Genomic DNA, 230,686 nt, shown 5'->3' with positions numbered 1-230,686 from the left:
GGTTGTCCGGTACGGACGGAATCGTACGGCTGAATTTCGCCCTCTGTGTAGCGCCCGGAGCGGAGAGTGGCGTTAACTGTCCGCAGCCCGGTGCGACTTACCCGTGCGCCCGGGGCCGGTGAGGCCCGTGGCGCTGTGTCCAAGAGCGAGGGGAAGCGCGTTGCGAAGTGATCGGACGGACTGCGGTACGCGGACGGCCGTCGTCGCGCAAGCGGGGACCCTGCCCGGTGGCCAGAGCCGGCCGGCGGGCAGGAGCGGCGGCCCGGACCCGCGAGTGGAGGAGCTGTGCACCGCGGTGTCGCGGCTCCGCCGCGAGTTGGCCGCCCACCCGGCCGACCTGCGGGACCGGACCATAGCCGAGGACGAACTCGCCGCCCTCTACGCGACGGTGAGCGCGGGAGTGCCCGAAGTCCCGCGGATGCGGCGCTCCTTGCTCCTGGTCGCGGGAGCCGTGGGCTCGGTGAGCGCGCTCGCGCCGGCGCTCGCGCGGGTGCGCCACGGGATCGAACTGTTCGACAGCAGACCGGAGCAGCGGACGGGCGAGCGGGCCGTGTAGGCCCGGAGTGCCGGGAGCGTCCGGAGCGCCGGACGGTGGAAGAGGGGAGAGGGAAGAGGGGAGGAGCACGGCGGGGACGGGGCGCCTACGAGGGCGTCCCGTCCCCGGTGAGCGTCTCCGACAGTTCGGCCGCGACCTCCCGCAGCAGCGGCACGATCCTCCCGGTGGCCTCTTCCGTGAGCCGTCCGGCCGGTCCGGAGACCGAGATGGCCGCGGCGGTCGGTGAGTCCGGCACGGAGACGGCGAGGCAGCGGACCCCGATCTCCTGCTCGTTGTCGTCCATGGCGTAGCCCGAGGCCCGAACCTCCTCCAGAGCGGTGAGGAAGTCGTCCGGCCTGGTGATGGTCTTCTCGGTGGCGGCCGGCATGCCCGTACGGGACAGCAGCGCCCGCACCTCATCGGCCGGCAGGTGCGCCAGCAGGGCCTTGCCGACCCCGGTGGAGTGCGGCAGCACCCGGCGGCCGACTTCCGTGAACATCCGCATCGAGTGGCGGGAGGGCACCTGGGCGACGTAGACGACCTCGTCGCCGTCGAGCAGCGCCATGTTCGCCGTCTCCCCGGTCTCCTCCACGAGCCGGGCGAGATGCGGCCGGGCCCAGGTGCCGAGCAGGCGGGCCGAGCTCTCGCCGAGGCGGATGAGCCGGGGGCCGAGGGCGTAGCGGCGGTTCGGCTGCTGGCGGACGTAGCCGCAGGCCACCAGGGTCCGCATCAGCCGGTGGATGGTCGGGAGGGGAAGGCCGCTGCTGCCGGACAGTTCGCTGAGCCCGACGGCGCCGCCTGCGTCCGCCATCCGTTCGAGCAGGTCAAAGGCCCGTTCGAGGGACTGCACGCCACTGGAGCCGTTGGCCGGCCTGGTGGCTGCGGTGGTCCTGTCGCTGGACGGCGGCACATCGCATCCTTTCGGGGCGGGTGGGGCCGGTCGGCCGTGCGGGTACGGGCGGGGCGGCGGACCGGTGTCATGCAGCCTACCGGGCCGCTTCGCAGGTCCTTTCCGCAAGCGGGCGGCGGGTGGCGGCGGCTGACGGGCTGCGGGTCGGTGGGCCGGCAGCAGCCGTCGGACGCGGACGTGTCGTGATCTTCGTGCGGGTCCTGTGAATGCCGTGCGAACATCCGCCATGTGTGGTTGAGGAGGGTCTCTACGCGCGTCAGGCTGGGACTCGCGGATCCCCCCATGGTGCCCCCCACGTGGTGGCGGCCGCCCTCCCCAGGGGCGGCCGCCGCACCGCGGTCCGGACGCACGCGGGCGAGACACGTCCGCCGTCATGTCCCCGCCCGATGCCGGGACTCCGCCCCCACCGGGTCGTTGTCCGACGCCGGTCTCCGCCCCACACCGGGTCCTCGTCCGACGCCGGCTCGTCGAGGCTCGCCGCGTGTGCTCAGATCATGCCGCCGACGCGGTCTCGCAGATTCCGGAACTGACGGGTCTGCATGATCAGATGCGCGGGCTCGTTGTACAGCACGTCCATGATCCGCATGAGCGCTCGCGGGCGGCCACGGCCCCGCGTGCGGACGACCACGCGGGTCCGGCCACCGGGCGCCGGGCGGAGATGGAACCCCCAGACGGCATCGATGTACGCGCGGGGCGGCGGTTCGTACCGGGCGTCGAAGGGGCGTCCGGACGGCAGTTCCAACTGGGCGCGCAGGACCAGCGTGCTCTCCGGCGCCAGCACGGCCACCGTGAACCACGCGTGGCCGCTGGGCACGGAGTCCAGGCGCTGCCCCACCACCAGATGCTGCCACTCCGGGACGATGCGTTCGGCGCTCGGCCGTCCGCCGTTGTCCAGCCGGTCCCAGCTGTACCAGCCGCCGCGGTTGCAGCCCATCTGCGCCAGCCAGGGCCAGACCTCGGCGGGCGGTGCCGGGAGCGTCGTGGCCATGGTCGACGAGGCATGGGCGCCGGGGACGAGGCCGTCGCCCGGGTAGGTGCGGGCGGCTTCCTCCGGGGTCGCGCCCCAGGTCAGCAGCCGCGGCCGTACGACGGCGCCGTAGACGGCTCCCGCCGCGGCGGGAACGGCGCGGGCGAGGAGGCGACGGCTCCCGGGCCGGTGTCCGTTCATGTCCTCAGCGTCGCAGCTCCGGTCCGGTGCCACCACCGGGGTCGCCCCCTTGCCCCGGGCAGGGCGGAGTGGGGTGGGGAGCCTTCCCCAGGCGCTCCGGCGGTGCTGTCCTGATGCTGTCCTGATCGCGACGGTGAGGGTGTGCGCCGTGAGGGGGCGGGTATCCGCTCGGCGCGGGTGCGCCGTGCCGTGCGCCACCGCGCACCCGGAGGCGCCCGGAGCCGCCCTTCGGCACCGGCCGTCACGGCGGGCGGAACGCACGGTGCACACGGCGCTGGGCAGAACGCGTTGGGAGGGCGGTGCGGGTTCGTCCCGGCCGAGCAGCGGCGACGGAACCGCGGAGCGAAGCGGAAGCGGAACCGCCGCAGTAGCGCATGGCGGCACAGGAACATCGCGAGCGGACCGGCAGCAGGGCAGATCAACGGCACATCAGGCACGGCACAGCAGGCACATCAGGCACAGCACAACAGGCCAACAGCCAATCCCGACAGCGCACCCGAGAAAACCCGCCGGAGGCGACAGTGGCGAACGGATCCGGACCCGAGGTGGTCACCTGCGGTGAGGCGATGCCGCTGATGCCGGCCGAGCCCGGCATCCCCCTCGACCGGGGGGTCGCCTTCCACCGCTCCGTCGCCGGCGCGGAGTCCAACGTGGCCACCGGCCCGGCCCGGCTCGGGCACCGTACTCGCCGGCTGGGCCGGGTCGGCGCCGATCCGGCGGGCGAGGCCGTGCTGCGGCAGCTGCGCGCCGACGGCGTCGACACCTCCCGGGTACAGGCGGACGAGACCGCTCCCACCGGCCTGCTGGACGGACTGCCGACGGCGGCCGCCCGCGACAGCGCGCCGGCCGACTTCGCCGGCTGCCCGGACTCCGTGCACCGGTGACCGCTCAGTGCCGGTCCGGGCGCCCCGTTGTTCCCACATCCAAGGGCACGACCGAGGAAGGGCAGGAGACCGCCGTGTACCGCTGGGAGATCACCCGCGCCGTGCTGGCGCAACGCCTCCTCGCCATCGTCCGGGCCGACAGCTACGACCGGGCGGCCGTCCAGGCGGAGACCCTGGTCTCCGCCGGCGTAGCCGGCTTGGAGATCTCGCTGACCACCCCTTTCGCCCTGGAAGCCGTCACCACCCTCACCCTCGAACTGGGGGACGACGCGGTGGTCGGCGCCGGTACCGTCCTGGACGGCGAGGCGGCCCGGGCCGCCGTCGACGCGGGCGCCCGGTTCCTCGTCTCCCCGAGCCTCGAACCGGAAGTGATCCGTACGGGACACCGCTACGGCGTCCCCGTCTTCCCCGGCGTCGCCACCCCCACCGAGATGGTGCGCGCCCTGGAGCTGGGCGCCGACGCCCTCAAACTCTTCCCGGCTTCCGGCCACTCGCCGCGCTGGCTGGCGGACGTGCGGGCCGCGCTCCCGCAGGCGCCGCTGCTGCCCACCGGCGGCGTGACGGTGGAGAGCGCCCCGGAGTGGATCGCCGCGGGAGCGGTGGCCTGCGGCATGGGTTCCGCGCTCACCGAGGGCGACCGGGTGACCGTCTTCGAACGCGTCCACGACCTGCTGCGGCGCCTGGCCGAGGCGGCCCCGCCGGGAACCTGATAGACCGGGGCGGCAACCCTCCCGGAGCCGGAGCCGGAGCCGGAGCCGGAGCCGGAGCCGGAGCCGGAGCCGGAGCACCGGGTGCCCGGAGCGTCGGACGAGGCGCGTCGGCCACCAACTCCCGCCCCGCGCACGGCTGTCCGGCGCTCCTGCCGCCCCGCCCTGCTGCCCCGCCACCCGCCGGACGTACCGCACCCGCCGTACGGGCCGTACTGCCCGTGAAGGACCGGTGGGGGCAACCTCCCCCATAGGGCCGACGCCCGGCCGCCGGTACGGCTCGTAACCTTTCCGTAGTCCGGTCCATGGCGCGTCCGTGTCCGAACAGCGACGTGGTCACGGAAGGCGCCGCGGGCTGGGGAAGGGGAAAGCGCACGAACGCGGTCACGCGCACGAAGCCGGGCCCGGATCCGGGCCCGGACACCACGGCCAGAGGAGCGGCAGATGGCGGAGCAGACCGAGGCGCGGTTAGCGGAACCGGCGCGAGGACGGACATCCGGGCAGCCGGAGCCGCCCTCTGCGCAGACGGATGTGCAGGCAGGCCCGCGAGCGGAAGTGGCGGACCGCCCCGTGCCGACCGCCCCCGGATCACCGGACGCGCAGGACGCGCCGAGCCCACCGGATGCGCCGAGCCCTCCGGACGCGCCGGACATCCCCGGCACGCCGGACCCCCCGATCATCGATCTCACCGCCTACGGCGACCGCTTCACCGCCGACCCCTACTCCGTCTACGCGGAACTGCGCGACCGGGGCCCGGCCCACAGGGTGCGCATCGACGAACAGAATGTGGTCTGGCTGATCGTCGGCCATGAGGAGGGCCGTGCCGCGCTGGCCGACTCCCGGCTCAGCAAGGACTGGCGCGCGGCACCGGACCTGAGGTTCAGGGCCGCCCCGGTCAACGCCAACATGCTGGACTCCGACCCGCCGGACCACACGCGGCTGCGCCGGCTGGTGGCCCGGGAGTTCACCTCGCGGCGGGTGGAGTCCCTGCGCCCGCGGGTGGAGGAGATCACCGGTGAGCTGCTCGACGCGATGGCGGCCGTGCCCGACGGGCGGGCGGATCTCGTCGAGGCGCTGGCGTTTCCGCTGCCGATGTCGGTGATCTGCGAACTGCTCGGGGTGCCGTCGCTCGACCGCGCCTCGTTCCGTGCCTGGAGCAATGAAGTCGTGGCCCCCACCAGCCCCGAGGCCGGGGACGCCGCGATGCACGCGGTGGGGGAGTACCTCACGGGGCTGATCGAGGAGAAGCGGCGCCACCCCGGGGACGACCTCCTCAGCGGCCTGATCCGCACCACGGACGAGGACGGGGACCGGCTGGCACCGGACGAACTCGTCGGCATGGCCTTCCTGTTGCTCGTCGCCGGTCATGAGACGACCGTCAACCTGATCACGAACGGCGTGCACGCGCTGCTCCGCCACCCCGACAGCCTCGCCGAGCTGCGGGCGGATCTCTCGCTGACCGAGCGGGCGGTGGAGGAGACGCTCCGCTGGGACGGGCCGGTGGAGAACTCCACCTTCCGCTACTCCCGCGAGCCGCTCGAGGTGGGCGGGGTGACCATTCCGGCCCGCCAGGCCGTCGTCATCTCCCTCGCCTCGGCGGACCGCGACCCGGCACGCTTCCCGGGCGCGGACCGGTTCGACCTGCACCGCCGGCCGGGAGGGCACCTCGCGTTCGGGCACGGCATCCACTTCTGCCTGGGCGCGCCGCTGGCCCGGATGGAGGGGCAGATCGCGATCCGCCGGCTCCTCGAACGCTTTCCGGACCTGGCACTCGACCTCGACCCGGACCGGCCCGCCGGGGACCTCCCCTGGATCCCGGGACTGCTGATACGCGGCCTGCGCCGGTTGCCCGTGCGGCTCCGCTGAGGCGGCCCCGCCGGCAGGCGGGCATGCGCCGCGGGGCGAAACCGCATGGTCGGGACAATCCGGCAGATCCGCTGTCCCCGGCCCGTCCCCGACGACTACCCTCCCCTCGTGGCGAAGCGTGACACAGGGCGGGCCGGGGACCGGGCCGGGGCGCTCCGGGGACCGGGCGGGGGCCGGGCCGAGCGGCGTCCTCCCTCCGGCTCGGTGTCGACCGCGGCAGCCCCGTACCGCTCTACTTCCAGCTCGCCCAGCAGCTGGAGGCGGCGATCGAACAGGGCGGTCTCGCGCCGGGCAGCCTCCTCGGCAACGAGATCGAACTGGCCGGGCGGCTGGGTCTGTCCCGCCCCACCGTCCGGCAGGCGATCCAGTCGCTGGTGGACAAGGGGCTGCTGGTGCGCCGCCGCGGGGTCGGCACCCAGGTGGTGCACAGCAAGGTCAAGCGCCCGCTGGAACTGAGCAGCCTCTACGACGACCTGGAGGCGGCCGGCCAGCGCCCCGCCACCCGGGTGCTGCGCAACACCGTCGAACCGGCCGGTGCCGCGGTCGCCGCGGCGCTCGGGGTTCCCGAGGGGGCGGAGGTGTGCCTCGTGGAACGGCTGCGGCTGGCCCACGGCGAACCCGTGGCCCGGCTCCGCAACCATCTGCCGCCGGGCCTGCTGGAGCTGGGCACCGGCCGGCTGGAGGCCACCGGTCTCTACCGGCTGCTGCGGGAGGCGGGGATCACCCTGCACAGCGCCCGCCAGTGCGTGGGCGCCCGCGCCGCCACCGCCGACGAGGGGGCGGAGCTGACCGAGCCGGCCGGCGCCCCGCTGCTGACGATGGAGCGGACCACCTACGACGACACCGGGCGCGCCGTCGAGTTCGGCTCCCACGTCTACCGGGCCTCCCGCTACTCCTTCGAGTTCCAGCTGCTCGTACGGCCCTGAGCCGCGCCGCAGCCATGTAAGGACAACGTGCGGACCACGTCTTGACGTGTGCCCGGGCCGCCACTACAGCTCACCCAGCCCATCGGGCAACCCGCCCGGGAACACGGGCCGTTGGGCTGTGGCCGAACCGTGTCCCCGGCTTCCGGCTGCGCTCGCCGAACCCGGGGAAGGACCTGCGGGGAACAGCGCGACCAGCGGTGACGGATACTTGACCGGCCTGCCGGACGGGGACGACCGTGCCGGGGACGGACCGGACCGGCCGGGCCCCGGGCGGGACCGGGACCGGACCACCCCGGCGGGCACCGCACCGGCGGCCGCGTACCGCCGGAAACGGACAGCGAGAAAGGTATGACACCGTGGCAAGGGCTCACAGAGGCGTACGGATAGCGGGTGCGGTGCTGGCGGCCGCGCTCGGCATGACCCTGGCGGGGTGCAGCAGCACGGGCGGCAAGCAGGCGGAGGAGGGTTCCGGGGACAAGTCCGGAGGACGGTCCGCGGCGGGCACCCCGGAGTGGACCTTCGCCATGGTGACCCACTCCGGCGACGGCGACACCTTCTGGGACATCGTGAAGACCGGCGCCGAGAAGGCCGCGGCCAAGGACAACATCAAGTTCCTCTACGCGCGTCATGACGAGGGCCAGCAGCAGGCCGAACTCGTCCAGTCCATGATCGACCAGAAGGTCGACGGGCTGATCGTCACGCTGGCGAAGCCGCAGGCGATGAAGGACGTGGTCGGCAAGGCCGTGAAGGCCGGGATCCCCGTGATCACCGTGAACTCCGGCTCCGCCGACTCCAAGAAGTTCGGCGCCATCACCCACATCGGCCAGGACGAGACCATCGCGGGCGAGGCCGTCGGCGAGGAGCTCAACAAGCGCGGCCGGAAGAAGGCCATCTGCGTCCTGCACGAGCAGGGCAACGTCGGCCACGAGGAGCGCTGCGACGGCGCCCGCTCCACCTTCGACGGCAAGGTGGAGAACCTCTACGTCGAGGGCACCAACATGCCCGAGGTGCAGTCCGCCATCGAGGCCGAACTCCAGTCCGACCAGTCCGTGGACACGGTCCTCACCCTCGGCGCGCCCTTCGCCGCCACGGCCGTGAAGGCCAAGGAGAGCGCGGGCAGCAAGGCGGAGATCAACACCTTCGACCTCAACCCGGCCGTCCTGAAGGGCCTGGAGAAGAAGGAACTCGGCTTCGCCGTGGACCAGCAGCCCTACCTCCAGGGCTACCAGGCCGTGGACCTGCTCTGGCTGTACCGGTACAACGCCGACGTCCTCGGCGGCGGCCGGCCCGTGCTCACCGGCCCGCAGATCATCCACCGGGAGGACGCCGGCAAGCTCAAGTCCTACATCGAACGGAAGACGCGGTGAGCGCGCCGGCCACGACCGCGCCCCCCGCGCCCCCGCCCCCGGCGAAGGCGGACGAGCGCCTGGTGAGCCGGTCCCTGCCGCGCAAGCTGCTCGGCCGCCCGGAGCTCGGCGCCGTGGTCGGCGCGGTCGCGGTCTTCGTGTTCTTCGCGTTCGCGGCCGAGAGTTTCCTGCGGCCCGCCGGCCTCGGCACGGTGCTCTACGCCTCGTCGACCATCGGCATCATGGCCGTACCGGTGGCGCTGCTCATGATCGGCGGCGAGTTCGACCTGTCGACCGGCGTCATGGTGACGTCCTCCGCGCTGGTCTCCTCGATGTTCAGCTACCAGATGTCGGCGAACGTCTGGGTCGGCGTCGGGGTGTCCCTCGTGGTCACCCTGGCCATCGGCGTCTTCAACGGGCTCATGCTGGTGCGGACGAAACTGCCGAGCTTCATCATCACCCTCGGCACCTTCCTGATGCTGACCGGACTGAACCTCGGCTTCACCAAGCTGATCAGCGGCGGCGTCTCCACCGACGCCATCGGCGACATGGAGGGCTTCGAGTCGGCCCGTGCCGTCTTCGCCTCGCACCTCCAGCTGGGCGGCGTGCGGCTGGAGGCCACCGTCCTGTGGTGGCTCGGCCTGGTGGCGCTCGCCACCTGGATCCTGCTGCGCACCCGCGCCGGCAACTGGATCTTCGCGGCGGGCGGCGGCGCGGACGCGGCCCGCGCGGTCGGCGTCCCCGTCAACAGGACCAAGATCGGCCTGTACACCGGGGTCGCCTTCGCCGCCTGGATCTCCGGCCAGCACCTGCTGTTCCGCTACGACGCGGTGCAGTCCGGCGAGGGCGTCGGCAACGAGTTCCTCTACATCATCGCGGCCGTCATCGGCGGCTGCCTGATGACCGGCGGCTACGGCTCGGCGATCGGTTCGGCGATCGGCGCGCTCATCTTCGGCATGACCAGCCGGGGCATCGTGTACGCGCAGTGGGAGGCCGACTGGTTCAAGTTCTTCCTCGGGGCGATGCTGCTGCTGGCCACGCTCCTCAACGCATGGGTCCGCAAACGGGCGGAGGCGACCAAGTGACCGACAAGACCGAAGCCGCCCGGGAAGCGGGCGACGCACCGGAGGCGGGCGAGGCACCGGAGGCGGCGCGGGCCGAGTCCGCCGGGGAGCAGTCCGCCGCAGAGCCGGCGGGAGAGCCCGCCGGTGGCGCGGCCGCGGCTGCCGCCGCTCCCCTCGTCGCCCTCCGCGGCGTGAGCAAGTTCTACGGCAACATCAAGGCGCTCCAGGACGTCAGCCTGGACGTCCACGCGGGCGGGATCACCTGTGTCCTGGGCGACAACGGAGCGGGCAAATCCACCCTGATCAAGATCATCTCAGGGCTCCACCGGCACGACCGCGGCACCTTCGCGGTCGACGGCGAGGAGCGCCGGCTGTCCTCCCCCCGCGAGGCCCTCGACCTGGGGATCGCCACGGTCTACCAGGACCTGGCCGTGGTCCCGCTGATGCCGGTGTGGCGGAACTTCTTCCTCGGCTCCGAACCGACCGTCGGCCGGGGCCCGTTCAAGCGGCTCGATGTCGCCACGATGCGCGCGACGACCCGCCGCGAGCTGCTGCGCATGGGCATCGACCTGCGCGACGTCGACCAGCCGATCGGGACCCTCTCCGGCGGTGAGCGGCAGTGCGTGGCCATCGCCCGCGCCATCCACTTCGGGGCCAAGGTCCTCGTCCTGGACGAGCCCACGGCGGCCCTCGGCGTCAAGCAGTCCGGGGTGGTGCTCAAGTATGTGGCGGCGGCCCGGGACGCCGGTCTCGGCGTCGTCCTGATCACCCACAACCCGCACCACGCCTACCTCGTCGGGGACCGGTTCGTCCTCCTCAAGCGGGGCGCGATGGCCGGCAGCCACAGCCGGGACGCGATCGGGCTGGACGAGCTCACCCGGCAGATGGCGGGCGGCTCGGAGCTGGAACAGCTCAGCCACGAACTGGAGCGCGGTCCGGCACCGGACCTGACGGCGCCGGAGGACCGTCGCACCGCCCCGGCGTGACGGCCGGGGCGCGGATCCCGGCGGCGGCCCGTGCCGGGGCCCGGCCCGTGCCCCGGAGCGGCGCCCGGCCCCGGTCCGTGCCCCGGAGCGGTGCCCGGCCCTGGCCCCGGCCCCGCGCCCGGGTCCGCCGCTGTGCGCCGTCCGCCCGGTCTGAGGCACAATCGTCCCTCGGGCGACCGACCATCGCCGACCGGCGGCCCCGGCGCCCTCCGTGCCGGACCGGCCGACCACCCCGACGACCTTGTGAGCCGATGAGCACCTACCGCGAGTTGACCCACCGGGGACCGGCCCGGGCCACCGTTCTGCGGACCGTGGGGACGCGCGAGCGGCGCTCGCACCTCACCGCCCCGCGCGTTCCCACCGTCGGCATCGACATCGGCGGCACCAAGGTCGCCGCCGGGGTCGTGGACGCGGACGGCAACATCCTGGAGAAGATCCGCACCGAGACACCGGACAAGTCCAAGAGTCCCAAGGTCGTCGAGAACACGATCGTCGAACTGGTCCTGGACCTCTCCGACCGGCACGACGTCCACGCCGTGGGCATCGGCGCGGCCGGCTGGGTCGACGCCGACCGCTCCCGGGTGCTCTTCGCCCCCCACCTGGCCTGGCGGAACGAGCCCATCCGGGACGCTCTGACCTCCCGGCTCGCTGTCCCCGTCATGATCGACAACGACGCCAACACCGCCGCCTGGGGCGAGTGGCGCTTCGGTGCCGGGCGCGGCACGGACCACCTCGTCATGATCACCCTCGGGACCGGGATCGGCGGCGCCATTCTGGAGGAGGGCCAGGTCAAACGGGGCGCGTACGGCGTCGCGGGGGAGTTCGGCCATATGCAGGTCGTGCCCGGCGGCCACCGCTGCCCGTGCGGCAACCGGGGCTGCTGGGAGCAGTACAGCTCGGGCAACGCCCTGGTCCGGGAGGCCCGCGAGCTGGCCGCCGCCGACTCCCCGGTGGCGTACAACATCATCGACCGGGTCGGCGGCAACATCGCCGACATCACCGGCCCTCTCATCACCGAGCTGGCCCGCGAGGGCGACGCCATGTGCGTCGAACTGCTCCAGGACATCGGCCAGTGGCTGGGCGTCGGCATCGCCAATCTGGCCGCGGCCCTCGATCCGGCCTGCTTCGTCGTCGGCGGCGGGGTCAGCGCGGCCGACGATCTGCTGATCGGACCCGCCCGCGACGCCTTCCGCCGCCAGCTCACCGGGCGCGGTTACCGCCCGGAGGCCACGATCAGCAAGGCGCAGCTCGGCAACGAGGCCGGTCTGGTCGGGGCCGCGGATCTGGCGCGGCTGGTGGCCCGCCGCTTCCGCCGCGCCAACCGGCGCCGGGTGGAGAGGCAGGAACGCTACGAGCGGTACGCGCAGGTGGTACGGGGAGGCCGGACATGACCACGGAGGAGATCGGCCCCCGCACCGGGGCGGACGCCGGCGAGGACGGCGCGGTGCCCGACGGCACGGTCCACAACGACACGGTCCACAACGGCACGGCTCACGGAGGCGGCTCCGAGCCGCCCGGCGGTGAGCGGAACGGGCCCGCCGACGGCGCCGGCTCCGGCGGACGGCAGGACGGGGGGCGCGACGGCAGCCCGGGCGCGGGCGGCACCCCCGGCGCGGGCGGCGGCCCGCCCGGTGACGGCCAGGGTCCCCGGCGGCACTCGTCGTGGAAGCATCCCAGCAACCGCCGCCGCTGGTTCATCCTCTTCGTCGTCATCCTGCTCATCGGCGTCCCGGCCGGCTACATCGTGATCTCGGCGGGCCAGAGCCGGGACAGCGGCCGCGACAAGCAGGCCCGGGCGTCCGCGCAGGGCCTGACGGCGGAGTGGCCGCCCCGGGTGACCCGTCGCATCTACGAGGTGCCGATCACCGGCTACTCCGACGACGTCGCCTTCTACGAGTCCAACAGCTGGAACACCAGCAAGCTGTATGTGCAGTTCACCACGTCCGAGAACGGGCTGAACCTCTTCCTGGACCGGATCGGCACCGGCCCCGGCGAGCTGGACAAGGGCAGGGTCACCATCACCGCCGAGGAGGCCGCCGAGGTCGGCTGGCACCTCGGCGCCGGACAGCCGTCGGCCTCGTCCCGCGCCCTGAGCACCGTACCCACCGACAAGGAGGACTGGTCCGGCCTGGTGAAGAACCTGCCGGGCCCGCGCCCGCGGCTGAAGGTGACGGTCGACCGCAGCAATCCGGCGCACCCGATGGTGTACGTCGTCTCCACCGTGACGTTGTGACGCGGGCGGTCACCGGGGCCCGGGGCGGCGAGTACGCGGCCCGGGCCCGGCGGGCGTGGGGTTCCGTACGGCGGGTAACGTGGTCGAGTGAGTGAGAAGCAAGCCCTTCAGCACCGGTCCGACGGTCCCCAGGACGCACCCGCACTCGTCCTCGGTCCGGCCCTGGGCACCACCTGGCACATGTGGGACCGGCAGACACCGGAGCTGAGCGAGCACTGGCGCGTCATCCGGTTCGATCTGCCCGGACACGGCGGCGCCCCCGCACACCCCGCCGGCTCCGTCTCCGATCTCGCCGACCGCCTCCTGGCCGCCCTCGACACCCTGGGCATCGACCGCTTCGCCTACGCGGGCTGCTCGCTCGGCGGCGCCGTCGGTGCCGAGCTGGCGCTCCGCCACCCGCACCGTGTCGCCTCGCTCGCCCTGGTCTCCGCGGCCGCCCGGTTCGGCACGGCCGACGAGCACCGGCAGCGCGGCGTCATCGTCCGCACCAACGGGCTGGACCCGATCGCCCGCTCCGCGCCGGAGCGCTGGTTCACCCCGGCCTTCGCGGCCGCGCAGCCCGCGATCGTCGAGTGGTCGGTGCAGATGGTCCGCACCACCGACCCCGGCTGCTACATCGCCGCCTGCGAGGCGCTCGCCACCTTCGACGTGCGCAGGGAACTCGGCCGGATCGGTGTGCCGACGCTGGTGCTCGCCGGGTCCGAGGACCGGGTGACCTCGCCCGCCGACGCCCGCGTCCTGGTCGCCGGGATCCCCGACTCCCGGCTCGCGCTGGTGCCCGGCACCTCCCACCTGGTGCCCGTGGAACAGCCGTCCGCCGTCACCGACCTGCTCGTACGGCACTTCGCCGGCTCCTGGCCGGGCGCCGCCGTCCGCGCCGGTGCCGTGCCCCCCGCCGCGTCCGCCGGCCGGCGCGCCATCGCCACCCCGCCGCCCGGTGCCCGTACCGGTCCCATCGGGGAGATCGCCCCGGCGGAGATCCCCGCGGAGACGGTCGCCGGCCGTCCCGATCCGTACGAGCCGGGGATGAAGGTGCGCCGCGAGGTGCTGGGCGACGCCCACGTGGACCGGGCGATCGAGACCACCGACGACTTCACGGCCGACTTCCAGGAGTTCATCACCCGCTACGCCTGGGGCGAGGTGTGGACCCGCCCCGGCATCGACCGGCGCACCCGCAGCGTCATCACGCTCACCGCACTCGTCGCCGGCGGCCACCTCGACGAGCTGGCCTTCCACACCCGCGCCGCGCTCCGCAACGGGCTGACTCCCGCGGAGATCAAGGAAGTTCTGCTGCAGACGGCGGTCTACTGCGGGGTGCCGGCGGCCAACTCCGCGTTCAAGGTGGCGCGCGAGGTGATCCTGCAGGAGACCACCCCGCCGGTGTAGCAGGATGGCCGGCGGCAAGGCGCACGGCGGCAAGGCGGAGCCGGCGGGACGGCACCGGGCCGCCCCCGCCGGGCGCCCGGCCGCACCGCGCGGACGGACGGACAGACGGACAGGAGGAGCGACCAGTGCAGCTCACCAAGAAGGGCCACGCCTGCATCCGGCTGGAGAAGGAGGGCCGGACGCTCGTCATCGACCCGGGAGGCTTCAGCGAGCCCGACGCGGCGGTCGGCGCGGAAGCGGTGCTCGTCACCCACGAGCACCCCGACCACTTCGCCGAGGACCGGCTGCGGGCCGCCCTGGAGGCCGACCCCGAGACACGGATCTGGACCCTGGACAGCGTGGCCCGGCAGCTCACCGCGGCGTTCCCCGGCCGGGTGCACACCGTCGGCCACGGGGACACCTTCACCGCGGCCGGGTTCGAGGTCGAGGTGCACGGTGAGCTGCACGCCGTGATCCACCCGGACATCCCGCGGGTCACCAACGTCGGCTATCTGGTGGACGGTTCGGTGTTCCACCCGGGGGACGCGCTGACCGTGCCGGGCCGCCCGGTGGACACGCTGATGCTGCCGGTGCACGCGCCGTGGAACAAGGTGGCCGAGATCATCGACTACGTCCGCGAGGTGCGGCCGCGGCAGGCGATCGACATCCACGACGGCCTCCTGTCCGAACAGGCCCGGCCGATCTACGACCGGATGCTCGGCCCGGGCGGCCCCGGTGTCGCGGGGGCGGAGCACGGCCGGCTGGAGCCCGGGGGCAGCCTCCGGCTCTGAGCGGCGGGCCGCTGCCCGGGCCCGCCGGCCGGACGTGCCGCCCGGGACCGGCCCCGGCCGTGTTCCCGGCCGTGTTCCCGGTCCCGTTCCCGGACCGGCCGAGGGCGGCCGGTCCCGGCTGTCGGTGGCGCCGGGTAGATTCGGTCCCATGCGCATCGCGACCTGGAACGTCAATTCGATCACTGCCCGGCTGCCCCGGCTGCTGGCCTGGCTGGAGAGCAGCGGTACCGACGCGCTGTGCGTCCAGGAGACCAAGTGCACCGACGAGCAGTTCCCCCGCGAGGAGCTGCGGGAGCTGGGCTACGAGTCCGCGGTCAACGCCGACGGCCGGTGGAACGGGGTGGCCCTGATCTCCCGGGTCGGTCTGGAGGACGTCACCTCCGGCCTGCCCGGCGACCCCGGCTACGACGGCAGGACGGAGCCCCGCGCCATAGCGGCCACCTGCGGCCCGGTGCGGCTCTGGTCGGTCTATGTCCCCAACGGCCGCGAGGTGGGCCACGACCACTACACCTACAAGCTGCGCTGGCTGGAGGCGCTGCGCTCGGCCGTCGTGGAGGACGCCGCGGGGGAGCGCCCGTTCGCGGTCCTCGGTGACTACAACGTCGCGCCGACCGATGAGGACGTGTACGACCGCTCGCTCTTCGAGGGCTCCACGCACGTCACCGAGCCGGAGCGGGCGGCGCTGGCCGCCCTGCGCGACACGGGCCTGTCCGACATCGTGCCCCGCCCGCTCAAGTACGAGCACCCGTACACCTACTGGGACTACCGCCAGCTCTGCTTCCCCAAGAACCGCGGTATGCGGATCGACCTGGTCTACGGCAACGCGGCCCTGGCCGGCGCGGCGAAGGACGCATACGTGGACCGCGAGGAGCGCAAGGGCAAGGGCGCCTCGGACCACGCCCCGGTGGTCGTCGACCTCGACATCTGACGCCTCGGTCCGGCCGGGCGGCCGGTTGCCTCGGGCCCCCGGCCGTCCGCCGCCCCCGCGCGATCCGGGAGCGGCCCGCCCGGCTCACCGCCCGCGCTCCACCAGCTCCCGCAGGTCGACCGAGTCGGCCAGCGCCCGGAGCCCTTCGTGGCCGGGGTGGAGCCCGTCGCCGCTGTCGTAGGCGGGCAGCATCCGGGTGGGCCGCCCGGGGTCGCGGAGCACCTCGTCGAAGTCGAGCAGCGCGTCGAACGGTCCGCCGTTCTCCCGCGTCCCCCGCTCGCGCAGATACGTGTTGACGGCCGTACGCCGGGCCTCGACCTCGGATGTGCAGTCCGGGTAGCCCTCGCAGGGCGTCAGGGTCGCCGCGACGGCGCGCAGCCCGCGGGACCGCACCCGCTCCCCGATGGCGCGCAGCCCGTCGATGACCTGTTCGGGCGGGGTGTCCCAGCGCACGTCGTTGATGCCCTCGAAGACGACGACCGTGCGGGCGGACGTCTGCGCGAGGGCGTCCCGCTCCAGCCGGTGCTGGGCGCTGACCCCGGCGGTGTCCCGGTCGACGCCCTCTCCCGGGTAGCGGTCGGTCACGACGCGGTTGGCGGAGATGCCCTGGTTCAGCACCCCGTGGCGGGGCACGTCGTCCTGCTCCAGGAAGCGCCGGGCCAGTACGTCCGGCCAGCGCCGGTTGCCGCCCTCCTCCGAGTGGTTGCCGTCGGTGATGGAGTCGCCCAGCACCACCACGGACCCGGGGCCGCCGCGCACGTCCACCCCGGTCAGGAAGGGGTAGGTGGTGAGGGAACCGGTGAACGCCGCTCCGCTCGTGTCGCCGCTGCGGTCGCCGCTGTCCTGTTCGCTGAGGTAGGAGCGCTGGATGGCCTTGGTGTGCACGGGAACGGCGGTCACCGTCTCCGGCAGATGAAAGCTGACCAGCAGGTTCGTGTCGGCCGGGACGGGGAAGCGGAGCGGGTCGCTCCATGCCTGCGCACCGGCCGGGATCTCGGTGCCGGACCGGCCGCCGAAGGTCAGCCGCGCCGGCTCACCGCGGGGCTCCGCGCCCTCCCGCTGGACGGCTACCGTGGCGGCGCCGATGCGCACCGGGGTGTCCGCGAAGGTGTTGGAGAGCCGGATCCGGAGCCCCCGTCCGCCGGCGCTGGTGTGCACGACGAGCCGCAGCGTCCGGTCGGTCCACGGCCCGGCCTTGGCGTAGCCGCCGACGGCCCGGGACCAGCTGCCGGTCCAGCCGGTGTCCGTCTCGCGCACCGCGGCCGCGAACACGTGCAGATCGGTCTCCGGCCCGGGGTCGCGGGGCAGCGTCACCGAGGCGACGGCCCGGCCGCGCTCCGCGGCCACCGTCACCGCGTAGAGCCGGGCCTTCTCCGCGAGTTGTCCGCCCGGGGTGTTGACGTGCGGCAGGGTGACGGCCCTGGTGGCGGCCGGCCCGGAGCGCCAGTCGGGGGCCGTCAGGGTGTAGGTGCCGCGCGTGCCGTCGCGGTAGCGGATGGTGCCGCTGCCGCTCGCGGTGCCGCCGGTGCCGGCCACCAGGAAGGTGACCGCTCCGCCGCGCCCGCGCAGGGCCACGGACTGGCCGTCGGCCCGGACGTTGTCGGGCTCCCCGGGCGCGGAGCGCGGCCAGGTGAGCCGGGCCGCGTCGAGTGCGAGGGCGCGGCCCGGGGTCCAGCCGGCGGCCCGCAGGTCGCCGGCGGAGAGGGAGCGGCCCGCGCCGTCGAAGTCCGCGCCGTCCGGCCGGGCGTCGTCGCTGATCGCGGTGTTGTCGAAGAGCCGGTGGAGGGGAGCGGGCGGGGCGTGGCGGGCGCGCGTTCCGCGGGCCGCCAGGGCGGGGTGCCCGTGAGGACGAGGGAGAGGCTGGTGAGGAGCACCGTGCCCCAGCGTCCGGGAGGTGATGTCCGGCGTGCCGGTCCGAGCCGTACTTCCCGGCGTGCCCTGGACCTCGGCATCGGCGACCAACCCCATCAGTGGCGACAACGACGGCGACGGCGCTCGCCCGGCCGCGGGCGGGACATGGGCGGGCGGAACGCGCAGCAGCGATACGACACGTGCCGGATGAAGCCCCGGAGAGTCCAGGATGACATCGGTGCGAACAATCGGCCAGATGGGGACCGCGCGCCCTGTGGCATTCGGGTGGACGCGGGTGCCACGCTGGCGGTATGGAGATCCCTTTTCTGGGCACATGGCGCAGGCGGCGGGAGGCGGGCCACGGAGTGGGGTTACGGAGCCCGGCGGGAGAACTGTGGGGCGAGGAGGGTGAGGGGCCGGCCGAACTGCTCGCGGAATGCGAGCTGTTGCGCGCCCGGGCGGAGACGGCGGGTATCGAACTCGACGGCAGCCCGGCTTCGTTGGCGGCCCTGGATCAGCTCCTGCCGCGCTGGCGCGACGACCCGGAGGAGCTGGCCCGGCTGGGAAACGACGCGGGTCTCTATCTGGGCACGGTCGTGGTCCGCACGGTGCCCGGGGCCCGCTGGCATCTGTGGCCGGGCGTGGGGCCGGTGGTGCGGCTGCCGTCGGGGCGGGAGCTGGACGCGGTGGGCAGGGGGTCGACTGGGCGGTCACCGGGGCGCCCGAGCTGTCGCAGGTGTACGCGGAGGCGGCGGAGCTCTGACCGGTGCCGCGCAGGGACCCGCCCGGCCGGGTGAGGGCCCGGCCGGGCGGGGTTTCGGAGCGGCTTCCGCCGCTGTCGGGCTGCGCCGCCGTCCCGTCAGTCGCGCAGGGGGACGGAGACGTACGAGGGGTCGTCGGCGGGTGAGGAGAAGGTGAGGTCCGCCCAGCTCGGGTTGTGCTCGATGTAGAGCGGGTCGACGGAGTCGACGACCACGGCCAGCCGGTGGCCGGCGGGCACGTCGTACGCGGTGGAGTACAGCTCCAGGTCCACGGTGAACGGCTTGCCGGGGGTGCGGTCGTGGAAGGTGACGGGCGCGTGGGTGACCAGCTTGCCGATGCCCAGCGGGCCGACGGAGTAGAGGTAGGCGATGGCCGTGCCGCTGGACTTGTCGCTGGTCACGGTGGTGTGCAGCTTCACGGTGCCGCGCACGCGCTGTTCGGACGGGTAGCGTTCCGACTGCCAGACGGCGGCCAGGGAGCGCGGCAGCAGCGGGATCGACGCCATGGGCGGGATCCGGAAGAACTGGTCCAGGATGCTGGAGAGCATCAGGATGCCGCCGTTGGCCCCGGAGTCGATGTTGGTGTTGATGTGCTGGGTGCTGCCCAGCGGGATCCTCTCCGCCTTCGACGGGACGGACTTCCAGTCGGCGTAGCTCTCGTAGGCGCCGGATGAGCGGGACTTGAGCCGGACCGGCAGTTCGCGGTCGACGCCGTTGTCCTCGCCCTTGAGGTGGTGGTCGAGCCAGCGGTGGGCGCTGGTCCAGGTGTCGTTGGGCAGTCCGAGCAGGCCGGTCGCCTCGGCGGTGGCGTGGTCGCCGGGGCGGAACTCCAGGCGTTTGGGACCGGTCAGCTTCTCGAAGAAGCGGGCGTACTGGTTGGGCGGGAAGACCGAGTCGCCCCAGGCGTTGCCGAGCATGACGGCCGCGCCGTTCGCGTTGATCCGGTCGATGTAGGTGGCGGGGGAGCGCTTCCTCCCCCACGCGATCATGGACTCCTCCTGGGAGAGATCCGAGGTGAAGAATCCTTTCAGCACCGTCTCCAGCTCCTCGCTCGGGCGTCCCGTGAGGTAGCCGGCGCCGGTGAGCAGCCCGGCGGACTGGAGGTGCTGGGTCCGGCCGCTGTAGATGGAGTCGATCAGGTCGGCCCAGCCGCTCAGCGCGACGACGGCCTTGATGCGGTCGTCGAACCCGGCGGCGAGCAGCCCGATCCCCGCTCCGTAGGAGACGCCGGCCATGCCGACGGCGTCGGGATCGGCCGGGGTGTTGGCGAGGGCCCAGTCGATGACCTTGGCCGCGTCCCCGATGTCCTCGGGGCCGGCCACCTCGATCTCGCCGCCGGACTGCCAGAAGCCGCGGGAGTTGTAACTCACCACGACATAGCCGTCGTCGGCCAGTCGCTGGGCCTGGGCCAGGTACTCGATCTGGGGCATCGACCAGCTGGTGGGCAGGACGACGAGAGGGTAGCGGCCGGCGCCGCCACCGCCGGACGGTGTGACGACGTTCGCGGCGAGCTTCGTACCGCCGTGGCCGGCGATCTCGACGAACCTGACGGTGGGGGAGGAGGCGGTGGTGTCGGCCGTGATGGACGAGGCGGAGGTGGTGGACCCTGCCGCCTGCGCGGGTGCGGCGGGAGCGAGGGAGAGGGCGGTGCCGGCGAGCACGGCGGCCGAAGCCACGCCGGCGGTGGAGGCACGCAGGGGCTTACGACGAGGGTGTGCCATGGGGGTCAGCTCCTGACATCGGTGCCGGGTGGGTGAGGCCCGGCAGCGAACACGCGGAAGTGACTCGACGGTAACCTCTGTGATTACCGGGGGTAATAGACTGGAACGTTACGCGACGGTAACAATGTGTCCGCCCGAGTTGAGGGCAGCTCCCGGAGGCGTTCACTCGCCCGCGCGGGCAGCATGGGCGGCGCGGGCGGCGCGGGCCGCATCGCCGTCGTGGCGGGGGGTATCGGTTCCGGCCGCCGGCGCGCGAAGCGGCCGTCAACGGGCGGAGCGGTCTTCAGCGCCCGGAAGGCGGGGAACGCCCCGCCAGGGGTGCGCTCTTCGGCGCGCACGTGTGATCCGGCTCGAACAGGCAGTCGGCGTCCCCGCCTTCAGGGAGCGCCTCCGGTGTGCCGGGGTGTCAGCTGTTGTTCGCCGCCCGGCGGGAGGCGCGCGGTCCGGGGACCGGGGCCGGGGTGGTGGCCGCCTCCGTCACATCGGCCACCAGCTCGACCATGTCCGGGCCGTAGGCGGCCGAGTTGACGACCTTCAGCAGCAGGACGAACGTGCTGTCGCCGTACTTGCGGGCCAGTTTGGGGTGGTGCCGGGCCAGATAGCGCACCGCCGCCTGGTTGGCGATCGAGTGCTGGCCGCTGGCCAGGAACACCGGCCGCTTCTTCTCCTCGGCGGTGAGCCGCGCGACGATGACGTACTCCACCCGGCCCGGCTCCCAGCGGTACCGCTCGGTGCCGATCTTGAAGGAGCCCCGGTCCGGCCCCGGCTCCGGGTCGGTGTTCACCGAAATCCCCGGCAGCATCGAGTAGAGATGGGCGGCCATCCGCTGGTTCGACACCGGGCCGCCGATGCAGAACTCCGTGCGGTCGCCGAAGCCCTGCTGCGCCGTGTCGTGGGCGACGATCTGGGCGTGCGCCTCGCAGTCCTTGATGAGCGCGGAGAGCTCCAGCAGCGCGAACACGTCGCGCCGGGCGACGGTCCAGTCGCTCGCCCCCGCCGACCGGTTGACCACGAGCAGGCACTCGGAGTTGGTCGGCAGCCCGAAGAACCGCTGCTTGCGGCGGAGCGTGCGGCGCCAGAGATAGGTGCGGGCGAACCAGCCGATGGAGGCGCTGAGGCCGGTACCGATCACGCCGAGGACGAGGTTGCGCACGTCGTCGTTCATGGCCGGGGATCGTAGCGCCGGGGCGCATCCCTGTTCGAGCCCGGAGGGCGATACGTCGTGAAGGCAGCCCTTCCGTCGCGGCGGTGCGGCGGGCGCGTGGCACTGCTGACGGGCACCGGGCAGCGCGGTTAGGCTGCCGCGAACGACCGCTGCCGGAGGCGTGGTTGGGCTGTGCGGTCGGTCCGGTGGTGCGCGGCCCACGCGCCGTGTGCACCGGGTTCCCTGTCCGTGTCCGTGGCGCCCGGCCTCCCCGTTCCCTCTCCCGTACTCCCGCGCCCCGTACTCCCGTGTCGTACCCGCGCCCGTGCCGATGGAGGTTCCCCATGACCCGTCCCGCCGCCGTACGGAGTCTGTCGCTGCTCGCCGCCATGGCAGCCCTCCTGTCCACGGCGGCGGCCGCGCCACCGACGGGGACGGGCGCGGCGGACGGCACCCGGGCCGGCGGGCCCCACGCCACGGCCCCGGCCGCCTCCCCGCCCGCCAAGTCCCCGTCGCCACCGGTTACGGCGGGGCGGTCGCCAGCGTCGACCCGGACGCCTCGGCGGCCGGCATCGAGATCCTGCGGCGCGGCGGCAACGCGGTGGACGCGGCCGTCGCGACCGCGGCCGCGCTCGGCGTCACCGAGCCCTACTCCGCCGGGATCGGCGGCGGGGGCTACTTCGTCCACTACGACGCGAAGCGGCGCACCGTGCAGACCGTCGACGGCCGCGAGACCGCCCCGCGCTCCGCCGACGAGACCCTCTTCCTGGACGATGACGGCGAACCGCTCCCCTTCGGCGAAGCCGTCACCAGCGGCCTCTCCGTCGGCACCCCCGGCACGGCCGCCACCTGGGACGCCGCACTCGGAGCCTGGGGCACCAAGTCCCTGCGCGACGTGCTGCGCCCCGCCCAGCGGATCGCCCGGCACGGCTTCACCGTCGACGAGACCTTCCGGCAGCAGACCGCTGCCAACGAGGAGCGCTTCCGGGACTTCCCCGCCTCCGCCGAGCTGTTCCTCCCCGGCGGTGAGCTGCCCGTCGTCGGCTCCACCCTCCGCAACCCCGATCTCGCCCGCACTTACGCCGAGTTGGCCCGCGGCGGCGGCCGGGCGCTGTACCGCGGGGAGCTGGCCCGCGACATCACGGACACCGTGCGCCGGCCCCCGGTCCGCCCCGGCGCCGGGCGCGATCCGCGGCCCGGCGACCTGACCACCGCCGACCTGCGCGAGTACCGGACGAAGCGCCAGGCGCCGTCCCGCACCGAGTACCGGGGGTTCGGCGTGTACGGCATGGCGCCGTCCTCCTCCGGCGGCACCACCGTCGGCGAGGCGCTCAACATCCTGGAGAACACGGACCTCGCGGCGGCGGACGAGCAGCGCTACCTGCACCGGCTGATCGAGGCGAGCCGGCTCGCCTTCGCCGACCGGGGCCGCTGGCTGGGCGACCCGGCGTTCGAGGACGTACCGACGCGGGAGCTGCTGTCGCAGCGCTTCGCCGACTCCCGGGAGTGCCTGATCCGGGACGACGCCGTGCTCAGCAGCCCGGTGGCGCCCGGTGACCCGCGCGACCCGGCCGCCTGCCGCACGGGCGGCGCCGCCGCGCCGACGACATACGAGGGCGAGAGCACCACGCATCTCACCACGGCCGACCGCTGGGGCAACGTCGTCGCCTACACCCTCACCATCGAGCAGACCGGCGGCAGCGGCATCACCGTCCCCGGACGCGGCTTCCTGCTCAACAACGAACTGACCGACTTCTCCTTCGCCCCCGCCGCCCCCGGCGTCCACGACCCGAACCTTCCCGGCCCCGGCAAGCGGCCGCGTTCCTCCATGTCCCCGACGATCGTGCTCGACGCCGACCGCCGGCCGGTCGTGGCCCTGGGATCACCGGGCGGTTCGACGATCATCACGACCGTGCTGCAGACGCTCACGAACCATCTGGACCGCGGGATGCCGCTCGCCGAGGCCATCGCCGCCCCGCGCGTCAGCCAGCGCAACACGACCACCACCCAGATGGAGCCCGGCCTGTGGGACGACCCGGTGCGGCAGCGGCTGGAGACCCTCGGCCACCGCTTCGCCCGCAACCCGGAGATCGGCGCGGTGACGGGCATCCGCCTGCTGCCGGACGGGCGCTGGCTGGCCGCGGCGGAGAAGGAACGGCGGGGCGGCGGCTCCGCGATGGTGGTCGACGAGCGGAAGCGGAGGGCTGCCGGGTAGCGGGTCGCTGGGCGAGTCGGCCGCGACGGTGAGTCGGCTGCGACGGTGACTGGGCCGGGACGGTGACTGGGCCACAGCCGGGCCGGCCCGCGATCCGTTCCCGTGCGCTCGTGGGACCTCGCGGAACCGCGTGCGGGTTACCGGCTCCGGGGTCGGGACTGGAAGTGAGAGAGAGCCAAGGGGCGGGGCAGGGGAGGCGGCGGGGCCTCCGGGCCGGGCCTGCCGTGCGGGGACGGCCCGTAGGGTGGGCCCATGGTCCCCGAAGAACTCGCCCGCGCCCCCTACGTCCGGCTCGTGACCCACCGGCGGGACGGCACCCCCGTCCCCACGCCCGTCTGGGCGGCCTCCGACGGGGAGCGGCTCTACATCTGGACGAAGACCGACAGCGGCAAGGTCAAGCGGATCCGGAACAGCGGCCGGGTGACCGTGACGCCGTGCGACGTGCGGGGCAACGTCGAGGAGGGTGCCCGGTCCGTCCCGGGCGAGGCGCGGCTGCTGGACCCGGCCGGGCTCGTTCTCGTCCGGCGGGAGATGACCCGCAAGTACGGCTGGCGCTTCCGGATCGTCGACACGGGCGGAGCCCTGGCGCGGCTGGGCAAGCGGCCGCACACGGGGATCGCCGTCACCTTCTGACAGGGCCTCGGACCGGGCCGCCCCTGGCGCGGGGCGGCACGCTGTCCGGCGCGCGGGCGCGTGCACCGCACCGTCACAACCGGACGAAAAGCGTCCGTAGCATCCCCGTCACTCCCACCGAACACGCACGGTGTCCAATGCCACGAGGGGCACGTACCACGCGGTCGGGAGAGAGACACGAGAGTGACGGAAGAACAACACTCCGCCGCGATGGGGGAGTTCACGCGAGTGCTGGGGGAGCTGACCGCGGAGCTGGACCCCGCCGGCGGCTGGTTCGGAGTCTTTCTCCGACGCGATCCGGAAGGCGTGGCCGCCTGTTTCCAGGGCCGGGACCTGCTGCCCTGGGACGTGGCCGAGGCCCTGCTCCAGGACTACGCGGCGCTGCACGGCCTTCCCGCCGCCGAGCGGGTGTACGGGGTGGTGCGGGAGGCGTACCGGGTGGCCGCCGCCACGTACGACGCCCGTCCGGGCGGCCGGCAGGCGCTGCTCGACCAGTTGGACGTGATGATCCGGGAACGCCAGTACGCGGTGGTGCGGCGCCGGAGGCTGACCGGGAACGCCGAGGGGTCCCCGTCCGCGGCCGAGGAGAGCGCCCGGACCGGTGCCGAACTGGCATGGGCGGAAGACGACGTGCGGCGGGCCTCGGCCCGCTGCGCGGAACTCCGCAGGCGGCTGGAGGCCCTGGAGACGGCAGCGGCGACGGCGGGAGCGGCCGGTGCCGTTCCCCGTACGGGGCCGGACGGCGCACACCCCGGGCACACCCGGCCCGGTGAGGCGGCCCCTGCCGGTGCCTCCACCGACCCTCTTGCCCCGTCCGGTTCCCGGGCCGGGGCCGCTCCCGGTCTGTTCCCCGGGCCGGGCGGGCTGGGGCCGGGCATGCCGGGGCCGCCGCCGGGCCCCTGTCTCCGTCCGGAGCCCCGGCGCCGTCCGGGCCTTCCGCTTCCCCGAGCCCCGGCGGGCCGCCCCGGTCCCGACGGCGGGCGTGCCGGTGAGCCGGCGTCCCTCGCCCGGCCGCGCCGAAGCGGGCCGCCCGTCCGCGCGGGGCGCGCTTCGCCGGGCTGGAGACCGAGGAGGAGAACGCCGCACCCGCCGCCCCGCCGGTGGTTCCCGATCCCGGCCCCCACCCTCCGGCAGCGCCCGCCGCCGCACCGCGCGGGGCACGCTTCGCGGGCGCGTACCAGGCCGATGACGGGGACGGCGAGCGGCGCGAGCGCGCCTCCGCCCGGGAGCGGGAGATGCTCGCCGCGGCGTACGCCGAAGCACGGGACACGGCGGTCCGGCTGCGCGTCCTGCGGGCCACGGGCCGCAGCGGAGAGGCTTACGCGCTGCTGAGCGAGGCCGTCTCGCGGCCCGCCGCCCGGCTGCCGCTCCTCGCCGGGGAACTGGAGCGGGAAGGGCTGGCCGCCGAGGTCGCCACGCTGCTGTGGGAGGCCGCCACACTGCCCCCGGCCGCGCTCGCCGCGATGGCCGGGGCCCTCGCCGACGCAGGGCGCGGCGACGACTGCCGAGCCCTCCTCGCCCAGTGCGCGGGCCGCCCGGCGGCCGAGGTGGCGGACACCGCGCTCGCCCTGCGCGCCGCCGGCCGTCACGAGGAGACGGCGGTCCTGCTGGGCGGGATGCTCCGCGCCCGTACGGACGAGCACGCGGCCCGGGTGGCGGAGGCCGATCCCGGCGCGCTGGTGCCGCCGCTGCTGGAGGCCGCGGCCGGCTCACCGCAGCGGTACCGGAACCTGGCCCATGTGCTGCGCGGTGCCGGCCTGCCGGGCATCCCCGACACGGTGTGACGGCGCTGCGCCGGCTCGGCCGCCGACTGCCGACTGCCGACTGCCGACCGTCGACCGCCAACTGCCGACTCGGCCGGCCCTGCCCGTCGCTGTCCCTTCCCAGCCGCTGTTCCGCCGGTCCACCACCCGGGGCGCGGCCGGACATGCGCGGCGGCACACGCTGCTGCCCGAGCGGGTTGTCCGGTCCGGCCCGGTCCACGAACCGTTTCGGTTCCGCCTGTTGGTCCGGTCTCGCCCTTGTCCTTGTTCTGGCCCTTGTCCTTGCCCGTTCCGCCTGGTGGCCGGCCTCCACACGGCTGCTGCGGTCCGGTGCTCTCCGGCCGTGCGTGCCCGGTGTGCTGCCGCGTTCGCTGTGCCAGCCGTGGCCCCTTGCGGCCGGAAGCGCGGTCGGTCCGGCCGCTGCGGGGTGGCGGGGGCGGTGGTCACATGTGGGGATGTGGGGACTCCTGTGGCCCGACCGCTTCGATCCGCTTGCCGCGGGCCGGGCCGCTGTGGCCCGTTGCGGTGGGAAAGCCGGCCGACACCGGGGTTCCGGGGAGATGGGCTTGCCCGGGCTCGCGGGGCGGCCTACGTTCTCCCTCACCCCGGAAGCCACCGTCCCGACGCTCCCAGGCTCCCATGCTCCCGATGCGGTGCCGCCCGGCGCCACCCGTCCGGGCCCGGTCCCGGGGGACCCCTGGCCGCCGGGCAGGGCCGTCCCGGGCAGGCCGTTGTCCCGGCTCGGCAAGGCCCCGGGTGTCAACCGCCGGACCAGCACCGCCCGCACCCGATCACCCCGGTCGGCACCCGCCCGGCACCGTCCGCCCGCCCCGGTCCGCGCCGGTGCCGTGCTCGTCCCACCCGCCACCCGTCCCACCCGACGTCCGTGAGGACCCGATCTCCCGCTCCCGGAAAGCTGGTGCCGCCCATGACGCTCTTCTCCTCACCGCCCCGCCCGCCGCCGCCCCCACCGGGCCGGGTTCGGCCCATCCCACTGTCGAGCAGAGCGGCATCCGGCCCCCGCTGCGGGCCCGCCACCGCGCCGTCATGCCGGACTGGCTGACCCTGTATTACGAGGACCCGGTCGAGCTGACCCACGGCGAGGGACGGCACGTCTGGGACGCGGAGGGCCGCTGCTATCTGGACTTCTACGGCGGCGTCCTCACCACCATGACCGCCCACGCCCTGCCCGAGGTGACCGCCGCCGTCCGGGAACAGGCCGGCCGCATCCTGCACACCTCGACCCTCTACCTCAACCGCCCGATGGTGGAGCTGGCCGAGCGCATCGCCACCCTCTCCGGCATCCCGGACGCCCGGGTCTTCTTCACCAGCTCCGGCACCGAGGCCAATGACACCGCTCTGCTGCTGGCCACCGCGTACCGACGTTCGAACCAGATCCTGGCGATGCGCAACAGCTACCACGGCCGGTCGTTCAGTTCGGTGTCCGTCACCGGCAACTCCGCCTGGTCGCCGACGAGTCTGTCCCCGTTCCAGACGCTGTACCTGCACGGCGGGGTCCGCACCCGCGGCCCGTTCGCCGAGCTGTCCGACGCCGCCTTCACCGACGCCTGCGTCGCCGATCTGGAAGACGTCCTCGGCCAGGCCCACGGCGGCGCCGCCGCGCTCATCGCCGAACCGGTGCAGGGCGTCGGCGGGTTCACCGCGCCGCCCGACGGCCTCTACGCCGCGTTCCGGGAGGTGCTGGACCGGCACGGCATCCTCTGGATCAGCGACGAGGTGCAGACCGGCTGGGGCCGCACCGGCGACCACTTCTGGGGCTGGCAGGCGCACGCCGCCTCCGGCCCGCCGGACATGCTGACGTTCGCGAAGGGCATCGGCAACGGCATGGCGGTCGGCGGTGTCGTCGCCCGCGCGGAGGTCATGAACTGCCTCGACGCCCACTCCGTCTCCACCTTCGGCGGCAGCCCCGTCACGATGGCCGCCGGGCTGGCCAATCTCACCCATCTGCTGGAGCACGACCTGCAGGGCAACGCGCGGCGGGTCGGCGGCCTGCTCATCCAGCGGCTGCGCGCGGTCACCGCAGGGCTGCCCGTCGTCCGGGAGGTGCGCGGCCGGGGACTGATGATCGGTGTCGAACTCGCCGGGTCCGACGGCCGGCCCGCACCGCACGCCGCCGGTCTCGCCCTCGAACACGCCCGGGCGGAAGGGCTGCTCGTCGGCCGGGGCGGCCGCGAGGGGAACGTCCTGCGCATCGCGCCGCCGCTCACCCTGACGGTCGCCGAGGCGGAGGAGGGCGCCGAACTGCTCGGAGCGGCGCTGCGGCGGACGCAGGACGCCGTGGAAGCGGAACGGCAGCCCTGAGCCGGGTGCTCCCGGAGCACGGTGTTCTCGAGCGAGGCATTCCCGGGCCCCGCACCCTTCTCCCGCGCCCTTGCCCCGCGCACGGCACAGCGACCGGCGCCCTCGGTCAGCTCCCCGGGCGGCACTACGGCGCCCGTGAGCGCCCCCGCCCCCGGAGTTCAGCCGCCCGTCATGCTCCGTGTCCACGCACCGCGGGCGGGGTGTCCGGGAGCCGTGATTCGATGGAGCACATGATCGATGACTTGTCCGCGGAGGAGCGGACCAAGCTGCTGGACGCCGCCGAGCAGGCCGTGCGCGAGGCGGTGGCCGCCGAGGTGATGCCCCGCTTCCGGCAGCTCGCCTCGCACGAGATCGACGTGAAGACGGGGCCGCACGACCTGGTCACGGTCGCGGACCGGCTGGCGGAGGAACGGCTGACCGCGGCGCTGCCCGCGCTGCTGCCGGGCTCCGTCGTGGTCGGCGAGGAGGCCGTCTCCGCGGACCCCGGGGTGCTGGACGCGCTGAAGGGCCCGGCGCCGGTCTGGATCGTCGACCCGGTGGACGGCACCCGCCAGTTCGTCCACGGCGACCCGGGTTTCTCGACCCTGGTCGCGCTCGCCCGCGAGGGGGAGGTGCTGGCCTCCTGGACGTACGCGCCGGCCACCGACCGGATGGCGGTCGCGGTGAAGGGCGGCGGGGCCCGGCTGGGCGGCGAGCCGCTGCGCTGCGGTGCCGCGCAGCCCGGTGAACTGCTGGAGATCGCCACCTCGCACCCCGACTTCACCTCCCTGGAGGAGGACGAGGCCTTCGCCCGGCTCGTGGTCGACGGGGTGGCGCCCCGGCCGTGCGGCTCGGCGGGGCTGGAGTATCTGCACGTCGCACAGGGGACGCTGGACGCGGTCGCGTTCGGCTGGGAAAACGTCTGGGACCACGCGGCGGGCCTGCTGCTCGTCGCCGAGGCGGGCGGGGCGAGCGCCACCATGTCCGGCGAGCCGTTCGCTCTCACCGGGGGCAACGCCCTGCCGTTCACCGCCGCCCGCGACGGACGCACGGCCCGCCGGATCCTGGAACTGATGCGCGGCTCGGACCTTCCGCGGCGCAAGAACCAGGGCGGTCACTGAGCGGGTCCGGCGCCGGGGCCCGGGCCGGCGGCCGTCGCGTCCGGTGCTCCGCCGCCGGGCGGGCCTATCCTGGCCACCGGCCGGTAACCGGGCCGTCCGCCCCGTCCCGTTGACGGACGATCAGCGGGACGGGCGGACGCGCGGTGGCGGCCGGGGACCGCCCCACCGGGAACGCCACCGGCCGACCCGCCGCGGACCGGAGACCCGTGGGAGCCGCCGAGGTCCCACGCGAGGCACCCCGGGAGCGGCGGACCGGGCCGGCCGGCGGGCCGGGGGGACCAGCAGCCGAAGAGGAGTCGTACGGTGCCGTCGATGCTCGATGCGGTGGTGGTGGGAACCGGGCCCAACGGCCTGACCGCCGCCGTCGAACTGGCCCGCCGCGGATACGCCGTGGCCGCCTACGAGGCCCGGGACGGGGTCGGCGGCGGGGCCCGCACCGAGGAGCTGACGCTCCCCGGCTTCCGGCACGACACGTGCTCCGCCGTCCACCCCCTGGGCATCGGCTCGCCCGCGTTCGACACCATGCCGCTCGGCCGCTTCGGGCTGGAATGGCTCCACCACGAACTGCCCCTGGCCCACCCCTGGGCGGACGGCACCGCCGCCGTGCTGGCCCCGTCGGTCGGCGAGACAGCCGCCTCGCTCGGAGCCCGGGACGCGGGTGCGTACCGGCGGCTGCTGGAACCGTTCACCGGCCACTGGGAGACCCTCTCCGCCGACTTCCTGCGCACCCAGTGGCTCGGCGTGCCCCGCGACCCGCTGCGCTGGGCGCGCTTCATGAGTGTCGCCGGTCTGCCGGTGGCTGTGCTGTCGCGCCTGTTCCGCGACGGCAAGGCGCGCGCCCTGCTGGCCGGGCTGGCCGGACACGTCATCGCGGCGCCGACGAGCATCGCCTCCGGCGGGGTCGCGCTGATGTTCGCCCTCGCCGCGCACGAGCGGGGCTGGCCCATCGCGCGCGGCGGCTCGCAGGCGATCTCCGACGCCCTCACCGGCTATCTGCGGGAACTGGGCGGCACGGTCCACACCGGAGTCACCGTCAAACGGCTGGACGAGCTGCCGCCCGCCCGCGCGTACGTCTTCGACACCGCGCCGCGGGCCCTCGCCGAGATCGCCGGCCTGGGCAACGCCTACCGCAATTTCCGGCACGGACCGGGCGTCTTCAAGATCGACTATGCCCTGTCGGGCCCGGTGCCGTGGACGGCCCCCGAGGCGCGGCGGGCCGGCACGGTCCACATCGGCCCCACCTACGGGGAGATCGACGACGCGCTGCGGCGGGCCGTCGACGGCCGGGAGCCGAGGACACCGCTGCTGCTCACCGCCCAGCCCACCCTGACCGACCCGAGCCGCGCCCCGGAGGGCAAGCACACCTTCTGGGCGTACGGCCATGTGCCGAACGGCTGGACGGGCGACGCCACCGAGGTGATCGAGCGGCAGCTCGAACGGTTCGCCCCCGGCTTCCGGGATCTGGTGCTGGCCCGCGCCACCGCCGGGCCGCCCGAGATGGCCGCGAAGAACGCCAACTACGTGGGCGGCGACATCGGCTGCGGAGCCTTCGACGGCCTCCAGTCCGCCATCCGCCCCAAGCTCGCCCGGGTGCCGTACAGCACGGCGCACCCGGCGGTCTTCCTCTGCTCCTCCGCGACCCCGCCCGGCGGCGGAGTCCACGGCATGTGCGGCCACCACGCCGCCCGCCGGGTCTGGCGCCGGCTGCGGGAAATGGCGCGCTGAGGCCCCGGCGCCGTGCCGGGGCGCCTCGGCGGGCGGCGGGGCCGGGCCGTTCGGCCGCGGGCGCGTCAGGCCGCCCGGCCGAGTCCGGACAGGACGGTGGCCCGCGCGGTGTCCGGCTCGGTGCCCAGGCGCCGCAGAACGGTGGTGGTGACCTTGTCCTCCGGGTTCAGCAGACCCAGCAGCACGTGTTCCGTACCGATGTGACGGTCCTCGAGTGACAGCGCCTCGCGCAGCGAGCGCTCCAGTGCCTTCTTGGCGCGCGGAGTGAACGCCAGATGCCCGCCGGAGCGGGAACCGCCCCGCGGGGCGCGCCGCACGGGGACCAGCCGTCGCAGGCCACGGGCGGGCTCCGGTTTCTCCGGCGCGGGGTCGAGCGCCCCGGGCCCGAAGGCCGCCTCGGCGCGGCTGCGGATCTCGTCCGGATCGATGCCCAGGGAGCGCAGCGACTCCGCGTCGTCCGGCCCCAGGCCGCTGCCGCCCCGGTCCGCCAGCCGCTCGACCTCGGCCCGGCAGGACCCGGCCGTGACGCCGAGCCGGGACAGCGCCGCGGTGGCCGGATCGTCCCGCCGGGACAGCACGGCGAGCAGCAGATGCTCCGAACCGACCGCCGGGTGCCCCAGGTTCCGGGTCTCCTCCTGTGCCTGGATGACGACCTGCCGGGCCTGACGGGTGAATCGCTCGAACATCCCGCTACCTCCTCGCGTGTTTCTTGTGAACGGCCTGCCTGCTGACGCCGAGCGCGGTCCCGATCTCCTCCCAGGACCAGCCCTGCGAGCGCGCGCTGTCGACCTGCAGGGCCTCCAGGCGCTCCAGGAGCCGCCGCAGTGCCGCCACCGCGCGCAGCCCGACCGCCGGGTCGCGGTCCATCGCGGCCTCGGCGGTGTCGCGTGTGTCCTTCGCCTCTGTTCCTGCCATGCCTGTCAATCTAGGTTGACGAGAGGGTCCCTGTCAACCATGGTTGACGGGCGGTGGGGTGGGGCCGGGCAGGGCCGGGTGGGACCGGTGTCATGGCCGGGAGCGGCCCCGGTGGGCGGAGGGCGGCGCCGGCGGGCTTCCCGTACCGGGATCCTCCCGGGCCCGGTCCGGGAAGGCTCATGTCGGAAATCCGCCAGTGCCGCGCTCCGCCGTCACCGATGCTGGATCCATGCACACCGACACCGAGAGCTGCGTGCGGGCCGTGCGGTCGAAGGACGCGCGGTTCGACGGCTGGTTCTTCACCGCCGTCCGCACCACCGGCATCTACTGCCGTCCGAGCTGCCCGGCCGTGCCCCCCAAGCCCGAGAACATGACCTTCCACCCCAGTGCCGCCGCCGCACAGCAGGCCGGGTACCGCGCCTGCAAGCGCTGCCGCCCCGACGCCACCCCCGGCTCGCCGCAGTGGAACGAACGCGCGGATCTCACCGCCCGCGCCATGCGCCTCATCGCCGACGGTGTCGTCGACCGGGAGGGCGTCCCCGGCCTCGCCGCCCGCCTCGGCTACAGCACCCGGCAGATCGAACGCCAGCTCCACGCCGAACTGGGTGCCGGACCGCTCGCGCTCGCCCGGGCCCAGCGCGCCCAGACCGCCCGGCTCCTCATCGAGACCAGTGAACTCCCCATGGCGGACATCGCGTTCGCGGCGGGCTTCGCCAGTATCCGGGCGTTCAACGAGACGGTGCGGGAGGTCTTCGCGCTCGCGCCGACGGAACTGCGCAGCCGCGCCGGCCGCGGCCGTGCCGGAGCACGCCCCGGCGCCCGTACCGACGCCTGCACCGGCCCGGCTCCGGGCGGCGCCGCGGGCCGGGACCACCCGGCCCGCGCCCCGGCGCCGGGCTCCCCGGCCCCGGTTCCACCCCCGCTCCCGCCACGCTCACCCTCCGGCTGCCCTACCGGACACCGCTCCACCCCGACAACCTCTTCGGCCACCTCGCGGCCACCGCCGTGCCCGGCGTCGAGGAGTGGCGGGACGGCGCGTACCGCCGCACCCTCCGCCTCCCCTACGGGCACGGGGTCGTCACCCTGCGCCCCGGACCCGGCCACATCGCCTGCCGGCTCTCCCTCACCGACCCCCGCGACCTGACCGGAGCCATCAGCCGCTGCCGTCGCCTGCTCGACCTCGACGCCGACCCCGTCGCCGTGGACGAACTGCTGCGCACCGATCCGGTGCTCGCACCGCTCGTCGGCGAGGCGCCCGGACGCCGGGTGCCGCGCACCGTGGACGCCGCCGAGTTCGCCGTACGGGCCGTGCTCGGCCAGCAGGTGTCCACGGCCGCCGCCCGCACCCACGCGGCGCGGCTGGTCCGGGCGCACGGCGACCCGGTGGACGACCCCCAGGGCGGCGGCCTCACCCACCTCTTCCCGGCCCCCGAGGCGCTCGCCGGCCTCGACCCGGAGAAACTCGCCCTGCCCCGCAGCCGCCGGACCACGCTCACCACCCTCGTCGGCGCCCTCGCGTCCGGTGACCTCGCCCTCGATCCCGGCAGCGACTGGCGCTCCGCCCGCGAACGCCTCGCCGCGCTCCCCGGATTCGGCCCCTGGACGGTCGAGACCATCGCGATGCGTGCCCTCGGCGACCCCGACGCCTTCCTCCCCACCGACCTCGGCCTGCGCCGCGCCGCCGCCGCGTGCGGCCTCCCCGCGACCCCGGCCGCGCTCACCGCCCGCGCCGCCGCCTGGCGCCCCTGGCGCGCGTACGCCGTCCAGTACCTGTGGGCGACCGACGACCACCCGATCAACCACATGCCCACCGGATGAGGCGGCCCCGGAGCCGCCCGATCCGCCCGACCGCAGCCCGTACCCCGGCCCGTACGGTACGAACCGGCCCCCTTACGGAGGAACGAAGCGAGATGCCCCAGCGAACCCACACCGTCGTCGACAGCCCGGTCGGCCCGCTGACCCTGGTCGCCACCGACGGGGTCCTCTCCGGTCTCTACATGACCGGCCAGCGCCACCGCCCCGCCGACGAGACCTTCGGCAGCCCAGCCGGCCCCGGCGCCACCCCGTTCGGTGAAGCCGTCCGCTTCCTCGACGCCTACTTCGCCGGGGAGCGCCCGCACTACGGCCTGCCGCTCCACATGGCGGGGACGCCCTTCCAGCAGCGGGTCTGGGCCGCCCTGCGCGACATCCCGTACGGCGAGACGCTGAGCTACGGCGAACTCGCCGGCGTGCTCGGCAGGCCGACCGCCTCCCGCGCCGTCGGCATGGCCAACGGCAGGAACCCGATCGGCATCATCGTCCCCTGCCACCGCGTGATCGGCGCGGGCGGCGGCCTCACCGGCTACGGCGGCGGCCTCGACCGCAAACGCCACCTGCTGGCCCTGGAAGGCGCGCTCCCGGGCCCGGGCCCGGTCCCGGCTGCGGACTCGGACGCGTCCGGTCCGGCCCCCGCGCACGCGGTCCTCTTCTGAAGGCCGGCCGGGAGGGCGGGACGCACGGAGCCCACCCGGGGGAGCGGGGCAGCGGGCTCCGTGCCCCGGGTGCGGGCTCCGCGCCGCCCGACGGTCCGGTGCCGTCCACCGGTCCCGGCGTCCGGCCCGCGGGCGCTCCCGGGCTGGGGCACGGCGTCCGGCCGGGGCTTCCTCCGGCCCTACACGCCCTCTTCCGCGATCCGGCCCAGCAACTGCGGCAGCGCGGTGCCGATCGGTTCCCGCACGACCTCGTCCGCGTGCTCGTCGTACGGCGTGGGCTCGGCGTTGACGATGACGAGCCGCGCGCCGTGCTGCGCCGCCGTCCCGGCCAGTGAGGCGGCGGGCTGCACCTGGAGGCTCGTCCCGACCGCCACCATGATCCGGCACGCCTTCGCGATCGCCGTCGCCTGCGCCAGCACCTCCGGGTCCAGGCGCTCGCCGAACATCACCGTGGCCGACTTGAGAATCCCGCCGCACGCCCGGCACGGCGGATCATCCTCGCCCGCCGCGACCCGCTCCAGCGCCTCCTCCATCGAGGAGCGCGCGTGGCACCGGGTGCAGCGCACCGCCCGCGCGGTGCCGTGCAGCTCCAGCACCTTGCGGCCGGGCATCCCGGCCATCTGGTGCAGCCCGTCGACGTTCTGAGTGAGCACCCGGACCGGCACCCCGGACCGTTCCAGCTCCGCGACGGCCCGGTGGCCGTCGTTCGGACGGGCGCGCAGCGCGGTGCTGTCCCGGCGCATCCGCCACGAACGGCGCCGGATCTCGGGGTCGGCCATGTAGTACTCGTAGGTCACGAGCTTCTGTGCCTCCGGGTCCCGCCGCCACAGCCCGCCCGGGCCGCGGTAGTCGGGAATCCCCGAATCGGTCGAGATCCCGGCCCCGCTGAGAACCGCCACCAGAGGCCGCTCCCGCTCCGCACCACTGCCGTTGCCGCTGCTCATGCGCCCGAGGGTACGCAGCGGGAACACGGCTCCGCGAGCGGGTTGTACCGGGCCGCGGGCTCGGCCCCGTGCCGGGCCCCCGGCTGCCGGACAGGCGGTCAGCCGCCGAGCGCGCCTCCCGGCTCGTGGCCGTGTTCCAGTTCCACCGGGCAGCGGCCCGCCGCCCGGGCGGCGAGGGCGGCGCGGACGCGGCGGTCCATGTCGGGGCTCAGGTAGCGGCCGAGCTCGTCCGGGTGCACCAGCCGCCAGGCGGTCAGCTCCTCCTCCTGGAGCCGGATGGCCGCGAGCTGCTGCTCGTCGAGCACCCCGCCGTCGTACAGGTACGAGACGATCGGCGGGCGGCCCGTGCCCGGTACCCAGTCGACGGCGAGCAGCGGGCCGAGCTCCACGTCGAGGCCGATCTCCTCCGCCGTCTCGCGGCGGGCGCCCTGCCGGGGCGTCTCGCCCAGGTCGGACTCCACGGTGCCGCCGGGGAAGATCCACCGGTCGTCGTCGCGGTAGTTCGGCTCGACGACGAGGACGTGGCCCCGCGCGTCCTGGAAGAGCGCCGCGGCGCCCGCGAGGATCTTGGGCAGACCGGCGATGTAGGCGGCGTAGTCGGCGGTGGCCCCGGTGGCCTCGGCGGCGGCGGTCGAGGCGCTCGCGGTGGTCCGGGCGGTCTCGGCGGTCTCGGTCCCGGAAGTGTCGGTGGTGGTCATTTCCCCGAGCGTAGTGCTCCGATGGAACGGACAGCGCGGGCCGTCAACGTGGGTGGACGCTGGTCCGGGAAGCCGCGGCTGCCCGGCCCTGCTCACATCGTCGCGGCGCTCTCCGGGACATCGGCCGGGGCGTCGCTGAGGCCCAGGCGCAGGTGTTCGACGTGGTACAGGGCCTGGTCGAGGAGTCCGGCGACGTGGTCGTCGTGGAGGGCGTAGACGATGGAGCGGCCGTGCCGCTCGCCGGTGACCAGGCCCAGGTTGCGCAGCAGCCGCAGTTGGTGGGAGCAGGCCGAGGCTTCCATGCCGACGGCCTCCGCGAGGTCGCCCACCGAGCAGGGCCCTTCCCGCAGCCGCGCCAGGATGTGCAGCCGTGAGGGGGTGGCGAGGGCCTGGAGGGTGGCGGCGACGTCGGCGGCGCCGACCGCGTCGAGGCGCTCGCGCGTGGTGATGCCGCCGGTGGCGTCGGTTCCGTGGCCCATGGGGCCATCATACCGGCGACACATGAAGAGCTGTTCATGTATTCCTGTATGGTGAAGGCCGTTGCCCCGACCACCCGTGGAGGGTTGCCCCGTCATGTCTTCACTCCTGGACCGGCGGCCCGCACCGGCCGCCGCCCGGCCGCGCCCCGACCTTCCGCGCCGCCGCACGCGCGTCCTGGAGCTGCCGGAGGCCCGGTGGGCGCTCGCGGCCCTGGCGCTGTTCCTTCTCGCCCTCCCGCCGTATCTGCTGGGCGCCCCGGCGTGGCTGTGGGGGACGCTGTTCGCCGCCGTCTACGTCACCGGCGGCTGGGAGCCGGGCCTGGAGGGATGCAGGGCCCTCAGGAACAGAACACTCGACGTGGACCTGCTGATGATCCTCGCGGCGCTCGGCGCCGCCGCGATCGGCCAGGTCCTCGACGGCGCGCTGCTGATCGTCATCTTCGCCACCTCCGGGGCCCTGGAGGCGGTCGCGACCGCCCGCACCGCCGACTCCGTGCGCGCCCTGCTCGCCCTTTCCCCCACCACCGCCACCCGGCTCCTGCCCGACGGCACCGAGGAGAGTGTCGAGGCCGCACGACTGGAGGTCGGGGACACGATCCTGGTGCGGCCCGGTGAGCGCGTCGGGGCCGACGGACGGGTCCTCGACGGAGCCGGCGACGTCGACCAGGCCACCATCACCGGCGAGCCCCTGCCAGTGGCCAAGCAGGCCGGGGACGAGGTCTTCGCCGGCACCCTCAACGGCACCGGCGCCCTGCGCGTACGCGTCGGGCGCGCCCCGGCGGACTCGGTGATCGCCCGGATCGTACGGATGGTCGAGGAGGCATCCGCGACCAAGGCCCCCACGCAGCTGTTCATCGAGCGGATCGAGCAGCGCTACTCGGTCGGCATGGTCATCGCGACCCTCGCCGTCTTCGGCGTTCCGCTCGCCTTCGGCGAGGCGCTGCAGCCCGCGCTGCTGCGGGCGATGACCTTCATGATCGTCGCCTCGCCCTGCGCGGTGGTGCTCTCCACGATGCCGCCGCTGCTCTCCGCCATCGCCAACGCGGGCCGCCACGGCGTGCTCGTGAAGTCCGCCGTCGTCATGGAACGCCTCGGGCGGACCGACACCGTCGCCTTCGACAAGACCGGCACCCTCACCGAGGGCAGCCCCCGGGTCACCGACCTGCGCCCCCTGCCCGGCAGCGGCCTGGACGAGGAGGGCCTGCTCGCCCTCGCCGCCGCGGCCGAGCACCCCAGCGAGCACGCGCTGGCCCGGGCCGTCGTCGGCGCCGCCCGCGAACGCTCCCCTGCCCCTGGCCCCGCCGCCCGCTTCACCTCCACCCCGGCCAGGGGTGAGGGCCACGGTCGGCGGCCGCACCGTCCGGGCCGGCTCCCCTCCCGTCTGCTGCCCGAGGGGGCGCACGCGGCCCGCGCGGCGGTGCGGGAGCTGGAGGACGCCGGGCGCACCGCGGTGGTGGTCCTGTGCGACGGCGAACCCGCCGGAGTGCTGGGGATCGCCGACCGGCTGCGGCCGGACGCCCCCGCCGCCGTCGCCGCGCTCACCCGCCTGACCGGCCGTACGCCGGTGCTGCTGACCGGTGACAACGAGCGTGCCGCGCGGCACCTGGCCGCCGAGGTGGGCATCACCGACGTCCGCGCCGGCCTGCTGCCGCAGGACAAGGTGACCGCCGTGCGGGAATGGGAGCGGGAGGGCCGCAGGGTGCTCGTCGTCGGCGACGGCGTCAACGACGCCCCGGCCCTGGCGGCCGCCCACGCGGGTATCGCCATGGGCGGGGCCGGATCCGACCTCGCCCTGGAGACCGCCGACGGCGTCGCCGTCCGCGACGAGCTGGCCACCCTGCCCGCCGTCGTCGGCCTCTCCCGCACCGCCCGCCGCCTGGTCGTCCAGAATCTGTGCATCGCCGGGGTGTTCATCACCGCCCTGGTCGCCTGGGACCTGATCGGCACGCTGCCGCTGCCCCTCGGCGTCGCCGGACACGAGGGCTCCACCGTCATCGTCGGCCTCAACGGCCTGCGCCTGCTGCGCGAGTCCGCCTGGACCGGTCCCGCCGAGGCCACCGCCTGAGCAGCCCCCACCCCGTGCCGCCCCGCCCCGGGCGGCCCGGGCCGGTCCCGCCACGGGTGAACCGGCTGCCGCGCCCGGCCGACGCGCCGTCCCGTCGGCCGGCGCGGGATGGGCGGCCGGGTCCGGCGCGGGTAGGGTCACGGCGTCACCACCGTCCGTACGGAAGCAAGGGGTGCACGGTGCCGGACACCGCAGGGGCGGCGGCGGGTGTGCTGATCGCCACCGACAAGTTCAAGGGCTCGCTCACGGCCGCCGAGGTCGCCCGGTATCTCACCGAGGGCATCCACCGGGCCGCTCCCGGGGCGCGGATCGAGGCCCTGCCCGTCGCCGACGGCGGTGACGGTACGGTCGACGCCGCCCTCGCCGCCGGGTTCGGGCGGCGCGAGGCCGTCGTCACCGGGCCGCTCGGCGGCTCGCACACGGCCCGCTACGCGTTCCGCGGCTCCACCGCCGTGGTCGAGATGGCCGAGGCGTCCGGGCTGCGGCACCTCCCCGCCGGACACTTCGCCCCGCGCACGGCCACCACCTTCGGCACCGGTGAGCTGCTGCGGGCCGCGCTGGACGCCGGGGCCCGCGAGATCGTCCTGGGTGTCGGCGGCTCCGCCACCACCGACGGCGGCGCGGGGATGCTCACCGCGCTCGGCGCCCGCTTTCTGACCCCCGCCGGCGAGCCCGTACCGCCCGGGGGCGGCGGGCTGCGGGAGCTGGCGTCCGCCGACCTGTCCGGCCTCGACCCCCGCCTCGCCGCGACGGATCTGATCCTCGCCAGTGACGTCGACAACCCGCTGACCGGGCCCCGCGGCGCCGCCGCCGTCTACGGGCCGCAGAAGGGCGCGACCGAGACGGACGTGCGGGTCCTGGACCACGCCCTCGTCCACTACGCCACGGTGCTGCACCGGGTGCTCGGGCCGCGCGCCGCCGAGTGCGCCGCCGCCCCGGGGGCCGGAGCGGCGGGCGGCGTCGGCTACGGGGCCCTGGCCGTGCTCGGGGCCCGCTTCCGGCCCGGGATCGAGGTGCTCCTGGAGGTGCTGGGCTTCGGTGCCGCCCTGGACCGGGCCGGCCTGGTCGTCACGGGCGAGGGCTCGCTGGACGAGCAGACGCTGCACGGCAAGGCCCCGGCGGGCGTGGCCGCCGCGGCGCGGGCCGCGGGGAAGCCCGTGGTGGCCGTCTGCGGACGGCTGGCCCTTACTCCCGGGCAGCTCGCCGCCGCCGGGATCGAGCACGCCTACGCGCTCACCGACCTGGAGCCCGATCCGGCGGTCTGCATCGACCGCGCCGGGCCGCTCCTGGTGCGCGTGGGGGAGCGGCTGGCCGCCGACCGGCTGCCGGCCGGATAGGCCGCCGGGGCGGAATCGCCCGCGGACGCGCCCGGGGCGGGATCCGGCGCGGGATCCGGCGCGGGATCCGGAAACGCCCGTGGGCCCGAGCGGAGTGCTCGGGCCCACGGGCGTCGTGGCGGGAAAGCGGGTCCTACGGCAGCTGGGCCGCGCGGGCCTCGCGCCGGTTGCCGCGGAAGGTGTTCACCCGCCGCGCCGTGGCGAACAGCGGGATGACGGCGCCCAGGACCACCTGGAGCGCGCAGCCCGTCTGCAGCAGCAGCTGGCCGCCGGGGGAGTCGAACGCCCAGGCCGCCAGCATGCCCATGCTCGCGGCGATCCAGGCGAGCATGGCGACCGCCAGCGCGCCCCGGGGCTTCGGATACTCCACCCGGCTCACCATCAGCCAGGCCACCCCGATGATCGCCAGCAGCGTCGGGAAGAACGGCAGCTCCAGCAGCACGATCGACACGACGGTCAGTGCCCCGAACGGGGAGGGCATCCCCTGGAAGATCCCGTCCCGCAGCGTGACGCAGGAGAACCGCGCCAGCCGCAGCACCACCGCCAGCAGCACCACGATGGCGGCCACCGCCGACATCAGCTGGTGGGCGTCGTTGGCGACCATGCCCCAGACCACGACGAAATACGCCGGCGCCAGACCGAAGCTGACCAGGTCGGAGAGGTTGTCCAGCTCCGCGCCCATCGCCGAGCTGCGGAGCTTGCGCGCCACGAGTCCGTCGAAGAGGTCGAAGACCGAGGCGAGCAGCATCAGCATGACGGCCGTCGCGGCGCTGTGCCGCGCCATGCCGCTGACCTCGCTGCCCGTGATGTGCGGGATGAGCACGCCGGTGGTGGTGAAGTACACCGCCAGGAAGCCGCAGGTGGCGTTGCCGAGGGTGAGAGCGTCCGCTATCGACAGGCGTGTCGACAGCGGCATGTCGTCGTCCTCGTCCGCCTCGGCGTCCGGGACCCACGAACTCTCCGCCCGGGAATCAATCACGGTCAAGACGAGTCACCCCTGCCTGTGTGGCCTGGCCCACCTCGACGTCCACCTCGACACCTTCCGGGAGGTAGACGTCGACCCGCGAACCGAAGCGGATCAGGCCGATGCGCTCACCCTGCTCGACCTTCGTGCCCTGCGTGACGTACGGGACGATGCGGCGCGCCACGGCGCCGGCGATCTGCACCATCTCGATGTCGCCGAGCTCGGTGTCGAAGTGCCAGACCACCCGCTCGTTGTTCTCGCTCTCCTTGTTGAACGCCGGGACGAATCCGCCGGGGACGTGCTCGACGGAGGTCACCGTGCCGGCGAGCGGGGCACGGTTGACGTGGACGTTCAGCGGGCTCATGAAGATCGCGACGCGGGTGCGCCCGTCCTTCCACGGCATGATGCTCTGCACCACACCGTCGGCCGGCGAGATCACTCTGCCCTGGGTGATCTCGCGCTCGGGGTCGCGGAAGAACCACAGCATGCCCGCCGCCAGAGCGGTGGCGGGCACGGCGACCGCTGCCGCGCGCCCGGAACGCCGGGCGCGGGACAGGCTGATGGCCGCGGTGGCCACGGTCGGGAGGAGCCACGGCGACGCGCCGCGCGCGAGGCGGACCCGGCCGCGTGGTGCAGAGGGTTGGCTGTGGGGCATGGATGACCTTCGTAGCGGATGATGCCGCGCTTCGACTGGGGACGGCGGCTTTCCGGGATGGTATCGGTTACGAGCGGCAACTGGGCAAGCCAGAAGCTCAGTCGATGTCCGAACAGTGATCACCCCGGGTGAGCTTTCGTGATCCCCGCCGAGGGAGAAATCGGCACCGAAGCGGAGCGATCCACTGCGATCACCCCTGGAACCGGTACTCCTCGAGCAGACGGCGGCCAATGATCATTTTCTGAATCTCGGCGGTGCCTTCTCCGATGAGCAGCATCGGCGCCTCTCGGTACAGGCGCTCGATCTCGTACTCCTTGGAGAAGCCATAGCCACCGTGAATCCGGAAAGCGTCTTCGACAACCTCTTTGCAGTATTCGGAGGCGAGATACTTCGCCATGCCCGCTTCGAGGTCGTTCCGTTCCCCGGAGTCCTTTTTGCGTGCTGCGTTCACCATCATCGCATGGGCGGCCTCGACCTTGGTGGCCATCTCGGCCAGTTTGAACTGGATCGCCTGGTGCTGCGCGATCGGCTTGCCGAAGGTCGTGCGCTGCTGGGCGTAGGAAACCCCCAGCTCGAAGGCGCGCTGGGCGACACCGCAGCCGCGGGCGGCGACGTTGACGCGGCCGACCTCGACCCCGTCCATCATGTGATAGAAGCCACGTCCGGTGGTGCCGCCGAGGACGCGGTCGGCCGGAATCCGCAGTCCGTCCATGATGAGTTCGGTCGTGTCGACGCCCTTGTAACCCATCTTGTCGATCTTGCCGGGGATGGTGAGGCCCGGGCGGACCTCGCCGAAGCCCGGCTCCTTCTCGATGAGGAAGGTCGTCATCGACTTGTGCGGGGCGGTGCCCTCGGGGTGGCCCTCGTCCGTGCGGCAGAGCACCGCGACGAGCGTGGAGGTGCCGCCGTTGGTCAGCCACATCTTCTGGCCGTTGAGGACGTACTCGTCGCCGTCCCTGACGCCCTTGGAGGAGATGGCCGACACGTCGGAGCCGAGCGCGGGCTCGGACATCGAGAAGGCGCCGCGCACCTCGCCGGCCGCCATCCGGGGCAGGAAGTGGTCCTTCTGCTCCTGGGTGCCGTGCTGCTTCAGCATGTACGCCACGATGAAGTGGGTGTTGATGATGCCCGAGACGCTCATCCAGCCGCGGGCGATCTCCTCCACGCACAGCGCGTAGGTGAGCAGCGACTCGCCGAGGCCGCCGTACTCCTCGGGGATCATCAGGCCGAAGATGCCGAGTTCCTTCAGGCCCTCGACGATCTGCGTAGGGTACTCGTCGCGGTGCTCCAGCTCGGTGGCGACCGGCAGGATCTCCTTGTCGACGAAGTCCCGGACGGTGGAGAGGATCTCCTGCTGGACGTCGGTCAGGCCGTGGGTCTGCGCGAGACGGCTCATCACTTCTCCTGGGACTTGAGCTGGGGGCGGCCGGGCTGCTCGCCCCCGCGCGCCTCGGTGTACTTCGCGGTCGGGACCATCACCTTGCGCCGGAAGACGCAGACGAGGGTGCCGTCCTGCTTGTAGCCCTTGGTCTCGACGTACACGATGCCGCGGTCGTCCTTGGAGCGGGACGGGTTCTTGTCGAGGACGGTCGTCTCGCCGTAGACGGTGTCGCCGTGGAAGGTCGGCGCCACGTGCTTCAGCGACTCGATCTCCAGGTTGGCGATGGCCTTGCCGGAGACGTCCGGTACGGACATGCCGAGCAGCAGCGAGTAGATGTAGTTGCCCACCACGACGTTCCTGCCGAAGTCCGTCGTCTTCTCGGCGTAGTTGACGTCCATGTGGAGCGGGTGGTGGTTCATGGTGAGCAGACAGAAGAGGTGGTCGTCGTACTCGGTGACCGTCTTCCCGGGCCAGTGCTTGTAGACCGCGCCGACCTCGAACTCTTCGTAGGTGCGTCCGAACTGCATGGGATCAGGCCTCCGGCGGGGTGAACGTGGTGGTACGGGTCATGCCGGCGGCGCGGCCCTTGCCGGAGACGACGAGCGCCATCTTGCGGCTGGCCTCGTCGATCATCTCGTCGCCGAGCATGGCGGAGCCCTTCTTGCCGCCCGCCTCGGAGGTGCACCACTCGTAGGCGTCGAGGATCATCTCCGCGTGGTCGTAGTCCTCCTGCGAGGGGGAGTAGATCTCGTTGGCCGCCTCGACCTGGCCGGGGTGGAGCACCCATTTGCCGTCGAAGCCCAGGGCGGCGGAGCGGCCGGCGACCTCCCGGAAGGCGTCCACGTCGCGGATCTGCAGGAACGGTCCGTCAATGGCCTGCAGGTTGTGCATGCGGGCGGCCATGAGGATGCGCATCAGGATGTAGTGGTAGGCGTCGGCCGGGTAGCCGGGCGGCTGCTGGCCGACGACCAGGGTCTTCATGTTGATGGAGGCCATGAAGTCGGCCGGGCCGAAGATGATGGTCTCGACGCGCGGCGAGGAGGCGGCGATCGCGTCCACGTTGACCAGGCCCGCGGCGTTCTCGATCTGCGCCTCGATGCCGATCCGGCCGACCTCGAAGCCCATGGTCTTCTCGATCTGCGTGAGCAGCAGGTCGAGGGCGACCACCTGGTCGGCGCTCTGCACCTTGGGCAGCATGATGCAGTCGAGGTTCGGGCCGGCGCCCTCGACGACCGTGACGACGTCGCGGTACGTCCAGTGGGTGGTCCAGTCGTTGACCCGCACGACCCGGGTCTTGCCCGTCCAGTCGCCGTTGTTCAGCGCGTCGACGATGGTGTGCCGGGCGCCTTCCTTCGCCAGCGGGGCGCAGGCGTCCTCAAGGTCCAGGAAGACCTGGTCGGCGGGGAGCCCCTGGGCCTTCTCCAGGAAGCGCGGGTTGCTGCCGGGCACGGCCAGGCAGGAGCGGCGCGGGCGGAGACGGTTCTCGCCGGCGGCGGGGGCGGGGGCGGTCATGCGTGGTCCTCCTGGAGGTCGAGAGGGTCGAGCTTGTTCGCGATCCGGATCTCGTCGACGATGCGGCCGATGATCTCCGTGATCCCGAAGTCCTTCGGGGTGAAGACGGCGGCGACCCCGGCTTCGCGGAGCGCCCGCGCGTCGGCGCCCGGGATGATCCCGCCGACGATCACCGGCAGGTCCGCGGCGCCGGCCCGGCGGAGGCGTTCCACGACGTCCGGCACGAGCTCGGCGTGCGAGCCCGACAGGATCGACAGGCCGACGCAGTGCACATCCTCGGCCACGGCCGCGGAGACGATCTGCTCGGGGGTCAGCCGGATGCCCTGGTAGACCACCTCGAAGCCCGCGTCGCGGGCCCGTACGGCGATCTGCTCGGCGCCGTTGCTGTGCCCGTCGAGGCCGGGCTTGCCCACCAGCAGCCGCAGCTTGCCGCTGCCGAGCTCCTCGGCGGTGCGGGCCACCTTGGCGCGGACGGCGGCGAGCGGGGTGCCCTGCTCGGCCGCGACGGCCAGCGGGGCGCTGCCGACGCCGGTGGGGGCGCGGAACTCGCCGAAGACGTCCCGCAGCGCCCAGGCCCACTCGCCGGTGGTGACGCCCGCGCGGGCGCACTCCAGGGTGGCGGGCATGAGGTTGGTGTCGCCCGCGGCGGCGGCCTTGAGGGCGGACAGGGCGTCCTGCGCGCGGGCCTCGTCGCGGTCGTCGCGCCAGCGGTGCAGGGCCTCCACGACCCGGGCCTCGTTCTCCGGGTCGACCGTCATGATGGCGGTGTCGAGGTCGGCGGTGAGCGGGTTCGGCTCCGTCGACTCGTAGCAGTTGACGCCGACGATCTTCTCCTCGCCGGATTCGATCTTCGCGCGGCGTTCGGCGTGCGAGGCGACGAGCTGGGACTTGAGGTAGCCGGACTCGACGGCGGCCATGGCGCCGCCCATCTCCTGGATCCGCTCGATCTCGGCCAGGCACTCCTCCACGAGGGAGTCGACCTTGGCCTCGATGACGTGCGATCCGGCGAAGATGTCCTCGTACTCCAGCAGGTCCGACTCATGGGCGAGGACCTGCTGGATGCGGAGCGACCACTGCTGGTCCCAGGGCCGGGGCAGGCCCAGCGCCTCGTTCCAGGCGGGGAGCTGGACGGCGCGGGCGCGGGCGTCCTTGGAGAGGGTGACGGCCAGCATCTCCAGCACGATCCGCTGGACGTTGTTCTCCGGCTGGGCCTCGGTGAGGCCGAGGGAGTTGACCTGGACGCCGTAGCGGAAGCGGCGCTGCTTGTCGTTCTCGACGCCGTACCGCTCGCGGGTGACGCGGTCCCAGATGCGGCCGAAGGCGCGCATCTTGCACATCTCCTCGACGAAGCGGACGCCCGCGTTGACGAAGAAGGAGATGCGGGCGACGACGTCCCCGAACTTCTCCGGCGGCACCTGGCCGGAGTCGCGCACCGCGTCGAGCACGGCGATCGCCGTGGACATCGCGTACGAGATCTCCTGGACCGGGGTGGCGCCGGCCTCCTGCAGGTGGTAGCTGCAGATGTTGATCGGGTTCCACTTGGGGATGTTGGCCACCGTGTACGTGATCATGTCGGTGGTCAGCCGGAGGCTCGGCCCGGGCGGGAAGACGTGCGTCCCCCGGGAGAGGTACTCCTTGACGATGTCGTTCTGCGTGGTGCCGGACAGCTTGGTGATGTCGGCGCCCTGCTCCTCGGCGACCACCTGGTACATCGCCAGCAGCCACATGGCCGTGGCGTTGATGGTCATCGAGGTGTTCATCCGGTCCAGGGGGATGTCCTGGAACAGCCGGCGCATGTCGCCGAGGTGGGAGACCGGGACCCCGACCCGGCCGACCTCGCCCTTGGCGAGGACGTGGTCGGGGTCGTAGCCGGTCTGCGTCGGCAGGTCGAACGCGACCGACAGGCCGGTCTGGCCCTTGGCGAGGTTCCGCCGGTAGAGCTCATTGGAGGCTTCCGCGGTGGAATGCCCCGCGTAGGTCCGCATCAGCCACGGACGATCCTTGCGACGCTCAGTCATCGGTGAAAGACCCGTCTCAGACGTTCCGGAAGCGGTTGATGGCGTCGAGGTGCTTGGCGCGCATCTCGTGGTCGCGGACGCCCATGCCCTCCTCGGGGGCGAGGGCGAGCACGCCGACCTTGCCCTGGTGGAGGTTGCGGTGCACGTCGTACGCGGCCTGGCCGGTCTCCTCCAGGCTGTACGTCTTCGACAGCGTGGGATGGATCTTGCCCTTGGCGATCAGGCGGTTGGCCTCCCACGCCTCGCGGTAGTTGGCGAAGTGCGAGCCGACGATCTTCTTGAGCGACATCCACAGGTAGCGGTTGTCGTACTCGTGGTTGTAGCCGGAGGTCGAGGCGCAGGTGACGATGGTGCCGCCCTTGCGGGTGACGTAGACCGAGGCGCCGAAGGTCTCGCGGCCCGGGTGCTCGAAGACGATGTCCACGTCCTCGCCGCCGGTGAGCTCGCGGATGCGCTTGCCGAAGCGCTTCCACTCGCGCGGGTCCTGGTGGTGCTCGTCCTTCCAGAACTTGTAGCCCTCGGCGTTGCGGTCGATGATCGCCTCGGCGCCCATCGAGCGGCAGATGTCCGCCTTCTGGTCGCTGGAGACGACGCAGATCGGGTTGGCGCCGCCGGCCAGCGCGAACTGGGTGGCGTAGGAGCCGAGGCCGCCGCTGGCGCCCCAGATGAGGACGTTGTCGCCCTGCTTCATGCCGGCGCCGTTGCGGGAGACGAGCTGGCGGTAGGCGGTGGAGTTCACCAGGCCGGGGGCCGCCGCCTCCTCCCAGCTGAGGTGGCCGGGCTTCGGCATCAGCTGGTTGGACTTGACCAGGGCGATCTCGGCGAGGCCGCCGAAGTTGGTCTCGAAGCCCCAGATGCGCTGCTCGGGGTCGAGCATGGTGTCGTTGTGGCCGTCGGCGGACTCCAGCTCCACGGAGAGGCAGTGCGCGACGACCTCGTCACCGGGCTTCCAGGCGTTGACGCCGGGGCCGGTGCGGAGCACGACGCCGGAGAGGTCGGAGCCGATGATGTGGTACGGCAGGTCGTGCCGCTTGGTGAGCGGGGAGAGCCGGCCGTACCGCTCCAGGAAACCGAAGGTCGAGACGGGCTCGAAGATCGAGGTCCAGACCGAGTTGTAGTTGACGGAGCTGGCCATCACGGCGACGAGGGCCTCGCCCGGGCCGAGCTCGGGCACCGGCACGTCGTCCAGGTGCAGGGACTTGCGGGGGTCCTTGTCGCGGCTCTCGACGCCGGCGAACATCTCCTGCTCGTCCTTGTGGACGGTCATGGCCCGGTAGGACTCGGGCAGCTGCAGGGCGGCGAAGTCGGCGGACGTCGTACCGTCCGCGACGATTGCGTCCAGGATCTCATTCACGGTTGGGGCCTCCGGCGAAGCGTTTGGGGACGCTTGAGGGAACGCTGGGGTCTTGTCACTGTGCCGCCGGGGCGGCACGGTGTGCGGCTCGCCATGCGGTCCGCACGGGTGGTGCTGTGGCGGCGCTGGTGAGCGCTCTTTTGTGGTCCCGGACGGGTCCGGGAATGCCTGTGACGCAGGCGCCGGGGCACACGGCGGGAGCCGTGGGGACAGCGCCCCGGACGAGCACCACCGTATGGCACGGCGTGCCACTCGACAAGACACTGCGTGCCAAGAATTTCTCTCACCCGTCGCAAGGGGCGCGCACATGAGCGGAGAGCGTGAGAGGCGTGAGAGGCGTGGGGGCGCGGGGAGGGCGGGGAGACGGCAGAACGGCCGCCCGGGGCGGCCGTTCTGCCGGAGTGCGGGGCCGGGAGGTCAGTCCTTCTTGAGGGCCCGCTCGATGGTGCGGATGACCTCGCTGAGCGGGGCGTCCGTACGGGCCACGGTGACCAGTACCTCGTCGGTCGCCGAGGCCGTCACCGCCGGAGTCCGCGGCCGCCCGGCGGAATCCCCGGCGGCCGGCCCGTCCGCGACCTCCTCCGCCGCGGGCCGCACCGCGCTGCCGATGCCGCTGCCGAAGGTCTCCCGGACGATCGCGAAGGCCCGGTCCAGCTGCGCCTCCACATCGCCCTCCCCGCCGGCCCGCAGCCAGCGACGCAGCACGTGGTTGTGGGCCGTCACCACCGCCGAGGCGGCGACCTCGGCGAGCAGCGGGTCGTCGTCGCCGTCCCGGTGGGCCCGCTCGTCGAAGTGGCCCAGCAGATAGCGCGTGAACAGCCGCTCGTAGCGGGCCACCGAGGCGATCTCCCGCTCCCGCAGTGTGGGCACCTCGCGGGTGAGGCGGTAGCGCTCCACGGACACGGCCGGGGAGGCCGCGTACATCCGCATGACCTCCTTGATGCCCCGGCAGACCGTGTCCAGCGGATGCTCCTCGGGCGGGGCCGCCGCCAGCACCGCCTCCGCCCGGACCAGGGTGTCGTCGTGGTCCGGGAAGATCGCCTCTTCCTTGGAGCGGAAATGCCGGAAGAAGGTGCGCCGGGCGACCCCGGCCGCGGCGGCGATCTCGTCCACCGTCGTGGCCTCGTAGCCCTTGGTCGCGAAGAGCTCCATCGCCGCGGCCGCCAGCTTCCGCCGCATGGTGAGCCGCTGGGCGGCGGCGCGGCGATTGCCGGTTGTGTCCGAACTGTCCTGGTTTGACGGGCCTTTCACGGCCGTGCGCGGGGGGCGGGCGGACTTCACGGGATGGGACATGTGGGGAACGTAACACGCCTCCTCGGGGCCGTGCCGGGACGGACCGCCGCCGGGATCCAGCAGTCCGCCCCAGCCCCGGGACCGGTCAGGCCCTCGCATACTCGCGGAAGCCGCGCCCCGTCTTGCGGCCCAGGCAGCCCGCCGCGACCAGGTGCTCCAGGAGCGGCGCCGGCGCCAGGCCCGGCTCGCGGAACTCGTTGTGCAGCACCTTCTGGATGGCCAGGGAGACGTCCAGGCCGACCACGTCCAGCAGCTGGAACGGGCCCATCGGGTAGCCGCCGCCGAGCTTCATCGCCGCGTCGATGTCGTCCAGCGTCGCGTAGTGCTCCTGGACCATCTTGACCGCGTTGTTGAGGTACGGGAACAGCAGCGCGTTGACGATGAACCCGGCGCGGTCGCCGCAGTCCACGGGGTGCTTGCGGACCTTGGCGCAGACCTCGCGGACCGTCGCGTGGACGTCGTCCGCGGTGAGCACCGTGCGGACCACCTCGACCAGTTTCATCGCCGGGGCGGGGTTGAAGAAGTGCATCCCGATGACGTCCTGCGGTCGGGAGGTCGCCCGGGCACAGGCCACGACCGGCAGGCTGGAGGTGGTGGTGGCGAGCACCGCGCCCGGCTTGCAGACCTTGTCGAGGGTGCCGAAGAGCTGCTGCTTGACGGCGAGGTCCTCGGCCACGGCCTCCACGGCCAGGTCGACGTCGGCGAAGGCGTCGAGCGAGCCGGCCGGGGTGATCCGGGCCAGCGTCTCGTCCCGCGCCTCGGCCGTCATCCGGCCCTTGTCCACGGACCGGCCCAGGGACTTGGCGATGCGGGCCTTGGCCTTGTCGGCCTTCTCCTGGCCGCGCGCGGCGAGCACCACGTCGTAACCGGCCTTGGCGAACACCTCGGCGATACCGCTCGCCATGGTGCCCGAGCCGGCCACGCCCACACTGCTCACGGGGCGGCCCGCGACGGCCGCCGCGTCCGCGGCCGGCGTCAGCTCGTCCGGGACGACGGTGCCGCTGCCCGGCGCCTCGTAGCTGTAGAAGCCGCGCCCCGTCTTGCGGCCGGTCAGCCCGGCGGCGCTCAGCTGCTTGAGGACCGGGGACGGGGCGTGCAGCCGGTCGCCGGACTCGGCGTACATGGCCTCCAGGACGGTGCGCGCGGTGTCGATGCCGATCAGGTCCAGCAGCGCGAGCGGGCCCATCGGCAGGCCGCAGCCCAGCCGCATGGCGGCGTCGATGTCCTCGCGGGTGGCGTACTTGGCCTCGTACATCGCCGCGGCCTGGTTGAGGTAGCCGAACAGCAGGCCGTCGGCGAGGAAGCCGGGACGGTCGCCGACCGCCACCGGCTCCTTGCCCAGCTCGCGGGCGAGTGTAGTCACCGCGGCCGTGGCGGCCGGGGCGGTCAGCACCGTGGAGACCACCTCGACGAGCTTCATCGCCGGGGCCGGGTTGAAGAAGTGCAGGCCCAGCACCCGCTCGGGGCGGGCCGAGTCGGCGGCGAGCCGGGTCACGGAGAGCGCGTTGGTGCCGGTGGCCAGGACGGCCTCGGGGCGGACGATGCCGTCGAGCGCGGTGAACACCTCGCGCTTGGTCTCGTACTCCTCCGGCACCACCTCGATGACGAGGTCGGCGTCGGCCGCGGCCTGGAGGTCGGAGAAGGTGCGGAAGCGGGCGAGCATGTCCTGCCGCTCCTGCTCGGTGATCCGCTCGCGGGCCACGGCGTGCGCGGTCGAGCGCTCCAGGGCCGCCACGGCGTCGCGGGCGGCGGCCTCGCTGATGTCGATGCCGATGACCTCGCGGCCGGCACGGGCCAGGACCTCGGCGATGCCGGTCCCCATGGTGCCGAGGCCGACGACGGCCACGACGGGAAGGGTGACGGCGGGAGCAGCGGAATCGGGAGTGGGATTGCGGTCCATCGCGGACTCCAGAAGGTAATCCCCGGACATGTCGGGCGGGGAGAGTGACGACTGAGGAGGACGGGGCCTGCGGGCGCCGAACGGGCGTGCGTGGCTGGGGAGTCGGGCGTGCGCCCCGAGACGGGCACCGCCTGTTCAGGCGCTGCGGATGGTCGGGCACTGCGGAACTCGCCCCGGGCGGGCGCGGACGCCCGGCGGGACATCGGCGGGCCCTGTCCCCGGGACCGCGCCGTGCTGCCGGGCCGGCGGAGAAACCGGGCCGGACCGGCGGTGCCTCCGGCGGCTGCGTCACCAGGCCACCGGAAACGGGTCCGCACCGGCCGCTGTGGCGGCGTACGGACTCCTGCGACGAGGGTAGGCGGACCGTTCGTTCCGCGCCACCCCTGCGCCCATGTGATCTGCGCCGCTCACAAGTGAGCGGTGGGGCGGTGGCGAGGGCGGGCCGCGGCGGGGAGATGGCGGCGGTGGGGCGGGACGGCGGGGGCGTGGCGCCGGCGGCCGGGACCGCCGTGGTGCCGGGGCGGTGGTGCCGGGCGGGACACCTGGGGCGGATGGTCCGGCGGCCCGGCGTCCGTACGGCGATACACGGAAGGTCACCCCGGTCCGGAAGTGACCGCGGGGCCCCGGCCGGGTAGAGACGTTAAACCCGCCGGTGCCGGGAGCCGCGCCCGTGCGGGACGGTCCGGTGCCGGGGCGTCCGGCACCGTGGTGGGAGGGGGAAAGGGCATGGCGGCCGGTGGCCATACGGCGCGACGCGAGGACCGGGCGGCGCTCGGCACGCTGCTGGAACGGGTGAGCCGCGAAGCGGCCCGGGCCGGGGAGACCGCGGCCTGCGGCACCCTCGCCGCGCTCGCCCGCAGAACACTCTCCGGCGCGGGCGGGACCGCCGCCCTGGACGAACTGGCCGCCGTGCTCACCCGCCCCGGACAGCCCCTGTGGGCCCGAGAACTGGCCGCCTTCACCCTCGGCTGCCGCGGCGACCGGCGCGCCTTCGAGACCCTCGTCCTGCTCCTCAACCACCGCGACCCGGGCCGCTGCGCCATAGCGGCGCACTCCCTCGCCCGGCTCGGCGACCCCCGGACCGCGCGGGCCGCCGCCGCGCTGGCCACCAACCCGCTGCGCACCGCCTACGCCCTGCACCCGGTGCGGCTGCTGACGGCGCTGCGGGCCCCCGAGTCCGTACCGGCCCTGATCACCACCCTGGAACGGCTGGTGGGTTCCTCCCGGCGCGGCGGGCCGGCCGGGTACGGGCAGATCGCGATGGCCTGCGTCGAGGGGCTGGCGGTGCTCGGTGACCGGCGGGCGATCCCGGTGCTGAACGCGGCCCGGGAGCATCCCCGGCTCGCGCCCGCGGCCTCCGCGGCACTGGGGCGGCTCACCAGGACGGGGCCGGCGGGGAAGACCTGACACCGCCGTGCGGCCGGCTCAGGTGCGGGACTCCAGGTCGCGGCGGGTGTCGTCGCCGTAGACCCCCTCCTCGTCGCCGCGGATGCCGTACCAGAGCTGGAACCGGGCCACGGCCTCGGTGAGCACGTCGTCGTACTGGCCGTCGGCTCCGCGCTCGGTGTAGACGTTCGGGATTCTCGAGAGCCGGTCCTGGAGTTCGGAGACCGCCGGCCCGCTGTCGCCCGGCTGGAGGACGCCGCCGCCCTCCGGCTCCGCCTCGGTCGGCGGCTGCGGTATCGCCGTGGGCTCGGCGGGAGCGGCCGAGGGGGCCGGGGGAGCCGCGGTCCCGGGCGCCGTCGTCTCCGCACCGCCCCGGGTGAGCAGCAGGACCACCAGCACGGCCGCGCCCGCGCCCGCGGCGAGGAAACCGGCCGTACGGGTGGAGGGGCGCCGCCCAGCGAAGAGCCCGCGGAGCCCCGGCGCCGCACCGGGTGACGGGGGGAACATGCCGGGCAGGACCCGGGTCCGCGGGTGGCCGGGGGTGCCTGTGGTGCCCGTGGTGCTCCCGGGGCCGGGGGAGTTTCCGGACGCCCCGAAGCCGGCGGCGGACCCGGTGCCGGTCCCGGGGAGAGGGGATCCGGGCAGCTGTTCGGTCGGCGGGTCGTCCGCCGGAACGCCTGCGGGGCCGCCGGACGGGTCTCCGGCGGCCGGCTCCGGGCGGAAGAGTTCGAGGTCCTCCAGCCGGCTGCTCCGCCGCGAACTGATCACTCTGGTCGGCTCGACCACCCGGCGCCGCCGCGGCTGCCCGGACTCGTCACCGCTGTCCACGTCGGCCTCCCTCGCTCCCTCGCCGGCGCGCCCGCCACGCCGCCGTCCTGTGGTACGGACGCGGGCCCGGGGAGACTCATCCGCGGTAGCGGCAGCGGCCCGGCGGGGCGGGAGGCGGGGCCGAGTGCGGTCAGAGGAGGGTCAGTTGGGTGGGCCCGGGCGCGGGGCCCGACGGGCTCCGGCGCCGGAGCCGGCCCGCGGGGGCGGCGGGCGGCGCCGGGGTGGGAGGGGCCGATGCCGTACTCGTCCGCCAGTTCGTGCACCCGCCGGGTGATCTGGCGCTGGTACCAGGTGGGCGCGTAGGCGCCGTCGGCGTACAGCACCTCGTAGCGCCGCACCAGACGGGGGTGGTGCCGGGCGAGCCACTCCATGAACCATTCGCGGGCGCCGGGCCGCAGATGGAGCACCAGCGGGGTCACCGATCCGGCGCCCGCCGCGGCGACGGCGCGCACGGTCTCCCGCAACTGCTCCGGTGAGTCGCTGAGATAGGGGATGACCGGGGCCATCAGTACGGAGCAGGGGATGCCGTTCGCGGTGAGGGTGCGGCAGACCTCCAGCCGGCGTTCGGGGGAGGGGGTGCCGGGCTCGACGGTCCGCCACAGCTCGCGGTCGGTGAAGCCGACGGAGACGGAGGTGCCGACGTCCGTCACCTCGGCCGCCTGCCGCAGCAGGTCGAGGTCGCGGAGGATCAGCGTGCCCTTGGTGAGGATCGAGAACGGGTTGGCGTGGTCGCGCAGCGCGGCGAGGATGCCGGGCATGAGCCGGTAGCGGCCCTCCGCGCGCTGGTAGCAGTCGACGTTGGTGCCCATCGCGATGTGCTCTCCCTGCCAGCGGCGGGACGCCAGTTCGCGGCGGAGCAGGTCGGGGGCGTTGACCTTGACGACGATCTGCGAGTCGAAGCCGAGGCCGGTGTCGAGGTCCAGATAGCTGTGCGTCTTGCGGGCGAAGCAGTAGACGCAGGCGTGGGAGCAGCCGCGGTACGGGTTGAGCGTCCATTCGAACGGCATCCGGGAGGCCCCGGGCACGCGGTTGAGGATCGAGCGGGCGCGGATCTCGTGGAAGGTGATGCCCCGGAACTCGGGGGTGTCGAAGGTCCGTGTGACGGCGTCGGTGCCGAAGAGGGCGGGGGCTCCGGAGGAGTCGTCATGGCTCAGGCCGTCCCAGCGCATGTTCCCACGCTCCTTCCGTCCGTACCTGTTCCCACAAGTTAGAACATGCATTCGAATAACGCCAGCAGGATCCGATTTGGGCGTGTCCCCCTCCGGTGGTTGGCTGTGCGGAAGACGACCGGCCCGTGTGGGCCGGCGACCGACTGGAGGACGGAACATGGCGCAGGTCGAGGCCACGACGGAGCGGATCATCGCGGCGGCACCCGAGGCGGTGTTCGAGGCGATCGCGGACTACTCCGGCACCCGCGCCCGGCTGCTGCCCGAGCAGTTCAGCGAGTACGAGGTGCGCGAGGGCGGCCGCGGCGCGGGCACGCTGGTGCACTGGCGGCTGCAGGCCACCAGCAAGCGCGTCCGCGACTGCCTGCTGGAGGTCACCGAGCCGACCGCCGGGCAGCTCGCCGAGAAGGACCGCAACTCCTCGATGCTGACCACCTGGACGGTGACCCCGGCCGGCGAGGGGAAGTCCACGGTACGGGTGACCACCGTCTGGGACGGTGCGGGCGGCGTCGGCGGCTTCTTCGAGCGGACCTTCGCGCCCAAGGGGCTCGGCAGGATCTACGACGCCGTGCTGGCGCGGCTCGCGGCCGAAGTCGAGAAGTAGGCGGCCGCCGGGGAGCGGAAGGGGCGGCGGGGGCCGTGCGCCCGGAGGTGCCCGGCTTGCCGCCGCCCGCGCGATCTCACCCGGCCGGGTGAACGCACCGGAAGCGGCGGGCCGTTCCTCCGCGGTGGCGCAGAGGGCGGCAGGGCGGTCCGGGACGGGGTGACGGTGGGTTATCCACAGGCATGGCAGGGCTCTTCGGCACCGCGTACGGTTTCGGGCATGAAGATCCTCATCTCCGCCGATATGGAGGGCGCGACGGGCGTCACCTGGCCCGCCGACGTCCTGCCGGGCCATGAGCAGTGGCAGCGCTGCCGCCGGATGTTCACCTCGGACGTCAACGCCGCGGTGGCCGGGTTCTTCGACGGCGGGGCGGACGAGGTCGTCGTCAACGAGGCGCACTGGACCATGCGCAACCTCCTCCTGGAGCGGCTCGACGAGCGCGCGGTGATGCTCACCGGCCGGCACAAGGAGCTGAGCATGGTCGAGGGCGTGCAGCGGGGCGATGTGGACGGAGTCGCCTTCGTCGGCTACCACACCGGCGCGGGCACGGAGGGCGTCCTCGCGCACACCTACCTCGCCAACTCCCTCACCGGGGTCTGGCTCAACGGCGTCCGGGCGAGCGAAGGACTGCTCAACTCGCGGGTGGTGGCGGAGTTCGGCACGCCCGTGGTGCTGGTCACCGGCGACGACCGCACCTGTGAGGACGCCCGGGGGTACGCCCCCGGGGCCCGCGCCGTGGCCGTCAAGGACTGCGTCTCGCGCTATGCCGCCGTCTGCCGCCCGCCCGCCCGCACGGCCGCGGACATCAGGGCCGCGGCGCAGGAGGCGGCCGTGCTCGCGATACGGCAGGAGCCGGCGCGGGACGCGGGCCCGTTCACCGTCGAGATGGAATTCGACGCGGATCATCTGGTGGGCGCGGCGACCGTCGTGCCCGGGGTGGAGCGCACCGGCGAGCGCCGGGCCGCCTATACCAGCGACACCATGTACGAGGGAATCCGCTGCTTCAAGGCGGTCACGACCGTCGTGTCGGCAGCGGTGGAGGAGCAGTATGGCTGACACAGCGGCCCCCGGTACCGCCCCACGGGCCCCGGGCGCGGGCGGACCAGGGACGGAAGCGCCCGGCGCGGCGTCGGACGGAGCGGTGTCGAACGGCGGGGCGGTGCACGGCACGGGCGCGGCCGGGCCGGTCCACGGGGGCGCGGCCCAGTCCGGTCCGCCGGTGGTGCCGCCGGCGGGCGGGGTGGACGAGCGGGCGCTGGAGGAGGTGGTGACCTTCACCTCCGAGCTGATCCGCATCGACACCACCAACCGCGGCCGCGGCGACGGCTGCGAACGCCCGGCCGCCGAGTACGTGGCCGAGCGGCTCGCCGAGGCGGGCCTGGAACCGGTGCTGCTGGAGAAGGCGCCGGGCCGCACGAACGTGGTCGCCCGGGTCGCGGGCAGCGACCGGGACGCGGAGGCCCTGCTCGTCCACGGCCATCTGGACGTGGTGCCCGCCGAGCCCGCCGACTGGACCGTGCACCCCTTCTCGGGCGAGATCCGGGACGGCGTCGTCTGGGGCCGGGGCGCCGTCGACATGAAGAACGCGGACGCGATGATCCTCGCGCTCGTGCGCTCCTGGGCACGGACCGGCCACCGCCCGCGCCGCGACCTCGTCCTGGCCTTCACCGCCGACGAGGAGGACAGCGCCGAGTACGGCTCCGGCTTCCTCGCCGACTCCCACCCGGAGCTGTTCGAGGGCTGCACCGAAGGCGTCAGCGAATCGGGGGCCTTCACCTTCCACGCCGACTCCGGTATGCGGCTCTACCCCATCGCGGCGGGTGAGCGGGGCACCGCCTGGCTCGAACTCACCGCGCGGGGCAGAGCCGGGCACGGCTCCAAGGTCAACCGGGCCAACGCCGTCAGCCGGCTGGCCGCCGCCGTCGGCCGCATCGGCGAGCACACCTGGCCGCTCCGCATCACCCCGACCGTGCGGGCCGCCCTCACCGAGATCGCCGCGCTGTACGGCGTTCCGCCGGACGCCCCCGAACTCGACCTGGACACCCCCGGGTTCGACCCCCGCCCGTTGCTGGAGCGGCTGGGCCGGGCCGCGGCGCTGGTCGAGGCGACCCTCCGCAACAGCACCAACCCGACCATGCTCAGCGCCGGTTACAAGGTCAACGTCATCCCCGGCAGCGCCACCGCCTTCGTGGACGGCCGGATGGTGCCCGGCGGCGAGGAGGAGTTCCGGCAGACCCTCGACCGGCTCACCGGCCCCGATGTCGACTGGGAGTTCCACCACCGGGAGGTCCCGCTCGGGGCACCGGTCGACTCACCGACCTTCCGCGCCATGAGAGAGGCCGTCGAGCATTTCGACCCGGGTGGCAGGGCCGTGCCGTACTGCATGTCGGGGGGCACGGACGCCAAGCAGTTCTCCCGGCTCGGGATCACCGGCTACGGCTTCTCACCGCTGAAGCTGCCCGAGGGCCTCGACTACGCGGCCCTCTTCCACGGCGTCGACGAGCGCGTCCCCGCCGAGGCCCTGCGGTTCGGCGTCCGGGTCCTCGACCGGTTTCTGCTCCGGAGCCCGGGACGGGCCGAGCCGGAAACGGGCGCGGCGGCACCGGCATCGTCCGGGCCGGCCGGGGTACCGGGGTGAGCGGCGCCGGGCCGCGGCCCGGGGTGGGGTGAGTGGCCCCGCCACGGGTAGTGGAGCGGTGCGGGCCCCTCCCGGCGCGGCCGCCGGGGGCGGAGCGGATCCCGGACGCCGGGGGTCCGTGCGCCGAACGGCGGCGGAATACGCGGCCGGGTGGGTTGAACCACCGCGCCGTGGTGAAGAGGTGGAGGCAACGGAAGGAGCGGCCGGCCGGAGTGGGGGGAGCCGACGGACCGCCGGGGCCCGCGCTGGTGCGGGCGGGCGGCGGAGGGGTGCACCGGGGGTGCTCGCGGGGTGGGAGGGCCAGGGCTCGGGGACGGGTACCGGCGCCGGGCGTGACCATCCCGGCGGAGTTGAGCTAGGACAGCACGCAGGAGGCGTTGGGAAATGGTGTCCACGGCCCCGTACGGCACATGGCGGTCCCCCATCGATGCCGAGCTCGCCGCGGTCCACGACGGGCGGCCGGAGTATCCGGGCACCGTGGGCGACGAGGTGTGGTGGACCGCGCCCCGCCCGGCCGAGGGCGGCCGCCGCACCCTGGTCCGCCGCCGGCCCGACGGAACCGAGGAAGCCGTCCTCCCCGCCCCGTGGAACGTCCGCAGCCGCGTCATGGAGTACGGCGGTACCCCCTGGGCCGGAACCGCGCGGGGGCGGCGCGGTCCGCTCGTCGTCTTCGTCCACTTCGCCGACCAGCGGCTCTACGCCTACGAACCCGATGACCCCGGTGCCCCGGGCCCCGCCCGCTGACCCCGCTCTCCGCCATCGGCGGCGGGTTGCGCTGGGCCGACCTGTGGCTGCACCCGGAGCGCGGCGAGGTGTGGTGCGTCCTGGAGGAGTACACCGGTGAGGCCCCCGGCGACGTACGGCGCGTCATCGCCGCCGTCCCGCTGGACGGCTCGGCCGCGGAGGACCGCGGGGCGGTCCGCGAACTCAGCGACGACAGACACCGGTTCGTCACCGCGGCCCGGCTGTCCCCGGACGGGGGCCGCGTGGCCTGGATCGCCTGGGACCACCCGAACATGCCCTGGGACGGCACCGAACTGCGGGTTGCCGAGGTGGCGCCGGACGGGACCTTCGAGCGGGCGCGCACCGTGCTCGGCGGCCCCGCGGAGTCCGTACCGCAGGCCGAGTGGGCCCCCGACGGCGGTCTGCTCGCCGTCTCCGACCGCAGCGGCTGGTGGAACCTCTACCGGATCACCGGCCCGGGGTCGGCCCGCCCCCGACGGCCCCGGGACCGGCACGGGCCTCGGGGACAGCGCCACCGGTTCGCCGGCCGGCGAGGTGACCGTCGTCTCCCTCTGCCCCCGCGAGGAGGAGTTCGGCGGCCCGCTGTGGAAGATCGGCAGCCGCTGGTTCGCCCCGCTGCCCACCGGCCTGGTCGCCGTGGTGCACGGCTGCGGCGCCACTTCCCTCGGCGTCCTGGACCCGGAGAGCGGCGACCTCTACGACGCCCCCGGCCCGTGGTCCGAGTGGGACCCGGCCCTGGCCGTGCAGGACACCCGGGTCATCGGGGTGGCCGCCAGCCCGCGCAGCGCGTACGAGGTCGTCGAGCTGGACACCGCCACCGGCCACGCCCGGGTGGTCGGCGCGGAGCACCGCGACCCGGTCGACCCCGCCTACTACCCCGAACCGCAGATCCGCACGTTCACCGGCCCCGAGGGCCGGGAGATCCACGCGCACATCTACCCGCCCTACAACCCCGACCACACCGTGCCGGGGGACGAACTCCCGCCGTTCGTGGTGTGGGCGCACGGCGGGCCCACCGGCCACGCCCCGCTCGTACTCGACCTCGACATCGCCTACTTCACCTCCCGCGGCTTCGGCGTCGCCGAGGTCAACTACGGCGGTTCCACCGGCTACGGCCGGGAATACCGCGAGCGGCTCCGCGGCCAGTGGGGCGTCGTCGACGTGGAGGACTGCGCCGCCGTCGCCGAGACCCTCGCCGCCGAGGGCACCGCCGACCGGGCCCGGCTCGCGATCCGCGGCGGCAGCGCCGGCGGCTGGACGGCCGCCGCCTCGCTCGCCGGCACCGGCCTCTACGCCTGCGGCACCTTCCGCTACCCGGTGCTCGACCTGGAGAGCTGGGCCGAGGGCGGCACCCACGACTTCGAGTCCCACTACCTCGACGGGCTGATCGGCACCCTCGCCGAGCACCCCGACCGCTACCGCAACCGGTCCCCGCTCCGCCGCGCCGGCCGGATCACCGCACCCTTCCTGATCCTGCAGGGCCTGGACGACGTCATCTGCCCGCCCGACCAGTGCGAGACATTCCGGCGGGCGGCCGCGGAGCACGATGTCCCGCACGCCTGCATCACCTTCGAGGGCGAGGGCCACGGCTTCCGCCGCAGTGACACCGTGATCCGGGCGCTGGAGGCCGAACTCGCGCTGTACACCCGGGTGTTCGGCATCGCCGCGCCGGATGTGCCGAGGCTGGAACTGCGCACGGAGTGAATGGCGGCCGGCCGGGCCGGCCACGGGCCCTGCCGGAGCGTGGACGGGCCCGGTCACTGTGGTGCCCGGCCACGGGTACGGATCACCGGCTCGACGGAACAGGGAACAGGGGAACGGGGCGCAGTACGGCAGCCGGCCGCCGTACACAGGGGGAAGCGCATGACACATCGCACCGCGCCGGACGGCGCCTCCGGACGGCCCCGGGGCGGCCCGGCCCCGCGGGACACAGGACCGGAGCCCGGGCGCACCCGCCCTCCGGGACCGGCCGGGGAGTCCGGCTCGTCCGGGTCCCCCGTTCCCCGGTGGCTGGACCCGGCGGGACGGTCTCCCGGCCGGCCGTGGTCCCCGGACAGCGGTACCGAGGTCTGGTTCGTGCGGGTACCCGAGCACGCCGCGTACGCGGAGGCGGAGCGCGCCGTGCTGGACGCGGAGGAGAGGCGGCGCGCCGACGCCTTCGTACGGACCCCCGACCGTGACCGCTACCAGGTGGCGCATGTGGCGCTGCGCCGGCTCCTCGGCGGCTATCTGGCCACCGAGCCGTGCTCGGTGGAGCTGACGAGGGAACCGTGCCCCGGCTGCGGGGGCCCGCACGGGCGCCCCGCCGTGCCGGGCACCCCGCTGCACTTCTCGCTCTCGCACGCCGGAGACCTCGTGCTGCTGGCGTTCGCCCCCGTGCCGGTGGGCGCCGATGTGGAGGAGGTCCCGGGGGAGAGGACGGTGACCGAGGTCGTGTCGGCCCTGCATCCGGGGGAGCGCGCCGAGCTGGCCGCGCTGCCGGCCGCCGGGCGGCCCTTCGCCTTCGCCCGCTGCTGGACGCGGAAGGAGGCCTACCTCAAGGGCACCGGTACCGGGCTGTCGGAGGACCCGGCGGCGACCTATGTCGGCGCGGGCCCCACCCCGGCGCGGCTCGCCGGCTGGACCCTGACCGACATACCCGCCCTTCCCGGGTACGCTGCCGCGTGCGCCGTCCGGGGGACTTGCCCCCGGCTGCCGGCGGCGGCCGACGGCGGCTGACGGTGGCCGCCGGCCGTCGGGCTGCCGGGGCGGGCGGGCCGTTGTCGATCTACGATGGCCCGGTGTCCGACGATGCGTATCTTCTGACCGGACCCCGGGTGGGGCTGCGGCACCTCCAGGACGAGGACATGGCGGAGTTCACGGAACGGGCGCGGGAGAGCGCGGAGTTCCACCACCCCTGGGTCGCCCTTCCGGCCCGGCCCGAGGACTTCACCGCCTACCGGCAGCGCTTCGACGAACCCGACCGCGAGGGCTTCGTCCTCTGCGAGCGGGACACCGGCGACATCGCCGGCGGAGCCGCCGTCAACAACATCGTCCGCGGCGCCTTCCAGTCCGGTGCGCTGGGCTACGGGGCGTTCGTCCACGCGGCCGGACGCGGGCTGATGGCGGAGGGCCTGCGGCTCCTGCTGCGCCACGCCTTCGGTGAACTGGGGCTGCACCGGATCGAGGCGAACGTCCAGCCGGGCAACGAGCCGTCCCTGCGGCTCGTACGGCGGCTCGGCTTCCGCCGGGAAGGGCTCTCCCCGGACTTCCTCTTCATCAACGGCGCCTGGCGCGACCACGAGCGGTGGGCCATCACCACCGAGATGACGCGGAACTGACGCCGGCGCTCCGGGGGCGGGGCCCCGAGGCACCGGGCGTGCCGGGCCCACCGGTATCGCCGGGCGTGCCGGGGTGCCGAGAACCAGCAGCCCGGCCCGGGCGCCCCGGCCCTGACGCGCGTGCTCCGATCCGCCGAGCAAGACCTCCTGCCCCGGTGCATGTCGTGCCAGAGTGAGGACATGCGCCGCACTGTGCTGATCGATGCCCCGTCCAATCTCGGCCTGCGACCGCCGGTCCCCGGTACGGTTCCCGGCTGCTACAAACTCGCGGGCGCGCTGCGCGAGCAGCGGCTCCTGGAGCGGCTCGGCGCACAGGAGGGCGGGGTGGTGGTGCCGCCCCGCTACGACCGGGGCCCGTGGCGGGACGGGGACGGGGTGTTCAACGCCGCCGCCATCGCCGGGTACACCCCCCGGCTGGCGGACCGGATCGAGAGGCACGTACGGGCCGGGGACTTTCCCGTGGTCCTCGGCGGCGACTGCAGCATCCAGCTCGGCGCCGCGCTCGCCCTGCGCCGCATCGGCCGCTACGGCCTGGCCGCGCTCGACGGCAGTGCCGACTTCCGCCACCCCGGCAACTCCACCCGTGTCGGGGCCGCCGCCGGGGAGGAACTGGCCCTGGCCACCGGGCGCGGGCAGCCGGACCTGACCGACCTCGAAGGGCTGCGCCCCTATGTGCGGGACGAGGACGTGCGTCTCATCGGCATCCGAGACGACGACGAGGACCGCGCCGAACTGGCCGAGCTGAAGATCCCGGTCACCACCGTCGGGGAGGTCCGGCGCCAGGGGGCCGGCGAGGTGGCGCACCGCTGTCTCGCGAGCCTCGAAGCCCATGCGCTCAACGGCTTCTGGGTGCACTTCGACGCGGATGTGCTCGACCCCACCGTGATGCCCGCCGTGGACAGCCCCGACCCGGACGGCCTCACGGTCGAGGAAGCCCACGACGTGCTGCGGCCCCTGGTGCGCTCACCGCGCTGCGCCGGGCTCAACGTCACCGTCTACGATCCCGATCTCGATCAGGAGGGCGAGGGCGCGGTACTCCTCGCCGGTCTTCTGGAGTCGGCTCTGGCCCAGCCCTGACCGGACGGCCGCCCGCCGCCCTCCTGCCGCCCCGGCTGCCCGGCCCGCTCCGGGCCCGGCCCCCGCCGTCACACGACCCGCCTCCGGCCGTCACCGGGAATCGTCCCCGATGACGGCGATCATGCCCGTGACCGGGAATTCCCGCCCGCCTCAGCCTTGTTGGAGTCCGTTATGAAGGCAGTGACGATCAACTCATACGGCGAAACGCCGAAGCTCACCGACGTCCCCGAGCCGAAGGTCGGGCCGGACAGCGTGCTGATCCGCGTCAAGGCCGCCGGCGTCAACCCCGTGGACTGGAAGATCACGGCCGGCTATCTCGACCCGGTCCTGCAGACCAACTTCCCCCTCATCCCCGGCTGGGACGTGGCCGGAGTGGTGGAAGCCGTCGGACCGGCGATCACCGAGTTCGCCCCGGGCGACGAGGTGATCGGCTACAACCGGCAGGACGTGGCGCAGTTCGGGACCTACGCCGAGCTCGTCGCCGCCCCCGTCCGCACCCTGGCCCGCAAGCCCGCCTCCCTCAGCTGGCAGCAGGCGGCCGGGGTTCCGCTGGCCGGGCTCACCGCCTACCAGGCGCTGCGCGCCGCCGGGGCGGCCAAGGGCGACACCGTGCTGGTGCACGCGGCGGCCGGCGGCGTCGGCTCGTTCGCGGTGCAGATCGCGGCCGCGCGGGGCGCGCGGGTCATCGGTACCGCCGGTGAGCGCAACCACGACTATCTGCGGTCCCTCGGCGCCGAGCCGGTGACCTACGGCGACGGACTGGCGGACCGGGTGCGGGAGCTGGCGCCCGAGGGTGTCGACGTGGCGCTCGACTTCGTGGGCGGTGACGCGATCCCGGCCTCCCTGGACCTGGCGAAGTCGGCGGCGCGCGTGGTGTCCGTCGTGGACCCGGGGATCGCCGGGGCCGGCGGCCGCTACGTCTTCGTGCGGCCCGACGCGGCCGATCTCACCGCTCTCGGTGAACTGGCCGACGCCGGGAAGCTCACCGTCAACGTGGACAAGGAGCTGCCGCTGGAGCAGGTCGCGGAGGCGTTCCGGCTCAGCCAGGAGGGACGCACCCGCGGCAAGATCGTCCTGACGGTCTGACGTTCCCACGCTCCGGAGCCGGGTGGCCCGGAGGCCCCTCCGCGGCGGCCGGGGTCTCCGGGCCGCCGCGGCGCGGGCGTCACCGGGCCCCGGGCACACCGCCGTCGACGTACTCGAAGATCGAGCCGTCCGGGTGGAGGGCCAGCAGATTCCGCCCGGGGGTGGGCAGCGGTCCCGCGAGGATGCGCGCGCCCACCTCGGTGAGCGTGCGGTGCGCCTCGTCCACGTCCTTCACCGCGATGGTGGCGGTGACCTTGCGCAGCAGTTCGAGCTCGGCCTCGTCCCCGCTCATCAGCAGAAACGCGCCCACCGCCGCGACCGAGACGCCGCCGCGCCGGGAGCGCACCGCCCGTTCGCCGGTCAGCCGCTCGTAGACGCCGACGGCGGCGTCCAGGTCGTCCACGCAGACACGGAGTGAAGTACCCAGGATTTCCATGGCCGTTGAGCCTAGTTGACGGCGCGGCAGAGGATCTCGCCGTGCAGGACGGCGAACCAGCCGTCCGGGCTCGCGCCCCACTCCCGCCAGGCGCCGGCGATCCGGCGCAGCTCCTCCTCCCCGGCGTGGCCACCGTCCACCGCGAGACGCGCGTAGGCCGAATCCACCGTGCGGTCCGCCCACAGGCCGCTCCACCAGGCGCGTTCCTCCTCGGTGGCGTAGCACCAGGCGGAGGCGGAGGCCGTGACGTCGGTGAAGCCGGCCTGCCGCGCCCAGGACAGCAGCCGCCGTCCGGCGTCCGGTTCGCCGCCGTTGCCGCGGGCGACCCGGTGGTAGAGGTCCAGCCAGGCGTCGAGGGCGGGAGACCCGGGATACCAGGTCATGGCCGCGTAGTCGGAGTCGCGGGCGGCCACCACACCGCCGGGCCGGCAGACGCGGCGCATCTCGCGCAGGGCGCCGACCGGGTCGCCGACATGCTGGAGTACCTGGTGGGCGTGGACGACGTCGAAGGAGCCGTCGGGGAAGGGCAGATCCGAGACGTCGGCCACGGTGAAACCGACCGTGTCCAGGCCGTGTTCGGCGGCCACCGACCGGGCCCGGCCGAGGATGCCCGGGGCCGCGTCGATCCCGGTGACCCGGCCGGGGGCGACGAGCCGGGCCAGGTCGGCGGTGATGGTGCCGGGCCCGCAGCCGACGTCAAGGACGCTCATGCCGGGGCGGAGTTCGTCCAGCAGATAGGCGGCGGAGTTGGCGGCGGTCCGCCAGGTGTGCGAGCGGAGCACCGACTCGTGGTGGCCGTGGGTGTAGACGGCGGCCCCGGTCTCCGGGTGCCCCGGGTTCGCGGGGTCTTCGCTCGCTCCGGTCCGCGCGGCCGGTTCGTCTCGTACGTCGGTGCGGTCGGGCATGGCGGCCCCTTCCGGTCGAGGCGTGCGGGGAGCCGCAGTCTAGACCGGCGTCTCGCATCACGAGAACGGTGTCTCACAATGTGGCTCCAGGCCGGAGAGGGGGAGCGCCGGAGAGGCGGCGAGGCGGCGGAAGCCGTGAAGCCGGTGCGCCGGAAGAGCCGGCCGCCGGTGTGCCCTCAGTCCGGGACCGGCCGGTAGACGGTCAGCGCCTCCTCCGCCTTGTCGATGACGAAGGCCGGGGGAGCGGGCGCCACTTCGCCGTCGTACGCCATGTGGGTGCCGGTCGGCAGTCCCGAGACCCGCAGCCGGCGCGGACGCGCGGCGGCGTAGACGGGGGACCGGGCCAGCGCACCCGTGAGCGCCGCGGCGACGAGGCGGGTGCGGGCGAAGCGGCCGCCGTGCGCGACCCGGACGTCCAGCAGGCCGTCCGCCAGGTCGTAGCGGCGAACCGGGGCCAGCCCCACGCTGCGGTAGGCGCCGTTGCCGGCGAAGAGCAGCCACATGGAGCGCGGCACGCCGTTGACCACGGCCTTCACCGGGCGGGAGGTGCGCAGCACGTGCGCCACGCCCAGCAGTGTCGCGGCGGGTCCGCCGATCCGCGGCGACCAGTGCCCGCGCAGCCGCACCAGCTCCGGGTACGAGCCGAGGCTGAAGGTGTTGAGGAAGTAGGTCGGTTCGCGCAGGGCGCCGGGGCCGTCGCTCGGGGTCAGCCGGCCCACGTCCACCCGGACGGCCTCGCCGCGCGTCACGGCGGCGCAGGCTTCCTGGATGTCCTCCACACCGAGGTCGGAGGCGAAGTGGTTGAAGGTGCCGCCGGGGAGGACGGCGAGCGGCACCCCGTACTGGAGCGCGACCGTCGCGGCCGCGCTGACCGTGCCGTCGCCGCCGACGACGCCGAGCGCGCCGCCCCGTTCCGCCGCGTCGCGCGCCGCGGTCTCCAGCGTGCTCGTCAGCGGGGCCCGGTCCGGGTCGTGGCGCACGATCTCCGCCTTGGGCAGCGCCGCCCGCAACTGCCGTACCGGGTCGGCCCGGTGGGGCATGGCGCCGGAGAGCGGGTTGACGACGACGAACAGGCCCTCCCCGGCGGGAAGGGCGGGGCGTCGCCGCGCGGGCGGGCGGGGGCGGCAGCTGGTGCCGCGACGGCACGAGGCCCCGGACGGTGTAGGCCGCCCCGGCGCCGAGGGCGGCACCCGCGACGACGTCGCTCGGGTAGTGCACGCCGGTGTAGACGCGGGAGAAGGCGACGGCGGCGGCGACCGGGGCCAGCAGCGTGCCCCAGGGCCGGGACTCCAGCGCGACGCCCACGGCGAAGGCCGCGGCGGAAGCCGAGTGCCCGGAAGGGAAGGAGGTGGTGGTCGGCTGCCGCTTGGCGCGCCGGAGGTGCGGCACGGCGTCGATGATCGGGCGGTCGCGGCGCACCGAGCGCTTGCCCAGGGTGTTCACGGTGGCCGAGGCGAGCGCCAGCGAGGCGACCCCCCGGGTGGCCGCGCGGCGGCCCCGGGCGCCGCCGAAGGCCCAGAGGCCGGCGGCCAGCCCGAACCACAGCCGGCCGTGGTTGGCGCTGTGGGTGAGGCGCGGCAGGAACCGGTCCCCGGCGGGCCAGTGGTGTGCGGCCACCCGGGCGAACACCGCCCGGTCCCCTTCGCTGAGCCGTCGGTGCCAGCGGCCCCTCGTGTCGTCCGTCATGGACAGACGCATACCCGCTGCCGGTCGCGGCATCGCTTCCGCCGGCGGGTGATCGCCGGGACCGGCGGATCCGGCAGGACCGGCGGGGTCAGACCGCCTGGACCGGCCAGGTGTCCGGGACGGCGCGGCTGATGTCGGCGAGGGCCGAGCCCGGGTCCCGGACCAGGGCGAGGTCGCCGATGCTGACCATGCCGAGCGGCCTGCCGTCCTCGACGACGGGCAGCCGCCGGACCGCGTTGGTCCGCATCAGCATCACGGCGGCGTCGACCGATTCGTCCGGCCCGACCGTGACGGGGCGCGGGGTGCAGACGGACAGCGCGCTGACCGTCAGCGGGTCGACGCCCTCGGCCACCGCGCGGAGGGTGATGTCCCGGTCGGTGAGGATGCCGATGAGCCGGCTGTCCTCGACGACCACGACGTCGCCGATGTCGTGGGTGCGCATCAGCTCGGCGGCCTCGACCAGTGACGCGTCGGGGCGCACGGCCGTCACCGCGGGGGTCATGACGTCGCGTACGTGTTCTGCCTGTCCGTGTGCCATGGCTTCGTCGCCTCCTCGGGGGCGCGGGGCCCGGCGGCCCCGTCGCGGCCCCGTCCCCACGCCGTCCCCGCGGGTTCAGGGCGGGGAGCGGGGTTCGTTCTCCGGCCCGGAGTACCCGCGGGGGCGCGGCGTATGCGGGGATACGGGGGCGCGGCGGCCGGCGCGGCGCGGGGTGGGACGAACGCGTGTCCGCGCGTCCGGGCCCGGGACCTCACCCGTCCCGCGCCGGGACCGCGGCCCGCCGTCCCGGGTCAGGACCGGGGCTTGCGGCCGAGTGCCACCATCACGTCCTGCACATTGCGGTAGTCCTGGTCCGCCGGGAGGGTGCCGATCACCTCCACCAGCCGTTCGGGGGCGTTGCGTTCGCGCAGCGTGCCCAGGAGCTGTTCGCGCCGCCCGGGGAAGGGGGTGCGGCCGAAGTAGCGGGCGAGTTCGGAGCGGAGGGCCTCCGCCTCGGCCTCGTCGCTGACACCGGGGGTCGGGGCCGGGCGCAGCGTGGTGTCGGGGTCGTCCTCGGCGCTGGGCTCGGGGTCGTGCCACTCCTCCGCCCGGGTGGAGTGCCCGGAGCGGAGCATCCCCTGGAGCTGGTGCTTCATCTCGTCGTCGTGGTGCACGTTGAGCCGGTCGCTGCCTCGCTGCATGTGGTCCTCCCGCTGCTGCTTCGTTCCGCGCTGCTGTTGGCCCGCCGCCGGGTCGGGCGGGCGACCCGCGCGGTGATTCCGGCGGAAGGGGTTGCGGAGGAGGGGGTTCCTGAGGGTCACAGTGATTCCTCCAGACGTTCGCCGCGGGCACTGGGCCAGCGGAGCAGGGCGCCCAGCCCGCCGGACGGCAGATCACCGTCGACGTCCTCCGGGCGGTGTACGACGACTGCCTCGGCGCCGCTCGCGGCCGCGGCGCGCAGCAGCGCGTCGTCGGCGCGGACGGCGACCGGTTCGGTGTCGCCGAGGTACGGGATGTCGGTGTGCCGTACGGCGATCTGGTCCGGCTCGCGGCCCACCCACACCTCGCGGTGCACGTCGGGTCCGTCGGGCCGGATGACGAGTGAGCCGATGCGGTGCTCGCGCGCCGCCTCGACCAGCGCGGGCACGCCCTCCGCCGCGTCGTGCCGCACATCGCCGGGCACCTGGGCGCGGCGGGAGCGGAACCGGTCCAGCAGTTCCGCCGTGTGCTGCCGGACGTACTTCTCGCGGGCCTCGTCCACCGCCTCGTCCAGCCGCTCCCGGCGGGCGCCGGCGGCCCGGCCCCCGTACTCGGTCTCGGTGCAGGCGGACTTCAGCGGCTCGGGGAGCCGGTCGTGCACGGCGCGGCGCTCGCGCACGTCCCCGGCGAGGACCAGCATCCGGGCGCCGGTCTCCTCCCAGGTCTCCGCGAGGGCCCTGGCGATCTCCCCGGCGTTGTGGTCCCAGGTCTCCTCGACGGCGAGCTCGAAGTGCCGCACGGACCAGTCGGCGCCGTGCCGGTTGCGGTGGATCGGCCAGTCCTGCCCCTCCTGGTGCCCGGCTTCCTCACGGCCGTAGTCGTCGCGGACCTCGAAGTCGGCGCCCTTGCGGTCGATGTACGCGATCAGGCACCGCGGGTTCTCGCTGCGGTGCTCCAGCAGCGGACCGAGGTGCGGCACCGGCGACCAGCTGACCTCCGAGCGGCCCTGCGGGGCCTCGCCGAGCGGCACGTCCAGCACGACTTCCCCACCGGTGGCGAAGAGGGCCCGCCCGGGAGCGCCGGTGCGGGGCAGTTCGCTCAGCACGTCGCGCAGCGTGCGGCAGGTGCGCTCGTCGGCGCCCTGCGCGGCCAGTTCGTCACAGGCCTCGCGGGCCGCCAGCTCCTGCTCCTTGAAGGCGTACTGAGACGCGCGGGAGGTGTCGAAGTAGACCGACGCCCAGGGGCCGGGCCGCTCCACGACCGGGTTGAGGAATGCGAGTTCCATTGCTTCCTCCGAACTGTCTGTATCGGTGGTGCGAACCGGGTACCCGATGGATCCACGGCAACACGGCCGGCACCGGTCTCCCGGGAGACCTGGCCGGACGCGGGGGAACGCCGGAACCGTGGGAACCCGGCCGCGGGGGGTTGCGCGGCCGGTGACGGAGAAGACGACGGGAGAGGACGCGGCACGCACGGACGGGGCCACGAGCGGACCGGGCCCGCCGCACGCGGGCGGGACCGCGAGGCGAGAGACGACGAGAGAGGTGGAGCCATGGCGGACGCGGAACGGCGGAGAGCCGGGGTCGACCCCGCCGACCTGGACGAGCGGCAGCTGCTGAAGGAGCTGGAGTCGGTCCACCGGACCCGGCACGAGACGCTGCTGCACGGCGCGCCGGACGCGCTGGACGCTCACAACTCGCGGATGGCCGAACTGGAGGGCGAGTATCTGCGGCGCCACCCGCGCCGTCAGGTGACGCCCTCCCGCACCCGGGAGGGGGCGCGGTCCCGTGAGCCCTGAGCCGCTCCGGGGAGGGGGCCGCGGCCCCCTCCCCGGAGTTCCGGTCCCGCCGGCCCGCCGCGGTGTTTGGCGGATACGGGCCGGGGGACCCGGTGCACGGCCGGAGTGGCCGTGAGTGGGGAAAAGGAAGGCTCGGGCCCGGGAATTCAGGGATCCCGGGTCCGAGCCCTACCCGGTGACGGATGAGCCCATCGGCCAGCAGGAAGTCCGGTTTGACCCCAAAGGGAATGGTCACTCGCCTTCAAGGCCCGTGACGTTCGTCACAGAGCGTGACAGTTCCCCAGGGAAGGACCAGGGCCATGGCGGTTTTCGCCGTACTCATACCGATGGCCATGCTCGGCCTCGTCCTGGCACTGGGCCGCTACGAGGAAGTCATGTTCATGAGGGAGGAAGACACCAGTGACCACGACCGTGAACCGACGGCCGCCCGGAGGCGACACCGGCGAACCGTCGGCAGGCGACCTCGTCAAGCAGGCCGCCGAGCAACTGTCCGACCTGGTACGCGGTGAGATGCGGCTCGCCCAGGCCGAGCTGGCCCGCAAGGGCAAGCGGGCCGGCCTCGGGGCGGGCTGTTCGGCGGGCGGGCGTCGTGGCCTTCGTGGCGTTCCAGGCGCTGGTGGCGGCGGGGATCGCCGCACTCGCCCTGGTCCTGCCGGTGTGGGCCGCCGCCCTGATCGGGGCGGCGGCGCTCTTCGCCTTCGCCGGGATCCTGGCGGCGCTCGGCCGCAAGCAGACCCGGGAAGCGGCACCGCTGATGCCCGAGGAGGCGATCAGCGGCATGAAGGCCGATGTCGAACGGATCAAGGAGAGGGCACACCGATGACGAGCACTCCCGAGGAACTGCGCCAGGAGGTGATCCAGGCGCGGGAGCGGCTCGGTGACACGGTGGAGCAGCTCGCGGCCCGCGCGGACGTGAAGTCCCGCGCCAGGGCCCGGGCGGCCGGGATCAAGGAGGAGGTGCGGGAGCAGGCCGGGCAGGCCACGGAACGGCTGGGCGGACCGCCGCTCGCCGCCGTGGCGGGCGGTGTCGCCCTGCTCCTCGTCCTGATGGTGATACGCGGCAAGCGCGCGGAGAAGGGCAAGGGCTGAACGTGAGCACGGTGTACAAGATTCTGAGCGCGCTCTTCGGCATTCTCGGCGGTGTCATCGCCGGTGCCCTCTTCAAGCAGCTCTGGAAGCGGGTCTCGGACAAGGACGAGGCCCCCGAGCCCACCGACCCGGACTACACCTGGGCGCAGATCCTGCCGCCCGCCATCGTCAAGGGCGCCATCGTGGGCGGGGTCCGCGCCGTCGTCGAGCGGAGCGGCGCCAACGGCGTCCGCCGGGTGACCGGGAGCTGGCCGACGAACGACTGACCGCGTCCGGACGGACGGCCGGCCCCGCCGGCCCGTGCCTTCCCGGGCCGCCACGGCGACGCCCCGGCCTCCCGGCCGGGGCGCTTCCGTCCCCGGGGAAGCATCGTCGGATGCCCCGCCGGGCCGCCGGGGGCGCACCGCACCGGCGAGCGCGGCGGCCGTCGGCGGCCCGGCCGTCCACCGTGGGGTGCCGAACGTGCCGCGGCACCGCCCGGAGGTTCCGCTTCGGTCCGCCCCGGCGGCCGGGCGGGCGGGGCACCGGCCCGGTCAACACCGTTCCCACCTGCGGGTTCTCCAGAACGCAGGTGACGCTCGCAGGGCTGGGGGAGACGGTCGGCGATGCCTCCGGTCGCGCACCCGGCGGACCTGGTGGAGCATGGAAGTGAACCTGTTCCAGCGGGCTCCCGCCGCTGCCGGAAGGGCTCGAAGGCCGTGTGTTTGCGGCCCGGGCCCGGGGGCAAGCGACAACCGTGCTTCGGACCGTAGGCACGCCCGTGGGACCAGCTCTGTCTGCGGCCCCGAGCGCGCCTCGGCCCCGTATGTCGTGCCTGCTCCCACGGTGAACCAAGTCCGACCGTCCTGGGAGCGAGATCCTCATGACGACCGTACGCGCTCACACCAAGCGGCCTCGCTCGAGGCACCCGCACGACGACGCACCCGACACCGCCGAAGACTTCCGCAGGCTCTCCCGGATGCCCGACGGCCCCGAGAAGGACGCCCTGCGCCAGCGGGTCGTCAGCGCCTGGATACCCATGGCCGAACGGCTGGCCCGGCAGTTCCGCAACCGGGGCGAGTCCATCGAGGACCTCCAGCAGGTGGCCGCGCTCGGCCTGGTCAAAGCCGTGATGCGGTACGACCCGGACCGCGGCACCGCCTTCGAGAGCTTCGCCGTGCCGACGGTCGTCGGCGAGGTCAAGCGGCACTTCCGCGACCACATGTGGGGCCTGCACGTACCTCGCCGGGTGCAGGAACTGCGCAACCGGGTCCGGGTGGCGTACCGCGAACTCTCCACCACCCTCGACGGACGCGGTCCCAGCATCCGCGAGGTCGCCGAGCACACCGGGATGTCCGAGGAGGACGTGCTGCTCGGCATGGAGGCCCTCGACAGCTTCACCCCGCTGTCGCTGGACGCGGAACTCCCCGGTTCCGAGGACGGTTACGCGCTCGTCGACACCCTGGGCAAGGCCGAGCCGGGCTTCGACCGGATCGTGGACCGGGAGGCGATCAAGCCCAAGCTCAGCCGGCTCCCGGAACGCGAGCGGCAGATCCTCTACATGCGGTTCTTCTGCGACATGACCCAGAGCCGGATCGCCGAGCAGCTCGGGATCTCCCAGATGCACGTCTCCCGGCTGATCAGCCGGACCTGCGCCACGCTCTGCGACCAGGTGATGGCCGACGCGAACTGAGCCGGCCGGGCGGCCGCCAGCAGCCGCCCGGCGGTTCGGTTCCCCGGGCCGCTCCGCCCCGGTGCTCCCGGCCGGCGGGGCGGTTGTTCTCTGCCGGTGTTCGCCGCCGGGACGGAGCGCGGGCCGCCCCGGCCCCCGAGCCGTACGGGCCTCACGCCGGGGAGGCCGGACCGGCGGGCGCGGCGTCCCGCCCGGCCGCGCGGCCCAGGGCCAGCGACAGATGCCGGGCCATCCGGTGCACCGCTCCCGCCTCCGCCATCTCGAAGGCGCGCCGCCCGCCCGTACGGAAGAGGGTCAGCGCCCCGGACGGCGCGGCCGTACCCGGCGCCGGCGCTTGCCCCTCGCGGGGCGGCGGGCACAGCGGTACGCAGAGCAGCGAGGTCACGCGCGCCGACACCAGCACCGCGGCGCCCGACGCGTCCCGCCCGAAGGCCTCCGGGTCCTCCGGGCGCACCCGCAGGGCCGGCACCCCGTCCCGTACGGCGTCCAGCACCAGCGGGCAGTCGGCGGGGTCCTGGCCGGCCGGCCCCGTGCCCGGCTCCGGCCGCGGGTCCGGGCCCAGCACCACCAGCCGCCGCAGCGGGCCGGGCGTACCGCCGTCGCCCGGGACGGGGGCGAGGTCGGCGATCACCCAGTCGGCGAACCGGCCGTGCAGCAGCCGGGCCGCCCGGCCGAGCACGTCCTCCGGGGAACCGGGGGAGGCGGCGAGCAGGGCGGCGGCCATGTCGTCGACCAGGTCCATCAGTTCGGCGTTCCGGGACACCTCGGCGAGGTCCGGGCGGGGCAGCCGCGGCGGCGGCGCGGGGAGCCGGGTGGAGCCGGTGCGGTCCGCCGCACGCCCCGGTACGCGGCGCGGCTCCCGTTCCGCCTCTCCCGCGGGGACGGTCTGGAAGACGGCGAACACGGCCGGCCGCTGCTCGTCAGGTGGCCGCAGGGCGGTGAGGCTCGCGCGCAGGGCGCTCCCCCCGCCCTCCGGGGCGGGCTCCGGCAGCCGCCGGACCAGCAGGCTGCGGCTGCCCTCGCCTCGCGCCACGGCGGCCACCTGGGAGCGGAACGCCGCGCGGGTGTCGTGCGCCAGGGCACCGGTCAGCGCCCGGCCGGTGGCGTACCCGGCCCGCAGGGCGAAGAGTTCGCCGGCGGCGACGTTGAGCCGCCGGACGACGGTGGTGCGGTCCATGAGCACCACCGGAAGCGGCAGCCGCTGGAAGAGGCCGCGCAGCAGCCGCAGTTCCGGATTCTCCCGGGGGGTGCCGTCGCGTGCGGACGCCGCCGAGAGTTTCTCGAACCGCGGCCACAGGATGTCCGCCACGTGCTGGAGTTCGAACAGCGCGGTGTCCAGGGCCGCTCCCCGTTCCTCGGAGGGAAGCGAACGTGCGGACTGCAACTCCGCGACCCGGCTGCGGAAATCCGCCAGCTCGGCACCGAAATCGATGGTCTCGCCCATGAGCCCACGGTAACCGCACCAGCCCGCCGGGGAGTTGGACGCCACCCGGGGTGCGGGCGGTGGCAGAGGGCCGCCGGGGCCCCGGCGGGCGGAAGGACGTCCGTGCCCGTTTTGCCGGTCCCGGCCCGGGCAGGCGGCCGGACGGGGGGAGACCGGGGGAACTGTACGGCTTCAGACCGGTGAGAGCCTGATCACCGGTGCGGATGTGTGACCTCGGAGCGTAAGGAGGGCTGTCCCCAGATATGCCCGAGCACAGGGAACGTGAGCCGGACCCCGCGCCGGAGACGGTGCCCGACACCTCCGAGCCCAGCCTGGCGCGGCTCGCCGAGCAGGCCGCCGCGTCCAATCCCTGGTGCTGCGGTGCCGGGGCGACCGCCGTCCCCCTCTCCGGGCTCTCCGGCACCCGGGGCGCCGCCGCGGCGTTCTCCGCCGCCCCGCTCCGTACGGCCGTGACCCACCCCGACCTCGCGCCGCTGGTGACCGTGCAATGGGAGACCGGCGAGGGCCCCGTGCCGGCCGTTCTGGAGACCGGCCGCCCGGCCGCCTCGGAGGACCTGCTGCACGACGAACGCTGGCCCCGCTACCGGACACGGGCCCTGGAGACGGGGGTGCGCTCCAGCACGACCCTGCCGTTCCGCCGGGAGGACCTCCTGGTCACCCTCACCGTCTACGGCTTCCGTCCGGGCCGCCTCGTGAACCCGGAGCGCGGGGTGACCGCACTCCTCGGCGACCTGGCCACCAGCGAGATCGTCCGCGGCATCGAACAGCGCCGGCTGCGCGCCGAGATAGACCAGCTCGGCACCGCGCTGCGGGCCCGCCCCGTGGTGGACCAGGCGTGCGGGATCATCATGCACGTCCTGGGCTGCGACGCCGACACGGCCTTCGGTCTGCTCCGCACCATGTCCCAGCGCACCAACCGGAAGCTGTCCGAGCTGGCCGCCGCCCTGGTCGGCAGCCGGGGCCGGGGCGCGGAGGCGGAGATCGTCCGGCTCGCGGGCAGCCGCCCGGCCGGGCCCCGCGAACGGCCGCGCTCCCGTCCGTAGCCGCCGCTGCACTCGCCGTTGCGGTGCCGCGGCACGGCCGCCCGCCGTTGCCGACCGGGCGGGATCTGCGAAGGTGGAAGGAGCGGGCCGTCACACCGCCCAGGCCCGACGGAGGTACCCGATGGAGCCGATGCCACCGGAGCCGCGTGGCCCGGCCCTCTTCGGGCCGCCGGTGGAGCCCTCCGGCCTGCCCGTCCTCCCCGGACTCGCCGAACGGCTGGCGGCGTCGGCCGGCCGCGGCGCACCCGAGCCGGTGGGCGGCGGACCGGAACTGCTCGACGCGGCCCGCGGCTACTGGGCCCGGCGCGGACTGGCCACCGGACCCGAGCGGCTGCTGGCCGCCGCGGGCCCGCAGCCCCTGCTGCTCGCGCTGCTCGCGGCGGCCGGCGGCGACGTCTTCACCACCCGGCCGTGCGCGCCGTGGCACTCGGCGCAGCCGCTGGTGCTCGGCCGCCCGGCCTACCCCGTGCCCGTCCCCGCCGAGTGCGGGGGTGTGCCCGATCCGTTCGCCCTGCTGGAGACCGTGCGCCGGGTGCGGGCGGAGGGCGGGACCCCTCGCGTGCTCGTCCTGTCGCCGGCCGACGACCCGACGGGCACCACCGCGCCCCCCGAACTGCTGCACGAGGTGTGCGAAGCGGCGGCCGGCGAGGGTCTGCTGATCATCAGCGACGAGACGGACCGCGACGCGCTCCACCCGTCCCCCGTGTCGGTCCCGGACACCCCGGATGCCGCGGCCGCGCCGGGCGATTCCGCGCGTGCCGGGCGGGGCCGGCCCGTGTTCGTCAGCCCGGCGGAGATGCTGCCCGAACACGTCGTCGTCCTCGCCGGGCTCGGGACCACGCTGCTGCCGCCCGGCTGGCCCGCCGCGATCGCCCGCTTCCCGGCGGGCCGGGAAGGTGCCGGGCTGCGCGCCGCCGCACTGGGGGTACTCGCCGGGACACGGACCGGGCCGGGGGCGCCGCTGGCCGCCGCCGTCACCCACGCCCTCACCGAGCCGCCCGACGTCACCGAGCGGCTCCGGGCCGCCGCCCGGCTGCACGGCATTCTCGCCGCCGCCCTGTACCGCACCGTCGTCCGCCACGGCGCCCTCTGCCGTCCGCCACGCGCGGGGGACCGGGTCTACGCCGACCTCGGTCCGTTCGGTGACGCGCTGGCCGCCCGGGGGATCGGCGACTCCGTGGAGCTGGAGCTCCACCTCACCCGGCGGCTCGGCTTCCCCGTGGCGGGCGGGCACCGGTTCGGCGATCCTCCCGACGCGCTCCGCGTCCGGTTCACCACCGAGCCGCTGCTCGCCCCGGACGGGCCCGGCCGCCTCCGGGCGCTCACCGCCGCGGACCCGCTGGACTCGCCGCACGCGGCCCGGTCGCTGACCCTGGTGACAAGGGCTTTCGACGAGTGGAGCGGCGGATGACGGGACCGGGACGGGCACGGACCCCCGCCGCCGCCGGACGCGGACCGGCCGGTGGTCCGGCACCGTTCGGCCCGCGTCCGGCGGCTCCGGCCCGGCCGCCCCGGTGGTGGCGGCTGCGGCTCCGATCGTCCCCGTTCCGCCAACTACGGCGCTCCGGCAGCAGGTGGCGTGACGGGTGAGGCGTGGCACCGGACGGGTCCGGGACCGTCCGTCCGGGCAGGCGGACAGAAGGAGGAACGTTGTCAACGGAAGGGGGCATACGGCAAAGGCGTGACGCCTGGTAGGGAGCGGGCCGCAGGGCACCGCGGAGAGCCAAGGGAGCAGCGATGACGGAACGGCAGGAGCGCTTCCTCACCGGAATCGGTACCGGCACCGGGACCGGCGGCCGTATCGGCTACGGAACCGGAACCCGAACCGGCGCCGCCACCGAGACCGGGACCGGTCCCGGCACCGCCGCGGCGCCCCCGGCACCGCCACGGCCACCGCACCGGGCCCGGCCCCCGCCCCGTACCGGACCGCTGCCCGAGCCCCGCCCGCTGGGGAGACCCGCACCTGGCCCCGGTCCTTCGCCGACCGGCTCACCGCGCCGCTGCCCGCCGGGGTGGCCGGCCTCGCGCGGCTGGCCCGCGAAGGGGTGTCGCGGCCCCCCGCCGAGGCCCTGGCGGAGGTCTCCGAGCTGCCCGTGGCGCCGGGCCCGCTGCCGGAGGCCGGGCCCGGCACGGTCGCCGTGACCTGGGCGGGCCACGCGAGCTGGGTGGTGCGGATAGGCGGGCTCACCGTGCTGACCGACCCGGTGTGGTCCCGCCGCATCCTCGGCACCCCGTCCCGCGTCACCCCCGTCGGCGTCCCCTGGAAGGACCTGCCCCCGGTGGACGCCGTCGTCATCAGCCACAACCACTACGACCACCTCGACGGCCCCACGCTCCGCAGGCTCCCGCGCGACACCCACCTCTTCGTGCCGGCCGGGCTCGGCGCCTGGTGCCGGCGCCGCCGCTTCACCCGCGTCACCGAACTCGACTGGTGGGAGGCGGTGGAACTGCCCGCCCGGGACGGCGGCACCGTCCGCTTCGACTTCGTCCCGGCCCACCACTGGAGCAAGCGCACCCTCACCGACACCTGCCGCTCGCTGTGGGGCGGCTGGGTCCTGACCGGCCCGGCGGGCCGGCGCGTGTACTTCGCGGGCGACACCGGCTACGGCCACTGGTTCGCGGAGATCGGTGCCCGGCTGCCCGGGATCGACCTCGCCCTGCTGCCGATCGGCGCCTACGACCCCTCCGACATGCTGCGCGACGTCCACACCGACCCGGAGGAGGCCGTGCAGGCCTGTCTGGACGTGGGCGCGCGGCACATGGCGCCGATGCACTGGGCGACGTTCCTGCTCTCCGCCGAGCCCCCGCTGGAACCGCTCACCCGGGTCCGCGCCGCCTGGCGGCGCACCGGCCGCCCCCGCGGGCAGCTCTGGGACCTCCCGGTGGGCGGCTCCCGGGTCCTCCCGGAGGAGTGACCGGGGCCCGCCCGGACCCGCCGGGGCCGGTCAGCTCGCCGTGTCGCGCTGGCCGGTGTCCCGGACCCGGCGCCAGCCGGCCGGGGCGGCGCTGATGGCCAGGGCCAGGGCCACCGCCGCCAGCGCCCCCTGCCAGGGCTTTGGGAAGAGCGAACCGCCGGTGATGCCGATCAGCAGATAGGCCCCGGCCCACGCCAGGCTCGCCGGCGCGTCACCGCGGACGAAGTCCCGCATCGGCATCTTCGCCAGCAGGCACGCCAGCATCACCGGAATCCGCCCGGCCGGCATCAGCCGGGACACGACGAGCACCGTCACCCCGCGCTCGTCCAGCTTCCGCCGTGCCGCCTCCAGACGGTCGGGCGCCGCCCGGTCCCGCAGCCGCCGCAGCCAGCGGGAGCCGCTGTCCGAGCGCACGCCGCGCAGGCCGAGCCAGTAGAGGAGGACGTCACCGGCGAAGGCCGCCAGGGCCGCCACCGCGAACACCAGCGGCAGGGTGAGCCCGGGCAGCTGGTGGTGGAGGGCCACGGCCGCCGCCGAACTCACCAGCGCGCCCGTCGGCACCACCGGCACCAGCGACCCCAGCGCCACCAGCAGGAACAGCGAGGGGTAGCCCACGAAGGTCTGCGGCGACGTCGCCGGCACCCAGCTGAGGAGGTCTCCCACCGCGCCGGGCAGCGCCCGGTGCACGGCCCCGTCGGTCACCGCGCGACCTCCGGCCGCACGCTCTGCCCGTGCTCCAGGCGGTGCACGGCCACCTCCGGGGCGAGCGCCGTCGCGTGCCGGACGAACTCCTCGCCGGGGGAGTGGAACTCGTGCGGCCGCACGGCGTCCAGGCCGATCGGCCAGAACGTGCCGTAGTGCACCGGCACCGCGCACCGCGGCGCCAGCCGGGCCGCGGCCCGGGCGGCGCGCGAGGCGTCCAGATGGCCGCTGCCCAGATACGGGCCCCAGCCGCCGACCGGCAGCAGCGCCACGTCGCAGGGCCCCACCACATCCGCCATCTCGTCGAACAAGCCCGTGTCCCCCGCGAAGTAGGTGGTCGACTCGCCCCGCAGCACATAGCCGAGGGCGGGAGAGCGGCGGGGCCCGTAGGGCAGCCGGCGCCCGTCGTGCGCGGCGGGCACGGCCCGCACCGTGAGATCGCCGACCCTCGTCTCGTCACCGGGCGCGACCTCGGTGACGCGCAGCGTCCCGGCGGCCAGCCGGCGCAGCGCGGGCACCGCGGCGAGCGCCCCGCGCGGCACGAGCACCCGGGTGCCCGGCTCCAGCCGGGCCAGCGAGCGCGGGTGGAGATGGTCGGCGTGCAGATGGGAGACCAGCACGACGTCGGCGAGGGCGGCCTCGGGCGGGGGCACCGCGCCCCGGCGGCGCCGCAGATGCGCCAGCCGCTGCACGAGCAGGGGGTCGGTGAGCACCCGCACCCCGGAATCGGTCACGGTCGCGGTGGCATGGCCCCACCATGTGATCTCGACCGGCACCCGCCACACCTCCCTGGTCTCCGCCGCCGCGGCGGCGTCTCCCTGCCGAGCGTAGCCGCACGGCCGGGTACGGCGCCGGGGGCTGCGGCGGCCGGGGCCGTACCCCGGACCACCTCCGCACGGCCGCGCCGCTCCCGCACCGTCTGCCCCGCGACCGTTCTCGTACCCGCCGGTCGGTACGGTGGGGCAGCCCCGGGTGGCGGGGCGGACTGCAGGACGCGGCGAGACCGGCGGCAAGGAGAGTGACCGTGACCCCAACGACAGTGGCGGTACTGGGCCCGGGCGGCGTCGGAGGACTGGTCGGCGCGCTGCTCGCCCGCGCGGGGCACCGCGTGGTGTGCCTCGCCGGAGCGGAGACCGCCGGAACGCTGCGGAAGGACGGCCTGCACGTGACCAGCGGGCGCTTCGGCGCGTTCCGGGTACTGGTCGAGGCGGACACCGAACTGCGCGAGCCGGCCGGCCTGCTGTTCGTCACCGTCAAGGAGACCGCGCTCGCCGACGCCCTGGAACGGGTGCCGGCGGCGGCTCTCGGCGGCGGACTGGTGCTGCCGCTCCTCAACGGGGCCGATCACCTCGGGCCGCTGCGCGAGCGCTATCCGGCGGAGCAGGTGGCCGCCGCGACGATCCGCGTCGAGTCGACCCGCGTCGCCCCGGGCCGCATCGAGCACACCAGCCCCTTCGCCGGCATCGAACTCGCCGGCCGCACCGTGCCCCGCGAACGTCTCGACCGCACCGCCGCACTGCTGCGCGAGGCCGGGCTCGGCGCGACCGTACGGGACGACGAGACCGCCCTGCTCTGGGACAAGCTGGTCTTCCTCGCCCCGATGGCCCTGCTCACCACCCGCTACGGGGCCACGGTCGGCGCGGTCCGCGAGCAGCGGCGGTCCCAACTGCTCGCCCTGCTCGACGAGATCGGCGCCGTCGCGCGCGCCGCGGGCGCCACCACGGAACCGGGGGAGGTGCTCGGCTTCCTGGAGGGCGCCCCCGGCTCCATGAAGTCCTCGATGCAGCGCGACGCCGAGGCGGGCCGCCCCCTGGAGCTCGACGCGATCGGCGGCTCGGTGCTCCGCGCGGCCGAACGCCACGGCCTCCCGGCCCCGCTCACCGCGGAGATCGTCGCGGAACTGCGGGCCCGCACCGGGCGGTCCTGAACTCGGCCCCTCCACCGTTCACGCCCCCCGCGCCCGTAAGGCAACGAGCCGGCCTCCCGGACCCGGCTGCTCCCGTCGCCCCCGCTCCCGGCCGGGCGCCGGGCGCACTCCGGCCGGACGGTTCACGACCACGCGGTCCGCCGTGGTCCGCGCCCCGTTGTGACAGTCTGGAGCCGGCCCGTACCCCGGACGGTGCGGGCGGACCGGCGAGATGGGAACGTGCGTGGTACGAGGCAGATGGCGGGCCGTCGGCGGCGCGGTGTTCCGGGTGCTCGCGGTGTGGGCGGTCAGCACGCTGACGATGCTGATCCTCGCCGGCCTGCTGCCCGACTTCCGCATCCAGTCCCCCAGCGGTGACAGCCCGACGACCATCGCGCGCACGGCCGCCATCGGCGCCGGCGCCTTCGGACTGCTGAGCGCGCTGGTCTGGCCGCTGCTGGTCCGCGCGCTGCTGCTGGTGCCGGCCTTCGTCCTCGGCATTCTGGTGTTCTTCCTCAACGGCTCGATGCTGCTGCTCGCCCTGCGGCTGGTCCCCGACGGCGGAAGCGAGGCCGGACCGGAGACGGCCGTGGCGGTGGCCGCCATCATGTCGGCCGTCGCCTCGGCGACCAGCACCGCTCTCGCCGTCCGTGACGACGGCGCCTACCGGCGGCGGCTCCGCCGGCTCGCGCACCGGCACCGGCCCGGCCCCCGGCGCACCGGCGAGGACGGTCTGCCCGCCCGGCCGGGCACTCTCTTCCTCCAGCTCGACGGGGTGGGCTTCGACGTCCTCAGCGAGGCCGTCACCCCCCGCACCCTGCCCGGTACCGGCCGGGTGCTGCCGCCCGTGATGGAGACCGTCGCCTCCTGGATCGAGACCGGCGGCCACCGGCTGTCGATGTGGCGCACCGACTGGTCCAGCCAGACCGGCGCCAGCCAGCTCGGCATTCTGCACGGCACCAACCACGACGTCCCCGCCTTCCGCTGGTACGAGAAGGAGACCGGCCGCGTCATGGTGTGCTCCTCGCCGAGCAGCGTCGCCGAACTCCAGCGCCGCGCCGTCGAGCGCACCGGCGACCGGGGGCTGCTGGCGGAGGACGGCGCCAGCCGCGGCAACCTCTTCAGCGGCGGCGCGCAGCAGCTCGCCCTGGTGCTCTCCGTGGCCGCCCGGCGCGGCCGGGGCATCCGCTCCCGAGCGGGCTACTTCGCGTACTTCTCCGACCCGGCCAACGCCACCCGCACCGCTCTGTCCTTCACCGCCGAGGTGTTCCGCGAGATCGTGCAGGCCGTGCGGGCCCGGATGCGCGGGGACGAGCCGCGCGTCAAGCGGGGCGGGCTCTACCCGTTGATCCGCGCCTTCGCGACCGTCGTGTCCCGGGACGTGGTCGTCGCGGCCGTCATCGGCGACCTGTTCGCCGGGCGCACGGTGGTCTACGCCGACCTCGTCGCCTACGACGAGGTGGCCCACCACTCCGGCCCGCACAGCCGGGACGCCCAGCAGGTGCTGGCCCGGCTCGACCGCAGCGTCCGGCTGATCGCGAAGGCCGCCGCCCACGCGCCCCGCGCCTACCGCATCGTGCTTCTCTCCGATCACGGGCAGAGCCCCGGCCGGACGTTCGCCGAGGCCTACGGGATCACCCTGGAGGAACTGGTCCGCATCGGCTGCCGCGGCGGCCGGTCCGGCTCCCGGCCGCTGGCCGGACGGCGCGCCGACCGCGAGGTGACCGGCGCCGAGGCACGGGCGGTGGCCCGCGCGGCGCTGCACCGCGTCGACGAGGAGGAGAAGGAGACCCGGCGCGGTCGCGGCGCCGGGCCGGTCGTGCTCGGCTCCGGCAACCTCGGGCTGATCAGCTTCCCCGAACTGCCCGGCAGGGTCAGCCGGGAGGAGATCGAGCGCCGCCACCCCGCACTGCTGGGCACGCTGGCCGAGCACCCCGGTATCGGGTTCGTCCTGGTGCACAGCGAGGAGTACGGGGCGGTGGTGCTGGGCCCGCACGGCGGCGAGCACCGGCTCGACCAGCGCGTCGTCATCGGCCCGGACCCGCTGGCGCCCTTCGGCCCGGAGGCCGAGGACGCGGTCCGGCGCACCGCGGCCTTCCCGCATGCCGCGGACATCATGATCAACTCCGCGTACGACCCGACGACCGGCCGGGTGCACGCCTTCGAGGCGCAGATCGGCTCGCACGGCGGGCTCGGCGGGTCCCAGGGCCACGCCTTCCTGCTCCGCCCCGCCGAGCTGTCGCCTCCGGTGCCGGAGGGCGAGATCCTCACCGGGGCGGAGGCGGTGCACCGGGTGTTCCGCCGCTGGTTGGCCGAGACGGAGGCCCCCGGGACCCCGCTGTCGCCCCCGGCGGGCGGCCCCGGCGAACGCGTCGGCTGACCGCAGGGGCGGCCGGGGCGGCTTGGGCTGCCGGGCCGTCGAGGGCCACCGGGACCGCGGGGTGGACGCCCGCACCGCTCAGGCGGCGGGAACCGGGTCCCGTCCGCCCCGCCGGAGCGGCGCGCCGACGGCGTGCAGATGGCGCAGTGCCTCACGGTACGACGCGATCAGCCCGGTCTCGTGGTACGGGATGTTCAGCTCCGCGCAGTACTCGCGGACGATGGCCCGGGCCCGGCGCAGATGCGGGGTGGCCATGCTGGGGAAGAGATGGTGCTCGATCTGGTAGTTCAGCCCGCCCAGGGCGATGTCCATGAGGTGCCCGCCGCGCACATTGCGGGAGGTGAGCACCTGGCGCCGCAGGAAGTCGGGCCGGTCCGCGCCGGTGAAGGTCGGCATCCCCTTGTGGTTGGGCGCGAACGTCGACCCCAGGTAGACGCCGAAGACCGCCTGGTGGACGAAGAGGAACAGCAGCGCCTTGCCGGGGGAGAGCACGAGGAACAGCGCGCCCAGATAGACCGCGATGTGCGCGGAGAGCAGGACGGCCTCCAGGGCCCGCCGCTTCATCCCTCCGGCGAAGAGCGCCCGCACGCTCGACACATGGAGGTTGAAGCCCTCCAGGGTGAGCAGCGGGAAGAACAGATACGCCTGCCGGCGACCGATGAACCGGGGCATGCCCCGGCTCTCCCGCGCCTGCTTGCCGGACCAGACAAGGATGTCGGGGGTGACATCCGGGTCGAGTTCCTCGTGGTTGGGGTTGGCGTGGTGCCGGGTGTGCTTGTTCATCCACCAGCCGTAGCTCATCCCGATGCCGAGATTGCCGAACAGCCGGCCGCCGGTCTCGCTGGGCCGGCGGCGCCGGAAGACCTGGCGGTGGGCGAGGTCGTGGGTCAGCAGCGCGATCTGCCCGAAGACCAGCCCGAGGAAGGCGGCCACGGCAGGCTGCCACCAGGAGTCCCCGAGCAGCGCGAAGGCCGTCCAGCCGGCCGCGAAGAGGACGGAGACCACGGAGAACCGGACCGCGTAGTAGCGGGGGCGGCGCTCCAGCAGGCCGGCGCGGGAGATCCGTTTCGCCAGCCGGGCGAAATCACTGCCGGATTCCGCGGTACGAGGAGGGTGGACCGTTTCCGAGGCCGCCCGGGCTGTGCCCGGGGCCTCGGTGCTTGTCGTCATACTGCCGAGTGTGCGGCATCCGGAGGCCCTACTTCCATCCCGGCAGCCCGACGGCCGGTACGGGGCAGGCCCCGGGGTGGCGTCGGGGGCGTAAAAGGCCGTACCGGGCGTACGGGGCCTGCCCCGGCGGCATCCGCCCGGGCCGCCCGCCCCGGGCCGGGGCGCGGCTCGGGACCGGCGGTGCGGCAGACGGGTCTCACATCCGCCCGCCGCACGGCGGCGGGGCAGGAGCGGGGCAGGAGGCGCGGGTGCCGTCCCGCGCGGGACTCAGGGCGCCGTCCCGAGCAGATACTCGCCCGTTTCGCGGTCGGCGGGCAGCAGCGTCTCGATGGCCAGCTCCGACACCGTCACATCCATGGGGGTGTTGAAGGTGGCGATGGCCGAGACGAAGGAGAGCACCCGGCCGCCGTGCTCCAGCCGCATCGGCAGCGCGACCGGCTCCCGCTCACCGGCGGTGGGGAGCCGGGGAGGCGGACGCGTCCGCCGGGCCCGGGCGGGCGGGGGCGCGGGCGGCGCCGGGTAGCCGCGCAGCTCCTCGTAGAGCGCACGCAGCGGCGCGGAGCGGACCAGGGGCAGCTGCCGCTCCAGCCGGCCCAGCAGATGGCCGCGCCACTCGGCGTGATTCCGGATGCGCGGGGCCAGGCCCCCCGGGTGGAGCGCGATCCGCAGCGCGTTCACCGGGGGTTCCAGCAGTGGGGCGGCGACGCCCTCCAGCAGCGCGGCCAATCCGCGATTGGCGGCGACCACCGTGTACATGCCGTCGACCACGAACGCCGGATACGGGTCATAACCCGCGAGGAGCCGCTCCAGCTCCGCGCGGAGGGGCTCCAGAGCCGGGTCGTCCAGCGGCCGTTCCGGGAAGTGCGGGGCGTAACCGGCGGCCACCAGCAGGGCGTTGCGCTCCCGCACCGGGACGTCGAGCTGCCCCGCGAGCCGGAGCAGCAGCTCCCGGCTCGGCCGGGACCGGCCGGTCTCCACGAAGCTGATGTGCCGTGCCGAGGAGCCCGCGCGCAGCGCCAGCTCCAGCTGGCTGATCCGGCGCAGCTCGCGCCAGCCCGCAGCAGCGCCCCGCTCCGCCCCGCGCGGCCGTCCCCGTGTCCCCGCATGCGTCGTCATGCCGCCCGACGGTAGCCGAGGAGAGTGACACCGCCCCGGGGCCGTGGCGCGCGGCGGACCCGGCGTGCCACGGTGGCAGGCCGAGGCACGACCGACGGAGGGAAGAACCATGGCACCCCGACCGCTCTCGCCCCAGGAGATCCAGGACGCTCTCACGGAGCTGCCGGGCTGGACGTCCACCGGCGACCGCATCGAGCGCACGTACACCTTCGCCGGGCATCTGGCCGCGGCGGCGATCGTCACCGAGATCGCCCGGGTGCAGGAGAGCCTGAACCACCATGCCGATCTGACCCTGTCCTACGACAAGCTGAAGGTGTCGGTGAACACCCACAGCGTGGGCGGCAAGGTGACCGAACTGGACACCGAACTGGCCCACCGCATCGAGCAGATCGCGGTGGAACACCGCGTCGCCTGACGAGCCGGGGCGCCGGCGGTCTCCCGGCCCGGCCGGGTGGCCCCGGGCCCGCCCCGAGCCGTGCCCCCGGCCCTCACGCCCCCGGGAAGCCGGTCAGCCGGGAGGGCCGTGCGGGGCGCGGCCGGGCAGTCCACGGGGCAGGGCACCCGGTCGCGGGGTGCCCTGCCCTTCCCGGCGGCGGTCCCGGATTCACGCCGGGAGTTCCATCAGCCCCAGCGGCTCGGTGGTCGGCTGTGGCGAACCGCCCGCCGGTTCGACCGTGATGCCGACCCCGCCCGCCGCGCCGACCGGGCCCTCCATCAGCACCGCCCCCGCCGCGGCACGTGTGTCCGGACCGGTCGTGAGGGGGAGCAGACCGGCGGAGCGCATCGTCCCGCCGTCGTCGAACCACAGCTGGTACACCTTGCCGCCCGCCGGCTCCGGCAGCCCCGAGGCGAGGAACGCCGCCCGGTCCTCGGAGCGCGAGACGACCACCGTCCCGCTGGCGCCGTCACCCAGCGGCACCGAACCGGTCCGGGCGTCCGGCGCGGTCAGTACCCGGGCCAGCTCCCCGGAACGCCGCTCCGCCGCCCGGGCCTCGGCCCGGGCGTCCCGCGCCTCCTGCCGCTGCCACACCGCCACTCCGCCGAGCCCGCCGGCCAGGACGGCCAGACAGGCCGCCAGAACGAAGTACGACCTTCCGCGCGACCCGCGCCGTCCAACGCCGCCCGCACCGGCACGGCCGCCACCGGCGCCGTTCCTCTCCGCTCCGCCCCCGCCACCGGGCCGGGCGGCGTGCGGCCGGGGGCCCTCCGGCCGGGGCCGGGGCACACCCGGAGGGTCCTGCCGGACGGAGGCGATCCGGGCCAGCACCCGGTCCCGCATCTCCGGTGGCGGCTCCACCGACTCGGCCGAACCGAGCCGGCCGGCGGTCGCGGACAGCTCCAGGACCTCCTGCTCGCAGGCCCCGCAGACCGCCAAGTGCCGCTCGAACCGGGCCCGTTCGTCCGCCGGCAGTGCGTGCAGGGCGTAGGCGCCGGTGAGGGTGTGCACATCGGAGCCGTCCCCGGCCCCGGAGCCGTCGTCCCGGCCGGGACCGCCGGACCCGTCGAATCCACCGAATCCGCCGGGACCGGATGGGCCGTCGAATCCACCGGGGCGGCAGGGCCGCCGAACCCGCCCGGCCCGCCCGGCCCGCCCGGCCCGACCGGTCCGCCGGGCGGCCCGCCGGGGCCGCCTCCGTCGGGGCCGTCGAACCAGCTGGTGCCGCCGCCCGGCCCGCCGTGTCCGGGCCTGCCGTGGTTCCCGCGCCCTCTGCGCCTGCTCACGCCGTCACCCCCAGGCAGTCGCGCAGCCGGATGAGCCCGTCGCGCAGCCGTGTCTTCACGGTGCCCAGCGGAGCCCCCAGCAGTTCGGCGACCTCACGGTAGGTGAGGCCGCGGTAGTAGGCGAGCGTCACCGCGTGCCGCTGCAACTCGGTCAGGCCGCGCAGGCAGCGCCGCACCTGCTCGCGCTCCAGCCGGGCCTCGACCTGCTCGGTCACCTCGTCGAACGCCGGGGTCCGGTCCAGCAGCGCCGCCCGGTGCTCCCGGTCGGAGCCCGCCTGCACCGACCGCACCCGGTCCACCGCGCGCCGGTGCGCGAGGGTCATCACCCAGGCCATGGCACTGCCCCGGTCCGGCCGGAAGCGGGCCGCGCCGCGCCATATCTCCACCAGCACCTCCTGAGTGACCTCCTCGGACTGCGCGGGGTCGCGCAGCACACGGCGCACCAGACCGTGCACGGGTCCGGCCACCATGTCGTACACCGCTCCGAACGCATCCTGGTCGCCGCGCGCGACCCTGCCCAGCAGGGCCCCCAGCTCGGGGCCGGGAGCCGATACCTCGCCCATGAAGACGGCTTCTCTCACGCCGCGGCACCTCCGGCTCTCCGACGCCGGGACCCGGGTGGCGGCGGAGCGCCGTGCCCGGGCCGGCCGGTGCGGGCTGACCTCATGTCGTCCTCCAGGAAGCAGGGGGCGGCCGGGGGAAGAACCGGCCGTCGTGCCGTCGTGCACGGGGGACGGCCGGCCCCGAGGACCGGCCCACCCCGTATTCGGAGCCGTGCGCCGTACGGATGGGTCCGGGGGCGGGAAGCCTGCCGGAACGGCAGGACCGCGCGCCGCCCGGGCCGGTCCCCGGCGCTGCCCGGCCCGTCCGGGGAGCCGCCGGGGAGCCCCGGGCGGACACCGGACATCCCGGACGCGGGCAGGGGTCTGACGACCCGGCACGAACACAGCACGCAGGACAGTACGCAGACGGACGCGGAAGCACTCGGTCCGATGCCGGAACAGGAGGCGGGCCGGGGAGCGGAACCGCACTCCCCGGCCCCCGATCAGGCCGCCGAGCGGCCGCGCGGCCCGGGTGCGGGCGGCGCCCGCCGGGGGAGGGCGCGGCCGGGCGGCGCCCGCCGTTCGGGTCGAAGAGGCGGCGGCGGGGCAGCCGCGGCGGTAGGACGTCCGGCCGGCGGGTAACCGCGTGGGCGTGATCCTTTCTGTTGAGCTTCTGCCGGAGTCATGGCTGCGCGATGCCGTCGAGCTGCTGGTCCGTCTCGTGGAGGCCGCCGGTGCCCTGATCATCTTCATCGGCGCCGTATGGGCCTTCGCCCGTTTCCTGACGGCTCTGGTCCGGGCCCGCGGCCGGGCCCGGGGGTTCAACAGGATCCGCTTGACCCTGGGCCGGTTTCTCGCGCTGGGGCTGGAGTTCCAGCTCGCCGGTGACGTGCTGCGCACGGCGGTGGCGCCCAGCTTCACCGAGATCGGGCAGCTCGCGGCGATCGCCGCCATCCGGACCGCGCTCAACTTCTTCCTCGCCCGGGAGATCGCCCACGAGCGCGCCGAACTCGAACACGGGGACGACCCGCCCGTGGGCACGGAGAAGACCGGTCATCCGCGTTCCGCCGGGGAACCGGGGCGGTGAACTCCCTGCTGGAGACGGCCGCGCTGCTCGTCACCGCGGCCGGTCTGCTCTCCGCTCTCGCCGCCCTCGCGGGCACCCGCCGGCCGCGTCTCGCCCTGCGGGTGCTGCTGGACTTCCTCACGGCGGCCGGTCTGCTGCGGCTGTCGCACGACCCCACCTGGGACGGCATCCTGCTGGTGGCCGCCCTGGTCGCGGTACGGAAGATCGCCGTGTTCGGCATGGTCCCCTCCGCGCTCCCGCCGCCGGCCGGGCGGGAGCACGGAGCGTGGTCGGCGCCTGCCCGGTCCTAGTACTGGTTCTCGATGCGTTCCGCGGTGCCGTTGTCCTGGCGCTGCACTCCCGCCGAGGCGTGGCCCTTCTTCACGAAACCGGTCTCGTCCACGGTCAGGGGTCGAATACGATCCGGCTACCGAGTGTGTGAGCGGGGCGCGGCCCTACCGTGACCGGGTGCTCAGAGGCCGAGCACCAGCTTTCCGCGCACCCTGCCCTCGCGGCTTATCCGGTGTGCCTCCGCGGCCTTCTGGAGCGGGAGGACCGTCTGCACCTCGACGTGCACGGCGCCGGAGTCGATGAGTTCACCGATCCTGCGCAGCGCTTCACCGTCGGGCGTGACGATGACGCGGTGGGCGGTGATTCCGGGGAGGCGGTGCGCTTCGTTGACCGATTCCGGAAGCGTGACAAGGGTGCCGCCGGTGCGCACCAGCCGCCACGAAGCTTGCTGTACCAGGCCGCCGACGGTGTCCAGGACGACATCGAACGGTTCCCCGGCGGCCAGATCCGCCGTCGTGCGGTCCACCGGCTCATCGACGCCGAGCCTGCGAAGGAACTCCAGGTTGTGGGCGGAGGCGGTGGCGGTGACGTGTGCCCCGAGGTGCCGGGCGAGTTGCACGGCGAAGTGCCCGACGCCGCCCGCGCCCGCGTGCACCAGAACGCGCAGGCCGGCCGTGACCTCGGCAGTCCCCAGTGCTTGCCAGGCTGTCAGGGCGGCCAGGGGCACGGCGGCGGCCTCCGCGTAGGACAGGCTGACCGGCTTGGGCGCCACGGCGGAGGCGGGCAGTACGCACAGATCCTGGTAGGCGCCTCCGTACGGCAGTGGAAGCATGCCGTACACCGCCTCGCCGACCGCCGGGCCGCCCGGCACGGTGCTCCGCACTACGCCCGCCACGTCCCAGCCCATCCCCAGCGGGAAGGGACGGTCGTTGCGCACCGCTCCCTCTCGGTGTTTCCAGTCGACCGGATTCACTCCTGCCGCCTTGACCTCCACCAGGAGCTCTCCGTCCGCCGGAGTCGGTTCCGGTCGTTCCATGAGTTCCAGGACGTTCTCGTCGCCGTATCGGGAGAAGACCACCGCGCGCATCGAGGGCGCTCCTGTCGTATCGCAAGTCCGTGCGCCGCCCGGCACCGTGGAGACGCCGGGCGGCGTGGTGCGGATTCGCACCCGTGCCCACCGTCGCGGCACGGTGGGCACGGAGCCATTACCCCGCCGGTACCAGGCCGGGCGGGCAGCGGGGGGCGCGCAGCCCGGCAGGGGGGTACCGACAGGGACAGGCTGCCGGGCGCCGCCTCCACGCATACTGGCGTGCATGAACTCAGCCAGCGAGCTCGGCGCCTTCCTGAAATCGCGGCGTTCCCGAGTACTCCCCGGGTCGGCAGGTCTGCCCGTCATCGGCCGGCGCCGGGTGGCGGGGCTGCGCCGAGAAGAGGTGGCCGACCTCGCGGGCGTCAGCGTCGTCTACTACACGCGTCTGGAGCAGGGTCGCGCCCGTAACCCGTCCGACGCCGTGCTGGACGCCCTGGCACGCGTGCTGCGTCTCGACCCGACCGAGCGGGCGCACCTGTACGACCTCGCGCGCCGGGCCATCCCCCGGGCCGGCCCGTTCCCGCCGGCCGGCCACGTCCAGGGCCCCGCGGATCACGGGGACTTCGAGGGCTCCGGGAGCCCCGGCGACGCGGATGTCGTGCCAGGCGTGGCCGTACGGGAGGACCTGCATCGACTCCTCGCCGCAGTGGGGGCCGTCCCCGCGTATCTCCTGGGGCCTGCGATGGATGTCCTCGCCGCCAACGACCTGGCCCGCGCTCTGGTGGGCGGCCTCGGGGCATCGACCGGGCGGTCGAACCTCGCGCGTCACGTCTTCCTCGACGCTTCCGCCCGCGACCTGTACCCCCGGTGGGAGGACGTGGCCCGGCAGACCGTCGGCTTCCTGCGCCTCTCCGCCGGCCGCCGCCCCGGAGACACGCGGCTGGCCCGGGTCGTGACCGAGCTGAGTCGCCGTAGCCCCCGGTTCAGGGAGTTGTGGGCGGCACAGGAGGTGCAGGAGAAGTCGTACGGCATCAAGAGCTTTCGGCATCCACTGGTCGGCGAACTCGACCTGGCGTACCAGACCCTGTCGCTGCCCGGGGACGAGGGCCGGTCCCTGGTCGTCTTCACCGCACCGGACCCGCGCGCGGACGGCGCGCTGCGGCTGCTCGGCAGTTGGACGGCGCCGCCCGCTGCCCATCCGCCGGCCGGCGACTCCGAGTCCCGCGCATCCCGGCCCGGCCGCTCGCCGGGTGCCTGAACCACCGCGTACCCGGAGGCGGACGCGGCAGGGCGCACGCGAGGCGAAGGCGTCGTCAGTCCAGGCGCTGGTTCCGGCGCCGGGCCGATCGCGCCCTGTTGCCGCACCCGATCGAGCACCATGCCTGGTCACGCCGGCGCGCCAGGAAGAACATGCCGCAGCTCGGGGCGGGACAGCGCCGCAGTCCGGCCTGTTCGGGACCGGCGGCCAGGACCAGGGTCTGCCGGGCCGCCGCGCTGGCGGCCGGTCCGCCGCTCTCCAGCTCGACGAGCCGGCCGTCCTTGTCGATTCATCCCACACCTTCTCCCTCACGCGCCGGCGGGTTTGCCTCTGGTCTCACCCTGCTTGCGAGTTACCTGCCAGTTAACAACCCTTGAATGGGCTCATCCGGGCCCGGAGGTCGATGTGAGTTCCGCGCAGTCCCTTCTTGAAAGCCGCCCGATTTCCGTGGCGCATCTCTTTCTGTCAAGAGTCGAGGCCACACCTGGTCGGGAGGCTTACCGTTACCCTGTGCCGGCCGGTGACGGTGATTCCGGCGCCGAGGAGTGGCGCTCGCTCACATGGGCGCAGGCCGCCGAGCGCGTCAGGGCGATCGCGGCCGGGCTGCTCGCCCTTGGGGTGCGGCGCGAGGAGCGGGTGGCCATCTCCTCGTCCACGCGGGTGGAGTGGATTCTGGCCGACCTCGGTGTGATGTGCGCGGGCGCCGCCGCCACCGCCGTCTATCCCAGCACCAATGCCGATGAGACGGTGTACATCCTCTCCGACTCCGGCAGCCGGGCGATATTCGTCGAGGATGCCGCGCAGCTGGCCAAGGTGGTCGCCCACGCGGACCCTCTGCCCGAGCTCGGCCACGCGATCCTCTTCGACCCCGGGGCGGACATCCCCAAGGTCGAGGGGCTGGAGATACTGTCGCTCGCTGAGCTGGAAAAGCGCGGGGCCGTGTACCTGGAGGAGCAGCCGGACGCGATCGAGCAGGCAGTCCAGGCGATCGAGCGGGAGCACCTCGCCACCCTGATCTACACCTCCGGCACCACCGGCCGGCCCAAGGGCGTGCGCCTGGTCCACGACTGCTGGTCGTACCAGGGCGTCGCACAAGAGGTCAGCGGACTGCTCCGCTCCGACGACGTGCAGTTCCTGTGGCTGCCCCTGTCCCACGTCTTCGGAAAGGCCCTGATCGCCGGTCAGATCAGAACCGGCCACGTGATGGCGGTGGACGGGCGCGTCGACCGCATCATCACCAACCTGCCCGCGGTCCGGCCCACCGTGATGGCGTCCGCACCGCGGATCTTCGAAAAGGTCTACAACGGCATCGCCAGCAGAGCGAGAGCCGAGGGCGGTGCCAAGTACAAGATCTTCCTCTGGGCGGCGAAGGTCGCCCGCGAGCATGCCAGGATCACCCAGCAAAGCACAGCGGCGACCGGACGACGTCGGGTGCCCCGGCCGCTCACCGTTCAGCACGCCATCGCCGACAGACTGGTGTACGGCAAGATCCGCGCGGCCTTCGGAGGCAACCTGCGCGGCAGCGTCTCCGGCAGCGCCGCCCTCGCTCCGGACATCGGCTACTTCTTCTCCGGAGCCGGCGTGCACGTCTTCGAGGGCTACGGCCTGACGGAGACCAGCGCGCCCTGCACCGTCAACCCCGCCGACGGCTACCGGGTCGGCACGGTGGGCAAACCCCTGCCCGGTACCGAGGTCCGCATCGCCCAGGACGGCGAAGTCCTCGTGAGAGGCCCCGGCATCATGCGCGGCTACCACAACCTCCCGGACAAGACCGCCGAGGTCCTGGAGAGCGACGGCTGGTTCCACACCGGCGACATCGGCGAGGTGGACGAGGACGGCTTCCTCCGGATCACCGACCGCAAGAAGGACGTGTTCAAGACCTCGGGCGGCAAGTACGTGGCGCCCACCGAGGTCGAGGGCCGCTTCAAGGCCATCTGCCCGTTCATCAGCAACATCCTGGTCATCGGCAGCGGCCGCAACTACTGCACCGCCCTGATCGCTCTGGACGAGACCGTCATCATGCCCTGGGCGGCATCCCACCACCTCGGCGGCCGCAGCTACGCCGAAGTCGTCTCCTCACCGCAGGTCCACGAGCTGATCGACGGCTTCGTCCAGCGGGTCAACGGCGACCTGCAGCGATGGCAGACCATCAAGAAGTTCTCCGTGCTGCCGCGCGACCTTGACGTCGAGCACGGCGAGCTCACCCCGAGCCTGAAGGTCAAGCGCCCAGTCGTGGAGCGCGAGTACGCCCAGGCCGTTGAGGCGATGTACGAGGGCTCCCGCGAAGCCTGACCTCGGTCTGCCCGGAATGGACAACAGCCGAACCGACACTGCGTTTTCGTGCCGCACTTCGGTGATCAGTATGTGCTCGCGCTTGCGGGTCAAGCTCCAGGGCACTCCGCGAGCACGCGTTGAACGCCGGCTTTGCTCTGGCGAGTCCGCACCGTCCACGGGCGGCTCCGACTCCTCTTGCGGAGCTCATCCGTGTCGCCGGTGTCCGCCGGAGCGTCGAGGAGTGCTTCCAGGCCGCCAAGGGCCAGGTGGAGTACTAACCGGTCAGCGCGGCGAACCCGTCGTGCCGGGCGAGCCGTTCGAGTTCGTCCAGGGCCGCCTCGGCGCGGGCCGCCGCCTCGGGGTCGCGTCCGGCGAGGCCGCTCGCGGCGAACTCGTCCTCGTCGAGGCGGAGGACGAGCCGGCCGTCGGCCGACCGCCACAGGTCGAGGTCGAGGTCGGCGACGACGAGGGTGCCGCCGTCCTCCTCCGTCACCCGCGCCGGCCGCGTCACATCGCAGTACCAGCCCTTGAGGGTGCCGTCCGCCGCCCGGACCTCCTTGACGGCGTACCAGCGGTCGCGCCAGAAGTGCTCGGTGAACACGTCGCCGGGTTCGAAACGGACGAAGCCGAAGTCGCGCGCCGTGCCCCCCGCCCACGGCGCCCGCACCACGATCCGCGTTCCGTCGTCGCCGACCACGGCCGCCGGATAGCTCTTGTCCGGGCGGGGGGCCTTGACGAGCCGTACGGTGACCTGGGCGCCGGGCACCAGCCGTCCGCCGTCCTCGCCGTTCACTCCCGTGCCGTTCCCCTCCGCGCCGTTCATACCGCCCCGCCGTTCATACCGCCCCGCCGTCCGTGCCGTCCGTCGTCTCCCCGCCGTTCACGCGATCCCCGCCGTCCCGGCCGCCGTGCCGGAGACCGCCGTTCCCGCCGGTGCGCCGGGCGCTCCCGCCGGGGTGAGGGCGTCCGGCTCCGCGCCGGGCTCGTCGAACTGGGTGCGGTACAGCTCCTCGTAGCGGCCGCCCCGGGCCAGCAGTTCCCCGTGGGTGCCGCGTTCGGCGATCCGCCCGTCCTCGACGACGAGGATCTCGTCCGCCGCCCGTACCGTCGACAGCCGGTGGGCGATCACCACGGCCGTCCGCCCCGACAGCGCCTCGCCCAGGGCCTCCTGCACCGCCGCCTCGGAGGTGGAGTCCAGATGCGCGGTGGCCTCGTCCAGGACGACCACCCGCTGCCGGGCCAGCAGCAGCCGGGCGATGGTCAGCCGCTGGCGCTCGCCGCCGGAGAGCCGGTAGCCGCGTTCGCCGACGATGGTGTCGAGGCCGTCGGGGAGTTCGGCGATCAGCCCGTCGAGCCGGGCCCGGCGCAGCACCTCCCACAGCTCCTCCTCACCGGCCTCCGGGCGGGCCAGCAGCAGGTTGGCCCGCACCGACTCGTGGAAGAGGTGGCCGTCCTGGGTGACCAGGCCGACCGTCTCCCGCACCGACTCGGCCGTCAGCTCCCGGATGTCCGTGCCGGAGAGCCGGACCGCCCCGCTGTCCACGTCGTACAGCCGCGGCAGCAGTTGCGCGATGGTGGACTTGCCGGCGCCCGAGGAGCCGACGAGCGCGACCATGCGGCCGGGTTCGACGCGGAACGACACCTCGTGCAGCACCTCGGTGCCGCCCCGGGTGTCGAGCACGGCGACCTCCTCCAGGGAGGCCAGGGACACCTTGTCCGCCGACGGGTAGCCGAAGGACACCCGGTCGAACTCCACGGACACCGGGCCCTCCGGCACACGCACCGCGTCCGGCTTCTCCCCGATCAGCGGCCTCAGGTCCAGCACCTCGAAGACCCGCTCGAAGCTGACCATGGCGCTCATCACCTCGACCCGGGCCCCGGCCAGGGCGGTCAGCGGTGCGTAGAGCCGGGTGAGCAGCAGGGCCAGCGCGACGACGGCGCCCGGCTCCAGGCTGCCGCGCAGCGCGTAGAAGCCGCCGAGGCCGTAGACGAGGGCCAGGGCGAGGGCGGAGACCAGGGTCAGGGCGGTGATGAAGACCGTCTGCGTCATCGCGGTGCGGACGCCGATGTCGCGTACCCGCCGGGCGCGGGCGGCGAACTCGGCCGACTCCTCCGCGGGCCGCCCGAAGAGCTTCACGAGGGTGGCGCCGGGCGCTGAGAAACGCTCCGTCATCTGGGTGCTCATCTCGGAGTTGCAGCGCGCGGCCTCCCGCCGCAGCCGGGCCAGCCGGGCGCCCATCCGGCGCGCGGGCAGCACGAACACCGGCAGCAGGAGCAGCGCCAGCAGGGTGATCCGCCAGGAGAGGCTGACCATCACGACCAGGGTGAGCGCCAGCGTGACGAGGTTGCCGACGACCCCGGAGAGGGTGTCGCTGAACGCGCGCTGCGCGCCGATGACGTCGTTGTTGAGCCGGCTGACCAGGGCGCCGGTGCGGGTCCGGGTAAAGAAGGCGACGGGCATCCGCTGCACATGGTCGAAGACCGCCGTGCGCAGATCGAGGATGAGCCCCTCGCCGATGCCGGCGGAGAGCCGGCGGGCCAGCAGCCCGAGCCCGGCCTCGGCCACCGCGATGACGGCGATGAGCACGGCCAGCGAGGTGACGGTGGTCGCGGGCGCGCTCTTCACGATGGAGTCGACGACGCGCCCGGCGAGCACGGGGGTGGCGACGGCCAGGGCCGCCGTGACGACGCTCAGCAGCAGGAACCGGCTCAGCCGGGTGCGGTGGGGGCGGGCGAAGGCGCCGATGCGGCGGAGCGTCTCCCGCGAGAAGGGCCGCCCGTCGTCCTTGCGGGTGGCGTTCGCGGCATGGTGGAGCGAGGTCCACGCGGTGACTTCCATGTCCATGGCCGCCACCGTAGGAGCTCAAGCGAACGTGAGGTCAATGCTTTTTCCGGGGGCGGGCCGCCGCCCGCCGAGCGGACGCGGGGTTCCGCCGGACGGCCGCCGCCCCGCGCCCCGGTGGGCCAACAGCCGGCGGGCCGGGGGCGGGGCGAGGCGGCGGGGCCGGGTCCGGGCCCGGGGCCGGGCGCCCGGCGGTGGGTCCGGGCCGTCCGGGGGCGCCGCCGGGCCGGGGATCAGCCGAAGTCGGCCGTGGCCGGGTCGGCGCCCAGGCGCCGGGTGGAGTCCAGGGTGGCGAGGTCCGCCATGTCGTCCTCGCCCAGCTCGAAGCCGAAGACGTCGAAGTTCTCCCTGATCCGGGCCGGGGTCGCGGACTTGGGGATCGCCACATTGCCGAGCTGCAGATGCCAGCGGAGCACGATCTGCGCGGGGGTGCGGTCGTGCCGCGCTGCGAGCCGGGCGATGACGGGTTCGTCGAGCAGGCCCTTGCCCTGGCCGAGCGGGGACCACGCCTCGGTGGCGATGCCGTGCTCGGCGTGGAAGGCGCGGGAGCCGGCCTGCTGGAACCAGGGGTGCAGCTCGATCTGGTTGACGGCGGGCACGACGGACGTCTCGTCCAGCAGCCGGGTCAGATGCTCGGGCAGGAAGTTGGAGACGCCGATCGCCCGGGCGCGGCCGTCCTCCTTGATCTTCTCCAGGGCGCGGTAGGTCTCGACGTAGCGGTCGCGCTTCGGCAGCGGCCAGTGGATGAGGTACAGATCCACGTAGTCCAGGCCGAGCCTCTCCAGCGAGGTGTCGAAGGCGCGCAGCGTGGCGTCGTAACCGTGGTCGCTGTTCCAGACCTTCGTGGTGACGAAGACGTCCTCGCGGGGGACGCCGGAGCGGGCGATGCCCGCGCCGGTGCCGGTCTCGTTGCCGTAGACGGCGGCGGTGTCGATGCTGCGGTAGCCCGCTTCCAGCGCGGCCGTCACGGCCGCGGCGGCCTCGTCGTCCGGGATCTGCCAGACGCCGAAGCCGAGTTGCGGCATGCGGGCACCGTTGTTGAGGGTGACTGTGGGGACGTGGCTCACAGGCGGTCGGTCCTTTGCGTCTCGTGCGGTCACTCGGAAGTCGTCGTGCGCGGTTACTCGGGAACCGCGGCACTCCCGCGGCTCCTGCCCCTGATCGGACGATCAATGACGGCCCGCGTATTCCGCGTTCCGATAAGCGTATTCCGCGTGACGCCGTTCCCGGGGGATGCCGGGGCCCGGCGGTGCCTGTGTGGCCCGGCGGTTGCCTCTGTGACCCGGCGATGCCCGCGGGCCGCCCGTTCAGCCGCGGTACAGGGCCTCGACCTCGTCGGCGTACGCTGACTCGATGGCCTTGCGCTTGAGCTTCAGCGAGGGGGTGAGCAGCCCCTGCTCCTCGGAGAACTGGGCGGCGAGGATGCGGAAGGTGCGGATCGACTCCGCCTTGGACACCATGGTGTTGGCGGCCACGACCGCGCGGCGGATCTCCGTCTCCAGCTCCTTGTCCCGCACCAGCTCCGAGGCCCTGAGCCGCGGCTTGCCGCGCATCCGCAGCCAGTGGTCCACGGCCTCCGGGTCCAGGGTGACCAGCGCGGCGACATGGGGCCGGTCGTTGCCGACGACGATGCACTGGGCGACCAGCGGATGCAGCCGCACCCGCTCCTCCAGCGGGCCCGGGGAGACGCTCTTTCCGCTGGAGGTCACCAGGATCTCCTTCTTCCGCCCGGTGATGGTGAGATAGCCGTCCTCGTCGAGCGAGCCGAGGTCCCCGGTGGCCAGCCAGCCGTCGCGCAGGGTCTCGTGGGTGGCCTTGGGCTCGTTGAGGTAGCCGCCGAAGACGTTCCCGCCGTACAGCCAGATCTCGCCGTCCTCCGCGATGTGCACGGAGGTGCCGGGGATGGGCAGGCCGACGGTGCCGTAGCGGGTGCGCTCCGGGGGGTTGGCGGTGGCGGCGGCGGTCGACTCGGTCAGTCCGTAGCCCTCGTAGACGGTGACGCCGGCGCCCGCGAAGAACAGCCCGAGCCGGCGTTCCATCGCCGAACCGCCCGACATGGCGTGCCGGATGCGGCCGCCCATGGCCGCGCGCAGCTTGCCGTAGACCAGCTTGTCGAAGAGCTGGTGCTGCATCCGCAGTCCCGGGCCGGGCCCGGAGCCCGCCCCGAAGGCCCGGTCCTCCAGGGCCTCGGCGTGGCGCACCGCCACCTCCACCGCCCGGTCGAAGGGCTTGACCCTGCCCTCGGCCTCCGCCTTCCGCCGGGCCGCGTGGAAGATCTTCTCGAAGACGTGCGGCACGGCGAGGACGAAGGTGGGCTGGAACACGGCCAGATCCGGGAGGAGTTCGCTCGCCGCGAGGTTCGGCTGGTGGCCGAGTTTGACGCCGTGGCGGACCGCCGCGACCTCCACCATCCGGCCGAAGACGTGGGAGATCGGCAGGAAGAGCAGGGTCGACGGCTCGTCACCGGGCCGGGAGTGGAAGACCGGCTCCCAGCGGGTGACCATCGTGTCGGTCTCGAAGAGGAAGTTGGCGTGGGTCAGCACGCAGCCCTTGGGGCGGCCGGTGGTGCCGGAGGTGTAGATCACCGTGGCGGTCGAGTCGGGGGTCACGGCGCGCCGGTGGCGGTGCACCACATCGTCCTCGATGTGCGCCCCGGCGGCGGTGAGCTGCCCGACCGCGTCGGTGTTGAGCTGCCACAGCCGGCCCATCCGCGGCAGCCGGTCGATCACCGAGCCGACGGTCATGGCGTGGTCCTCGTGCTCGACGAGGCAGGCCGAGACGTCCGCGTCGTGGAGGATCCACATGACCTGCTCGGCGGAGGAGGTCGGGTAGATCGGGATGGGCTGGGCCCCGATGCTCCACAGGGCGAAGTCGAAGAGGGTCCACTCGTAGCGGGTCCGGGACATGACGGCGACGCGGTCGGCGAAGCGGACGCCCTGGGCTATCAGTCCCTTGGCGAGCGCCATCACCTCGTCCCGGAACTCCGCCGCGGTCACGTCCCGCCACACGCCGTCCGACTTGCGGCCCAGGACGACCTTGTCCGGCTCCCGGGCGGCGCGGTCGAAGACGGCGTCGGCCAGGCCGCCGGCCCGGGGCGCCGCCGTGACAGCGGGGGTGGAGATGTCGCGCAACGCATCGCTCCTCGGAACTTCGCACAGCGCGGTGACGGTACCCGATGGATCCTGATCGGCGTGAGGTTCGCACCGCAACCGTAGAGTGCGGTAAATGTGCAGGTCAGGTGGGGAAACGGCGGAGCGGTGCGCTGACCTCGGCCGATACCTGACCGGGGAGTCAGTTCGCCTTTCACCGTCTCCACGCGATCCCCGCCGGACGGGCACCGGGGCTTCACGGGACGCCACCGCACGGGGAGCCCGCCCCGGCGGGGTGCGGCGCGGCCGGCGGCGGGTCCGTGCCCGGCCCGGGGCCGGTCCGCTTCCGGGCCCTCACACCTCGACGCGCTCCGCGCCCGCGTAGACGTTCATCGACGCGCCGCGGAGGAAGCCGACGAGGGTCAGCCCGGCCTCCTCGGCGAGGTCCACCGCGAGCGAGGACGGCGCGGAGACGGCCGCCAGGACCGGGATTCCGGCCATCACCGCCTTCTGCGCCAGTTCGAACGAGGCCCGCCCGGAAACCAGCAGCACGCACCGCGACAGCGGCAGCCGCCCGTCCTGCAGCGCCCGCCCCACCAGCTTGTCGACCGCGTTGTGCCGGCCGACGTCCTCCCGCAGATCCAGCAACTCGCCCTCGGGCGAGAACAGTCCGGCCGCGTGCAGCCCGCCCGTCCGGTCGAACACCCGCTGGGCGGCACGCAGCCGCTCCGGCAGCCCGGCCAGCACCCCGGGCGTGACGCGGACCGGCGGCTCGTCGGCGATCGCCCAGCGGGCCGTGGTGCGCACGGCGTCGAGGCTGGCCTTGCCGCAGAGCCCGCAGGAGGAGGTCGTGTAGACGTTGCGCTCCAAGGTGATGGAGGGCACCGGCACCCCCGGGGCGAGCCGGACGTCCACCACGTTGTACGTGTTGCCCCCGTCGGCGGTGGCCCCGGCGCAGTAGGCGATGCCGGTCAGCTCCTCCGCCCGCCCCAGAACGCCCTCGCTCACCAGAAACCCGGCGGCGAGCGCGAAGTCGTCACCGGGGGTGCGCATGGTGATCGCGAGCGGCTTGCCGCCCAGCCGGATCTCCAGGGGTTCCTCCGCGACGAGCGTGTCCGGACGTGCGCTCACCGCGCCGTCCCGGATCCGTACGACCCGCCGCCGCTCGGTGACCCGGCCCATGTGCTGTCTCCCGCCTGCGTGTCCGTCCCGACGGCCACCGTATGCCCCGGATCGGCGGCGCCGCGCGCGGGACGGGAGGGCGGTTTCCGCCGCGGCCGGTTCCGGGGTGCGGTCAGTCCCGCTCCACCAGGTCGCCCGGGTCGGTGTTGGCCCCGCACAGCACCACGACGACGTTCTCCCCGTGGGACGGCCGGTACCCGTACGGCTCGCCGGCCGTCAGGGCCGCGAGTGCGCTCGCCGCGCCGGTCTCCACCACCAGCCGCCGGTCGTCCCACAGCGCCCGGCGGGCCCGGACGATCTCCGCGTCGGGCACCAGCACCGACCGCGCGTCGCCGCCGAGCGCCGCCGACAGCGCCATCTCGGAGGTGCGGGGGGCGCCCAGGGAGTCGGCGGCGACCGAGTCCACCGTGACGTCCACGATCCGCCCCGCCTCCACGGCGGCGTTGAGCGCCCTGCAGTGCTCGGGTTCGACGGCGACGGTCCGCAGGCCGTGCCGGCCGGCGGCGGTGGCCACTCCGGCGAAGAGCCCGCCGCCGCCGACGGCGACCACGAGGGTGTCCGCCTCGGGAACCCGCTGCCGGATCTCCTCCGCCAGCGTCCCCGCCCCGGCGGCGATCAACGGATGGTCGTAGGCGTGGGAGCGCAGCGCGCCAGTGGAGGCCGCGAACTCCTCGCAGGCGGCGAGCGCCTCCGCGTAGGTGGAGCCGGTCAGCCGCACCTCGGCGCCGTAACCGCGCAGCCGTTCGACCTTGATTTCCGGGGCGGTGGCAGGGAGGAAGACCGTCGCCCGCGCACCGCACCGCCGGGCGGCCCAGGCGCAGGCCAGTCCGGCGTTGCCGCCGGAGGCGATGGTCACCCCGGCGGCCGGGAGAGTCCCGGCGTCGCGGTGGGCGGCGACGAAGTTCCAGGCGCCGCGCGCCTTGTAGGAACCGGTGTGCTGCATCTGCTCCAGCGCCAGCCACAGCCGGTACGGCTCCGGATCCTCCCGTCCCGGGCCTCTCCCGCCGCGGGCGGTGAGGACGCCGCCCGGCTCGACGGGGACCACGCTCACCGGCCGGATGTGCCCGGCGGTCCGGTCGGCGGCCGCTTTCACCTCGGCGGGGTCGAGACGCTGCAACGGGCTGCTCCCTGCTGTGACGGTGGACGGGGTGGCCGGGACGGGAAGGCCACCCGGACGGACACCGTCCATTCTGCGGAAAGCGGCCGCCTCGGCACAGCGGTTTCCCGGGCTGTGACGGGCGAGCACCGTCACCGTTCCTAATCAGTGAGCAGGAGTGAGTCTTGGACCCATACCTGGTCACTGCGGACACCCGAACGGTTGTGGATGTCCTGGTTGCCCGCGTACTCGCCGCGTCCGGCGGCACGGATCGTGTCCGTGGTCCGGGGATGCGGGGGCGGGGTCCCTCACGCCCAGGGACACGCCGGTCGGCCTGGACGGTCCGATGCCCGTGCACATCGCTCTGGTGTGTACGGGGCGGTGTCGTCCGTCGCCGGATCGGGTGTCCTTGGGCGCGTCGTCCGATCGCGATGCTCGCCGCATCGTGCCGGGTGGTCTTACGGGTGGGGCCGGCCATCGGCTTTTGCCAGTGCTGGGCGCCCCACTTGCTCGTGTAGGCCGGGTCCACGGCGATGATCGCGATACCTGTGGCGTCGGCCATGGAGGTCAGCCGGGCTCGGAGCTTGCCGGTCGGCATGCCGGAGATGAGGTGCCGGAATCGGCGCTTGCGCCCGTGCTTCTCTCTGGTTTTCTCGGTCTGGAAGTCGAGGTCTTCCACCGCGATGGCCTTGACGCGGCAGGTCCTGGCCCAGTTCAGCAGCCGCGTGAGGGAGTGCCGTACCTGGGCGTCGCGGTGCTGGGCGCCCCGAGACAGGTCGAAGAAGAACCGGCGCGGCCGGCCAATCGGGTTACCGTGAGTGTCGAGGCGCCAGGCGGCGAGGTGATCGGCGTTGGTGTCCACGCCGATCACGCCATCGACGAGGGCGGCTTCGAGTGGGATGGTCTTGGTGGGAGGGATCTGCCAGGAGGCGTCCACGTACCAGCGTCCGCGCCCCGTGTCGTGGTGGATGCGGTAGGCCACGGCCCGGTTCGCCTCCACACGGTCGGCCCACTCCTGCCCCCGGTGAGGGAAGCGCGCCTTCGCAGCGAGTACGTACCGGCCGTGCTTGGCGTTCGCCAGGCCGGCGAGCGGGGCCGGGAGCTTGATCGACACTTCGCCCTCGGGCGTGATGCGGATCGTCTCGTTGCCGAACCTTTTCCCCGACTCGCCGTCCGCCCGGAGGAACCAGCGTCCGGCTTCCCACCGCTCACGCCACTCGGCCTCGGTGAGCTGCGCCTTGTCGAGGTTGTGACGGGTGCCCAGCAGACGTCTGCCGCCCCGCACGACCTGCACCCGGCCCGCTTCCCGGTCGGCCCGAACCTTCTCGAGCCGGTCCTGAAGCACATGCAGACGGCGTGTTTTGTGGAACCACTCGTGCGCGCAGCGGTAGCCGCCCGGAGCCCGCATGGCGCCCTTCTGGCCGACCGGCAGCGACAGCCGGTGCCGGATCGTCGTGATACCGGCTTCGAGGGACTGGATGTGCGCGGCCTGGCCGCGCCGGGCGAGTGCCCACTGGTCATGCGTGGCCTTCGTGATCGACCCGGCCCACCGGGACGACGACTCGGCCGTCAGGTCCCGCTTACGGGCCGCCCATGACTCGGTAGAGTGCTTCAGGCCGTCAGCGCAACGCGCTTTGAGGTCCTTCGAGGCGAGCGAGCCCAGGTGCGCACCCACCAAGCGCAGAACGTTCTCATCCTCGGGCGTGAGGTCCCCCAGCCGGGTACGAACCGCCACGCCGGACGGACCGAGAACGACGAACGGCGCGGCGATCGGGCGGAGGTCAGCCATGTTCGGCGGCTTCCAGTGCCTTGCGGGCGCGGTTCTTCGTCGTTCTGCGCCCGTACAGGCGGGCGCAGAACGACGTCAGTACCTCCACCATGTCCCGCACCAGGTCGTCTTCGACCTCGCCGTCGTCCAGCACCAGCAGGCGACGGCCCGTGGCGGACAAGGTGGCCTCGACAAGCTCGACGTTCATCCGGCCGAGCCGGTCCCTGTGCTCCACCACCAAGGTGGTCACGTTCGGGTCGGCCAGCAGACGTCGAGCCTTTGAACGACCGCCGTTCATCCCGGAAGCGATCTCCGCCTCAACACGAACGACTCGGTGACCGGCCTTCGCCGCCCAAGCCGACAGCCGAGCGACCTGGCGTTCCAGATCGGTCTTCTGATCGTGCGAGGACACGTGGGCATACAGGCCCAAACCTCCGATGGCCTCGGGCGTGGTGTTCGCGTTGATGTTCACCAGGATCGTCCGTGGCCCGACCCGCTGAGCCGGTACCGGCAACGCCCCCTCACGGAACCAGCGATACGCGGTCTGCGGATGCACGCCCTGCGTCTTCGCCCATTCCGTCAGATTCACGCTCTGACAACGACACTCACTCATACATGATTACGCTCACTTGCCCCACTTCGAGGACCAGCAGGTGGAGACCCCGGCACCGGTCTCCGGCGGGCCCCGCCTCCGGATGCGGGGCGGGGACGCCTCTGCCTAGCCTGAAGGAGGCGCGGCCCATCCCGCCGGCGGCCCGCCGGCCCGGGCGCCGCGCCGCCGCGCAACGCGGCTCATGTCCTGGAGGCAGTCATGAACCAGGCTTCACACACCACGGCGAGTGCTCACCGGTCCTCCACCCGCAGCACCACGGGACCCAGCGGGATCGCCGTCTTCGCGGGCGCCGTCCTGCTGATCGCCGGGGTCCTCGGCGTCCTGCAGGGGATCGCCGCCATCGCCAATGACGACGTCTTCGCCGAGGTCGGCGACTACGTCTTCGAAATCGACCTGACCGGCTGGGGCTGGCTCCACCTGGTGCTCGGCGCCCTGGTCGCGTTCACCGGTTACGGCGTCGTGCAGGGAGCGTCCTGGGCGCGCTATACCGCCATCGTCCTGGTCGCGCTCCATCTGGTCGCCAACTTCCTCTGGCTGCCGTACTACCCGGTCTGGGCGATCGTCATGATCGGGATCGACCTGGTCGTCCTGTGGGCGCTGAGCATCTGGACGCCGGAGAGCCGGCTCGCACCCTGAGGAGGGGCGCCGTGACCCGCCGGGGCCGGGTCACACCCCGGGAACGGTGGTGCCGTCCGGGGCGGCGTCGGAGGGCACGCCCTGTTCCGTCCAGATGATCTTGCCCTCCGCCGTGTAGCGGGTGCCCCAGCGCCGGGCGAGCTGCGCGACGATCAGCAGGCCCCGGCCGCCCTCGTCCGTGGTCCGCGCGTGGCGCAGCCGGGGCGAGGTGCTGCTGGTGTCGGACACCTCGCAGATCAGTGCCCGCTCCCGGATCAGGCGCAGGGTGATCGGCCCGGACCCGTGGCGGATGGCGTTGGTGACCAGCTCGCTGACGATGAGTTCCGTGGTGAAGAGCAGTTCGTCCATGTCCCACTCCGACAGCTGCCGGGTGACGAAGGCGCGGGCCTGGGAGACGACCGCCGGGTCCCCCGGCAGCTCCAGGGAGGCGACCCGGGTCGAGTCCAGGACCCGGGTCCGGGCGAGGAGCAGGGCGGCGTCGTCGGAGGGCGGGCCGGACAGCAGGGCCTCCATCACCTGGTCGCCCGTCTCCCCCAGGCCCGGACGGGGGGCGGCGAGGACCCGGCTCAGCCGGGACAGCCCGACGTCGATGTCCAGGTCGTACGCCTGGATGAGGCCGTCGGTGTAGAGGGCGAGGAGGCTGCCCTCCTCCAGCGTGAATTCGGCGGACTCGAACGGCAGGGCCCCCAGGCCCAGCGGTGGCCCCGCGGGCAGCTCCAGCACCTCGACGGAGCCGTCGGGGCGGACGACCACGGGCGGGAGATGACCGGCCCGGGCCAGCGTGCACCGCCCGCTGACCGGGTCGTACACGGCGTAGAGGCAGGTGGCGCCGAGGAACGTGGCGGCCACGCTCTCGTTCGCCGCGGCCGACGGCCCTTCCTCGTGGTCCGGGTCCGGCCCCATGAGGTCGATGACCAGGTCGTCCAGATGGGCGAGCAGTTCGTCCGGGGGGTAGTCCAGGTTGGCGAGCGTGCGGACGGCCGTGCGGAGCCGCCCCATCGTGGTGGCGGCGTTGATGCCGTGGCCGACCACGTCCCCGACGGTCAGCGCGACCCGCGCCCCGGAGAGCGGGATCACGTCGAACCAGTCGCCGCCCACCCCGCTCGGCGCGTCGGCCGGGAGGTACCACGAGGCCACCTCCAGGGCGGAACCCCCGGTCAGGCCGTGCGGCAGCAGGGAGCGCTGCATGGTCTGGGCCGCGGTGCGCTCGCGGGCGTAGCGGCGGGCGTTGTCGATGCTCACGGCGGCACGGGAGACCAGCTCCTCGGCGAGGCGGACGTCGTCCTCCTCGAAGGGGCCCAGGCGCCGGGAGCGGAGGAAGACGGCCGCGCCCAGGAAGACCCCGCGGGCCCGCATCGGCACCGCCATCACCGCGTGGAACCCGGACGCGCCGGCGAAGGCCTCCAGGGCCGGATCGTCCGTCACCCAGGACTGCCCGGTGAGGCCGGAGCCCGTCTCCAGCAGGGTCTCGCCCCGCAGCAGGCAGCGTGCCGCCGGGGAGCCGGGCACGGTGCGGGCCGGCTCCCCGGCGGCCGGTCCCGCCTCCCGGCCGGGGGCTGCCGGCTTCTGACCGGCCCGCCGCAGGGCAGGGCTGGTGTCGAGCGGCCCGGCAGCGGGTTCCTCGCCCCGCACCACCGATTCCAGCAGTTCGACGGCGGCGAAGTCGGCGAGGGAGGGGACGGTGTCGTCGGCCAGTTCCTGCGCGGTCAGCATCACGTCCAGGGTGCTGCCGATCCGGGCGCTGGCCTCGTTCAGCAGGGCCAGGCGCTGCCGGGCCTTCCAGCGGTCCGTGACGTCGAGGACCATGTACCAGATCCCGACGCGCTGCCCGTGGCGGTCCTCCATCCCGAAGATGGAGACCGAGTACGCCCGGTCCTGGTGCGGGTCCGTGAAACCGGGGCCGCCGAACTCGTAGTCCAGCACCGGCTCGCCGGTGTCCAGCACGGACCGCATGCGTTCCTCCAGCGCTTCCGCCTGCCGGCGCGGGAGGACGTCCGTCACCCGCCGTCCCAGCCGCTGCTCCAGCGGGGCCATGCGTTCCAGCACCTTGTTCACCCAGACGTACCGCAGATCGCTGTCGACCATGGCAATGCCGATCGGCGCCTGGCCGAGGGACGGCTCCAGCATCAGCTGGTTCACCCCGCCTCCCGGCAGCCGCCAGAAGGCGCGCTGCGGGGGGTGGCCGGCCCACCGGCCGAAGACCAGCGTGGCGGCGGTGGCCGCGAGCACGCCCGGGACCATCTCGTAGATCCCGGACTCCAGCGGCCCGAGGAGCGGATTGATCCGCTCCCAGAAGAGGACGACACCCGCGCCCGTCACGATGCCGGCCATGGCCCCGGCCCAGGTCATGCGCGGCCAGTGGAGCGAGAGGAGGACGACGGGGCCGAAGGAGGCGCCGAAGCCCGCCCAGGCCTGGGCCACGATGTCCAGCACGCCGCCGCCCTCCAGCGCGATGCCGGTGGCGGTCAGCGTCACCGCCACCACGGCGCAGCGGCCGGCCCACACCAGGACCCGGTCCGAGGCGTGGCGGCTGAGGAACGCGTGGTAGACGTCCTCGGTGAGGGCGACCGAGGACACCAGCAGCTGGCTGTCCGCGGTCGAGAGGATCGCGGCCAGGACGGCGATCAGCATGAAGCCCGCGATCCACGGAGTGAGCAGGGTCTCCGTCAGGGCGATGAACACGGTCTCGGGGTTGGTGAGCGGCTCGTCGAGCAGGGCGATGCCCGCCAGGCCGGTGAGCGACGCGCCGGTGAGCACGACGAGCACCCAGAGGGTGCCGATGCGCCGGGCCGCCGGGACGGCGCGGATGCTGCGGATGCCCATGAAGCGGGCAAGGATGTGCGGCTGGCCGAAGTAGCCGAGGCCCCAGGCGAGCAGGGAGACGACCGCGACGGCACCGAGCGGCCGGCCCGCGGACCACTCGCCGCCGGAGTAGTCGGCCCGGGAGCCCATCTCCAGGAGGGAGGCCGTCTCGCGGCCGAGTTCCTCGCTGAGCGTCCCGAATCCGCCGAGCATCACGAGGCCGGTCACCGGCAGGACGACCAGGGCGAGGAACATCAGCGTGCCCTGCACCACGTGCGTCAGGCTCACCGCGAGGAAGCCGCCGAGACACGAGTAGACGACGATCACCAGTGCGGTCAGGACGACCCCGAGCCCGAAGGCGGCATCGAAGACCTGCTCGAAGAGGAGCCCCCCGGCTACCAGCCCGCTGGCCACGTAGAGGGTGAAGAACACGATGGTGACGGCGGCCGTGACGATCCGGAGCAGCCGGGTGCGGTCCTCGAACCGTTCCTCCAGATAGGCCGACAGGCTCACGGCGTTGCCGGCCCGCTCCGTGTAGGTCCGCAGCCGCGGCGCGACGAACAGCCAGTTGAAGTAGGTGCCGACCGCCAGGCCAACGGCGATCCAGGTGGCGCCGATCCCGGCCGCGTACACGGCTCCGGGCAGGGCCAGGAAGAGCCAGCCGGACATGTCGCTGGCCCCGGCGGACAGGGCGGCGACCAGCGGCGGGAGGCGGCGGCCGCCCAGGGCGAAGTCGGCGAAGGTGCGGGTGCGGGGGTAGGCCCAGAGGCCTACGCCGATCACGGCGACCAGATAGACCGCGAACACGGTCACGACCGGTGCGCTCGGATTGAACATGTCCTCACCTGCGAGGCCGGGTGGGCTTGGGCGCGTCCCCGGGAGCGGTGCCGCGGCCCGCGGGGAGAACCAAGGGATGAGCGCAGATTAGCGCATTTATGCTGTCTTGATTATTTTTCGACCGTTATGCGGCCGTGCGGCGTGGGCCGGGCGGCGCTCCGTCCGGGTGGACGGCCGGGCCGGACGGCTGCTCCGTGCGGGTGGCGGCGGGTGGGGCGGGGTGGTGTGCGGGGGTCCCTGAAGGGGTCGCGGAAGGGTTGTGGCGGTGATGTGACGGTCCCGCCGGGAAGGAGCGGTGGATTGGCCGTTCCCTCAACCAACGGCTGTGGATGGCGCGTTGAGGGGCGTAAGCTTATTGACCCGATGTCAATCGGCTGGGCGTAATACCACAAAATCTCACATTCGGCCCGCTGGTCGCTCTCATCCCTTTCCAGGGACGTCACTTCCGCCGTTTACTGTGTGCCGAACCACTCCGGCAGCCATGGGCTCGACCCGCCGTGGGCAACGGCCGGTGGTGGACCGGCGGCATGGGGGCGCAGTTGGCTGGAAACGAGATGTCCGTGTTCGGGGTCTCTCCTCTGGAGGAGGAGATCTACCGGCATTTCCTGCGGAACCCGGGGACATCCCCGGACGACATCCACCTCCTGCTCCACACCGAGCGCGAACGCGTCCGGTGCTCCCTCGACCGGCTGCGCGGACTCGGGCTGCTCCACCCCACGGGGGACGACAAGCTGATCAATCCGGCGGACCCCGAGATCGCTCTGGCCCGGCTGACGGACATCCGGCTGCGGGCACTCCACCAAGAGCTGCGTCAGGTCACCCAGTCACGCCACGTCGTCGACGGTCTACGCGCGGAGCAGGGACCCCGGGCCCAAGCCGGTACGGGCATCGAGCAGTTGGAAGGGCTGGAACAGATCCGGGACCGGATCGACGACCTGGCCTTCTTCGCCCGCGACGAGATTTTGTCCGTGGAACCGTACACCCGGCTGTCGCCGGAGAACATCGCCCGCTCCCGCCCGCTCGACCACCGCTGTCTGCGCCGCGGCGTCGAGATCCGCAGCGTGGTCCTGCGCCGGGCCCTGGACGACACCCCGACCGCGGACTATCTGCGGGAACTGGTCGCCCACGGGGCCAGGATCCGCGTGGCGTGCGACATCACCGAACGCATGCTCGTTTATGACCGGCGGGCCGCCCTGGTGCCGCTGGACCCGGCCAACACGGCGCGGGGCGCGCTGCTCGCCCGCAAGAGCGGTCTCGTCGCCAACATCGTCGCCCTCTTCGAGAAGATCTGGCAGCAGGCCGAGGAGTTCACCGGCCCGGGGCAGGAGGGCGGCGAGGAGACCGGGGAAGCGCTCCCCGACTTCGAGCGCCGGGTGCTGGTGTCGATGTGCTCGGTCGGGAAGGACGAGGCAGGGGCCCGGGAGCTGGGCGTCTCGGTCCGCACCTACCGGCGGTACGTCGCCGATCTGCTGCAGACGCTCGGCGCGGCCAGCCGGGCCCAGGCGGCGCTGCTGGCCCGCGAGCGCGGCTGGATCTGACGGGCCCGCCGGAACGCCGCGCCCGGGTGCCGGGCCGCTCCGGACCGCCGCCGGCTCAGTTCTCCTCCGCCCGGCCGTCCAGCGCCCAGCCGTCCAGCGCCCGGTCGGCCAGGACCCGCCGTACGGCGCCGTGCGCCGCGGCACGGTCGGCGTCCGTGCCGTCCAGTTCAACCCGGAGCCGGATGGCGTCCTGCGCCACCTCCGCTGTGCAGACCCGGTCCGCCGGGAGCAGGCCCAGAAGCCGCACCACCGTCGTCGCCGCCGCGGCCCCCCGGGCGTTCCGGCGGACGGTGACGAGCAGATGGTCCCGGCCGGGGGTGTCGTCGTCCGTCAACGCGCTTCCTCCTCGGCGGCGGGCAGGACGTGCAGGGCGGCGCCGGCCATCGCCGTGATGCCGGCCGGCAGGGCCGTCCGGACGTCCGGGGCGAAGTCCGGCGCGTGGTTGGCCGGGGGCGGCACGGCGCCCTCGCGCGCGGCCCGCCACTGCCGGGCACCGGTCACTCCCAGCATCCAGTACACCGTGCGGATCCCGGTGTCGGCGGCGCCGTAGAGCGGGAAGTCCTCGGTGGCGGTGGCGGGCGGCCAGGCGGTCACCCGGTGCGGCCCGAACAGCCCCTCGTGCACCCGGCGCACGGCGGCCGCGGTGTCCGGATCGGGCAGCAGCGCCGGGGACCGCGAGGCGAGGGTGAACTCCGGCTCGTCCGGGCAGCCGGAGGCCGCGCACTCGGCCCGCACGATCCGCTCCACGGCGGCCGTCACGCGGTCCAGCGCGGCATCGCTGAACGCCCTTACGGACAGGCTCAGTTCGGCCCGGTCCGGAATGACGTTGCCGCGTTCGCCCGCGTGCAGCGAACCGACCGTCAGCACAACCTGCTCCGAGGGGGCGGTCTCGCGCGCCACGACGGACTGGAGCCGCAGCACCGTGGCGGCGGCCGTCAGCACCGGGTCGACGGCGAGCTGGGGCGCGCCCGCGTGGCCGCCCCGCCCGTGGATCACCACGTCCAGTGCCGCGCTGCCCGCCATCAGCGGACCGCCCCGGCCGTGGGCCACGGTGCCGGCCGGCAGCGGGGCCGCGTGCTGGGCGAGGACCGCGTCCGGAGTGCCGAAGCGCTCGTACAGGCCGTCCGCCAGCATCGCCCGCGCCCCCTCCAGGGTCTCCTCGGCGGGCTGGCCGACGACCAGGACGGTGCCGCGCCAGGTCTCCCGGGACCGCGCCAGCAGCGCCAGCGCCCCGGACGCGGCGGCCAGATGGAGGTCGTGCCCGCAGGCGTGCATGACGCCCGCGGCGGTACTGGTGTACGGCAGACCGGTGCGCTCGGTGACCGGGAGGGCGTCGAGCTCGGCGCGCAGCAGGACCACCGGCCCGGGGCCGTTGGCCAGCACCCCGACCACACCGTGCCCGCCCACACCGCGGGTGACCGCGGCTCCGTGCCGCTCCAGCGCGGCGGCGAACCGGTCGGCGGTGCGGGCCTCGGCGCCGGAGAGCTCGGGATGGGCGTGCAGATCGACGTACAGCTCGACGGCGGGACGCAGGATGCCGAGCGGCACCTCCTGCGGCCCGGCGGGCGGCGCTGCGGCCTGCTGCCCGGCTTGCGGTCCGTTCTCCGGTACGGCCCGCGCTGTCCCGGTCAATGGATCACCTCTCCCCTCGCCCTCGTTGCCGCCGGCCTTCCGCTTCCTCCGGCGGCCGCCGGCCGGACGGCTGCGACGGTGCCGGTCCCGGGCACGCCCCCGGCCCGTCCCCCCGGTGTGCGCGGACCCTCCGCCTCCGGACGGGCCCCGTCTGTCCATCCAGCGGACGGCACGCCCCGGGCGTCACCGTTGCCCCGGACGGCGCCGTTCTGCCGTGCGTCCCGGTGTGCGGTGCCTTCTCTCCGTTCCGTGCGTCCCGGACAACCGGTGCCCCCGTGTCCCCGGCGCCACGGTGGCCGCCGGGCCCCGGATTCTCGCGCGTTCCCCGTCATCCGCCGGCCGAACGAATCCCGGACGCCCGGACTCCCGGATTCCGCGGCCTCCGGGTCCGCGGGTGGCCGGCCGCCCGCCAGTGTGCGGTTCCGCCGCGTCAGGTGCTCCACCCCCCGCTCTCACGGGGTGTCAGCGATCTGACAGCGGAAGCCGGGCCGATCCGACAGCGGCCCGCGCTCCAATGGGACCAGCGCACGGGAGCGCCGCCGGATCCGCCGGCGGGCCCCGGCAGGCCAAGGGAGAAACACATGGACGCCAAGACCGAGCTCGCCACCCTCGCCAACGACATCCTGGAGCTGGAGTCGGAGACCTTCGAGATCTCCGACTACTCGGACGCCGTCGAGGTCGTGCTCGCGGGTTCGACGTCTTCCTCCTCGACGTCCACCTGCTCCAGCACCACCTCCACCACCTCCTGCAGCGCCTGATCCAGGGCGCCCCGGGCCCGGCAGCCCCCTCCGGAGCGGGATCTCCCGTACCGGAGGGGGCTGCCGGGTGCCGCCGGGCGCCGCACCGGCGCGCGTGTTCACGGGACGGCGCTCACGGAAACGGGTGCGGCACGGCCCTGATCTCCGCCTCGCCCAGGTCGGTGTCCCGCCGTCCCGCCGCCCTGAGGCCGGTCCGCAGCCGCGGCATCAGCAGCGCGCGCTGCCGGCTCCAGCCGAAGTCCAGCGGCAGCAGCCCGGGAACGATGGTGCCGACCGTGTGCAGGCCCATGGCGCGCTGCTCCGGCGTCGTCTGGTCCACGGCGATGACGTCGTGCCCGGCGCGCACCAGCTCGTCGCGGAGCAGCCGCAGGTCGTCCAGCAGATCGCCGGTGCGCGGCCGCCGTTCCCGCCAGCCGGGGAACGCCTCGCCGAGCGGCACGACGGCCTCGGGCTCCAGATACTCCCGGGCGTGCCCGGCCATCTCCGGCAGCCCGTAGAGCTGGGCGTGGTCCTTCAGGTGCAGCACCTTGCCGTAGTCCCGCGCCATGGCCTCCAGTTCGGCGCGCCGCTCGGCGACCTGGTACGGCAGGTGCGGGATGTACGTCAGCACCTCCGACAGGGCGGCGTCGACGGTGCCCTCCGGGTCGAACCCCGCGGCGGCGCTGAAGGAGAGCGTGCCGAGGCCGCCGTCACGGCGCACCGCCAGGGCGGTCACCACGGGCACCGCGGTGTCCATCCGGGTGTCGAACGCCCGGACGTCGTAGCCGTGCAGCGCGGCCCGGTCGAGCATGGTGCGGGTGGCGCCGCCCCGGCAGGAGCCGAGGTCGATCTCGGTCAGCCGGGCCCGTCCGTACCAGGCGAGCAGGAAGGCGTCCCGCTCGACGAGCTCCAGCAGCCCGAAGAGGACCGCCTCCTCCGGAGTGCCGCCGGTGGCACAGCCGTTGGAGCACTCGAAGACAAAGTTGTCGGCGTCCACGCCCGCGCTGTAGTGCGCGAGCCGGGCCGGTACGAGGACGGGCCGGTCGTCGCGGAGCGAATGGCCCCACACCCAGGGGATGTCCCGGTCGGGGTCGAACGGGCTGACGAGATGGTCCCGTTCGTAGGTCTCCGGCGCGTAGAAGCCGCACGCGGCCGGGTCCAGGACCGGCTCCCCGCGCGCCAGGAGCCGGCGGTACGAGGCGGTGACGGGCGAGGTGCCGCGCCGCCGGTGCGTCCCGGCGTACCGCTCCAGGCCCTCCAGGAACGCCAGCCGGCGGCTGGTGCCGTAGGCGTCGGCCTGCCCGCTCCACGTGACGTCGTTGAGCCCGGCGTAGCCGCGCACGAAGTGGGTGCCGGCCACCGGCGAGGTCGTGGTGGAGACCGGGTTGATCCAGGTGTCCGAACCCAGCGCGCCGCACACCGGGTTGGCGAGCGCGGACTCCGGCAGCGGATACGCGTCCAGGGACCGCGAGCGGTAGCCGTCCGGGTCCGGCTTGGGCACCGGCCCGAGGACCATCCGGGCGTCCTCCGCGGTGTCGGGCCGCAGCGGCACGCAGGCCGGGCAGAGCGGTTCCGGCAGCAGCGGGAAGGTCGCGGTGGCGAGCGTGCCCAGATCGACCCGGGTCACCTGCGGCAGCACGCGGTCGGCCGGCACCGCCGACGGGGCGGCGCGCCCGCCGGGCATGACGGCCCGGTACACGGACCACACCGCGTCGAGGGCGTAGCCGGTGAGGACGGGCCAGCCGGTGGCGCCGTGCGGCGCGTGGCCCAGTTCGAGCGCCTCGCGTTCGGAGCGGCTGCGCAGCCGCTGCCAGCGCATGGCCAGGCACTGCCCGCAGGCGGCCGTCCCCTCGCCGCCCCAGGGGCCGATCAGCGCGGCCCGCGCGGTGAGCTGCACGGTGGCGCGGGGGCGCAGCAGGCCGTACGGATCCGGCCGACCGAAGCCGAGGGTGTCGGCGGCGCCGAGCGGCACCACCAGCGGCGCGGGCAGCGGTCGCCCGGCCCCGGCGGCTCCCGCGGGGGTCCGTGCCTCGCGCGCGGCGTGCGCCGCGCGCTCGTACCGCTCGTCGTGCTCGTAGCGTTCGGTGAGTGCGCGCTGCAGCAGATCCCGGCCCGTCTCCAGGGGCGCCGCCGGGACATCCGGCGCCGGGGGCGCGGTCGTCGTCATGTCCGGTCGCTCCAGCGGAAGGTCTTCAGGGCCACGGCGCCGAAGACGAGGGCGAAACCGGCGAGGACGGCGCAGGCGGTGACGATGTCCCCGGCGGGTCCGGAGCCGGTGAGCGCGGCGGACACCCCGTCGTTGAGGTAGCGCAGCGGCAGCACCAGCGACAGCGAGCGCATCCACTCCGGCATGGCGTCCAGCGGGAAGAAGGAGCCGGAGAGGAAGGCCATCGGGATCATCAGGCAGTTGGCGACGGCGGCGACCGCCTCCGGCGTCCGGGCGTACGAGCCGACGATCACGCCGATCGCCAGGAACGCCGTGATCCCGAGCACCAGTACGGGCAGCGCCAGTGGCCAGCCGCCGGCCAGGCTCAGCCCGAAGGACGGCAGCAGCGCCACCGCGACGAACAGCACCGCCTGCACGATGCCGATGCCGATGGCCAGCACGTAGCGGGAGCCCAGCACGGCCGGCAGCCGGGCCGGCGTCATCCGGATCAGCCGCAGGATGTCGTCGCGGCGCCACTGCATCAGCACGAAACCGACCCCGAAGACGGCGGCGTTGGCGACGCCCCAGGACAGCACGCCCGGGGCGATGTAGTTGATGTACGGCTTGCCGCTCTCCTCCACGGACTTGCCGTGGAAGATCAGCCCGAAGACGACGAGGAAGAGCAGCGGGAAGGCGAAGGTGAAGAAGAGGGTGGTCTTGTCGCGGACGTAGGCCCGGTAGCCCGCCCTGCTCAGTGCGGCGTAGGCGCTCATGTGGATGTGTTCTCCGTATCCGGTGCGGTGCCAGGCGGTGCGCCGCCGGGCGGGCGGTGCGGTCTCACGGCCGCGCTGTTCACGGCCGCGCTGTTCACGGCCGCGGTGTTCACGGCCGGGGGGTGCCGGTGCCGGTCAGTTCGAGGTAGACGTCCTCCAGGCTCGCGGTGCGCGTCTGCACCCCCTGGAGCCCGGCGAGTTCGGCGACCGCGGCCAGCACGGGACCGGAGTCCAGCGTCTCCAGCACCAGGCCGTCCCCCTCCTCGCCGACCCGGTCGACGCCGGGGATGGCCCGCGCCGCCTCCGGGGTCAGCCGGCCCGCCGGGACCACCAGGCGGGTGACGGGGCTGCCCGCGGCGATGAGGCGGCCGGGGGAGTCCAGGGCGCTGATCCGCCCCTTGACGACGATCGCCACCCGGTCGCACAGCGCCTCCGCCTCGTCGAGGTGGTGGGTGGTGTAGACGATGGTGCGCCCGGCGCTCTTGAGGTCGCGCAGCACCTGCCACAGGTCGCGGCGCGCCTGCGGGTCGAGGGCGGCGGTCGGCTCGTCCAGGAAGATCAGTTCGGGGTCGTGGACGAGGGCGGAGGCGATGGCCAGCCGCTGCCGGCGGCCGCCGGAGAGGTCGTCGACGCGCGTGCCGCCGTCGTCGGTCAGCCCGACGGTGGCCAGGGCGCGTTCGGCGGCGTCCGGGCCGGCGCCGTAGAGGGCGGCCATGGTCTCCAGGTGTTCACGGGCCGTCAGCCGGACGAAGAACGCCGAGGTCTGCGTCTGCACGCCCAGCTTGGGCAGCAGCGCCGTGTTGCGCGGCCAGGGGTGCTCGCCGAGGACGGTGACGGTGCCGGAGTCCGCCCGCCGCTGCCCCTCCATGATCTCGATGAGGGTGGTCTTGCCCGCGCCGTTGGGCCCGAGCAGCCCGAAGAACTCCCCGCGTGCCACGGTCAGCGAGATGCCGTCGACGGCCCGGGTGGCGCCGTACGTCTTGTGCACCTCGTCGAGGACGACGGCCGGGCCGTCCGGGGAGGGAATGGGGGCATGGGGTGCTCCTTGGTAGCGGGTGGTGCCGGCGCGGACGCCGCGGAATACGCGGCGGACGGCGCGGGGGTCGTGGGGCGGCTGCGGCTCACCGGGCGCTCACGGTGCCGTCAGCAGGAAGTGGACGAGGACGGCGAGGGCCGCGGCGAGCGCCGCGAGGACGAGCGGTGCGCCCAGGCCGTAGAGAAGATAGGCGGTTCTGGCCCGGCTCGGATAGGCCGCCGCGGCCGGGTTCCGGCGCACGGCGAGCCCCAGGTACTCCTTGCTGGAGGCGGCCAGCCCGGTGGCGCCCAGCAGCTGGCTCGCGATCTTGTAGCCGTCGAGGGGCGGGAGGGGGATCAGCATGGCCAGCGCCTGGACGCTGCCCAGGAACAGCAGCCCCGCGAGCGCGTCCCCGGTGGCGTCGTCCACCGGGGCCAGCATCCACACCGTCCAGAAGGGCAACAGGAACAGCAGGTTCATCACCGCGCCGGCCGCGGCGGTCGCGATCCGGGCCGCCCGGGTGCCCAGATGGAGGTAGTCGTCCACCGTGCAGTACATGATCACCACGGGGAGCCGCCAGCGCAGCCCGATCTCGGAGACCCGGCCGCCGTAGTGGCGCGCGACCACGCCGTGGGCCAGCTCGTGCAGGGCGGTGCTCAGCCACAGCAGGGTGCCGGCGGCCGTCAGCAGCACGGGGTTGAGAAACAACGCCCTGGCGCCGAGCACCAGTTCGCCCAGGCGGGCGGCGAGGACGGCCTCCATGACGACGGCCAGGCACAGCAGCGGCACCATCCACAGCGGCCGCAGCAGAAAGCCGGCGGCGCGGTGCAGACGGCCGGTGGTGGCGTCCGCGTCGGCGACGAGCCGGATGCTGCCGCTCAGCAGCTTCCGCTCCGGGGGCGCCTGCGGGCCGGCTGCCGGGGGCGTATCCGGGCCCGCCTCCGGGCCGGGCCCGGGGCCGGGCCGTGCCCCCGGACCGCCGCCGGAGCCGGCGGGCGCCCCGGCCAGCAGCCCCCGGGCGCCCAGCATGCCCAGCAGCTGCTGCCAGTTGGCGTCGGCCAGCCGGCGCCCGTAGCGGGCCGCGTACTCCGCGCCCAGCTCCTCCAGGCTGCGCGAGCCGTCCATCCGGGAGATCAGGAAGTGCTCCTTCTCCCCGACCTTGAAGGACAGGCCGCTCTCGGTGTTCTTGATCAGATGGACGGTCGCCGGGCCGTGCAGCAGGGCGCCGCCGACCAGCACCCCGGCCCGCAGCTCGGGCCGGTACCGCCGGGGGACGGCCGCCGGGGCGGTCATGCGCCGGCCTCCGCCGCCCGCTCCGGAGCGGGCTCCGCCGCCGGCCCGGCCGGCTCCGCCGTTCCGGGACGGGACTCGCGCAGGCAGCGGCCCAGGACGTGCGAGAGGTACGCCTCGTCCCGGATGGTCACATGCAGACGGTTGTTGGTCATGTGCATATACGGGGAGAGCAGCAGCGGCAGCGCCACCGCCGGGTCGGTCACCTGTTCGTCCCGCTCACCGTCCCAGGACCGGAACACCAGCTCGCCGTCCGTGGCCAGCCGCACCGCCCGCTCGCGCAGTTCGGCGCAGTGCTCGGCCCAGCCGGCGAGGAAGGCGGGCAGCCGCGGGGCGCCCACGCCCGCCGCGGAGTCCGCGGAGGCCGCAGACGCCGCGGCCGCCGTCCCGTCCCCGGCGACGGCGGCGCGGATGCGCGCGAACTGCGCGGCCAGGGCGGGTGCCGTCGCCGCGTAGTTGCGGTCGTACTCCTCGGTGCCGATGAAGCCGGTGCCGGGGAAGGCCCGGTGCCAGAACTCGTAGTAGCTGTCCAGGTAGTCGGCCAGCTCGCGGTCGCCGGGGAGGAAACAGCCGGACATCACCATCATCAGCTGCGCCGAGGTGCCGAGCAGCACGGTCCGCAGATGCAGGTTCTTGGTGCGGAAGGCGTCGGCGACCAGCTCGCTGGAGTGCCGGAAGTGCCACTCGGCCAGCTCGATCCCGGCCGGGCCGCCGTACTTGCCGTACTCCGGCTCGTAGGGCTCGGCGTGCCGGGAGTTGTTGGGCCGCAGCCGCATCCGGCCGTCGCCGTCGAGATACGGGGCGCGCTCCCCGCCGGGGAACTCGATCTCGAAGAGGGTGTTGTAGAAGTCGTTGAGGAAACCGGAGTCCACCTCGTAGAGCGCGGGCCGCTCGGCGAGGAAGGCGTCGATGGCCGCCCCGGTGCGGCGCCGCACCTCCTCCGCCGCCTCCGGTGAGGACGGCTTGACGCGGAGGCGGACGTGCGGGCCCTCCAGCCAGTAGTTGATGAAGAACCAGTTCGCCAGCAGCCCGGCCGCCGCCAGCTCGTCCACCAGCGGGCGGACGCACTGGAGCAGCAGGGGGCGCGGGTTGGCGGCGTAGAAGATGTGCGTCGCCTGCCAGGCGCCGGCCCCGGCGTCACCGCTGCCGGCCGTGGAGGGTGTGGTGGTCGTGGTGGTCGTGGTGGCCGTCATCGGGTGCTGCTCCTCGGTCGGGTCGGGGCGGGCGCGGCGGTCTCCACGGCCAGCTCGGCGACATGGCGGCCCCGCCCGGAGACGGCGTGCAGTTCGTCCTCGTCGGGCAGCGCCTCCCGGAACACCACCCGCGCCTCGGGGGACTTCACCAGCGCCTCGAACGCCGCCAGCGACAGCGGACTGTCGAAGTCCAGGTACTGCGGCTTCGCGCCGGTCGCACCGCGCGCCCCGCTGTCGGAGACGGTGGCGAACACCCGGTCCGGCAGCCCGTGCGCGCGGCGGAAGCGGTGCCACTCCAGGAAGCGGTCCGCCTCGGACTGCCCCGGCGGGCGCTCCGGCAGGGCGGAGGCGGGGGCGCTCCAGCTGCGCCGGCTGAGCACGACGCCGCCGTGCCGTACCCGGGGCCGCGCGGTCACGCCGTCCACCGGCTCGCTCTCCGGGACGCCGCCCCAGACGTTGAGCGGGGCCATGGAGGTCGGCGACAGCAGCAGGAGGGTGCGCGGGAGTTCCGGCAGCGCCAGCGGCACCAGATAGCCGAGGTAGACCGGGATCACCTCGCGGCCGAGCCGCGCCGAGCGCAGCACGAGCCGGTCGGCGCTCTCGTCGTGCTCGACGGACAGGTCGTCCAGTCCGAGCCGGAACTCCTCCGGCAGGGTGCCGGTCTCGCCGGGGCAGACGATCTCGTACTCGGTGAGCCGCCCGTGCAGATTGAGATTGCTGGTCACCGGGCCGCCGGTGACCTCCGCGAACACCGCGCCCTCCGGGCAGACCTCCCCGGCGGCGCGCAGCAGCCGCTGCTCCAGTCCGTCGAAGCAGTGGGTGAAGCGGCTGAACGGGAAGGACAGCCCGCCGTAGGAGCGGTTCAGGACGAGGAGGGGGCCGCCGGCGTCCGCCGGGCGGTCGGCGATCTGGACATGGTGGCTCATCGGTGCGAAGTCCGGTGCCACCGGCGCGAGTTCGGCGGCGATCTCGTCGATGAGGGCCTCGTCGAGGACGATCTCGCCCGCAGCGGCCGCCGCTCCGTCCCGGCCCCCGGCCCCGTCCCGCGCCTCCCACAGGCCCCGCATCCGCTCGGTGAAGGTCTGCCGGGCCGTGTCCAGGGCCTTCAGCTGGGGCAGCCCCAGCCAGTTGACCTCCGGTACGTAGCGGCCGTCCGCGTCGTACGAGGTGTGGCCGGCGGTGAAGGTCATGTACTGGTCGAAGAAGTCCTCGTGGAAGTCGTGGACGAGCTTCAGCAGGTCGTCGCAGCGGCCGCCCTGCCCGAAGCGGGCGAGGAAGAAGCCCTTGAAGGTGATCCGCTGCGGCAGGGTGAGGTCGAAGGCGGGCAGGATCTTCTCCACCGCGCCCAGCGGCCCGGCGGCCAGCTCCGTCCAGGCGGCCGCGTCCAGGGTGGTGCTCCGGCCCGCCGCCGCGTCCTCGTAGAGCACCGTCTGCGGCACCTTGGCCCGCTCGGACCCCAACTCCTCCTGCACGGCCACCAGTTCGCGGCGCAGCTCGGTGAGGAGGACGCGGCGCGCGGCGGGTTCCGCGGCGGCGAAGCGGTCGACGAGCGAGACGGGCCCGTCGAGCCGGTCCGCGAGCCGCGCCGCCCACGGCCGGTCCAGGCCCCGCAGGGACCGCTGGAACGCCCGCAGCGGGTCGGTGTCGTGCACCTCCGTGCGCAGGCACGGCACCTGCACCATGCCGAGGCGCAGCAGCGCCTCCAGATACCGGTCGCACTCCGCCGCCGAGGCCCCCCGGTCGGCGGCCAGCCACGCCGACAGCTCGCCGTAGCGGACGGTGCCGCGCTCCTCGAAGAGGCCGAGCAGCCGCTCCAGGGTGCCGGTGCGGCGCAGGAAGAACAGCCGGTCCTTCACGGCGTCGAAGGTGACGGCCGTGTCCTCGTCGCCCTCGGTCACCCAGCGGCGCACATAGCGGACCCGGTCCGCCTCCCGGCCCCAGCCGGAGGCGGGGGAGACGGGCAGATCGGCGCGGCGGGCCGGGTCGGCGAGCACGGTCTCGGCGAGCCGCCCGAGGGCGACGACGTTGAGCCGGGCGTGGCCCGTCCAGGGGGCGCCGGCGCGCACGGTGAGCGCGCTGTCCCCGCCGTGCTGCCCGTCCCCCTCGGCCAGTTCGCCGAGGGCGACCCCGGTGAAGGTCGAGAACGGGCTGGTCTTGCAGACCGTCCGGTAGAGGTACGACAGCAGCGAACGCTCGATCTTCCGCTGCTTCTTGCCGGGGGGATCGCCGGCGGTACCGCCGTCCGCCGCCCGCAGCCGGCCGTCGAGCTGCCCGTCCAGGGCGGGGGAGGCCAGCAGCAGGCCCTTGCGCAGCCGCTCCTCCTCCGCCAGCCGGCGCAGCGCGGCCCGGCTTCGCGCGGTCTCCCCGGCGAGCAGCGCCGCGCCCCCGGTGCGCTGCTCCTCCAGCCGGCGCCGGTCGCGCAGCCAGCCGGCGAGCGCCTCCCCGGCAGCCCCGTCCACCCCGGCGACCAGGGCGAGGGCGGCGTCGCCGTCCCGGGGCAGCCGGTTGTTGTAGACCTCGCGGCGCAGTTTCAGCAGCCCGCGGCGCACGGTGTCGCTCTCCGCGGCCGGGTGGCCGCCGACGAGGTCGTGCAGCCGGTCGCCGACGGCCTCGCCCTCGGCGCGCAACCGCTCCGTCTCGCGCAGCACGCTGTCGGCCCAGCGGCGGCTGCCGGGGCAGCGGAGCTCCCGCAGGGCCTCCACGGGCAGTCCCGCGATGCGCAGGACGAACAGGCCGTCCGCGCGGCCGGGTTCGGCGGGTTCGCCGGGTGCCGGGGCGGGGTTCGGCAGGGCGGGGATCTCTCGTCCGGTGTTCATGCCGCGCTCAGGCGATCTCGTACCGGAAGTCGGCCGGGGCGGGCCGCTCATGACCGATCATCATGATCAGCAGCGGGGACTCGCCCGTCTCCGCCAGGCCGAGTTCCTCGATGTACGAGATGTTGTCGAAGCCCAGCGCCACACCGCAGCCGAGGCCGAGTGCGGCGCAGGCGGTGTAGAGCGTCTGCGCCACCGCCCCGACGGCGGCGTTGACCACGCGGTAGCCGCGGTCGCCGACCGCGTCGAGCACGGCCGCGGTGCGGACCGCGGGCACCAGGACCGCGCCGGACTGCTCCAGGTTGTAGTTCGCCAGGAAGTAGTTCTTCTGCAGGAACTCCCCGGGCCGGCCGGGCTTGACCAGCCGCAGCGCCCGCCCGGCCGGATCGTACTCGTACGCCCCGGGCTCCAGGCCGTCCACATGGTTGACGAACGCGTAGAGCTTGGTGAGCGGGGTCTCCCCGGTGCCGGTGTCCCCGCCGAGCACGGAGCCGGCGGAGGCGGCGGCCAGGCAGGCGGCGAACTGGTCCGCCGCCACCGGCCGCTGCGCGTCGAAGCGGCCGAAGCTGCTGCGCCGCGCGCGGAGCGCCGCGCGCACGTCCCCGGTGAGCGGCCGCGGTGCGGGCAGCGGGCGGACGGGCCGGTCCGGGTCCGGGGCCGGGGCGGCGGCCGGGGTGAGCGCGCCGGGTGCGGGACGGTCGGCGGCGCGTTCGGCGGTGGCGGCCTGCATCCGCAGCAGGGCGTCGAAGGTGAGCACGGTGCGGGACCGCTCGGCGTCCCGGTGGCGCACGGAGACCGGGGCGGCCGGGGCCGGGGCCCGGCCGGCCGCCGGACCGGGCGCGGTGCCCTCCCACCGCAGCGGGACGACGGCGAAGACCCCCTCCTCCTCGGTGCGCACCCCGAGCAGCCGGGCCAGCCGCTCCTCGTCGAACCAGAACGCGGGCTCGACGGCGAGTCCGCGCGCCCCGGCCCACAGCCGCCAGGTCTGCACGGCGGCGCCCAGGTCCATGCTCACGGCGTGGAAGGAGAAACTGTTGTACTTGAAGGCGTTCTGCCAGTACTTGACGCCGAGGACGAGGTACTGGTCGGTGGCCGGTCCGGGCGCGCCGCCGCCCAGCGCGGCCCGCACCTCGCCCGAGACGTCGCCGGTGAGCAGCCGCTGCATGGCGTGGTGGCGGGTGGAGTAGTAGTGCACCCCGGGCGGCACCGGGCCGCTCCGTCCGGAGACCCAGTAGACGCTGACCGGGTAGAGGCCGCCGCCGGAGGCCGAGCCGCGCGACCAGTTGGCGAGCGGGTAGTACGGCAGCGCGCCGAGGTCCGTGTTGGCCTGGACACCGAGGCGGCGGCCGGTCAGCCCGTAGGAGTCGCGCAGCATGCCCGACAGGGCGGCGAGGTCGAACGGCCGCCCGGCGCCCGCACCGCTGGCCTCGCTGTCCGGGTCGGCCCCGCTGTCCGGGCCGGCCGCGCCGTCCCGCTCCGCGGGCGGCGGCAGCGCCCCGCCGAGAGCGGCGAGGCCCCGGTCCAGGCAGGCTGCCGCCGGATAGCCGGAAGCGGGCAGCGGCAGGCTGTCCGCACCCGGGTAGAACTTGGCCTTGCGCGGGCCGTCGGCCCAGTCGGGGACGAAATCGACGGGATCCATCGGGACCCGCCCGCGGTGCATGATCGCGGTGGCGTACTCCTGGGCGTATCCCACGGTGTGCCCTGCCTTTCCTGCTGCCTCTGAAGCTGTCGGGCCCGGCCGGCCCGCCGGGCCGTGCGCGGGCGGGGCCGGTCGTCTGCCGGTCGTCTGCCGGTTGTGGTGCGCCGTGCTGCGTCGTGGTATCGGTCGTGGTCGGTCGCGGTCGGCGGTGGCGGTCAGGGGAACGGGTGCGGCGCCGGGTTGAAGTCGTCCGGTGCGAGATCGCGCTCGCGCAGCCCCGCCTCCCGCAGGGCGGTGCGCAGCCGCGGCATCCCCAGGGCCCGCTGCCGGGTCCAGCCGAAGTCGATCGGCAGCAGCCCCGGCACGAGGACGGAGACCGTCGTCAGCCCCAGGCCCCGCTGCTCGGGCATGGTCTGGTCGACCACGATCACGTCGAAGCCCGCGCCCGTCACCGCGTCCACGCAGGTCCGCAGATCGTCCAGGAGATCGCCGGAGACCGGCGGCACCTCCCGCTGAAGGTCCGTCAGCGAACGCATCGGCGGGCGGGGCGCGCCCGGTTCGCCGAGGAGGAAGTGGGCGTGGTCGCCCATCTCCGGGACGCCGTAGGCCAGCGGATGGTCGTGCAGCGCCTCGATCTTCGCGAAGTCGTGTGCCATGGCGCTCAGCCGCTCCCAGTCGCGCTCGGTGCGCCCCTGGAGGTTGACCGCGTCGGTGGCGATCTCGCAGAGGGCGCCGGCGAGCGCCGCCTCCGGGTCGAGACCGGCGCCCGCGCCGAAGCACATCCGCCCGATCCCGCCGTCGGGCCGCACGGCGACCCCGGTCACCACGGGGACGGGGAAGCTGATCCGGGTGTCGAAGAAGCGGGCCTCGTAGCCGTACATCTCCAGCCGGTCCACCATCTGCCGGGTGGCGGCGCGGGCGCTGGTGCGCGGGTCGATCTCCGGCAGGGCGGCCCGCCCGTACCAGGTGAGCAGGAAGGCGTCGCGCTCGACCACCTCCATCAGCCCGCAGTAGACCGCCTCCTCCAGACAGCCGCCGGACGCGCAGCCGTTGGAGCTCTCCTGCACGAAGCGGTTCTCCAGGCCCGGCGCGTGGTAGTACGTCAGCACCTCGGGGACGAGGACGGGCTCGCCCTCGCGCAGCGAGTACCCCCACACCCAGGGGATCTCCCGGCCGGGGGAGAAGGGCGTGACACGCGGATTCGCGCGGTGGAACTCCTCGGAGTACAGGCCGCAGGTGCGCGGGTCCAGCGCGCGGACGCCGCGCGCCCGCAGCCCGTCCAGGGAATCCCTCAGCTGCGCCGGCTTGGCGCGCGACCGCATCCCGGCGTACCGCTCCAGGCCCTCCAGGACGCCGATCCGCACGCTCTGCGCGTAGCTGTCGGCGTGGCCGCCCCAGAACGTCTCGCGGAGGTACTCCCCGGAGCGCATCGAGAAGCAGCCGATGGTCGCGGAGGTGGAGGGGGACGCGATGTCGTGCACCACGGCCGGGCCCAGCGACCCGCACACCGGGTTGGCGTACGGCTCGGCCGGCAGCTCGTAGTCGCCGATGTCGCGGATGCGGAAGGAACCGGGCCGGTGCTTGGGCGCGGGGCGGAAGGTGAGCACGGCCGCCTCGGGCGTGTCCTCCTCGGCGCGGCCGCAGCGCGGGCACTCCGGGTCCGGTACCAGCGGGTGGTGCCGGACGGCCAGCGTGCGCAGATCGACCAGATGGACGGCCGGGAACGCGCCGCCGCGCGGCCCCGCCCCGCCGAGCCGCGCGGCCACCAGCGCGGCCAGCGCGTCCGCCGTGAACGGGGTGAGATACGGCCACGCCCCGGCGGCCCGGGTACCGGAGCCCAGCTCCAGCGCCTCGCGCAGCGCGACGGAGCGTACGGCCTGCCACCGGCGGTCGAGGCAGCGGGCGCAGGGGGCCGCCGACCCGGGCGGGTGGGAGTCGCCGGCCCCGGGGAGGGGCCGACGACGGCGAGGTGCCCGTAGAACCGTACGGGGACGGGCCCGGCGGGAGCGTTCCCCCCACCGGGTGTCGCCGGCCCGGGAGTTGACGCCGGGCCGGGGACGCGGGGCGAGGCCTCCGGGACGGCCGGTGCGGCTGTGCCGGCCGTGCCGGCTGCGTCGCCCGTACTGCCCGCGCCGGTGCCGCCGGCGCCCGGGATACCGGTCGGCACGGCGGGGGTGTCCGGCGCGGCAGGGGCGGCCGGTGCGGCGGCCCCTGCCGGGCCGTGTGCGGCGGCGGCCTTCACCGTTGCCCCGGACCGCCGTGTATATGCGGCGGGTTGGCGGAGCCGGAGGGGCGGGCCGGGCCGGACTCCCCGGACGCCCGGGGCTCCGGTGCGGTGAAGGCGTCGGTGACGCCCAGCGCGGCGACGTCCAGCGGGGCCGGCGTGCCGTGCGCGGCGAGGCCGCGGTGCAGCAGCGCGGCCAGCTCGTGGCGGGACCGCTCCCAGGGCGCTCCGGGTCCGGTGGCCGCCGCGCCGGGGGCGGCGGAGAGCTGCGCGGAGGAGAGCTGTACGGCGGGCGCGGGCGCGGCGGTGCCGGGGGCGGCCGTGGAAACGGTCCCGCCCGCGGCGGTCCGGCCCGTGGTTCCGGCGGGAGTCTCAGTGGTCATCCGCGCCACCGTCCGAGCCGGGCCGGGAAGCGGTGCCGGTCCCGGACGGGGAATCCGCGCCGGAGCCGCCGGCCGCACCGGTGGTGAGCAGGACCCGGGCGGTGCTGATGCCGCCCGCGGGCAGGTCGGCCGGGGTGGTGTCGAGGTACAGGACGTCCCGTCCGGCCGCGCGGAGCCGGTCCAGCACCGTCTCGAACGTCGTGGCCTCCGCGTCCGGTGCCACCGTCCCGGTCCCGCCGTCCGCAGCGCCGCCCCCCGTCACCGCGATGGCCGCGGGGGCCAGGTCGGCGAGCAGCGGGTCGCCCCGGTCGACGGTCTTCTCCGGCTCCTCCGCGGCGAGTTGGGCCTGTCCCAGCAGGTCCCGCAGCGCCGCGCAGGCCGCCGCGGAGCGCGACAGGCCGGCGGCGGCCGCCCAGCGGCCCCCCGGCTCCCGCGCCAGCACCACCCGTGCCGAGGAGCGGGCGTCCTCCCCGAGGTCGAGCAGCTCCACCGCCAGATCCAGGTTGCCCGCCGATTTCCGCAGGAAGACCAGCTCCGGATCGCCCACGGCGTCCCCGAGCGGGGTCACCTCCGTCGTGCCGCGCACCGCCCGCAGCAGCGCGTCGTGCGCCAGCGCCGACAGCAGTCCGCGGCCCGCGGCCTCCCCGGACCCGCCGCCCGCCCCGGCTCCCGCGCTGCTCGCCTGGTGCAGCCGGTCCCGGTTGTACGGGCCGAAGGGCCGCACCGCCGCCGCCGGCACCCGGACCGGCTCCCGGGTGACCAGCGACACGGCGGTCACCCACGCGGTGACCTCGGCCGCGTCCCGGCCGGTGCCGCCGCCCGTCGTCAGCGCGTCGGGGGCCAGGGCCGGCAGCGGTGCGGCCCCGGAGCCGTCTCCGGCGGGGGCGGGCACGGCGGGGACCACGTGCTCGACGTAGGCCTCGGCCGCCGCATACAGGGCCCGCATCCGCGCACCCGCGAGATGGTGCACGTCGAACGCGGCGATCTCGCGCCGCACGCCGTGGCCGAGCGCGACCTCCACCCGGCTGATCTTCAGCGGGGTCTGGGTCAGCTCCTCGTCGTCGTACCGGCGGAAGACCCCGGTGAACGGGCGGACGAGCACGTCGCTGATCCGGTTCAGCTCCTCGACCAGGTCCTCCGCCTCCCGGGCGGTCTCCACGGTCGGGGTGACGGGCAGCACCAGCCGCTCCGGCACCTCGGGCGGCTCCGCCGCGCCGGCCGGCGCGGCGCAGCGGCGGCAGCGCGGATGGGGGTGCACGGGCTCGGCCATGACGTCCAGCGACTCCAGGTCCTGGATCAGCACCTGGCCGGCGGTCTCGGCGGGCAGCGCCCCGGTGCGCAGCCGGAAGATCTCGTAGCCCAGCAGATTGCCGGACATGGCGGCGACGGGGCCGGCGAGCGGTCCGCCGGCGCCGGGCGCCGGCGCGGCGGAACCGCCCGCCAGGCCGCTCCAGATCTCCGCCGCGGCGGCGGCGTCCGTGGTGCCGCCGAGCCGCAGCAGGGCGCAGTGCAGGCAGCCGGTGGACGTGGCCGTGGACAGCGGACCGGTGACGGCGCGGCCGCCGAAGGTCCAGGCGGGGATCAGGGTGCGGCCCTCGGGTACGCCCTCGCACAGCAGCCGGTGGGTGCGGGCCTCGGCACCGGGGCCGGTGACGACCACCACGTCGTAGCCGTCGAGCGCGGCCCAGCCCGCGGTCTCGCCGGGGTCCAGGCGGTCGGACCGCACCGGGCAGCCGTCGGACGCGGACTCGGCCGCCTCCGCGTCCACCTCGGGGAAGGCGGTGGTGGTCGCGATGTGGCCGCAGCCGTTGCGGACCAGGCTCAGCGCGCACCAGCGGGCCGTCTCGTCCTCGCCCAGCACGGCGACGCGGGTGTCGCGGAAGCGGGCGAAGCGGCGGGGCGCGCCGTCGGTGTAGTGGTCGACGTAGGCGATCTGGGCGGCGAACCGGCGGGAGACGTCGCCGGGCTCCGGGCCGTCCGTGTCGGCGTCCGGTACGTCGCGGGCGAAGCCGCGCTCGTACAGCGTCTTGACCAGCTCGGCGGCCATGGCGCGCTGGGCCGGTCCGAAGCCCTCGCAGATCTCGCCGAGCCGGTTGCGCCCGGCCAGGTGCGGCACCATCAGCGCGGCGAAGCGGTAGGCGGCGCGGCCGGTGAGGTGGAACCCGCCGTCGGCGTTGTGGAAGAGCACCCCGCCCGGGGTCTCGGTGAAGAGCACGTCCCGCCGCACCCGCGGCCGGGTGCCGGCGAGCGCCTCGAATGCGCCGGTCGCGGTGGTGGGCGCGGTGCCGGTCACGTCTGCTGTCATCGGTCACACCTTCTCTGTGGGGCGGGTTCGGGTCGCGGCTTCGCGCGCGAAGAGATGGAGCAGCGGATGCATCCGGTACGGGCCGGGCGGTCCCTCCTCCAGGAGCCCGGCGTCGGCCAGCCGTTCCAGGACGGCCTCCGCCTCGGCGCCGGTCATGCCGAGCGCCGGGGCGCCGTCCCCGGCCCGGAAGGTTCCACCGGGCAGTGACCCGAGCCGCAGGAAGGCCTCGGCGAGCCGGGGGTCGAGCCGTCCGAGGGCGCCGCCGAACACCTCCGGAACGGACATGCCGGGGGAATCGGCCAGGGAGAGCCGGCCGATCGGGTCGCCGGCCAGCCAGCCGGCGGCGTCGGCCAGCCGCAGTGCGGGGCGGGTCAGCAGACGGGCCGTCATGATCCGCAGAGCGAGCGGATGGTGACCGCAGACGTCCGCCAGCCGGCGGGCCGCCTCCGGTTCGGCCTCCACCCGCTCGGCGCCCAGCACCGCGCACAGCAGCCGGTACGACTCGTCCTCGCCGAAGACGGAAAGCCGGTGCACCCGCCCGCCGTGCGTCGCCACCAGGCCGGCGAGTCCCATCCGGCTGGTGACGACGGCCGCACCGCCCGCCCCGGCCGGCAGCAGCGGGCGCACCTGGGCGGCGTCCGCCACGTCGTCGAGGATCAGCAGTGTCCGCTCGCGGTCCCCGCGTTCCCGGAGACCGGCCGTCAACGCGGCGGTGGCATCGGCCGGTTCGCGGGGCGCGCCGTCCGGGTCCGTCATCGGCACCAGCAGCGGCCCGACCGGGAAGGCCGCCCGTACGAGCTGCGCGACGTGCCGGGCCAGCGCCGACTTGCCGATGCCGGGGGCGCCGCACAGCAGGATCAGCGGGGGCTCGCCGCCGTGCTCCGCGTAACGGGTCAGGCTCTCCACCATGGTTCCGACCTCGGCCGCCCGGCCCGTGAAGGACGGCACGGCGGGGGTGCCGGGCGGCTCCGAGGCCGCGGCGGCCGGGGCCGGCCGCCGGTCTGCGGGCCGCGCGGTGAGCGCGGCCGGTGGGGGAGGCGCGGCGGCCAGGGCGGTCGCCGGCGCGGTGGTGTCGATTGCCGTGGTTCTCCCCGGCGTTCCGCCTCCCGCGGGTTCCCGGTCGACGCGGACCACCGGCCGGGGCTGCGGGTGCCCCCGGCCGGCCCCGTCCGCCGCCGGGGCCAGCTCCTCACCGCGCAGGATGGCCAGCTCCAGCCGGCGGAGCGTCGGGGACGGGTCCACGCCCAGTTCCTCCCGCAGGTACTCCTTGACGCGCCGGTACTCGGCCAGCGCCTCCGCCTGCCGTCCCGTGCGGTACAGGGCCTCCATCAGCTGTTCGTGGAACCGCTCGTGCCCGGGGTGCGCGCGGGTCACCGCCCACAGCTCGGACAGCGCCTCCCCGCACCGTCCGAGGGCCAGTTCGAGGTCGCAGGCCCGCTCCACAGCGCGCAGCCGCTCCTCCGCCAGCCGCGGCACCTCGTCCCGGTGCAGCGTGTCGGACCGCACGTTGGCCAGCAGCGGGCCCTGCCACAGCGACAACCCCTCCTTCAGGGTGGAGAGCTCGGCTTCCGGGGCGTGCGCGAAGGCGGCGGCATGGCGCACGGCGGCCCGGAAACCGAGCAGATCGAGGGTCTTCGGTTCGGCGGTGATCCGGTAGCCGCCGGGGACCGCCTCGATGGGCGTCTCGGTGACCCCGTGCCGGGGCAGCAGCCGCCGCAGCCGCAGCACGCAGGTCTGCAGCGCGGCCTTCGCGGTGGCCGGGCGCGCCTCGCCCCAGACGGCCCGCTGGAGGTGCTCGGCGGACACCACGGAGTTGGCGTGCAGCAGCAGCACGGCCAGGAGAATCGTCGGCTTGGAGGGAGGGAGGACGACGGCGTCGGCCCCGTCGGTGACACTCAGCGGCCCGAGCAGCTGAAACCGCACCGGGCTGCCTAGTCCCAGCCGTTGACCAGCTTGCACACCTGCGGTGGTTCCACGGGGACGGGCACCGAGGCGGTGAGCCGGTCCCACCGGGCGCAGACGGTGCCGACCACGGCGGACGGCAGCCCGCCGAGGCCGGGGGCGCCGGCGTCCGGGGCCGCCGGACCGCTCTGGACGGCCGGGACGGGGTTCGGGGGTGAACTCTGGGGAAGCGGCGGTGGCCACTCCGGCCGGAAGCGAGAGCACCAGGGCCAGCCCGATCACGGCGGTGGTCCCCCGCCGGCGGACGGGCGTCGTTCTCTCACGGCAATTCCTGTACATGGCTTCCCCCTTGGACGAGCTGTGCCCTGCTGATCTCTGCGGTGGAAGAGACGATCCCAGCCGTTCGGGGGCTCGAACAGATGGATGGGTGTCAGCTTGCTGCACGAGGGCTGCAGCTTCGTGACAGCGGCGCCGCGCTCATGATGACCTCGATCGAGTTGGCGGCAGACGTACCCCGGGTGAGTCCGACCGCCGGCAGCGGGACGTGACGAGGGGATTCCCGCCCCCCCCGCTGTTCCGGGCCGGCCGTCACCGGTGCCCTTCGCCTTTCCCCGAGGCGGAGGGCGCTGCGGTGTCCCTCACGGACGCCGCTGCCGGTGGAGCCGGGTGGGAGCCGGCCGGACGGCCTTCCCGGATCGACTGTCCGCTGTCCCCTTCGTCCACGTATCCGGCCGATCCTTTGTCCACGGTCAGGAGAAAGTTACCGATGATTCCTGCCGAACTTCTTCCCAGTCCCAACGACCGCTGCTAACTTCCCCGTTAAAGCCCGGCGAGCCGGAGACGGACCGCCGGGCGAGGCCGATGACCGGCGAAGACGGTGTCTTCCAGTGTCTTCCCATGCCGTGGGCGAGGGGAGGTTGGGGTGGCGTGAGGCGCATGACAGCACGACCCGCGAACGCGCACCAGGCGCGGCTGCTCCGGCTGCTGCGCGACGACGGCCCCCACTCCCGCGCACAGCTCGGCGACCGGGTGGACCTGTCCCGGTCCAAGCTCGCCGTCGAGGTCGACCGGCTGCTGGAGACCGGGCTGATCGTCGCCGACGGGCTGGCCGCCTCGCGCGGCGGGCGCCGCTCGCACAACATCCGGCTCGCGCCCGCGCTCCGCTTCCTCGGGGTGGACATCGGCGCCACCTCGGTCGACGTGGCCGTCACCAACGCCGAGCTGGAGATCCTCGGCCACCTCAACCAGCCGCTGGACGTGCGCGACGGACCGGTGGCCGTCTTCGAACAGGTCCTCGCCATGACCGGCAAGCTGAGGGCCACCGGCGTCGCGCCGGACGGCTTCGACGGCGCGGGCGTCGGCGTCCCCGGACCGGTCCGCTTCCCCGAGGGCGTCCCCGTCGCACCGCCGATCATGCCGGGCTGGGACGGCTTCCCCGTCCGCGAGGTGCTGAGCCAGGAGCTCGGCTGCCCCGTCATGGTCGACAACGACGTGAACCTGATGGCCATGGGGGAGCAGCACGCCGGGGTCGCCAACTCCGTCCGGGACTTCCTCTGCGTCAAGATCGGCACCGGCATCGGCTGCGGCATCGTCGCCGGGGGAGAGGTTCACCGGGGGACGACCGGCAGCGCTGGCGACATCGGCCACATCCGGGTCGAACCCGACGGCCGTCCCTGCGCCTGCGGCAACCGGGGCTGTCTGGAGGCGTACTTCAGCGGCTCCGCGCTCGCCCGGGACGCCGAGGCCGTCGCCCGCGACGGCAGTTCGGCCGAGCTCGCCGCCCGCCTGGAGACGGCGGGCCGGCTCACCGGTGCCGATGTCGCCGCCGCGGCGGCCGCGGGTGACGGGGTCGCGCTCGACCTGATCCGCGAGGGCGGCGAGCGCACCGGCCAGGTCATCGCCGGGCTCGTCAGCTTCTTCAACCCGGGCCTGGTGGTGATCGGCGGCGGGGTGACCGGCCTCGGCCACACCCTGCTCGCCGCCATCCGCACCCAGGTCTACCGCCAGTCCCTGCCCCTGGCGACCGGGAACCTCCCGATCGTCCTGGGCGAACTCGGCGCCGTCGCCGGTGTGATCGGCGCGGCCCGCCTGATCAGCGACCACTTGTTCTCACCCGCCTGACCTCCGCCGACCCGGGCCGGGTGACCGGCCCGGGGCACGCCTCAGTACCGCCGCACCTCGTACCGCCGAACCGCGCCGCCGTACCACCGAGCCGAACCGCTGAACGAGCCGCACCACCGCACCGCAGCCGCCCGCACCGCGGCTCCGCCGCGAACTCAGCACGCCCGTACCGCAGTCGCGCCCTGCCCGCCCGCCGGCGCACCCGCCGAGGAGGCCCTGCCATGGCACCCGTGCCCGATCACCCGCCGCCGTCACCGGACCCGTCGCCGTCACCCGACCCGTCCGCGACATCGTCCGCGACATCCTCCGCGGCACCGGCGGCCGGCCGGCCCGCGCCGGACGGCGGCCCGCTGCTCACCATGACCGGCATCACCAAGTCCTTCCCGGGGGTACGGGCCCTCGACGGCGTCGATCTCGACGTCCTGCCGGGCGAGGTGCACTGTCTCCTCGGCCAGAACGGGGCCGGGAAGTCCACCCTCATCAAGGTGCTTTCCGGCGCCCACCGCCCCGACGCGGGGGAGATCCGCTGGCGCGGCGAACACGTCCACCTCACCTCGCCCACCGCCGCCATGAACCTCGGTATCGCCACCATCTACCAGGAACTCGACCTGGTCGACGGCCTGTCGGTCACCGAGAACGTTCATCTCGGCCATGAGCCGGCCACCGCCGGCTTCGTCCGCTCCCGCGCCGCCCGCTCCGCCACCGCCGCCCTGCTGGCCCGGCTCGGCCACCCCGAGATCGACCCGGACACCCTGGTGCGCGAACTCTCCGCGGCCGGCCGGCAGATCGTCTCCATGGCCCGCGCCCTCTCGCACGACGTGCGGCTGATCGTGATGGACGAGCCCTCGGCCGTCCTCGACCCGGACGAGGTGGACAACCTCTTCCGCATCGTCGGCGATCTCACCGCCGCCGGGGTCGCCGTCGTCTACATCTCCCACCGGCTGGAGGAGATCCGCCGCATCGGCGACCGGGTCACCGTCCTCAAGGACGGCCGCGCCGCCGCCCGCGGCCTGCCGGCGCGCACCACCCCCACCCGGGAGGTCGTGGCGCTGATGACCGGACGCGACGTCGAGTACGTGTTCCCGGAGCGGCCCGCGCCGACGGAGCCCGCCGGGCCGGCCGTCCCGGCGCCCGTCCTGAAGGTCGAAGGGCTCGCGCGGACGGGCGAGTTCGAGCCGGTGGACCTGGAGCTGCGCCCCGGCGAGATCGTCGGCCTGGCCGGACTGGTGGGCTCCGGGCGCTCCGAGATCCTGGAGACGGTCTTCGGCGCGCGGCGGCCCGGCGCGGGCCGGGTGCTGGTCGACGGCCGCCCGCTTCCGCCGGGCAGCGTCCGCGCCGCCGTACGGGCCGGGATCGGCCTGGCCCCGGAGGAGCGCAAGGCTCAGGGACTGCTGATGCTGGAGTCCGTCGTCCGCAACGTCTCGGTCTCCTCCCTCGCCCGCTTCTCGCGCGGCGGCTGGCTCGACCGGGCCCGTGAGCGGGCCGCCGCGCACCGCTCCACCCGCGAGCTGTCGCTGCGCCCGGACGACCCGTCCGTCCCCGTCCGGACCCTCTCCGGCGGCAACCAGCAGAAGGTGGTCCTCGCCCGCTGGCTGCTGCGCGGCTGCAAGGTGCTGCTGCTGGACGAGCCGACCCGGGGCGTGGACGTCGGCGCGCGGGCCGAGCTGTACGCCCTGATCCGGCGGCTCGCCGACGACGGCGTGGCCGTCCTCCTGGTCTCCAGCGAGGTCCCCGAAGTGCTGGGCCTCGCCGACCGGGTGCTCGTCCTCCGGGAGGGCCGCGTCGTCCACACGGCGCCCGCCCGGGAGCTGGACGAGCACCGCGTCCTCGACCTCGTCATGGAAGGGAGCCCGTCGCGATGACCACGGGTGCCACCCCGGGCCCGCCGTGCCCCCGCCGTCCCCGGCGCCGTCCACCGCCTCCCCGGCGGCCCCGGCCCGGGAAAGCAGGGGCCGCCGCCCGGCAAGGAGCCGTCCCCGCCGCCCGGAGCGCCCGGGGGGCCCGGGCGCCGGGCCGTGCCGGCCGCCTTCGCCGATCTGCGCAACCTCTCCCTGCTGGGAGTGCTGGCGGCGCTGGTGGTCGTCGGCGCGATCACCCGGCCCGAACAGTTCCTCTCCGGGGACAACCTCCAGCTCGTCCTGACCCAGGCGTCGGTGATCGGGGTCGTGACGGTCGGCGTCACCCTCGTCATCATCGGCGGCGGCATCGACCTGTCCGTCGGGGCGATCGTCGCGCTCGCCTCGGTATGGGCGACGACCCTCGCCACCCAGGAGTACGGGCTGGGCGGCATGCTGCTCTGCGCGGTCCTGGTGGGCCTGGGCTGCGGCCTGGTCAACGGGGCGCTCATCGCCTACGGCGGCATGGTGCCGTTCATCGCCACCCTGGCGATGCTCGCCTCCGCCCGCGGGCTGGCGCTCCAGATCAGCGACGGCAGGACACAGGTCGTCACCGTCGACCCGGTGCTCGAACTCGGCCTGCCCGACGCCTATGTGCTGGGCATACCGCCGCTCGTGCTGGTGTTCGCCGCCGTCACCGTCGTCGGCTGGCTGGTGCTGAACCGCACCACCTTCGGCCGCCGCACCGTGGCCGTCGGCGGCAACGCGGAGGCCGCCCGCCTGGCCGGCATCGACGTGCGGCGGCAACGGCTGATGCTCTATCTGCTCTCCGGGCTGTGCTGCGGCATCGCCGCGTTCCTGCTGATCGTCCTCACCGGATCCGGCCAGAACACCAACGGCAACCTCTACGAACTCGACGCCATCGCCGCCGCGATCATCGGCGGCACCCTGCTCAGCGGCGGCCGGGGCACCATCACCGGCTCGGTGCTCGGCGTCCTCGTCTTCACCACGATCACCAATCTGTTCGCCCTCAACAACCTGCAGAGCGACGTCCAGCAGATCGCGAAGGGCGCGATCATCGTCGCCGCCGTCCTGGTCCAGCACCGCACGGCGCGCAGCGGGAGCTCATAGCGGCGCGCACGCCCGCGCGCACCCGCGGCCGGCCGCCCCGGCCGTCCGCACGGCCGCCCCCGCACCGAGCCGATCCACCGATCCACCGCCCCACCGCCCCGCCCATCCGCGCACCACCGGCCGCGTCCCGGCGTCCGTTCACAGTGGAGGTTGCCCGTCATGACACCACCGGTCCCCAGCCGCAGAGGTCTCCTCTTCGGCACCGCAGCCGTCTCCGCCGGCGCGTTCCTCACCGGCTGCACCAGCAACGAGAACAACGAGAAGGGCGGCGCGCAGGATCCCGCCGGCGGTACCGACGACAAGCCCGGCAAGGCCGTCACCATCGGCTTCGCCGGCCCGCAGGCCGACCACGGCTGGCTCAACGCCATCAACGAGCAGGCGACATCCCGTGCCAAGACGTACGAGGACGTGACGCTGGAGACCACCGAGGGCTCCAACGACACCGCCCAGCAGATCGGCCAGATCGAGACCCTGATCAACAAGAAGGTCGACGTGCTGGTGATCCTGCCGGCCGACGGCAAGGCCCTCACCCAGGTCGGGCTGAAGGCGATGCGGGCCGGCATCCCCGTCGTCAACCTCGACCGGATCTTCGACTCCCAACAGGCGTACCGCTGCTGGATCGGCGGCGACAACTACGGCATGGGCCTCAACGCCGGCCGCTACATCGGCGAGCAGCTCAAGGACAAGCGCAACGCCAAGGTCGTCGAACTCGCCGGCCTGGACAACCTGGAGCTCACCCGGCAGCGCACCAAGGGCTTCGACGACGCCCTCAAGAACTACCCGAACATCAAGAAGGTGGCCCGGCAGGCCGCCGAGTTCACCGTCGAGTCCGGACAGGCCAAGATGGCGCAGCTGCTCCAGGCCCAGTCCTCCTTCGACGCGCTCTGGAACCACGACGACGACCAGGGCGTGGGCGCCGAACGCGCCATCAAGCAGGCCGGGCGCGACGAGTTCCTGATGGTCGGCGGCGCCGGTGCCAAGCACGCCATGGACGCCATCAAGGCGGACAACACCGTCCTCAAGGCCACCGTCCTCTACCCGCCCACCATGGCCGCCTCCGCGATCGACCTCGCCCGCGCCCTCGGCCAGGGCAAGGGCGTCGGCGGGCTCGCCGAACAGGAGATCCCCGCCTCGCTCACCCTCTACTCGGCCGTCGTCACCAAGGAGAACGTCGACGAGTACCTGCCGACCGGCTTCAGCTGACGCCCCGCCCCGCACGCCCGGGGAGAGCGCCCCGCCAGCAGCGCGACGACGACGAGGAGAGGCAACCGATGGACGAGACCGGCACCGGCACGGACCCGCGCACCGGCCCCCACACCCCGGACACCCCACCGGCCACCCTCGGGGTGGGCATGGTCGGCTACGCCTTCATGGGCGCCGCCCACTCCCAGGGGTGGCGCACCGCGGGCCGGGTCTTCGACCTCCCGCTGACGCCGGTGATGGCCGCCGTCTGCGGGCGCGACCCGGCCGCGGTGCGGGCGGCGGCCCACCGGCACGGCTGGGCCGCCACCGAGACGGACTGGCGTGCGCTGATCGCCCGCGACGACGTCCAGCTCGTCGACATCTGCACCCCGGGCGACAGCCACGCGGAGATCGCCATCGCGGCCCTGGAGGCCGGCAAGCACGTGCTGTGCGAGAAGCCGCTCGCCAACACGGTCGCCGAGGCCGAGGCCATGGTGGAGGCGGCCGACCGCGCCCGGGAGCGCGGCCGGCTCGCCATGGTCGGCTTCAACTACCGCCGGGTGCCCGCCCTGGCGTTCGCCCGGCGGCTGGTCGCGTCGGGCCGGCTGGGCACCCTGCGGCACGTCCGCGTCACCTACCTCCAGGACTGGATCACCGACCCGGAGTTCCCCCTCGTCTGGCGGCTGCGGAAGGAGCGCGCGGGCTCCGGCGCGCTCGGCGACCTCGGCGCGCACATCGTCGACCTCGCACAGCACCTGACGGGCGAACACCTGGCCGGGGTCTCCGCGCTCACCGAGACCTTCGTGAAGGAACGGCCGCTGCCGGGCGCCGCGCACGGCCTGTCCGCGGCGGCGGACGGCGCGGGGCGCGGCCCGGTCACCGTGGACGACGCGGCCCTCTTCACCGGCAGGCTGGCCTCCGGGGCGCTGGCCTCCTTCGAGGTCACCCGGGTCGCCGCCGGGCGCAAGAACGCCCTGCGCATCGAACTCAACGGCGCCCTCGGCTCGCTCTTCTTCGACCTCGAACGCCTCAACGAGCTCTGCTTCCACGACCACACGGAGGAGGCCGCGGTCTCCGGCTTCCGCCGCATCCTCGTCACCGAACCCGAGCACCCGTATCTGGAGGCGTGGTGGCCGCCCGGCCACGGCCTCGGCTACGAGCACACCTTCGTCCACCAGGCCCGCGACCTGGTGCACGCCATCGCCGCGGGCACCGACCCCCGGCCGTCGTTCGCCGACGGGCTGCAGGTGCAGCGGGTCCTCGCGGCCGTCGAGGAGAGCGCCCGGCACGAGAGCCGCTACACACCCGTCGAGCCCGCCCCCGTCCTCCCCGCCCTCGCCTGAGGGAGGCCCCGATGACCCGACCGTTCACCCTCTTCACCGGCCAGTGGGCCGACCTGCCCCTGGAGGAGGTCTGCCGGCACGCCCGCGACTTCGGCTACGACGGCCTCGAACTGGCCTGCTGGGGCGACCACTTCGAGGTCGACCGGGCGCTGTCCGAGCCGGACTACCTCGCCGGCCGCCACGCCCTGCTGGAGAAGTACGGCCTCACCTGCCACGCGATCTCCAACCACCTCGTCGGCCAGGCCGTCTGCGACGCCATCATCGACGAGCGCCACCGGGCCATCCTCCCCGGCCGCATCTGGGGCGACGGCGAACCGGAGGGCGTACGGCGGCGCGCCGCCGCCGAGATGGCCGACACCGCCCGGGCCGCCGCCGCCTTCGGCGTCCGCACCGTCATCGGCTTCACCGGCTCCGCCATCTGGCACCTGGTGGCGATGTTCCCGCCCGCCCCGCCCCAGATGATCGAACGCGGCTATGAGGACTTCGCGGAACGCTGGAACCCCGTCCTCGACGTCTACGACGCGGAGGGCGTCCGCTTCGCCCACGAGGTCCACCCCGGCGAGATCGCCTACGACTACTGGACCACCCACCGCGCCCTGGAGGCCGTGGACCACCGCCCCGCCTTCGGACTCAACTTCGACCCCAGCCACTTCGTCTGGCAGGACCTCGACCCGGTGGGCTTCCTCTGGGACTTCCGCGACCGGATCTACCACGTCGACTGCAAGGAGGCCCGCAAGCGCCTCGACGGCCGCAACGGCCGCCTCGGCTCCCACCTCCCCTGGGGCGACCCCCGCCGCGGCTGGGACTTCGTCTCCGCCGGCCACGGCGACGTGCCGTGGGAGGACGTCTTCCGGATGCTCCGGTCCATCGGCTACGACGGCCCGATATCGGTCGAGTGGGAGGACGCCGGCATGGACCGCCTCACCGGCGCCCCCGAGGCCCTGCGCCACCTCAAGGCGTACGACTTCGACCCGCCGTCCGCGAGCTTCGACGCGGCCTTCGGCGGCGGGGACGACTGAACGGCCTGATACCCCGGCGGCCCGCCCGCCGGGCCCGGTCGCCACACAGCACCGCACCGGCCGGGCCCGCGCTTCGCCCCCGCGCGGGCCCCGGCCCACGGCGGCACCCTCCGCCGCCGGCGGGGTGCGGCCCGTCCGGCGACCACCCCCACGGCCGCCGGGCGGGCCGACGCCCTGGGCGCCGGGCACTGACTTCAAACCCTGTTGCTCGCTGTCCGCCGATGCGCGAGGCTGCCAGACGGGCAGCGGCCATGGGCCGATCCTGCGAGGGGGCCACCGTCCGTGGTGCCCGCGATCAAAGAATCCCCAGTCCGGGCGACCGGTCAATTCAGGCGGCCGCCGGCTTCCGTCCGCCCTCCTCCCGCTCTTTGTCCAGGATCGGGAAGAAGGCGTGGCTGATGTGTGTCAAAGGGGTTTCCGAAAAGGACGAACAAAGCTACGGTCCTTGAGATGTACCGGTCACGGTGATCCGGTGGTACGACGTACCCGCCGGGCCGGTACCCCGCCCCACCGTCCCGCACCCGCCCCGCATCTGCACCCGCCCCACGGCGCGACGGCGCGCGCCTGTCACACACCGTCATCCTCCGGAGGACATCCGTGCACAGGAAACGGCTCAGACTCCGCAAGTCCCTCGCGCTGCTGACGAGTTCACTGCTCGCCGGAGCCACCCTCGCCCTCACCGCCCCGCCCTCGGGCGCCGCCCCGCCTCCGGCGAACGCGCCGGGCAGGCCCCCGCGGCGGAGGACTTCCAGCAGGTCACCCTCGCCAAGGGCGTGGCCGAGACCGGCGAGCCCATGACCCTCGCCGTGCTGCCCGACCGCTCGGTCCTGCACACCTCGCGCGACGGCACCTTACGCATCACCGACGCCGCCGGGAACACCGAGGTCTCCGGGAAGCTCCCCGTCTACTCGCACGACGAGGAAGGTCTCCAAGGCGTCGCCGTCGACCCGGACTTCACCGACAACCGGGCGGTCTACCTCTACTACGCGCCCAAGCTCGACACCCCCGGCGGCGACGCCCCGGACAACGGCAGCGCGGAGGACTTCGCCCCGTACGAGGGCGTCAACCGGCTCTCCCGCTTCGTCCTGAACGAGGACGGCACGCTGGACACCGCCAGCGAGAAGAAGGTCCTCGACGTCCCCGCCACCCGCGGCATCTGCTGCCACGTCGGCGGCGACATCGACTTCGACGCCGAGGGGAACCTCTACCTCTCCACCGGCGACGACTCCAACCCCTTCGCCTCCGACGGCTACTCGCCCCTCGACGACCGCGCGGACCGCAACCCGGCCTACGACGCCCGCCGCACCTCCGGCAACACCAACGACCTGCGGGGCAAGATCCTGCGGATCAAGGTCGCGGACGACGGTTCGTACACGATCCCGGACGGCAACCTCTTCGCCCCGGGCACCGAGAAGACCCGCCCCGAGATCTACGCGATGGGCTTCCGCAACCCCTTCCGGATGAGCGTCGACCGGCCCACCGGCATCGTCTACGTCGGTGACTACGGCCCCGACGCGGGCGCCGCCGACCCGGACCGCGGCCCGGCCGGCATGGTCGAGTTCACCCGCGTCACCGCCCCCGGCAACTTCGGCTGGCCGTACTGCGTCGGCGACAACGAGCCCTACCGGGACTACGACTTCGCCACCGGCACACCCGGTGAGACCTTCGACTGCTCCGCGCCCCGCAACACCTCCCGGCACAACACGGGCCTCACCGAGCTGCCCGCCGCCCAGCCGGCCTGGATCCCGTACGACAACGGCTCCGTACCGGAGTTCGGCTACGGCTCCGAATCCCCGATGGGCGGCCCCGTCTACCGCTACGACGCGGACCTCGACTCGCCGGTCAAGTTCCCGGAGGCCTATGACGGGGACTTCTTCGCCGGGGAGTTCGGCCGCCAGTGGATCAAGCGGATCGAACACGGCGCGGACGGGACGGTCGAGTCCATCAACGACGTCCCCTGGTCCGGCACCCAGATCATGGACATGGCCTTCGGCCCGGACGGGGCCCTGTACGTCCTCGACTACGGCCTCTCCTGGTTCGGCGGCGACGAGAACTCCGCCCTCTACCGCATCGAGAACGCCACCGGCGGCCACTCGCCGGTCGCCGAGGCCGCCGCCGACCGCACCTCCGGCCAGGCCCCGCTGAAAGTGAAGTTCTCCGCCGAGGGCACCAAGGACGCCGACGGCGACGAGCTGACCTACCACTGGGACTTCGGCGACGGCGCCACCTCGGAGTACGCCGACCCCAACCACACCTACCGCGAGAACGGCACCTACACCGCCACCGTCACCGCGACCGACCCCTCGGGCCGCTCGGGCTCCGCGAGCGTCCACCTCACCGTCGGCAACACCGCCCCGACCGTCACCCTCGAACTCCCGGGCGACGGCCAGCTGTTCACCTTCGGCGACGAGATCCCGTTCAAGGTGACGGTGACCGACCCGGAGGACGGCGAGATCGACTGCTCGAAGGTCGAGGTCACGCACATCCTCGGCCACGACAGCCACGGCCACCCCGTCACCTCGGCCAAGGGCTGCTCCGGCACCCTGAAGACCTCGGCGGACGGCGAACACGACCCCAACGCCAACATCTTCGGGGTCTTCGACGCCGCGTTCACGGACAACGGCGGGGGCGGCCAGCCCGCGCTCACCGGCAACGACCGCAACGTCGTCCAGCCGAAGCACCGCCAGGCCGAGCACTACGGCGACACGCAGGGTGCCGAGACCACCGAGCGCGAGGGCGCCCACGGCGGCCGGGTGGCCGGTTCCCTGGACGACGGTGACTGGATCGCCTTCGAACCGTATCTGCTGGCGGACGCCACCGGTCTCACCGCGCGGGTCGCCTCCGGCGGCGCGGGCGGCACGCTCGAGATCCGCAGCGGCTCACCGGCCGGCACCCTCCTCGGCTCGGCGGAGGTCCCGGCGACCGGCGGCTGGGAGAGCTACGAGGACGTCACCGCCGAACTGACGGGGGCGCCCGGGAAGACCACGACGCTCTACCTGGTCGCCAAGGGCTCCGGTGACGGCCCGCTGTTCGAGGTGGACGACTTCACCTTCAGCACCGGCTGAACGGGTCGGTGCCGGGGCTGGGCCCGGGCCCGACCGGCTCCTGACCGGCCGGGACGGCGATGAGCCGGCCCGGCCGGGGCCCGCACCGAACGGTGGGCGGTCCGTGAGGACCGCCCACCCCGGAGTACCCCGCACCACCGCACACCCGCACCACCACGCACCCCACGTCACGTAGCACCGCACCGCCGCACCACACAGGACGCACCGCGACCCGGCCCGCCGCCCTCCGGCGGCGGGCCGCCGACCGCACCACCGGCCGACCCCGCGCCCAGGGCGGACGGCCCGGCCCCACCGCCCCGGGAACACCCGGGCCGGGGCCGCACCCGCCTCGCCGCCCGGAGGAAGGAGCACCCCCATGCACCCCCGCACCCGGCGCCCGTCCCCTCACCCCCGCCCGCCGCCAGGCGGCCACCCACCGCACCGCCCTCCCACCACCGGCCCTCCGCAACACCCCCGGCCGCTGGGCCGCGCTGCTGCTCTCCGCCGTGCTTATGCTCGGCGCCATGGCCCTTCCCGGCAGCGCGGCGCCGCAGCGCGCCGCCGACGACGACAGCACGCGGATCCTGGTCTTCTCCAAGACGGCCGGCTTCCGCCACGACTCCATCCCCGACGGCATCGCCGCCGTCCAGGACCTCGGCGCGCGGAACGGCTTCCTGGTCGACGCCACCGAGGACGCCGCCGCCTTCACCCCCGAGAACCTCGGCCGCTACGACGCCGTCGTCTTCCTCTCCACCACCGGAGACGTCCTCGACGCGGAGCAGCAGCGGGCGTTCGAGGGCTACATCGGCAGCGGCGGCGGCTACGCCGGCGTCCACGCGGCCGCCGACACCGAGTACGACTGGCCCTTCTACGGCGGCCTGGCCGGCGCCTACTTCGAGAGCCACCCGGAGATCCAGCCCGCCACCGTCCTCGTCGAGGACCGGGCCCACGCCGCCACCGCGCACCTCGGCCCCACCTGGGACCGCACCGACGAGTGGTACAACTACCGCACCAACCCCCGCGACACCGCCCGGGTGCTCGCGAGCCTGGACGAGTCCTCGTACCGCGGCGGCACCATGGACGGGGACCACCCCATCGCCTGGTGCCAGGAGTACGAGGGCGGCCGCGCCTTCTACACCGGCCTCGGCCACACCAAGGAGTCCTACACCGAACCGGCCTTCCTCGCCCACCTCCTCGGCGGCATCCGCTACGCCACCGGCGACGCGGCGGCCGACTGCCGGCCCGAGACCGGCTACACCCCGCTCTTCGACGGCACCGGCGCCGGCCTCGACGCCTGGCGCCAGGCCGGCCCGGGCTCCTTCATCCCCGACGGGACCGACGGCTCCACGCTCACCTCCTCCGGCGGCATGGGCCTCCTCTGGTACGGGGAGCGGGAGTTCGCCGCGTACTCGCTCAAGCTCGACTGGCGCATGTCCGGCGACGACAACTCCGGCGTCTTCGTCGGCTTCCCGGCCTCCGACGACCCCTGGACGGCCGTGGAGCAGGGCTACGAGATCCAGATCGACGCCAGCGACGCACCCGACCGGACCACGGGCGCCGTCTACGGAGTCCAGTCCGCCGACATCGAGGCCCGGGACGGGGCGCTCAACCCGCCGGGTGAGTGGAACACCTTCGAGATCCGGGTCGAGGGCGAACGGCTGCGGGTATGGCTGAACGGCGTCCTCGTCAACGACTTCACCAACACCGACCCGGCGCGCAGTCTCCGCGAGGGCCACATCGGCCTGCAGAACCACGGCGACGGCGACGAGGTGTCGTTCCGGAACATCCGGATCAGGGAACTCCCGGACGGAGGTGGGCAGTAATCCCACGGTGGCCCGGGACGGCCGGGCCACCGCTCAGCCCCGTCCCGGCGCACCTGCCGGGTCCGGGCCCCGGGCCGGGGCCCGGCCAGGGAGCCACGGGAGTGATCCCGAGGCATTCCGTCCGCCCGTAACAGCCCGTTCCACCGGGCCGGTTCACCGGTCCACCGTTGACGAGTTCACCGCCTCACGCGTTCACCGGACTCACGATTCACCGAGTCCACCGGCCCGCCCGGCTCGTTCCGCACCGCCGCACCGCCGCACCGCCGCACCGCCGCACCGCCGCACCGCCGCACCGCCGCACCGCCGCACCCGTGCCCGCCGGCCGCACAGCGCACGCCGCGCGCCGCACAGCGCCCGTTCCCTGGGAGGCAGCCAGTGACGAACAGCCCGACCCTCCGGCCCCGGCCACGGCGCCGCCCGCCCCCACGGCGAGGGCGGCAGCCGGGACGGTCACCCGAGCACGGCCCGGCCGTCCCGGCGGCGGGCGGCGGCGCGTCGTCCACCCGGTTACCGGGGAGCGGCGGACACCGCACCCGCACGCCGGTCCGGGCCGGGGCGACGGCCCGCACCGGCCCCGCACCGGCGTGTGGCTGATCGGGGCGCGGGGGTCCGTCGCCACCACGACCGTCGCCGGCGCCGCCGCGCTCGCCGCCGGACTGCACCCGCCGACCGGCATGGTCACCGAGACCCCGCCCTTCGCCGGCAGCGGCCTCCCCCCGCTGGACAGCCTGGTGTTCGGCGGGCACGACACCCACGCCTGCCCTCTCCCGAAGCGGGCTGAGGCGCTCGCCGAGGGCGGTGTGCTGCCGCACGGCCTGCCCGCCGCCGTCCGCGCCGAACTCGCCGCCGCCGACGCGGCGATCCGCGCCGGCGGCCCGCAGCCCGGCGAGACCCGGAGCGACGAGGAGCTGATCGCGGACTTCGCGGCCGACCTCAGCGCGTTCGTCCGGGAGCACGGACTCGCCCGCGCCGTCGTCGTGAACGTCGCCTCCACCGAGCCCGCGCCCGGCCCCGGCGACGACCGGCTGCCGCCCAGCTCCCTCTACGCCGCCGCCGCACTGCGCGCCGGCTGCCCGTACGTCAACTTCACGCCGTCCACGGGGCTGCACCACCCGGCCCTCGCCGGGCTCGCGGCCGCGTCCGGACTGCCGTACGCGGGCCGGGACGGCAAGACCGGCCAGACCCTGCTCCGTTCCGTCCTGGCGCCGATGTTCCTGCAGCGCGCCCTGACCGTACGGGCCTGGTCCGGCAGCAATCTGCTCGGCGGCGGCGACGGCGCGGCCCTGGCCGACCCGGCCGCCGCGGCCGCCAAGAACGCGGGCAAGGAACGGGTCCTGGCCGACACGCTCGGCACGGTGCCCGAGGGCGAGGTGCACATCGACGACGTACCGGCGCTCGGCGACTGGAAGACCGCCTGGGACCACATCGCCTTCGACGGCTTCCTCGGCTCCCGGATGGTCCTCCAGACCATCTGGCAGGGCTGCGACTCGGCGCTGGCCGCCCCGCTCGTCCTCGACCTGGCCCGGCTGGCGGCCGCCGCGCACGCCGCCGGGATGTCCGGCCCGGTGCCTGGCCTCGGCTTCTACTTCAAGGACCCGGACGACGGCCCGGCGGGCCTCTCCGAGCAGTGGCGTGACCTGCTGACCCTCGCCGAGCGGCTGGGGGCGGACGGATGACGGAACCGGGCCGCTTCCCGGGGCGCGCCAACGGCCGCGCCCCGGCGGGCCGCACCCCGCACATGACGGAACTGAGCAGACCCACGGACGGGCCCGGCCACCCGGACCGGCCCACCGCCCCGGGCCGGTCGGAGCCGGGTCCCGCGCCGGAACCGGGCCCCGCCCGGGAGCCGGGGCAGGGAGCGGACTCCGGCCCGGCCGAGGGCGGACGGGACGTCGCGGGCCGGGCACCCGTCCCAGGGGATTCCGGCACCGCCGGGAGCGGTCCCGGCGGGCCCTCCGGGCACGGGGCCCGGGTGGACGGTCCCGGCCGGCGACCCGGGGAGGTGCCCGGAGAACCGGCCGGTGCCCCTCCACCGGCCTCCCCCACACCCGGGATGGGGAAGGACGGGACGGGCGCCGCCGGACACCCGGGACCCTCAGGACCCGGCGACACCGTGGACGGCGAGCCCGGGGCCGGCGGGACGGCTCCGGACCCTTCCGTGAACGGCCGCGGCGGCCCGTCCCCGGCTCCCGAGGACGGTGCGGCACGCGGACAGGACCGGCAAGGCCACGCTCCGCCCGGGCAGGGTCCCCCCGAGCGCGAGGCCGGCGGAATCGACTCCTCCGCAGACGGTGCCGTTCGGGCCGCGTCCGGTGGCGCCGCAGCCGCGGCGGGCGCCGGCACCTCCGAGGCCCCGGCGACAGGATCCGCGCTCGCAGGGGCATCGGACGCCGCCCCGCCGAGCCCGGACAAGGACCCGAACGAGGAGCGGAACCGGCCGTCGGACCGGGGCTCGTGCGGCAGCCGGAACCAGGGCCGGGCCTGGGCCGAACTGCTGCGCGTCCCGGCGGTGTTCAGCGTTCCCGGGGACGCCCTCGCGGGCGCGGCGGCCGCCGGGCACCGCGCGAACCGCGGCACCGCCCTGGCCGTCTGCGCCTCCCTCTGCCTCTACGAGGCGGGCATGGCGCTCAACGACTGGGCCGACCGTGCCCTCGACGCCGGGGAGCGCCCGCACCGCCCGATCCCGTCCAGCCGGATCGCGCCCGGGGCCGCCCTGGGAACGGCGGCCGGACTGACGGCGGCGGGGCTGGGCCTCGCCGCGGCGGCGGGCCGCCCGGCCCTGGCCACCGCCACCACCCTGGCGGGCACCGTGTGGGCCTACGACCTGTGGCTGAAGAACACCCCGGCGGGACCGGCCGCCATGGCCGCGGCCCGGGGCCTGGACCTGCTCCTCGGCACCGCTGCCACGGCCACGGCAGCCGCCCGTGCCGATGCCGCCGCCCCGCGCCCGTCCCGTGGACGACTGCTCCCCGTGCGCGCCCGGACCGGAAGGCCGGGGACAGGGCCGGGGACGGGGAACGGCGCCGCGCGGGTGACGCGCCAGGCGCTGACCTCCGCCGCGCTGCTCGCCGCCCACACCTACGGCGTCACCCTCGTCTCCCGGCGCGAGACGACGGGCGGTTCGACGGCGCTGCCGCTCGCCGCACTGGCCGCCGTGGGCGGTATCGCCCGCTCCGCCGGTCGCAACCCCGCGCCGGACAGGGCGAGTTGGCTCGACGCGCCGCGCCGCCGGGGCTCCCGGGTGTCCGCCGGACCGCCCCCGCGCCGCCCAGCCCCACCGCCCCCGCGCCGCCGGACCGCGGCCCGCCCGCGCCGGGCGGTGACCGCCATTCGGCCGGTGCCGCGTTCGCCGCCCTGTACGGCGCCACGGCCGCGCGCCCGCTCCTCCACGCCGCGCTGAACCCCTCGCCGCACTTCTACCAGCGGGCCGTGGGCGGCGGCATCCGCGCCATGATCCCGCTCCAGGCGTCGCTCGCGGCCCGCGCGGGGCGGACCGGAACCGCCACCGCCCTGCTCGCACTGGTGCCGCTGGCCCGCCGGCTGTCCCGGAAGGTGAGCCCCACGTGATCTCCACGCCCGACCCGTCCGCACACCACCCCGGGACCGGCCGATCCGGCGGGGCCACCGGGGCCACGGGTGCCGGCCGAGCCGCCGGGGCCGACCAGGCGGGTGGAGCCGCCGCGACCGGTCGAGCTGCCGCGGACCCCGAAGCCACCGGGACCGACCGAGCCGAGCGATCCAGCCGAACCGGTGCGGCCGGTGCGGCCGGTGGAGCCACCGGGCCCCGCCGAGCCGCCGGATCCTCCGGAGACCCCGAAGCCACCGGGGCCGCGGGGGCGCGGAACCCGGCCGCCGCGGACGAACCGGCACCGCGCTTCGCCTACGGCACCAACGGCCTCACCGATCTCCGTCTCGACGACGCCCTCGGCCTCCTCGCCGATCTCGGCTACCAGGGCGTCGGGCTGACGCTCGACCACATGCACCTCGACCCGCTCGCACCCGACCTGGCCGCCCGCACCCGCCGGGTGGCACACCGACTCGACCGCCTGGGCCTGTCCGTCACCGTCGAGACCGGCGCCCGGTACGTCCTCGACCCGCGCCGCAAGCACCACCCCACCCTGCTGGACCCGGACCCCGAGGCGCGGGGCGCCCGTATCGCCCTGCTGCTCAAGGCGGTCCGGGCCGGGGCGGACCTCGGCGCGCACGCCGTGCACTGCTTCAGCGGCGTCGTCCCGCCGGGGGTGTCCGAGGACACCGCCTGGCAGCGCCTCGCCGAGTCGATGGCCCCGGTCGTGGACGCCGCCGCGGCCGCCGGAACCCCGCTCGCCGTCGAGCCCGAACCCGGCCATCTCCTCTCCGACATCGCCGGATTCCATCGGCTGCGCACGGCACTCGGCGCCCCGGACGCCCTCGGCATCACCCTGGACATCGGCCACTGCCAGTGTCTCGAACCGGAGCCGCCCGCCGCCTGCGTACGGGCGGTCGCGCCCTGGCTGCGGCACGTCCAGATCGAGGACATGCGGCGCGGGGTCCACGAGCATCTCCCCTTCGGGGAGGGCGAGATCGACTTCCCGCCGGTGCTCGCGGCGCTGCGCGCGGTGGGGTACGGAGGGCTGGTCGGCGTCGAACTGCCCCGCGACTCCCACCGGGGCCCCGAACTCGCCCGCTCCTCCCACGACTTCCTCGTACGGGCGGACGCCGAGGCCCGGGCACGCCACGCCGGCCCGGCGGACACCGCCCGCCCCTGCAGACCGGGCCGCCGGCCCCGCCCGCCGCGCCCCACCCGGCCGGCCGCGTGCCCGGGCGGCACGCGGGACCGCGTTCGCTCCCCGGCCGCCCCTCCAGGCTCTCCGGCTCCGCGACAGGAGGAGGACGCTGATGCCATCCGGCTCCACCCCGGGCCGTCCCACCGCGACCGAGACGGCAACCGAAGCCGCACCCGGAACCGAGACCGGCACCGGCACCGGCACCGGCACCGGCAAAGAAACAGGCACCGGGACCGGCCATTCCGGATCCGCCGACTCGCCCGTCACCAACTCCGGTGACGGCGCCCCCGGTTCGGCCGGCCCAGGCACCGCCGACCCCGGTGACGCCCACGCCGCATCCGGCGTCCCCGAGACCGCGAACCCCGGATCAGCCGAAGCCGGATCCGCCAGTCCCGGGTCAGCCGGCGCAGGGTCCGCCGCCCCCGGCCTCGCCGAACCGCGCGAGCGTCTCCGCGCCCGCCTGTCCGCCCCGGCACGGGAATGGCTGAACGCGGCTCTTGCCGCGGCGGAGGCGGCGGCGGAAGCCGCGGTCGCCGGACGTGCCCCCTCACACCCGGCGCCGGGCTCCGCGGCCGGAGAGGCCCAGGCGCCACCGGCCCGGACCCGGCTCCCGGCCTGGGAACTCCGGTTCGCCGCCGCCGGACGCCACATCGGCCGCGACCCCGGCGCCCGCGCTCGCCCCGGACCGGCCCCGGCCTCCGGCCCGGGCGCACGCACCGACTCCGCCGGCCGCACCGACTCCGATACCCGTCCCGGCCCGGCCACCGCCCCCGGTCCGGCCGCCCCCGCCGATCCCACCGGCCCGCCCGAATCCGTCGGCGTCACCGACCCCACCGGCCTGTCCGGGGCAGCCGGCCTCACCGGCCTCGCCGGGCTCACCGACCCCACCGACACCGCCCGTGTCCTCCTCCTCCGCGCCGCCCGCGCCACCCCCGGCACGCTCGACCGCCTCTACCACCAGGGCACCGCCGCCGAGCGCCGTGCCGTCCTGCTGGCTCTGCCGTATCTCCCGGGCACCGGGCCCGAGGCCGTCCCCCTGATCGAGGACGCGCTCCGGGCGAACGACACCCGGCTGATCGCCGCCGCCGTCGGCCCGTACGCGGCGCGGCACCTCGCCCCGCACGCCTGGCGGCACGCCGTGCTGAAGTGCCTGTTCACCGAGGTGCCGGTCGCCGCCGTCGCCGGTCTCGCGGGCCGGGCCCGCGGCGATGCCGAGCTGGCCCGGATGCTCACCGACTACGCCCGCGAGCGCACCGCGGCCGGCCGCCCCGTCCCTCCGGACCTCCACCACGTCCTGGCCCTGACGGCACCGGGGACGGAGACCGAGACGGGGACGGAGCCGGAGCCGGCCGCGACCGAGCCGTCCCCCACGGAGCCCGCCGCGACAGAGGAGCCCTGACCCAGCGATGCGTATCTTCGACCCGCACATCCATATGACCTCGCGCACCACCGCCGACTACGAGGCCATGTACGCGGCGGGCGTCCGCGCCGTCGTCGAGCCGTCCTTCTGGCTCGGCCAGCCCCGCACCGCACCCGCCAGCTTCTTCGACTACTTCGACGCGCTCCTCGGCTGGGAGCCGTTCCGCGCCGCCCAGTACGGCATCGCGCACCACTGCACGATCGCCCTCAACCCGAAGGAGGCCAACGACCCGCGCTGCGCCCCCGTCCTGGACGAACTGCCGCGCTATCTCGTCAAGGACTCGGTCGTCGCCGTCGGGGAGATCGGCTACGACTCGATGACGCCCGCCGAGGACGCCGCCCTGGAGGCCCAGCTCCAGCTGGCCGCCGACCACGAACTGCCCGCCCTGGTCCACACTCCGCACCGCGACAAGGCCGCCGGCCTCCGCCGCACCCTCGACGCCGTCCGCGCGTCGGACCTGGCTCCCGGACTCGTCCTGCTCGACCACCTCAACGAGACGACCGTCGACGAGGCCCGGGACAGCGGCTGCTGGCTCGGCTTCTCCCTCTATCCCGACACCAAGATGGACCCCGCCCGCATGGTCCGGATCCTCCGCTCCCACGGCACCGAACGCATGCTCGTCAACTCCGCCGCCGACTGGGGCCGCAGCGACCCTCTGACGACCCGGCAGGCCGGCGACGCGATGCTCGCCGCCGGATTCACCGAGGACGAGGTCGACCAGGTCCTGTGGCGCAACCCCGTGGCCTTCTACGGGCAGAGCGGCCGGCTCGACACGGCCGCCCCCGGCCCGGCCGCGGGCGCCGCCACCCACGAGGGCAACTCCATACTCCGGGGAGGCTCCTGACCCGTGCGCTTCCGGCATCCCGACGGCTCGACCGTCCACCTCGCGTACTGCACCAACGTTCACCCGGCGGAGACCCTCGACGGCGTGCTCCGCCAGCTCCGCGAGCACTGCGAACCCGTACGCCGCCGCCTCGGCCGGGACCGGCTCGGCATCGGCCTCTGGCTGGCCCGCGACGCCGCCCGCGCGCTCGTCGCCGACCCGGCCGCGCTGCGCACCCTCCGCTCCGAGCTCGACCGCCGCGGCCTGGAGGTCGTCACCCTCAACGGCTTCCCGTACGCGGGCTTCGGCGCCGAGCGGGTCAAGTACCGCGTGTACCGCCCCGACTGGACGGAACCGGAACGCCTCGGCCACACCACCGACCTCGCCCGCCTCCTCGCCGGGCTGCTCCCCGACGACGAGCCCGAGGGCACCATCTCCACCCTGCCCCTCGCCTGGCGCACCCCCTACAACGCCGCCTCGGAGCGCACCGCCCGCCGGGCCCTCACCCTGCTCGCCCAGCGGCTCGACGCCCTCCAGGACCTCACCGGCACCTCCATCCGCATCGGCCTCGAACCGGAACCCGGCTGCACCGTCGCCACCACCGCCGACGCGGTGACCGCGCTCAGTGGCCGGGGATGCCCGCCGTCCCACCGCATCGGCGTCTGCGTGGACACCTGCCACCTCGCCACCGAGTTCGAGGAACCCGGCCCGGCCCTGGACGCGCTCGCCGGGGCGGGCATCCCCGTCGTCAAGGCTCAGCTGTCGGCGGCGCTGCACGCCGATAACCCCGGACGGGAGGACGTACGGGCGGCTCTCGCCACCTTCGCCGAACCGCGCTTCCTCCACCAGACCCGCACCCGCACCCGGTCGGGGGAGGTCACCGGCACCGACGACCTGGACGAGGCCCTGGGCCTGCCCGCCGAACCGCCCGCCCGGAGCGACGGAGCCGGCAGCCCCACCCCGGCCCTCCCCGCCCCGGGCCTCCCCGCCCCGGCCCTCCCCACCCCGGCCCTCCGCCCCCGCTCTCCCCACCGCCGGCCCCTGGCGGGTCCACCTCCACCCCCCTGCACGCCGCACCGCTGCCCCGCTGACCTCGACCCTCCCCGTCCTCCGCGACACCCTCACCCGGCTCGTCGGCGGCCCGGCGCCCCTCACCCGCCATCTGGAGGGGAGACCTACACCTGGCAGGCCCTGCCGCCCGAGCTGCGCCCCCGTTCCCGGGCCCGGCTCGCCGAGGGCATCGCCGCCGAACTCTGCCTCGTGCGCGACCTGTTGACCGACCTCGGCCTCAAGGGGCTGCCGTGACCCCGCCGGTACCCCGGGCCCCGCCCGCAGCACCCCGACGACGCGGGCGGGTTGGCCCCGCCGTCTGCTCGTCCTCGACGTCGTCGGCCTCACCCCCCGGCTCCTCGCCCATATGCCCAACCTCCGCGAGCTGGCCGAGACCGGCGACCGCGCGCCCCTGAAGACCGTCCTCCCGGCGGTCACCTGCGCCGCCCAGTCGACGTTCCTGACCGGAGCCCTGCCCGCCGAGCACGGCATCGTCGGCAACGGCTGGTACTTCCGCGAGCAGGGCGAGGTGCTGCTGTGGCGGCAGCACAACGGTCTCGTCGGCGGCGACAAGCTCTGGGACGCGGCCCGCCGTGTGCATCCCGGCTACACCGTCACCAACGTCTGCTGGTGGTACGCGATGGGCGCCGACACCGACATCACCGTCACCCCGCGCCCCGTCTACTACGCCGACGGCCGCAAGGAACCGGACTGCTACACCCGCCCCACCGGCCTCCGCGACGAACTCACCGAGAAATTCGGGACGTTCCCGCTCTTCCACTTCTGGGGCCCCGGCGCCGATCTCAGCTCCAGCCGGTGGATCATCGACGCCACCCGCCACCTCATGCGCACCCGCCCCACCGACCTCACCCTCTGCTACCTCCCGCACCTCGACTACGACCTCCAGCGGTACGGCCCCGACGACCCCCGCTCCCACGCCGCCGCCACCGCCCTCGACACCGCCCTCGTCCCGCTCCTCGACGAGGCCCGGGCCGCCGGGGCGACGATCGTCGCGCTCTCCGAGTACGGCATCACCCGCGTCAGCCGCACCGTCGACATCAACCGCGCCCTGCGCCGCGCCGGCCTCCTGGAGGTGCACACCCAGGACGGCATGGAGTACCTCGACCCCTGGACCTCCCGCGCCTTCGCCGTGGCCGACCACCAGCTGGCGCACGTCTACATCCGCCGCCCCGGCGACCCGGGGGAGACGGCCGCCGTCCGCGAAGCCCTCACCGGCCTCCCCGGCATCGCCGAACTCCTGGACGACGAGGGCAAGAAGGCCCACGGTCTGGACCACCCGCGCTCCGGCGAACTGGTCGCCGTCGCCGAACCCGACGCCTGGTTCACGTACTACTACTGGCTGGACGACGCCCGCGCCCCCGACTTCGCCCGCCTCGTGGAGATCCACCGCAAACCCGGCTACGACCCGGCCGAGCTGTTCATGGACCCGGAGGACCCTTACGTGCGGCTGCGCGCCGGGGCCGCGCTGGCCCGCAAGAAGCTGGGGATGCGCTACCGGATGGCCGTCGTCCCCCTCGATCCGTCACCGGTGCGCGGCAGCCACGGCCGCCTGCCGGACCGGGAGGAGGACGGCCCGGTGCTGATCTGCTCCCGCCCGGGCGCCCTCCGCGCCGAAGGCGGTCCCGTCGAGGCCACCGCCGTCAAACCCCTCCTCCTCCGTCTGGCCGGCCTGACCTGACCTGACCGGCACCCTCGCGCGCCCCGACCCGGCGCCGCGCCCCTCACCCCGTCCTCCTCCCGACAGGAGCGTCACCGTGAAGAACGACTCCGAACTCGCCCAGCGCCTCCGCCGCCGCGGATTCCTCGGCGTCGCCGCCGGAACCACCGCCGCCGCCCTCCTCGGCTCGGCGGGTGCCGGAACGGCCCGCGCCGCGGAGGCCGGCACCCCCGCCGGAGCCTCCGCCCGCGGCGGCCGCGGCAGGCCGCTGCTGCCGCCCGGCCGGCTCGGCGTGCAGCTCTACAGCCTCCGCGACCAGGTCTCCACGGCCGGCTTCGCCCGCGTCTTCGCGGAACTGAAGGAGTACGGCTACGACGAGATCGAGTTCGCCGGCTACACCCAGGGCACGGCCGGCCCCATCACCCTCCCCGAGCTCCGCCGCCTGGTCCGCGACAGCGGCCTCCGGGCCGTCGGCAGCCACGTCGGCTACTACTCCGACGACCCCGCCGCGTACACCTTCGCCACCAGCCTCGACCGGGTCCTGGACGACGCCGCCGAGCTGGGTCTGAAGCACATCGGCACGGCCAGCGGGCCCTTCCGCTACGGCGACACGGTCGACGCCTGGAAGCGCGCCGCCGAGGACTTCAACACCTACGGCGCCGCGGCCAGGGAGCGCGGCATCACCTTCTACCAGCACAACCACGCCGAGGAGTTCTCCTTCGCGAGCGACCGCCCGGACGTCCGCCTCTACGACGTGCTGCTCGCCGAGACCGACCCCCACCTCGTCTCCCTCGAAATGGACATCTACTGGGCCTACTGCGCCCAGTTCCGCTTCAGCGTCCGTCCGGACGGCAAGCCCGCGCCGTTCGACCCGATCGACTACGTCCTGAAGCAGCCGCACCGCTATCCGCTCTTCCACGTCAAGGACGGCGAACACGACCCGTCCACCCGCGACGGCTACCGCATGACGGACGTCGGCGACGGCGACATCGACTACCAGCGCTTCATCGGCGGCGTCGAACGCCTCTCCCGCCACCGCTCGCACCACTGGATCGCCGAACACGACAACCCGGCCGACTCCCTCTCCTTCGCCCGCCGCTCGGCGGACCACCTGCACTCCCTGCGCGCGAAACGGGACTGCTGAGGCGCGGCTGTGCCCGCCGCCGCCCCGCCCGTCGCCGCCCGTCCGTCACCGCCGGTCCGGGCGGTCCGCCGGGCGGGGCGGCGGCAGGTATGGCGTGGTCACCGGCCGCGCAGTGCTCCGAGCAGCATCGGCAGCGTGGCGTACAACTCCCGCTCCCAGTAGGCCGGGGCGTGCGTACCGCGGAAGAAGTGCGTGCTGACCCGTACCCCCTCCTGCTGGAGCCGGTACGCCACCGCCCGGGACTCATCGCCCATGATCGACTCGGACAGGGAGATCACCTCCCGGGGGAAGAGCCGCGCCAGCTCCTCGAACCCGGGGATGTCCTCGTCCGGTTCGACGTCCGGCGGGTCGAGACGGCCCGGTGTCCCGTCACCGGCGGCGATGTGGACCCTGACGCCCCTGAGCCGCCGCGCCAGGTGGTACGGGTCGTTGGCCTCCCAGATGTGCCGCTGCCGCACCGGGTCGCCCCAGATCCGCCGCCACTCGACACCCAGGTACTCCGCCCCGCACACGACCGCGTCCGGATACATCAGCGGATGCAGAAACCCGCTGTAACTCGCCGCGGCGCGGAACATCCCCGGGTGGCGCGCCGCGTACTTCACGGCCCCGTACCCGCCCTGCGACTCCCCGGCCACGGCACGGCGCGCGCCCGCCCCGTAGTCCCGCTCCAGCAGCGGCCGCAGCTCCATCAGATGGAAGGACTCCACGGCCGGGGGGCCGCCCGTGCCGCCGTTCCACCAGTCCGTGTAGAAGCCGTAGAAGGGCATCGACGGCATCACGACGAGCACCTTCCGCACGGAGGGCTCGTGCTGGAGGCCGTACTCGTCGGTGAAGGACAGATGTTCCGCGTTGCCGCCGGGCAGCAGCCACAGCACGGGCCAGCGGTCCCGGGGGCCGCGCTCGTCCCACCCGTCGGGGACGAGCAGCCGCACCTCGGCGGTGCCGCCCAGGGCGGGGGAGCGGACGGTCAGATCGACGATCCGCTCCCCGGCCCGCCGCTCCCGGACGACCCGCGTGCCGCCGTGCCCGTCGGAGGGTACGGAGCCGGTACCGGAGCCGGGATACGGGACCGGACCGGCGTCGGCCCGGACGGGCCCGGCGGCACCGAGCAGCGGCGGCACCACCAGACCGGACACGGCGGTCGCGGCGGCCGTGCGGAGGATACGGCGGCGGGGCGGTGATGAGGACACGGGCGTCTCCGTTCGGAGCTGGGGGGATGGTCGGTCCTCATGCTCGGCAAGCCACCGCCCCACCGGCACCGGGACACCCCGGACATCCACCCCCGGATACCCCCGTCGGCTCCCTCGGGGAGCCTCGGGCGGCGGGGCCGGGCCCCAGGCCGCCCGGGGTCGCGGCCGCCCGTCGTCCCGGGGCCACGGGGCGGCACACCAGGACATCCCGTCATCACGCGGAGTGACGGACACGGCACGCCAACGGCCGGCCGGCCCGGTCTGCGGACCGCAGGTCCAGACCTGATCACTCACCGTCATAGCGGCAGGTCACCGCAGGCGCGGCGCCCCCCCGCCCGCTCGGCATACGAAGGTGAAACACACCCGGAACCCCTGGTATCGTTGCTGTCGTCGCCGCGGGAAACCGAGGCGCTCACCTTGTCCGGGTGGCGGAATGGCAGACGCGCTAGCTTGAGGTGCTAGTGCCCTTTATCGGGCGTGGGGGTTCAAGTCCCCCCTCGGACACCAGCCAGAACCCCACGGTCTCCTCGAAGACCGTGGGGTTCTTCGCGCGCGGTGACCGCCGGGCCCGGGTGGGCATCCTGGCTCGTGCGCTGTCCCGCTGCCCGCCTGCCTCAACGCGCACCGGGCAGCACGAACGGATCCGCCGGACGAGGGCACCCGGCCGGGGAGGTCACTGAGCAGGGGAATGAAAGCGGAACCGGATGTCCGGGCACCTCCACGGTGGAAGGATGACGGCCCGGTCCGAAAACCCCGGGGAGAGGTCCCGCGTGCACGCTCAGGAAACGACCTACAGCAAACTCGTCCAAGGGGAGAAGCAGTTCCAGATCCCGCTCTATCAGCGTACTTACAGCTGGCAGACCGAGCAGTTGCAGCAGTTGTGGGACGACGTGCAGGAGTTGGTGGAGGACCGGCTCGACGGCCGGTCTCCGGCAGCCCACTTCATCGGCTCGGTGGTGCTGGCACCGGCCCGGATCAGCGCAGGCGGCATGCAGCGCTGGGTGGTTGTCGACGGCCAGCAGCGGCTCACCACACTCATGCTCGCCTTCACCGCGCTGCGCGACCGTCACCGCGAGCGGGGCGCGGACCACAAGGCCGACCGCATCCACGACCTGGTACTCGTCAACAAATACCGGGGCGGCGAGGACCACTACCGTCTGCTGCCGACGCAAGCGGACAGAGATGCCTACACCGCCTGTGTCGAGAGCACCCCCAAGGCCGGCGGCCCCGGAAACGTGGGCGGCGCCTACCGGTTCTTCCAGGGCCGCCTGACCGAAGGCGAGGTGGTTCATGGCGAGACGTGGACGGACGCCGTGGAGGCGGTGCTGAGCGATCTCCTCTCCGTCGTGGAGATCACCGCGGCCGAGGGCGACAACGTCTACCGCATCTTCGAGTCGATCAACAACACCGGCGTAGGACTGAGCCAGAGTGACCTGCTGCGCAACTACCTCTTCATGTGCCTGCAGACTCGCGGCGAGTCGGTATACCGCAACCTGTGGCTGCCCATGCAGGAGCTGCTCGGCCCGGACAACCTGGAACTGCTGGTATGGCTCGACCTCGTGGTCGCGGGCAACAGCCGGGCGAAGCAGAGTGAGATCTACCGCGACCAGAAGAAGCGTCTGGAACCGCTGAGCTCTGACGAGGCGGCCCTGGAGGCGGAGATCATGTCCCTCGCCGGCCGTGCGGAACGGCTGATGCGCATCCTGGAACCCCGGAGGGAGCCCGACGCGGAGCTGCGCGAGGCGCTGGAACGCTTGTCCCGCTGGGGCGGTCAGACCCACTACCCGTTGGCGCTCCACCTGCTCGACCGGGTGGACGAGGGACAGGCCACGCCGCACGAGGCCGCCCGGGCACTCACGTACGCCGAGAGCTACATGGTGCGGCGACTGTTCGCGGGCCTCTCCACGACCGGAAGCAACCGGCTGTTCATGGAGATGCCCAAGGAACTGGAGAAGGACGGATCCCCGGCCGAGGCAGTGCGGCGCTTTCTGTCGAAGAACAAGACCGGGGCGCGTGTCTGGCCGGGGGACGAGGCGGTCCGCGACGCCATGCGCACCCGCCCCTTCTACCGAGCGGGACGCGGCAACCAGCGGTTCCAGGTGCTGCGCAGGCTGGAGGAGAGTTACGGGGGGAGCGAGCCCGTCGACTACGCCAGGGCGAAGCTCACCGTGGAGCACGTCCTGCCGCAGCATCCGGCCCAGCAATGGCTCGACCTGCTCGCACAGGAGGCGGACGACGGCCAGAGCCCGGACGAACTCCACGCACAGCTCGTGCACACCCTGGGCAATCTCACGCTCTCCGCGGACAACGCGAGGCTCTCCAACCACCCCTTCCGCCGCAAGCAGGAGATCCTCGATGCCAGCGCTCTGCGCATGAACCAGAAGATCGCCGCGCAGGAGCGGTGGGGGAAAGCGGAGATCCTGGCTCGCGCCGACGAACTGGCCGACAGAGCGGTGCGGCTGTGGCCCGGCCCGGTGGAGGGGACGATTCCCGCCGACGACGAATGGGCCGGATGGAAGGAATTGCGTGCCGCGCTGCTCGCCATGCCGAGCGGCACGTGGACGACGTACGGCGATGTGGCGGCGCTCATCGGCACCCACGCCGTCCCCGTCGGCCAGCACCTGGCGTCAAAGGCGGGCGTACACGGCGCCCACCGGGTCCTGACCGCCGACGGGCGTGTTTCGGCAGGCTTCCGCTGGCCCGAGGGACACGACGGCGGGGATCCGCGCGTCCGCCTGGAAGCGGAAGGCGTCCCCTTCGACGACGCGGGGCGGGCCCGCCGCTCCCACCGGCTGACCACCGCCGATCTGTCGGTTCTCCTCGGCAAGGACGTCTCGGATGACGTGGCTCCGGCTCGGGAGGCGGAGGAGGAACAGCAGGCGTCCTCCGGCCGCTTCGAAGCCCTGCTGCGCGACAACCAGACGCCGCAGACCGCCGACGGAGTGCTGGGCATGCTGCGCTTCTGGGAGCGGCAAGGCGGTCGTCGCGCGTACGGCCGGGCGGCCGAGACCAGTTGCTCTCCCACCCTGCGGGTCGGTGACGGGCCGGACTCGCGCGTGCTCTGGCCGATCGCCGTCTATCCGGTCTCCGGCACGGTCGAGGTCGTCTTCCAGCACCTGAAGCGGCGTCCGCCGTTCGACGACGAACCGCTGCGGCGGGCGCTGCTGACCCGGTTCAACGAGATCGAGGGCATCGACCTGGCCGAGGCGAAGCTGGACCTGCGCCCGTCATTCCCCCTGGAGGTCTTCGCCGAGCACAGTGAAGAGATCTGCGCCGTGCTGGAGTGGTTCGCGCACGCGGTTGCCATGGCCGAGACCCACCGGACGGCTGAGAGGCAGCCTGCCGTGCTGTGAGGCTTCCCCGGAGCGGACGAGTGGTGATCGGTTCGCGCGGCGCGGGCCGGTACCACTCGCCCGGACGGTTTCACCCAAGGGCAGGCCCTCCGGCGGGATGCCGAGCGAGCGCGCCTTGACGCGGTGACGAGGTGGAACGCGACGAGGGAGGCCGAGTGAGCGCCGACCGTGAGCCACGTGCGCAGCCCGGCTGCACTCTCAACCGCGAAGAGCTGGTAAAGGTAATTGGTGCACGTTGCCGGCACTGATGTGACCACGGACTTGCAGAGGGGCCACGCGGGTGCAGAGGTGGGCTCGCTCAACCGGTACGCAGCAGCCCGGTGCGGATGACGGGATCGCGCAGCAGCGCGAGAGTGCCGGGCTCGTCAGCGAAGATGTCCTGGGCTCCCTGGGCAGCCGCTTGGTGGAACATGGCCTGGACGACATCGGCGGTCGGCTGTTGCCAGATGCATTCCGCCCAGGCCTCCGCCTCCTCCACGTCACCTTTCTCACGGGCAATACGCCACTCGCCCAATAATGGTGGGGTAATGCGGTAGGCGTGGCGCCGTCCGCGGATGAGGATTTGCCGGTTGAGCCCGAAGACTTTGATCGTCATTGCGCCCCTGTCGGTGAGGTCGATGTAGGTGCCGGCAGCGAGTGAAAGGTGCAGATGAACGGTGGGGTCCTCACTGCTGGGATCGATGAGGAGGGGCATCCCGTTGTCAGCGAGGGGGAAGAGATCGCGCTTGAGGTGGCTGTTGCACAGGGAGCAGGCCAGAAGATGGTTTGTCCAGTCGAAGGTCCGTAACGGATTGATCCGGACGGGCTCGAAGTGGTCGATGTCCGTGCCCTGGCTGTCCCCGCAGTACATGCACCGTTCCAGCCCCGGCGCCATCTCGGCCAGGGAGCTTCGCAGCGCTGGGTGTACGTGCCTGCGGACAGACGTGTGCTTCCACAACTGCCTGGCTCGCTCCTTGGGAACAGCGGCCTCACCGATGTCGCGGGTGTGACCCGCCATTGAGGCCAGTATCGGCTGCGGGAGTGGTGTCCGCGTTACTCGGATCATGAATCGTGCCGTGGGCGGCGGGAGTCGAGCCGAGCCGCGATTTCGTCGACGCGAGTGGCCGGGGAACTGGTCAGCTTGCGCTTCAGGTCACGGTACTCGGCCTTCTCCTTTTCGCTGGCCCGGCCTCGTACGACGTTGAGCTCCAGGGCGAGGAGTTCCTCCCGCTTCTGTTCGGCATGGTCCGAGTAGGGGGTGTCGAGCCCGAACAGGTCCGAGAGCACTGCGTCGTCACCGCTGCCGAAGATAACGCGGTCGTAGAGGTGCTGGGGCACCACCTCCACAGGGTTTTCCTCGTCCGGTCCCGGTAGCCGGATCAAACCACCGGGATCCGCCGCCTGGCAGATGTAAGGGCTGTGGGTGGTCACGATGAACTGGATGTTGGGGAAGTGCCCCTTCAACCAGCCGCCGATCCGCTTCTGCCAGGACACGTGCAGATGGGCGTCGATCTCGTCAATGATGACGACCCCGGAATACGGAACGTTGGGGATGCCGTCCGTCGTTTCCAGGACGAGTTCGCCGTAGGCGTCGTGGATCTGCTTGAGGATGTCCACGACCAGGGCCGCCACCGTTCGGTATCCGTCGCTCATCTCGCGCAGCGGGAAGCGGTGGTTCCGATTGACGACCCACAGGCCTTCGGAGTCGACGCTGTCGATCCGGTAGTCATCGGGCAGCAGGTCGTCGCCCAGGATCGCCAGGGCAGCCGCCTTGAGGTCCCGGGCGCCGTCCCGGTCCTCGAAAGCGCGGAGGTGCTGTTCGATGAGCCAGCTCACGCCTTCCGCCAGCGACGCGTCTTCGTGGAAGAGACTCGTCAGCCGGGCGACGGCGCCCGAACTGGACATCAGCCGCTGGATGTCGCTCGAACCCCCGGCGAGCCTGCGGAAGGGGCCGTATCCCGCGCAGAACCATCCCACAGGATTATCCGCCCAGGGACCGCGCTGGGCGACGGGGCGTTCCTTCTGGTAGCCGATGGCGTTCAGCGCCGGCTGTCCGGCCCGGCTGGACCCCGGCTTGCCGGAGAGCGATGCCTGGTCCGCCGCGGTCCAGCGCAGCCCTGCCCAGATCGGCCGGACCGGACGCCGCCCCGTGATGAACTGGTCCTGCTCCGGATCGTGGACCAGGCATACTTCGGCTTTCGCCACCGTCTCGTCCCGGGCGACCCAGGTGTCGAACCCGGGGACGAGGCTGCGGGCCACGGCCGGTCCGCTGATCGTCAGGGCGACCGCGCGCAGCAAGGTTGTCTTGCCCGAGCCGTTGCGTCCTGCCAGGACCGTCCAGCCCGCGTATGAGCCGTCGGGCCTGGTCAGGTCCAAGTCGACGGTGCGTCCACCCTGGAACGACCTGATGTTCCGTAGGCGAAGGTTCTTCAGGTACATGTCTCGTCCGCCCGGATCAGTTCGAGGTGAGAGCCGGACAGCGGCCGGCTCCGAGGTGACTCCAACGCGAGGTTGTGCCGAGTCGCCCCAGGTCAGTGGCTTCCTTCCAGGAACGGGCTGCGGGGTCCCGCCCAGGTGATGGAGAGCTGTTCGCGGGCCCTGGTGGCGGCGACGAACAGCAGCGAACGCTCGCGCTGCAGATCACGGCCGTGTTGGAGACGGTCCTCGGAGACTGGGGTGACGGCACTGGGCTGCGGTACATGGTCCGCGCCGACGCCCGTGATCGCGACTGCCCGGTACTCCAGGCCCTTGATGCGGTGCATCGTCATCACATGAACTCCGGAGCCGATCGCCGGTGTCTGCCGCGGTTTCACCTTGACCGCCTTGATTCCCGCGTCGTGCAGTGCCTCCACCGCCGCGTCCACGAGCTTGTTGGTCCGGGCGGTGACGACGATCTCTTCCTCCTTCAGGCCCTCGCTCAGCCATTCCTCGATCCGCGCCGCCAGGCCTGCGAGTTCGGCAGCGGTGGAGGAATACTCGATGAGCTCGGGCTTCGCCCCGCCGAGGACGGACCGGTAGCCGCCGAGGTTCTCGGTCGCGTCGTCGAGGTCGTCGAAGCTCGCATCACCCAGCAGCCGCAGAGATGTGCCAAGAATCTGACGGGTCGTCCGGTAATTCAGGGTCAGTCGCTTGGAGCGCCCCCCTCGAACGTTGATGCCGTGAGCGCTCAGCGCGGTCCTGTTGTCGTAGATCCGCTGGTGGGCGTCGCCGACGATGAAGAGGTCGTCCTCGCCGACCGGAACGAGCGCGCGGAGCAGTTTCCAGTGTGCGGCATGCAGATCCTGGGCCTCGTCCACGACGATGTACCGGTACGGGCGGGTCTCGTCGCTCCAGCCGGAGGCGATGCGGGCCGCCTGCGCGGCGAGTTGGGTGACGCCGACCTCACCGGCCGCGTCCAGCCGGTGCTCGAAGGCCTCGATCAGTCCCCACACCTGTGCCCGTTCGGGACGGTTGAGGCGCCGGCCGCGACCGGCCCGGCTTGCGGCGAGGTAGTCGTCGCGGCTGCGCACGTCCTGCGCGAGCACGACCTGTTTCCATTCGGCCTCCAGGAAGCGTGCGTCCCAGCGGTGCGGCTGCTGTTCCTCGGCCAGGTCCTCCCAGCGCTTGCGGATCTCGTCGTCGCCAAGGGATTTGGGGATCTTCGTACCGAAAATTTCTTTAGCGACGCCGTAGGCGACCTTGTCGATATTGCGGACGTCCACTTTTGCGGTGAGCTGTGCGCCGCCGAGGTCCTCCAGCAGCGAGCGCAGCAGTTCGGCGAGGGTGGTGGTGTAAGTGGTGAGGAGGATGGCCTGGCCGGGCGGCAGCCGTTCCGCCAGGGCCTTGACCCGGTGCAGCGCGACGACGGTCTTGCCCGTACCGGGTCCGCCGGTGACCCGTACCGAGCCCTTGTTGGGGGTCTTGCGCTCGGCCAGCGCGCGCTGCGCCGGGTGCAGGAAGATCCGCCAGGCCGACAGCGGCTCGGACATGATCCGGCCGAACTCGGTGACGTCGCCGGTGACGACGAAGGATTCCTTGGTCGCGGGGCGTTCGTTGGCGGCCTCGTAGTCGTCCGGGTCGACGGTGTCGCTGGTCGCGGCGACGGAGCTGACGTGTTCCCAGACGTCCTCGACGGTCATGCCGTCGGCGAGGCAGAGGATCACGTCCCTGGCGAGCTTGGGGAGGTGCTCCACAAAACCGAGTATCGCGTCAACGCTGCGGATCTCGCGCAACGCCGGTACGACGGAGGGATGGACGCCGAGCCGCTCGAAGTCGGCGTCGGAGACATCGGCGAGGACGGAAGCTTCCGCGGCGGCGGTTGCCTGGGCCGGCTGCCCGCTCAGGGTGCCGTGGAGGCTCGCGAGGTTGATCAGTTCGACACCGCCGGTGACCTTGTTGATGTCGAAGATGATGTGCGACGCGAGGGTGTAGGCGTCGTCGTGCGGCAGCACCGCGACCAGGTAGTAGATCCGGTCGGCGTAATGCATCAGGACCGCACGGAAGTTGTCGTTGATCCTGGCCGTGCGGACCCGCTTGTCCTGGGCGCCCTTCGGCGGCTTGAGGTTGAGCCCGTTGGCATCCGGATCGCGCTGCATCTTCATGATGAACTGCAGCACCTGCGCCTGGACGGAGCCGTCGAGCTTGTCGTAGTACTTGCCGAAAATGTCCGCCATGACGACCTGGGCCTTGGACATCACACATTCTCCAAACGCTCGGCCAACTCGGCCACATCAACTGTCCCGGCGTGTACGACGTGCCAGCCGGCCGCCGCGAAGGCGGCGTCGCGGTGCTCGTCCGCGTCGAGGAACACGGCCACCCGCGCCTCCGGCCAGGCGAGTTCCGCCTGTTGCGCTACCCGGTCGTCGAGTTCGAAGCCGACCTCCGGGGCGCCGAACTGACGGGTGCGCGCTTCCCGGCACAAGGCGAACAGCAGTTCCTCGGTCTGCGAGGAAGCCCACTCGACGGCTTCCGCCCAGGGCTCCGGCAGCTGCTCGGGGAGGCCCGTGGTGGTGGGCAGCGCGCCTGCCAGGAGCGCCACCGCGTGCGGATCGAGCTGCCGGGCCGTGGTCATCGCGATCTGGTGGAAGGAGCGCGGCAGCGCCGAACCCCGGTCATCCGCCAGCAGCTGCAGCAGGTTGGACCATCGCAGCCAGTCGGCCCACCGCGCACGGTGTCCGGGTTCGGCGACCGCCTCGTCGCGGTCGTCCAGCACGGTGAAGGCCGACCAGGCGGACATCCCGGGCTGCCCGGTGGCGGGCTCGGGCCGCCGGTCGAGCAGCCCGATGACGCGCAGCCCGCCCAGTGTGCGGACGTCCATCGCGATGGCGTCGGCGGCGGCCGGGTTGCCGGGCACCGGCAGTGTGCCGCCCGCCAGTACGTCCGGCAGCCGTTCCCCCACCGAGCGCCGGTCGATCGGCTGCCGTGCTGCGCCGCCCCCCGCGAAAGCGCTGATCAACGCCGCCGACTTGCGGGACCACTTCTCCGCGTCGGGGTCGGCGAGAACCGCGAGCAGTGTCTCAACGGGGTTCCGCAGCACCGGATCCAGGGTGTCGTCCGGGCGCGGGCCGCCCGTCAGCGTCTGGTGGACCTGCCGGGCCGTCCGCAACGCGCCCTCGCCGAGCAGCGGTTCGGCCGGCGTGCGCACCTCGCGGTCGTCCGCGGTCCCCTCCACCGCGGCCTTCCAGGCCATGACGTCCCCGTGGGTGAACTGCCACACCTGCACGCCCTCGGCCCGCAGCGCTTCGCGCTTGGCGGCGTCGTCGGCGATCCGGTTGATACGGGTGCTGGCGTGGAAGGCATAGCCGTCGAGGAAGACGGCGATGCGCGTCGACGGCCCGTCGATCCGGGTCAGCAGATAGTCCGGCTCGCTGGGCGCGGCGTTCAGCTGCCGCACGTGGTCCTGGAAGAGCCAGCGGGTGACGCTGCCGTCCGGGCGGGTGAAGCGCAGTTCGTACTCCATGCCGCGCTCGCCGGCGCGGGGCGTCACCGAACCGGACTCCGGGCGGCGGCTGCCCCAGTCCACGAGGGTGCGGACGAACTGCTTCTCCAGCTCGCTCTCGGCGAGCTGGTCGATCCGCACCCCTGACAGCGTGTCGACGCGCTCGGTGTCCCAGCCCGTGAGGATCTCGTCCAGAAGCTCCCTGGCGACGCGCAGCGACGCGAAGGGGTGCTCGCTGCTGCTGACATGCGGCAGCAGACAGCGGTGGCAGGGGGTGCGCAGGTTCTCCTTGCCGCAGGGGCAGTCCCGCAGAGCGGTCTGGGCGAGGGTCAGCACCCGGTGCAGCACGGTGGCGTCGGCGAGATGTTCCAGGTAACCGGTGCCTCCCGGCATGGAGTCGTGCAGCACCAGGAAGCGGCGGCGCAGTTCCCGGCTGCCGCCGGGCATGGTCGCGGGTACGACCCGCAGGTGGTCCGGGGTGCCGCCGAAGTGCTGGGTGATGCCCAGCAGCAGCGCGGCCTTGAACGACACGAGGCGGGTCTGCAGTTCCATCGTGGAGACGGGAAGCAGGATCCGCAGCGCCTGCGTCGTCAGCTCGTGCGCGAGGACGAGTCTCTCCATCGAGGCCGTCTCGGCGGCGATGCCGTCGTCCTTGTGGCCGCACCAGTACGCGTGCCGGGTCCCGATCCGTTCGGCGGCCCGGTCCCACGCCTGCGGGTGCACGCCCCGTACGGCCCCGCACTCCAAGCAGGTCTCGAAGCCGGGGACCTGGACGTCGTCACCGGCGATCTGGTGCTCGGGCCCCGCGGCTGCGGCCGGGCCGAGGTTGAGGGTGCGGATGGTGGCCACCCGCGCGAACTCCACGCCGAACGGCAGTTCCCCGACGCGTTTCCAGGCGCGCAGCCCCTGCGGCTGGTCCGGGTCGATGTCCACCAGCGTGATGTCGTGGAACCGGCGCCGCTCACGCTCGTCGCGCTCGTCGGTGAGCCGTGCGTCCTCACGGCGTTCACGGGCGGTGACGCGCTCGGGTACGAGGACGGTGTGGAGTGCGCCGGGGTCGGCGATCTGCACCGCCTCGCAGCGCGGGCAGGCCGTCACGTCCAGTCCGGACTCCGCGGTGGCGACATAGCCGCACTCCGGGCACAGCCGCCACCTGGCGTAGGCGGTGTCGCCTTCGCCGGCGCCCAGGTCCAAGCCGTTGATGATGTATTTGTAGCCGTCGGTGTGGAAGGTGTTGCCGGGCGCGAGTTCGAGGAGGCCCATGCGCGAGCCTCGCCCGTACTCGGTCAGTTGTTCCTGGAACTCCCCGTCGGCGTCCTTCCACCACAGGGTCGCGTCCAGCAGCGTGGCGTCGTCGTGGAGGGTGTAGTTGGGCAGCAGGCCCAGACGGACCATGGCGTTGACCGAGTTCTCGCCGACGAGGGCGTCCCTGCGCCTGCTGACGGATCTGCGCTCCGCGTACAGCTGGCGCCGCTGTTCGTCGCGTTCGCGGTCTCCGGAGGCGGTGGACAGGGCGTCGAAGGCCCGGCCGATCTGCCGGGAGCGGGAACGCAGCGCCTCCAGCCGCTTGCGCCAGGCGGTGGCGGCCTGGCCGACGGTCTGCTCCAGTTCCAGTTGCGCGAACTGCCGCAGGCCCTGCTCGGCCTCGGGTGACATCCCGGGGAAGAGCCCGATGAAGGAGTCCGCGAGTTCGGCGTGGCGGGCGTGGGCGACGTCGAGGAAGCGGCGGAACCAGCCGTCCTCGGCCAGCCCCCGGGCGAAGAGCACGCCGATGCGGTGCGGCATGGGCTCCTCGGGCATCATCGTGTCCCGCCACAGGCTGCGGTCGGCGGCCCGGTCCAGCAGGAACGCCAGGTACTGGCGGCGCAGGATCTCGGAGGCGTCCAGGTAGCAGTCCGGGGGGACGATCCGGCCCGCGAGCATCTCCTCGGGTGCGTGCAGGTAGTACTGGTTGCGGGCACCGCGCGGTACGAAGGTGACGGTGAGCGAGTTGCCGGTGCTGCGGCCGGCGCGGCCGATGCGCTGCGCGTAGTTGGCGGGTGCTGGCGGCAGGGAGGCGAGGAGTACGGCGGACAGGTCGCCGATGTCGATGCCGAGTTCGAGGGTGGGCGTGCAGGTCAGCACGTTCGGATCGAACGGCGAGTGGCGGTGTTTGAAGGCCTGCTCGACCTCCTCGCGGCGGGCCCGGCCGAGTGCGCCGGTGTGCTCGGCGGTGAGGACGTCGCCGGGCCGGTCGACGGTGTAGAGGCGGCGGTAGTAGTCGTCGCTGTAGTCGCGGTCGTCGGCGGTGAACGTGCCGCCGCACTGGAAGCGCAGGCAAGGAGTGCCGAGCCAGGCCTCGCGGCGGCCGGGCGGGACGGTCTGGCGCCAGGTGCAGCTGTCACAGCGGACGCCGTAGTCGTTGACGCCGGCTCCGTGGACCGTGGCGGACCCGTCGGCCCCGTCGGCCCCGTCGGCCCCGCCGGCGCCGTCGGGGGACGGCGGGTCGGTGGCGAGGCTGTGCACCATGATGGTGCGCGGCCTGAGGGCGAAGACGGTCGCGCCGCCGTCGGCGGGGTAGGTCGCCAGGACTTCGCGCTGCGCGAGCAGCTTCATGGCCTGTTCGGCCAGGGCGCGGGCCTCGCGCCGCTCGCAGCCGAGGGTCCGGTGCCCCCAGTCGGCGAACCAGGTGTTGTCGCGGCCCAGGGAGTCGAAGGCGGACGTGCCGAGGCGCCCCAGGACCGGGAAGGTCGGCGCGGCCAGACCGCGCGGGAACGCGGGCATACCGGTGGGCCGCCCGCCCCAGATCGGCCAGCGCCGGGCGCCGGCCTGGGCGATGTACTCCCTGAGCCAGGGGTGGAACAGCGCGCCGCGCAGCCGCATCCGTTCCAGCAGACCGCGCAGGTAGACGATGTACTCGGCGTCGTCGGCGGGGAGGGTGATCTGCCCCGGCATGCGCTGGTGGGCTTCCCGCAGCAGGGACGCGACGGTGGCGGCGTCGGGGAGGTCGACCTCGGCGGCGGCGGTCCGGGTGAGTTCGAGGGTGCGGCCGAGGCGTGAGCGCAGGCCGAACTCCATCAGCGTCTGGAAGACCATGCGGTCCTGCAGCATGTACGCGCCCGCGTCGCTGAACCCGTCGCCGCTGAGGAGTGTGCGGATCTCCGGGTTGTCGCGCAGGTCGGGGGGCACGATGGAGGCGAGCTTGCTCCTCTCGCCCTTCTCGGCGGTCGTCACGACGGCTTCGGCCGCGTCGGTCGCGAGGTCGTGTACGGCGACGGGGGCGCCCGGCTTCAGCTGCTCGGCGAGCAGCCCGCGGAAGGTGAAGCCGAAGCTGCGGTTGGCGATGAACGCGGCCCGGTGGGTGGCGTCCTGGACGGAGTCGGTGAAGACCAGCAGTTTGCGCTCGTCGTCGGTCAGGCCGCGGTCGGAGAAGAGCTGGGTGGTGGTGACGGAGGCGAGGGTGGCGGTGCCCGCGCCGAGGAAGCGCATGCCGTCGGTCAGGTCGCAGGAGGGGCACTTGTCGCCCGTGCCGGCGGGCACGGGTCCGGCGGCGGTGATGACGGGTACGGTCTCGGCGCTCGGCACCGTGCGCAGTTCGGCTTCCTCGGCGTGCAGGAAGACGGGGGTGTGCTCGCCGGGCCTGGCACGGATCATCCAGCGGACGGCGCGGTTGCCCTGCGCCGAGGCCCGGTAGATCTCCAGCGGTTTGGTCTTGAGCTGCTGCCACTCCAGGTCCGTGGACAGCGCGGCCCAGCCGGAGCGGCCGCAGTGGCGGCAGTACACGGCGGGCAGGTGGGCCCGGTAGGCCGGGCCGACGGGGCGCACGAACGGGACCGCGCCGTCCGGAGTGAGGCCGGTGGCGCCGTCGTCCGGCTCGGCGTCGGCGGTGCTGTCCACCTCGGCGGAGGGATAGATGGCGAGGTTGGCCGGGTTGGGGCGGGTGTCCCCGGTGGGGCCGTCGTCGTCGAACCAGCGGAAGTGCGGCGTCGGAGTCGCCGCGCGGATGACGCGCCGCACCTCGCGGACCCAGAGCTGCGCCTCGACACGGAGGAAGGGACTGATCCGGCCGGTCTCCGGGTCCTGGGCGCGGGCGGTGGAGACCAGCGCGAGAAGGCGGGCGAGTCCGGTCGCGACCAGATCGATGTCGGTGCGGGCCGCCTCGTCCCAGGCCGCGCCGCCGCCGCGCTTCGCGAACTCGCGGGCGATTTCCGGGACGGTGACGGGGGCGTCGCCCGCGACGTCGAGGAGGGCGCGGATGAGGTTGTGCTGGCGGAGCTTCTCACCGAGTCGGACGGGGTCGACGAAGTCCGTGCCGGTGACGACTTCGGCGAGCCGGTGGAGGGCGGACGGATCGTCGAGGGGTCGGGGACGGCGGCGAGGGCGGCGGGGAGGGACGGGGAGGAGGAAGTCGGGCTCGGCGACGAACTCGCCGGGTGTCTGGCGGTCCTCACCGATGAGGGCGGCGTCCGGGAAAGGGGTGCCGAAGACCTTCTCGGCGAATTCGAGGAGGAGTTCGCGGTCGGACTCCTGAGGGCCGTCGGACGTGGTGACGGCGTCGGCGGAGAGGACGCCACCGGCCTTGCCGGTCCCTCCGGTTCCGCCGCCGAGGGTGGCGGAGGTGGCGACGGGGGTGATCGTGCCGAGGGGGCGGCCGGGCTCCGCCTTGCCGGTGGCCGCGCCCAGGCGGCGCAGCAGCATCGCCACGTCCGTGCCCTGGGCGCCGTCGTAGGTGTGGAACTCGTCCAGGACGACGTAGGTCAGACCACCGTCCTGCCAGAGCGGGACGTCCGGGATCCGCTGGAGGAGCAGGTCCAGCATCTTGTAGTTGGTGAGCAGCAGGTCCGGCGGGTTGGCGCGGATCGCCTCGCGGTCGGTGATCAGGCGGCTGCCGGGCGACAGTTGGGCGGGCGTGATCGTGGTCGCACCGGACTCGCGGGCGTAGGAGCCGGGGGCGTCCTCGTCCTCGTCGTCCGGGGGGCGGTTGCCGGAGGCGCCGCCGATGTAGATGCCCGCGGTGACGGAGGACAGGGCGGCGTTCCTGGCGAGGAGTTCGTCGATGCGGCGGGCCTGGTCGTCGGCCAGCGCGTTCATCGGATAGAGGAGCAGCGCCTTGACGCCCTTCACCCCGGCGGCGCGAGCGCGGGCGCAGTGATCCAGGATCGGGATGAGGAACGACTCCGTCTTGCCGGAGCCGGTACCGGTCGTGACGATGGTCGGCTCGGGCGCGTGGCCCGACTTGCTGGACAGCCGCTGCCAGGCCGTTGCCTGGTGAGTGTGAGGGCGGAAGCCGGTGGGCCACCAGTCCAGGGCCTGCTGCCAGCCGGGGGGCGCCTCCCGGAAGGGCGTACGGACGCGGAGGTAGGGCCCGCGGAAAAGCCGGCTCTCCGGCCGCTCCAGAAACGCCTCGAGCTCCTCGCGGACGTCGTCGTCGGCGAGCGCGAAGCTCGTCGTCAGGTATGCGGCGAGGGCACGGCGCAGATCCTCGGCGGCCAGAGAGGGAAGCATGGCGGGTGCTACCTGCTTTCGGGGCGGGGTTGGACGTGGTGGGGGTGGGGCTGGGCGTGGTGAGGGGTGCTCAGCGAGGTAGGCGGCGTAGTCGCCGTACTCGCCGGCGTGGAGCCGGGCGGTGAAGTCCGCGTGGGCACGGGTCATTTCGGCCTCGCGGTTCGGCTTGACCCAGCCTTCGGGGACGGCGGGGGTGGGGTCACCTGCGCGGGCGGCCTTGGCCCATGCCTTGACGAAGGCGGTCTCTTCGGGGGTCTGACGGATGCCGACGTTGTGCGTCGCCGCACCGATCTTGTGCCCGTCGGGTGCGAAGAACATCTCCCACTCGTACTTGCGCAGCACGGCGAACTGCGAGCGGTACATCGCGCAGAGCTGCTCGGCGGTGAGCCCGAGCATGACGGCGACGAGTGCGTCGATCTCGACCAGCGCCATGCGGCGGTCGTACTCGGTGCGGAGGGGCGTCGCCATGGACCAAGTGGGTTCTACGGCCTGGATCGGCGGCCGGGGGGACTCGGGGTCGGTCCAGCGGTCGGTGAGCCAGGTGGGCTCGAACAGTTCGTCCCAGAGCGGGGTGTAGTTGTTGGTAAGGCAGTTGAGGCGAAGGGTGCGGATTAGGAGGGGAGCGACGAGAGGGTGTTCAAGCGGAAGCGGGAACTGCTCGATGAGCTCCTTTTGCACGTCTTCTTTCGCCGATGTCCGACCCAAGTATTCGATCGGAATGCTCGCCCACAGTCCACCAACGATCGCAGTACCCCTGTTTGTGGGCAGAGACAGCGTCTGCACCGTGTGAACATGCGTGGGGCCCGGCGGAATCAGTGCTGCCTGCAGATAGCGTTCGTTCTTAAGTTTAGCCATGCGGCGCCATGCGACACGGAAATAGTCCGTTGAGGCCTTGCCTGCCCAAGATTGCTGAGCGCCGGAAAATTCCTCCTCCGAACAGGCGCGAACATAGTTGACTCGTGGAATTATGAATGAGGGCAGCTTTTCAAGATCCCATGATAGGTAGTCGCTATTCCCATTCACAACCTCCTTCGGCTGTTTGGCGAAGGGCGTGGCAACGGTGAAGTGAGGCCCCTGCAAGATGACTTCTTCCCAGCGTGAAGGGTTACTAGTTTCCCAACGGATCAATCCTCGTTCCTTAGCGGTTCTCTCGTTTAGCGCGGATGTGCACCAGAAATGTGAAGACGAAGTCCTTGCGGGAAATCGAGACAAGGCCTGAAGTGCCAAGCTCTCGTCATCTGTAACGGTGCGAAGGGTTCGCGCCCACCGTGCCGACGTGCCGGGTTCATCCCTAAGAGCTGCCCAACCTGCAAGGATCGAGTCGGTAACCTGCACGATCCTTTTACGGTGCGGCCGGCAGTCCCATCCACCAGACTCGAACTGGATGCCGGGTGTTTCACCGGACCCGTTATGAGTTAGAGACAGGTCGATAATGTCTGGATGAAAGAGAGAGCATACGTGCAGGAAGGACGGATCTCTCCGATTTCCGTAGATGTGAACCCCGAATGTCTCAGTATGGTCAATTTCAGAGAATAGCTTCAGTTCGTTACTGAACTGGAAATGGCGGCGAAGGTGTTCGTACGTTGCTGATCGCAGAAGCCCGCCCTTTGGGTCGCTCAGGTGTGATTCTGGGTGGATCAAGCCAACTGCGCCATTTTCTTTCATGTTCCACCAAACGCGCTCCATGAAATTCATATATAGATTTGTCCGCACTCCCTCAAGGAGTTGATGGTCGACCGGGGATTTAAGGTATGCAGTGGTGCCAGACCATGCGCTCAAGTCTGCCAGGTAATTTAGCTGGGCTTTAGGGTTGGACAGCGCCACAGTGCGTCGTGGAAATCTGATCGATTCCGGCGCCTTCTCATTGAGGCCAAACCAAGCATCGTGCTCAGCCAAAGCGATATGATCTTCCCAATCCAGTCGAACCCAGGGTGGGTTCCCTACCTGCAGGTCAAATCCACCGCACTTGAAAATGTGCGCAAACTCCAGTTGCCAGTGAAAAAAGCCCTCCCGTCGCGAGATCGCGTCAACTTCGGCTAGCCACGGGAACTGCACCATCACCGACGGCAGGTCGATGCATTGGCTCATCAACCGGTCAAACTCATCGTCTGTTGCCAGCTGCTCGAAAATGCCAGTGTCGGCGAACAGCCCAAGTTCGTCGTCCAACCCCGCCGAAGCGCCGCCGACCCGCCCGGACGGCCTTGCCTTCGCCTTGGCGGCCGGAACTCCCATTACGGCCTCGCAGAACGACAACCACTCCTGCATGCTGGGTGGTATCGGGGTGTCGGGCTGCCCAACTGGCCAGAACCACAGAGCGCACCACGCATCCATGACCAGCTTCAGCCGACCACGCGGCGAGCCCGGCTCGTTCAGTGCGCTCTCGATCTGCTCACGCGTCACATCTCCCGATGACTGAGGCAGAGGCCGCTCAGGGTCGACCTCCCATACGTCGATCTGACGCCGGATCTCCCTCTCGCTCACGATCAGGCGGCGTCGGGTCAGCTCCCACAGGCGCTCGACTCGCGTCGCCAGTGCCAGCAGGCGCTTGCCCTGCGCCGCTGACGGGGTGGCCGTGACGGCCGTTCGCCACTTGGCCAGTGCATCGCGCTCTTCCTTCGCCAGCTCCTTCGCCTGTTTGGCGTCGGCGACCGCGCCCCATCCCTTGGCCGGCAGCAGGAAGTGGTGGATCTCCTTGCCTGCCTGGAACTGACCCTCCTCCGCCCCCGCCCGCAGTGGCCGGTCCGTCGGGACTGTCGTCAGCCACGCCTTGCGCTTCAGCGCGTCCGCCGCGTACACCGCCCGACGAGCGCCGATCAGCGAGTTGCCGCGCCGCAGGTGCAGGCCGAACCAAGGGGCCTTCAAGCCCTCGTGCATCGAGTTGAGCCACAGCGAGACCTCTGCCAGCTCCACCGCCGTCTGGTTGAGGTCGACCCCGTAGCAGTTGTGCAGTGCGAGGTACGCCTTGACCTTCTGGAGCTCCGCCTCGTACCGGTCCGGCGGCAGTTGCTCACCGCCGAGTTCCGCCATCCTGCGCTTCAGGTACTCCGCTGCCAGTTGGTTGATGGCCTCGTTGAGGAACGCACCAGAGCCCAGGGCGGGCTCGCACACCGTCAGGTCGAGAATCGCGCGCGCAGGTGTCGTGACGCCGTCCTGGTCCAGCAGTTCCGCCAGCGCGTGCTTGACCGTGCTGCGGGTCAGCACCTCCGGCGTGTAGTACGACGCCGATCGCTGCCGTTCACGACCGGACAGGCGGTAGACGAAGGTGCCCTTCTTGTGTTCGACGCGCTTGAAGACGCCGGTTAGTTCATCCCGCCGCTTGACGAAGACTTCCTCGTCGTAGTTGTCGGCGTCCTTGAAAGGCACGACCCAGGTGCCGCTCAGCCCGTCCGAGTCCGGCTTGGCGACCTCGTACAGGTCGTCCCACGCGAAGAAACCGGTGTAGGACATCAGCCCCTCGTACACCGCGCCCAGCTGGTTGATGCCGAGCTGCGCGTACGAGATGAAACCCTTGCCCGTGCCGCCGCCGGCCTTGCCGCGCCCACTGCGGCGCCCCTGGGTGAGCATCAGCAGGTTGAGTACCCGCCACAGCACCTTGTTCCGCAGGCGTGTGTCGATGCGCTCGCCCTCGACCGACACCGAGCCGATCAACGGGGTCGCGTCGGCCTTGAACAGGTCGCTGCGCAGGGCCTCGAAGCGCAGGCCGTCCGCGTCGAGGACGGTCACGTTGTCCTCGGACGGTGCCCCGTCCCTGCCCAGGGGGCGGTGTCCCTGGTCAACCAGGCGGAACAGCAGGTCCAGCGAATCGGCGAAGTGCGTGCCCTCCTGCGCCTCCTCCGGGAGGTCGTAGGAGACCAGTTCGCCGAGTCGTGCCAGGCCGTAGCCGTCCTGGTAGGCGTCGTCCTTGCTGGGGAGGATGCCGAGTTCGGGCCGGGCTTCCGCGTAGAGCAGGAACAGGATCCGGTACAGGTAGCGCAGCGACTCGCGAGTGAGCCGGCTCGCCAGGTCGGCGGGGTCGCCCAGCTCTGCCGGGTCGGCTCCGCCTTCCTTGATCCGGTCCAGGATCTCCTGGGCGATGAGCTCGACGGACTGCCGCAGCCCTTCCCGCAGCTCCTTCGAGACGCCCACCGCGTGCTTGCGGCCCTTGTCGACCAGGTTGTCCAGGTACCCGGCGACGCCGCCCTCCGTCAGCAGTGACTCCGCGCCGAACAGCGCGGCCACCGCCTCCAGTTCCCCGCCGTCCGCGCTGAGGTTGCGGTCCAGCGCCTCGTCGACGCTCACCGCGAGGAACCGGCCCTCGTGCCAGGCCGTGCGGTCGGCCAGCAGCACGGCGCCGCCCGCGAGCAGCAGGACGTAGCGCGGGGCGTAGCCGTCCTCGCAGCCGAAGAGGAAGGTGACGGCGTCGGCCGCACCGGTGATGCGCTGCTTGCCGTCGAGCTGGATGGGATCGAGGAGCTGTGCGCCGCCGTCCTCGACGTCCGCCACGACGAGTTCGCCGTCCACCTCCCAGGTGACGTCGAGGGCCACGAGTTCCAGGCCGCCGGGGCCCGTGACGGCGAGCGCCACCGGCACCGAGCGTTCCTTGTCGCCCTGCATCACACCGAAGTCGCCGCGGCGCACCCGCGTATGGGTCGAGCCCTCCGCGCCGGTCCCGGCGGTGGCCTCGTCCGGCGCCACGTACGCCAGCGCCGCCAGCAGACGGTCGTTGAGGTCGCGTACCTCGGGGCCGTCGACGGCCTTGTTCTCGGTGATGCGGACCTTGGCCTTGAAGTACTCCCGGCGCAGGCCCTTCACGCCCGACCGGGACGACGGCGCGCCCGCGCGGTCGGCGGAGGTCCAGCGCTTGCGCAGCTCCGTGAGGTCGCGGGCGAACAACTCGGCAAGGTAGTGGGCGGAGATGTACTCACCGCGGTTGGTGATCGCTTCGAATGCCACGGTGTCACGCGCCCCTCTGCTGCTGGACTGCCTTGCCGCCGGCGGCAGGCGGGGCGAGGACCCCGATCACCCGCACCATCGCCTCCCCCTGTGTGGCCAGCTGCTCGATGAGCTGCTCGACCTCCACCGCCGTCTTCTGCACGCGCGTCTCCTCGTGCCTCCGCCGGATGCCGCTGAAGCTGAGCTGCTCGAACGTCGACAGGCTCGCCTTCCGCCAGGCCGCCAGCCGCTTCTCGTACTCGACGAGTTGCCCCACCAGCGGGGTCTCCTGCTCTTTGCGCAGCTCGGCGATGTGCTCGCGGCTGGCTCGTACCGCCGCCGGGACGAGTGCCTGGAGTGCAGTCTTGTCCCCGGTGAAGGGCTGGTTGAGCATCTTCGGTTTGACCCCGGCCCGTTCCAGTACGCCCACCAGGTCGTCGTCGAAGCCGGGCGTTCCACTCGCCAGGCCCGTCACGCACGTCCAGGCCAGCACGGTCGGGTGGCCCTTGGCGTTGGAGTACATGCCCTGGGTGAGGAAGACCGGTTCGTCGACGTCGGCCGTGATGATCGGGGCGGTGTTGCGGGTGAGCCTGACCAGGAGCTTGTCGGTGAGCCATTCCACCACCGGGTGCTGGTCCGTGAGGTAGCTGACGTCCGGCCAGCCGGAGGTCTCGGCGCGCTCCTGCTTGCTGATCGCGCCCTTGGCGCGGTTGCCGCTGCGCTCGCGGGCCCGGTCCAGCCGGTCCTGGCCGAACTGCTGGTCGAAGGTGACGCGGAGCCGGTCCAGGACCTGCCGTTCGTCCAGGTAGGACTTGGGGAGGACCAGGAGGCGGCGCTGGAGCTCGCGGTCCGGGGTGAAGACCAGCATCTTGGGGTGGTCCTCGTCCCAGTGCTTGCCGATGCGCTGCTCCGGGTTGCCGTAGACCTCGTCCAGGGCCTCTTCGACGAACGCGCGGGTGGAAGCGAACAGTTGGGGTACCTGGTAGCCCGGTGAGTCGGCCTCCGGGGTGTGGTCGGCCAGGAACGCCTCAAAGGGGTCCAGCGGGACGGACGGCACGACCGTTTCGAACGGTTGCTCATCCGCCAGAAGGCGTTCCATGATGGCGGCCGTCTCCGCGTCCTCGTCGCGCAGGCCGAGGATGGAGGCGGCCTCGCCGAGGGTGCGGTGGACCTCGTCCTCGCGCCGCAGCAGGCGCTCGGACACCGCCCGGTCGGCTGAGGGGTTGTCCGGGTCCTCGTCGGCGGTGAGCAGCAGCAGCGCGCGGATCTCCGGGCAGTGCTGCTGGCCGTAGCGGTCGATCCGGCCGTTGCGCTGTTCGATGGTGATCAGCGACCAGGGCAGGTCGTAGTGGATCATCTGGTGGCACTGACGGTGCAGGTTGACGCCCTCGGCGGCGATGTCGCCCGTGAGCAGGACCCGCAGTTCGCTGCTCGCCAGGCCGAAGTCCTTGACGGTGCGCTGCTGTTCGTCGTCGGAGAGGCCGCCGTGGAGCTGGCGGACGGCACCGCTGGTCTTCCCCTTGCCCGGGGCGAAACCGAGGGCCGACGGGAGGGTGTCCTGCAGTATCTGCAGGGTGGCGCGGCGCTCGGAGAAGATGACGACGCGGGCGTCGGACCCGGGGCCGACCTTGATCTCCTCCTTGAGGACCTTCACCAGCTGCCGGAACTTGGCGGCGTCCTCGATGTCTATGGCCTCGGCGATGGTGCCGAGGTTGACCAGAGCGTCGCGTTCGGCCCGGCGCTCCCGCGGCTGGGAGCTCTTGTCGATGCTGTCGATCCGGTTGTCGACCGTTTCGACAAGCGCCGAGTGGGAGGAGAGGAAGGACTTCAGGAGGGTGTACGGGAAGAGGCGCGCGCCCTTGCCGGACACAGGGGCTGTGCGGCCGTCCTTCGGGTTGATCCAGACGTCGTACAGCTCGTCGAAGACGCGCTGCTCGGCCGGGGTCGCCGTGCAGTCGATGGCGACCGGCGGCTTCCGGGTGGCCCACATGTGGCCGATCTCGGCCGAGACGTCGGGGGACATCTTGTGGCGCCGGATGTAGAGGTGCTTGAGCTGCGTCTCGTCGTAGTCGCTGGTGTTGGGGATGGCCGTCGGGTCGAGCAGGCTCAGCAGCTCGCCGAAGGACTCCCGCTGGCCGTTGTGCGGTGTGGCGCTGGCCAGGATCAGGGCGTCGGTCTTCGGGGCGAGGAGCTGTGCGAGGCGGTTGTTCTTCGTCCCGGTGTTGATGAGCTTGTGCGACTCGTCGATGACGACGGCGTCCCAGGTGACCTGCATGAGGTGGCTGCGCCAGCGGTCGGAGCGCAGGGTGTCGATCGAGATGATCGCCCGCTTGTAGTAGGAGAAGGGGTTGCGGCCGGCGGGGATGTCGTTCTTGATCCGCTCGATGCCGGCCGAGTCCAGGCGTACCACCGGGATCGCGAAGCGCGCCCACAGTTCGTGCTGGAACTGTTCCAGGATGTGCTTCGGCGTCACCACGAGGATGCGCTCGCCCCGCCCGCGCCTGATCAGCTCGGACAGCAGCAGCCCGACCTCAAGTGTCTTGCCGAGGCCGACCGCGTCCGCGATCAGCAGGCGGGGCCGGAGGGCGCGCAGGGCGGCCTTGGCCGGCTCGCGCTGGTAGGCGAGATCATCGACGAGGTGGGTGCCGACGGTGGCGAGACGCTGTTCGGAGAGGGGCAGCGGAGTCTTGCGGATCAGCGCGTCGATGAACAGGCGTGACCGGCGGCACTCGGGGGAGCCGTCGGGAACGAGTTCGGTGTCCTCGGGGCGCAGCGGGGTCACCCGGTCCAGGCTCTCGTGGGCGAAGAAGACCGCGCGCTGGTCGCGGACGAGGGGCGAGATGCCCCGCACATCGAGGCGGGTGCCATCCTTGGCGGTCTCGGCGACCTCCACGACCAGCCAGTCCTCGTCGCGGGCGCGGACCTGCATCCCGGGGGCGAACCGGACACCGCCGGACCCCTCACCCGGAACGTTGCCCGGCACGCTGTCGGCGACGGTGGCCATCGACGGGTCTCCTTCGATTGCTGCTCTGCTGCTGCGTAGTCCGAGAGCGTGGGTCTTCAGGGTTGGTGAGCGAGCCCGGAGGGCTCAGCCGCCGTAGTCGCCGCGGCGGTCCTCGATACGGCTGCGCCATCGCGCCGCCCAGCGGTCCGGCGTCACGTCCCGCCGGGGTCCGGGGGCGGTCGGGGCGGCGTGCCGGGGAAGCGGCGCGGCCTCGGGTACCGGCTCGGGGACGAGGTACGGGACGTCGTCCGGCTCGGCGTCCACCGCGGCTTCCGTACCCGGTACGGCGTCCGGCGCCTCGGCGGTCGTGGCCTTCCGCGCCAGTACCTCCGCGAGGAATGCCTCCGGCAGCGGCGGATACGCCTGCGCGTCCGTGGGCACACCGAAGTCGAGCAGCCGTCCCATCGCCTCTTCCATCACGCTCTGCGCCGTCGGCCGGTCCTCCGGGGCGAAGGCCAGGGTGTGGGAGACCAGATCGAGCAGCGCGGGCGGGAGACCGGTCAGGTCGGGCTGGACGTCCAGGGTCCGCTGCGCCGGCATCTGCGCGTAGAACGGGACATGGCCGGTCGCCGCGTGCACCAGCGTCGCACCGAGGCTGTAGACGTCCGCCGCCTCGCTGGCCTTGCGGGAGTCCGCAGCCTGTTCCGGTGCCATGTAGGCGAGGGTGCCCAGCGCCGCGCTCGCCGTGGTCAGGCCCGTTCCGCCGTTGACGTGGGAAATGCCGAAATCTATGACCCGGACGCCGTCCGCCGCGACCAGGACGTTGCCGGGCTTGAGGTCACGGTGCAGTAAACGCACCGAGTGGACGTGCATCAGGGCGTCCGCGAGACCCGCCGCCAGCCACCACGCACCCAGTTCGCTGACCGGTCCGTGCTGCTCCAACAGCTCCAGCAGCGAGGGCGCGTTGATGTACTGCGTCGCGATCCACGGCGTCGCCGCTCGCGGATCGGCGTCCACGAGAGCAGCGGTGTGGAATCCGCCGACGCGGCGGATCGCCTCCAGCTCCAGGGCGAAGCGCCGGCGGAAGTACTCGTCCTCCGCGAGCTGCGGCCTGACGACCTTCACGGCGACCGGGCGGGTCGAACGGTAGCCGAGGTACACGACCCCCATTGCCCCTTGGCCCAGCCGGCCGACCAGTCGGAAGTTCCCGACCGTCGTCGGGTCGCCCGCTCTGAGCGGCTGCAGCACCTTTGCCCCCGTGGTGTCCTGACCTGGCTGGACGAAAGCGAGGTTATCAGCGGGTCCGCTCACTTTTGCTGCTCCTCATGGGACTCGCTCTTCCCGGAGGAAACACCGGCGGCAGGCGGTAGCAGAGCTCCCTGGGCCGGCCCGTCGTACGCGAGCGCGCTCGTCCAGCCGCCGAAGCCGTCGGCCTGAGGGCTGGCCGCCGCACCGGCCGTGAAGAGCGGGCAGACCGGGCGACGGCGGCGCCGGTTGGAGACGGCGGCACGGGTCACTCCGGGGGAGCGGGTGATCTCGGCAGCCGTCACGACCGCCGCAGGGGCGGATTCGTCGGCGGCCATACCCAAGACCGTACACACCCCCGAGAGAGCGGGCAAGTAGTGTCTGTTTACAGGGTTTACATGGATTGGGGCACTTGCGGAGTCGATGTGGTGTGTCGGCGTCCGGGATCGGACTTCGTTGTCCTGGCGCGCTGCGAAGCCGGCGAAGGCTGCCCAGGCCACCCGGCCCATGGTGGGCGGAGGGCTGATGGCGGTCTTCAAGTCTCCTCAGGCGGGCACGGTCTCACGGGCGGCGGCCTGCGGCCTCACGCCAGGCCGCCGCCAACCGTGGGCGCCGCGCCAACAGGAAGGAGCACCGGTACAGAACCGCCGGGCACGACGACGGCTTTTCGTCCACCGGGTCGGTGGGGCGAGGGACCGGGTCGCGTTTCGACGCCTGCGGCGCTCGGATCAGGCGCCCAGTTCACCGCGTTTCACGGCTGCTATGAACGTGTCCCAGTCGGCTGCCGGGAATGTGATCACCGGGCCGTGCGGGTTCTTGCTGTCCCGTACGGGAACGGCAGCGATGAAGCCGTCAGCGACTTCGAGGCACTCACCGCCGTCCGGGTTGCTGTAGGAACTCTTGCGCCAGCTCACAACACCGAGGCTGAGGGGTCGCACGGCATTTCCTCCAGGGTGCGCAGGATGAACTTCCGTGACTCGGCGGGGGACAGGGCCAAGTCGCGTACTGCATCGTAGGCACGCTGGAGGCGTTCGACTGTGCCGTAGTCTTCGATGAGTTCGCCGGAGAACGCATTCTCGGCATACACCACTGTGCGCGCATCCAGCAGCCGCAGGAACATCACGGCAGCGCTCACCAGACCGTGAGGCCCCGCGCTCATGGGCAGTACCTGGATCGTCACGTTGTCCCGCTCCGACACTTCGGCGAGAAACTCCAACTGCGCGCGCCACGCTCCTTGATCGCGTACAGGCGTGCGCAGCACTGCCTCGGAAAGGAGTGACCGGAAGGGCGGTGCGTCCTCCCCTTCCAGCAGTTCGCGTCGGCCCATCCGCGCCTCGACCTGTTGGTCAAGCTCGGCACCCTTACTGCCGCCCACGGCCAGGACCTCGCGCGCGTAGCCTGGGGTCTGCAGCAGCCCCGGCAGCACGCTGACCGCGAAGTGCCACAGGCTGGTCGCCTCCGCCTCCAGCTCCATGTAGCGCCGGTACTGCTCGCGGAACTGGGTGTGGTCCGCCCGTGCCAGTTCCCACAGGGCGAGCAGCATCCCCGGCGTCCCGAAGTACGTGTCCAGGGCCTGGACGACCTCCGGGCCGCCCAGCGTCTCGCCCTTCTCCATCTTCCCGAACAACGACCAGTCCCAGCCCAGCCGCTCTCCGAGCTGCCGCAGGCTGACGCCCTTGCCGGCCCGCAACTGCCGTAACTCCTCCGCGAACCGCTGACGCGGCTCCCGGCTGCGGCCCGTGACCAGACGTCGCTGCGGCAAGGCAACTCCCTCCGGCACCCCGGACCGGCCGTCCCCGACCGCCCCCAGAGGCCCTTCGTACCCGTACTCGGTGTCGACCGGTACTCATTCGTGATGGGTTGACTACACACGGTAAATCGGCCGATGTTGAAGTGATGGGCGAATCACGAAATCCGTCGACCGTGGGCGGACGCTGCCGCGACGAGCTGAGGACGGCCGCCCGTCAGGACGGCGAGGTCGGCCTGTGACTGATGCGGGGTCGCTGTACTTCGTGGCATGTCCCGTTGCGGCGCGGAGCCAGTCCGTAGTGCGCACGCACCAGGGCGGGGAGTGGCTGGTCCGGGCGCACCAGGGGAAGACGGCGGCGGGGACGATGCCCGGCGGGGCGCCGGAGGGAGTGTGGGAGGCGCGCGGATCTCGCGCATTCCCCACTGCCCAACGGCGTCTGGAGTGATCGACAAGTGGCGTTGTCCCTTTCCCCGTCCCCTTCCCCTTCCCGGGTCCGCGTCGGGAGGCCGGCGATCGCTGCCCTCGGCATCCTGGCGCTCGCCCTCGGCACCCTGCAGTCCGTGGTGGAGCCCGCGCTTCCGCTGCTCCAGCGCGAGCTGGGGGTCAGTCCCGCCGAAGGGGCCCTGGTCGGCAACGCGTTACTCGTCACCGGCGCGGTCGTCACGCCCGTCGCCGGCAAACTCGGCGACCGCTACGGCGGACGGCGGGTGCTGGTATGGCTGATGGCCGTGGTCTCGGCCGGTGGCCTGCTGGCCGGTCTGGCGCCGAACCTGCCGGTGCTGCTGCTCGGCCAGGTGCTGCAGGGCGTCATGGTGGGCGTGCTGCCCCTCTCCTTCATCCTGGTGCGCAAGCACCTCACGGCGGGAGAGTCACAGGCGGCGATCGGGATCGTCATCGCGCTGTTCACCGGCGGCAGCATCGTGGGCACGCTGGTTGCCGGGCCGATCGCCGAACGACTGTCCTGGCACGGGATGTTCCTGCTGCCGACGATCGCGATCGTCGCGTCGACGGCGGTCGTCACGCGGCTGATGCCGCACGATCCGCCGGCCCGGTCGGACGAGCGGATCGACTGGGCCGGCGTGGTTCTGCTGAGCGGCACGCTGCTCGCGTTCATGCTCGGGCTGGTGACGGTGACGAGCGCCGGCCTGCCGCCGCTCGCGGTCGGTGCCATCGCGGTGGCCGTGGCCGTCCTCGCCACCGGCTGGGTCGCCGTCGAGCGCCGGGCGGTCTCGCCGATGGTCGATCTGCGGATGCTGGCGAAGCCCGCGATGTGGAGTGCGTGCGTGCTCACCCTCGTCATCACCACCAGCGCGGGAATGGTGCTCTTTCTGCTTCCGCAACTGTTCGCGGCGCCGGCCGACGGGTACGGCTTCGGAGCCGGCACCACCCAGATCGGACTCTTCCTGCTGCCAGGCGCCATCGCCGGGGCGGTCAGCGATTCGGTCGGCGGGGTCGCGGCGCGGCGTTTCGGCCCGCGTGCCGTGGTCGTCGCGGGCACCGTCGTCACGACGGGCACGATGATCGCCCTGGCCTCGCTGCACAGCGCGGCATGGCAGCTCGTCCTCGCGAAGATGCTGACCGCGTTCGCCGCGGGCGTCGCCACCACGGCGCTGCTCGCCGGCACCGCCACCGCCGTCGCGACCGGGGACACCGGCATCGTCACCAGCCTGCTCGTGGTGACCCGCGTCATCGGCTTCGCCCTGGGCGTTCAGATCAGCGGCGCGATCCTCGCCGCCGGGACCGACCCGGTGACGGGCCTGCCGGCCGAACCGGCCTTCGTCACGGGGTTCCTCACCGCCGGTCTCGTCGCCGCGTTGTCCCTGCTCGTCGTCCGTGTCAGCAAGAAGGGAGTCCGGGCATGAAGGGCATGACACCCACCGGTCTGTCGATGGACGTGCGGACGACCGTGAAGCGCAAGGTTCTGATCTCCGGGGCCGGCATCTCCGGACCCGCGCTGGCGTACTGGCTGCATCGAGCCGGATGCGCGGTCACCGTGGTCGAGAAGGCGGGAGGACCGCGCGACGGCGGTTACCCGATCGACATCCGCGGCACCGCGACAGAAGTGGTCCGGCGGATGGGGATACTGCCGCACCTGCGGGACGCGCACATCGACTCGCGCCGCTGCACGTTCCTCGACGCCGACGGCGGCGAAGTGGCCTCGGTCGACCCGCGCGCCCTTGCCGGCGATGCCGGGGGACAGGACCTGGAGGTGCGCCGCGGGGATCTGGCCGCGCTCCTCCACGCGCTGGTGCGCGACGACGTGGAATTCCTGTTCGGCGACTCCGCCGCCACCCTCGACCAGCACGGACAAGGGGTCGACGTCACGTTCCGCAGCGGGCGACGGGACACGTTCGACCTGGTGGTCGGCGCCGACGGCATGCACTCGCAGACCCGGGAGTCCCTGTTCGGCCCCGAAGAACGGTTCCACCGCTACCTCGGCTATTGCTTCGCCGTCTTCACCATGCCGAACACCTTCGGGCTCTCCCATGAACTCCTGGTGTGGAACACCCCGGGCAGGGCCGCGGCCCTCTACGCCGTCGGGGACGACGACGAACTGCACGCCTTCCTGAACTTCCACCAACCGGAACCGCCGTTCGGAGCCCTCCGGAACCCCGGCGCCCAGCGGGACCTGGTCGACGCGGTCTTCGCCGGTGCGGGATGGGAAGTCCCCGGCATGGTCAGGGTCATGCGCGACGCGGACGACCTCTTCTTCGACACGGCCGGCCAGATCCGTATGCCCTGCTGGTCCAGCGGTCGCGTCGCACTGGTCGGTGACGCCGCGTACGCGCCCTCGTTCCTCACCGGACAGGGCACGAGCCTCGCGCTGGCCGGTGCCTACATGCTCGCCCAGGCCTTGGCCACGCACCGGGACCACACCGCGGCGTTCGCCGCCTACGAACGCGGCCTCCGCGAGTTCGTCGCCATGAACCAGGCCCTGGCCGGCAAGGGCGCGGCCAGGCTCTTCCCCACCACGGCGCGGGCTCTGGAGCAACGCAACACGATGCTGCGCGACCTCGTCACCCTGCCCTCCGCACCGGCGGCGCCACCGGCCCACTCGGCCCTGACGCTGCCCGAGTTCGCGCCGATGCCGTAAGGGACCCGATGCCGCAGGGGCCCCGGTAGCGGACTACGGCAGCCGGTCGGTGCCGCCGTCGGGGCCGGCCTGGGCCAGGCCCGTCCGGTAGGCGATGACGACGAGTTGGGCCCGGTCGCGGGCCTCCAGCTTGGTCATGGCGCGCTGCACGTGGGCGCGGACGGTGAACGGGCTGAGGAACAGCCGCTCGGCGATCTCCTGGTTGGACAGGCCGGTCGCGACCAGAGCCACCATCTCCCGTTCGCGCGGGGTGAGCACGGCGAGCCGTTCGGAGTGGCGCGACGGGACGGTGTCCGGTGTGGCCAGGAAACGGGCGACCAGGGAACGGATCGCGGCGGGGGAGAGGAGAGTGTCCCCGCCGGCGATCGTCCGCACCGCGTCGGCCAGGTCCTCGGCCCCGATGCTCTTGCCGATGAAGCCGCCGGCCCCCGCGCGCAGCGCCTGGGCGACGTACTCGTCGGTCTCGTACGTGGTGAGGATCAGGACGCGGGTGGCGGCCAGTTTTGGGTCCGCGCAGATCTCCGACGTGGCGGTGAGGCCGTCCACCCCGGGCATACGGATATCCATGATCACCACGTCCGGACGCAGCTCCCGGGTGAGTCTCACCGCCTCCCTGCCGTCGCCGGCCTCGCCGACCACGGTGATGTCGTCGGCGGTGTCGAGGAGCAGCCGGAACGCACCGCGCAGCAGCGCCTGATCGTCGGCGAGCAGCACCCGGAGCGTCACGGCGCGTCCCCGGCCGCTCCGCCGCCCGTCCGCGCGTCGCTCGTGCGCCCGCCACCTGTCCGCCCGTCGCCTACCGCCCCGTCGGCCATCCGCTCCTCCTCGGTGGTTGCCGCTCCGTCAGCCCTCCGCGTCGTGTCCCTGACGGACGGGAGGGGCAGCTGGGCCGAGACGAGGAAGCCGCCCTCCGGGCGCCTGCCCGCGGAGAGGTGCCCCCCGACGGCGGTGGCCCGTTCCCGCATCCCGATCAGACCGTAACCGGGCGGACGGCCCGGCACCGCGGACGCACGCGGTCCCTGGGACCCGGCCGGTCCCGGTTCGGTGGAGGCGGCCGGTCCCGTGGACCCGGTCGGCGCCGTGCGGGCGCCCCCTCCGTCGTCGGCGACGGTGATGGTCACACGATCGCGGTTCCAGCCGAGGCGCACCCGGGCGCTACCGGTACCGGCGTGCTTGGTCACGTTGGTCAGGGCCTCCTGGACGATGCGGTAGGCGGTGAGGTCCACGCCCGGCGGCAGCGGCCTGGCCGTGCCCTCCTGATGAATCGTCACCTCCAGACCCGCGCGGCGGAAGGATTCGAGGAGTGCCGGAAGCCGGGACAGCCCGGGCGCCGGTTCGGCGGGCCCGGACGTGTCCCCGGACTGCCGCAGCAGACCGACCGTGGCCCGCAGTTCGTCGAGCGCGTGACCGGTGGTCTCGACGAGCTCCCCGAGGCTCTTGCGGGTCTGCTCCGGGCGGGTGTCGAAGAGATGGGCCGCGACCGTGGCCTGCGCGTTGGCCAGGGTGATCTGATGGGCCACGAGGTCGTGCAACTCCCGGGCGATGCGCACCCGTTCCTCGGCCACCCTCCGGCGCGCCTCCCGGTCCCGGCTCTCCTCCGCCCGCCGGGCCCGCTCCTCCACGGCCGCCAGATAGGCCCGCCGGTCCCGTACCGAGCGGCCGAGTACACCGGCCAGCAGCGGGAACACCGCCATCACCACCATCCTGCTCGCGTCCTTCCACGAGAAGTCCCCGAACAGCGGGACGGAGGCGGCCAGCGCCACGGACGTGAGCGACACCGCGCTCGCCGCGCTCCGTTCGGTGCGCGCGGCGAGCGCGTAGGAGTAGGCGGTGATCACGGCGGGGGCCACGATGAGCGGGGTGAGCAGGAGACCCAGGAGCGGCACCAGCAGGCCGACCGCGGTCGTGGCCGCCAGGACGGCCAGAGGCGCCCGGTGCCGCAGCGGCAGCACGGCACAGGACACCACGGCGACGACATAGGCGGCGGCGGGCGGCGCTGACAGCGTGTCGTCGACCCGCACCACACCACCGAGCAGACAGAGCGCGAACGCCGTCGCCGTGACCGCTCCCTCCCGCCACCCGGTGCCGCGCGGCCGCGGGCCACCGCCCCCCGTGGTCGTCATGCCGGCTCAGCTCCGGCCGGCGGGGAGCCGCGGCACCGCTGCGCCGGAGCCGGTCGCGGGGGCCGGGACATCCCTGCTCAGGGCCTCACCCTCGAGATCCACCTGCGGCAGCACACGCTTCAGGATAGGGGGCAGCCACCAGGCCCGGTGGCCGAGCAGCGCGAGGACCGCGGGGGCGATCGCCATCCGGACCACGAAGGCGTCGAAGGCGACGGCGGCGGCCAGGCCGACGCCCATCGTCTGGATGGTCGGGCTGCTCATCCCGATGAATCCGGCGAACACACTGATCATGATGATCGCCGCCGCGGCCACCACCCGTCCGCTGTACCGGAAACCGCTGACGACCGCCTCGCCGGGGGACGCGCCGTGGTCGTAGGCCTCCCGCATCCGGGTGAGGAGGAAGACCTCGTAGTCCATGGCCAGGCCGAACACGATGCCGATGATGAGGATCGGCATCAGCGACATGACCGGTCCGGTCTGCTCGATGGAGAGCAGGTCCGCCGCCCAGCCCCACTGGAAGACGGCGACGAGGACCCCGAAGGCGGCTCCCACCGACAGCAGGAAGCCGAGCGCGGCCTTGACCGGGACCAGGAGCGAACGGAAGACCACCGTCAGCAGGAGCACCGCCAGGCCGATGACGACGGTCAGATAGGGGAGGAGGGCGTCGGACATGGCTTCGGAGATGTCGATGTTCAGTGCCGTCCTGCCGGTCACCAGGACGTCGGCGCCCGTGTCCGCCTCGATGCCGGAGACCCTGTCCCGGATCGTGTGCACCAGATCCCTGGTCTCGCCGCTGTTCGGCGCGGTCTCCGGGACGGCGGTGAGGACGGCCGTGTCCCCGGCCCGGCTGAGCACCGGATCACCGACCGACGCGACCCCGTCCACGTCCCGCACGGTCCTGACGACCAGGTCCGTGGTGGCCCGGGTGTCCGGGGAGTCCGGCAGGTCCACGACCACGGTCAACGGGCCGTTGAAGCCGGGGCCGAAACCTTCCGACAGCAGGTCGTAGGCGCGGCGCTGGGTGGTCTCCACCGACTTGGACTCGTCTCCGGGCAGCCCCAGTTCGAGGCTCAGCGCCGGTACGGCGATCGCCCCGAGACCGAGTCCGGCGGTCAGCAGCACGGCCGCCGGCCGGCGCAGCACGAACCGCGCCCAGCGGACGGCGAGCCCCGGCCGCCCGGCCGCGGTGGACGCCCGGTGCGGGCGCCCGCTTCCCGGCGCGTTGGCCTTGCGGACGGCGCGGGGCAGGACCCGCCGGCCGGAGAAGCCGAGCAGCGCGGGGACCAGGGTCAGCGCGACGAGTACGGCAAGCGCCACGGCGCCCGCGCCGCCCATGCCCATCCTGGTGAGTTCGGGAATGCCGACGACCCCGAGACCGGCCAGGGCGATGACGACCGTCGCGCCGGCGAAGACGACGGCGGATCCGGCCGTGCCCACCGCACGGCCGGCGGCGTCCTCCGGCTCACCGCCCTGCGCCCGCTCGTCGCGGAAGCGGGAGGTGATGAAGAGCGCGTAGTCGATGCCGACCGCCAGCCCCAGCATCAGCGCCAGGATGGCGACGGTGGACGTCAGGCCCAGCGGCACGGCCAGCGCGGAAACCAGGCAGAAGGCGATGGCCACGCCCAGGAAGGCGGTCAGCAGCGACAATCCGGCCGCGACGAGCGACCCGAGGGCGAGGACCAGCACCACCGCCGCCACCAGCACGCCGATGAGCTCCGTGGTACCGCCCGGTGCCTCCTCCACATCCAGGGCCGAGCCGCCGACCTCCACGGTCAGCCCGGCGTCCCGGGCCCGGCTCGCGGCGTCTTCGAGGGCGCTCTTCGTCGCCTCGGTCAGGTCGACGGCGTCCGCGGTGTAGGTGATCGTGGAGTAGGCGATGGTGCCGTCCCGGCTGACAGCGCCGGTCTCATAGGGGTCGGTGGCCGACGCGACCTGGTCGTCCCCGTCCAGCGAGCCGAGAGCGTCCTCGACGGCCGCCTTGTGCTCCCGGGCCGTCACCTGCTGTCCGTCCGGGGCCCGGAACACCAGACGGGCCTCGGCACCCTGGGAGTTGGCCCGCGGGAAGCGCTCGTCCAGCAGGTCGAACGCCTTCTGCGACTCGGTGCCGGGCATGGAGAGATCCTCTTCCTGCCCGGCCGGCGCCATGGCGGCGGCGACCCCGGCCAGCACCAGGACACCCAGCCACACACCGCCGACGAGCCGGCGCCGCCGGAAGGCCCACCGCCCGATCCGGTAAAGAAACGTCGCCACCGTTGATCACTCCAAACACCGCTGGGCCAGGGGAAATACGCGAAATTCGCGCGCCTTCCACCCTTGCCGCCGGCGCCCGGCCGGGCATCGTTCCCCGCCGCCGTCTCCTCCTGGTGCACCGGGACCAGCCGCGCACCCGTCCTGGTGCCTCCGCACTACGGACCGGCCCGGACCCCGACGGGCCGTGCCCGGAGCGGCGGCACGACGCGCGGACCAGCGGAAGGGTGCCGGACCTCTGGACCGTTCAACGGACCGGTCGTTCAGCGGACCGGTCGGCCGACCACGGCCTCGACGGGCCGCGGTCAGCCGTGCGTGTCCCGGCCGTCGCGATCGAGCGCTGCCCGGATCCGGCCGAGCCACTCCCGGCCCAGCCGCCGCCCGCCCGGGAACTCGTCGTCTCGATCCCAGCGCCACGCCGTGACCATCGCCAGTACGAGGATCCGGCACTCGCGCAGCACGTCCTGACGGACTCCCGGATAGTGTCCGCCGACTTCTTCGGGCGCATGGGCGAGGTCGAATTCGACGGGGCCACGGCAACACGTCTCGAAGTCGATGAACAGCAGCCCGCTCTCCGTGGTGAGGAGGTTGCCCGGGTGTGGCTCGCCGTGCAGCAACTGCTCGGCTCCGCCGCGTTCGACGATCACCCGGCTCAGGCGTCGTAGCGTGTCGCCGAGCAGCTCCCGGTCCGCGTCGGCGAGCGCCGGAGTGCGGTCGCGGTCCGCCACGAGGCGCTGAGCCTGCTCCACTCGGTCCGTGAAGTGCGGCGTCGGCGCATCGAGCCCCCGCATGCCGGAATGCAGCCGCGCGAGCGCCTCGGCGTAATCGGCTGGTGGGACCTCTCGGGGTGACACGGATTCGTAGTAGGTCCACAGCGTGACCACGAAGCCGTCACGCTCGTGGACACGCGGCTCCACTCGTGGATCGAGAGCCGCCACGGGGCAGCCGGACGCGGCGAGCCGCTGAGCGAGCTCCACTTCGAACTGTGCGACCTGCTGCGCTGCGGGTGCCACCCGGGCCAGGACGTCACAAGGCAGCAGACGCAGAGTGAGTTTGTTCGAGTCATGAAGAACGATCGCGTCGTCGGCCGTCAGGCCGAGGGACGAGGCGATCGACATGGACGCGGCCACCGCACGCGGGACCTCTGACGCCTGCATCGTCGCCCGGCCCCTCTCCCGTGAGCGCTGCCACGACGTTCCCGATGGTGCAACCAGCGCACCCTATCGAGTGCCGATGCAGAGCCGCCGCAGCGCGACGGGCCGGGCGTGACCGCATCGGCGCCCTGCGCCGGCGGCTGCGGACGTCGTCGCGGAGCGGGCGCATAGGATCGCCGGCATGGCACTGCGACCCGTGCAGGTGAACATCAAGGCCCTCGATGCCTCGGCGGTCGGCCGGTTCTGGGCGGAGGCGCTCGGCTGGAGTGCTTACAGCCCCGGCGTGACCACCTACGTCGGACCCGCCGGCGGACCCGACGACGGCCTCGTCTGGCCGGACCCGGTCGTCCTCGGCATCGACATCGTTCCCGTCCCGGAACCCAGGACGACGGCGAAGAACCGCATGCACCTCGATCTCGCCACCACCTCTGCGGCCCATCAGGCCGAGCTGGTCGCGCGCCTCCAGGCGCTCGGTGCGACGCCCGCCGACGTGGGCCAGGGTGACGTGCCGTGGACGGTCCTCGCCGACCCGGAGGGCAACGAGTTCTGCGTGCTGGAGCCCCGGGAGGTCTACCGGGACACCGGGCCGATCGCCGCGGTGATGGTCGACTGCGCGGATCCGCGGGCCATGGCCCGGTTCTGGGGTGAGGCGGTGGACTGGACCCTGCACGAGGTGACCGACGATCAAGCGGTGTTCCGCTCCGCCAAGGGGAGCGGCCCGTATCTCGAGTTCCTCCGCACGCCCGGCGTGAAGACCGTGCCGGACCGCGTCCATCTCGACCTGCTGCCGTACCCCGGTGACGACAAAGCGGCGGAGGCGGCCCGGCTGCGGGCCCTCGGCGCCACCGACCTCGACCTCGGCCAGGGCGACGTCCCGTGGATGTGCCTGGCCGACCCGGAGGGCCACGAGTTCTGCGTCCTCGCCCCGTCCTGACGCGGCGCCCTGGCGGCACTCCGACTCGCGGCATGGCCACGCGGGGGCGTGACCCGTTGCCGTACTAGCTCAGGGGCAGGACCTTGCGGAACGTGGTCACCGCGATCACCGCGACCGCGACGTGCATCAGGAGTAGGGCGGCGACGCCGGTCACGCCACCGGCGCCGAAGAGGAAGAAGTCGGGTACGAACGACACCACGACGACGACCGGGACGAGCCACCGCAGCACGCCCTCGGCGTTCCGGGACGCCTTGCGGACGATCCCCCAGCCGATCGCGCCCGCTGTCACGCCGACCGTGGTCAGGAAGATGTACGAGCCCGGGTCGAGTGGTTCGAAGTCGTCCGGAGCGCCAACCGCGCGCGCCAGTAAGGCGATCACGGCGTTGACCAGGGAGGACAGCACGGCGGCGGCCAGGACACCGCCCACCACCAGGAGCGGACCCCGTCGGGTGGCGGCTGTCTGGGGATCTGCGGGCATGGTGACTCCAAGGAGGACAAGACCGCTGACGGACGCGGAGGCGGAAGCAGAGGCGGAAGCAGAGGCGGTATGACAATCGGCGAACACAGCCTTGCAGTAGGTCACTTGAAAGTTCAATGCGGCAGGTTCGAACGCGCCAGAAGCCTGCCCGCAGGGGCCTGATCGCGGAGACCGCCTGGCAGGGGCAGTTGAAGTCGACGTCACGGAATACGGTCACGGCTCCTTGTCAGCAGCAGGCACCGACGGTGAGCGCCCAGTCTTTCGATCACCAGGTGTACGGTTTGTGTGTGGCTCTTGATCTGTCCGCATTGAGAAATGGTTTTGACAGGTATATACACGCGGTTCTCGATCCCGAGCTTTCCGGAGAGGAGAGGCGGATCGACTTGAAGCACATGCGGTTCTGGTATCCCTATTACGCGGATGTCGTGACCGATGTGGCCGAACTTCGCAAGCCTCGGGTCGAGAAGCGGACGCTGAAAGTGATCAATTCGCAATCCCAGATTGATTATGAACCGTACACCAATGACCAGATCGTTGCCGATCTCAAGGCCGCGCAAGAGACCATCCTCCTGAACCTCCCCAGGATTCCGCCCGATCGGTATATTCCGTACAAAAATGGTTCTCAGTATCTTCCCGACAAATATGCCGCAACCCTTGTCGTGCATCTCAGGATGCACTGGGAATACTTGGAGAAGCTGGCGCAAAAGAAAAAGTGATCCGCTCTGAGCGGGAACTCCGGCCATCCGTACAGGCGATCTCCGGCCAGTGGTGCGGGCCTCCGAGCCCCGACCGGGTTGTACTCCTGCTGGTGTGCTCGCCATATCGGCCGCCTGCGGCTGTAGAGTCCGCGGACTCTGGCTGAGCGTTTGGTCCGGTGATTCGTATGTGGTCCCGGCTCGGGTGCCGCGCCGGTTCGGGGTGGCCTCGCCGGTGCGCGGCCGTCGTTCGACACCCGGGCGGACTGCCGGATGCTTCCGGCCCCGCGCCGGAACCGCCCGGCTCAGAGGTCCTCACACCGGCGCCGTTGCCGCGCGGTTGGTGCCCGTCCCGTCCTGTCCCGTCCTGTCCCAAGGTGGCCTAGAGTCGCCGCATGCGACGGAGGACGGGACTGGCGATAGCCGGGGCCGCGACCCTGGCCTGGGGCGAGTGGTTGAACTGGCGCTGGTCCCGGGCTCTCGTGGGCAACGGAGGGGGCGGTGCCGAAGCGGTGGTCGTGCTGGGTTACCGGAACCCCCAAGCGGGGGCGAACGTGATCAACCGCTGGCGGGTACGGGCCGGCATCCGCTCCATCACCGCCGGCCGTGCGCGGGGCACTCGCCTGATCTTCAGCGGCGGCGCGACCAGTGGCGGCGCCGCGGAGGCCCAGGTGATGGCCGACTACGCGACGTCGGTGCTCGGCTTCGACGGCACCGTGCTCCTCGAAGACCGGAGCGGGACGACGTGGGAGAACGTCACGAACGTGATTCCCCTGCTGGAGGACGTCGGCCGCATCAAGATCGCCTCCCAGCCGGCTCACGCGCTCAAGGCCCGCGCGTACCTGCGGCGGCAGCGCCCGGATCTTGCGGAGAGGCTCGTCCGCGCGGATGACTACCGCCCTGGCGAGTGGATCGTCGTCAAACCGCTGCTGGCTCTGTACGGACTGTGGGCGCTCCGCGGTCTCACGGCCGGCGAACGGAAGCCCTCGCTGTAGGCAGCAGCAGCCGTCGCGTCGGCGCCGCCGTGCGCGACATCCTCGACCCCATCGACGCGCTCTTCGAGCCCGAGTTCCCGGGCTACGAGCCGTACCCGTGGGGCCGGCGCCAGCACATCGCAGGGCTGGTGCGGCGGCACATTCTGCTCGCCGAGCCCTCGGCCGGAGCGCAGAAGCGCAGGAGCGCTGGAGTGCAGGTGAGCGGGGACCGGGACCGGGGCCACCGGGTGCGTCGGATGGGCCGGCTCGCACACACCCCGCTGCGAATCCGCGCGGCGTTTGAACACAGCCGGGCTCCGCCGCGTACAGGGGGAACAGCACCATGCCGGGCCTGTCACGACGCCTAGGAGTACTTCCGTGAGACGCAACACGCGCAGACGCCCCACCGGCGCACGGCGCCGGACCTTTGCAGCGGTCGCGCTGATACTGGGCGGAGGGGGGCTGGTAGCGGCGAACACCTACGCCTCCGCGGGAGAAGGCGCCTCGGGCGGCCGGGTTCAGGATCAGAGCGGTGGCGACCAGGCGGCCACGATCTCCTGTCCGGACGTCGGGCAGCAACTCACCGACGTGCCGGGGGAGGCGCGCGCAGATGTCGACAAGGCGCTGGCCGACCTCGACCAGCAGATCACCGAGGCGTACGACCGGCTGACCTCGACACGCCAGGAGCAGGCGCAGGACGGGAACTTCGTCCGGGACTCGATCCTCGGGCCGCTGAGCGAGAAGCGCACCGAGGTCATCGGCCAGATCAAGATCGACGTGAAGCGGGCGGGCGGCACGGCCCCGGAGTCGTTGGACGGTCTCGCCGCCTGTACCGAGATCAGCCCCGCCCAGGCCCAGAAGAACGACGGCGGCGGGGACGGCGGCAACCAGGACGGCGACGCCGACACCGCCACCCCCGGCACCGGTCAGGACGACGGCGGCCAGGGCGGCGAGCAGCAGGACGGCAACGGCAACGGTGCGGCCGGGCCGTTTGCCGCGGACTTCGTCGACATCACGAAGGTGCAGCCGAACGTCAAGGCGAAGCCCCGCAAGACCGGCGACGCCTCGACCGGTGCGTTCAGCGTCCAGTGCGGTGTCAACGAGAACAAGGTGTTCAACACCGACAACCTGATCGTCGCGCCCGGCGTGGACAACGGCGCTCACCACACCCACGACTACGTGGGCAACCAGGGTGTCGACGCCTTCGCCTCCAACGACGATCTGGCGAACGCCGAGACCAGTTGCTCGGAGCAGGGCGACAAGTCCTCGTACTACTGGCCGGTCCTGCGCGTGCAGGACGGCACGCAGGAGTTCGACGCCGAGCAGCAGGGCGGCGGCCTGGAGGGCAACGTCGGCAAGATCCTGCAGGCCAAGGAGGCCGAGATCACGTACGTCGGCAGCCCGACCGGCAAGGTCGTGGCGATGCCGAAGTTCCTGCGGATCATCACCGGTGACGCCAAGGCCTTCACCAATGGCACGGCGAACGCCAACGCCAACTGGAGCTGCACCGGCTTCGAGGACAAGGTGCAACTGGCGGACAAGTACCCGATCTGCCCGCAGGGCAGCAGCGTGGTGCGGTCGTTCGCCTTCCAGAGCTGCTGGGACGGCCAGAACATCGACAGCGCCAACCACCGTGCGCATGTGGCCTTCGCCGACGCCGAGGGCAACTGCGGGAACGGCTTCAAGGCCATCCCGCAGCTGACGATGCGCCTGGTGTACGACGTGCCGGCGCCGGTCATCAAGAACGGCCAGGTACGGAACCCGTACGCGGTGGACGGCTTCCCGGAGCAGCTGCACAAGCCGATCACCGATCACGACGACTTCATCAACGTCATGGACGAGGACCTGATGGACGAGGTCGTCGACTGTGTCAACGCCGGGCGGCAGTGCGGAGCCGGCGCCGGTGAGCAGCCGCAGGAACCGCAGGAGCCCCAGAAGCCGGAGCAGCCCCAGAAGCCGGAGGAGCCGAAGCAGCCGCAGGAGCCCCAGAAGCCGGAGGAGCCGAAGCAGCCGGAGGAGCCCCAGCAGCCGCAGCAGCCGCAGCAGCCGGAGGAGCCGCAGGAACCGAAGGAGCCCAAGGACAAGCCGGCGCCGCAGGAGCCGCAGGACGAGCCGGAGCCGGGGCCCGAGGCTTCGTCCGCCGACAAGGACCGGGAGAAGGAGCCCGGCGCGGCCCCCGACGCCCCCTCGGAACCCTCGGCCGCACCCAGTGACGTGGCCACTCGCACCCAGGAGGCCGAGGCCCCGGACGACGCCCGCGTCGGCGAAACGAAGGCACGGGCGACCAGCCCCGCAGAGACGTCGGACACCGGCGTGGAAGCACAGTCCGAGGAGGCGCAGCCCCAGCCGCAAGCGGGCACGGGCAGCCTGGCCAGCACCGGCGCGGACCTGTGGCCGGCCGCGGCCGGAGGGGTCCTCGTTCTCGGAGGACTGGTTCTTCTGATCCACACCAGGCGCCGCAACATGACCACGAACTGAGAGGTCCCCGTCCGCAGTACACCGGACGGAACGGATCAACTGTGATGGCGAACTGCGACCGCGGTAGAGATACTCCGGTCGCAGTTCGCTCACGGCTCTGCCGCTCCGGCGATCTCCGTCGAGCAAACTCGTTCGAGACGTCGTTCAGCGCACGGCGATACCCCGGCCGCCAGAATCTCCAGCCCGTCGGGAAGCATGAGCTCCGGCGCGTCCGCCCCGTGGAAGAGCTTGAGGTTGGGCAGCAGATCGAGATCGTCGAGGCTGTGCACGTCGAAGAGGTGTGGCGGGCGGCCCATCGCCTCGGCCGGGGGCTGCGGCTCTCCGGACTGCGCTGTGAGGGGGTCAACCTCTTTCTCGCTGACGGAGAAGCGGCCTTCCAGGAGGTCTTCCATGTCCACCTGCACGTCTTCCCCCGCTTCACGGGAGATCCGTTCCGCATCGAGGCGGACTGGCAGGTGCGCGAACGCCGCCTGCTCGACGAGACGGCGGCGGCGGTTCGCTCGGGGCTCGCCGGCCTTGGCTGAGTGGTCCGGACCCGGCGCCCGGCGGGTTCGGGCACCCGCGCCGGGAGCCGGGCCGGGAGCCGGGCCTGCTGGTTCACTCCTCGGCCGGCGCGACCATGCGCCACCGGCCCACCTCTTCGTACCCCGAGTCGTAGACGGCCGAGCCGTCGCCGGGCCTCAGGGCGTAGTGGTGGAGGTTCCCGGCCCAGTACCGCAGGATGCGGCCCAGCTCCCGCGCGGTGTTCTCGGTGAGCCGGTCGCTGCTGACGTCGACTTCGAGAAGGAACTTCATGGTGGCCGCCTCCCGGCATGGAGTTGTCCTGACTTCGGTGCCCTGCGTGAGCCGGACCCGGTATCAAGTGTTTCATTGAAGCCGGATGAGGGTTTCCGACCTTAACTCCAGTGGTGGGCTTGTTGATTCGCCGGAAAAATCTCAACCGGGTCCGAGGCCGTGAGGTGAGCGGCAGCGGCTGCGCGGGGCGCGGTCGGCGGTCGGCGGAGGGGAGCAGGGCGGATGGGGGACCGGCTGCGCGCCCGAGACCTCGCACGGTCGGCGGGCCTCTCGGTGCAGCAGATCCGCACCTATGTGGAGACGGGCGTCCTCCCGGCGGTGGAGCGCACCGCCGGCGGCCACCGGGTCTTCACCGGCGCCCATGCCGAAGCGCTCACCGTGGCGCGGGAGCTCGCCGTCGGCCACGGCTGGGCCACGACCCGCGTCGTCATGCGCGCGGTCCACGACGGTGACCTGGTCGCGGCACTTGCCGCCGTTGACGCCAGCCATGCCCGTCTCGACCGGGAACGCGGCGAACTGGCCGCCGTGCGCGAGGCTCTGGAGACTCTCCTGACGGGCCGCTCGGGTCGCGTAAACCCTCCGGGTGGTGCGGAGTACTCCGGTGATGCGGGCCCGGGAGGTGGTACGGAGCACGCGGCCCGGCGAGACGGCGCGCGTCACGGTTTGCGCATCGGCGAGGTGGCCCGCGCCGTGGGCGTGAGCCCGCCCGTGCTGCGGCTCTGGGAGGCCCACGGCCTGCTGCGGCCCGAGCGGGAACCCTCCACGGGCTACCGTCTCTACGACAGCTCGGAGCTGCGCACGGCACACATCGTCGCGCTGCTGCGGCGGGGGAGTCACCCGCTGCCGGCCATCGGCGCGGTGCTGGACGAACTGCGCGAGACCGGCAGCCCCGACCGCGTCCTGCGCGAGCTCACCCACCGGATGCGGGACCTCCACCGCACCAGCCTTCGCCGTCTCGCCGCCTCCGCTGCGCTGCACGGCTACCTGCGGTACCTGGGGCACACGGTCTGACCGTCGGCTCGGCGGCTGCAAGGGCCCGACCGCCCCGCCGGCCTCAATGCGGGGTCATGGCCGACGACCGTAGTGAAGGTTGAGTAGCGAGAGTAGGGGGCGGGCCGTTCCTCCTCCCGGCTCCGGGAACCGGCGCTTGCCCGGGCGGCGTCTGAGCAGACGTTGGCATGTCATCAGCGTGTTGGTATACCTGAACCTGAGTCAGGCGCGGGGGAGCGGGCGGTGCGTGCGCAGGACCACTGGGAAACCGGCTGCTGCTCCGCCGCGCGGGACGAACCGCGGTTTCCGCCATAGCCGTTGAGGCGGACGACGGCACGCGGGTCGGCCAGGGCATGACGGGGGAGAGTTGACGTGATCAAGCCTGAGGCGATACCCCAGTTCACGGGTGATCTGGAGCAGTTGGAGAAGGACGCCACCGGCCTGGGCAACGACGCCGACGACATCCGGGAGACGGGCAAGGGCGTCCACACCCAGTTCCAGGGGCTTTCCGCTTTCTACACCGCTCCGGAGGCGGAGGCGTTGTTCGCGTCGACGAAGCCGGTGCAGGACCGGGCGGATGAGTTCGCGGACGACTTGGAGAAGGTCAAGTCGGCGTTGGACGAGTACGCCGCCGAGGTGCGCCCCCTGGTGGCGAAGCTGAAGCAGCTCAAGGCCGATGCTGCCGCGTTTGTCGCCAGTGTGGAGGATGACGACGAGTGGAAGTACGACGGCGACAAGATCGATGAGCACAACGCGCTCCAGTCGGACGTCACCGCGACGGTGGCGGCGTTCTGGGAGGCGGAGCGCACCGCGGCCAACAAGATCACCGCGTTGGTGGGCGGCACCCAGTACCGGGCGAATGACGGCTCGGACGGCAAGAACATGTACGGCTTCTCGGCCGGGGACATGAAGGATGCCGAGGTTCCGTGGGGGACGGCGGAGAACGAGAAGTACCACTGGTACGAGGTGCACCAGCACATCAAGAGCTTTGTGTGGGACGGCCTGATCGTCGATGGGGTGTGGGGCACCATCAAGGGCCTGGGCACCCTGGTGGGGTTCGACGGCTGGGATGCGATGAAGGATGCCTGGAAGGGTCTGGGCATGCTGGTGGTCGGTACGGCCCTGTACACCTCACCCCTTGCCTATGCGATCCCGGACTCCGCTCTCCCGCAGTGGATGAAGGACTCCAAGGAGGTCGCGAAGCAGACGGGCAAGGCGCTGCTGGCGTGGGACACCTGGAGTGAGAACCCGGCCCGCGCGGCCGGGGCCGTCACGTTCAATGTGCTGACGTCGATCACGGGTGCGGGGAACATCGCCAAGGGCGGCACGGTGGCCAAGGTGGCTTCCGTGGCGGGTAAGGCGGGGAAGTTCCTGGACCCGATGACGCACATCTCCTCGGTGGTGGGCAAGGCCGGGCAGGCGATGAAGATCGGCGATGTGCTGGCGGGTCTGAAGAACCTCAACCTCGGCAAGATCGATATCCCCGCGATCCCGGACGGTGCGACGCTGCTGCCCGACGGGCGCCTGGAGCTGCCCGACGGCACGGTGAAGGTCCCCGACACCCCGCTCCAGCTCGCGGACGGCACCGTCCACGTGCCGGAGGGTGCGGCGCCGAGGGTGCCGTCGGAGCTGCCCAGTGGTGCGGTCCTGATGCCGGACGGCTCGGTCCTGCACCCCGACGGCAGACTCCAGCTTCCCGACGGCTCCACGAGCACGGCGGACGTCCCCGTGGAGCCGCACAAGGCGGACCTGGGCACCCCGGACCGGGCGGCCGTGCGTGTCCCCGAGCAGGAACTGGTCGGTGCCGGCGCCCGCAGCAACCCGCCCGGTGCCGTCGCCCAGCTCGGGGACGCGGGCAACCCGTCCGCCGTCGCCGACAACACCGTCGGTGGCGGCACCCCGGGGCAGGCCGGCGCGAACGCGGGCGACACCGCCCTGGGCGGCACCGCCCGCACCGGCGACAACCTCCCCGGCGGCACGGCGAACCCGGGCGGTCCCGGGCCCGGCCTCCCAGGCGGTCCCGGTGGCTTCGGTGACAACCTGCCCGGCGCGACCGGCCGTGCCGGCGACACCCCGGGCGGCGGAACGCCCGGAGGCCCGTACGACGGCCCGTCCATGTCCCTGGGCGACAACGCCGCCGGCGCCACCGACACGCTGCCTCCCGGCGGACGCGACCTGCCCGAGGGCCCTGGGGCCGGTCCCCACCTCGGTGACACGAACCTGCCCGACGGCAACCCCGGTTCCGGCCCTGCCGACGCGATACCGCCCGGCACCGCCGTACCGGACAACGCGCCCACGCCCGGTGGCGGCACCCCCGGCGACGGCACGCCACCGCGGACGCCCGAAGAGGTCATGCGGAACCACGTCGACCGGGTCAACGACCCGAACGACACGTTCTTCGACGACCACTACAAGTCCAACGGCCACCGCAAGGACGTCGAGCGTCTTGTGGACGGACAGCCGGTGCCGAAGCTCCGGTGGGACACTTCCGATCCGATGAACCCGAAGTGGATCGCGGCCGACGACGCTCCGCCGCCGGTGCCACCGAACTACCTGGAGAGCCCTGTCCACGGAAAGGCGGACACGGTCAGCCCTGGCAACATCGAGACCCTCGATCGGACCGCGCTCCACCGCCAAGACGCGATCGCCGCCGACCGTGCGGCCGAGACGGCCCTGGCGGATGCTCGGCAGGCATACGAGAGCAACCCGTCGGAGGCCACGAAGGACGCCTACGACACCGCCGACGCCGCGCACAAGCCCAAACACGACACCATGGGCAAAGCGGGTGAGACCCTCGGCGACCAAGCGGCCGAGTTCCACGCGATCCCGGAGAACTTCTCGGATGCCGAGCGTGTTGACAACCGCGCGCTCGGAAACAACCGGTTCGATCAGATATGGGAACGCTCGGACGGCAGTTACGTCGTGGTCGAAGCCAAGGGGCCGAGTGCCCAACTCGGCGACCGCCGAGGCCTTTCCGGGCGCCAAGTCATGCAGGGCACGCGCGAATACTTCGAAAGTATCCTCGCCCAGATGGACAAGCGAGGGGTCAACGACCAGGTGGAAGGCGCCCTCGCGGAGAAGCTGGACGCCGCACTCAAGGCGGGCAAGGTCGAGTATGTGGTCGTCCGAGCCAAGGCCGACGGTGGACAGTACGCTGGCTACACCATGAAGAAATTTGACATCCGCTGAGGGAGCAAGACAGGTGGCTCTTACCGTTTCCCGTCACACCATTCCGGCGGCCCATGCCGAAGCGGGTGTCGCTGCGCTCCGCCGGAGGGCCGAGGAGCGCATCGACGGGCTGGAGGGAGACCCGAGGGGATTCAACCGGGCGATGAGCCTTGCCGTCACCTCGGCCGAAGCGCATTGCCTTCTCGATCCGCGCGCGGCGAAGTTGGAGACCTGGGAAGCGTGGGTCGCAGCCATGCAGGTGGGTTCCGCGTTGTTCGCGGCCGCCACCGCCGAGCCCGATGCGGTGGTGGAATGCCGTATCGCGCACAAGGTGCGCACCATTCCGGCGACGGGCGCACAGTACTTCACAGACGCCGGTACCTGGATCACGGCCTACTGGCTGGCCGTCATCGGCCGTGACACGGAGCGGATGACGGCGCTGTGCCATGTGCCGATCACCGTTCTCCGGGATTCCGGTGCGGTGTTCGACGAGTACATCTATGACTGGGTGGACACGCTGCAGACGGGGTGGCTTCAGCGGCCCGGCATGGACGACAAGCTCGTCGCGGCGATCAATGGGACGGATCCCGAACGCCTTCGGGTGGCCGACCGTGAGCTGATGCTCAAGATTCTCTATCCGCCACTGAATCTCTTCTACCGCTATCTCCGGCAGGACTACGACGCGTTCAACACTGAGCTGGCCAAGGCGCTGGAGTGGCACAAGGAGTACTGGACGGCGGATGAGGAACGGCTGTCGGACACCTCCGGCGCGGTCGCTCTCGGCCCGCTCGCCATCACCTGCCTGGCCTATGACGCCGGTTTCCCCATCGAGGTGGAGTCGGAGTACCTCCCGAAGCATCTGGTGCAGCGCACCTGGGTCGGAGAGTTCGACACCTGAGCCTTGACGCTTGACAGCGAAGACAAGGCGATGACCGACGGCTCGGGCGACGGCGGTTCGAGGACGGGACGACGGCGGCCCCGGGGGACTCCGTGCCTGCGGGCCCGCCCCCACACTTCTGTCGGAGTCGGCGGAGCAGCGCAGAGTAGGCCGGTCATGAGAATCTCCCCGGCCGCACCGTCCTCGCCGAACTGGTCGCCCAGCTCGTGCGTCTTCCGGCACAACACCGTTCGCGCCGGCTTGCCCGCGGCCCGACCATGGCCGGTTCGCCGTAGATCCACCAAGTGGCGGGAATTGTATTCCGAATGACCTCAAAGATGCGCATCGACATCGACGATCCAGATGTGGACATGGACGACGCGCAGCGGCTTCTCTTCCAAGGGGCTGCTTTCACCGGTGAAGCTGCCGAGTACCACAGGGGAAAGTTGATCAGCTTCGATTCTCATACCGATGGAGTTCAGAACGGTCCCGTATGCGAGTGGTATCCGAACGGAGAGAAGCGAAGGGATATCGCGCATGGGCTTTCCCGTGGGGGAGCAGAAGGATTGGCATCCGAACGGCGTGCTTGCATCGCGGCGGCTCTTCAGCGATGACGGAAAGACCCTGCTGGAAGAGGATGAGTGGAGCGAAGATGGCACCGGGCTCAAGTCCTGGCGGAAGTCGTGAGCGTGTTGATCTGCACACCCCGGCTCGGTGGCCTCATCGGAAAGAGATCCGATTCGCTGATCCGGCGGGAAAGGTGCTGAGTCACGTCACCAACCGCGGACGGTGGTGGACCGGCTCTCGGCAGTTGTGACGGTGGTTCGGCGGGAGCAGCGTTCGGGCGGCGCCCGCCCGTTGACGGATCGGCACGGTGCCCTCGATCAGCGACCGGGCTTCGGCCCCCTTCGCGGGAGTCCGGCCCCTGTCGGGAGCCGGTATGGTGCCGGTGGTGTGGGCGCGGCGGACCGGCGGGGTGTCGCGGCGGAGGCTGAAGCGGGGTGGACCGTTCAGAGTTCCGCAAGCGGACGGACCCGGTGCCCGGTGCCATGGCCGCCTTCCCCCAAATTCGCGCCAGCTCCCCGGTGGTCTCCGAGGGGGGACTCCGATTTTTGCGAGCCTGAGGAGCAGGACCGGTGGCTGTGACTGTGCCGCGTCATGACTTTCCCAGTGCCAATTCGGTCCGTGCCGTGGAGGTGCTGCAACAGGGTGCCGATAAGATGATCGCCGCCTTGGACAGGGCGCCGAGCGCGTTCAACAGTGCGTTGAGTTCGGCGATGGCGGCCGCGCAGGTGCGCTGTGCGGGCGATCCGCGTGCCGCGAAGTTGGAGACGTGGGAGGCGTGGACTGCGGCGATGCAGGTGGGGTCGGCGATGTTCGCGGCGGCTGTCGCTCCCGAGGGTTCTTCGGTGGAGTGCCGTATCGCGCACAAGATGCGTTCGATTCCCGCGACGGGTCCGCGGTACTACACGCATCCGGGGAACTGGATCGCCGCTTACTGGCTGGCGGTCATCGGCCGGGACCAGGAGCGGGTGACGGCGCTCTGCAATGTCCCGCTGGGTCTTCTGCGGCGTCCGGAGGTCCAGTTCGATGAGTACATCTACCACTGGGTCGACACGCTGCAGACGGGCTGGCTCCAGCGCCCGGGAATGCAGGAGAAGCTCGTCGCGGCGATGCAGGGGACGGACCCTGAGCACTTGGTTGTCGGCGACCGCGAGTTGACGCTCAAGATTCTGTATCCGCCGATCAATCTCTTCTACCGCTATCTGCGGCAGGACTACGACGCGTTCAACGCCGAGCTGGCCAAGGCGCTGGAGTGGCACAAGGAGTACTGGACGGCCGATGAGGACCGGTCGGCGAACATCGAGGGGTTCGTGGCGGTCGGTCCACTGGCGATCACCTGCCTGGCCTATGACGCCGGTTTCCCCATCGAGGTGGAGTCGGAGTACCTCCCCAAGCACCTGGTGCAGCGCACCTGGGTCGGAGAGTTCGACACCTGACCACCCGGCGCGCCCAGGAGCCCGTTCAACGGGTTGCCCGGCCCGTGGGCGGCCGGTCCCGGACGGACGTGCCCCGGCACCGGGGAGACCGGTGCCGGGGCACGTCAGATGTCGGTGTGGATCTCAGAGCTCCGGCCGCGGACGGCCGCCGGCGAACGTCACGAACGCCGACCACGCCCCGGTGGATACGCCGAGCACGGGGCCCTGTCTGTTCTTCGAATCCCGTATGCGGACGGTGGCCGGGGTGGCCGCGACCTCGACGCAGTCGCCGCCGTCGGAGCCGCTGTGGCTGCTCTTGTACCAGTGCAGCTGAAGCGGACGGTTCGGGAGGTTTTCCCTGCTCATGCCTCTCCTGCCAAACGTTCGATGAGACGGGCAGACTCCTCGGCGTTCAGGGCCTGCGAGCGAAGCCTGCCACATCGCATACTGACGGAGCTCACCTTCGCCGGGTCGGTGATGACGGTCCCTACCCCCTGGGATTCCAGGTAGGCGATGTGCTGGTGCTCCAGCGTCTCCAGAAGAACCATCGGTCCGTTCAGCCCCGGATGGAAGCCGTGGCCGGAAGGCATGACCTGGATCTCGACGTTCCGTTGTGCTCCGGCTTCGAGGAGCCGCTGCAATTGGGGAGGCATCACCTCTGTGCCGCCTACCGCGTTGCGGAGTACCCGTTCCTCAATGATGAAGGAGACATGGACGGTCGGCGTGCGCGTCAGCAGCTTCTGCCTGCTCAATCGGGCCTCGACATGCTGCTCGATGAGATCGTCGGTGAGCGGTGGGCAGTTGCCGGTGAACACGGCCCGCGCATACTCCTCCGTCTGCAGCAGGCCCGGGATCAGCAGCGGATCGTAGGAGAAGCGGCTCACCGCCTCGGCCTCGATGAGGGCGAAGTCCACGAAGAAGGACGGGAGTTTGGCGAGGTCCACGTCGTCCTGGAGCACGCTGAGGGTGCCCTGCGCCTCCAGCGCGCGTTCCGCCGCCTCCGTGAAGGTGTCCTTGGCGGGCCGCCGGCCCTGTTCGACGGAGGCGACCTGTTCGACCGAGTAGCCCATGGCCTCGGCCAGTTGCTGCTGGGTGAGCCCGGACCGTTCGCGGTGCAGCTTCACCAGTTTGCCGTAGCCGATCCAGATGGCCGGCCGGTCCTCTTTCGCGTCGTGCCGCTTCCTCCGGCCGTTGTTTCCGTTCCCCGTACGCATCAAGCCCCCTCGTGAGTCGGTCCGTACGGACCAACCCCTCCCGCGCACCCCGGTCACGGGCCGCCGCTCGTACAGAACGGCCTCCGGCTCGTACGGGAGGGGATCGCGCGTACGCCTCGGAACTGCCCGCGCGGCATCCAGGTGTGCGCGTCCGAGGAACGAAGGGGCAGTCCACGGGCCCGGCGTCAACCTGGCCTGTCGCGGCGCACGTCATGACGGTTGCGCGGGGGGCGACCCCCGGCCGCCCCGGACGGCCGGCAGACAGCCTCCGGCGAACGGCAGAACGACCCGACCCGACGTACGACACCGAACGAGGTACAACGCATGAATCGCTCGCTCAAGCGAGTACTGGTGACAGCCGCCGCGACCGGAGCCCTGACGGCCGCCCTTCCCCTGAGCACCGCCATGGCGATCAATCAGACGGGCTGCGGGGACCGGACGGATCTCGTCAAGATCACCTACAACAACGGATCCTCGAGCGTCTGCTTCGCCAACGCGGGTGCCGTCAACGTCAGCTACAGCGGCGTGATCCGGGTGACGTCGGGCAACAACCGCCTCCGGTTCGTCTCCAACGGCCAGACCTACAGCATGGAGAAGTGGGCCTCCAAGAGGATCATCGACGGTACGCCGCACACGATCACCCGGCTGCGGATTCTCTGATCCGGCTGCCGCTCCGGCAGTGACAGCCTGTCAGGGGGCGGGGCCCGCGATCAGTTCCGCGGGTCCCGCCCCTCCGCGTTCCGGCACACGGCCGCCAGGGCCTGCGAGACGTCACCGCGCACGGGCGGACGGCGCGGACGAGGGCGGACCGGGGCGGCCGCCGAGGGAAGCCGGGCGTCGGCGCTACGGGGCCGGCCGGTGCGGTCTACGGGTCCAGCACCTTGGTGGCGAAGGCCGTCAGCCGGGCCGCGATGCGCTCGGGGGACGTGCCCTGCCGGCCGATGAGGTATTCGACGAGGTCGGCGCGGGTGGCGGCCAGCAGGGCGTGTGCGGTGAAGTCGCTGTCGTCGTCGGTGGCGTCGGGCAGCCGGTTGAGGGTGTCCTTCAGGACGGTGTGCCACCAGGCGTAGTGGTCGCCCAGGTAAGGGCTGTTGCCGCCGTCCTCCTCCAGGGCCAGTGCGAGATGCCGGTGGTCGGTCTTGAACCGCAAGATGGCCACGAGCAGCGCCGGTACGCGCTCCCGGGGAGGCGTCGAGGGGCCGAGCGGCGCGGGTCCGGCTTCCACGGCGTGGCGCAGGGGCTCGACGCGCGCCGCGAACAGGGCCCGGATCAGGCCGGAGCGATCTCCGAAGCGGCGGAAGAGGGTGCCCTTCCCCACGCCGGCCGCCGCCGCGATGTCGTCCATCGAGACGCCGCGGGGGCTCTCGCTGCGGCTGAAGAGTTCGTCGGCCGCCGTCAGGACGGCCTCACGGTTGCGCAGGGCGTCTGCGCGTTCCTTGCGCGGGGTCACCGGATCACGGCCTCTCCTTGCAAAAGCGGACCGGCGGTCCGTATATTCCGTGAAGCGGACTGCCGGTCCGTATTTTAGAGGACGGGATCTCCCATGACGCCACCCCTGACGCCCGCGGACCTGTACCGCCACAGTCTCACCCTGCTGCTGGAGAAGGACATCGACGGCTGGCTCGCCCTCTGCGACGAGCACATCGTGGCCGAGTTCCCCTACGCCCCGGACGGCTTCCCCGCGAAGCTGGAGGGCCGCGCGGCCCTGGCCGCCTACATGCGCGGCTACCCCGAGTACGTCGACCTCCGCGAGATCCTCCGGCTGGAGATCCACGAGACACGCGAGCCGGGCACCATCGTCGCCGAATGGCGCGGTACCGGCCGGATGGTGGCCTCCGGCGCCGCCTACGACATGCCGTACGTCGCCGTGGTGAAGGTCCGCGACGGCCGTATGACGCACTACCGCGACTACTGGAACCCGGCGGCGATCCCGGGCTCCCCGGGCGACGCGGTGTTCTTCCCGGCCGGGCTGGGGAACAAGCGATGAGCGCCGACCGCGCCGTCCTGGTCACCGGAGCCACCGGCAACACCGGCAGCCGCGTCCTGTCCCAACTCGCCCCGCACGGGCGGCCGGTGAGAGCCGCGGCCCGCCACGCCACCGCGGAAGCCCTCGAAAGCGGCCGATCCGTCCGCTTCGACTGGTACGACCCCGCCACCCACGACGACGCCCTGCACGGCGTGGACCGCGCCTATCTCGTCCCGCCCGTGGGCGACCCGGACCCGGGCGCCGTCATGCTGCCCTTCCTGGCGCGGGCCCGTGCGGCCGGCGTGCGCCGCGTCGTCCTGCTCGGCTCCTCGGCCATCCCCGCCGGAGGGCCGGGCGTCGGCCGGGTGCATACGGCGCTCCCCGGCATGTTCGAGGAGTGGGCCGTCCTGCGGCCGTCCTGGTTCATGCAGAACTTCACCGGCCGGCACCCGCACGCGGACAGTATCCGGCGTGACGGCGTCATCATGACCGCCACCGGGACGGGCCGGGTCGGCTTCATCGACGCCGACGACATCGCTGCGGTCGCCGTACGCGCCCTCACGGACGACACCGCCCCCAACACCGATCTGCTGCTCACCGGTCCCGAGGCGCTGAGCTACGCCGACGTCGCGGCCGTCCTCGGCGAGGTCACGGGCAGGACTGTCACGCACCGGCCGATCACCCCCGACCGGATGCGCGAGCGCCTGACGGCCCTCATGCCCGAGGAGTTCGCCGCGCTGCTGGCCGGTTTGGACGCGTCCATCGCCGGCGGGGCCGAGGACCGCACCACGGACACCGTCGAGCGCGTCACGGGCCGCCCGCCCCGCGGTTTCCGTGCGTTCGCCGAGCAGCACATGGGCTGAAGCGGCCGCTGCCGGCCCGGCAGGGGGTGCACGGCGGCCGGATCCGGCGGAGCCGCTGTTCCGTCAGGGCCCGTGCGGTGGCGGACGCACGGCCGGAAGAGATCGGCACACCACGGGGGGAGCGGCCCTCCCGCCGGGCAATCTGCCCGGGGGCATCTGTCCGTGGACCGTCAAGTGGGGCACCATGCGGGGGTGCCGGATTCCCCGACCCCGGGGCCGGCACCCCCGACCCCCACAGGGAGGCAGTGAAAGTGAAGAGGCCCGTATTGTTCGGCACGGCCGCGTCCGTACTCGCTCTGGTGACGCTCCTCGGAACGCAGGGCGCCGCCACCGCGGCCCCGTTCCCGGCACCCGCTTCCGCACCCGCAGCCGCCTCCGTGCCGGCTGTGGATTCCGGCGCCGCCGTCACGAAGCTCACCCACGCCCAGGCCACCGGGCGGCTCTCCGCCGCCGGGATCTCCTGGCGGTCGAGTGGCAACTGCAGCGACCGCAACAACCCGACCTGCACTTCCTTCGAGCAGGTCAACCTGGCGACGATCCAGGGCGCCGAGACGCTCAAGTCGGCGAGCGGCTGCGCCCTGACGATCACGGGCGGCACGGAGACGGGCCACGCCTCCGGCACGTACAGCCACTGGAACGGTTACAAGCTCGACTTCAACCCGACCACCTGCCTGTCGGGCTACATCACCGGCACCTTCACCTACATCGGGGAGCGCGCCGACGGCGCCGCCCAGTACAAGGCCGCCTCGGGCAACATCTACGCCCGGGAGAGCAACCACTGGGACGTCACCTTCTACAGCTGCGGCGGCTGCTGAACCACCGCCTGACCGCCGGCGGACCCGCCGGGTGACGCGCCCGCGTCGTACGGCGGGTCCGTACCGCGCCGGGTGCGGGACACGTCGCACGGGCCGTGCCGGAACCGCCCGGTCGAGCCGGAGGAGCGCCTGGAGAGACCGTACGGATCGATAGGGTGGCTCCCGTGGACGCGTACGGGGGAAGCGAGATGGTCGCCGTTCCGGCGGGGCGGGTGACGCTGTCGGACCGGCGGACGCAGCGCAGTTGGCCCATCGAGGTCGCGTCCTTCCGGATGGCGGCCTTCCCGGTCACGCAGGCGCTGTACACATCGGTCACGGACGAGCGGCCGAGTGCGGCGCCCGGCGGGCGGCTGCCCGTGGAGAGCGTTACCTGGTGGGAAGCGGTCTACTTCTGCAACGCCCTGTCCCGGCGCGAGGGACTGACACCCGCGTATCGCGTCCACGCCGCAGCGTCAGCCGGTACGGGCGCCGAGGACGCCGAGTGGGACACCTCCGCCGACGGCTACCGGCTGCCGACCGAGGCCGAGTGGGAGCACGCGTGCCGCGCCGGGACCAGCGGCCCGCGGTACGGGCCGCTCGACGAGATCGCCTGGTACCGCGGCAACTCGGGCGAGCGGATGCACGAGGCGGGCCGCAAGCGGCCCAACGCCTGGGGCCTGTACGACATGCTGGGCAACGCCTGGGACTGGTGCTGGGACCTCTACGACCCCGAGGTGTACGGCCCCTACCGGGTGCTCCGCGGCGGCGGATGGTTCGACGAGCACTGGAGCTGCCGCGCCTCCGTCCGGCGCCGCAGCCACCCCACCTTCCGGACCGACGACGTCGGCTTCCGCGTCGCGCGTTCCACGGCGGCCTGAGCCGGGTCCGGCGCGCCCGGGCCGGCGATGCTTCTTCTGTTCCAGCAGCGTCGTCTCCCGCCCTATCTCCCGCTGAACCACGCCTGCAACGGCGGTGATCCGCGTGCGGGCTGCCGCGCATCTCCTGTCGGCCGCGCGCAATCGCCGGTCGGGGGCGAGGCCGCCGACGGGTCGGCAACTCCGTCGGCGACCTGGGCACGGCAGCCCATGAAAGTGCCCGGGGCGGCTTGGGGGGCGGGAGGAAGGGCCGACCCCGGCCCGCCTTTCCGCCGTTGCTTCCTCGGCCTCTCGGCTATCCCATGCGGTCAGGCGGCCGTCCGATGAGGAACCTCCTATTCACTCGCTCGGGTGAACGCTTGCCCTGTGGAGCGTCGCCGGGCGCGCGGGCCGTGAGGGTGGAACTCGCCCTGCGGGCACGGGAGATGGTGGCCAACGACCTCGCCGGTCGCCGTCACCGGCCTGCGGGACGCGGCCGTGCACGGACGAACCGGGTGGAAGAGGGGGAGGCGCATGCAGCAGTTGTACGTCGTCGGGTTCGAGGTGTCGGAGGAGTCAGGGGCGTCAGAGGTGCCGCCGGCGGAGGCCCGGGGCGGGCCGGGGGTCTTCGAGCGCCTGCTGACGCATATGGAGCAGCATGTCGAGCCGAGGACGACGGGTCTGACCGGTGCCGCGCTGATGGCCGAGAAGGGGTCGGTCGACATCGCGGCGCTCTGGCAGGGCCGCCCCGACCAGCGGGTGAGCTGGAGCCCCGTCACCGTGGCGGCGGACGTCCGGGCGCTGCGGATGGAGATCGAGCAGGACCTGCCCGGGGGAGGGGGCCGGTTCCTCTGCCGGCTGACCGCCTCCCAGCACGGGGAAGCCACCGGTTTCCGCGTGGTGATGGGGCGGAAGAACGACGGGCTGCTCGCGCCGGCCCGGGTGGAGGACCTGAAACCGCCCCGGGCGCTCAAGGCGGTCATGAGGGACGGCTCGCTCCGCTGCACGGACGGGGGCGACCGGATCACGGCCGTCGTGCTGCCGGCGCTCACCGCGCAGATCCCCGTCGTACGGGCGCAGCTCCGGGACCCCGGGCGCCGTCTCCCGGTGCTCGTCGTCTCCTCGGTCCGCACCGTGGGGCCGCCCGCGGACTTCGCCCGGAAGGCCGCCTCCCGCCTCGCCGGTCTGGCCCATGTGGTGGTCGTCTCCGGCTGGCTGGCCTTCCACGCGTTCAACTCGGACGCCGGCCCGCATCTGCTGCCGCTCGACGGCGCCCGGCTGTACTGGCCCGGTATGGAGGCACGCCCGCCGTGGTGGGAGGCGGGCGACCTCCACGGTGATCACGACGTCCTTCTGGGCAGGCTCACCCGCCTCCTCTCCCCGCTCAGCGTGGTGGCCCGGGGGCGGGACAGGCTCTGGGACTCCGTCCGCGCCGCGGAGACCGATGCCCTGCTCGACGATCTCGCGGACACCGAGAGCGAACAGGTCGGCGGTCTGCTGAAGGCCCTGGACGACGAGCGGGCGCAGTCGGTCGAACTCCTGGTGCGGAACGAGGAACTGGAGAACCAGGCCGCCCGGCTGCAGATCGAGATCGCCAACCTCACCGCGCAGTTGGGAGCGTTGTCCACGCCCGCGGCCGAGCCCGAGGAGGTACGGGAACGGCCGCCGGGCGAGCCGAGGGACTTCGGCTCCGACTGGGCGCGGTGGACCGAGGTGTCCGGCGGCGCACTGGTGTTCACCGCCAACGCGAAGGACGAATGGAGCCGGTGTTCGTACCCGTATCCGGACCGCATGTGGGAGGCGCTGGAGACCCTGGCCGAGCTGGCCAGGGAATGGCGGACGCGGCGGGGGAGCCTGGGCCGGTCCCTGGTGTCCTGGATCGGTGACCGGACGCCCCTGATGTACGCGCCCCTGGACGAAGGACTCCGCAGGGCGCGGCTCCACGAGTTCACGTTCGAGGGGAGGAGGAAGCCCTACGACCGGCAGCCGCACATCAAGCTCGACGACCACACCACCCCCGACCGCGTCGGGCGCATCTATTTCGCGATCGACAACGAGTCGTACCGGTGGATCGTCGACCATGTGGGGCTGAAGCTCTACGGCCGCTAGCGGACCCCGGCGGGAGGGCGGGCGGCCGGGGTGGGGCACGGTCAGGCGTAGCCCTTGCGGGTCTTGGTGCAGCGGATGTTCTTGCCGCGCTTCGTGGTGCAGAGCTGGAGCCACACCGGGGTGCCCTCCTTGATGCGCAGATCCTTCTCGTCGGTGGAGTTCCTGCCCCCGCCGGCGTAGACGGAGGCGCGGTGGGAGCCCCAGGTCAGATAGGCGCGGGCGCCGTAGCCGTCGGCCTTGTAGTCGGAGACCACCAGCTTCTCGCGGAAGTGGTAGAAGTACGCGCCCGCGCGGTGGGTGCGGAACGACACCGTCCGGCCCTGCGCCGCCCGAGCGCTCCGCGGGTTCTGCGGGGCCTCCGCGCCGTGCGGGTTCTGCGCGGCCGGGGTTCCCTGCGCGTCCCGGGGGCTCCGGGAGTCCTCCGGGGCGGCGGGCAGGGCCGACGCGGTGCCCGCCGTCAGGGCGAGGACGGTCAGGGCGGCGGCGCCGGTCAGGGCCGCCCGGCGGAGGCCGGTGCTGTGGCACATGCCGTGCATGCGGTACATCAGTGCTCCTTCTGGTCGCTTTCGCGCACGATGCTGCACTGTGTCCGCCCGGTGAGCCGTGGGTGCGGCCGGTGACACGGAACCGGTAACTCGGTTGGGGGAACGGGGCCTTGGGGCCGGGCGGCGCATGCCGTCCGGCCCCGGCCCCCGCGCCCTACTTCAGGTACGGTCCGTCGGTGCCGACCTTGCCGGGGGCCGCGTTCGTGCCGCCGAGGTCCAGGACGTAGACGCGCAGATTGCCCTTCCCGGGGGCGCCGACCGTCAGTTCCCCGTCGGTGACCCGCCGCGTGTCGCCGGTGACGGCGTCGGTGTACGTGCCGTTCGGGATGCCGCTGAACGTGGCCCCGGCCGTGACCGTGACCAGCGCGAAGCTGTCCGTTCCGCCGCCGGTGTACCGGCGCTTGTACGCCATGTCGCCGCTGACGCCCTCGGTGGAGTACTGGCCCATCTGCAGGGCGGGGACGGCCCGGCGGATCAGGTTGAGGCGCTGCACATGCCGGGCGAGCGGCTGGGTGAGGGTGTCCGCCACCTCTCCGCTCGCCGACTCCACCGTGCCGAAGCCGGACGCCTTCACCTCGCCGGCCAGATGACCGCCGAAGTACGCGCGGCCGGTGTCCGCCAGCGGGCAGGACGGCCCGCAGTCGATCTTCTCGCCCTTCCTGAACTCGATCTCCGAGCCGTAGTAGAGCGTCGGGATGCCGCGGAAGGTCCACATCAGCGACATGTTCTCGGCCCAGGCGTCGGTGCCGCCCGCGTAGCGGTCGCTGCTCTTGTTGGGGCCGTAGTCGTGGCTGTCGACGTAGACGACGTTGTACGTGGCGTCGTTGTAGCTGTCGTCGCTGTCCTTGCCGTTGTGGAAGGCGTTGCGGGCGTCACCGAAGTTCATGTGCATGCGCATGTCGATGACGTTCATGCCGGAGAACCGGCTGTGGTCCGGGGTGCGGTACGTGTTGCCGTCGAGGAAGGCGTTCTGTGACGTCGGCTGGTTCGACGGTCCCTGCGCCTGCTCCCAGTCGTACATCTCCAGGGCCGCCGCGGCGTCGTCCGCGCTGTACTCCTTGCGCTCCTTCCAGGTGTAGAACTGCGCGGAGTGGTTGACCGAGCCGCGGTTCCACTTGTCGTTGACGAACGCGGCCACCTCGCCGAAGACGAAGAAATTGCGGGCCGCCCCGGCGCCGTGCTTCGCCGTCACCCGCTCCCGGATGGCGGGGAGGAAGCGGCGGTTCCAGGTGGTGCGGGGGATGTGCACGGCGGTGTCGACGCGGAAGCCGTCCACGCCCATGTCGATATACCTGTTGTAGGCGCCGATCAGGTAGTTCTGCACCTGCGCCTTCTCGGTGTTGAAGTCGGCGAGGTCGTCGTGCAGCCAGCAGGAGCGAGAGTCCTCGCCCTCCCAGTTCCCGATCCAGCAGTCGTGGTAGTACGTCTTCGGGAACATGCCCGAAGTCGGACTCGGCCACTGGCAGTTGTAGAGCCTGTAGCCCTCGGGGGAACGGCCGCCGGTCGGCTTGCCCCAGTTGAGGCAGGTGTTGCCGGAGGGTTCCCCGGTGGACCACAGGTCGCCGTTGTAGTACGACTTCCCGGACTTCGGCTCGACGGTCAGGCCGTCGTACGCGAAGCCGTCGTTCGGCTCGTCGTAGTACCAGCTCCAGTCGGTGTCGCGGACTCCGTAAACGGTCGGGGTGAACAGGCCCTTGGCGCCCCAGCGGGAGCTGTGGTTGTACACGACGTCCTGGTAGATCTTCATGCCCTTGGCGTGGGCCGCGTCGATCAGGTCCTGGTACGAGGCCCCGGCGGACTCCAGGCGGGGGTCGACCCGGTAGAAGTCCCAGCCGTGGTAGCCGTGGTAGTCGTAGTCGGAGCGGTTCAGGACGACCGGGGTGATCCACACGGCCGAGAAGCCGAGCCCTTTGATGTAGTCCAGTTTGTCGACCAGGCCCTTGAAGTCGCCCCGGAACATGGGGTCGTCGTGGGCCGCGTTGCCCGACTTCTCATGCCGGCTGCCGCCCCGGTTGTTCGCCGGGTCGCCGTCGTTGAAGCGGGCCGTGAGGACGAAGTAGACCGGGTCCTTGCGCGGATCGGTGCCCAGCGGCTGCCCGGCGGCGGGAGCCGTCGGCTTCGCGCCGGTGGTGGCGGTGGCCGGGGACGAGGCGGCGGAGACGTTGCCGGCCGCGTCCACGGCCCGGACGGCGTAGGAGTACGCGGTCTGCTCCTCGAGGTCCGTATCGGAGAAGACGGTGGAGCCGGTGTCGGTGACGAGGGTGCCCCTGCTGCCGCCGGTGCGGGTCACCTGGTAGCGGGTGACCGCGCGGTCGTCGGTGGACGGCTCCCAGGTGAGGACGACCGAGGTGCCGTCGGCCTCGGCGGTGACACCGGACGGGACGGACGGCGCCTCGGTGTCCGGGGTCTCGGCGGCGCACGGGTCTCCGGCGCCGCCCGTGACGGTGCCGTTCTCGACGGTGCTGCGGCCGGACGGGATCGTGTAGTCGGTGCCGTCGTTGTTGTCCCAGACGCCGTTGCCGTTGTTGAAGGCGGCCCGCAGCTTCGTGGCGCCGCCGAGATCGACGGACTTGCGCATCCATCCGGTGCAGGCCGGTTCCATGCCGACGCCCGGGACGGTGGTCCAGGCGCCGCCGTCGGGCCGGTAGTGGAGGTTCGCCGTGGTCCAGCCGACGGTGGAGGTGGCGTAGTAGACGGTGGCGGTGCCGGCCGTGCCGCCGGTGTCCTCGGTGCCACCGCTGTCGCTGTCGTCGTCGGGTGCCGGGTCCGGTTCCGGGTCGGGGTCCGTGCCGGCGCACGGGTCGCTGTGGGCCACCGTCCCGTCCCTGACCGTGATGGCGCCGGTGCCCAGGTCGTAGTCCTCGCCCGCGTTGTTGTCCCAGGTGCCGGAACCGTCGGTGAAGGCGGCCCGGAGGCCGGAGGCGCTGCCCAGGTCGACGGTCTTCTTCACCCAGTCCGTGCAGGCTTCCTCCATCGCCTCACCCGGAGCGGTCGTCCAGGAGCCGCCGTCCGGGGCGTAATGGAGGTGGTACGCCTGCCAGTTCCTGGTCCTGGTGGAGTAGAAGACCGTCGCGGTGTTTTTTTCCGTGGTGGTGGCGCCGGTTGTCGTGGAGGTGGCCGAGGACGGCGCGCGGGCCGGGGTGTTCCCGGTCGCCGGGGTGGCGGCGAGAAGGGCGGGCAGCACGGAGGCCGCCGCGACTGCCGCGAGGGCGCGCGCGAGTGGCCGGTGCGGGGTGGGTTTCATGCGTGCTCCAGGGGGGCGGAGGGCTGCCGCGGCCCGGGGTGGCCGCGGTTGACCGACTGACGGGCACGGACCCCGAGGGGGTGCGGCGTCCGCGCGACTTCGCCGGGAATCCCTGACGCGCCTCCGGGTTCTGGCGAGCACTGCTCGTACGGCCCGCAGCGTGATGGAACTTGCTGCAAGCCGTTGCACCGAGATTGCCCGTACATGACAGTTCCGTCAACAGCCGTGCCATGAGCGGAACTTGGACCACTGCCGACGGCCGAGGCGGCGGCACCGGACCGGGGCGGAGCCCGGGCCGGGACAGCGGGCGGGCGGGAGAGGGCAGAAGGGTCGGCACCCCGGCACCCGATGCTGCCCATGCGCCCATGGGCCCGGTGGTGCGCCCTGGTGGAGGATCTTCCGCATTCCGTGGATCCCCGCCCTCCGGGGAGGGCTCTCCCGGGAGGACTCGCGGCGGTGCCGCCGGCCCGCCGCCGACCGTTCCAGTCCACTGTGTCCCGCGCGCTCCGCGCGCCGCGATGAGGAGTTCCGCATGCACGAGGAAAGCCCGGCCGGGAAAGCCGTTCCGTCGTCCGAGGACGTCGGACGGCTCTACGACGAGAACACCGACGTCGTCGACGGCGCGGCGGGCGGCAACATCCACTCCGGATACTGGGAGAGCGAGGACGACCACAGTTCTCTGGACGAGGCGACGGACCGGCTCACCGATCTGGTTACCGGCCGGCTCGCCGTGGAACCGGGGCAGCGGCTGCTCGACATCGGATGCGGCACGGGCAACCCCGCATTACGCGTCGCCGCCCGCGATGAGGCGAAGGTGGTCGGGATCTCCGTCAGCCGGGAGGAGATCGCGCTCGCCCGGGCCCGGGCGGCCGAATCCGGGCTCACCGGCCGGGTGTCGTTCCAGTACGCGGACGCCATGGCACTGCCGGTCGGGACGGAACCCTTCGCGGCGGAGTCCTTCGACGGGGCCTGGGCGATCGAGTCGCTGATGCACATGTCCGACCGGGCCGGGGCCCTCGCCGGCGCCGCCCGGGCGCTGCGGCCCGGCGGGCGGCTGGTGGTCGCCGACGTGCTGCTGCGGCGTCCGGTCCACGGGGAGACCGCGGCGTTCGTCGAGCAGATGTGCCAGGCGTTCCAGGCACCGGGGCTGCCCGGGCCGGAGGAGTACCAGGACGCCGTGCGGCGGGCGGGGCTGGAGCTGCTGGAGTTCACGGACATCGGGGAGAACGTCCGCCGCACCTACCGGGCCTTCGCGCGGATCCTGGCGGAAGCCGACGGCCACGGGGCCACGGCGGGGGCGGAGGGAACGGCGGGGAAGCCGCGGAGGACGACGGGAACGAGTTCCTCGGCTCCGCGGATGCCCTGCCCCGGTTCGGGGACCTGCCGGAGATCGGCTACGTCCTGCTCGTCGCGCGGCGGCCGTTGGCCTGAGCACGGCTCCCGGCGGGGCCCGGTGGCTCGGCGAGCGCGCCTGCCCCCTTCTCTGCCCGGGGAGGGAGAGAAGGGGGCAGAGCCGGGGAGCCGGAGGGGGCCTCAGGTGACGAACAGGCCCGCGGCCCTCATCTCGCCGACCGAGCGGTCGAAGCTCCGCAGGACGCTCGCCACGTCCTCGTCCGTGTGGGCGGCGGAGATCAGGAACGCGTGCAGTTCCGGCAGGTAGACGCCGTACATCCGCATCCAGTACGCGAGGGCCGTGGTGGCGCGGAAGTTGACGCCGTGGAGGCTGTCCCGGAAGTACGGCAGATCCTTGTGGGTGAAGGCGAGGGAGAAGACGGAGTGGCGGGCCCTCAGCCGCATCGGGACTCCGTGGTCCTCCGCGACCGCCCGCATGCCGTCGGCCAGCAGCTCCGTCCGGCGCTCCAGGTCCGCGTAGACACCCGGGTTGTCCCGCAGATGGGTCAGGGCGGCGAGGCCCGTACTGCAGGACAGGTGGTTGCCGCTCATCGTGCCGCCCAGGAAGCCGCGTTCCTCGGCGTCGCGGAACGGGTCGCCGGTCGTGCGCCCGTACTCGATCATCTCCGCCGTGCCCACCAGCGCGCCGCAGGGCAGCCCGCCGCCGATGATCTTCCCGAGCACGGTGAGGTCCGGGGTGATGCCGGTGAGCGTCTGCACCCCGCCGTACGCCACCCGGAAACCGGAGACCACCTCGTCGAACACCAGGGGGATGTCCAGTTCGGTGCAGAGTGCGCGGAGCGCGGCCAGATAGTCCCGGTCGATACCGCCCGCGGTCGTCGGCAGCGGTTCGACCAGCACCCCGGCCACGTCGGAGGCGTTGCGGCGCAGGATGTCCAGGCTGCGCGGGTGGCCGAACTGGAGGACGAGGGTGTCGCGGACCGTCCCCGCGGGTGTGCCCGGGCAGCCGGCGACCGCCTCCGGCGCGTCCCTCGGCCCCGCCACCCGGAACCAGGAGCTCACCATCGCCTGGTCCGAGAAGCCGTGGAAGTGCCCCTCGAACTTGGCGATCCGGCGCGCCCCCGGGCGGCGCACCCGGCACAGCCGGATGGCGTGCAGAGCGGACTCCGTACCGGAGTTCGAGAACACCGCCCGGTCCGCGCCCGGGAAGGCGTCGGTCAGGAGTTCGGCCAGGGCCACCTCGGGCTCGTGGCCGAGCGCGTTGATGTTGCAGGTGGCGGCCGCCGAGCGCAGCGCCTCCCGCACGACGGGGTGGCCGCGGCCCAGGAGAGCGGGACCGCCACCGCCCGCCAGGTCGATGTACTCGTTGCCGTCGAGGTCGGTCAGCCGCGCCCCGCTGCCCCCGGCGATGAACAGGGGGTAGGCGCTGGGGAAGAAGTAGCGGTCGAGGTGGGTCGGGGCCACCAGGGACCGCCGGGCGCGGTCGCGCATCGCGAGCGACTTGGGCGTGGCCGCCGCGAAGTACGCGTCGAAGCGCTCCTTCACCGCGCCGCTGAGGGAGGTCGAGTAGCGGTCGGCGAAGCGGCGCGTGTTCTCCCAGATGTCGAGCTCCGGGTCGATCTGGGCCATGAAGCCCTCGCAGGAGAGCATCGCCAGCTCGCCCTTGGTGTAGGCGGCCGTGTACGAGACGCCGTGGCGGCGCAGCACCTCGCTGACGTCGCGGAAGAAGTCCGTGCCCGACCAGCGGTCGGAGGCCGTCTCGAAATGGTGGACGAAGACCTCCTTGAGGGCGGTGGTGTAGGACTCGTCGGCCAGCAGGGTCTCCGCGGCGGTCGGGGGGCGGGAGGCTGCGGTGCCGGTGCCGGTGCCGGTGGCGGTCGCCGCCCCGGTCCCCGTCTTCCCTCTCGTCCTCCTCCGCTTCTTCCGGCCGGCGTCCGTCTCCACGAAGTACTCCGTGAAGCGGCGGACCGCCAGATCCCAGCGGTGGTGGATCGCCGCGTTGTTGAAGGAGACCAGCCCCCACTTCTCGGCCTCGGTGTAGTAGGCGGTGATGCCGAAGTCGATCAGGGTGAAGCGGCCGTCGCGGGTGAGGAGGATGTTGCCCGGGTGCATGTCGCCGTGGCAGGTGCCGTCGAGGTACAGCATCGTCAGCAGGATGTCCTGGAGCCGGCGGGCGAGCTCCCTCGGCGGGACGTCCACCTGTGCGAACTCGCTGCCCCTGATCCCCTCCACGTACTCCATGACCAGCACCCGGTCGGTGGAGAGCTCCGGGTACGAGCGGGGGACGCGGACGAAGGGATGGCCCGCGAAGTTCTCGGCGACGGCCGTCATGTTGGCGCGTTCGGTCTCCATGCTGAGCTGCTCGGCGAGCAGCCGGCCGATCTCGGCGACGCGCCGCGGCATCCGCAGCGTGCGGATCGGCGGCAGCAGGGCGTGGGCGGTCCGGACGAGGCCGCCGAGCAGCGCCAGGTGCAGCCGCATGGAGGCCGGCACGCCGCGCTTGACCACCTTGACCGCGACGCGGGTCCCGGTACCGTCCCCGTTTCCGTCCCCGTTTCCGGCCTTCCGCGCCGCCGTCCCGCCGTCCCTGAGCGTCGCGTGGTGCACCTGGGCGATGGAGGCGCTCGCGACCGGGACGGGGTCGAAGGAGGCGAAGACCTGGCCGAGCGGTTTGCCGTACTCCCTCTCCAGGGTCCGTACGACGCGCCGCGGGCCCATCGCGCGCCCGTTGTCCTGCAGGACGCGCAACTCCGCGACGGCGCCCGGCGGGAGGAGGTCGGAGCGGGTCGAGAGGATCTGCCCGAACTTGACGTACATCGGGCCGAGGAGGGTGCAGAGGCGGCGGAGGCGGCGGCCGAGCCCGCGGCCCTCGGCGGCGGATGCCGCGGCGGTGCCGGTGGACGAGTGCGTGCCGGTGTCGCTGCCGGTGTCGCTGCCCGGGCCGGGGGCGGAGCCGGTTTCGGTGGTGGTCATGAGGCGCTCCGCGGGTCCGCGGCCGGGCCGGGCCGGCCGTCCTGTCCCTCGCCGCCGTCGCCGTTGCCGTCGTGCGCCGGGGGAGTGCCGCCGGCGGCGCCGGACCGCGGCCGGACCTCCAGGTGGACGCCGCCGCCGGGGTGCAGGGTGGTCAGCGGCTGCGGCCGGACGGGTGGCTGGCCCGGTGGCAGCGTGAAGCGGTGGCGCTGGGCGATGGCCAGCAGCACGAGCTGCAGCTCCACCAGCGCGAAGTGCTGCCCGATGCAGATGCGTTCGCCCGCGCCGAACGGCATGTACGCGTGCCGGTTCCGGTCCTTCGACCGCTCGGGGGTGAAGCGGTCGGGGTCGAAGACGTCCGGGTCCTCCCAGTACTCGGGGCGGCGGTGCAGGATGTAGCTGTTGATGTAGATGTTCGACCCGGCCGGGATGCGGTGGCCGCCGAGCACGTCCTCCTCGCGGGCCCGCCGCATGAACTGCCAGGCGGGCGAGTACATGCGCAGCGTCTCCTCGACGACCCTGCGGGCGTACGGGGTGCGGCGCAGATCGTCCATGCCGGGCGGCCGTCCGTCCAGCACCGTGTCGATCTCCTCGTGCAGCCGGGCCTCGATGTCCGGGCGCTCCGCGAGGACCTGGAAGGCCCAGGCCATGGCGTTGGTGGTGGTCTCGTAGGCGCCGACGACGATGTTGAGCACCTCGTGGTGCAGCTGTTCGAAGTCCATGCCGCCGCCGTCCTCTTCGTCGACGGCGTTCATCAGCAGGTGCAGCAGATCGATACCGTGGCCGGGCTTCCCGGTGCCGGCGTCCGGGCCCGCGGAGTCCGCAGCGTTCGCGGGGGTGCTGCTGCGTTCGATGAAGGCGGACACACAGTCGTCCATGCGCCGGATCGCCCGGCGCAGCCGCCGGTGCGCCGGGGTCGGCACGGAGAGCGGGGGGAACGGGAAGCGGAAGAAGCGGCCCAGGATGTCGTTGGTCTCCGTGAAGGCCTCGGCGAAGCGGCGTGCCGTCTCGCCGACCTGGGCGCTGAACAGCGTGCGGGTGACGATGTGCAGGGTCAGCTCGCTGAACTCCGCGCTGAGGTCCGCCACTTGACCCGGACGGTACCGGTCCCGCCAGCGGTCGAGCATGCTGTTCGTCTCGTCCGTCATGCCGTCGGCGAACCGGGCCACCACGGCCGGGCGGAACGCGGGCTGCATCATGCGGCGCTGGCGCATGTAGAGCTCACCGCCGGGGTTGGTGATGAGCCCGTTGCGCAGCACCGGGCGGACGAGCTTGTAGAGCAGCACCTCCTTGTCGTACTTGTGCCGGTTGCCGACGAGCACCTGGTGGATGTGGTCCGGGTTGTTCAGGACGATGACGGGCATCCCGAACAGCCGGAACCGGAAGATGTCCCCGTACTCCGCCGCGGCCCGCTCCAGGAAGCCGATCTGGTCGCCGCTGAAGCGGGGGCGGCTGCCGTCGGGGCCCTTCACCGGGCGGGCGACGGGTATGGCGCGGAGGGCGCCCGGTGCGTCCGCCTCGGCGGTGCCCGGGGCTCGGGACGGTCGGTGGCCGGTGGCCGCGGCGGGGTCGGGGGCAGGCTGCGGGAGGGACGTGGGGGCAAGCCACTCACCCTTCTGTCGGCTGGAGGCGGGCGGGGTGCGGGGTGGCGGGAACGGCGGAGGGGTTTGACGAGGCGGTGACGGCCGCCCCCGGGTGAGGGGCGGCGGTCGGCGGCAGGGCGGGGCGGGGGCGCCGGGGCGGAGCCCTGGGTGAGGGGCGGAGGGACCGGGGCGGCCCGCCTGCCCGGCCTAGGAGGAGCGGTGGGCGAGGCGGCCGGTGAGTTCCCGCAGACCGGCGAGGCCCGTTGCGGACAGCTCCAGCGGGCGCAGGCTCCCCCAGGCCGCCTTCCGCCACCGTTCCGCCTCGGCCAGGGTCCAGTCGCGGCCTCCGGCCGCCTCCACCAGTTCGGCGGCGAGCGCGAGTTCGTCCTCGCCGAGCGGATCCGGGCGCGCGAAGAGCTTCCCCAGCCGGCGGCCCGGAGCCGTGCCGGAGGCGAGGGCGGCGACCACCGGCGCACTCCGCTTGCGGGCCCGCAGGTCGGAGAGCGCCGGTTTGCCGGTGCTGCCGGGGCGTCCCCAGATGCCGAGGATGTCGTCCTGGAGCTGGAACGCCAGTCCGAGCCGGGACCCGAACTGCTCGAACGCCTCCTGCGCGGCGGGCGGCGCGCCCGCGTAGGCCGCGCCCGCCCGGCAGGCGAAGCCCAGCAGCGCACCCGTCTTGGCCTCCAGCGTGCGCAGGCATTCCTCGGGGCTGATCTCCCGAACGGCCCCGGCCGCCGTGTCCTCCGTTCCCGGGGCCGACCCGGGGGAGCCGGGCAGCGCGCTTCCCGTCGCGGGCCGGACCGACGCGGCCAGCAGGTCACGGCCCTGGCCGAGGCACAACTGCCGCAGGGCGCGGGCGAGATCGCCGGTCACATCGGCGCCGCCGGGCGCCGGGTGCGAGGAGAGCACCTCGAAGGCGAGGGCCAGCAGACCGTCACCGGCGAGGATGGCCAGCGGGGTGCCGAAGCGCACCCAGGCGGCGGGCCGGTGGCGCCGCACGCGGTCGCCGTCCATCACATCGTCGTGCAACAGCGTGAAGTTGTGGACGAGTTCGGCGGCGAGCGCGGCCGGTAACGCCTCCTTGGGTTCCGCCCCGGCAGCGGCGGCGGTGGCCAGCGCGAGAGCGGGACGCACGAGCTTGCCGCCCTCCGGACGCCCGGAGGTGTCCGTGCCCTCGGGAGTGTGCCGGTCCGGGCCCGGTGCGGCCCCGGGCGGGGCCGGCGCGCCGTCCGCGTCGCACAGCCCCATCTGGTACCCGCACAGCGTGGCCAGGTCCGGGCCGAGCCGGGCGATCCAGTCCAGGAGGGCGGGCGGAACGGTCTCACGGGCGAGGGCGACGGCCACCGGCGGGGCGGGGCGGGGCCGGGGAGCGGCCCCGCCCGGGGCCGGGTCCGTACCGGCGGCGGTGTCCGCGCCGGGGGCGGCGGCCGCGGCAGGGCCGGCGGCCGGGTCCGTGGGGCCGCCCGGGCCCGGCTCCCCGGGGGGTGTCCCCCGGGTCTCCGTCCGGGCGCCGGTCCCTCCGGTCATCACGTTCCCCCTTCGGTGCCCGCCGGCGCGAGGGTCGCCTCCAGATAGGCCGGGAGGCCGCCCCGTTCCCGCTCCCGGTAGCGCAGGGTCGCCCGTGACCAGTCCAGATTGCCGCGCATCCACGACTCCATGCCCGCCAGGTAGGTGGTGAGGGCGGCCCGGTGCTCCGGGTGGGCCGCCAGCAGCCGTTCCCGGTGGCCCAGATAGCGCCGTGTCTCGGCGGAGATGGCTGCGGCCGTGTGCTCCAGCGCCTCCCGCAGGGTCAGGCGCCGGGCGTGCGCCACGACCCGCACCAGGTTGTGGTATTCGCCCAGCGCCATCTCCTTGCCCAGCGAGTACCAGTCGTTCGTCCACACGACCACGTCACTGGAGGCCCGCAGGGCCGCCTGGAAGGGCTCACCGGCGTGGACGGCCTCGGGAAGGTCGAGGTCCCCGACGATGTCGATGAGGTCCATGCACACGTAGATCGCCCCGGTGTGGCGCCGCTGCTCGATGTACTCGGCCTCGCCCGGCACGACCCCCGCGATGCGGTTCTCCGCCTCCCAGCAGGCGGCCTCCAGACAGGCCGCGAGATGGCCGGTGAAACGGCGCCGCCAGGCGGGGGTGGCGCGGCTCGCGGTGCGGTGCCACAGATCGCGCAGCGCCCACGCCAGCGGCGGCTCGCCCGGCGGCCGTTCGCCCTCGGCAGGGCCCTCCCGGTCCAGGACCCGGAGCAGGCCGTCCATCGCCCGCCGGGCGCTGTCGATGTCGCGGCCGACCCGCCCGTCGTCCAGCTGGTCGTCGACGAGGAAGAGCCAGCCGAACCAGTCGGCGACCAGATCCAGGCGGGCCCGGTCGGCGGTCGGGTACGTCCGGGCGGCGAACTGCGCGAACCCGGCACGGCCGAAGCGTTTGCGCGCCACGGTGCCCCGGACCACCTCGAACCGGGCCACCCACGCGTCCAGATGGGCCTCGGCGTGCTCCGCGTGAGGGCTCATCTCCGAGGGGAACGGGCAGTGGATGTCCGGCTGGTGAGCCGTTCCGGACCAGGGTCCGGACCCGGGCCCGGACCCGTCCTCCGGCCCGAGGACGGCGCCCACACCGGCCTCCGCGCTCGCGTCCGCGCCCGTCTCCGCCCGCGTCTCCTGCTGTGGGGATCCGTTCACCGGGGGTGCACCTCCAGGGGGACGCCGCCCTCGGGATGCAGGGTGATCAGCGGCTGCGGGCGCACCGGCGGCTGTCCGGGCGGCAGCCGGAAACGGTGCCGCCGCACGAGGGTGAGCAGCACCAGGTGGAGCTCCGTCAGGGCGAAGTGCTGGCCGATGCAGATGCGTTCACCGCCGCCGAACGGCATATAGGCGTGCCGGGGACGGCCCGCGGACCGCTCGGGGCTGAACCGGCCGGGGTCGAAGGACTCCGGGTCGTCCCACAGCTGCGGATGCCGGTGCAGCACATAGCTGTTGAGATAGATGTTCGACCGGGCGGGGATGTGGAAGCCGCCGATGCGGTCCTCCGTCCGCGCCCGGCGCATGAACTGCCAGGCGGGCGAGTACAGCCGTAACGTCTCCTCCACGACCGAACGCGCGTACGGGGTGCGGGTCATGTCCTCGAAGCGCGGCACCCGGCCGCCGAGTACGGCGTCCGCCTCCTCGTGCAGCTTGCGCTCGACCTCCGGGTGCGCGGCGAGCAGATAGAAGATTCAGGAGAGGGCGTTGGTGGTGGTCTCGTAGGCGCCGACGACCAGATTCAGCACCTCGTGGTGGAGCTGCTCCGGCTCCATCCCCCGGCCGTCACCGTCCTCGTCGACCGCGTTCATCAGCAGGGTGAGCAGGTCGACCTCGTCGCCCGGGCCGGCCGTGCGCCGCTGGACGAAGGAGGCGACGAAGGCGTCCATCCGGTCGATGGCCCGGCGCAGCCGCCGGTGGGCCGGGGTGGGCACGGTCAGCGGCGGGAACGGGAACTTGAAGAACCGGCCCAGCAGCGCGTTCGCCTCGGTGAACGCCTCCGCGAAGTCCCGCGCCGCGCGGCCGACCCGGGCGCTGAACAGCGAACGGTTGACGATCCGCAGCGCCAGCTCGCCGAACTCCTCGTGGACGTTCACCACCGTGCCCGGCGCGTACTGCCGCTCCCAGCGCTCCAGCATCGCGGTCGTCTCGTCGGTCATGTTCTCGGCGAACCTGGCGACGATCACCGGCCGGAACGAGGGCTGCATCAGCCGGCGCTGGCGCTGCCACAGCTCACCGCCCGGGTTGCCGATCAGGCCGTCCCGCAGCACCGGGCGGACCAGGCGGTAGAGCAGCGCGTCCTTGTCGTACTTCGTGCGCTGTTCGACGAGCACCCGGTAGATGTGGTCCGGGTGGTTCAGCATGATCATGGGGATGCCGAAGAGGCGGAACCGCACGATGTCGCCGTGGGTCCGGGCCGCCCACTGCAGGAAGCCGAGCTGGTCGCGGCGGAAGCTGACGCCTCCCCGCAGCCGCTCCGTGAGCCCCACGGCCGGGACCGGGACGGGGGGACCGGCGTCCCGGGCCCCGCTGTCCGGTGACAGATCCAAGGTCATACGATCCTCGCCTTCACGTGCTGTGCGCGTCTTCAGGACTGTGCGGTGAGCGTGAGGTGGTGGGAGTCGAGGGGTCGGGGGTACCAGGTGGGGCGGTGCGTCGGGCCGGCGGGCGCCCGGTGGACTCGCCGGGCCCGCCGGACGGTTGGCGCGGCGGGCCGGCGGGGCCGTCGCGGCCGTCGCGGAAGCACGCTGCGGAATGGGCCACACCCTGCCGCTTCCGCGCAGGCCGATGACAGCGGACCGGCCCAAGAGAGGACAAAGAGGCAGACGTGCGGGCAGGCGGGGCGGCCCGGTGGGGACACACCGCCGAGACGCCGGGAGAGCGCTCTCAGGCCGTCCGGAAGGTGTGACGGGCGGCAGCGCCGGCGCACCGCCGGAGACGGGCGCGCGGCCGGTGACGAGGAGCAGGGCGGAGGCGGGGCCCGGAGGCACCCGGGACCGGCGACGTCCGCGGTGCGCCGGGGGTGCCGCACGGCACCGTCCGGGTGCGTCATCCTCGGACGAGGTGATCACACGAGAGGCTGAAGGTGAACCACAAGGCTGCCGGCACGGCCGAGCCCGCGTACGTCCCCGACCCCAACCGCTGGAAGGCGCTTGCCGTCTGCCTGCTCTCGGGGTTCATCACGCTGCTCGACATCTCGATCGTCAACGTCGGGCTGCCCTCCATCCGCGAGGGCCTGGAGGCGCCCGAGAGTGACATCCAGTGGGTGCTCTCCGGCTACGCCCTCGCGCTGGGCCTGCTGCTGGTGCCCGCCGGACGGATCGGGGACGCCCGGGGCCGGCGCCGGATGTTCATGATCGGGATGAGTCTGTTCACCGTGGCCAGCGCGCTGTGCGGGGCGGCGCAGTCCTCCACCTGGCTGGTGCTCGCCCGGTTCCTGCAGGGGCTCGCGGGCGGCATCCTCACCCCGCAGGTCTCGGCGCTCATCCAGCAGATGTTCCGCGGGGCCGAACGCGGCCGCGCCTTCGGCTACTTCGGCACCGTCATCGGGCTCTCCACGGCCGTCGGCCCGGTGCTCGGCGGGGTCATCATCCAGATCTTCGGGCCGGAGGAGGGCTGGCGGTGGATCTTCTACGTCAATCTGCCGGTCTGCCTGCTCGCCCTGGTGCTGGCGCGCTTCCTGCTGCCCGGCCCGGAGAACGCGACCAAGCCCTGCGCGCGCGACCTGGACCCGGTCGGCATCCTGCTCCTCGGCGCCGGCGTGGCGCTGCTGCTCCTCCCCCTGGTCGAGGCGCAGCAATGGCGGGGCGCCGGCAAATGGCTGCTGGTCCCGGCCGCGCTGGTGTTCCTCGCGGTCTTCGTCCGGTGGGAGCTGCGGCAGGCGCGGCACGCCCAGCCACTGGTCGACATGGGGCTGTTCGGGCTGCGCTCCTACGCGCTGGGCTCGCTCATCATGCTGTTCTACTTCGCCGGGTTCACGTCGATCTTCTTCGTCTTCACGCTCTACCTCCAGTCGGGGCTGGGCTACAGCGCCCTGCAGGCCGGGCTGTCCATCACGCCCTTCGCCCTCGGATCGGCGCTCGCGGCGGCGTTCAGCGGGCGCTTCGTCCACCGGTACGGGCGGGCGCTGGTCGTCGCCGGGCTGCTGGCGGTGGCGGCCGGGCTGAGCGGTGTGATGCTGGCGGTGTACCAGGTGCCGGGCCACCAGGCGGGCTGGGCCATGGCGCTGCCGCTGCTCCTCGCGGGGCTGGGCGGCGGCTCGGTCATCTCGCCCAACCAGACGCTGACGCTCGCCGAGGTGCCTCCCGCGCAGGGCGGCAGCGCCGGGGGAGTGCTGCAGACCGGCCAGCGGATCGGGTCGGCCACGGGCATCGCCGTCGCGGGAAGTGTCTTCTTCGCCAGCCTGGGCGCGGGAGGGAACGGAGACGGGGACTGGGCGGCCGCCTTCCGGCACAGTCTCGGTGTCTCCGTGGCGCTGGTGACCCTGGCGCTGGTGGTCGCGGTGCTCGACCTGCGGGCCCGGCGCGCGGCGGCGCGGCCGGGGGTCTGAGCCGGGCCGGTACGGGCCTCCCGCCGCGCCGTGCCGCTCCGCGCGGACCGGTGCGGGCCCGCCCGGCCGCCGGGCCCGCACCGCCGGACGGCGAGGCGGCGGGCCCGGGGCGGGTTCCGGTCACCCGCCGCGGACGCTCGCGGCGGGCGGCCGGGTGGACCGGCGGGGTCGCTTCTCAGCGCCGCCAGTCCTTCTTCCAGCCCTTCCAGTGCTTCTTGCAGTCCTTCTTCTTGGCGTCCAGCAGGGTGTTGTACAGGGCGTGGAAGGCCGGCTTGCGGGCGAAGTCCTCCGTCATGACCGTCGCGGAGCCCTCGCCCTCGAAGAACACCGGGACCCAGGAGTACTTGTCGGTGAAGCCCCAGATCGTGAAGGAGTTGCAGTCCTCGACGGCCAGACAGGCCGACAGGGTCCGCTGGTAGTAGTCGGCCTGCTGCTCCAGCTGCGCGTCGGTGGGGACACCGCTCTCCGGCAGGTCCATGCGGACGTCCAGCTCGGTGATGGCGGTCTCCAGGCCGAGCTCGTCGAAGCGGCGCAGGTTCTCCTCCAGGCCGCCCGGGAAGCCGTAACGGGTGCTCAGGTGGGCCTGTGCGGAGAAGCCGTGCACGGGCACACCCTGGGCGAGCAGCTCCTGGATGAGCGCGTAGTAGGCGTCGCTCTTGGCGTTGTCGTCCTCCACCCCGTAGTCGTTGAAGAACAGCTTGGCCCCGGGGTCGGCCTCGTGCGCCCAGCGGAAGGCGTCGGCGACGATGTCCGGCCCCAGCTCTCGGATCCAGATGTTCTCCTCGGCGCGCAGGTTGCCCTGCTCGTCGAAGATCTCGTTGGCCACGTCCCACTGCTGGATCCGGCCGGCGTAGCGGCCGACGACGGTGGTGATGTGCTCCTTGAGGATGGAGCGCAGCTCCTCCTTCGAGAAGTCGCCCTGCTCCAGCCACTCCGGGTTCTGGCTGTGCCACAGCAGGGTGTGGCCGCGCACGACCTGCCGGTGGCGGTCCGCGAAGTCGGCGATGGCGTCGGCCGCGCCGAAGTCGTAGCGGTCGCGCTCGGGGTGGATGAACTCCCACTTCATCTGGTTCTCGGCGGAGACCGAGTTGAACTGCCGGCCGAGAATCTTCCGGTACTCCCGGTCCGAGGTGAAGGGGTCCGGGTAGTCCTGCTCCAGGTGGTGGCCGCCGCCCGCCACGGCGGTGCCCACGTAGAAGCCGTCGGGAGCGGCCGAACGCAGCATCTCGTGCCGGTCCTTGGCGCGGGGCGCGGTCCGGAGGTCGGAGGGCGCGTCGGCCGCGGCCGACGTCGCCGCCAGCGGCAGGGACAGGGCGGCCGTGGCGAGCGCGGCGGTGGCGAAGCGGATGGGTCTCATCGGAGCACTCCCGTGTCGGGTCAACCGTTTCAGAAGTTTCCGGAAAGTTTCCGGAAGGTGGCTCCCGGACGTTAAAGGCTCGCCGAGCCGAGAGTCAAGAGATGTGAACGGGCCGGAGTGCCCGGCTGGTTCGGGCGGCGCCGCCGGCGGCCGGACGGCCGGACGGGCCCACTGCCCTCCTGCCGTCCTCCGGCGGACGACGGAACTCCACAACTGAGCGGCCGGGAACACCAGTTGGGTGTCCCCGGCCGCTGCGTCGCATCGTTCACCGCTGCCCCGGTCCACCGGCGGGCGGCTCCCTGCGGAGCCCCCGCCGCGGCTCAACCGGGCAGCTCCGGCTCAGTGCTTGCGGTGCTTCTTCTTCTCCTTGTACTTGACGGTGCCGCTGCCCTGGTCGTCCAGGTACGAGGCCACCCACGCCAGGGGCGCGTTCCAGTTGATGGTGATCTCGTTGGTCGCCCAGGACTCGATGTCGTCGATGTAGCACATCGCCGGGGCGCAGCCCACCAGCTTGTCCTGGGCCACCGGGTCCTCGATGCCGGTGTTCGGGCCGCCGGCGACGGAGCCGGGAGCCGGGTTCGGCAGCGAGGGGTCGAGCTGGTTGGCCCAGAACCGGTGGTGCTGGTTGTGGGAGTCCCGCTCGCCGTAGCCGGTCACGTAGGACTGGTTGAGCGGGTTGCGGCCCAGCAGGTACTCCATGCCGTGCAGCACCGCGTCCCGGTACGCGGCCCTGCCCGTCAGCTCGTGGGCGGTGGCCAGCACGATCATGTTGTTGAGGACCTGGCTGTTGGAGCCCCAGACGTACTGGTTGCCCTCCGGGTCGTACGGCACGCCGTACGCGGACTTGCGGGAGGTTTCGGCGTAGCCGTCGGCCGCCTCGGCCACCGTGGCGCGGACGTCCGCCAGCTGGCCCGCGGTCAGGTCGCTCGGGACGGTCGCCATGGTCAGCGAGCCGAGTCCGCCGGTCCAGCCCCAGGACAGGCCGCCGCGCGGGAAGAGTGCCTCGGTGTCGCCGTGCAGTTCGGAGCCGAGCACGGCCTGGCGGTAGGTGTCCTCACCGGTGGTGACGAAGAGCTCGGCCGCCGCCCAGTAGAACTCGTCCGAGACGTTGTCGTCGCTGTAGGTGCCGCCGCCGGTGCCGTCGTTCGGGTCGGCGAGCACGTCCGGGTTGGCCTTCGCCGCGGCCCAGGCGGTCTCGGCCGCCTCCAGGCACTGCGCCGCGAACTCCTTGTCGTACGGCTCGAAGAGGCGGGCGCACTGCGCGGCGCTCGCGGCCAGGTTGAGCGTGGCCGCGGTCGTCGGCGGGTGCAGCTCGCGCGGCTGCGGGTCCTCGCTGGGCAGCAGCGGCAGACCGGTCCACTGCGCGTCGTGGATCTTGTGATGCACCATGCCCGCGAGCTCCTCGCCCTCGGGCACCTGCATCTTCATCAGGAAGTCCATCTGCCAGCGGGCCTCGTCCAGGATGTCCGGAACGCCGTTGCCCCGCTCGGGCACCCGCAGCTTGCCGTCGCCGAGCGGCGCGCCGTCCGCGCCCTCGGTGTGCAGGGTGCGCTCGAAGTTGGCCATCACCTGGGCGACGGAGATGCCGCCGTTGACGACGTACTTGCCGTGGTCACCGGCGTCGTACCAGCCGCCGGAGACGTCGAGGCTGTAGTCGCACACGCCCTCCTGGCACGGCACGTCGGTGTCGCCCTGGTTGGGCGCGACGCCGATGTGGCCGGCCGGGCGCGCGTACTCCTCGCCGACCAGGTCCGCCTCGATCTCGATGCCGCTGCGGTTGTGGTAGAAGTACGCCAGCGCGTCGGAGCGCAGCGCGGAGTAGAGGTCGTCGCCGATGGCGAACGGCTCGCTGGTGTCCTCGCCGATGGTGACGGTGTAGCCCTCGCCCGCCTTCATCACCTTGCTGAAGTCGAAGGTGTGGACGTTCTGGCGCGAGGTCGGGTCGGTACCGGCCGGCTTGGTCTTCCCGGCCGCCACCTGCTTGCCGCCGGCGTCCTGGACGGTCCAGTCGAGGGGATCGGTGGCGTCCGTGACGACGGTGCCGCTCTTCGCCGCGTGGGTGAGATAGCCGACCTGGTTGACCCGCACCGGGCTGCCGGTCTCCGGCTCGTAGACGGGCGGCTCGGCGCCGCCGGTCAGCGAGACGTCGTCGACGCAGAAGGTGTACGCCTCGTCGCTGCCGCCGATCTGGAAGGCGAGCTGGGCCTCCTCGTTGTCGGCGTTCGCGGTGAAGATGTGCTCGACGGGCTCCGCGGTCTCGTCGATCTGGTCGGAGGCGTTGAGCTCGGCGGTGTACGGGTCGGTCGCCATCTGCACGTTGGTGCGAATGGTCACGGGCACCGTGGAGGTCGCGGTGTAGCGGAGGGTGTAGCTCTCACCGGCGGTCAGCGGGATGTCGTTCTGGCCGACGATGGCGTCCCAGGGGTTGGCGGTGCCGGCCGGGACCTCGGCGCAGAGCCGGCCGTCGACGACCGAGCCCGGGACGTTGGCGGTGAACCACCAGCCGGTGGTGCCGTTGGAGAAGTCACCGTTCGTGACCAGCTCCGGGCCCGGCTCGGCTCCGATGGCGGGCCCAGACAGGGCGGTGCCCAGCAGACCGGCGACGGCGACGGCGCCGAGGAGGCGGCGCCGGCCGCGGTGGGGACGGCCCCTCTGAGGGGGGTCAAGGGGCGGATGCTGTGTCACGGCTCGGTCCTTCCGCGCGATGTGGGGTGGGCAGGAAGTGAGGAGATGTATGGGAGCGCTCCCACGGCATCTTGGGGGCGGGAGGTTGCGCCGTC

General features: G+C 73.2%; 160 protein-coding genes, 1 tRNA gene and 15 pseudogenes. 89 read left to right on the top strand and 87 right to left on the bottom strand.

Annotated elements, in window-relative coordinates; genetic code table 11:
- Positions 1-274: 274 nt before the first annotated feature.
- On the top strand, positions 275-556 hold the full coding sequence (locus tag E4N63_RS06605) for a DUF5955 family protein (RefSeq protein WP_308188657.1): 282 nt from the start codon (positions 275-277) through the stop codon (positions 554-556).
- 85 nt (positions 557-641) lie between these two features.
- Here E4N63_RS06605 and E4N63_RS06600 read toward each other — a convergent pair whose 3' ends face one another.
- Positions 642-1,445 carry an IclR family transcriptional regulator gene (locus E4N63_RS06600; protein ID WP_125626595.1) on the bottom strand — a complete coding sequence of 268 codons (804 nt, stop codon included), beginning with the start codon at positions 1,443-1,445 and terminating at the stop codon, positions 642-644.
- A 487-nt stretch (positions 1,446-1,932) separates the two neighbouring features.
- Positions 1,933-2,613 (bottom strand): hypothetical protein, encoded by a 681-nt coding sequence (locus tag E4N63_RS06595; protein ID WP_230240191.1) that lies wholly within the window; start codon positions 2,611-2,613, stop codon positions 1,933-1,935.
- Between the two features lie 521 nt (positions 2,614-3,134).
- Between E4N63_RS06595 and E4N63_RS06590 the strand changes: the two are divergent.
- The 12 genes and pseudogenes from E4N63_RS06590 to E4N63_RS06535 all read left to right on the top strand — a co-directional run.
- Positions 3,135-3,458 (top strand): annotated as a pseudogene (locus E4N63_RS06590) (PfkB family carbohydrate kinase); the annotation flags it as partial.
- A gap of 113 nt (positions 3,459-3,571) precedes the next feature.
- Positions 3,572-4,207, top strand: coding sequence for a bifunctional 4-hydroxy-2-oxoglutarate aldolase/2-dehydro-3-deoxy-phosphogluconate aldolase (locus tag E4N63_RS06585; protein ID WP_125626598.1), 636 nt, complete (start codon positions 3,572-3,574; stop codon positions 4,205-4,207).
- Positions 4,208-4,855: 648 nt separating this feature from the next.
- Positions 4,856-6,070, top strand: coding sequence for a cytochrome P450 (locus tag E4N63_RS06580; protein WP_230242386.1), 1,215 nt, complete (start codon positions 4,856-4,858; stop codon positions 6,068-6,070).
- Between the two features lie 194 nt (positions 6,071-6,264).
- Positions 6,265-6,996: pseudogene (locus E4N63_RS06575) on the top strand (GntR family transcriptional regulator); the annotation flags it as partial.
- A gap of 356 nt (positions 6,997-7,352) precedes the next feature.
- Positions 7,353-8,363 carry a sugar ABC transporter substrate-binding protein gene (locus tag E4N63_RS06570; RefSeq protein WP_230240190.1) on the top strand — a complete coding sequence of 337 codons (1,011 nt, stop codon included), beginning with the start codon at positions 7,353-7,355 and terminating at the stop codon, positions 8,361-8,363.
- Positions 8,360-9,427 carry an ABC transporter permease gene (locus tag E4N63_RS06565; protein WP_230240189.1) on the top strand — a complete coding sequence of 356 codons (1,068 nt, stop codon included), beginning with the start codon at positions 8,360-8,362 and terminating at the stop codon, positions 9,425-9,427. The genes E4N63_RS06570 and E4N63_RS06565 overlap by 4 nt, the downstream gene beginning before the upstream one ends.
- A gap of 170 nt (positions 9,428-9,597) precedes the next feature.
- The gene (locus E4N63_RS06560) at positions 9,598-10,392 is read left to right on the top strand and encodes an ATP-binding cassette domain-containing protein (RefSeq protein ID WP_230242384.1); all 795 of its coding nucleotides are present in this window, start codon (positions 9,598-9,600) and stop codon (positions 10,390-10,392) included.
- Positions 10,393-10,643: 251 nt separating this feature from the next.
- Entirely contained in the window at positions 10,644-11,783 is a 1,140-nt protein-coding gene (locus E4N63_RS06555) for an ROK family glucokinase (protein ID WP_019710973.1), read from the top strand.
- On the top strand, positions 11,780-12,625 hold the full coding sequence (locus E4N63_RS06550) for a hypothetical protein (protein ID WP_230240188.1): 846 nt from the start codon (positions 11,780-11,782) through the stop codon (positions 12,623-12,625). The genes E4N63_RS06555 and E4N63_RS06550 overlap by 4 nt, the downstream gene beginning before the upstream one ends.
- Before the next feature lie 87 nt (positions 12,626-12,712).
- The gene (gene pcaC / locus E4N63_RS06545) at positions 12,713-14,011 is read left to right on the top strand and encodes a 4-carboxymuconolactone decarboxylase (protein ID WP_230240187.1); all 1,299 of its coding nucleotides are present in this window, start codon (positions 12,713-12,715) and stop codon (positions 14,009-14,011) included.
- A gap of 125 nt (positions 14,012-14,136) precedes the next feature.
- The gene (locus E4N63_RS06540) at positions 14,137-14,781 is read left to right on the top strand and encodes an MBL fold metallo-hydrolase (RefSeq protein WP_125624790.1); all 645 of its coding nucleotides are present in this window, start codon (positions 14,137-14,139) and stop codon (positions 14,779-14,781) included.
- A 148-nt stretch (positions 14,782-14,929) separates the two neighbouring features.
- Entirely contained in the window at positions 14,930-15,709 is a 780-nt protein-coding gene (locus E4N63_RS06535; protein WP_125624791.1) for an exodeoxyribonuclease III, read from the top strand.
- An 84-nt stretch (positions 15,710-15,793) separates the two neighbouring features.
- Here E4N63_RS06535 and E4N63_RS06530 read toward each other — a convergent pair whose 3' ends face one another.
- Complete coding sequence (locus E4N63_RS06530; protein ID WP_374112698.1) at positions 15,794-17,671, bottom strand: SGNH/GDSL hydrolase family protein; 1,878 nt, start codon at positions 17,669-17,671, stop codon at positions 15,794-15,796.
- Between the two features lie 200 nt (positions 17,672-17,871).
- On the opposite strand from E4N63_RS06530, the pseudogene E4N63_RS06525 reads away from it, so the two are divergent.
- Positions 17,872-18,323, top strand: a pseudogene (locus tag E4N63_RS06525) (DUF6278 family protein).
- A 96-nt stretch (positions 18,324-18,419) separates the two neighbouring features.
- Here E4N63_RS06525 and E4N63_RS06520 read toward each other — a convergent pair.
- A complete protein-coding gene (locus E4N63_RS06520) occupies positions 18,420-20,042 on the bottom strand; it encodes a CocE/NonD family hydrolase (protein ID WP_125624794.1) in 1,623 nt (540 codons plus the stop codon).
- A 406-nt stretch (positions 20,043-20,448) separates the two neighbouring features.
- On the bottom strand, positions 20,449-21,207 hold the full coding sequence (locus E4N63_RS06515) for a hypothetical protein (RefSeq protein WP_019712147.1): 759 nt from the start codon (positions 21,205-21,207) through the stop codon (positions 20,449-20,451).
- 323 nt (positions 21,208-21,530) lie between these two features.
- Here E4N63_RS06515 and ggt point away from each other — a divergent pair.
- From ggt to E4N63_RS06485, 6 genes and pseudogenes are all read left to right on the top strand, one after another.
- Positions 21,531-23,401, top strand: a pseudogene (gene ggt / locus E4N63_RS06510) (gamma-glutamyltransferase).
- A 252-nt stretch (positions 23,402-23,653) separates the two neighbouring features.
- Positions 23,654-24,034, top strand: a complete 381-nt coding sequence (locus tag E4N63_RS06505) for a PPOX class F420-dependent oxidoreductase (RefSeq protein WP_043465114.1) — start codon at positions 23,654-23,656, stop codon at positions 24,032-24,034.
- A gap of 1,100 nt (positions 24,035-25,134) precedes the next feature.
- The gene (locus E4N63_RS06500; protein ID WP_230240185.1) at positions 25,135-25,818 is read left to right on the top strand and encodes a hypothetical protein; all 684 of its coding nucleotides are present in this window, start codon (positions 25,135-25,137) and stop codon (positions 25,816-25,818) included.
- Positions 25,819-26,844: 1,026 nt separating this feature from the next.
- Positions 26,845-28,119: an aspartate aminotransferase family protein gene (locus E4N63_RS06495; protein ID WP_230240184.1), complete on the top strand. Its 1,275-nt coding sequence runs from the start codon at positions 26,845-26,847 to the stop codon at positions 28,117-28,119.
- Positions 28,120-28,349: 230 nt separating this feature from the next.
- On the top strand, positions 28,350-29,219 hold the full coding sequence (locus tag E4N63_RS06490) for an inositol monophosphatase (RefSeq protein WP_125626821.1): 870 nt from the start codon (positions 28,350-28,352) through the stop codon (positions 29,217-29,219).
- A gap of 312 nt (positions 29,220-29,531) precedes the next feature.
- A complete protein-coding gene (locus E4N63_RS06485; RefSeq protein WP_185831394.1) occupies positions 29,532-30,944 on the top strand; it encodes an NAD(P)/FAD-dependent oxidoreductase in 1,413 nt (470 codons plus the stop codon).
- 65 nt (positions 30,945-31,009) lie between these two features.
- On the opposite strand, the gene E4N63_RS31430 is transcribed toward E4N63_RS06485, so the two are convergent.
- Together E4N63_RS31430 and E4N63_RS06470 are read right to left on the bottom strand one after the other, a co-directional pair.
- Positions 31,010-31,630, bottom strand: coding sequence for a Clp protease N-terminal domain-containing protein (locus E4N63_RS31430; protein ID WP_125626819.1), 621 nt, complete (start codon positions 31,628-31,630; stop codon positions 31,010-31,012).
- Between the two features lie 4 nt (positions 31,631-31,634).
- The gene (locus E4N63_RS06470) at positions 31,635-31,859 is read right to left on the bottom strand and encodes a hypothetical protein (protein WP_125626818.1); all 225 of its coding nucleotides are present in this window, start codon (positions 31,857-31,859) and stop codon (positions 31,635-31,637) included.
- A 229-nt stretch (positions 31,860-32,088) separates the two neighbouring features.
- Between E4N63_RS06470 and E4N63_RS31425 the strand changes: the two are divergent.
- Positions 32,089-33,677, top strand: a pseudogene (locus E4N63_RS31425) (AlkA N-terminal domain-containing protein).
- Between the two features lie 92 nt (positions 33,678-33,769).
- On the top strand, positions 33,770-34,330 hold the full coding sequence (locus E4N63_RS06460) for a methylated-DNA--[protein]-cysteine S-methyltransferase (protein ID WP_230240183.1): 561 nt from the start codon (positions 33,770-33,772) through the stop codon (positions 34,328-34,330).
- 179 nt (positions 34,331-34,509) lie between these two features.
- Here the strand turns inward: E4N63_RS06460 and E4N63_RS06455 are convergent, their stop codons facing one another.
- The 3 genes from E4N63_RS06455 to E4N63_RS06445 form a co-directional block, all read right to left on the bottom strand.
- Positions 34,510-35,274, bottom strand: coding sequence for a Sir2 family NAD-dependent protein deacetylase (locus E4N63_RS06455; RefSeq protein WP_125625463.1), 765 nt, complete (start codon positions 35,272-35,274; stop codon positions 34,510-34,512).
- Positions 35,275-35,372: 98 nt separating this feature from the next.
- Positions 35,373-35,972: an NUDIX hydrolase gene (locus E4N63_RS06450; RefSeq protein WP_125625464.1), complete on the bottom strand. Its 600-nt coding sequence runs from the start codon at positions 35,970-35,972 to the stop codon at positions 35,373-35,375.
- A 92-nt stretch (positions 35,973-36,064) separates the two neighbouring features.
- A complete protein-coding gene (locus E4N63_RS06445; protein ID WP_125625465.1) occupies positions 36,065-36,451 on the bottom strand; it encodes a metalloregulator ArsR/SmtB family transcription factor in 387 nt (128 codons plus the stop codon).
- A 94-nt stretch (positions 36,452-36,545) separates the two neighbouring features.
- Between E4N63_RS06445 and E4N63_RS06440 the strand changes: the two genes are divergently transcribed.
- Positions 36,546-38,516, top strand: coding sequence for a heavy metal translocating P-type ATPase (locus tag E4N63_RS06440; protein WP_230240182.1), 1,971 nt, complete (start codon positions 36,546-36,548; stop codon positions 38,514-38,516).
- A gap of 179 nt (positions 38,517-38,695) precedes the next feature.
- On the top strand, positions 38,696-39,853 hold the full coding sequence (locus E4N63_RS06435; RefSeq protein ID WP_230240181.1) for a glycerate kinase: 1,158 nt from the start codon (positions 38,696-38,698) through the stop codon (positions 39,851-39,853).
- Between the two features lie 133 nt (positions 39,854-39,986).
- On the opposite strand, the gene pssA is transcribed toward E4N63_RS06435, so the two are convergent.
- The 9 genes from pssA to E4N63_RS06390 all read right to left on the bottom strand — a co-directional run bounded on the left by pssA (position 39,987) and on the right by E4N63_RS06390 (position 50,930).
- The gene (gene pssA / locus E4N63_RS06430) at positions 39,987-40,769 is read right to left on the bottom strand and encodes a CDP-diacylglycerol--serine O-phosphatidyltransferase (RefSeq protein ID WP_370739361.1); all 783 of its coding nucleotides are present in this window, start codon (positions 40,767-40,769) and stop codon (positions 39,987-39,989) included.
- Positions 40,770-40,824: 55 nt separating this feature from the next.
- The gene (locus E4N63_RS06425) at positions 40,825-41,472 is read right to left on the bottom strand and encodes a phosphatidylserine decarboxylase (protein WP_125625467.1); all 648 of its coding nucleotides are present in this window, start codon (positions 41,470-41,472) and stop codon (positions 40,825-40,827) included.
- A gap of 190 nt (positions 41,473-41,662) precedes the next feature.
- Entirely contained in the window at positions 41,663-42,868 is a 1,206-nt protein-coding gene (locus tag E4N63_RS06420; RefSeq protein WP_125625468.1) for an acyl-CoA dehydrogenase family protein, read from the bottom strand.
- Positions 42,868-43,380, bottom strand: coding sequence for a MaoC family dehydratase (locus tag E4N63_RS06415; protein WP_230240180.1), 513 nt, complete (start codon positions 43,378-43,380; stop codon positions 42,868-42,870). Before E4N63_RS06415 ends, E4N63_RS06420 begins: the two co-directional genes overlap by 1 nt.
- Positions 43,381-43,384: 4 nt before the next feature.
- Positions 43,385-44,365, bottom strand: a complete 981-nt coding sequence (locus E4N63_RS06410; protein ID WP_125625470.1) for a CoA ester lyase — start codon at positions 44,363-44,365, stop codon at positions 43,385-43,387.
- Positions 44,362-46,383, bottom strand: coding sequence for a protein meaA (locus E4N63_RS06405; RefSeq protein WP_125625471.1), 2,022 nt, complete (start codon positions 46,381-46,383; stop codon positions 44,362-44,364). Before E4N63_RS06405 ends, E4N63_RS06410 begins: the two co-directional genes overlap by 4 nt.
- A gap of 16 nt (positions 46,384-46,399) precedes the next feature.
- Positions 46,400-47,737, bottom strand: coding sequence for a crotonyl-CoA carboxylase/reductase (ccrA, locus tag E4N63_RS06400; protein ID WP_125625472.1), 1,338 nt, complete (start codon positions 47,735-47,737; stop codon positions 46,400-46,402).
- A 417-nt stretch (positions 47,738-48,154) separates the two neighbouring features.
- Positions 48,155-49,030, bottom strand: a complete 876-nt coding sequence (locus E4N63_RS06395; RefSeq protein ID WP_230240179.1) for a TetR family transcriptional regulator — start codon at positions 49,028-49,030, stop codon at positions 48,155-48,157.
- Between the two features lie 85 nt (positions 49,031-49,115).
- A complete protein-coding gene (locus tag E4N63_RS06390) occupies positions 49,116-50,930 on the bottom strand; it encodes a 3-hydroxyacyl-CoA dehydrogenase family protein (protein WP_230240178.1) in 1,815 nt (604 codons plus the stop codon).
- Positions 50,931-51,656: 726 nt separating this feature from the next.
- Between E4N63_RS06390 and E4N63_RS06385 the strand changes: the two genes are divergently transcribed.
- Positions 51,657-52,337 (top strand): HEAT repeat domain-containing protein, encoded by a 681-nt coding sequence (locus E4N63_RS06385; protein WP_125627094.1) that lies wholly within the window; start codon positions 51,657-51,659, stop codon positions 52,335-52,337.
- A gap of 18 nt (positions 52,338-52,355) precedes the next feature.
- Here the strand turns inward: E4N63_RS06385 and E4N63_RS06380 are convergent, their stop codons facing one another.
- Positions 52,356-53,144 carry a peptidoglycan-binding protein gene (locus E4N63_RS06380; protein WP_230240177.1) on the bottom strand — a complete coding sequence of 263 codons (789 nt, stop codon included), beginning with the start codon at positions 53,142-53,144 and terminating at the stop codon, positions 52,356-52,358.
- On the bottom strand, positions 53,081-54,313 hold the full coding sequence (locus tag E4N63_RS06375) for an Rv2578c family radical SAM protein (protein WP_230240176.1): 1,233 nt from the start codon (positions 54,311-54,313) through the stop codon (positions 53,081-53,083). Before E4N63_RS06375 ends, E4N63_RS06380 begins: the two co-directional genes overlap by 64 nt.
- Positions 54,314-54,470: 157 nt before the next feature.
- On the opposite strand from E4N63_RS06375, the gene E4N63_RS06370 reads away from it, so the two are divergent.
- The 8 genes and pseudogenes from E4N63_RS06370 to E4N63_RS06335 all read left to right on the top strand — a co-directional run bounded on the left by E4N63_RS06370 (position 54,471) and on the right by E4N63_RS06335 (position 63,779).
- Positions 54,471-54,914: an SRPBCC family protein gene (locus E4N63_RS06370; protein ID WP_043464001.1), complete on the top strand. Its 444-nt coding sequence runs from the start codon at positions 54,471-54,473 to the stop codon at positions 54,912-54,914.
- Positions 54,915-55,133: 219 nt separating this feature from the next.
- Positions 55,134-55,970 (top strand): M55 family metallopeptidase, encoded by an 837-nt coding sequence (locus E4N63_RS06365; protein ID WP_230240175.1) that lies wholly within the window; start codon positions 55,134-55,136, stop codon positions 55,968-55,970.
- Complete coding sequence (locus tag E4N63_RS06360; RefSeq protein WP_230240174.1) at positions 55,963-57,552, top strand: M20/M25/M40 family metallo-hydrolase; 1,590 nt, start codon at positions 55,963-55,965, stop codon at positions 57,550-57,552. The genes E4N63_RS06365 and E4N63_RS06360 overlap by 8 nt, the downstream gene beginning before the upstream one ends.
- 384 nt (positions 57,553-57,936) lie before the next feature.
- Positions 57,937-60,000 (top strand): annotated as a pseudogene (locus E4N63_RS06355) (prolyl oligopeptidase family serine peptidase).
- 372 nt (positions 60,001-60,372) lie between these two features.
- Positions 60,373-61,014, top strand: coding sequence for a 4'-phosphopantetheinyl transferase superfamily protein (locus E4N63_RS06350; protein WP_230240173.1), 642 nt, complete (start codon positions 60,373-60,375; stop codon positions 61,012-61,014).
- Between the two features lie 62 nt (positions 61,015-61,076).
- Positions 61,077-61,616, top strand: a complete 540-nt coding sequence (locus tag E4N63_RS06345) for a GNAT family N-acetyltransferase (RefSeq protein WP_228430226.1) — start codon at positions 61,077-61,079, stop codon at positions 61,614-61,616.
- A 180-nt stretch (positions 61,617-61,796) separates the two neighbouring features.
- Positions 61,797-62,693 carry an arginase family protein gene (locus E4N63_RS06340; protein ID WP_125626433.1) on the top strand — a complete coding sequence of 299 codons (897 nt, stop codon included), beginning with the start codon at positions 61,797-61,799 and terminating at the stop codon, positions 62,691-62,693.
- A 171-nt stretch (positions 62,694-62,864) separates the two neighbouring features.
- Positions 62,865-63,779 (top strand): NADP-dependent oxidoreductase, encoded by a 915-nt coding sequence (locus E4N63_RS06335; protein WP_125626434.1) that lies wholly within the window; start codon positions 62,865-62,867, stop codon positions 63,777-63,779.
- A 79-nt stretch (positions 63,780-63,858) separates the two neighbouring features.
- Here the strand turns inward: E4N63_RS06335 and E4N63_RS06330 are convergent, their stop codons facing one another.
- The 6 genes and pseudogenes from E4N63_RS06330 to E4N63_RS06305 form a co-directional block, all read right to left on the bottom strand.
- Positions 63,859-64,215 (bottom strand): VOC family protein, encoded by a 357-nt coding sequence (locus tag E4N63_RS06330; protein WP_039823353.1) that lies wholly within the window; start codon positions 64,213-64,215, stop codon positions 63,859-63,861.
- Between the two features lie 11 nt (positions 64,216-64,226).
- The gene (locus E4N63_RS06325; RefSeq protein WP_230240172.1) at positions 64,227-65,120 is read right to left on the bottom strand and encodes a methyltransferase domain-containing protein; all 894 of its coding nucleotides are present in this window, start codon (positions 65,118-65,120) and stop codon (positions 64,227-64,229) included.
- 176 nt (positions 65,121-65,296) lie between these two features.
- Positions 65,297-66,806 (bottom strand): annotated as a pseudogene (locus tag E4N63_RS06320) (bifunctional phosphatase PAP2/diacylglycerol kinase family protein).
- 88 nt (positions 66,807-66,894) lie between these two features.
- The gene (locus E4N63_RS06315) at positions 66,895-67,344 is read right to left on the bottom strand and encodes a CBS domain-containing protein (protein WP_125626942.1); all 450 of its coding nucleotides are present in this window, start codon (positions 67,342-67,344) and stop codon (positions 66,895-66,897) included.
- 251 nt (positions 67,345-67,595) lie between these two features.
- Positions 67,596-67,985 carry a DUF2795 domain-containing protein gene (locus E4N63_RS06310; protein ID WP_039823346.1) on the bottom strand — a complete coding sequence of 130 codons (390 nt, stop codon included), beginning with the start codon at positions 67,983-67,985 and terminating at the stop codon, positions 67,596-67,598.
- A gap of 116 nt (positions 67,986-68,101) precedes the next feature.
- On the bottom strand, positions 68,102-69,268 hold the full coding sequence (locus E4N63_RS06305; RefSeq protein ID WP_125626943.1) for a Vms1/Ankzf1 family peptidyl-tRNA hydrolase: 1,167 nt from the start codon (positions 69,266-69,268) through the stop codon (positions 68,102-68,104).
- Positions 69,269-69,535: 267 nt separating this feature from the next.
- Between E4N63_RS06305 and E4N63_RS06300 the strand changes: the two genes are divergently transcribed.
- From E4N63_RS06300 to E4N63_RS06280, 5 genes and pseudogenes are all read left to right on the top strand, one after another.
- Entirely contained in the window at positions 69,536-69,781 is a 246-nt protein-coding gene (locus E4N63_RS06300) for a DUF6158 family protein (RefSeq protein WP_230240171.1), read from the top strand.
- Positions 69,782-70,180: 399 nt separating this feature from the next.
- Positions 70,181-70,604, top strand: a pseudogene (locus tag E4N63_RS31420) (phage holin family protein).
- Positions 70,601-70,870 (top strand): DUF3618 domain-containing protein, encoded by a 270-nt coding sequence (locus E4N63_RS06290; protein WP_125626619.1) that lies wholly within the window; start codon positions 70,601-70,603, stop codon positions 70,868-70,870. Before E4N63_RS31420 ends, E4N63_RS06290 begins: the two are co-directional and overlap by 4 nt.
- 11 nt (positions 70,871-70,881) lie before the next feature.
- A complete protein-coding gene (locus tag E4N63_RS06285; RefSeq protein ID WP_019706331.1) occupies positions 70,882-71,136 on the top strand; it encodes a DUF4235 domain-containing protein in 255 nt (84 codons plus the stop codon).
- Positions 71,137-71,732: 596 nt separating this feature from the next.
- On the top strand, positions 71,733-72,542 hold the full coding sequence (locus E4N63_RS06280) for a SigB/SigF/SigG family RNA polymerase sigma factor (protein ID WP_230240170.1): 810 nt from the start codon (positions 71,733-71,735) through the stop codon (positions 72,540-72,542).
- Between the two features lie 151 nt (positions 72,543-72,693).
- Here the strand turns inward: E4N63_RS06280 and E4N63_RS06275 are convergent, their stop codons facing one another.
- Positions 72,694-73,986, bottom strand: coding sequence for a PAS domain-containing protein (locus E4N63_RS06275; RefSeq protein ID WP_230240169.1), 1,293 nt, complete (start codon positions 73,984-73,986; stop codon positions 72,694-72,696).
- Positions 73,987-74,228: 242 nt separating this feature from the next.
- Between E4N63_RS06275 and E4N63_RS06270 the strand changes: the two genes are divergently transcribed.
- The 3 genes from E4N63_RS06270 (at position 74,229) to E4N63_RS06260 (ending at position 77,944) form a co-directional block, all read left to right on the top strand.
- Positions 74,229-75,029, top strand: a complete 801-nt coding sequence (locus E4N63_RS06270) for an ANTAR domain-containing response regulator (RefSeq protein WP_230240168.1) — start codon at positions 74,229-74,231, stop codon at positions 75,027-75,029.
- 121 nt (positions 75,030-75,150) lie between these two features.
- Positions 75,151-76,440: a pyridoxal phosphate-dependent aminotransferase gene (locus E4N63_RS06265; RefSeq protein WP_308188656.1), complete on the top strand. Its 1,290-nt coding sequence runs from the start codon at positions 75,151-75,153 to the stop codon at positions 76,438-76,440.
- Between the two features lie 277 nt (positions 76,441-76,717).
- Positions 76,718-77,944, top strand: a complete 1,227-nt coding sequence (locus E4N63_RS06260) for an MBL fold metallo-hydrolase (protein WP_374112860.1) — start codon at positions 76,718-76,720, stop codon at positions 77,942-77,944.
- A gap of 30 nt (positions 77,945-77,974) precedes the next feature.
- Here the strand turns inward: E4N63_RS06260 and E4N63_RS06255 are convergent, their stop codons facing one another.
- Together E4N63_RS06255 and E4N63_RS06250 are read right to left on the bottom strand one after the other, a co-directional pair.
- Complete coding sequence (locus E4N63_RS06255; RefSeq protein ID WP_267134412.1) at positions 77,975-78,619, bottom strand: VTT domain-containing protein; 645 nt, start codon at positions 78,617-78,619, stop codon at positions 77,975-77,977.
- 23 nt (positions 78,620-78,642) lie between these two features.
- The gene (locus E4N63_RS06250; protein WP_125626335.1) at positions 78,643-79,422 is read right to left on the bottom strand and encodes an MBL fold metallo-hydrolase; all 780 of its coding nucleotides are present in this window, start codon (positions 79,420-79,422) and stop codon (positions 78,643-78,645) included.
- A 248-nt stretch (positions 79,423-79,670) separates the two neighbouring features.
- Between E4N63_RS06250 and E4N63_RS06245 the strand changes: the two genes are divergently transcribed.
- Both E4N63_RS06245 and E4N63_RS06240 read left to right on the top strand, forming a co-directional pair.
- Positions 79,671-80,573, top strand: coding sequence for a ketopantoate reductase family protein (locus E4N63_RS06245; protein ID WP_230240167.1), 903 nt, complete (start codon positions 79,671-79,673; stop codon positions 80,571-80,573).
- Positions 80,574-80,784: 211 nt separating this feature from the next.
- Positions 80,785-82,932 (top strand): phage holin family protein, encoded by a 2,148-nt coding sequence (locus E4N63_RS06240; RefSeq protein ID WP_374112695.1) that lies wholly within the window; start codon positions 80,785-80,787, stop codon positions 82,930-82,932.
- 78 nt (positions 82,933-83,010) lie between these two features.
- Here E4N63_RS06240 and E4N63_RS06235 read toward each other — a convergent pair whose 3' ends face one another.
- Both E4N63_RS06235 and E4N63_RS06230 read right to left on the bottom strand, forming a co-directional pair.
- Positions 83,011-84,102, bottom strand: coding sequence for an acyl-CoA desaturase (locus E4N63_RS06235; protein WP_125626337.1), 1,092 nt, complete (start codon positions 84,100-84,102; stop codon positions 83,011-83,013).
- Between the two features lie 267 nt (positions 84,103-84,369).
- Entirely contained in the window at positions 84,370-85,218 is an 849-nt protein-coding gene (locus E4N63_RS06230; protein WP_230240165.1) for a helix-turn-helix domain-containing protein, read from the bottom strand.
- A gap of 109 nt (positions 85,219-85,327) precedes the next feature.
- On the opposite strand from E4N63_RS06230, the gene E4N63_RS06225 reads away from it, so the two are divergent.
- Entirely contained in the window at positions 85,328-85,633 is a 306-nt protein-coding gene (locus tag E4N63_RS06225; RefSeq protein ID WP_043463935.1) for a 4a-hydroxytetrahydrobiopterin dehydratase, read from the top strand.
- A 189-nt stretch (positions 85,634-85,822) separates the two neighbouring features.
- Here E4N63_RS06225 and E4N63_RS06220 read toward each other — a convergent pair whose 3' ends face one another.
- Together E4N63_RS06220 and E4N63_RS06215 are read right to left on the bottom strand one after the other, a co-directional pair.
- Positions 85,823-86,665, bottom strand: coding sequence for an anti-sigma factor domain-containing protein (locus E4N63_RS06220; RefSeq protein ID WP_230240164.1), 843 nt, complete (start codon positions 86,663-86,665; stop codon positions 85,823-85,825).
- Positions 86,666-86,936: 271 nt separating this feature from the next.
- Positions 86,937-87,503: a sigma-70 family RNA polymerase sigma factor gene (locus E4N63_RS06215; RefSeq protein ID WP_230242380.1), complete on the bottom strand. Its 567-nt coding sequence runs from the start codon at positions 87,501-87,503 to the stop codon at positions 86,937-86,939.
- A gap of 631 nt (positions 87,504-88,134) precedes the next feature.
- Between E4N63_RS06215 and E4N63_RS06210 the strand changes: the two genes are divergently transcribed.
- Both E4N63_RS06210 and E4N63_RS06205 read left to right on the top strand, forming a co-directional pair.
- Entirely contained in the window at positions 88,135-88,569 is a 435-nt protein-coding gene (locus E4N63_RS06210; protein ID WP_125626128.1) for a DUF1622 domain-containing protein, read from the top strand.
- Complete coding sequence (locus E4N63_RS06205; protein ID WP_230240163.1) at positions 88,566-88,859, top strand: hypothetical protein; 294 nt, start codon at positions 88,566-88,568, stop codon at positions 88,857-88,859. Before E4N63_RS06210 ends, E4N63_RS06205 begins: the two co-directional genes overlap by 4 nt.
- Before the next feature lie 161 nt (positions 88,860-89,020).
- On the opposite strand, the gene E4N63_RS06200 is transcribed toward E4N63_RS06205, so the two are convergent.
- Positions 89,021-89,926 (bottom strand): NADP-dependent oxidoreductase, encoded by a 906-nt coding sequence (locus E4N63_RS06200; protein WP_125626127.1) that lies wholly within the window; start codon positions 89,924-89,926, stop codon positions 89,021-89,023.
- A gap of 226 nt (positions 89,927-90,152) precedes the next feature.
- Between E4N63_RS06200 and E4N63_RS06195 the strand changes: the two genes are divergently transcribed.
- On the top strand, positions 90,153-91,127 hold the full coding sequence (locus E4N63_RS06195) for a helix-turn-helix transcriptional regulator (RefSeq protein WP_230240162.1): 975 nt from the start codon (positions 90,153-90,155) through the stop codon (positions 91,125-91,127).
- Between the two features lie 55 nt (positions 91,128-91,182).
- Here the strand turns inward: E4N63_RS06195 and E4N63_RS06190 are convergent, their stop codons facing one another.
- A complete protein-coding gene (locus E4N63_RS06190; protein WP_267134415.1) occupies positions 91,183-91,311 on the bottom strand; it encodes a CGNR zinc finger domain-containing protein in 129 nt (42 codons plus the stop codon).
- 221 nt (positions 91,312-91,532) lie between these two features.
- On the opposite strand from E4N63_RS06190, the gene E4N63_RS06185 reads away from it, so the two are divergent.
- The gene (locus E4N63_RS06185; RefSeq protein WP_230240160.1) at positions 91,533-93,419 is read left to right on the top strand and encodes a long-chain fatty acid--CoA ligase; all 1,887 of its coding nucleotides are present in this window, start codon (positions 91,533-91,535) and stop codon (positions 93,417-93,419) included.
- 256 nt (positions 93,420-93,675) lie between these two features.
- Here the strand turns inward: E4N63_RS06185 and E4N63_RS06180 are convergent, their stop codons facing one another.
- The 8 genes and pseudogenes from E4N63_RS06180 to E4N63_RS06145 form a co-directional block, all read right to left on the bottom strand.
- Positions 93,676-94,224, bottom strand: coding sequence for a DUF402 domain-containing protein (locus E4N63_RS06180; protein WP_230240159.1), 549 nt, complete (start codon positions 94,222-94,224; stop codon positions 93,676-93,678).
- A gap of 57 nt (positions 94,225-94,281) precedes the next feature.
- On the bottom strand, positions 94,282-96,246 hold the full coding sequence (locus E4N63_RS06175) for an ABC transporter ATP-binding protein (protein WP_125626123.1): 1,965 nt from the start codon (positions 96,244-96,246) through the stop codon (positions 94,282-94,284).
- A gap of 230 nt (positions 96,247-96,476) precedes the next feature.
- Positions 96,477-97,310 (bottom strand): aldo/keto reductase, encoded by an 834-nt coding sequence (locus E4N63_RS06170; RefSeq protein ID WP_125625938.1) that lies wholly within the window; start codon positions 97,308-97,310, stop codon positions 96,477-96,479.
- Positions 97,311-97,550: 240 nt separating this feature from the next.
- Positions 97,551-99,374 (bottom strand): long-chain fatty acid--CoA ligase, encoded by a 1,824-nt coding sequence (locus tag E4N63_RS06165; RefSeq protein WP_230240158.1) that lies wholly within the window; start codon positions 99,372-99,374, stop codon positions 97,551-97,553.
- A gap of 312 nt (positions 99,375-99,686) precedes the next feature.
- Positions 99,687-100,514 (bottom strand): formate dehydrogenase accessory sulfurtransferase FdhD, encoded by an 828-nt coding sequence (gene fdhD, locus E4N63_RS06160; protein WP_125625936.1) that lies wholly within the window; start codon positions 100,512-100,514, stop codon positions 99,687-99,689.
- Between the two features lie 112 nt (positions 100,515-100,626).
- Positions 100,627-101,631, bottom strand: coding sequence for a threonine/serine dehydratase (locus E4N63_RS06155; protein ID WP_230240157.1), 1,005 nt, complete (start codon positions 101,629-101,631; stop codon positions 100,627-100,629).
- Positions 101,632-101,771: 140 nt separating this feature from the next.
- Positions 101,772-103,399 (bottom strand): annotated as a pseudogene (locus tag E4N63_RS06150) (IS200/IS605 family accessory protein TnpB-related protein).
- Positions 103,392-103,967, bottom strand: a complete 576-nt coding sequence (locus E4N63_RS06145) for an IS607 family transposase (RefSeq protein ID WP_230240156.1) — start codon at positions 103,965-103,967, stop codon at positions 103,392-103,394. Before E4N63_RS06145 ends, E4N63_RS06150 begins: the two are co-directional and overlap by 8 nt.
- Positions 103,968-104,189: 222 nt before the next feature.
- Here E4N63_RS06145 and E4N63_RS06140 point away from each other — a divergent pair, with 222 nt between their 5' ends.
- On the top strand, positions 104,190-104,627 hold the full coding sequence (locus E4N63_RS06140; RefSeq protein ID WP_125625933.1) for a hypothetical protein: 438 nt from the start codon (positions 104,190-104,192) through the stop codon (positions 104,625-104,627).
- A 30-nt stretch (positions 104,628-104,657) separates the two neighbouring features.
- Here the strand turns inward: E4N63_RS06140 and putP are convergent, their stop codons facing one another.
- Positions 104,658-108,266: a sodium/proline symporter PutP gene (gene putP, locus E4N63_RS06135; RefSeq protein ID WP_125625932.1), complete on the bottom strand. Its 3,609-nt coding sequence runs from the start codon at positions 108,264-108,266 to the stop codon at positions 104,658-104,660.
- A 554-nt stretch (positions 108,267-108,820) separates the two neighbouring features.
- Here putP and E4N63_RS06130 point away from each other — a divergent pair.
- Positions 108,821-109,804, top strand: a complete 984-nt coding sequence (locus tag E4N63_RS06130) for a helix-turn-helix transcriptional regulator (protein ID WP_230240155.1) — start codon at positions 108,821-108,823, stop codon at positions 109,802-109,804.
- Positions 109,805-109,859: 55 nt separating this feature from the next.
- Here E4N63_RS06130 and E4N63_RS06125 read toward each other — a convergent pair whose 3' ends face one another.
- Both E4N63_RS06125 and E4N63_RS06120 read right to left on the bottom strand, forming a co-directional pair.
- Positions 109,860-110,138: a hypothetical protein gene (locus E4N63_RS06125; RefSeq protein ID WP_230240154.1), complete on the bottom strand. Its 279-nt coding sequence runs from the start codon at positions 110,136-110,138 to the stop codon at positions 109,860-109,862.
- On the bottom strand, positions 110,135-111,436 hold the full coding sequence (locus E4N63_RS06120; protein WP_374112694.1) for an amidohydrolase: 1,302 nt from the start codon (positions 111,434-111,436) through the stop codon (positions 110,135-110,137). The genes E4N63_RS06125 and E4N63_RS06120 overlap by 4 nt, the downstream gene beginning before the upstream one ends.
- A 581-nt stretch (positions 111,437-112,017) precedes the next feature.
- Here E4N63_RS06120 and E4N63_RS06115 point away from each other — a divergent pair.
- Positions 112,018-112,194 (top strand): thiazolylpeptide-type bacteriocin, encoded by a 177-nt coding sequence (locus E4N63_RS06115; protein ID WP_019710917.1) that lies wholly within the window; start codon positions 112,018-112,020, stop codon positions 112,192-112,194.
- Between the two features lie 112 nt (positions 112,195-112,306).
- Here the strand turns inward: E4N63_RS06115 and E4N63_RS06110 are convergent, their stop codons facing one another.
- The 11 genes from E4N63_RS06110 to E4N63_RS06060 all read right to left on the bottom strand — a co-directional run bounded on the left by E4N63_RS06110 (position 112,307) and on the right by E4N63_RS06060 (position 129,877).
- Entirely contained in the window at positions 112,307-114,340 is a 2,034-nt protein-coding gene (locus tag E4N63_RS06110) for a TOMM precursor leader peptide-binding protein (protein WP_230240153.1), read from the bottom strand.
- Positions 114,337-115,092, bottom strand: coding sequence for an ABC transporter permease (locus E4N63_RS06105; protein ID WP_125624276.1), 756 nt, complete (start codon positions 115,090-115,092; stop codon positions 114,337-114,339). Before E4N63_RS06105 ends, E4N63_RS06110 begins: the two co-directional genes overlap by 4 nt.
- A 109-nt stretch (positions 115,093-115,201) precedes the next feature.
- Complete coding sequence (locus tag E4N63_RS06100; protein WP_230242375.1) at positions 115,202-116,119, bottom strand: ABC transporter ATP-binding protein; 918 nt, start codon at positions 116,117-116,119, stop codon at positions 115,202-115,204.
- Between the two features lie 105 nt (positions 116,120-116,224).
- Entirely contained in the window at positions 116,225-117,400 is a 1,176-nt protein-coding gene (locus E4N63_RS06095) for a site-2 protease family protein (protein ID WP_230240152.1), read from the bottom strand.
- Positions 117,397-118,590, bottom strand: coding sequence for a lantibiotic dehydratase C-terminal domain-containing protein (locus E4N63_RS06090; RefSeq protein WP_230240151.1), 1,194 nt, complete (start codon positions 118,588-118,590; stop codon positions 117,397-117,399). The genes E4N63_RS06095 and E4N63_RS06090 overlap by 4 nt, the downstream gene beginning before the upstream one ends.
- Complete coding sequence (locus tag E4N63_RS06085) at positions 118,587-121,406, bottom strand: lantibiotic dehydratase (RefSeq protein ID WP_230240150.1); 2,820 nt, start codon at positions 121,404-121,406, stop codon at positions 118,587-118,589. The genes E4N63_RS06090 and E4N63_RS06085 overlap by 4 nt, the downstream gene beginning before the upstream one ends.
- 7 nt (positions 121,407-121,413) lie before the next feature.
- On the bottom strand, positions 121,414-123,096 hold the full coding sequence (locus E4N63_RS06080) for a SagB family peptide dehydrogenase (protein ID WP_230240149.1): 1,683 nt from the start codon (positions 123,094-123,096) through the stop codon (positions 121,414-121,416).
- Positions 123,097-123,257: 161 nt separating this feature from the next.
- On the bottom strand, positions 123,258-124,901 hold the full coding sequence (locus E4N63_RS06075) for a TOMM precursor leader peptide-binding protein (protein WP_374112859.1): 1,644 nt from the start codon (positions 124,899-124,901) through the stop codon (positions 123,258-123,260).
- A gap of 379 nt (positions 124,902-125,280) precedes the next feature.
- A complete protein-coding gene (locus E4N63_RS06070) occupies positions 125,281-125,649 on the bottom strand; it encodes a hypothetical protein (RefSeq protein ID WP_230240148.1) in 369 nt (122 codons plus the stop codon).
- Positions 125,639-127,954, bottom strand: coding sequence for a TOMM precursor leader peptide-binding protein (locus E4N63_RS06065; RefSeq protein ID WP_230240147.1), 2,316 nt, complete (start codon positions 127,952-127,954; stop codon positions 125,639-125,641). The genes E4N63_RS06070 and E4N63_RS06065 overlap by 11 nt, the downstream gene beginning before the upstream one ends.
- A gap of 3 nt (positions 127,955-127,957) precedes the next feature.
- On the bottom strand, positions 127,958-129,877 hold the full coding sequence (locus tag E4N63_RS06060; RefSeq protein ID WP_230240146.1) for a BTAD domain-containing putative transcriptional regulator: 1,920 nt from the start codon (positions 129,875-129,877) through the stop codon (positions 127,958-127,960).
- 915 nt (positions 129,878-130,792) lie between these two features.
- Here E4N63_RS06060 and E4N63_RS06055 point away from each other — a divergent pair.
- From E4N63_RS06055 to E4N63_RS05970, 16 genes and pseudogenes are all read left to right on the top strand, one after another.
- Positions 130,793-131,977 carry an ROK family transcriptional regulator gene (locus E4N63_RS06055; RefSeq protein ID WP_125624285.1) on the top strand — a complete coding sequence of 395 codons (1,185 nt, stop codon included), beginning with the start codon at positions 130,793-130,795 and terminating at the stop codon, positions 131,975-131,977.
- A 359-nt stretch (positions 131,978-132,336) separates the two neighbouring features.
- Positions 132,337-133,839, top strand: coding sequence for a sugar ABC transporter ATP-binding protein (locus E4N63_RS06050; protein ID WP_230242373.1), 1,503 nt, complete (start codon positions 132,337-132,339; stop codon positions 133,837-133,839).
- 153 nt (positions 133,840-133,992) lie between these two features.
- Entirely contained in the window at positions 133,993-134,943 is a 951-nt protein-coding gene (locus E4N63_RS06045; protein ID WP_019710907.1) for an ABC transporter permease, read from the top strand.
- Positions 134,944-135,102: 159 nt separating this feature from the next.
- Entirely contained in the window at positions 135,103-136,146 is a 1,044-nt protein-coding gene (locus tag E4N63_RS06040; RefSeq protein WP_230240145.1) for a substrate-binding domain-containing protein, read from the top strand.
- 149 nt (positions 136,147-136,295) lie between these two features.
- Positions 136,296-137,468: a Gfo/Idh/MocA family protein gene (locus E4N63_RS06035; RefSeq protein ID WP_230242371.1), complete on the top strand. Its 1,173-nt coding sequence runs from the start codon at positions 136,296-136,298 to the stop codon at positions 137,466-137,468.
- Between the two features lie 11 nt (positions 137,469-137,479).
- A complete protein-coding gene (locus E4N63_RS06030; RefSeq protein WP_230240144.1) occupies positions 137,480-138,487 on the top strand; it encodes a sugar phosphate isomerase/epimerase in 1,008 nt (335 codons plus the stop codon).
- A 597-nt stretch (positions 138,488-139,084) separates the two neighbouring features.
- Positions 139,085-141,552 (top strand): annotated as a pseudogene (locus tag E4N63_RS06025) (PQQ-dependent sugar dehydrogenase).
- Between the two features lie 503 nt (positions 141,553-142,055).
- Positions 142,056-143,354, top strand: a complete 1,299-nt coding sequence (locus E4N63_RS06020; protein ID WP_230240143.1) for a ThuA domain-containing protein — start codon at positions 142,056-142,058, stop codon at positions 143,352-143,354.
- Between the two features lie 584 nt (positions 143,355-143,938).
- Entirely contained in the window at positions 143,939-145,030 is a 1,092-nt protein-coding gene (locus E4N63_RS06015) for an inositol-3-phosphate synthase (RefSeq protein WP_125626639.1), read from the top strand.
- 815 nt (positions 145,031-145,845) lie between these two features.
- Positions 145,846-146,921, top strand: a pseudogene (locus E4N63_RS06010) (SCO3242 family prenyltransferase).
- 287 nt (positions 146,922-147,208) lie between these two features.
- Positions 147,209-148,078 (top strand): annotated as a pseudogene (locus E4N63_RS06000) (sugar phosphate isomerase/epimerase family protein); the annotation flags it as partial.
- 691 nt (positions 148,079-148,769) lie between these two features.
- On the top strand, positions 148,770-149,519 hold the full coding sequence (locus tag E4N63_RS05990; RefSeq protein WP_374112858.1) for an EboA domain-containing protein: 750 nt from the start codon (positions 148,770-148,772) through the stop codon (positions 149,517-149,519).
- Positions 149,520-149,526: 7 nt separating this feature from the next.
- A complete protein-coding gene (locus E4N63_RS05985) occupies positions 149,527-150,384 on the top strand; it encodes a TatD family hydrolase (RefSeq protein ID WP_230240142.1) in 858 nt (285 codons plus the stop codon).
- A gap of 3 nt (positions 150,385-150,387) precedes the next feature.
- Positions 150,388-151,668, top strand: a pseudogene (eboE, locus tag E4N63_RS05980) (metabolite traffic protein EboE).
- A gap of 64 nt (positions 151,669-151,732) precedes the next feature.
- Complete coding sequence (locus E4N63_RS05975; RefSeq protein ID WP_230242369.1) at positions 151,733-153,112, top strand: alkaline phosphatase family protein; 1,380 nt, start codon at positions 151,733-151,735, stop codon at positions 153,110-153,112.
- A gap of 76 nt (positions 153,113-153,188) precedes the next feature.
- Positions 153,189-154,235, top strand: a complete 1,047-nt coding sequence (locus E4N63_RS05970) for a sugar phosphate isomerase/epimerase (protein WP_230240141.1) — start codon at positions 153,189-153,191, stop codon at positions 154,233-154,235.
- A 98-nt stretch (positions 154,236-154,333) separates the two neighbouring features.
- Here the strand turns inward: E4N63_RS05970 and E4N63_RS05965 are convergent, their stop codons facing one another.
- Positions 154,334-155,425 (bottom strand): alpha/beta hydrolase family protein, encoded by a 1,092-nt coding sequence (locus E4N63_RS05965; RefSeq protein ID WP_230240140.1) that lies wholly within the window; start codon positions 155,423-155,425, stop codon positions 154,334-154,336.
- Positions 155,426-155,844: 419 nt separating this feature from the next.
- Here E4N63_RS05965 and E4N63_RS05960 point away from each other — a divergent pair.
- Positions 155,845-155,932: transfer RNA gene (locus E4N63_RS05960), tRNA-Leu, on the top strand.
- A gap of 263 nt (positions 155,933-156,195) precedes the next feature.
- Complete coding sequence (locus E4N63_RS05955; protein WP_230240139.1) at positions 156,196-158,778, top strand: DUF262 domain-containing protein; 2,583 nt, start codon at positions 156,196-156,198, stop codon at positions 158,776-158,778.
- Positions 158,779-159,076: 298 nt separating this feature from the next.
- On the opposite strand, the gene E4N63_RS05950 is transcribed toward E4N63_RS05955, so the two are convergent.
- The 9 genes from E4N63_RS05950 to E4N63_RS05910 form a co-directional block, all read right to left on the bottom strand.
- Entirely contained in the window at positions 159,077-159,775 is a 699-nt protein-coding gene (locus tag E4N63_RS05950; protein WP_230240138.1) for an HNH endonuclease, read from the bottom strand.
- Between the two features lie 44 nt (positions 159,776-159,819).
- A complete protein-coding gene (locus tag E4N63_RS05945; RefSeq protein ID WP_230240137.1) occupies positions 159,820-161,196 on the bottom strand; it encodes an AAA family ATPase in 1,377 nt (458 codons plus the stop codon).
- Between the two features lie 92 nt (positions 161,197-161,288).
- On the bottom strand, positions 161,289-163,430 hold the full coding sequence (locus E4N63_RS05940; RefSeq protein WP_230240136.1) for a UvrD-helicase domain-containing protein: 2,142 nt from the start codon (positions 163,428-163,430) through the stop codon (positions 161,289-161,291).
- A complete protein-coding gene (locus E4N63_RS30985; RefSeq protein WP_230240135.1) occupies positions 163,430-175,090 on the bottom strand; it encodes a DEAD/DEAH box helicase in 11,661 nt (3,886 codons plus the stop codon). Before E4N63_RS30985 ends, E4N63_RS05940 begins: the two co-directional genes overlap by 1 nt.
- 4 nt (positions 175,091-175,094) lie before the next feature.
- Positions 175,095-178,073, bottom strand: a complete 2,979-nt coding sequence (locus E4N63_RS05930; RefSeq protein WP_230240134.1) for a DEAD/DEAH box helicase — start codon at positions 178,071-178,073, stop codon at positions 175,095-175,097.
- An 84-nt stretch (positions 178,074-178,157) separates the two neighbouring features.
- On the bottom strand, positions 178,158-179,183 hold the full coding sequence (locus E4N63_RS05925) for a serine/threonine-protein kinase (protein WP_230240133.1): 1,026 nt from the start codon (positions 179,181-179,183) through the stop codon (positions 178,158-178,160).
- Positions 179,184-179,320: 137 nt separating this feature from the next.
- Positions 179,321-179,596 (bottom strand): hypothetical protein, encoded by a 276-nt coding sequence (locus E4N63_RS05920; protein ID WP_230240132.1) that lies wholly within the window; start codon positions 179,594-179,596, stop codon positions 179,321-179,323.
- 390 nt (positions 179,597-179,986) lie between these two features.
- Positions 179,987-180,196 carry a DUF397 domain-containing protein gene (locus tag E4N63_RS05915; protein ID WP_374112693.1) on the bottom strand — a complete coding sequence of 70 codons (210 nt, stop codon included), beginning with the start codon at positions 180,194-180,196 and terminating at the stop codon, positions 179,987-179,989.
- Positions 180,169-181,020, bottom strand: a complete 852-nt coding sequence (locus E4N63_RS05910; RefSeq protein WP_230240130.1) for a helix-turn-helix transcriptional regulator — start codon at positions 181,018-181,020, stop codon at positions 180,169-180,171. Before E4N63_RS05910 ends, E4N63_RS05915 begins: the two co-directional genes overlap by 28 nt.
- A 440-nt stretch (positions 181,021-181,460) precedes the next feature.
- Here E4N63_RS05910 and E4N63_RS05905 point away from each other — a divergent pair, with 440 nt between their 5' ends.
- Positions 181,461-182,870 carry an MFS transporter gene (locus tag E4N63_RS05905; RefSeq protein WP_374112692.1) on the top strand — a complete coding sequence of 470 codons (1,410 nt, stop codon included), beginning with the start codon at positions 181,461-181,463 and terminating at the stop codon, positions 182,868-182,870.
- A gap of 5 nt (positions 182,871-182,875) precedes the next feature.
- On the top strand, positions 182,876-184,102 hold the full coding sequence (locus E4N63_RS05900; RefSeq protein WP_230242367.1) for an FAD-dependent monooxygenase: 1,227 nt from the start codon (positions 182,876-182,878) through the stop codon (positions 184,100-184,102).
- A 33-nt stretch (positions 184,103-184,135) separates the two neighbouring features.
- Here the strand turns inward: E4N63_RS05900 and E4N63_RS05895 are convergent, their stop codons facing one another.
- The 4 genes from E4N63_RS05895 to E4N63_RS05880 all read right to left on the bottom strand — a co-directional run bounded on the left by E4N63_RS05895 (position 184,136) and on the right by E4N63_RS05880 (position 189,629).
- Positions 184,136-184,828 carry a response regulator transcription factor gene (locus E4N63_RS05895; RefSeq protein ID WP_230240129.1) on the bottom strand — a complete coding sequence of 231 codons (693 nt, stop codon included), beginning with the start codon at positions 184,826-184,828 and terminating at the stop codon, positions 184,136-184,138.
- Entirely contained in the window at positions 184,825-186,225 is a 1,401-nt protein-coding gene (locus E4N63_RS05890; RefSeq protein WP_230240128.1) for a sensor histidine kinase, read from the bottom strand. The genes E4N63_RS05895 and E4N63_RS05890 overlap by 4 nt, the downstream gene beginning before the upstream one ends.
- Positions 186,226-186,231: 6 nt before the next feature.
- Positions 186,232-188,475, bottom strand: a complete 2,244-nt coding sequence (locus E4N63_RS05885) for an MMPL family transporter (protein ID WP_230240127.1) — start codon at positions 188,473-188,475, stop codon at positions 186,232-186,234.
- Between the two features lie 302 nt (positions 188,476-188,777).
- Positions 188,778-189,629, bottom strand: coding sequence for a phosphotransferase enzyme family protein (locus E4N63_RS05880; RefSeq protein WP_230240126.1), 852 nt, complete (start codon positions 189,627-189,629; stop codon positions 188,778-188,780).
- Between the two features lie 178 nt (positions 189,630-189,807).
- Between E4N63_RS05880 and E4N63_RS05875 the strand changes: the two genes are divergently transcribed.
- The gene (locus E4N63_RS05875; protein ID WP_230240125.1) at positions 189,808-190,560 is read left to right on the top strand and encodes a VOC family protein; all 753 of its coding nucleotides are present in this window, start codon (positions 189,808-189,810) and stop codon (positions 190,558-190,560) included.
- Positions 190,561-190,624: 64 nt separating this feature from the next.
- Here E4N63_RS05875 and E4N63_RS05870 read toward each other — a convergent pair whose 3' ends face one another.
- Complete coding sequence (locus E4N63_RS05870) at positions 190,625-191,038, bottom strand: DUF6069 family protein (RefSeq protein WP_125622671.1); 414 nt, start codon at positions 191,036-191,038, stop codon at positions 190,625-190,627.
- A gap of 287 nt (positions 191,039-191,325) precedes the next feature.
- Between E4N63_RS05870 and E4N63_RS05865 the strand changes: the two genes are divergently transcribed.
- The 4 genes from E4N63_RS05865 to E4N63_RS30980 all read left to right on the top strand — a co-directional run bounded on the left by E4N63_RS05865 (position 191,326) and on the right by E4N63_RS30980 (position 195,709).
- Positions 191,326-191,754 (top strand): hypothetical protein, encoded by a 429-nt coding sequence (locus tag E4N63_RS05865; RefSeq protein ID WP_125622672.1) that lies wholly within the window; start codon positions 191,326-191,328, stop codon positions 191,752-191,754.
- A gap of 374 nt (positions 191,755-192,128) precedes the next feature.
- Positions 192,129-192,728 carry a YdcF family protein gene (locus E4N63_RS05860; protein WP_230240124.1) on the top strand — a complete coding sequence of 200 codons (600 nt, stop codon included), beginning with the start codon at positions 192,129-192,131 and terminating at the stop codon, positions 192,726-192,728.
- A 357-nt stretch (positions 192,729-193,085) separates the two neighbouring features.
- On the top strand, positions 193,086-195,185 hold the full coding sequence (locus E4N63_RS05855; protein WP_230240123.1) for a DUF1996 domain-containing protein: 2,100 nt from the start codon (positions 193,086-193,088) through the stop codon (positions 195,183-195,185).
- A gap of 218 nt (positions 195,186-195,403) precedes the next feature.
- Entirely contained in the window at positions 195,404-195,709 is a 306-nt protein-coding gene (locus E4N63_RS30980) for an HIT family protein (RefSeq protein ID WP_125622675.1), read from the top strand.
- 73 nt (positions 195,710-195,782) lie between these two features.
- On the opposite strand, the gene E4N63_RS05845 is transcribed toward E4N63_RS30980, so the two are convergent.
- Positions 195,783-195,980: a hypothetical protein gene (locus E4N63_RS05845; RefSeq protein ID WP_125622676.1), complete on the bottom strand. Its 198-nt coding sequence runs from the start codon at positions 195,978-195,980 to the stop codon at positions 195,783-195,785.
- Positions 195,981-196,202: 222 nt separating this feature from the next.
- Between E4N63_RS05845 and E4N63_RS05840 the strand changes: the two genes are divergently transcribed.
- The 3 genes from E4N63_RS05840 (at position 196,203) to E4N63_RS05830 (ending at position 201,036) form a co-directional block, all read left to right on the top strand.
- Positions 196,203-196,991: a MerR family transcriptional regulator gene (locus tag E4N63_RS05840; RefSeq protein WP_230240122.1), complete on the top strand. Its 789-nt coding sequence runs from the start codon at positions 196,203-196,205 to the stop codon at positions 196,989-196,991.
- Positions 196,992-197,342: 351 nt separating this feature from the next.
- Entirely contained in the window at positions 197,343-200,159 is a 2,817-nt protein-coding gene (locus E4N63_RS30490) for a hypothetical protein (protein ID WP_308188653.1), read from the top strand.
- A gap of 13 nt (positions 200,160-200,172) precedes the next feature.
- Entirely contained in the window at positions 200,173-201,036 is an 864-nt protein-coding gene (locus E4N63_RS05830; RefSeq protein WP_230240121.1) for an immunity 49 family protein, read from the top strand.
- Positions 201,037-201,347: 311 nt separating this feature from the next.
- On the opposite strand, the gene E4N63_RS30485 is transcribed toward E4N63_RS05830, so the two are convergent.
- Complete coding sequence (locus E4N63_RS30485; RefSeq protein WP_268270975.1) at positions 201,348-201,482, bottom strand: hypothetical protein; 135 nt, start codon at positions 201,480-201,482, stop codon at positions 201,348-201,350.
- Positions 201,483-201,552: 70 nt separating this feature from the next.
- Here E4N63_RS30485 and E4N63_RS05825 point away from each other — a divergent pair, with 70 nt between their 5' ends.
- Both E4N63_RS05825 and E4N63_RS05820 read left to right on the top strand, forming a co-directional pair.
- Positions 201,553-201,702 carry a hypothetical protein gene (locus E4N63_RS05825; RefSeq protein ID WP_230240120.1) on the top strand — a complete coding sequence of 50 codons (150 nt, stop codon included), beginning with the start codon at positions 201,553-201,555 and terminating at the stop codon, positions 201,700-201,702.
- A gap of 533 nt (positions 201,703-202,235) precedes the next feature.
- Positions 202,236-203,015: an immunity 49 family protein gene (locus tag E4N63_RS05820; protein ID WP_308188772.1), complete on the top strand. Its 780-nt coding sequence runs from the start codon at positions 202,236-202,238 to the stop codon at positions 203,013-203,015.
- A gap of 123 nt (positions 203,016-203,138) precedes the next feature.
- On the opposite strand, the gene E4N63_RS05815 is transcribed toward E4N63_RS05820, so the two are convergent.
- Both E4N63_RS05815 and E4N63_RS05810 read right to left on the bottom strand, forming a co-directional pair.
- On the bottom strand, positions 203,139-203,360 hold the full coding sequence (locus E4N63_RS05815; RefSeq protein ID WP_230240119.1) for a DUF397 domain-containing protein: 222 nt from the start codon (positions 203,358-203,360) through the stop codon (positions 203,139-203,141).
- Positions 203,357-204,118 (bottom strand): helix-turn-helix transcriptional regulator, encoded by a 762-nt coding sequence (locus E4N63_RS05810; protein WP_374112857.1) that lies wholly within the window; start codon positions 204,116-204,118, stop codon positions 203,357-203,359. Before E4N63_RS05810 ends, E4N63_RS05815 begins: the two co-directional genes overlap by 4 nt.
- A 414-nt stretch (positions 204,119-204,532) precedes the next feature.
- On the opposite strand from E4N63_RS05810, the gene E4N63_RS05805 reads away from it, so the two are divergent.
- A complete protein-coding gene (locus E4N63_RS05805) occupies positions 204,533-204,868 on the top strand; it encodes a beta/gamma crystallin domain-containing protein (protein WP_125622682.1) in 336 nt (111 codons plus the stop codon).
- A gap of 205 nt (positions 204,869-205,073) precedes the next feature.
- On the opposite strand, the gene E4N63_RS05800 is transcribed toward E4N63_RS05805, so the two are convergent.
- A complete protein-coding gene (locus tag E4N63_RS05800) occupies positions 205,074-205,658 on the bottom strand; it encodes a TetR/AcrR family transcriptional regulator (protein ID WP_230240117.1) in 585 nt (194 codons plus the stop codon).
- A gap of 93 nt (positions 205,659-205,751) precedes the next feature.
- On the opposite strand from E4N63_RS05800, the gene E4N63_RS05795 reads away from it, so the two are divergent.
- From E4N63_RS05795 to E4N63_RS05775, 5 genes are all read left to right on the top strand, one after another.
- A complete protein-coding gene (locus E4N63_RS05795; RefSeq protein ID WP_125622684.1) occupies positions 205,752-206,195 on the top strand; it encodes a nuclear transport factor 2 family protein in 444 nt (147 codons plus the stop codon).
- Positions 206,192-207,037 (top strand): NAD(P)H-binding protein, encoded by an 846-nt coding sequence (locus E4N63_RS05790; protein ID WP_230240116.1) that lies wholly within the window; start codon positions 206,192-206,194, stop codon positions 207,035-207,037. The genes E4N63_RS05795 and E4N63_RS05790 overlap by 4 nt, the downstream gene beginning before the upstream one ends.
- 251 nt (positions 207,038-207,288) lie before the next feature.
- Entirely contained in the window at positions 207,289-207,852 is a 564-nt protein-coding gene (locus E4N63_RS05785; RefSeq protein WP_125622686.1) for a hypothetical protein, read from the top strand.
- Positions 207,853-208,040: 188 nt separating this feature from the next.
- A complete protein-coding gene (locus E4N63_RS05780; protein WP_230242365.1) occupies positions 208,041-208,709 on the top strand; it encodes an SUMF1/EgtB/PvdO family nonheme iron enzyme in 669 nt (222 codons plus the stop codon).
- 510 nt (positions 208,710-209,219) lie between these two features.
- Positions 209,220-210,794 (top strand): hypothetical protein, encoded by a 1,575-nt coding sequence (locus E4N63_RS05775; RefSeq protein WP_230240115.1) that lies wholly within the window; start codon positions 209,220-209,222, stop codon positions 210,792-210,794.
- A 41-nt stretch (positions 210,795-210,835) separates the two neighbouring features.
- Here E4N63_RS05775 and E4N63_RS05770 read toward each other — a convergent pair whose 3' ends face one another.
- Together E4N63_RS05770 and E4N63_RS05765 are read right to left on the bottom strand one after the other, a co-directional pair.
- On the bottom strand, positions 210,836-211,339 hold the full coding sequence (locus E4N63_RS05770) for a hypothetical protein (RefSeq protein WP_230240114.1): 504 nt from the start codon (positions 211,337-211,339) through the stop codon (positions 210,836-210,838).
- A gap of 154 nt (positions 211,340-211,493) precedes the next feature.
- Complete coding sequence (locus E4N63_RS05765) at positions 211,494-214,583, bottom strand: carbohydrate binding domain-containing protein (protein WP_230240113.1); 3,090 nt, start codon at positions 214,581-214,583, stop codon at positions 211,494-211,496.
- 532 nt (positions 214,584-215,115) lie between these two features.
- Here E4N63_RS05765 and E4N63_RS30480 point away from each other — a divergent pair.
- A pseudogene (locus E4N63_RS30480) lies at positions 215,116-215,796 on the top strand (cyclopropane-fatty-acyl-phospholipid synthase family protein); the annotation flags it as partial.
- Positions 215,797-216,116: 320 nt separating this feature from the next.
- On the opposite strand, the gene E4N63_RS05755 reads toward E4N63_RS30480, so the two are convergent.
- The 5 genes and pseudogenes from E4N63_RS05755 to E4N63_RS05735 form a co-directional block, all read right to left on the bottom strand.
- Positions 216,117-218,909, bottom strand: a complete 2,793-nt coding sequence (locus E4N63_RS05755; RefSeq protein WP_268270974.1) for an aminotransferase class III-fold pyridoxal phosphate-dependent enzyme — start codon at positions 218,907-218,909, stop codon at positions 216,117-216,119.
- Positions 218,906-220,378 (bottom strand): cytochrome P450, encoded by a 1,473-nt coding sequence (locus tag E4N63_RS05750; protein ID WP_230240111.1) that lies wholly within the window; start codon positions 220,376-220,378, stop codon positions 218,906-218,908. The genes E4N63_RS05755 and E4N63_RS05750 overlap by 4 nt, the downstream gene beginning before the upstream one ends.
- Positions 220,379-220,696: 318 nt before the next feature.
- Positions 220,697-222,016, bottom strand: coding sequence for a polyprenyl synthetase family protein (locus E4N63_RS05745; protein ID WP_230240110.1), 1,320 nt, complete (start codon positions 222,014-222,016; stop codon positions 220,697-220,699).
- Positions 222,016-223,161, bottom strand: coding sequence for a terpene cyclase (locus tag E4N63_RS05740; RefSeq protein ID WP_228430292.1), 1,146 nt, complete (start codon positions 223,159-223,161; stop codon positions 222,016-222,018). Before E4N63_RS05740 ends, E4N63_RS05745 begins: the two co-directional genes overlap by 1 nt.
- A pseudogene (locus E4N63_RS05735) lies at positions 223,158-224,555 on the bottom strand (cytochrome P450). The gene E4N63_RS05740 and the pseudogene E4N63_RS05735 overlap by 4 nt, the downstream one beginning before the upstream one ends.
- A 530-nt stretch (positions 224,556-225,085) precedes the next feature.
- On the opposite strand from E4N63_RS05735, the gene E4N63_RS05730 reads away from it, so the two are divergent.
- The gene (locus E4N63_RS05730) at positions 225,086-226,549 is read left to right on the top strand and encodes an MFS transporter (RefSeq protein ID WP_230240109.1); all 1,464 of its coding nucleotides are present in this window, start codon (positions 225,086-225,088) and stop codon (positions 226,547-226,549) included.
- Between the two features lie 175 nt (positions 226,550-226,724).
- On the opposite strand, the gene E4N63_RS05725 is transcribed toward E4N63_RS05730, so the two are convergent.
- The gene (locus tag E4N63_RS05725; RefSeq protein WP_125626297.1) at positions 226,725-227,906 is read right to left on the bottom strand and encodes an endo-1,4-beta-xylanase; all 1,182 of its coding nucleotides are present in this window, start codon (positions 227,904-227,906) and stop codon (positions 226,725-226,727) included.
- 339 nt (positions 227,907-228,245) lie between these two features.
- On the bottom strand, positions 228,246-230,501 hold the full coding sequence (locus E4N63_RS05720; protein ID WP_230242364.1) for a glycoside hydrolase family 9 protein: 2,256 nt from the start codon (positions 230,499-230,501) through the stop codon (positions 228,246-228,248).
- Positions 230,502-230,686 lie beyond the last annotated feature (185 nt).

It is taken from the genome of Streptomyces sp. MNU89 (assembly GCF_020982505.1).
Classification (GTDB): domain Bacteria; phylum Actinomycetota; class Actinomycetes; order Streptomycetales; family Streptomycetaceae; genus Streptomyces; species Streptomyces xinghaiensis.
Note: the sequence above shows the minus strand (reverse complement) of the source record. Positions and strands in the feature narration are given on the sequence as shown.

What these genes read in the sequence shown, in the direction of transcription:
- E4N63_RS05815 (WP_230240119.1), bottom strand. Translation starts at nt 203,360, where the DNA reads ATGAGCAGGGAAAACCTCCCGAACCGTCCGCTTCAGCTGCACTGGTAC.
- E4N63_RS05925 (WP_230240133.1), bottom strand. Translation starts at nt 179,183, where the DNA reads ATGGGGGTCGTGTACCTCGGCTACCGTTCGACCCGCCCGGTCGCCGTG.
- E4N63_RS06235 (WP_125626337.1), bottom strand. Translation starts at nt 84,102, where the DNA reads ATGACGACAAGCACCGAGGCCCCGGGCACAGCCCGGGCGGCCTCGGAA.
- E4N63_RS06370 (WP_043464001.1), top strand. Translation starts at nt 54,471, where the DNA reads ATGGCGCAGGTCGAGGCCACGACGGAGCGGATCATCGCGGCGGCACCC.
- E4N63_RS06445 (WP_125625465.1), bottom strand. Translation starts at nt 36,451, where the DNA reads ATGGGCCACGGAACCGACGCCACCGGCGGCATCACCACGCGCGAGCGC.
- E4N63_RS06070 (WP_230240148.1), bottom strand. Translation starts at nt 125,649, where the DNA reads ATGACCACTGAGACTCCCGCCGGAACCACGGGCCGGACCGCCGCGGGC.
- E4N63_RS06040 (WP_230240145.1), top strand. Translation starts at nt 135,103, where the DNA reads ATGACACCACCGGTCCCCAGCCGCAGAGGTCTCCTCTTCGGCACCGCA.
- E4N63_RS06450 (WP_125625464.1), bottom strand. Translation starts at nt 35,972, where the DNA reads ATGACCACCACCGACACTTCCGGGACCGAGACCGCCGAGACCGCCCGG.
- E4N63_RS06415 (WP_230240180.1), bottom strand. Translation starts at nt 43,380, where the DNA reads ATGCAGTTCGGACGCACCTACGAAGAGTTCGAGGTCGGCGCGGTCTAC.
- E4N63_RS06520 (WP_125624794.1), bottom strand. Translation starts at nt 20,042, where the DNA reads ATGGCACACCCTCGTCGTAAGCCCCTGCGTGCCTCCACCGCCGGCGTG.
- E4N63_RS05840 (WP_230240122.1), top strand. Translation starts at nt 196,203, where the DNA reads ATGGGGGACCGGCTGCGCGCCCGAGACCTCGCACGGTCGGCGGGCCTC.
- E4N63_RS06300 (WP_230240171.1), top strand. Translation starts at nt 69,536, where the DNA reads ATGGCGGACGCGGAACGGCGGAGAGCCGGGGTCGACCCCGCCGACCTG.
- E4N63_RS06440 (WP_230240182.1), top strand. Translation starts at nt 36,546, where the DNA reads ATGTCTTCACTCCTGGACCGGCGGCCCGCACCGGCCGCCGCCCGGCCG.
- E4N63_RS06335 (WP_125626434.1), top strand. Translation starts at nt 62,865, where the DNA reads ATGAAGGCAGTGACGATCAACTCATACGGCGAAACGCCGAAGCTCACC.
- E4N63_RS06550 (WP_230240188.1), top strand. Translation starts at nt 11,780, where the DNA reads ATGACCACGGAGGAGATCGGCCCCCGCACCGGGGCGGACGCCGGCGAG.
- E4N63_RS30485 (WP_268270975.1), bottom strand. Translation starts at nt 201,482, where the DNA reads ATGAGAATCGAAGCTGATCAACTTTCCCCTGTGGTACTCGGCAGCTTC.
- E4N63_RS31430 (WP_125626819.1), bottom strand. Translation starts at nt 31,630, where the DNA reads ATGTTCGAGCGATTCACCCGTCAGGCCCGGCAGGTCGTCATCCAGGCA.
- E4N63_RS05875 (WP_230240125.1), top strand. Translation starts at nt 189,808, where the DNA reads ATGGCACTGCGACCCGTGCAGGTGAACATCAAGGCCCTCGATGCCTCG.
- E4N63_RS06130 (WP_230240155.1), top strand. Translation starts at nt 108,821, where the DNA reads ATGTCCGTGTTCGGGGTCTCTCCTCTGGAGGAGGAGATCTACCGGCAT.
- putP (WP_125625932.1), bottom strand. Translation starts at nt 108,266, where the DNA reads ATGTTCAATCCGAGCGCACCGGTCGTGACCGTGTTCGCGGTCTATCTG.
- E4N63_RS06385 (WP_125627094.1), top strand. Translation starts at nt 51,657, where the DNA reads ATGGCGGCCGGTGGCCATACGGCGCGACGCGAGGACCGGGCGGCGCTC.
- E4N63_RS06085 (WP_230240150.1), bottom strand. Translation starts at nt 121,406, where the DNA reads ATGAACACCGGACGAGAGATCCCCGCCCTGCCGAACCCCGCCCCGGCA.
- E4N63_RS05940 (WP_230240136.1), bottom strand. Translation starts at nt 163,430, where the DNA reads ATGTCCAAGGCCCAGGTCGTCATGGCGGACATTTTCGGCAAGTACTAC.
- E4N63_RS06360 (WP_230240174.1), top strand. Translation starts at nt 55,963, where the DNA reads ATGGCTGACACAGCGGCCCCCGGTACCGCCCCACGGGCCCCGGGCGCG.
- E4N63_RS06365 (WP_230240175.1), top strand. Translation starts at nt 55,134, where the DNA reads ATGAAGATCCTCATCTCCGCCGATATGGAGGGCGCGACGGGCGTCACC.
- E4N63_RS06110 (WP_230240153.1), bottom strand. Translation starts at nt 114,340, where the DNA reads ATGACGACGACCGCGCCCCCGGCGCCGGATGTCCCGGCGGCGCCCCTG.
- E4N63_RS06375 (WP_230240176.1), bottom strand. Translation starts at nt 54,313, where the DNA reads ATGCGCTGGGACGGCCTGAGCCATGACGACTCCTCCGGAGCCCCCGCC.
- E4N63_RS05775 (WP_230240115.1), top strand. Translation starts at nt 209,220, where the DNA reads ATGCAGCAGTTGTACGTCGTCGGGTTCGAGGTGTCGGAGGAGTCAGGG.
- E4N63_RS05900 (WP_230242367.1), top strand. Translation starts at nt 182,876, where the DNA reads ATGACACCCACCGGTCTGTCGATGGACGTGCGGACGACCGTGAAGCGC.
- E4N63_RS05770 (WP_230240114.1), bottom strand. Translation starts at nt 211,339, where the DNA reads ATGTACCGCATGCACGGCATGTGCCACAGCACCGGCCTCCGCCGGGCG.
- E4N63_RS06390 (WP_230240178.1), bottom strand. Translation starts at nt 50,930, where the DNA reads ATGGACCGCAATCCCACTCCCGATTCCGCTGCTCCCGCCGTCACCCTT.
- E4N63_RS06280 (WP_230240170.1), top strand. Translation starts at nt 71,733, where the DNA reads ATGACGACCGTACGCGCTCACACCAAGCGGCCTCGCTCGAGGCACCCG.
- E4N63_RS05880 (WP_230240126.1), bottom strand. Translation starts at nt 189,629, where the DNA reads ATGCAGGCGTCAGAGGTCCCGCGTGCGGTGGCCGCGTCCATGTCGATC.
- E4N63_RS06105 (WP_125624276.1), bottom strand. Translation starts at nt 115,092, where the DNA reads ATGAGCGCCTACGCCGCACTGAGCAGGGCGGGCTACCGGGCCTACGTC.
- E4N63_RS06470 (WP_125626818.1), bottom strand. Translation starts at nt 31,859, where the DNA reads ATGGCAGGAACAGAGGCGAAGGACACACGCGACACCGCCGAGGCCGCG.
- E4N63_RS06290 (WP_125626619.1), top strand. Translation starts at nt 70,601, where the DNA reads ATGACGAGCACTCCCGAGGAACTGCGCCAGGAGGTGATCCAGGCGCGG.
- E4N63_RS05860 (WP_230240124.1), top strand. Translation starts at nt 192,129, where the DNA reads ATGCGACGGAGGACGGGACTGGCGATAGCCGGGGCCGCGACCCTGGCC.
- E4N63_RS05890 (WP_230240128.1), bottom strand. Translation starts at nt 186,225, where the DNA reads ATGACGACCACGGGGGGCGGTGGCCCGCGGCCGCGCGGCACCGGGTGG.
- E4N63_RS06395 (WP_230240179.1), bottom strand. Translation starts at nt 49,030, where the DNA reads ATGTCCCATCCCGTGAAGTCCGCCCGCCCCCCGCGCACGGCCGTGAAA.
- E4N63_RS05805 (WP_125622682.1), top strand. Translation starts at nt 204,533, where the DNA reads ATGAATCGCTCGCTCAAGCGAGTACTGGTGACAGCCGCCGCGACCGGA.
- E4N63_RS06035 (WP_230242371.1), top strand. Translation starts at nt 136,296, where the DNA reads ATGGTCGGCTACGCCTTCATGGGCGCCGCCCACTCCCAGGGGTGGCGC.
- E4N63_RS06270 (WP_230240168.1), top strand. Translation starts at nt 74,229, where the DNA reads ATGCCCGAGCACAGGGAACGTGAGCCGGACCCCGCGCCGGAGACGGTG.
- E4N63_RS06425 (WP_125625467.1), bottom strand. Translation starts at nt 41,472, where the DNA reads ATGCCCCACAGCCAACCCTCTGCACCACGCGGCCGGGTCCGCCTCGCG.
- E4N63_RS06050 (WP_230242373.1), top strand. Translation starts at nt 132,337, where the DNA reads ATGACCGGCATCACCAAGTCCTTCCCGGGGGTACGGGCCCTCGACGGC.
- E4N63_RS05870 (WP_125622671.1), bottom strand. Translation starts at nt 191,038, where the DNA reads ATGCCCGCAGATCCCCAGACAGCCGCCACCCGACGGGGTCCGCTCCTG.
- E4N63_RS06410 (WP_125625470.1), bottom strand. Translation starts at nt 44,365, where the DNA reads ATGACCGCCCCCGCCCCCGCCGCCGGCGAGAACCGTCTCCGCCCGCGC.
- E4N63_RS06330 (WP_039823353.1), bottom strand. Translation starts at nt 64,215, where the DNA reads ATGGAAATCCTGGGTACTTCACTCCGTGTCTGCGTGGACGACCTGGAC.
- E4N63_RS05745 (WP_230240110.1), bottom strand. Translation starts at nt 222,016, where the DNA reads ATGACCGGAGGGACCGGCGCCCGGACGGAGACCCGGGGGACACCCCCC.
- E4N63_RS06200 (WP_125626127.1), bottom strand. Translation starts at nt 89,926, where the DNA reads ATGCGCGCGGTGGTCTTCTCCCGATACGGCGACGAGAACGTCCTGGAA.
- E4N63_RS06555 (WP_019710973.1), top strand. Translation starts at nt 10,644, where the DNA reads ATGAGCACCTACCGCGAGTTGACCCACCGGGGACCGGCCCGGGCCACC.
- fdhD (WP_125625936.1), bottom strand. Translation starts at nt 100,514, where the DNA reads ATGGGCCGGGTCACCGAGCGGCGGCGGGTCGTACGGATCCGGGACGGC.
- E4N63_RS06055 (WP_125624285.1), top strand. Translation starts at nt 130,793, where the DNA reads ATGACAGCACGACCCGCGAACGCGCACCAGGCGCGGCTGCTCCGGCTG.
- E4N63_RS06230 (WP_230240165.1), bottom strand. Translation starts at nt 85,218, where the DNA reads ATGACGACGCATGCGGGGACACGGGGACGGCCGCGCGGGGCGGAGCGG.
- E4N63_RS06115 (WP_019710917.1), top strand. Translation starts at nt 112,018, where the DNA reads ATGGACGCCAAGACCGAGCTCGCCACCCTCGCCAACGACATCCTGGAG.
- E4N63_RS06325 (WP_230240172.1), bottom strand. Translation starts at nt 65,120, where the DNA reads ATGCCCGACCGCACCGACGTACGAGACGAACCGGCCGCGCGGACCGGA.
- E4N63_RS06535 (WP_125624791.1), top strand. Translation starts at nt 14,930, where the DNA reads ATGCGCATCGCGACCTGGAACGTCAATTCGATCACTGCCCGGCTGCCC.
- E4N63_RS06275 (WP_230240169.1), bottom strand. Translation starts at nt 73,986, where the DNA reads ATGGGCGAGACCATCGATTTCGGTGCCGAGCTGGCGGATTTCCGCAGC.
- E4N63_RS05845 (WP_125622676.1), bottom strand. Translation starts at nt 195,980, where the DNA reads ATGAAGTTCCTTCTCGAAGTCGACGTCAGCAGCGACCGGCTCACCGAG.
- E4N63_RS06340 (WP_125626433.1), top strand. Translation starts at nt 61,797, where the DNA reads ATGCGCCGCACTGTGCTGATCGATGCCCCGTCCAATCTCGGCCTGCGA.
- E4N63_RS06065 (WP_230240147.1), bottom strand. Translation starts at nt 127,954, where the DNA reads ATGACAGCAGACGTGACCGGCACCGCGCCCACCACCGCGACCGGCGCA.
- E4N63_RS06420 (WP_125625468.1), bottom strand. Translation starts at nt 42,868, where the DNA reads ATGAGCCGTCTCGCGCAGACCCACGGCCTGACCGACGTCCAGCAGGAG.
- E4N63_RS05795 (WP_125622684.1), top strand. Translation starts at nt 205,752, where the DNA reads ATGACGCCACCCCTGACGCCCGCGGACCTGTACCGCCACAGTCTCACC.
- E4N63_RS05950 (WP_230240138.1), bottom strand. Translation starts at nt 159,775, where the DNA reads ATGGCGGGTCACACCCGCGACATCGGTGAGGCCGCTGTTCCCAAGGAG.
- E4N63_RS05825 (WP_230240120.1), top strand. Translation starts at nt 201,553, where the DNA reads ATGGGCTTTCCCGTGGGGGAGCAGAAGGATTGGCATCCGAACGGCGTG.
- E4N63_RS05945 (WP_230240137.1), bottom strand. Translation starts at nt 161,196, where the DNA reads ATGTACCTGAAGAACCTTCGCCTACGGAACATCAGGTCGTTCCAGGGT.
- E4N63_RS06095 (WP_230240152.1), bottom strand. Translation starts at nt 117,400, where the DNA reads ATGACCGCCCCGGCGGCCGTCCCCCGGCGGTACCGGCCCGAGCTGCGG.
- E4N63_RS05920 (WP_230240132.1), bottom strand. Translation starts at nt 179,596, where the DNA reads ATGGCCGCCGACGAATCCGCCCCTGCGGCGGTCGTGACGGCTGCCGAG.
- E4N63_RS06405 (WP_125625471.1), bottom strand. Translation starts at nt 46,383, where the DNA reads ATGACTGAGCGTCGCAAGGATCGTCCGTGGCTGATGCGGACCTACGCG.
- pssA (WP_370739361.1), bottom strand. Translation starts at nt 40,769, where the DNA reads ATGCCGCTGTCGACACGCCTGTCGATAGCGGACGCTCTCACCCTCGGC.
- E4N63_RS06175 (WP_125626123.1), bottom strand. Translation starts at nt 96,246, where the DNA reads ATGGACATGGAAGTCACCGCGTGGACCTCGCTCCACCATGCCGCGAAC.
- E4N63_RS06515 (WP_019712147.1), bottom strand. Translation starts at nt 21,207, where the DNA reads ATGAACGACGACGTGCGCAACCTCGTCCTCGGCGTGATCGGTACCGGC.
- E4N63_RS06090 (WP_230240151.1), bottom strand. Translation starts at nt 118,590, where the DNA reads ATGACGGCCACCACGACCACCACGACCACCACACCCTCCACGGCCGGC.
- E4N63_RS06140 (WP_125625933.1), top strand. Translation starts at nt 104,190, where the DNA reads ATGAACCAGGCTTCACACACCACGGCGAGTGCTCACCGGTCCTCCACC.
- E4N63_RS06490 (WP_125626821.1), top strand. Translation starts at nt 28,350, where the DNA reads ATGATCGATGACTTGTCCGCGGAGGAGCGGACCAAGCTGCTGGACGCC.
- E4N63_RS06030 (WP_230240144.1), top strand. Translation starts at nt 137,480, where the DNA reads ATGACCCGACCGTTCACCCTCTTCACCGGCCAGTGGGCCGACCTGCCC.
- E4N63_RS06265 (WP_308188656.1), top strand. Translation starts at nt 75,151, where the DNA reads ATGGAGCCGATGCCACCGGAGCCGCGTGGCCCGGCCCTCTTCGGGCCG.
- E4N63_RS05765 (WP_230240113.1), bottom strand. Translation starts at nt 214,583, where the DNA reads ATGAAACCCACCCCGCACCGGCCACTCGCGCGCGCCCTCGCGGCAGTC.
- E4N63_RS06505 (WP_043465114.1), top strand. Translation starts at nt 23,654, where the DNA reads ATGGTCCCCGAAGAACTCGCCCGCGCCCCCTACGTCCGGCTCGTGACC.
- E4N63_RS06180 (WP_230240159.1), bottom strand. Translation starts at nt 94,224, where the DNA reads ATGAACGGCGCGGAGGGGAACGGCACGGGAGTGAACGGCGAGGACGGC.
- E4N63_RS06020 (WP_230240143.1), top strand. Translation starts at nt 142,056, where the DNA reads ATGGCCCTTCCCGGCAGCGCGGCGCCGCAGCGCGCCGCCGACGACGAC.
- E4N63_RS06315 (WP_125626942.1), bottom strand. Translation starts at nt 67,344, where the DNA reads ATGGCACACGGACAGGCAGAACACGTACGCGACGTCATGACCCCCGCG.
- E4N63_RS06215 (WP_230242380.1), bottom strand. Translation starts at nt 87,503, where the DNA reads ATGGGCGAGGTATCGGCTCCCGGCCCCGAGCTGGGGGCCCTGCTGGGC.
- E4N63_RS05790 (WP_230240116.1), top strand. Translation starts at nt 206,192, where the DNA reads ATGAGCGCCGACCGCGCCGTCCTGGTCACCGGAGCCACCGGCAACACC.
- E4N63_RS06240 (WP_374112695.1), top strand. Translation starts at nt 80,785, where the DNA reads ATGGGAACGTGCGTGGTACGAGGCAGATGGCGGGCCGTCGGCGGCGCG.
- E4N63_RS05930 (WP_230240134.1), bottom strand. Translation starts at nt 178,073, where the DNA reads ATGGCCACCGTCGCCGACAGCGTGCCGGGCAACGTTCCGGGTGAGGGG.
- E4N63_RS06305 (WP_125626943.1), bottom strand. Translation starts at nt 69,268, where the DNA reads ATGGAACTCGCATTCCTCAACCCGGTCGTGGAGCGGCCCGGCCCCTGG.
- E4N63_RS06485 (WP_185831394.1), top strand. Translation starts at nt 29,532, where the DNA reads ATGCTCGATGCGGTGGTGGTGGGAACCGGGCCCAACGGCCTGACCGCC.
- E4N63_RS05780 (WP_230242365.1), top strand. Translation starts at nt 208,041, where the DNA reads ATGGTCGCCGTTCCGGCGGGGCGGGTGACGCTGTCGGACCGGCGGACG.
- E4N63_RS05820 (WP_308188772.1), top strand. Translation starts at nt 202,236, where the DNA reads ATGATCGCCGCCTTGGACAGGGCGCCGAGCGCGTTCAACAGTGCGTTG.
- E4N63_RS06225 (WP_043463935.1), top strand. Translation starts at nt 85,328, where the DNA reads ATGGCACCCCGACCGCTCTCGCCCCAGGAGATCCAGGACGCTCTCACG.
- E4N63_RS06195 (WP_230240162.1), top strand. Translation starts at nt 90,153, where the DNA reads ATGAACTCAGCCAGCGAGCTCGGCGCCTTCCTGAAATCGCGGCGTTCC.
- E4N63_RS06310 (WP_039823346.1), bottom strand. Translation starts at nt 67,985, where the DNA reads ATGCAGCGAGGCAGCGACCGGCTCAACGTGCACCACGACGACGAGATG.
- E4N63_RS06460 (WP_230240183.1), top strand. Translation starts at nt 33,770, where the DNA reads ATGCCCCAGCGAACCCACACCGTCGTCGACAGCCCGGTCGGCCCGCTG.
- E4N63_RS05755 (WP_268270974.1), bottom strand. Translation starts at nt 218,909, where the DNA reads ATGACCACCACCGAAACCGGCTCCGCCCCCGGCCCGGGCAGCGACACC.
- E4N63_RS05985 (WP_230240142.1), top strand. Translation starts at nt 149,527, where the DNA reads ATGCGTATCTTCGACCCGCACATCCATATGACCTCGCGCACCACCGCC.
- E4N63_RS06595 (WP_230240191.1), bottom strand. Translation starts at nt 2,613, where the DNA reads ATGAACGGACACCGGCCCGGGAGCCGTCGCCTCCTCGCCCGCGCCGTT.
- E4N63_RS06455 (WP_125625463.1), bottom strand. Translation starts at nt 35,274, where the DNA reads ATGAGCAGCGGCAACGGCAGTGGTGCGGAGCGGGAGCGGCCTCTGGTG.
- E4N63_RS05725 (WP_125626297.1), bottom strand. Translation starts at nt 227,906, where the DNA reads ATGAGACCCATCCGCTTCGCCACCGCCGCGCTCGCCACGGCCGCCCTG.
- E4N63_RS06495 (WP_230240184.1), top strand. Translation starts at nt 26,845, where the DNA reads ATGCCGGACTGGCTGACCCTGTATTACGAGGACCCGGTCGAGCTGACC.